This is a genomic window from Echinicola strongylocentroti, assembly GCF_003260975.1.
Lineage (GTDB): Bacteria > Bacteroidota > Bacteroidia > Cytophagales > Cyclobacteriaceae > Echinicola > Echinicola strongylocentroti.
In genome coordinates, this window is sequence record NZ_CP030041.1 from 3,286,786 (window position 1) to 3,517,471 (window position 230,686).

Below are 230,686 nucleotides of genomic sequence, written 5' to 3' on the forward strand. Positions count from 1 at the left end.
CATCAAGGTACATTGAAATACGGTGATGAACAAGAACTGGTCAATGAGGGAGAGATTCTGTTTGTCCCAGCAGGGAGGGCATGTAAAGTTTCCTTTGGTCAAGCCACCAAGAGAAACGAAATGTCCAACAACAGCTTTTTGGAAAACAAAAAGAAACACCTACAATCCGTTAGTTTTAAAGACATCAAAACCATTGAAGAGGACTGTGTTACTTTAGTGACTTTCGAAGCAAAGGTTTTTGATGTGGTCAATTTCTTTAACTCACTGGGCATTCCTCCATTTATCATTCGCTTTAATGATCGTTTGGCTTCTATTATTGAGGATGTGGTCAAAGAATCCGAGCAAAACATCCCCGGCAAGGAGCGTGTCATTAAGATCCACACCGAGTTATTGGTAGTGGAGCTGGTAAGGCATATCTTGAAAAACCGTCTGTTTGTGGAAGAAATGTCCACCAATAGCACCTACTTCAAAGATCCGCGTTTGATCGATATGTTTAATTATATCAAGAAAAACATCGGTGGAGATCTTTCCAATAAGGTGTTGGCCAAGGTAGCCAACGTTTCCGAGGATTATGTAGGCCAATACTTCAAGATGCTGACAGGCATCAATCCACAAGATTACATCGAATACCAGCGCATGGAAGCCGCTGTCGAACTACTCCGGACTACCAAGAAAAGCATTCGAGATATTGGCAAAGAGGTCGGCTACAAAGATACCGCTTACTTCTGCCGAAGATTTAAAATGATGTATGGCTTGCCAGCAGGGAAGATGAGAAGAAGAGAATCACTAATTAACGTTCAGTGATAAGTTATAAACATTAGCTAAGTCCATCACCTCGGTCAATAGACCGGGGTTTTTTTCTGGCCCATTTCCAAGGACAATAAGATCCGCTCCCGCTTCCCAAGCATCTCTGGCCTTATCCACTGAGTCGATTCCTCCCCCTACTATCACGGGGCAGTCCACTTGCTGGCCAACGGCCTTGATCACCCCTTGCCCACAGGGCATGAAGCGCCACTTCCTGCATCAAGGAAAAAGTATTGTAATCCCAAAAATTGACCGGCCATGGCCGTAGCTACCGCCAATGCCGGCTTATCATTGGGCAGCGGTATCGTCTGGCTAATATAACTGGCACTGGTAATCTGCCCGTCATTCACCAACATGTATCCTGTGGGAAGCACTTCCAAAGAAGACCTGCCCAATAAAGGAGCCGCCGTCACTTGCTGACCAATAAGTAGCTCTGGGTTCCTTCCGGAAATCAAGGACAAAAAGAGGATGCCATCTGCTCGGTCGGTTACTTGGATGACATTACCTGGAAATAGCACCACGGGGATCTTGCTACTGCCCTCCCTTATTTTCTGGATAATGGTATCCATGTTTTGCTCATTGATCAAGCTCCCTCCCAGAAAGAAAAAATCTATGCGGTGTTCATCAGCTATGGTCACCAGTTTCTCAAGCTTCCCTTCGCCATCATATTTTTCAGGGTCGATCAGCAAGGCCACCCCTTTTTTACCTGTCCGGTGAAGGTGCCTTAACTTATCGGCAATTAATGTATTATTTCTTCTTTGCATCATTGGCTTGCTTGGACAGCACATCGACTAATTTCGCCTGGCCCAGAGATAGCGCTACCATAAAGAGCCGCTTGCCCAAACTTCCCGCCAAGGAAGATTTCTTGGCCTTTGGCTGCTTCACATGGTCGGATGATGATGCGCTCTGCTCTCCTTTTTGCTTCTTGGCCTTATGTTTTTTCTTCTTGCCTCCCTTGAACAATTTCTTCGTTCCATATACCAGCATGCTACCAGCGACTACCGCTCCACCTACTTTTGCCCAAGACACAGACTCCTCTTTCAAGACAACTAATTGATGGTCCAGCTGCTTTTCAAGGTCTTCAGCTTGTTTTTTTAAATCTGATTTACTCATTGTCATCACTGTTTTTTTTTCGAAAGAAGAGGAAAGTGTTCAGCACAAGGCCAATGTTCTTTTGGATTCCTTTGGAATCTTTAATGATATACAGAAAAACAAGGAGCCCGACATATATCAAACCTACATACAAAAAGCCCAGGGAATTGGAATAAGTAAGCTCTGCAAAATAAAATGCTAAAGCGATACTGCCAAAAAGCAGGATCAATACGGAGACAATCACCATCATGGAAAGAATGGCTACCCTTGTAATGACGGCTGACAATTCGTCTTGCAGATCATTTTTGAGCATCTGGATCTTTACTTCGATGAGCCTTTTTACTGTATTGATTATTTCAGAGAAGTTAAGCATCATAGTTCGGTTATAATGAAAAATAATTTCTGTGCGTTAAATTCAATACAATATACATCAAAAACCATGCTTTAAAAATTTATACCGCCTCTCCTTCAGTGTAAAAATAATAGGAAATCACTGCTTCCAGGGCTTTTTTGATAGCTAAATTGATCGGGTATTGCTGACCTGCCAAATGAAAATCTATGCCGTACAACCGGGTGTAATAATCAGTACTTCCCGGCACCTCCAAGTCCTCACGAATGGCCGTGCTCACTGCCTCATATTGCTCCTTCCGGTGTTCTTTGATCAGCTTGCACGTAACCAATTCCTTTAGTCCCTCTCTGTTACGTCTGGCCGAGCTGCCAAAAAGGCGGCAGATCAGGCCACGTTGGGAGTAGTGGCTGCATAGTCCGGAGGTACCTTCAGCAGACAGATGGTTCAAGAGGATGCAAAAGCTGTCCTCTGTGGCCAGCTCAAGTTTATCAAGGGTGGCATCAGCATTTCCAGCATGATATAGTTCAAATGCCAAAGGCAAAAACTCAAGTGCCGTTGCGGGCACTTTTGGGTTGGCACAGCATTTCGAACAACCTTGAAGGCAATTCAACTGGCCTTGACTGATAAATTGACGTGTGGCTATCTCTAAGTCAGTGAAAAGTTCATTGACAGCAAGGCATTTTTCTAACAGATCCATAGATGAACATAAAAGCGTACGAAAGTACATGAATGGCAGAGAATTTGCAACTATCGACACATCTAACGCATCAGGAACAGGGTGTTTTTTTCCACAAAAAGTATCCAAAACCCTCCAATAAGGACAGAAGGAACTAGCTGAACTCATCACGCTGTGAATGAGTTAATTATAAGTGATCAAGAAAATTGAAAGCAATGATAATGCGTCGGCCATTTTCTATTTATCATCAAAAAAGTTAAATTTAGTACATGAAAGTAACCACTTTTAGTAATAATAAACGTATTGGATTTTTAAAATCATCAGAAGAATATGAGTGAAGAAGCAGAGAAAAACAACCTAGAAGAAGAAAGAATCAGAAAGGCTTTCAAAGAGAAAGACTGGAGTGAAATCAAAAGTGCCAACTCTTGGGTGATCTTCAAGGTAATGTCGGAGTTTGTAGAGGGCTTTGAGAAGCTGGCAAAGATTGGGCCCTGTGTTTCCATTTTTGGTTCGGCACGCACCCCGCAGGACAACAAATACTATAAAATCGCTGAAGAGATCGCTGCCAAGCTGGTTAGACATGGCTATGGTGTCATCACTGGCGGCGGCCCGGGCATTATGGAAGCGGGTAACAAAGGCGCCCACGCCGAAAAAGGAAAATCTGTAGGGCTAAATATCCACCTGCCTTTCGAGCAATTCAACAATATGTACATCGATCAGGACAAATTGATCACGTTTGATTACTTCTTTGTCCGCAAGGTGATGTTTGTAAAATACGCCCAAGGATTTATCGTGTTGCCGGGTGGATTTGGCACCATGGACGAGTTATTTGAAGCGTTGACATTGGTACAGACCAAGAAGACAGGGAAATTTCCCATCATCCTCGTAGGAAAGGAATTTTGGGAAGGACTGATCGATTGGATAAAAACAATAATGCTCGAACGACATATCAACATCAGCCCAGAAGACATGGAGCTGTTCTCAGTAGTGGACACTGCTACCGAAGCAGTCGAGGCGATTGATGAATTCTACAACAAATATTTACTGTCTCCAAATTTCTAGTCTGTGAAAAATACCCATGCATATATCCTGTACGGTCTGGTGGCCGTACTTTTTATTTTAGTCCTATACTATCGCAATTCTCCCGAAGCCACTTCATCAGGACAACGAACCGGAAAACCCTATACGAGTCCCCTAACTTCCCGTGACAAGGGCGGAGAGACTTCACCAAGGGTAAAACTGCTTGACCTGCCAGAGAAGATGGAGTTTGCGGGGGAGCCTGTACCATTAGGAAAAATGGACATCAAGGAGCGGTTTGAACGAGAGATGTACGTGAACGCCTTCTGGGAGTCCAATATGCTGCTGATGATGAAGCGATCGGCAAAGTACCTTCCCACCATTGAAAAAATCCTGGCAGAGTATAACATTCCAGAGGATTTTAAATACGTCGCCCTGATCGAATCCGGACTGCAAAATGTCGTCTCTCCAGCAGGAGCACGTGGATTTTGGCAGTTTATGGAAGGCACCGCAAAGGACTTTGGACTGGAAGTCACCCGAGAAGTGGATGAACGGTACGATTTTGAAAAAGCCACTCATGCTGCCTGCAAATACTTACAGCAATCCTACGCAAAATTCGGCAAATGGACCAGTGTAGCCGCCAGCTACAATATAGGGCAAACGGGGCTTAGGCGAAGAATGAATGATCAGCAACAGCCAGATTACTATGAATTGCTGCTCAATGAAGAAACAGGACGGTACATGTTCAGAATACTGGCGTTTAAAGAAATCTTCGAACATCCTGAAAAGTACGGCTTTGTACTCGATGAAAAAGACTATTACCACATGCCCACACTGAAGACGCTCGTGATAAAAAGTTCTGTGAAAGACCTTGCCGAGTGGGCCATAAAAAACGGCACCAACTATAAGCAACTTAAGATCTACAATCCTTGGCTACGCACCCCGAAGCTGACCGTCAGACGTGACCGGGAATACAAAATCAAATTACCTGCTGACTGACAGCGGGCCACTATACCCACTAGAAAATCTATAGTTTTTGCCCAAAGCCTATGCTGCTGTAATCAGGGTACCAGGATATCGAAAAAAGTAAGGTAAAGTAGCTAACTTATTATGCAACCACATTAGGTACATAGGGCACAATAGGGGAGACCCCGTAAGCAATATCTCCTATTTAATGAGGTCTTTACACCAGCAGCTTATGCTGGCGGCTATGATTTGCCGCTAGGTAGAGAAGAATGACGAAGTAATCTCGGCTCTAAAGAAAAGATGGCTTCACTCCGCTGTCGCTGCGTTCCCAATGACGCAATGATAGGGATTTTATTACCAAATTTAGGTTATCTCTAAGAGATCAAACTATACAGGCATTTTTTAGTTATATTAACCATAATATTCAAAATGAATTATGAAAAACAAAAAGTTGGTAATTTTTTTAGGGACTTTGGTGCTCTTGATCATTTTTGCGTTGGAGGGAGTTCCCTATTTGGTAAACGTTTATCTAAATGGCAATGCCGAAAGGATAGTCGGTGACTTGATCACAAGGACCAATGACTTTAGCGGTCACCGGGTAAAATTCGGCCATATCAAGTTGGATTATGACTATCGGGGCACCTATCTGGAACTGGACTCCGTCGCCATATTCCCGGATGAAAACGTGGCCGACAAAAAAGTACAGATCAACTTAGTAGCTGACAGGATTCTGTTATCAGGATTTATATGGAAAAGCCTATTACTGAACAACACCATCGTTCTGGACTCAGCTGAGTTGAGAGGTGTAAATATCCAGTCGCTATCCCAAGACCTTGATTCCCTCAAACAAAAGAAGCAAAAGGAAACTCAAAGAAAGAAAGGCAAGGATTACAAATCCATTCAGGTTGCCCACATTGACATCAGTGACTTTGCCATAGAAAACAAGGATGTGGAGACCGACTCCGCAAGGTTAGAGCTAGATGGGTTAAACCTGGTGGCTACCAATTTCCAGCTGACCAACAAGGACCTCGCCCAGGCCGATGCACTTTTTTCCGTGGACGATATCGAGGGTAGCATAGCCCATGCCCAAGTCCACTTTAACGCCTACCGCAATGTCATTCATGCTCAGCAGATGAAGCTCAGCAAAGCAAAAAACAGCCTTAGCATAAAGCAGGTAAAGCTGGACAATAAATTGGACAAGTATGCTTATACGCAGGATTTTGAAAAGGAAACGGATTGGATAGAACTGGTGCAAGGAAGCGTGGAGCTGGTCAATATGAATTATGATGCCTACTTCCGCAAAAGCCTGATCGAGTCCGAAAAGTTATTGATCAAGGACATGGTCATAAATGTATTTCGGGACAAACGAAAGCCTGACGATACCCGAAAAAGACCCATGATGATAAACGAAATCATCAAGAGCATCCCCAAAGACCTGCATGTAGACCTTATCCAATTGGACAATGGCTATGTGTCCTACGAAGAGCGTCCTGACAATGACGGGCCAAAAGCAGGAAAGATCTTTTTTGACCAGATCAATGCCAAAATCATGAACATCACCAATGTGCCCAAAATGCTTGAAATGCACAGCGAGCTCAACTTGAAAGCTACTGCTAGGATAATGGGCAAGGGGAATGTCGACTTAAACGTCACCTATTTTCTACAAGACAGTACCGGAGGGTTTACCATGGATGGTACCGTTCGGGACTTGGAGCTCGCCGCAATCAACCCCATGCTCCGCCCAGCCACACAAGTGGCCGCACGAAGTGGCGTGATCGATGAAATGACCTTTGACATCAAGGGCAATGATATCGATGGACATGGCCAACTGATCATGAAATACCATGATCTGGCCATTGATATTCGTGGAAAATCATACGGAAAAGGACAGAACATCCTACAAAAAATAGGTTCATTCCTTACCAATAAGCTCGTCATACGCTCTGAAAACCCTGACCAAAAAGGTGATTTGCACAAAGGGACCGTTTACTTCAAGCGAAACCAAAGCAAATTTATTTTTAACTACTGGTGGAAGCTTGTGCTCAGTGGCATGCGCTCTACACTCACCGGAGAAGACGAGGATACGCTGCGAAAAAGGGGTGAAAAGGGTGATTAGCCCACCGATAAAGTGGCCCCAAAGACCTTTTCCAAAAGCGTCTTTCAGCCCACAATAGATAGGCTAATGTATATTTTTGGTTTAATCAAACTAATCCATTTCAAAAACGGTTGTAGAAGACAGTAAGGGTATTCCGTGAATAATCCATATTTTTGTGAAATTGTAAACGTAATCAAAGGTCCGATCCCTTCATGTCGAAAACAGTAGCAGTAGTAGAAGAAAAAATAGAGATATACGGTGCGCGAGAGCACAATCTCAAAAATATAGACTTATCGATCCCGAGAAATAAACTGGTGGTCATCACCGGCCTCAGTGGAAGCGGCAAGAGTTCGTTGGCATTTGACACCATCTATGCCGAAGGACAACGCCGTTATATGGAGAGTTTTTCTGCCTATGCCAGGTCTTTCCTTGGTGGAATGGAGCGGCCTGATGTAGACAAGATCAACGGACTTTCCCCGGTCATTTCGATAGAACAAAAAACCACGAGCAAAAATCCCCGATCTACAGTAGGCACCGTTACGGAGATTTATGACTTTATGCGTTTGCTGTATGCCCGGTCCGGGGAAGCTTACAGTTACCTTTCGGGCAAAAAAATGATCCGCCAAACAGAAGACCAGATCATTGACCAACTATTGACGCATTTTGCTGGAAAAAAACTTTATATCCTGGCACCAGTGGTAAAAGGCCGAAAAGGACATTACAGAGAGCTCTTCGAGCAAATCCGAAAAATGGGTTTTTCAAAAGTCCGTGTAGATGGCGTGGTGATGGAAATGGTGCCCAAAATGCAAGTGGACCGCTATAAAATCCACGATATCGAAATCGTCGTGGACAGGATCTTTGCCGAAGAAGAAGACCGATACCGCATTACCCAATCCCTGAAAACAGCATTACAACACGGAAAAGGGATCATCATGCTGCGTGATGAAGAGGGTGAGATCCATCACTTCTCAAAATACCTAATGGACCCTACCACTGGGCTCTCCTATGATGAACCAGCTCCCAATACATTTTCCTTTAACAGTCCCTATGGAGCTTGCCCGACCTGCAAAGGCATTGGCATCATCGAAGAGATCACTAAAGAAAACATCATTCCCGACCCCAGTCTGAGCATCTCCAGGGGAGGGATTGTGCCCATTGGCGAGTATCGTGACATCTGGATATTTAAGAAAATAGATGCTATTCTAAAGCGTCACCAAGCCAGCCTTTCCACTCCTATCAAGGACTTAAAAGAAGAGGTCCTGGATGTACTCCTATATGGTGACAAAGCTGCCGTAGAAGTAGATTCGGTCAAGTACCCTGGCACCAAATGGAGCACCACCTTTGAGGGTATCGTCAACTTCCTGCAAAAACAGCAGGAAGGGGGATCAGAAAAAATCCAAAAATGGGTCAGCGACTTCACCACCAACAGGGAATGCCCTGACTGTAATGGCTACCGACTGAAAAAAGAAGCCTTGCACTTTATGATTGCCGGTAAGCATATCGGTGAGCTTTCCATGATGGACATTCAGCAGCTGGGCCATTGGTTTGACCAAATCGACGATAAGCTCACCGAAAAGCAAAAAATCATTGGCGAGGAAGTACTTAAGGAGATTCGAAAACGAATCGGCTTTCTCTTGGACATTGGGCTGGATTACTTATCCCTGAACAGGCCTCTTCGTACCCTTTCGGGGGAGAAGCCCAGCGTATCCGACTAGCTACGCAAATAGGCACACAGCTAGTGGGAGTGCTCTACATTTTGGACGAACCCAGTATCGGCCTTCACCAACGAGACAATGTCAAACTCATCAAAGCCCTCCAAGATCTTAGAGACTTGGGCAATTCCGTTCTCGTCGTGGAGCATGATAAAGACATGATGCTGGATGCGGACTTTGTAGTGGACATAGGCCCAGGAGCGGGACGACATGGAGGACATATCGTGGCCCAAGGTACTCCAAAAGAAATGCTAGCGCAAAATAGCCTTACGGCCAAATACCTGAACGGGATGGAAGAAATTGCCGTTCCCGACACCAGAAGAACAGGAAGTGGCAAGCTTCTGAAGCTCCACCAAGCGAGCGGCCACAACTTGAAAAATGTAGATTTGGAACTGCCTCTGGGAAGCATGATCTGCGTAACCGGTGTCTCCGGAAGTGGCAAAAGCTCCCTGATCCATGAAACATTATTCCCGCTGCTCAACCAGCATTTTTACCGATCCAGAAAGAGCCCATTACCCTATGGCAGTATAGAAGGGCTGGAGCACCTTGATAAGGTGATCGAAGTGGACCAGTCCCCCATCGGAAGGACGCCACGGTCAAATCCCGCGACCTACACCGGGGTATTTACCGATATCCGAGCCTTGTTCACAGAACTGCCCGAAGCAAAAATCCGTGGCTACAAGCCCGGCAGGTTCAGCTTTAATGTCAAAGGTGGACGATGTGAAGATTGTGAAGGGGCGGGCATGAAGCTGATCGAAATGGACTTCCTACCGGATGTTCACATTCCTTGCGAAACCTGCAAAGGGAAGCGCTACAACAGGGAAACACTGGAAGTGAGATTTAAAGGAAAGTCCATCTCTGATGTGCTCGACATGACGGTAGAGCAAGCAGTGGAGTTTTTTGAAAACCAACCTAAAATCCTCCGGAAAATCAAAACCTTAAACGATGTAGGGCTAGGTTATATAACACTGGGGCAGCATGCCACTACCCTCTCCGGAGGCGAAGCCCAGCGTGTAAAACTCGCTACAGAGCTCTCCAAAAAAGACACAGGAAAAACCTTCTATATCCTTGATGAACCCACCACAGGATTGCACTTTAAGGATATAGAACACCTGCTGGAGGTACTTAATAGGTTAGTGGACAAGGGCAACACCGTGCTCATCATCGAGCATAACCTGGATGTGATCAAAGTCGCCGATCATATCATCGACTTAGGCCCAGAAGGAGGCAACAAGGGCGGTCAAATCCTAACACAAGGAACACCAGAAGCTGTCGCCCAGCATCCGTCCAGTTACACGGCCAAGTTCTTGCAGCTGGAGTTATCATCAAGTAATTCGTAGGTTGATCGCATTGCCCTCGTGACGCCATTGCTGCGACTCCCGTTCCCTCTCGTTCCCTTCCGTTCCCTGAGCGGAGCCGAAGGGAACGATGATCACAAGCACCGGAAGGGAACGGAGTGGATGGGGGGATACTACATTGGATAAGCCCTTTCAGCAAAGGCTGCTTCCATTAGTAAAAAATCACTCCCTACATTCTAAGACTTCCTTATATTTGAGGTAGAATGGATAGGAGCAGATTATATTGGATATTTCAGATTTTTGGATGGTCGGCATTTGCAGTGATCAACCTGTTTTTTGTCTCACTGATACGGGGCATTACCTCCGTACAGATAGGCGCATACCTGTCCTTGGGTGCTTTTTACTTTGTGTCCACTCATTACTTTCGACATATTATCAAAAGTCAAGTCTGGTTCAACTTCAACCTTTCCAAGCTGTTGATCAATGCATTTTTGGCCCTGTTGGTTTTGAGCTTCGCCAATGTCATCGCCACGGTATTGATCAACTGGATTTTTGGCATATTAAGGGCGCAGGAAGATTTGAAGCCCATTGTACTGTTGGTAAATATGTTCATAAGCTTCCTTTATTATGCCCTGTGGGCAATGATGTACTTTCTTTATCATTTTCTCGAAAACTACAATACCACCCTAAAGTACCAAGCCAAGATCAATGAAGTCAAGCTGAATCAACTAAGAAACCAGCTGAACCCGCATTTTATATTCAATGCGCTGAACAGCGTAAGGGCCTTGGTGGATGAAAACCCACCTAAATCCAAAGAGGCGATCACCCAGCTCAGCAATATCCTTCGTTACTCCCTGATCATGGACAAAAAACGCACAATAGACTTTAGTGACGAAATCAAAATCGTGCGGGACTATCTTGACCTGGAAAGCATCCGATTTGAAGAACGACTGGAGGTATCCTATGATATTGAAAAAAAAGCTTACCACTACAAAATCCCACCTATGATGCTTCAGACCATTGTAGAAAACGCCATCAAGCATGGGATTTCTAACCTGATGCGTGGTGGCTTGATTCATATAAAATGTTCTGTTGGGCTGGCCGACGACCTCTATATTTCAGTAAAAAACAGTGGACAGTTAAAAAATACCACAAACCGCAGAGAAAATGATGGCAGTGGCCATGGCATTTCCAATACTATCCAACGATTAAAATTAATCTATGGCAGCAAAGCCTACTTCAAAATGAGGAATTTTGATAGTGAGTTTGTGGTCACAGAAATTAAAATTCCAAAACAAAGTACTAAATTGGACTAACCTTAAAAATTCTATAGCATGCGCGCACTAGTAATCGATGACGAAAGACTGGCAAGGAAAGAGCTGATCAGCCTATTATCCGCAATTGAGGATGTGGAAGTAATAGGAGAAGCAGTCAATGTAGATGATGCAAAGGAAAAGATAAGCAACCTCCATCCCGAGGTGATATTTTTGGACATCCAGATGCCCGAAAAAACAGGCTTTGATCTTTTGTCTGAGATGGAAGCTGTACCAGACGTAATATTTACCACTGCTTATGACGAGTTTGCACTAAAGGCATTCGAAGTAAATGCCCTCGACTATCTTCTGAAGCCCATAGAGCCTGCCAGATTGTCTGAAGCAATAGAGAAGCTGAAAAATAAGTTGAAAAATAATGCAGTTTCTACCAAAGATGAGGAAAAAATTACGATAGAAGGAGATAAAAAGCTATCTTTGGATGATCAGGTTTTTGTAAAAGACGGTGATCGCTGCTGGTTTGTCAAGTTGGAACATGTTCGCTTGTTTGAATCCGATGGCAACTATATCAAAGTGTATTTCGGCAATAATAAACCCATGATCCACAAATCGCTGAATGCATTGGACGAACGCTTGGATGAAAAGTCTTTTTTCAGGGCCAGCAGAAAACACATAATCAATCTAAGCTGGGTAGAGGGAATAGAGCCTTGGTTTAATGGCGGACTGGTAGTGACCCTAAAAGGTGGTGACCGTATTGAAGTAAGCCGTCGCCAAGCCGCCAGATTTAAGGACATGATGAGTTTATAAAGAAAAAACGTTGTTTTTTAGTTGCTTTTCTGGATTAATATTCTCATTTTCAGTTAAAAAAAGTATAAAAGTTTATTAAACTATTGAATTCATTTATAAAAAGTATTCATATAAACCGTAAACTTCACCAAATATAGACCAACCACACGATAATATGAAAGAAGAAAGAATACTGGTTGTAGAGGACGATCCGGACATTGCTGAAAACATAGAGGAAATCCTCGAACTTTTAGGATATGTCAATATCGACATTGCCAATTCTGCTAATCAAGCTATTAAGGTGATCAAAAAATACCGGCCAGACTTGGTATTTATGGACATCAAGCTGAAAGGTGACAAGGACGGTATTGAGCTAGGGGAAATCATCCAGCAAATGGTGGATGCACCGATTGTTTACGTTACTTCTTATAGTGACCCCAGCATCATCGAGCGCGCCAAGCGTATTCACCCTGCTGGGTTTATCGTAAAGCCGTTTAATACCAATGATATTCATGCGATCGTTGAAATCGTCCTGTACAACAGACGGACACAAACGACGAGCTCAGAATCGCCAAAGCCTAGTGCCGAGAGCCCCTATTTGGTGGCGGATGCTGTCTATATCAAATCGGATAATGCTTATGAGCGCGTGGATTACGGTGACATCTATTACGTGGAGGCCAACGGAAACATGGTGTCCATTTTTACCAAAAACAAAACCTATACCATACGCAAGTCCATGAAAGAAATGGAGGAAAAACTTCCTTCCAATCTTTTCTTGCGTGTTCAAAAATCCTACATCGTCCAACTCGGGCAGATCGCAAGCTTCAGCACCAAAGAGATCAACCTCAAGGACGGTGCAGTTGTTCAGGTGGGCCGCCAGTATTACAACAGTTTCTTGGCCAAACTGAACACCATTACAGAGAGTTAAGCAGCTTTAGTTAGTAAATCATAGACCCAAAAAAAGCCTCCACTTGTGGAGGCTTTTTCGTTGGTAAAATCCCCTCTTAATTAAATAAAGATTTAAATTGAAGCCGTCTTTTCGTTTTCTTATATTTATGAATGAAATTAAGCACCAATGATACAGTCCTTTAAAATTAAGAACTTTAAAAGCTATCGTGAAGCAGAACTGACACTTGCACCTTTGACTGTCATGATCGGTGCCAATGCCTCTGGAAAAAGTAATGCCATTGAAGCTGTACGTTTCTTAAGCTGGATAGCACAAGGACAAAAGCTTTCGAGTTTACAATTTGAGATTAACAAAAGTGATACGGCAATAAGAGGCAAAATTGGGGATTTAATACATAAAGGCTCTTCATTCTTTTCTATTGGCTGTACAGTTCGGGATAATAAAGAAGACAAAATATGGAATTTAGCTATTGATTTAGCTATTCGTGACAATAAAGAAATTCATATTTCCAAAGAATCAATAGAGAATCAAAAAAATGGTGAAGTTTTATACAAAAGTACAAAACCAACCGATGGACCTGCTACCGAGATTTCAGTAGCATATAATAATTTTGCAAGAGGAGGTAAAAAACCACAGGTGATCTGTTCAGACCAGCTGGGTATATTTACCCAACTTACACGAAAAGGGATATTTCCTACAAGCCATAAAACTTCACGTTTAAAGATTCCGCACGTTACTCAATTAACAGAAGGGCTACTTAAATCTATACTGTTTTTAGACCCGTCTCCTCAGTCTATGCGCGAATACAGTTTTATTGATAGCAATGGACTTTTAGGAAATGGAAGTAATATTTCAGCTGTACTTTTTCAACTCATTGAAAACAATTCGGACAATAAGATTGCCTTACTGAGTTTTATTAAGAGTCTTCCGGAACAGGATATTTCTGATATAGGTTTTTTGAAAGGGCCTAGAGGAGAAGTTATGCTAACGTTGACAGAGACTTTTGGGGGGGATCGACGAGAAATTGATGCCGGTAACTTATCAGACGGAACACTTCGAGTATTGGCTATCGGAGCAGCGTTATTATCTGCTCCAGAAAATGGAATGGTTATTATCGAAGAAATTGATAACGGAGTACATCCTAGCAGAGCTGAAGAGCTTTTAAGCAATATCAGTGAAACAGCTAAACGGAGGAATCTAACGATTTTGCTGAGCACTCATAATCCTGCATTAATGGATGCTGTTCCTTCAAGTGCAATACAGGATGTGGTCTTCTGCTATAGAGACAAAAAAGACGGAACATCTAAGCTTATCTCGCTTAAGGATGTTCCGGATTATCCTGAGCTTATCATTCAAGAAAGCTTAGGAGATTTGGTTACCAAAGAAACATTATCCCGATATGTAAAGAGCCAAGAAAATGCTGATGAAAAAGTCAAAAAAGCACTCAATTGGCTGGAATCTATAAAATAATTTTTTATGTCTAAACCCATTATTTGGCTTATTGATACTTCCATAATAACCAATATTCTTGATATTCCGGGACGTAATCAAGATAGGTCGAATGTGAAAGGCGATTTTGAAGACCGGATCAGAAATAGAGATAGCTTTTTTTTGCCCTATGTTACTTTAGTAGAAACAGGAAACTTTATAGCACAATTAAGTGGAAACCTAAAGAGGGATAAGTCTCTTGAATTTGCCAATCAGGTCAAATTAGCATTGAACAACCAAGCTCCTTGGAAGCCATTAAGGTTTCCTGAAAAGGAGTCTTTACTCCTCAATATAGATAAGTTCCCAGATTATGCTTCAAGAGGAATAGGTTTTGGAGATTTTTCCATCATTCAAGATTGGGAGGAACAAAAAAATATCTTTAAAGCTTATTCAGTTAAAATATGGTCTCTGGATGAGGGACTGTGTGGATATGAATCATAGAAGGGTAGAAAAATGATTCATCTACCCTTCTATAAAAAGCAAGAAAATTTATAACAGCTCATTTGCCAAGTTGGCCAATTCAGACCGTTCTCCTTTTTCCAACTTGATATGCGCATAAAGAGGGTGGTCTTTGACGCGGTCGATCAGGTAGGAAAGCCCGTTACTTTGGCTGTCCAGATACGGGGTGTCGATCTGGTAAACATCACCCGTAAAGACTATTTTGGAATTTTCACCTGCTCGGCTGATGATCGTCTTGATTTCATGCGGGGTGAGGTTTTGGGCCTCGTCCACAATGAAGAATATATTGGACAATGACCTTCCCCGAATGTAGGCCAATGGCTGGATAACCAGTTTTTCCTGATTGACCATTTCCGTGATCTTCTGGTATTCCTTGTCGGATTCCTTGAATTGGTTTTGGATAAACTTCAAGTTGTCCCAAAGCGGCTCCATATACGGGTTCAGCTTCGACTTGATGTCACCGGGCAGGTAACCGATGTCCTTATTGCTCAAGGGAACGATGGGTCTGGCCAAGAATATCTGCTTATAATCTCTCCTTTGCTCCAGAGCCCCAGCCAAAGCCAGCAAGGTCTTACCAGTACCGGCCACTCCCTGTACTGATACCAACTTGATATTGGGATTGGTGATGGCATGTAGGGCAAAGGTTTGTTCTGCGTTCTTAGGCTTGATATTATAAGCTAATTTTTTGTCCACCCTTTCGATGGTGTTGTCTTCTCCATTATAGAAGGCCAAGACAGAGTTCTTATCACTTTTAAGAATATAAAACGTATTCGTTTTGCGCTTGCGGGTGCCAAGGACTTTTTTGGCCTCGACGGCGCGGTTTTCATATAGCTCATTGATCACGTCAGGATTGATCCCTTCGAGGACATCCTTGCCGGTGTTTTCCAACTCTGTGATGTTTTTGATTTTCCCCGTCTCATAATCCTCCGCTTGGATATCAAGGGATTTTGCCTTCAGTCGCAGGTTGATGTCCTTGCTTACCAGAATGACCTTCCGGCCATTTTCACTGGTCTTGAGATCCAGGGCTGCATTGAGGATTTTATGGTCATTTTTCTCCTCACCAAAGATCGTATTGGCATTTACTTGCTCAGGCTCGCCATTACTGTCATTGGTGGTCATCATGACCTTAAAGTTGCCCTTGGTCTTTCCATTCAGTGGGGTCCATTTGTGGATCATCTTGTCCTTGGAAAGATTGTCAAGCAACCGAATAAACTCTCTCGCCTCGAAGTTTTTGGAATCATTGCCTTTCTTGAACTGGTCCAGCTCTTCCAGTACCGTGATCGGAATCACGACATCGTGCTCGGCAAAGTTCATGATGGAATTGTGGGCATAAAGGATGACCGAAGTGTCCAAAACGAAGATCTTACGGTCACTGTCATTTTTTTTAGCTCTTGGCATAGGCGAAAAAGGTTAGTGATTTAAGTCAATAATAAGATAGCCATTTATCTATTGGATTGCCATATTTTTAAGTAAAATTGAGCAAGCCAGATAAGAACGATTCTTTAAATCACTGGGGATCAAAGAGAATGATTTTTCAATAATTTTCACTGGTAAATATTACATATCTATCAATGAGTTGCTGCGCTAATGATTAAGCATTTCCGTCATCGTGAGGAGGGAAGCCAAAAGCGATCTCTTGTTTTGGAATACAGGATCGCTTCACCCCGCTACCACTGCGTTCGCTATGACGTTATTTGCCCCTTTCGCTCCTGCCTGCCCCAAGTTCCTTACTCCCTGCGACCCCTATGTCTCCTGCGACCCCTGAGCGTAGCCGAAGGGTAATGCATATGAGAACGAACTACGACTGGACTTAATCGGAGAAGCAATCAAACAAGCTCGTATGGAAAGAAAACTGACGCAAACTCAACCTGGAGAATTAATCGGAGTGAAAAAAGCACAGAAATCAAAAATCGAGAATAAATGGTGGACTGCAAAACAAGGCTTACGGAAACAGTCTAATTGAGTCTGAGGTTCAATTCTGCATTGTGCTGGGGCGGAGACCTGGCACAACCCGAGAAAAGCAATGAATAAACAGCCTAGTATTCTCCCTTACTATCTCTCCATGACTTGGAAGAGGTACGATACTGTAAACTCCAGGTTGGTTACTTCCATGTCAAAAATACGATCTAGGCTTTCTGGCCTGCCCAGTTCATAGGAAGCCCTTACTTCAGCGACAACGGTGCTTTTACCAAAGACCTTGGAAATGCCGGCACCTGCTGTGAGGCCATACATGAATTTTTTTGGGTCATCTCCTGGCTGTCCATAGGTAGGCAAAATAGGCAAGTCCTCATTTTCGGACTCGAATTCCCTCCTTACGTCGGTAGCGTTTAGCAAGTACCCAAAATGCGGTCCCAGTTTTATATGAAACCTCCCGGATCTACCAAAATAGAAATTGGAAAGAAAAGGAATTTTCAGGTATTCAAATTCGGTTTGATTGGACAGGGTTTCGTCCTGGTCATATTCGATATATCCAGTGGTCAGGTATTGGATATCCAACTCTACGCCTGCATGGTCTTTAAAATAATGTTCTATGGCAATGCCGTAAACGGGTTTGCTTTTGAGCCCTTGGACTTTTTGCTTAGGGATGGCGGCAGTGGGACGGTAAGATGTGCCGGAATAGGAAATTCCTCCCCGAATGCCAACGCTTAGCTGGGCATGGGCTACAGTGAAAATGCCTGTAAATAATAGACAAAGGAGGGTGAATTTACCTAAAGGTGTGATGCTGGGTTTCAAGTTGATGTTATTAAAACTACTGGAAGGTGAAGTAAGTTAAAAAGAGAAAAAATAGTCCACCAAAGCAGACTATTTTTTCTTATCTTTTTTGATCTCGTCCAGATCGTCTCTGTCCTTGAGTTTTTTATCTTCGACATTTTGGTTCAGAAACTCATTGATCTTATCAATGGAAAAAGAGCTGGAAATTTCCCCGAAGGAATCAATGTTCATTTTAAATCCGTCCAATTCAGGATTGACTTTCGGGGTTTCCTCTTTTTTGGTCTTTTTGGCCATAACGCATCCTTTCTTTTTTTTAAGCCATTTTTGGTGTCAAAAGATCAATAGCTACGCAAATGGCAATGGCGTAAAATTATTTTGCCTTGACCTCTAATGTATCTAACGCAAAATCGATTCTTTTGATTAGTTCCTCTTTACCAATTATGGTAAAAATTTCCATTAAATCAGGGCCAGCACCTACACCAGTCACTGCCAGACGTACTGCCTGCATGACTTTGCCGAATTTGATTTCTTGGCTTTCGGCAGCAGATTCCAGCATGGATTTGGCCGTTTGAGGAGAAAACTCTCCTTCAAATTTCCCAAGTGTTTCTTTATATGCTGTCAGCACTGCCACAGCGTCTTCATTCCATTTTTTTGCTGCTACTTTTTCATCAAACTCCGTAGGGGCAATCAACATGAACCGTCCTTCTTTCCAAAGATCTGCGGGGAAAGTAGCCCGTTCTTTCATGATGGCTACAATTTGCTCTGCTTTGGCCTGGAGGATTTCGATGTTTTCCTTCTTAAGGTCCTCGATCAGGTACTGTGCCAGGTCATGGTTAGACTTGGCTTTGAGGTATTGTTCGTTAAACCACTTTGCCTTATTGATATCAAATTTCGTTCCCGATTTACCAATTCGCTCTACGGAGAAGGCATTGATCAGCTCTTCCATGCTGAAGATTTCTTGGTTGTCGCCAGGATTCCAGCCCAAGAAGGCCAAGAAGTTGACAAAAGCATCTGGAAAATAACCCGCCTGTCTAAATCCTTGTGAGAAGTCTCCTGTTCTCGGGTCGGTCCAGTCCATTGGGAAAATAGGGAAACCATTCTTGTCCGCATCTCTCTTGGAGAGTTTGCCATTCCCATCGGGTTTTAGCAGGAGCGGTAGGTGGGCAAACTGAGGCATGGTATCTTCCCAGCCCAAGTACCTGTACAATAATACGTGGATAGGCGCAGAAGGTAACCACTCCTCGCCACGAATTACATGCGTGATGCCCATCAGGTGGTCATCTACGATATTGGCAAGGTGGTAAGTGGGCATGCCGTCGGATTTCATCAGCACCTTGTCGTCCAAGGTGTTCGAATGCACCATTACCCAACCACGGATCATGTCATTGAGGCGGATTTCTTCTTTTCTGGGTACCTTTAAGCGGATCACATAAGGATCACCGGATTCCAATCGACCCTTTACCTCATCCTCTGGAAGGGTCAGGGAATTTTTCATCTGAGTCCTGGTGATCGAATTGTATTGTGGAGACACCACCCTAGCTGCAGTAAGCCGCTCACGCATGGCGTCCAGCTCTTCGGCAGTATCAAAAGCATAGTACGCATGGCCTTTTTCTACCAAATCCTCGGCATATTGCATATAATGCGGTTTTCGCTCTGATTGACGGTAAGGACCGTGGGGGCCATCTACCCAAGGACTTTCGTCCGGAGTAATGCCTATCCACTCCAATGCTTCCTTGATGTATTCTTCAGCGCCTGGGACAAATCTCGTCTGGTCGGTGTCTTCTATCCTCAACAGGAATTTACCCTGGTTTTTCTTCGCAAAAAGATAGTTGTATAGGGCAGTGCGGACACCACCGATATGGAGGGCTCCTGTAGGGGATGGAGCAAAACGAACACGTACTTCTTTAGTCATTGCTTTGATTTTCCTTTTTTTGTAAGGTGATTCAACCGACAATTTCCGGTCTCAAATTCAAAGAGCAAAGATACAAAAAGATGGCAAAGGGTGGGTAAATTATGGCCAGTTTTCCAGAGCAAAAGCAGTTAACCTGAGCTACGTCATAAAATCGACATCAATGCGTTCATTGCGAACACAACGGCAGCGGAGTGAAGCAATCTTTCCTTTTGAAGACGAGATTGCTTCGTCACACTTCTCTACCTTGCGGTCAGACAAGGGACACTGGACGGGTGCTACACTCACACCTCCAAACTAACGGTGCCTTTATATACCTATGCGCTTGTCAACTAAGTTAGCTGTTTTAGGCTGCTTTTTTGGATGTTTTGGAGTCTGGTTTAACGATTTTGCTGGCTCGAATTTACGATTATTAATCAATGATTCAGAAAATTCATCAAATAGCCTCTGTAATCATAATACTCGTGATGCTCCAGCACGGCTTTACGTTCGCGGGGCCGCTCAAAGGGAATGATAAGTTCGTCTCCGATTTTGGCATAGGGGCCACTGGTCATCATGATTACCCGATCGGCCAGGAAGATGGATTCGTCCACATCATGGGTGATGGCCACGGCAGTAATTTTTTCCCGCTGCCAAATCTCCAGCAGGACATCCTGTAACTCGCCCCTTGTCAGGGAATCCAACATCCCGAATGGCTCATCCAGCAACAGCAGCTTTGGCTTCAGCGCGAAGGCTCTGGCTATCCCGACCCGCTGCTGCATGCCTTGGGAGAGGGAGTGTGCTTTCTTGTCAAAATCCCCACCTAGCCCAACTTTGTCCAAGTAATATTTACAAATATCAAGTCTCTCGGCCCTTTTGGCATGGGGAAATACCTGTTTGACACCGATCAGCACATTTTCCAATGCGGATAGCCAAGGCAAGAGGCTTGGCGATTGGAAGACTACTGCTCGGTCAGGCCCCGCTTCGATCACTGGTGTGCCGTCCACAATGATCCTCCCGCCAGAGATGTCATTGAGCCCTGCGATCATGGTGAGCAGCGTGGATTTACCACAGCCCGAATGACCAATGATGGAGACAAATTCTCCCTTTTGGATGCTTAATTGCAGGTCATCCAGCACGACGTAGTCCCCCTTCGGAGTAGGGTACACCTTTTTGAGCTTGTCACAGACGAGCATCTTTGGCTGGTCCTTCAGATGGGGAATGGACTGGTGTTTTCTTTCGAGTATAGCTTGCATGGTCAGGGGATTTAGAAGTACTTGATTTTTTCACTCTTTCGTTTGATTCCAGGGAAGATCCTTCCAGGCATTACGGGTTGCAGGTCAGGGAGTATGTACCGTTGGTCGCCTGATTTTTTTCTGTTGGCTCCTACTTCGATCAGGTATTCGATGATCTCATTTCTCAGCTTTTTGTAATACTCGTTTTGGTTGATGGCGGAGGGTTCCCGGGGTCGTTCGATGTCGATGGTAAATTCCGGACCCAAAGTGGCTTTTGGCCCGGGAGTCAGCGGAATGATGCGATCGGCCATGAGGATGCCCTCATCCACATCGTTGGTGATAAGTACGGCTGTTTTTTTGTCTTGGCTCCAGATGCGGATGATTTCTTCCTGTAAACTTCCACGAGTGAGTGCGTCCAAGGCGCTGAGTGGTTCATCCATAAGCAATATTTCAGGATTCATGGCCAATGCCCGCGCTACGGATACCCGTTGGCGCATTCCACCAGACAGCTCTTTGGGGAACTTGTCGATAGCAGGCGTGAGGTTTACCATGCCGATGTATTTCTTGATATGGCTTTCCTTTTCCTTTGAGGACATTTTGGGAAAGACTTCATCCACGGCAAGTTTTATGTTATGATACACAGACAGCCAAGGGAGCAGGGAGTAGTTTTGGAAGATGACGCCGCGGTCGGGACCCGGTCCGGTGACGGGATGCCCATGAAGAAGCACTTCACCAGTGTCCGGAAACTGCAGGCCGTTCAGAAGATTGATCAAGGTGGTCTTTCCAGACCCCGAAAAGCCTACAATGGCCACAAATTCCCCTTCTTCGACACGCAGGTTGATATTAGACAGCACATCTACTTGTGAAGCACCAGTGCCATAGGATTTTGATACATTTTTAAGTTCTATGATTGCCATAATGCTAAGCTTTTTGGAAGGTCATTAATTGCTGCACGGTAAGCATGATGCGGTCCAAGAGGAAGCCGATAATACCGATGATAAACATGGCCACGATGATCTTGGCATTGGAGTCGCTGGCACCGTTTTGGAATTCTTCCCATACAAAACTCCCCAGACCGGGGCTTTGTGCCAATAGCTCGATGGCGATCAGTACCATCCAAGCTACAGAAACCGTGATCCTTAGCCCCGTGAAAATCAAGGGGAATGAAGCGGGAAGGATGATTTTGAAGATTTTTTTGCCCACGCCTAGTTTTAGGACTTTGGCCACGTTGATATAATCTTTGTCCACCGAGGAGACGCCCAGGCTGGTATTGACCAAGGTGGCCCACATGGCACAGAGTCCTACACTAATGGCCGAGATGATGAAGGATTTGTCCATCTGTGGATCGGTGATCAGGGTTTTGACGACCATAAATACCAGCAACAGCCAGACGACAGGAGAAACTGGTTTAAGAATTTGGATTAGCCAATTGAAGGAATTACGCAGCACATCGCTTAGCCCGATGATGATCCCGATGGGCACGGCGATGACCAAGGACAGAAAAAATCCCGCAGCAACGGTCTTCAGACTGGTACCGATTTGGTCCACAAAGGACGGCCTTCCGGTATAGGTGATCGGATCCAGTCCCTGTTCTGCTCTGTCGGCATTCGTGTCGGCGACTTTTTCGCGAAACTCCCTTTTCTTATCGGTGATTTGCAAGTGATCCTTCCATAGGGAAATATAGGCGGCATATACCTGCTTTGGTGATGGAAGGGTGTTTGGCTGACAGCTGACATCTCCTGAAGCAATACATTCTGCCATGGCTTCTGCGGCCTCATCACCCTGCTCAGTCCGGGCTTTCTCGATCCGGGCCGCCGCCTCTTTGTTAAAAAGGGCGGTGGCTCCAAGATGCCAAACGAGGACAAAGAACAAGATTGATAGCAAGGGAAGTAAGGCGCCCTTGATCAGTACAAGGCCATTTTTCTTGGGCTCTTCTCCCGCAAATAACCTTACCAGAGGCTCCAAAAAGCCTAAGCCTAGGGTGCGCATGGTGTGGATAGTTTTATCTTTCATGGCTTTTTTGATTGTGTGATATTAATCCTTATTTCCGATTTTAAAGCTGTTGATGTACGTGATCGGGTCTTTGCCGTCGTAGCTTGTCCCATCGATAAACTCATCCGTGGCAGGCTTGTACCCGTCTGTTGCTGGAATATCCTCCGCATCCAAGTTGCCTTCTGCAACGAGCATATCGGCCGCTTTTTCCCAGATGTCTGGCCGGTAAATGTCCTTGATGGTTTCGTGGTACCACTCTTCCGGTTTGCTTTCAGGAATCTGTCCCCATCGGCGCATCTGAGTGAGAAACCAAATGCCATCTGAGTAAAATGGATAAGTGGCGTGGTAGCGAAAGAAGACATTAAAATCAGGCATGGAGCGCTTATCACCCTTTTCGAATTCGAATGTGCCTGTCATGGAATTGGCGATGACTACGGAGTCTGCCCCCACGTACTCAGTCCTGGAGAGGATTCCAACGGCCTCTGGGCGATTACCGGGAGTATCCAGCCATTTTCCTGCGCGGATCAGTGCTTTGGTGACAGCGATGGCGGTATTGGGGTTTTCGTCCACAAACTTTTTGGACATCACGAAGACCTTTTCGGGATTGTTTTTCCACACATCATAATTAGTGGTCACGGGTACACCGATGCCTTTGAAAACGGCCTGCTGGTTCCAAGGCTCACCTACACAATAGCCATAGATGGTGCCTGCTTCCAGCGTAGCGGGCATTTGCGGTGGAGGCGTCACGGAGAGCAGCACGTCGGCATCCACTTGGCCTTGGATATTGTCTGCTGTATAATAGCCTGGGTTGATTCCCGCCGCAGCCAGCCAATAGCGGATTTCATAGTTGTGCGTGGAAACGGGAAAGACCATTCCCATTTTAAAAGCCCTTCCGCTGTTTTTGTATTGCTGGATCACTGGTGCCAAGGCATCAGCTTTGATAGGATGTTGGGGGCGTCCTTCGGCGTCTTTGGGAATGTTTGGCTTCATGTCTGCCCATACTTCATTGGAAACGGTGATGCCGTTCCCATTGAGGTCCATGGAAAAAGGCGTCACCAGTTCAGCCTGTCGGCCAAATCCTGCTCCTGCCGCGATAGGCTGCCCGGCAAGCATATGGGAGCCGTCCAGTTGACCGTCGATGACCCGATCGAGAACATTTTTCCAGTTGGACTGTGCTTCTATGGTTACGTATAGTCCTTCGTCTTCGAAGAAGCCCATTTCTTTGGCGATAGCCAGTGGAGCCATATCCGTCAGCTTAATAAACCCGAAGGTCAACTGTGGTTTTTCGATGGCAAGTTGGTTGCTATTGGAAGAGTTTTCTTCTGCTTTATCGGTGGATTCGGCGCTATTACCGCCTCCGCAGCTGGCCAGAGTGCCTGACAAAATGGGCACAAGAATACTGGCCACAATCCATTTTGATTGTAGAAATTTCATAATGTTGCTATTTTTTTAGGTTAACTTATTTGGATGAGGTGAAGAGTGTTGGTTTGAAGGTGATCATGGTCCAGGCCCAGTTTTGGATGTGGGTACGGTCACCACCACGGATGGACTCCATGGTGTCAGTGGCAAACATCTGGGAATAGCCGATATTCCAGGTGACAGCTTCGGCCAGCTTGATGCCATAGACCAAGTCAATTTCAGTGCCCATGGCCTTGGAGAGTTCTTCGCCTGTGCCATCATATTGGCTGGATCCGGTGAAGAATTGGTGTATATGTCCTTGGAGGCTACCTTTGCCGATCTTCCATTTCGTCTTGAGGTAGATATCATTAACGCCTACAGCGCCATTGGCCGAACCAACGAAGAAATAGTCCATAAAGCCGTTAAAGGCGTGGTTGGTTCCGAAGTCTGGGCTGAAAGCGGTGTTTTTCCCGTCTGTGAGGTTACCGTCACCGGAGATGTATTCTACACCGATGGTAAGGGGCGTGACGGCAGTAGGGATGGTGGCATTGACACCGGCAAGGAAGGCGCTGACATCATTGGTTCCTTGTTTTCCGGATTGGTAATAAAAGTCACCAGCGACGGCCACATTGCCAAGGTTTATATTAGGGATAAAACCAAAGGTTTGTTTATTGGAAACGGTGCTGTCTGCATTTTGATAGCCGGCATTGTGTGCGAGTAGCGAAAACCCACCTGTGTCAAAGTCTTTGTGAAACCACGCATATTGCATGGTTTTGTAATTGCCGGATACGCTATAAAAATTGGCACCATCACCTTGGAGGAAACCAGGCTCGGGCACGTCGTCATCTTGGTTATAGGCAAGTCCTACGTGCAGTTGGGTGCTTTTTTCCTCACTTTCGTAGACGAACAAAAGCGCATCATGCCTTCTGCCTTGCTGTGCCCATTCCAGTCCACCAAGGAAGCGCTGGTTATCATAAGAGAGGATCTGGCGGCCTACTTTTACCGAAAATTCAGGATTGAAGAAGTATTGGCCCCAAGCTTCACTGAGGAAAGTATTGCCGGGTTCTTCCTTGAAGACCTGGGTGGTCTCTCCCCAGATCCGTACATCTTGAAAAGCCAGTTTGAAAACAAAGTCGCTGTTGGTATAGTCCAAGTACAGCCTTGACCGCTGCTCTGTAAAGAAAGCGGGATCTTTGCTATCATCTGTGAGTGTCTTGAAGCCATTGCGAAATTCAGATCTGGGTCGTACCTCAGCAGAAATGCGGACTTGTGCAAATGTCTTGGAGATCAAGAGTCCACACATCAATGCGGTTAGGAGATAAATCTTTTTCATTGGATTGTTTTGTGGTGGTATATTATAAATAAGTATTATTACGTATTACTTATGCAAACATAAGCTACGTATGACAGAGGTTCTATGCGTTAATGCAGTAGAGCGCCCCTTTTTTACCATAAAAAAACCTGCGTTTTGGCAGGTATTCATTCAAAAAAGCATCAGGAACAATAATAAAGCGATTTAGCTATCAATAAAATAATTGTGCTCGGAAATCTCTTTTCTAAGTAATTCTACGTTTTTTATGCCCAAATTTTTTCCTGATGCCTGAATTAGTCCTTCTTTTTTTAGTGAAGAAATAATGCGAATAACCTGTTCATCGGTGGTTCCTGCGAAATCAGCAATCTCCTTTCTGGATAATTTCACATCAAAAAAGCCATCTTTTTGGCCAAACTTTCTATTAATATACAAAAAAGCATCGATAACTTTCTCACGAACAGTCATTTGAGCAAATTTTTTCACTTTAGTTTCACTTCTGCTAAGCTCATCGGCATAAAAAGTCATCAGATCATAGGTCAAGGAAGGCAGTTGCTGGAGCATGGCTTTCATGGTGTCAGTAGAAAAATTGCAAAGCGTGGAATCCTCCAAGGCGGTGGCAGAGATGTGATAGGCTTGTCCTGCTCCGAATCCACGGTGACCGATAATGTCACCATCCTTGGTCAGCCGGACAATTTGCTCTTTGCCATTAAGGCCTGTTTTGGCCACTTTCACCTTCCCTTGGTTGATAAAATACAGCCCATGGATCGGCGCTCCTTCTATGATAAAATTTTGTCCTTTCTTACAAACAAGGGTGTTTTTTTGACATAGGAATTCAGCCATTTCTTGGAGATGACAGTTTTTCTTGATGATACAAGAAGTATTGGTACAGGTGAAGCAATTTGCTGTGTTCGTTTCCATACTTATAAACTATTATACGTAAATATACTTAAAAATAGCAACATAAATTAAGTAGTGGTTAAAAAGTTGGAAAAGCAGGGATTTTGATTTGTTCGCTTCATAAAAATGTACAAATTTTGTGTTCGGACTAAGCTACTTTGTTGGAAATAATTCGCTATATTCTACCAAAATAGGTCTGTAAATGGCAAAATAATCACCTGAAAATGAAAGCGTACGAGATCAATATTCGACAAGCTAAGATGGATGATATGATGAAGGTGCAGCACCTTTATGTAGAAACCATCCAAAGCTCCTGTAAAAATGACTATTCAGAGGAGCAAATAGCTGCTTGGATTTCTTCAGTAATCAATGAGGAACGGTGGAGACAAGCACTAGCCAGTGAATACTTCCTAGTGGCCGAAGATGAAACTAAAATTGTGGGTTTTGGTGCGCTAAAGGATGATAACTATATTGATTTCATGTATGTTCAGCACGAATATCAGCGAATTGGCCTAGCTGAACGGCTGCTAAAAGCATTAGAAAACAAGGCAAAGGAAAACGATGCTGAGCTAATTATAGCCGATGCCAGCAAAACAGCCGTGCCCTTTTTTGAAAAAATGGGCTTCCATATGGTGCAAGAAAACACCAAAGTGGTCAATGGATTGGAACTCACCAATTATCGGGTAGAAAAGGGCTTTCTTAAATAAAAATTTTTGAATATACGCTTTCTTGTCAGTAGATTTTATTTCTCACGGGATGCGCAGAACACCCAGCATGAAAAACGCCTTTTCTGAGATCTCCGTGGTTTCTGTGAGGATCTGTTTCAGTGGTCACTGGCATCATTGCGGATACACAATTTCTCCAATGCATAAACCGGGTTTATCCAAATGGAACAAATAAGACATTTTTTTGAAGCACAAGTACCGTTAAGTGATGCAGATTGGAATATATTCCGTGAGCGGCTTACGTCCAGGGTTTTTACAGCCAAGTCCTGTGTACTTTCCCTTGGTCAAGTGGAAAACCACCTGTCCTTCATTGAAAGAGGTATGGTTAGGTATTTTGTGCCTGGTGATGAGCACGAGATGACATTTGGTTTTTCTTTTGAAGGAGAATTTATGAGTGCTTACGATTCGTTCTTGACCAAGATGCCGAGTGGTTATTCGATCGAAACTTTAGGGGAAACAAAACTTTGGAGGATTAGTTATGAAGGGTTGCAGGAGGTATATAGGCTTTCTGATGCTGGCGAAAGAATAGGCAGATGTGCAGCAGAGGGATTATTTTTGAAAAAGGCAAAGCGGGAATTGGCCTTACTGCAACAGACTGCCGAAGAGCGATACCTTGATCTGTTTGTTGACCGACCTGAACTGTTCCAACAAATTCCCCTAAAATACTTGGCCAGCTATATAGGCGTCACTCCACAGGCATTGAGCAGGATCAGAAAGCGCATTGTCCAGCGTAGAGTACTTTGACGCTAATCCCAAGATATCGGAAAAATAGTGTAAAATAGCTGACTTATTGGACCATCACATGATGGGCACATAAACCGGGATTATTTATTGGTGGGCACGTGTTCCATCAGGTAATTGGTCAATAAGGTATAAAGGTGCTTTCTGGTATTCATGCCTTCATAGATGCCGTGGGATCGGTTGGGATATGCCATCATGTCAAATTGTTTATTGTGACGAATCAGTTCATCCACCAACAGTTCTTGGCTTTGATAATGGACATTATCGTCATTGGTGCCATGGACGAGCAGGAGGTTGCCTTTTAGGTTTTTGGCATGTGAAATCGGAGACCCTTCGATAAAATCGGCTACATTTTCCTGAGGAAGCCCCATATAGCGCTCTTGGTAGATATTGTCATATATCAGCTGTAAGGAAACTCCCGCTACAGCCATACCCGTGTGATAGATATCAGGGTACTTGAAAAGCAGGTTTTGGGTCATGGAGCCACCACCGCTCCATCCCCAGACAGCTACCCTGTCTTGATCCACAAAAGGAAATTGCTTGAATACCTCTTTGGCGGCCAAGGCTTGGTCTCGGGCATTGATCCTACCGACCTGGCGGTAGATGCTTTTTCGCCATTCGCTTCCCTTGAGACATGGCGTACCGCGGTTATCCATGTCGATGATGATATAGCCTTTTTGGGCAAGCATGATATTCCACAACCCCACAAAGTTGTCAGTGGCCACTGCGCCCCAGGGTTCACCATAGACATGAAAAAGTACCGGGTATCGCTTGCTTGGGTCAAAATCCACTGGTTTGATCATTCGGCCGTCGATAGGGACACCTTCTTCCGTATCTACTTGGAAGAACAGTATTTCGGGCAACTTCAAATCGGCCAATTGCTGTTTATACCTGTTGTTTTCTACCAAAGACCGGAGGGTTTTATGATTGGGTAGACTTACGAGGTTATAAGTGCTGGGCGCTAGCGCTTCGTCATGTTGCTGAATGGCATACTGACCATTGGGTGAGCAGTTATAAATATTGATACCATTATTGGCTCCTTCGGGTGTAATCCGCTGTATTTCCCCATTTCCGTTTAGGCTGGCGCTGTAAAGGTAGCGCTGTGCGGTGTTTGTGGGAGAGGCGTGGAAGTAGATGCTGCTATCCGTGACACCAGCAATCGAGGCAACGTCAAATTCAGTAGGGGTCAGTAGGGTTTTATCACCCGATGCGATGGACACTTTATATGCATGTCGCCAACCATCACTTTCGGCAAGACGTAGAAAGGCGGTATTGTTGTCTACCAGTTTTAGGTCGTTTTCTTCCCAACCACCTGCAGATACATCTGGATAGTAAATGTCTACCCATGTTTCTTCCGTTTCTTTATATACGGCTTTTATCGTCTCTGTTCTGATGTTGTAGGTCCAGACGGTGAGCTGGTTTTGATGACGGTTTAGCTGTTGGATGAGCAGTGTTTCGCTATTTACCCATTGCATTCCCGGAAGGTAATGCTGTACACTGGATCCGGGCAGGGGTACCCAATGGATTTTGTTATTATTTAGGTCACTCACACCGATCTTTACAGAAGAAGGATCTTGCCCTACTTTAGGATATTGCAGGGGAAGAGGTTTGGAATAAATGGAGTCGATATTATCAATCATATAAAAAGTACCCACTCCAGAGATGTCAAAATTCCAGAAGGCCAAATGCTCCCCGGAGGGGCTCCATCGGAAACCGTCCCTTGCACCAAATTCCTCTTCATAAGCCCAGTCGAAGGTACCATTTATGCTATTCTCATTGTTGCGGTCTGTAAGTTGCTGTATCTCTCCAGTGACAATATCCTCCACAAATAAATTAAAATCATGCACATAGGCCACTTTGCTATTGTCTTCGGAGAACTTGGCAAACATCAAGGAGGAAGAAGGAAAGCTGCTGCCAAGCTGCGATAGCTCATTGGTTTTTAAATCCAATACCCAGTAATCTCCTTTTGTGTTGGCTCGCCAGACCCTAGAGCTATTGGTGAAGATAAGGAGCTTGGTCCTGTCTGGAGAAAATAAAAAACGCTCCACACCGATACTGGCTGTTTTGCCGGCAGGTACCAGCTGCTCTCCAGTGACCAAAAGGCTTTTTGCTCCCGAGTCCGTTTGATATTTGGCTATTACAGGCTTTCCATCTTGTGTATTTTCTACCACTGCATAGGCATGGCCATTTTCTACCCATTCGTAGCTACTCATTCCTTCTTGACTAAATTCCCCGGAATAGATCCGGTCGATGTCAAGGGTAGCATTTTGCGCAAAACTCACTTGACCAAACAGGAAGATTGCACAACAATAGGTGATATAGGTTAACTTTTTCATAATAGTATTTTCGTTCATTAACCTGAAACTCAACCCAAGTTCAGTGCTAAAAATAATCATTATCACATAAGTTCTCCTTTGATTGCTGGCTTGAATCTCTTTTGGTCAATGCTGTGTTAGGAATGGTTAATATTGTAGAAAAATTGGATTGGAAGCCACTGGTCTTGTTTTAACCCGGATTATGTGTTAGGAATCGTAGTGAGAGCTGAAATTGCAAGAAAATCAGTTAGTTTGGAGGCATTAGCGTACCACCGCTACGGTTATGCCGAAAACTAAAGTGAAACGGCTGATTTTGAAGCAGTTTAAGGTAGCAACACCTGTGCGCCGTGGCGTAGATAGGCTAATGCATATTCCGGGTTTAATACAGCATTTTCACTTTCACACCACCATAGAAATTGCGATCGGCAGCGGGTTGGTAGTAGCGCCCACCGAAGGCGTTGAGATCATTCCCGAGACTGTATCGCTGGTCCAGTAGGTTATCGGTACCTCCATAAATTTCCATTTGCCAAGTGCTGCCGAAATTTTTTCGCCAGCCTAGACGTGCATTCATCAGGTGATAGGGATCTTGGTAGATGGCATTGTCATCTGTAAGTGGGATTTCGTCTACCCATTGATAAGTAAGGTTTAAGTATAATCCTGTTCTGGAAGTGAGGTCTAAGCGGTTGACGAGATTATTTTGAGGTACTCCGGTCAGTGCATTTCCCGAGAAGTCTTCCCCGTCATTTATATAGTCCTTAAATCTAAAATGATGGAAGGAATAAGCATGGCCCATTTTCAGTTGCTGGATCCATCCTGCTGGGTTGCTTAGGAGGATATAGTCGAGCTGTGCTTCAAGTCCTTTTTGGTCTGTTGCGCCGGCATTACGGAAGAGGACGACCCCTTGCGGATTGGTGTAGGTAGTGATGGTCTCATCCAATTTGAAAAAGAAGGCACTGGCGTCCAATTGTACATTTCCGTTCAGGAATTCTGCTCTATAACCGACTTCGTAGTTCGTTCCTTTTTCGGCTTCCAAGTCGAGGTTGATGCTGCCTTCATTGGTGCGTACCTCGTCGATGGTAGGAGGAGAAAAACCAGAGCTGATACTACCATAAACGGACGAATAATCTGTGAGCTGGGCCGAAAGCCCAATCCTCGGAACGATTACAGGATCAAAATTCCGCTCGGCAGCATAAGGATCTCCAGCACTGGCATCTACCGTCCTGTTGATATCATAACGGGAAAAGTTCTCGCTGAGGCCCAAGGTCATCAATAAGTCATTTGTCCAGTTGATTTCGATCTGCTGAAACAGGAATCCTTGTGTGGTGATCAGGTCATCCGCAAAACGAATGGTGTCGGCCCTTCCTTCTCTATTGCCAAAGTTCTGAGCGCTGGTATTGGCAAACTGGTATTCACCACCAAAGAGTAATCTCACGGGAAACTTCCCCCATCGGTCATTTAGCTGGAATTTGGTCCTGGCACCGTATCCATACTGGGTTTCCCTTTTATAATCCAAATTGAAAGGGTTTTCAAAATCAGTTGTTTGGAGGTATACAGCGGTGTGGTTGCTCCATTTTTTGTTAAACCTGTAGTCATGAACCAGTGTACCATAGAGGCTTTCTTGGTTTATAGAGGCATTTTGCTCAGCAGATCCAGGACGTGCTTGACGTGGATTTGCGTTCATTTGTTCTTCAGTCAGTCCTCCAGGGATTTCGTAAAACAAGTCCGAATAAAGGAGTTGGGTAGTGATGCGTTGTTTGTCAGAAGGCTCAAATCTTCCTTGGAGTTGGAATACCCCTCTATCCAAAGCACTGTGATCACGATAGCCGTCCGATTGTTGTTTGACATAGCTAGCAGAAAGGCTGCCATTTTCTATCATTTGATCCACAGCCACCCGGTACTTGAGCAAGCCGTAGCTGCCTCCTGATACCGATGTCTCGGCTTTGTTTTGGTTGATTTTTCCCGGGGTGAAGGAGATGACACCGCCATTACCTGCGCCGTAAATACTTCCTGCGGGACCTTTGATGATTTCGGCACCCTCGATATTAGAAAGGTCCAATATATTGAGTGCAGTCGTGCCATCAGGAGCGGTAAAGGGAATGCCATCCCAGTAGATTTTGACATTACGAACGCCGAAGGGAGCCCTAAGCGAACTCCCCCTGATGGATACTCTATAGCTTCCTGGGGCTCGCTCCTCAAAGCGGATGCCCGACTTGGTGTTGAAGGCATTGACAATAGAAGTCTCGTTGAAACGGTAGAGGGCTTCTTGGTCTATCTTACTGACGGCGGCGGCCTGTTCCATTAAGTACCTTTCGGACTCAAAAGAAGAGATGACCACTTCAGAAAGCTGATTGGCTTTTTTGGTAAGGCGAATGTCAGTAGGGGTATTGGGAGCGATGGTTTTTCTTGTGGCCTCATAAGCAATGTGTGTAAACAAGGCCTTGGTATGAGCAGATAGCTCCAAAGATACCTGTCCATTATCATCAGTAAGGTACCTGTCGCCATTATCCATTGTGATGACTACTGAGGGGATCGCCTCTCCGCTTTCATCATCGATAACAGTAAGGGAGGTTTGCGCCATTGCCACTGGAGCCAGGCCGAGGAGCAAAATAAATGTCAGGCTGTAAAGTGAAAGTTTCATAGATTAAAATTAACGAGATTCTCAGGAAATGAAATAAGGATAATTGATCTATTTATGTTTAACCCGGATTATGCGTTAGGAATCGTAGTGAGAGCTGAAATTGCAAGAAAATCAGTTAGTTTGGAGGCATTAGCGTAGCACCGCTACGGTTATGCCGAAAACTAAAGTGAAACGGCTGATTTTGAAGCAGTTTCAGGTCGCAACACCTGTGCGCCGTGGCGTAGATAGGCTAATGCATATTCCGGGTTTAAGTGATTAGAACCTTTTTATGGATAATTACACCAACGGTCATAGGGATGTTAAACCCAAATTCCCAGATATCGAAAAAATTTACGAAAAACAGCTAACGTGTCAGACAGCCACATTAGACACATAGGACACAATAGGAAAAATTCCGTAATCAATTTAGCCGAGGCAAGGCCTTGGAGAAGGTAAATAAGGTATTACCCAATGAGCTGGACGGAGTGAGTGTTTCATCGTAAATGGAATCCGTATGCTGCGAGCCTAGCTGATGGACATATCATTTCACTTAAGGGCTAATTCTCCAATATTCCAGCATAGGAACCTTCACACTTTAATGATAATGTTCTTCTTCCACAAAATATAGGCAGGGACAAAGAGAATTATCATCATCAATATAGCGCCACCTAGGGAAGCATTTTTTGGTGTTAACCAACCGTTAAAGAGGACTTCTTGGAGAAAGAACTTCAAGGTGACAGCTTCTCCAGCAAGATTGACCTTGATAAGGCCGAAGAGTTTGGCAATGATCCCGGATAGGAAAAATACGGTGATCGCATTCATGCCATAAATAACAAACGGCAAGGACCATTTTTTCCAGCCTTTGACATCCAAGATCCAGTAGCATGCAGCCAGGACCAAGAAAGCCCATCCAGCAGTATAAAGGACAAAGGAGCTTGTCCAAAGTGCCTTGTTCATTGGAAAGGCCATTGACCATACCCCACCACCGAGGAGTAATCCTATTCCGACAAGGCTCCACTTGGTCAATCGGTCCTTATGGGAGGTGTATCCGGTAAGGATTTTGCCACAAGCCACGCCAAGAAGGCAGGTAACGATGGCAGGTAGTGTGGAAAACAACCCTTCAGGATCCCAGGTTTTAGTTTGTGACCACATGTGTCCCGCGAGTAATTGTTGGTCAATCCATGCCGCTAGATTAGTGCCTGGATCCAAATTGGCAGGCCCAATCCCTGGGACAGGAATCAGCGTCATGCACAACCAATATCCCATTAAGATGCTACCGGCAGAAATCACCAATGCCCTTCGGGACAGATACAGGTACATCACGGTGCTGATGAAATATACTATACCGATTCGCTGCAACACACCTGGAAAGCGAAGGTTGGCAAGATCAAAATAGGGAAAGGCAGTTAATAGCAATCCAAGGCCAATTAGCTTCAGTGACCTGATAAGGGACTTTTTCATCAATTCTCTCTTTGGCCTTCCTTTCCGCACCTGTCCTCCCAAGGAAAGCTCGATAGCCACTCCGACGATAAACAGGAAAAAGGGAAAAATCAAATCCGTGGGTGTGCAGCCATGCCATTTGGCATGTAGCAATGGTGCATATACGTGTGACCATGAGCCGGGATTGTTTACCAAGATCATGGCAAATATGGTAATGCCTCGGAATACATCTAGAGAAAGGATACGTTGATTGGGCATAAAAAAACGATTAGTGGTTAACCAATCGTCAATATATTAATTTAAGATTTATTAATTATTAAAAATTTTAATTAATCTCTAGTTCCAGTTCAATGAGACAATCCAAGATGAGCTGTACCACATCGTAGTAAAAGTCCTGATTGACTTTATCAAAAGTGTCTGTGTCCTGATGGTAGTCGGGATGGTCTTCCACACCAAAATATAGAAAAGGAATACCTTTGGCATGAAAGGGGGCATGGTCCGAGGCTTTGGTCCAGTCATCATGACCAGAACCTGGGATATCATGGCCAAATTTAAGCGAGACATCAGTGCCTTTTGCCACTTCTTCCAAAGTAGGTTTTAGCGTGGGGTAGTGATAAGTTCCCGAGACATAGATTTCGTTCTTATCACTTCTGCTGATCATATCCATATTGACATTGAGAATGATCTGCTCTGTAGGAAAGGGAAAATCCCTGACAAGGGCTTTGGCTCCCTGAAGCCCCATCTCTTCTGCATCCAAAGCAGCAAAGATCATGGAATGTTGTGGGGGATTTTCGGAAAAATAGGCAGCCAAGGTCAATAACGCAGCAGTCCCTGATGCATTATCATCGGCACCATTATAGATTTTGCCTTCCCTTACGCCCAAATGGTCATAATGGGCAGTGACAACGATGATTTTTTCCGTTTCTGTACCAGGAATGAACCCAACGATATTGGCAGCATTTTCTATTTTCTTTTCTTTGCCAAAACTAAAATACTGGGTAAATTCATCATATTGGCTGGTCATGCCGAGTGCTTTAAAGCGGCTTCTGATCAGTTCGCGGGCTTTCATGCTGCCTTCCGACAGGGGCGCTCTGCCTTGAAGTGCGTCTGAGGCGAGAAACTGAAAATCCTCCATCAACTGTGAGCGGTCTACTTGCTGGCCAGAAACACATAACGGGCTGAGGATAAAGAACATTAAAACGATGATTTTTGGCATTCTCATGGGATTCTGCATTAGAAGGGGTAAAGTATATCGGCGAAAATACTAATTTAGTCTTTTGGTAAGGTCAATTGCGGCCACCAAAGGTTTTTATAAACTTACATCTGTTGACAAATATGCTCAAAAAATCAAGGATTCGTTTCATGAAACCCGTCATTTTGAAGGGGTTTTACGTGAAAGTGCTTCCGTTACTATTTTTATCTGTAATGATGTCAATTCAAATTTTCTGCCAAACTCAGCTACCGGAGCACTTTTTGGATGGAAAAGCCGTCATACTTATTTCCAATGCTCCCGATGCCCGTCCTATCATGCAGTGGAAGGCCATCGCACGGGAAGTTCACCCCGCATTGGTCGAAGCAGGAGGAGATCCCGTGGCATATTATGAGTTGGAAGAATTGATCCTTTCCGAGGAAATCCAGCGTGCTTACGCCACTATTTTCAGCCAGCGTTTGATAAGAAACATCCTTATCCTTACGCGTAAGAGCAATGGTGACTTTTACATAAATATCCTGGAATATTCAGGCAATGAAAGTATCGTTTCGGCAGGTTCTTCATGGACAATGGAAGCTAATGACATCCAAATTCTCAAAGAGCGGGTGGTGGCCGCTGGAAAAGGAATGCGCAGTAAAAACCTGATGGCATTGGACGTCCCCACATTTTTACCTCCACTGGTGGGCGGAGCTGAAGGTGCCAGCACGGCTCCAGCCAATAATAACGCCATATCTGGGCGATTTGTGGCCGAGAACCCATTGAACTTGGATATCTTTAAGCTAGGCATCCCCCTGTCTGGAGCTAGTGGGGAAAATGCCTTGCTGACACGGTATCGCTACGACCTCTATGGAAAATCCAACGACGAAGTGCTTGCTGCCCAAAAAGCAGAAAAGGCCAATTTGGAACGGATTTTTGATCAGTATTACGAGCATCAAACGGTTTTTCTTACGGAAATCCGTTCGGACAAGCAATTGATAAGCGATCGTATCCAGTTTGTATTGACGCGTGTGGAGGGAAGAGAGGCCGACCTGATGGAAAGCATGGGCCTCGACCCAGCAAGTCTTGAAAATACTGACAGGATCGTGGTCAAATACTACATTAAGTTTTTGGTGAGAAATGAACTCTATATAGGTCCCAAGTGGGATGCAGATCCCAATGGTCAAACGGCCCTCATCAATTTCCTTAAAAACCTGAAAATCGAACCTTAGACATAGCCAAGGGCCAAGGGAATAAAAATAGCACAGTGCCTGTAGACTGAGTTTGTCCGTAAAATCTAAGCGGTGGGCAGGATGATTATTTGAAATACTGATTAATGGCTTGAACGGCAGTGGTGATCCGTGTGTTCAAGTCTCCTGAGATTTTGACCACGGGCACGCCAATGGAGCGTGTTAATTGCTCGTACCAATCGTAAAAAAACTGCCTCATTTCAGGGTCTGGGTGCTCCCTTTGGGGGTCATCTTCCCAAGGTATATCGATGTCCGTAAGCAGGTAAAGGTCATATTCCCTATGTGCTATCTGCTCCGTTATCCAAGAGGACGTTTTATGGTATTTGTACTCGGACCACACTTGGATGACATGCAAGTCAGTATCACAAAAAAGAAATTTCTCGGCCTCTTTTGCCTTGCTTTCCTCCAAGTGGAGTTGTCCTTTGGCAATCTCCAACAGGTCTTCATAGCGATATTCCCTATCAAGTTGCTCAATGTATTCACGTGCAAATTCTTCTATCCACGGTTCCTTAAAGTGAGCAGCAAGTGCTGAAGTGAGGGTGCTTTTGCCTGTTGATTCTGGTCCGATTATGACTATTTTTTTAAGCTGATCGGGCATGTTTTTTTTCTGATTTTATCCAAGCTATCAAACCAAGAACAGCCAAAATAGTAAAAAACAGGAACTGGAAAGAGGTCAAAATTAGTCCTTTGTAAAAATACAACGGAACAGAAACCAAGTCGGTAATGATCCAAGCTATCCAGTTTTCCACTTTCTTTTTGGCCATTAGGTACATCCCCACAAAGGCGGAAGAGGTAGTAAACGAATCCCAATAGGGAACGTCACTATCTGTATAAGTGGACAGCACGAAGTATAAAACGCCATAAGTCGCTACAAGTAAGGCAATCGCATAAATCCACCCTTTCCATTTTAGCCAAGTGACAGGAAGAATTGATTTGCCGGGTCTTGGATGTGTCCAGACATACCAGCCATAGATGGACATCGAAAAAAAGTAGGCATTAATGCCCATATCCGCATAGAGCTTTACCTCTAGGCAGATCCATACATAGATCAAGGTACTGATGATCCCAGTGGGATATACCAGGATATTCTCCCTCATGGAGAAAAACACACTGGCGATACCAAACACTACCGCAAGAGCTTCCAGCCAGGTCATGTGCTGGAGACCTTCCATAAAGCCGTTGATGATCCATTGACAATCCATGCCCCGAAATAACGGCAAAAAATGCTGAAAAGGAAGAATGGCAGTAGGAATGTTGTAACCCGGATTCTAAGACGTTGAGAAAATAACGTAAAGTGGCTAACTTATTAACCTCAGTTCGATTATAAAACCGTCACTGCGAGGCTTAGAGGGAGGTCTGAGCGGGTGGAAGCCGTGGCAGTCTCAGTATTTCGGGATTGCCACACCCTTTTCCAACCCACATCCTCCAAAAAAGGGTTCGCAATGACGCTTTTTATACTAAAATTAAGTCGAGCTCAGGTTATTAGACAGCCACATTAGACACATAGGGCACAATAGGGAAAATGCGGTAATTAATTTACCCGAGGCACGTCCTTGGGAATGTCTCCAAAAAAGATTTTCCTTAAGCAGATAGAAAGCCTAGTTAAACACTCCCATCTAGCCATACCAAATTCCACGATATAGAAGCCTTCCGGAGTTAGATGGAATATGCATTAGGCTATCTATTGCGGTCTATAATGATTCCTAATGAATAAACCGGGTTAAATTCAAAAAGGCTGTTGATAGGTTAAAAAAAAGGCCACCCAGTTTTGGGTAGCCTCTTTGCCATAATATCTTATTTTGTTATCCCTTCAAGCTGTAGTTGGGAGCTTCTCTGGTGACGTTAATATCGTGTGGATGGGATTCATGGACACCAGCTGCGGTGATTTTTACGAATTTGCCATTTTCTTGTAGATCCTCAATTGTTTGGGTGCCACAGTACCCCATACCTGCCTGAAGTCCGCCGACCAATTGGTAAAGTACTTCAGAAACCAAGCCTTTAAACGCCACACGACCGACGATGCCTTCAGGCACCAATTTTTTAATATTGTCTTCTGCATCTTGGAAATAACGGTCCTTGGAGCCGGATTCCATCGCTTCGAGAGAGCCCATGCCGCGGTAGGTTTTGAACTTTCGTCCTTGGTAGATGATCATTTCACCTGGTGCTTCTTCTGTGCCAGCAAGCAAAGAACCGATCATGATGGAGCTAGCTCCTGCAGCTACGGCTTTTACCAGGTCACCAGAATAACGGATCCCACCATCAGCAATGACAGGGACGCCTGAGCCTTTAAGGGCCTTAGCACATTCAAAGACCGCTGAGAGCTGCGGAAGTCCTACGCCGGCAATTACCCTGGTGGTACAGATACTTCCTGGCCCTACCCCTACCTTGACTGCATCAGCACCGGCTTCGGATAATGCGAGCGCTGCTTCAGGAGTGGCAATGTTTCCTACGATTACTTCTAGGTCAGGGAAGGTTTCTTTGATTTTTTTACAGGTTTCGATGACACCTTTGGAGTGGCCGTGGGCAGTATCTATAGAAACGACGTCTACCCCCGCTTCTTTGAGGGCCTGTACCCGCTGGACGATGTCGGCTGTTACACCTACAGCAGCCCCCACTCTTAGTCTGCCATATTCATCTTTACATGCATTGGGCTTGTCCTTTCTCTTCAGAATATCCTTGTAGGTAATCAGTCCTGTCAGCCTGTATTCCTCATCTACGATTGGGAGTTTTTCGATTTTGTGTTCTTGGAGGATTTCTTCGGCCTGTTCCAGCGTGATTCCTGCTTTGGCAGTGATCAGGTTGTTGACGGTCATGATTTCCCTAACAGGTCGTTGTTGGTCCTTGATGAACCGGAGATCCCTATTGGTGATAATACCTTTAAGGGTTCGTTCCTTATCCACCACTGGGATACCGCCGATATGGTATTCCCTCATGATGGTTTCGGCATCTTTTACTTTGGCATCGATCTGCAGGGTGATAGGATCCAGGATCATCCCACTTTGTGAACGCTTTACCTTACGGACCTGTGCAGCCTGTTGGTCGATCGTCATGTTCTTGTGGATAAAACCAAGACCACCTTCCAGGGCAATGGCAATGGCCAGCTCTGCTTCGGTGACGGTATCCATAGCTGCAGAAACCAAAGGGATGTTCAGCCGGATTTTCTTAGTAAGTTGAGTGGATGTGTTGGTGTCACGTGGCAATACTTCTGAGTATGCAGGCACCAGAAGCACGTCATCATAAGTAAGTGCTTCAAAGAGGAATTTATCGGTGTTTAGATTCATGGCAAACTTGGTTAAGGAACCCTATTTGCCCGTCAAAGATACAAACAAATTTGAATGCCAATCAACGATTGTAAAAAAATAATTTAAAATTTATCGTAAATTTTATCCATTAGTGGAAGATTCTTTGGAAATGTTATTTTGCGATGATGTTTCAAAAAGCCAAGGTGCAAAAGGATCATTGGCAAGTGGTATAAAATGCTTTCAGGAGATTGGTTGGAGCGGAAAAAAACTAATATGAATTACTTTTCACGCCTAAATATTACCCTACTAAATAATACCATCCTATCAATGTCCCAAAAGAAATCGGGATACCAATTCCCACCAGCAAGGAAGCCAGCTTAGGGTTAAGGTTGTTGTTGATTGCGATGATGGAGCCAGTGATCATCGGAGCCATGGCCGTTTCCATCACGCTGACTTTATAGAGGATATTATCGGGGCTCAAGACCAATCGGTAGGCAAAGAAAATCAATACTGGAATAACTAGCAGCTTATAGCCCAATCCGTACCAAAGATGGATGGAAGAAAGGGTGGATGAATTGATCTTTACCTGCAGTCCCACACCTATAAGGGCAATGGGTGTGAGGGTAGCAGCAAAAGCTTCCAGTATTTCCTGGGGCATGCCTGACAGCTGCACATGAAAGATGTTCATGCCTATCGCAATCAGGAAGAAGATGAATGGCGGAAAAGTAAGTATTTTTTTTGTGACATCCCGTTTACGTTTTTTGCCCTGTCCATAAATGGACGCTACGATGATGGCGATACTGCTGACGATAATAAAGGAACCCGCTTGATCCACCAAAAGGGCGATTTTCAGCCCTTCTGATCCATAAAGTGCTTCAATGATGGGAAAGCCTATAAACGAGGTATTGGCCAGACCGGGGACGATGATGAGGCATCCTGTGGTGGCCTTGCTCCATCCTAATTTCTTGCCCAATGTACCAAACACCACCCATGATAGCCCAAAACTGATCCAAGCTGTCAGCACGGGAAGTAGCAAACCGAGGGAAAGTTGCGTCTCGGGAATATGGAGTAAGGCCAATGCTGGCAAAACGATGTAAATAAGATACGTATTGAGTGCTTTTGGTGCGTCATCAGGCATCTCCTTTACCTTTTGCAATAAGACTCCAATGATCAGACAGAGAATGACAAGGACAAGGTTGGTCATAAAGTTAGGTGGTTGAACCCAGAATATGCATTAGCCTATCTACGCCACGACGCACTGGTATTGCGACCTGATCCGACTATAGGGCGGATGAAATCAGCCGCTTTGCTTTAGTTTTCGATTCTATCTGGCAGCTAGACAGGATTACTGTAGCGGTGCTACACCTACACCTCCAAACCAGCTGATGTTATGGCAGCTTCGGCTCATCCAGATACCTGTCGGGAAAGGCTATAACGGTTCTTAATGCATAAATCGGGTTAAATTAACAGTAATGTAATGTGTTGTTAATCAATATTTTAATTTTATATAGTTTCTTTATTGAAAGAAAATCTAATGCTATGACAAAACTTGTACCTATTTTGATCGATAACAAGCGGATCGTCCAACTTTCACAGTTGACCATCGATCAGGCCAATGATCTGAGGAGTTTTTTGCCAGGATCCAGCATCAAGCAAATAACCTATCAAGGAATGGAACTAAAGGATTGCATCGATTTCGATACGTACGAATACTGGTGCCAAACCAATCACGTACAAAATGGCTCCCCTTCCACTATCTGGGATTTTTGAGATTAGCGTATTCCAAAGTTGTTTCTTTTCTCTTTAAAATAAGCTTCCAGTTGGGGGTAAACATTGCTTTTTACTTCTGGAATTCCGGAAAGTGTGAGGTTCATGTCTCCCTTACTGGCATGCCCCACCACTTCCAAGGTCTCTATCAGAAATATAAATTCCTGAAGGCTTAAGGGGGCACTGGACTTTTCGGGCTTTACCTTGAAGTCATTCCCATAAAAATCTACCACTTCATAATAGATCTTACCGTCTAGCGGAGCCGCATAAATGCTGATTTCCTCCCCCCATTGGCTCTCGGGATAAGCCAGCTTGGCCAGAAGTGCAGATGGTCCTGTACCGTCAAAGTAACTTTCGGGCGCAAAATCAAAATCAATCATGTTTCAAAAGTAATCGTTATGGGTGGGAAACCATTCATGGAAGAATGGAATATTTGATATTCATTCTTCTTTTAGGTGATTCCGTTTTACCTCAACAAAAAAGCCGACCAATTGGCCGGCTAATTTACTGTTTCACTCTTAACCTATTTAGGCGGTTACGCCATATAGTTCTTTTAGTTTTTCTACTGTATAATCAATTTCTTCGTGTGTATTAAAACGACTGAAAGAGAACCTGACGGCGTCCCTGTCAGATGGTGCATTAAGTGCTTGCAAAACATGTGAGCCGACAGTGGCTCCACTACTACAGGCCGAACCTCCAGAGGCAGAAATACCGTGAAGGTCGAGATTGAACAACAGCATCCCACTGTTTTCTTCAGATGGGGGAAGACTGACATTCAGTACGGTATAGAGGCTTTTGTCAAGGTCTTCCGAAAGCCCATTAAACTGCACCCCAGGAATACCTTCTTTAAGTTGGTCGATAAATCTTTTCTTTAGACGTTGGACGTGTAGCTGGTGTTCTTCCATTTCTTCATAAGCCAGCTCCAATGCTTTGGCGATGCCTACGATGCCATAGACATTTTCAGTACCGCCCCTCATGCTCCTTTCTTGGGCTCCTCCATATATGAACGGACGGATCTTGTTTTTCTTGTTCAAATAGAGAAATCCTGATCCTTTAGGCCCATGGAATTTGTGCCCTCCCGCTACGATGGCATCAATGGGAAGTGATTTCAGGTCATGGACGTAATGGCCCATGGTCTGTATCGTGTCCGAATGGAAAAAGACATCGTGTTCCTTACATAGCTGGCCAATGGTATTGATATCGTTGATATTTCCGATTTCGTTATTGGCATGCATAATGGAGACGAGTGAGTTGGGGTGTGTCTGGATCCACTCAGCAAGGTGCCCCATGTCAATCTGGCCTTTGCCATTAACTTGGGCATAATCCAGCTTGATATGTCCTCGTTTTTCACATTCTTGGAGTGTGTGGAGGACAGCATGATGCTCCATCGGGGAGGTGAGCGCATTTTTGATACCGTATGTCTCTATGGCGCCTACCAAGGCTGTATTGTCTGCTTCTGTCCCTCCAGAAGTAAAGAAGATTTCTCCTGGGGAAGCGTTGAGCAATGCGGCGACCTTTTTCCGGGATCGCTCAATGGCCGTACGCACTTCTCTCCCATGGGAATGGACAGAAGAAGGGTTGCCATAGTGGCCCTTCATGTAAGGCAGCATCGCTTCCAGCACTTTGTCGTCCAAAGCGGTGGTGGCTGCATTATCTAAATAAACTTTCATTTCTCTGTAATACTTGGGTACTGTTTTTTATTTCGGTTTATACCTTCAACCCGGAATATGCATTAGCCTATCTATTGCGGTATGAACCTACTTCAAAATCAGTCGCTTCGCTGCTGTTTTCGATTTCACCATCCGCCGCGGCGGATGCCTCAATCTCCAAACAGCCTGATTTTCTTGTAGTTTCAAACCTTCCCGATAGCTATCGGGACAGGCGATCACGATTCCTAATGCATAAACCGGGTTCAAAGTCCAGGTGTAGGCCAGACCGTATACCACCAAAGTACTTTGGTGGTAACCTATGTTGAATAACTGGAAATAGTTATTTTACTTATTTGCGGATATAACCTCCTTGATGTCGAGGATCAGCTTGTTGGCCAAGTGCTCAGCAGTGGCTTGGGTCTCCGACTCAGAATAGATCCTAATGATGGGCTCTGTGTTGGACTTTCGTAGGTGAACCCACTCTTTGTCAAATTCTATTTTGATCCCATCTATATCATTGATGGGCTGTTTGCTATACTTACGGCTTATCTCATCCAAGATTGCATCAACATCAATATCAGGAGTGAGCTCAATTTTGTTTTTGGAAATATAGTAATTTGGGTAGCTGGCCCTTAGGCGGCTGGCTGTTTTGCCAAATTTGGCCAAGTGGGTCAGAAAGAGTCCTATGCCCACCAGCGCATCCCTGCCATAATGTGACTCGGGATAGATGACACCGCCATTGCCTTCGCCGCCGATGACGGCGTTGGTTTCTTTCATTTTGTTGACCACATTTACCTCCCCTACCGCTGCGGCATTGTAGGTGCCTTGGTGCTTTTCCGTAACGTCCCTGAGGGCTCTTGTGGAGCTGAGGTTGGAGACGGTATTGCCAGCAGTCTGCGACAGGACATAGTCCGCCACTGCCACCAATGTATACTCCTCCCCGAAGGTAGATCCGTCTTCTGTAAGGAATGCCAATCGATCCACATCTGGATCTACGACTATGCCCAGATCAAACTTCCCATTTTTAAGTTTGCTAGAAATATCCCTTAGGTTTTCAGGTAACGGTTCTGGATTATGGGGGAAATGACCATTTGGCTCACAATACATTTCTTCCACCTGATTGACACCAAGGGCTTTCAGGAGTTTGGGCAGTGCGATTCCTCCGGTGGAGTTGACACAATCAATGACCACACTGAAGTTACGGGATGCGATAGCGTCCTTGTCTACAAGGGAAAGGCCAAGTACATGGTCAATATGCCTGTCGATATAGTCATGCACCAAAGTATATTCACCCAGCTGTTTTACCCCCGCAAAGTCGAAGTCCTCTTTTTCGGCCTTTTCCAACACCTCTTTTCCATCTTGGTCCGAGATAAACTCACCTTTGTCATTGAGGAGTTTCAAGGCATTCCACTGGATGGGATTATGACTGGCGGTGAGGATGATGCCTCCTCCCGCTTTTTCGAGCGGTACGGCAAATTCCACCGTAGGAGTAGTGCTCAGCCCCAAATCGATCACATGGATGCCCAGCCCTTGAAGTGTAGCCGTAACCAGTCGGGATACCATGTCTCCAGAGATGCGCGCATCTCTGCCGATAATGATCCTGGGGTTGTTGGTTTTTTCTAAGATCCACGCTCCGTAAGCTGAGGTAAATTTTACAATGTCAACAGGAGTCAGTCCTTCTCCTGTCCTTCCTCCGATAGTTCCACGAATACCGGAAATAGACTTAATTAATGCCACTTTGATAGCGTTTAGTTAAACTATAAGAAAAAAACCCGTCTGCCTCGGCTAACAGGAGTTTATGTCATGGTGATTATTTGAATTTTGCCATTACCTTGTTGACTTCCGAATCGGGGTTGCCACATGATTCACTTTCGTCCATGGTTTTTCCACAGTAGCTACAAGTGCCGCCGCCGTCTTTGTTCAGGTAAGGGTTTTGTGATGCGCATGTTCCTTTAAACTGCCCGTTTTTGAGGAAAATAAGCCTCACGGACATTAAAATGAAAAACAATGCGAGAAATCCCAAAGTCAAATATAGAGTTGCCATATCCAATTAATTTGCTCAAATTTACGTAATACTTTGAAAACGTCCACACAATCCAAATAGTTTCCCAAATCATATGTCCAAAATCTCCTCCCGAAAACAACAACTAGAAGCTTTTGATCGGCTGTTGACCATTATGGATGAGCTGAGGGAGCAATGTCCTTGGGATCGTAAGCAGACCATCGAAAGCTTACGCCATCTGACCATAGAAGAGACTTTTGAGCTTTCAGATGCCATTCTTGACGGTGATTTGGAAGAAGTAAAAAAAGAACTTGGGGACATTTTGCTGCACATCGTGTTTTATGCAAAAATAGGTTCAGAAAAGGAAGTTTTTGATATCAGCACGGTCATCGATAGTCTCTGCGAAAAACTGATCCGCCGCCATCCCCACATTTATGGAGATACCGAGGCAAAGGACGACGAAGCCGTCAAACAAAACTGGGAAAAGATCAAGCTGCAAGAAAAAGGCAACAAAAGTGTCCTTGGGGGAGTGCCAAGGTCTTTACCGGCATTGATCAAAGCCATGCGAATCCAGGAGAAAGCCCGTGGTGTAGGGTTTGACTGGGAAGAGAAAGATCAGGTCTGGGAAAAAGTGGAGGAAGAAATGCAGGAATTCAAAGCGGAATTTGATGTGACAGGATCAGGTCCCATCGACGCAGAAAATGCTAGTGGGGAATTTGGAGACCTGTTGTTTTCATTGATCAATTATGCCAGGTTTATGGAGATCAATCCAGAAGAGGCGTTGGAAAAGACCAACAGGAAATTCATGTACAGGTTCCAGTATTTGGAAGAAGCAGCCAAAAAAGCGGGTAAGAAATTGGCAGATATGAGCCTTGCTGAGATGGATGTTTACTGGAATGAAGCTAAAAATCAATAAATTATCCAATTTATCATCCATTCTTTAAGCTTGGGTGACAATAAATATTTACTTTTGGATTGGATTAACCGCAACAAGCCAAATAACCTTAAATGTCTCCGAATAAATTGATTATCAACTTCGTTCCGTTTTGGCAAAAGATATCATAACCCGATTTTTAATCTGGCGGCTTAAGCATATAAGTACTAAGAACTTTGTTCTGATTCTTAGTGGTGTCATTGGCATCCTTACGGGACTGGCTTCCGTAGTGCTCAAAGTTTCTGTCCATTCCATTCAGCATTGGCTTATTGAAGGGTTTCAGATAGAGTACGCCAACTTCTTTTTTATACTTTACCCATTGATCGGTATTTTCCTCACTTATGTCGTGGGCAAATACGTCGTCAACGATTATGGTGGCCATGGCATACCCGAGATTCTCTATAATATATCCAAAAAGAAAAGCTTGATCCCACGGGTCAAGATGTACAGCCGAGTAGTAACCTCCTGCCTTACCGTAGGAATGGGGGGATCTGTGGGGCTGGAGGCTCCCATCGTGGTGACAGGCTCAGCGATCGGATCCAACTCCGGCTTGCTGATGCACTTGAATGCCAAAAAAAGAAACATCCTAATTGGCTGTGGTGCTGCTGGTGGTATTTCTGCGATTTTTGGCTCGCCAATAGGTGGGGTAATCTTTGCCATAGAAGTCATCCTGATGGAAGTAAATACCGCATCGTTTATTCCTCTGCTGATCGCTTCAGTATTGGGATCGTTGACCACGATGGTGCTTATTGGCAATGACCCCATATTTTCCTTTGATCTTTCTGGAGAATTTATCGCTGCCCACACACCCTACTATTTGGTCCTTGGGGTGATTACCGGTTTGGTGTCGGTTTATTTTATCAAGTCTGTACTGAAGACCGAAAACCTATTGGAGAGGCAATCCAACCCTTGGCTGAAAATCCTCATAGGAGGTGCCGCCTTGGGCTTGATCATTTTCTTTTTTCCTCCGATATATGGTGAAGGCTATAGCACCTTGAATTCTCTCATTTTGGGAGACCCTGCTGTATTGCTAAACCGAAGCCCCTTTTTCTCTGAGATCAATAATACCTACTTTATTCTGTTTTACCTCCTCCTGATTATTTTTGCCAAGCCTATTGCGGCGGCATTGACCATTGGGAGTGGTGGGAGTGGTGGGATATTTGCGCCATCCCTCTATGTGGGGGGGATCACAGGCTTCCTTTTTGCTTTTGCCAATAATTTTTTCGGAATCTATATTCCTATTCCAGTGGCCCATTTTACCTTGGTAGCCATGTGTGGAGTGATGAGTGGCGTGCAACATGCACCACTTTCAGCCATATTCTTGATTGCTGAGGTTACTGGCGGCTATGAGCTTTTTGTCCCATTGATGTTGGTATCGGCGATTTCACTGGCTACAACCAACTATTTCGACAAGAACTCCCTTTATAAAAACCAATTGCTGGAGCAAGGAAAGCATATTCCTGAAACCAAGGATGAGGAAGTGCTTGGCTTGATAGACATACGTAGGATCATGGAAAAGGACTTGCTGCCCATTCACCCAGATGCATTGCTGAAGGACCTATGTGGGTTAGTAAAGCTCTCCAACAGAAATATTTTTCCAGTAGTCGATGAAAAAGGCGAACTGAATGGAATTATCACGCTAGATGATATACGTGACATCATGTTTGACCGTGAGAAGCAGAGTGAAGTCCAGATCCGGGAACTGATGCACAGTCCACCGGATACCATCCAGCCATCAGAAAGCATGCGGGAAGTGATGGACAAGTTTGAGCTTTCTGGAGCTTGGAATCTGCCAGTGGTAGATAATGGTAGGTACTTGGGCTTTATAAGCAAATCCCGTATTTTCAATGCCTACCGAACCAGACTTATCAGGCAGCAGAGGGAGTAGCTTAAAATTTTATTTTGTTTTATAGTTTATCCACGTTTACCCACATAGACCTAAATAGTAAAAAATTCATTTACAGCGTTTTATCCACAAATCAGGATTGTTCTCAATCCATATAATTTACTGATTATCAGATACATATACAACCACTGCGCTACAGTGTGGATAAGTGTTGATATTTGTGGATAAATTTAGGGGTCTTTTTTTGGAGCCTTTTTCTGTAAGTATAGCGGCTTTTTTTGTTTCAATAAGTGTTTGTTTCACCTCTCAATTTAGGGTGGAATTGATCAAGAATCAGAATAAAATATTTTAACCTAAATTTGGTGATTATTCCCCTTATGCATAGGACATCTAACCAGTGAGTTTATTTTCCAAAAAAACTGGGAATCCGTCTACAATAACCTTAGTGTCCAGTGGCTGTGTGGCGACATACCAAATGAATTGAATTCCCGGAAAAATTAAATAGCTTGATTCACTTTCTGCTGGCTAGGTTAGGGAGACGATCCATATAGGTCCAGCATACAACCCGCGTTCACCGTATACCTTTGGACTTTAGCTTGCCTGACCTATACGGTAATGGATTTACGGAAGTGTTGGAGATGGAGATGTCAACTTCTCAGATGGGTCGCAGTGATCAGGCGATGTTTGGGAGATTATAAAACCATTGGTACCGTAACTGAAAGGGTCCGCTAGAAAAAAGCTACCCATGATCTCCCTGTGAAACCCTTTAGACTAACTTGAGGTTTTTGCAGTCAGGAATTTGGCAATCTCCATAGAGCACCAATGAATGGCTGGTGATGGCCGAAGAAAATTCTTTGCCCATAGCCTCTTTAATGAGGTTGATTCTTTCGTCTGAAAATTCACGGATTTTACGGCATTGATTACAGACATGGTGGTCGTGGTGCTTATAAGTAAGTGCCTGCTCATATAAGGCTACTTTGTCCTTAAACTGGTGCTTTACGGCCAGTCCGCACTCTACGAGAAGATCAAGTGTATTGTAGATAGTGGCACGGCTGATAGAGTAGCCCTTATTTCTCATCAATAAAAAGAGACCCTCCACATCGATGTGCTCATCCTGCGGAAGGGCATAGAGTTCATCGATCACAGAAAACCGTTCGGGGGTTTTTCTGCTCCCTTGCCTCATCAAAAAATTCTCGAAAATCTTCTTTGCCTTATCTACGATTGACTTCTCTGCCATAATTGTTGTTTAGTAAAAAATAAAGATGAGGGTTTTTTTAGATTTTATCAAACGAAGGCCATGTTGGAAGCCATGTAGATGCTAATTTGCTTTCAGTCTAAATTAGTTTTAGGTTTTTTTATGCAAAAATCAGCATTCAATAAGGGTGAAAAGCAAAAAAACTTCTTCAAAAATTGGCACCGTTTATCACTGCTTGTTTTTATTTTAAGCCTATAGTGCTAAATTAGTTATGTATGACCCTGACAAAACCAATTCTTCTTTTTTGCACAGCCATTATTTTGTCAAGCACTATGCTATGGGGACAGGTGCCAGGGTTCTATATGAAAGATGACCAAAAGCGGGTCAATATCCCTTTTCTGAATTATAACAACCTGATCATTGTACCGCTATCCATCAATGATGGCCCTGAACTCAATTTCCTGTTGGATACAGGCGTGAAATCAAACATCCTGTTTAGCAAAAGTATCGGAGATGCCATAGGGCTCTACTATACTCGGACGCTCAACTTGATGGGAGCGGATGGTAAGACCGTCCTCACGGCTTTGGTTTCTCCAAATAATCACTTCGATATGGGACCTGTAGAAGGCCGGGTACAACCTATCTTGGTCCTTGAGGAAGATTTTTTGGAACTGGAGCGTGTCATCGGCGTACCGATACATGGTATCATTGGGTATGAATTTTTTAAGTTTAATCCTGTCAAAGTCAATTATGATACAGACTTCCTCACTTTTTACAGAAGAGATCGACTGAAATGGCGGCCTTTTGGCTATAGAAAAATTGCGCTGAGCTTTGATAACTATAAGCCATACGTTCAGAGTACTGTAGACCAAATAGAAGGACAGGTCATTCAGGGAAAACTGCTGATCGATACCGGAGCTAATCATGGACTTCTGCTAAACAGGGAAACCTCCAGTGAAATCACCTTGCCACCAAAGCATATCGAAACGGATTTGGGAAGGTCACTGGGCGGGGATCTCTACGGTTTTGCGGGCAGAGTAAAAAAGTATGCCCTTGGAAACCTAAAATTTAGGAAAGTAATCACTTCCTATCCAGATGAGACGGAGTTTTCATCGATCATTATAGAGTCAGGTAGGCTTGGAAGCCTGGGGTCGGATATCCTGGCTAGGATGACGCTAATTATTGACTACCCCAGAGAACGCATGCTGTATAAAAAAGGTGGGGAATTCCATAAGCCATTTGAATATGATATGAGCGGGTTGAAGGTACGCTTGACTAGTTTGGAAGAGAGACGGTACTATGTAAGTAGCGTCCAGGAGGAGTCTCCTGCTTCTAGGAACAACTTCAAACCAGGTGATGAAATCCTCAGTATTAACTTATTGCCCATCGAGTATTGGGACCTATCTGGCATCAATGACCTCCTACGATCAGAGCCGGGAAGAGAGATTATCTTTACCATCAGAAGGAATATCAACGGGATCATGATGGAGCTCGAAAAAGAAATTATTCTGAAAAAACAGCTTTAATCTGGTGATAATTTGAGAATATTACATCAGTAAACCACTAATTATCATACAGATTTACTACTTTTTGTAGTAAAATAAACCAAAATTAAATAACCTTGTGTGTTTTTTAATAAACCATGGACACTAATAGTAGAGAAATAGGAGCTTCTATGCTTACCTTTCGGAGGTTCAGCTTCGGTGAATATGATGGACTATATTTGGATGGGTATCTAAAAAATTTGGTTGAAATGCCAAATGAGACTAATTTATCCAAGCTGTTTTTTGCCTTACCCACACCGAAACTAGAAAAGATTTATCGATTTTTAGCCGTAGAGCAGTCGCTTGTAACATTTATCCTGATTGATCAGAAACGATTTGTACCTGTGAAGATCACTGGCAATGTAATCAAAGAAACTTCATCTTCCCTAATCAATGTACTGATCACACCTATTGTGCAACAGGGTGGTGTCCAAAATCAGTGGGTCTATAATATCAATGATGGTAGTTTTTTTAGTCATTTCCGGAACTCTTCGACCTATTTGCCACAGGACAAAGACATCACCACGTCCCTTGGTGTTTGGTTTCCAGAGGTAAATCAGGAAATCATCGCTGACTTTATCCAAGGGCTCGACAATGGATTTCTAAGTATAGAGAATGAGATAACATCACTGGTAGAAAAGAAAGCCACTGCAAATGAAAATTATTACCTGCTGATAGAAAAGAAGCATCCTATAAGTTCCGATGTGCCCTCATTTTCCATATTGCAAACCGAGCGATTTGATAAAAATATCCCAAAGTCCATCTTTTATCATTATCAGCCAACCAAAAACCAATTGGTCGTCACTGGTGATATTAAGGATATGCTTGGCTATAGCGATAGTGCGCCGATAATATTGGATTACAAGACTTGGCTCGATATGGTTCATGAGGAAGATCGGGAAGCCTTGAGTTGTTTACTTGATGAGGATGCCAATGTTTCAGATTCGAGAGAGCAATGGTACCGTGTCCGCCATCAAAACGAAAATTACGTCCACGTAAGGGATGTTTGTTGGACTTATACAGATCACCAGTCTGGTGAAGTGGGTTTTCTAGGTTGGGTAAAGCTGGGTACTAAATGGGAATATCAGGTCGGTGAAGAGATTAAGTCAAACTGCACACTGAGTGAGTTGGCAGACTTTATGCCTGGCTTTTATTATGTATACCAAAAAAAGGGCTATCTACTCAAACCATTGTTTGCAGCTGATAAAGTAAAGGACGTATTGGGTGTAGATAAAGAGTATTTTATAAGGAATTTCAACAATATTGTCCAACAATTACAGTCAAAAAGCAAAAACAACACCGAAAACCAGCAAAAACTAGGCAGTGACATCCTCCAAATATTGCTTCCTAACCAAAGTGTACAATGGATATTTACAACAGATTTCCCATTGACGTCAGGCGGGGAGGAAGTTTATATAGGCTATATAGTGAATTTGACTTGGCTCAGGGAGATCAAATCAGAGGGAAAAGACCAGGATGAAGAAAGAAAGACCTATTTTGATTATAACCCATTGGTTATCTTTCAGTTTAATGCAGAAGGCACCATCCTAAATGCCAACAAGACACTTTTCCAAAAGACCAATACAACGGATAAAAGTAAGTTTATCGGGAAAAGCATTCATGACCTTTATAAAAAATCTCCTGTCTATACTACCTTGATCCAAGGGGTTGAAAATGGTTTTGCCCAATATGAAGGGCCATTTATCTCATTTTTGAGTAATAGGAAATATTATGTTGGTCTGACAGTTCGTAAACACGAAATAGGTGATGTGTACCAAGCCGCTTTTGAAGATATCAGTGAAAAGGATTTTGTACAACGGGTATTGAACAGTGTGGCAGCAATTTCTGCCCACTATAATGACATAGAGTTTTTTCAGCAACTTGTCCAGCTATTATCGCAAAAATTAAGCTTCTCCATATGTATGATTGGAGAGTTTATAGAGCAAAAAGACAGTATCCAAAGCATCGCAGTTTCCAAAAATGGTGAATTGGCCGAGAATTTAACTTATCAACTGAAAAACACACCTTGTGAGCATGCCGTAAAAGCCCATAATGAAAATGTCATCATTGTTCCCGACCATGTAAGTGAGTTATTTCCCAAGGATGATTTTCTGAAAGAAGAAAGCTTGCTGAGCTATTGCTCGATAGGAATCAAGGACAAGTCCGGTAAGAAAGTAGGTATTTTGGTGCTAGCTGATACTCGGCCGATCCATAACAAAAATGTCCTTATCAATATCGTATCCATTCTCAGTGATAGGGCAGGAGCAGAACTCCAGCGTATGCGCTATGAAAAAGAACTGATCGCTTCCCAACAGCTCTATAAAAGCATCGCCGAGAACTTCCCCAAAGGCACCATAGACGTGCTGGACCAAAACCTAGAGTACATTTATACAGAAGGAAGCGAATACCGGCACTTGGGAATAAACCCCAAGGAGCTCATTGGGGTTTCCCATTTGCAAAAATATGATAGTAGTACGGCAAAATTGGCCAAAGAAAAATTAGAAGAGGTCTTTGAGGGAAAGACAGTCACGTATGAGATCGCATTTAACGAAGAAAGTTATAAAAAAATCGGTGTGCCACTGCGAAATGAGCATAATGAAGTGACACGGGCACTTTTAGTTACCCAGAATATTTCAGCCTACAAAAAAGCAGAAGTAGAACGCGAGAAGCTTATCCGTGATCTTTCCAGCCACAATGAGGAACTGCAGCATTTTGCATATATCGTCTCACATAATTTACGGGCACCTATTGTCAATATCACTTCTCTTTTGGACTTGATCAATGAAGAGGATCTTTCAGCAGAAGAGAACAAGGAGCTATTTGATAGTCTTAAGGTCTCTACAGCTATTCTGAACACCACCTTGATGGACCTGATCGAGGTAGTTTCCATCAAAAAGAAAAAGATTATCCGGGTAGACCACATTGATTTTGATAATATTCTGAACAACATCGAAAAGAGCCTTCATCGTCAGCTAAAGGATGCCAAGGCGAAAATCCACAGGGACTTTCAGGCACCTGCTATCAATTACGTCTACAGCCACCTTGAGAATTTTCTGCTCAATTTTATGACCAATGCCATTAAGTACAAGCACCCAGAGAGGCTTCCCGAAATATGGATAAGTACAAGTAAAGATGGTGATAGAAATAAGATCACCTTCTCTGATAATGGTATCGGCATTGACTTGGACAAATATGGTGATCGGATATTTGGTTTATACCAACGTTTTCACAACCATGTAGAAGGAAAAGGACTTGGCCTTTATCTTATAAAAGAGCAAATCCGCTCATTGGATGGGGAAATTGTTGTGGAAAGTACAGAGGGAAAAGGGACTACCTTTATCGTCTTTCTCCACAACCTTCCTTTGCCACAAGAGTCAAGCTGAGCGCCTAGCTAAAAGTAGCGTAGATTCAGCGTGGCCAAATGTATTTTTTTAAACTCTTTCGCCTCTTTTGCGTGATTATACCTAAATTCGAATATCTCAATCAAAAAAACTGAAACCAAAGGATTATAATGGAATAAACCAAAGAAGGTTTTCACCATTGGTTTCATATAAATTCGAGTAGTGAAGATTAACATTCAATAATAAACACATGAAAAAAGCGATTATTCCAATTTTGATTTTGGTGGTAGTAGGTATTTTTGTCTATACGAAGGCGGTAGGAACCTACAACCAATTTGTACAGACCGAAGAGGACATCAACGGCAAATGGGCTGAAGTGGAAACCCAATACCAGCGCAGGGCAGATCTTATCCCTAACTTGGTCAACACCGTGAAAGGCTATGCCGATTTCGAGAAGGAAACCTTAGAAGGCGTGATCAACGCACGTGCCAAGGCCACTTCGATCAATATCAATGCCGATGAGCTTACTCCTGAGAAAGTAGCCCAATTCCAACAGGCCCAAGATCAACTTGGGGGGAGCCTCAGCAGGTTGTTAGTAGCTGTGGAAAGGTACCCAGACCTAAAAGCCAACCAAAACTTCTTGGACCTGCAGGCCCAGCTGGAAGGCACCGAAAACCGAATCGCTGTGGCCAGGAGGAACTTCAATCAGTCCGTCCAAGCTTACAATTCCAATTTAAGGACATTCCCGAACAATATCTTTGCAGGTTGGTATGGCTTTGAGAAGAAAGGCTACTTCGAAGCTGCCGAAGGAGCTGAAAATGCCCCTACCATAGAATTTTAAATTGACTCATTTTGCCCGGCCTATGCCGGGCATTCTTATTAAAAATATTAGGCCATGGCCGAAAAACTATTTTCCAAGGAAGAAAAGCAACAGATCGTTGCTGCTATCAAAGCTGCTGAGCTACAGACATCCGGAGAGATCCAAGTCCATCTAGAGAGTCACTGTAAAGGTGATGTGCTGGACAGGGCTGCCGATGTCTTCGCAATGCTCAAAATGCACAAGACCAAACTCCGCAACGGGGTACTCTTTTACTTGGCTATTGAAGACCACAAATTTGCCGTCTTGGGTGATGGTGGTATCAATGCAGTCGTGCCCAAGGGATTTTGGGACGGTATAAAGGAGGAGATGGTGAAGCACTTTAAGGAGGGTAAGTTTACCCAAGGGCTGGTCACTGGCATCGAAATGTCAGGAAAAGCCCTGAAAGAACACTTCCCCTATGATGCTGATACCGACGAAAACGAACTCTCTGATGAAATTTCCTTTGGATAATATGTTGATTAAAAGATACGCGCTATTCCTGTTTTTATTTTTGCTGACCGCTCAGGTGATCATTGCCCAGGACGATTTCCCTGAGCGTCCCAATCCACCCAAGTTGGTCAATGACTTTAGCCAAACCCTTTCTTCTTCTGAGCAAGCTGCCCTAGAGCAAAAGTTGGTGGCATTTAATGACAGCACCTCGTCCCAGATCACCGTGGTCTTGATGGGCTCTGTAGGTCAATATGACATCAGTGACTATGCATTTCAGCTTGGTGAGAAGTGGGGAATAGGTCAAGAAGGCAAAGACAATGGCCTGCTGATCCTAGCAGCCATGAAGGACCGAAAGGTGTTTATAGCCACTGGATATGGGCTCGAGGGAGCTGTTCCTGACGCACTGGCCAGAAGAATCGTGGACAATGTGATCGTACCGTCTTTCAAGCGGGAAGCGTATTACGAAGGCTTGGATCAAGCCACCACGATGATCATCAAACTGGCCAGTGGAGAATATGATGCCGAAGACGTCGAAAAGAAAGGCAATAGCGGCGGAGCGATATTTTTCATTTTGATTTTCATCGTCATCTTTATCATCATACCCTTCATCAAAAATCGCAATGACAATGATAACCACATGGGAGGCCGTGGTGGTGGAGTAGATTTCTTCACGTCATTGATGCTGATGAACCTGCTGGGCGGAGGCAATCGCGGCGGCGGAGGTTTCGGAAACTTCTCCGGTGGAGGAGGGAGCTTCGGTGGCGGCGGCGGATTTGGCGGCTTCGGCGGTGGTAGCTTCGGTGGAGGCGGCGCTGGCGGTAGCTGGTAGTAAGTGATGTGGGAAGGTTAACATGTTTCAAAGTTTAAATGTAGTAGTTGTTGAAGTGCTAACCTGATCAAATAATATTTCAGGTGAATAATTCTCTTTGTGACTTATTCTTCTGCCACAAAGTCTCGAAGGCACAAAGGTGTATGTAAAAAAACTGTTGTTCCGACAGCTGTGCTGCGGAACCCCGAAAATTGAGTTTTTAACTCAATACTACCTCCTTGAAGGTGTGCTTTGAAAGCTGGTTTATGGGTAACTACATAGGAGCAGCTTAGAACACATAACTCAGCTAGCAGAATCTATGTTTTTTATGTGCCTATGTTGTTCAAATACACCTCGAAAAGACCACTTTTCTTAACCAAATAGCATTGGAAACAGTAGGGGCAAGTTTCAATACTCCTTCCGCCTTAGTGCCTTTATGGTTCATTCTTCTGCCACGAAGATTCGAAGTCACAAAGGGGGGTGATGTCTCCTCCGACACCATTATTTAGGATCAAGCAATATTTCCGGGGGAATAAATTTTGACACACTTTCTTGAAATTTATTCCCTATTAATTTTTGGAATAAAGCGCTGTTGGTGTGTGTTGGGTTTTAGCGTGAATTTATAAGCGCTAGGAAGGTAATTGCTGCTAAAACAATAAGATTAATTTTAATGTTTACCATGGGCGTTGCCCATGGCTAAGGATGTTACGCCCTTTCAGGGCTTTTTTATGCTACTTGTCTCTTCGAATTTAAGCAAAAAATCAGCGCAAATCATAATCATCTGCGTCATCAGCGTTCCATCAGTCCTCAGCTTTTCCGCTTGATCCATTATTTAAAAATCGCTTAGCGACTTGGTGCCTTCGTGGCCTTCAAAACAAATCAGCCAGATCAGTATGACCTGTCCCGCCAAGGTAAACCTGCCTTCAATAAAACATCGGCTGTTGTTCCGACAGCTGTGCTGCGGAATCCCGAAAATTGAGTTTTTAACTCAATACTACCTCCTTGAAGGTGTGCTTTGAAAGCTGGTTTATGGGTAACCACATAGGAGGAGTTTAGAACACATAACTCAGCTAGCAGCTCTATGTTTTTTATGTGCCTATGTTGTTCAAATACACCTCGAAAAGACCACTTTTCTTAACCAAATAGCATTGGAAACAGTAGGGGCAAGTTTCAATACTCCTTCCGCCTTAGTGCCTTTATGGTTCATTCTTCTGCCACAAAGGAGGTTTTGGTGGGGATGATGTCTCCTCCGGCAACATTATTTAAAAATAGCTTAGCGACTTGGTGCCTTCGTGGCCTTCAATAAAACATCAGCTGTTGTTCCGACAGCTGTGCTGCGGAACCCCGAAAATTGAGTTTTTAACTCAATACTACCTCCTTGAAGGTGTGCTTTGAAAGGTGGTTTATGGTTAACCACATAGGAGAAGCTTAGAACACATAGCTCAACTAGCAGACTCTATGTTTTTTATGTGCCTATGTTGTTCAAATACACCTGAAAAAGCCCCATAAAAGACCAAAGACCACTTTTCTTAAATGACCAATAGCATTGCAGTAGGGCCAAACCATCTAATCATTTCTTCCAATCCAGCTGCGGCAGGCTCAGTTTGAAGCGAACGGCAATCAATCGGATGGTCACTACCAATAGAAAAGAGAGGATCAAGTTGACGTTACGCTCTACGCCTAGGTTTTGGAGGACGATGACCAGTATCGCTCCACTGAGACATGCCGTGGCATACACTTCCTTCTTGAGCAAAATGGGCGTGGCATTGCAAAGCATGTCCCTGATTACACCGCCCATTACGGCCGAAAACATGCCCATCATTGCGGCGATTTCTGGTCTTACTCCCAGACTAAGGGCTTTTTCGGCACCCAATACCGAAAACAAAGCAATCCCCAAAGTATCAAACAAAAACAGCGTTTTTCGGAGCTTGGACATGATTTTAAAAAATAAGATGGCCGTAAGAATACCCGCAAAAATGGCGTAGAGATAGCTTACATCATCTATCCACACCAATGGGTAACTGTCCAATAGCACATCCCGTAAGGTGCCGCCGCCAATAGCCGTAATAAAGCCCGTAAACCCTGCTCCAAACACATCATGCTCCCGATCATGTACGGCTAATGCTCCTGACACCGCAAAGAAATAGGTGCCGACCAATTCGAAAATAAATTGTAGATCCATAGTGTTTTAACTATTTGTACAAATAACAACTATTTAGCGATAAAACGAAAACAGTCGATAGCCTTGAAGAGAGAAGTATTCCTGTGCCTTGATTTTTGTCCATCAACCCTTAAAAACAAAGCATCATGTGCCTTTCTCCATCATCAAGACGCCCATCGCACGAAGGTCGTGGACTAACACGGATTTGGGAGGTTCCAGGTACCTTAGCCGGTATTTTTTCATGGCTTCTTTCAGCAATTCTTCCGTAAGCAAAAAGCGGGTAGACCCGTCCAGTAACCGGAAAGTACCATCTCCGACTTTTTCACTGGCGGCATCCATGCCCCCAAAGCCTGTCGTCATCCGCAAGAACAACATGCCGCCGGGTGCCAAAACCCGCATCATCTCATCAAGCATCGCATAAAAATGAGCGGTATCCCTGGCAAAATGCAAAACAGCCGAGCTGATCACCGCTTGAAATGCCCCCTGATGAAAAGACATATCCTCCACAGGAGCCACTTGCAACCTCAACGGATCGTATTCACGGTCAATGGTCTTGGCATAGATCCTTGCCATTTGGATAGCCGTCGGATTTTGGTCCACACCAAATACCTGGAAGCCCTCGTGTAGAAAGTAGATCAGGTTTCGTCCTTCTCCGCAGCCGGCATCGAGGATGCGCATGTCTTTGGTAAATCGCCCCTTCAGTATTTGGTCCAGCAGGTAGATGTCAATATTGCCGAGCAATTTATTCAGTGCTGCAATGTTCATGGATGGAGTTGTTTTAGTGTGGCGCGGGTAAGGTCTTTGCCCACTTCGATGATTTCCTTGGCCCGGTAAAACTCAAACGTGCCACACTGCCTTCTGGACATCTGCACCACGGCATCTATGGTGTGTGCCTGGAGGATATAATCCGATAGCCTATCCTGCATCATCTCAAAGGAGAGGTTCATCAAATCCAGAAAACTGGGGCTCTTCGGTTTTTCTTTCCGTTCTTGGGGAAAAAATTTGCTCATTTTTGTGCGGTATTCCGTGACCCATTGTGGTACGGTGATCAGTGGCTTACCGTCCTTTTGTGCCTGATGCTCTCGGACCAGACAGGCAACGGGCGCGTTGACATCGGAAGCGATCAGTAGATCACTTTCAAAATCCTTGGCCAAATCAACCGGAATGGGGTTCAGCAAGGCTCCGTCCACAAATTCTTCCTCTCCGATGATAAAGGGCTTGAAGACCGTGGGAATTGCAGCAGAAGCCCTGATGGCCTGAAATAGGCTACCGCTCGCAAAAGTCGTTTCCTCACCGGAAGAAATGTTCACCGCATTGCAGGAAAAGGGAATCGGCAGGTTTTCGATCAGTTCATCCCCTACCAATGCTTCCACCGCCTGAAAAACTTTATTTCCCTTGATAAAACCCCGGGTAGAAATGGTGAAGTCCATCAGTGAAAACACATCGATACGGTCCAGGTTACAGATCCATTCTTTGTAGGCATTTAATTTTCCACGGGCATATATCCCCCCAATCAGCGCTCCCATGGAGCATCCGGCGATCGCATTAATTTTATAACCATGCTCCTCCAATGCCTCTATGACCCCAATATGTGCCAATCCACGGGCGCCGCCACTGGAAAGCACAAGAGAAACTGTTTTATTTGCCATGGTATTTTCGATAACGCGATAGAATTCCTGTCAAAATTACTAAACGTTCCGCAAGATATAAATGATGTAGGTTTTTATTAAAAGTAGGAAGGTTTGAAGGTTTTAATGATGGAAAGTTAGATGGCTTTGGTTCTAGCGGGCACATGGACAGGCTGTCTGAGATACTGTTCATTGCCTATTGAAGAACCGAATACCGGACACTTTGCTGCCGGTTACACCTCCTAGACTTTCTCAAAAACAATAGCAGCCCAGTTGTCCTTTATTTTTTGGCTGAGAAGCTGGAGTCCAAGGGACTCCGCTTGGGATTGGAGGTCGGGGATGTCATGGGCATAAAAACCGCTGAGAAAAAGTTTGGCGTCAGGTTTCATCAGGGACATGTACACTTCCATTTCATCCAAGAGGACATTTTTGTTGATATTGGCCATGACGATGTCAAAAGGCCCTTTGGGCTTGACTTCGCGGATGGTGCCATGCCCCATTTTGACATTTTCCATGCCGTTGAGTGCGAAATTTTCGTTACCATTTTCCACACACCAATTGTCAATGTCAAAAGCTTCAATGTGAGTGGCGCCCAGTTTGTAGGCCATGATGGCCAATATCCCCGTTCCGGAGCCAATGTCAATCATGCTTTTGCCTTCATGCGGTACTTCCAGCTGATGGGACAGCATCAGGTAGGTGGTGGCATGGTGACCCGTGCCAAAGGACATCTTGGGATTGATCAGGATATCGTAGTTGACGTCTTCTCTGGGGGCGTGAAAGGAGGCCCTGACATAGACCTCGCTGCCAATGGAGATGGGGTCATAGTGTTTTTCCCACTCTTCGTTCCAATTGACTTTGGGCATTTTGCCTTCGATAAGTGAAATGCTGGCCAATTCCTGATAGCGGTCAATTACTTCTTGGAAAGTAACCCGATCAAAAAGGTCTTCCTGGATATAAGCATCTACACCATTGTCAGTTTCCAAAAAAGAGTCAAAGCCGATCTCACTTAATTCGGCCATAAGGATTTCCGAAAATTCTTGTGAACAGGAAATTTTAAACTCGAGGTATTCCATCGTTTATAGAAAAGTTAGTGGTGTAATGCTAGAAGAAAGAGGCTGTTTAATAAAACAGCCTCTATTTATCTTAGAAGGACTTGATGATGTCTACAAAGTCCCTGGATTTTAGTGAAGCGCCACCGATCAATCCGCCATCCACATCTGGTTTGGAGAAAATCTCTTGGGCATTGTCCGGCTTACAGCTGCCTCCGTAAAGGATGCTGGTACCGTTAGCGATTTCCTGACCGTATTTGCTGGCCAAGTGCGCTCTGATCGCGGCATGCATGTCCTGTGCTTGGTCAGAAGACGCCGTTTTACCTGTGCCAATCGCCCAAATCGGTTCATAAGCGACCACGATTTTGGCAAAATCCGCCTCGCTCAGACCAAAAAGGCTCTCTGTCAATTGATCTTTTACATACTCTTCATGGGTGCCTGCTTCTCTGATTTCGAGCGGCTCACCACAGCAGAAGATTGGAATAAGGCCGTTTTCCAAGGCCAGTTTTACCTTCTCTGTAAGTTGCTCGTTGGACTCCGCAAAATACTCTCTACGCTCACTGTGACCAATGATCACGTATGCAGCTCCAAAAGACGCCAAGATGCTGGCAGAAGTTTCTCCAGTGTAAGCACCGGATGCTTTATCAGAGCAGTTTTGTCCGCCTAGGAAGATGTTGTCTACTCCACCGATCAGTTTTTTCACATTGGAAGCGTGGACAAAAGGAGGATTCAAGACCACAGTGACATCACTGACCCTTTCGTCTTTGACCATATTGACAATCTCAGAAGTCAGTTTTTGGCCTTCTTCCTGCGTTCCGTTCATTTTCCAGTTACCGGCGACGATTTTCTTGCGCATGATAATTTAGGTTAGGTTTGATATATTTGAATGAGAAAAGACTCCAAGAGTGGTTTTATCCCCCTTGGAGATGTTTCGTTGCTAAAATTACATAAAATGTCCTTCCCAAGAAAAGATTATTCTCAAGAGCCTCAGAAAAAAAACCTTACCCCTGGTCAGGCCAAGGTGAAGATTGCGGCATTTTGCGCCTACCAAGAGCGGAGCCAGCAGGAAGTGAGGGACAAGCTTTACACTTATGGGCTGTATCAAGATGAGGTGGAGGAGTTGATTTCGGTGATGATTACGGAGAATTTTCTCAATGAAGAGCGATTTGCAGAAGCCTATGTCAGGGGGAAATTTTACCTTAAAAAGTGGGGGCGGCTGAAGATCGAGCAGGGTTTAAAGCAGCACCGACTGTCGGCAAATTGCATTAAACTGGGGATGCGGGAAATTGACCCAGATGAGTATTGGGAGGAACTGTTGGGGCTTGCCGTAAAAAAATGGGCGACCACCCAAGAGAGTGATCTCTTTAAGAAAAAGGCCAAAATCCACCGTTTTTTAATCAGCAGGGGCTTTGAATACGATTTGGTCAGCAGTGCCGTGCAGGAGGTAGCCTCTGCGGGTTAGTGGCGATTGGGAGGGTTTGACGAACCTCTTGCCCAGTTGTGTAAAAAAAGTCTGGTGCTTATAAAAGTGTCTTTTCTCCTAAAGCATTCTTTGACTACCTTGTTGGGATATTGACATGATATAAATCAACCGTTATGAAAAAACTTATACTTGTGCTGACCTTGGCGGGGTTTGTTTTTACCGCCTTTGCTCAGCAGCAGTACACCACCTTGTTTGAGTCTTCGGGAGGAACAGCCACTCCAGCGTATACCGATGTGATGGCTTATTATGAAAAATTGGCCGAAGATTTTTCGGAGGTTCAGCTGAAGAAGATGGGCAAAACGGACAGCGGCAAGCCCTTGCACTTGGTCATCTTGGACAAAAAGGGGAGCTTTGACCCTGAAAGCTGGCGGTCTGATGGGCGTCTAGTGGTTTTTGTGAACAATGGCATCCATCCGGGTGAGCCTGTGGGCATCGATGCTTCCATGATGTACCTACGGGATATTTTGCAGGGAAAAGAAAACTGGGAGGAAGACATGGTGCTGGCATTGATTCCCGTCTATAATATCGGTGGACACCTCAATAGAAATTCGACCACACGGGTAAACCAAGAAGGACCCAAAGCCCATGGTTTTCGGGGAAATGCCCGTAACTATGACCTGAACAGGGATTTTATCAAGACAGACACCGAAAACTCCAAGAGCTTTCAGGAAATCTTCCAGTGGCTGCAGCCGCACGTCTTCATTGATACCCACACCAGCAATGGCGCAGATTACCAGCACGTCATGACGCTCATCGAGACACAGCACAATATGCTGGGTGGAGCCGCCGGAAAGTACATGTATGAAAAACTTACCCCTGGCCTCTTCAGCCAAATGAAAGAGCGTGGTTCTCCCTTGGCGCCTTATGTGAATGTCTGGGGCGATGTACCAGAAAACGGATGGTCACAGTTTAAGGATTCACCGCGGTATTCCAGCGGTTACGCTTCACTTTTCCACACCATCAGCTACGTTCCGGAAGCGCATATGCTCAAAACCTATCGGCAACGGGTAGAAAGTATGTACAAACTCTTCCAGTCTTACACGACGGTTTTTGAACGGGACATGGAGGAGATTGTCACGGCGGTGGAAGCAGATCGGGAAGCAGCGAAAAACCAAGAAAGCTTCAATTTTAACTACCAAATTGTAAAGGAAAATCCAGTGAAAATCGATTTTCTAGGCTACGAATCAGGCCATAAGGCGAGCGAGGTCTCGGGTGAGCCAAGGCTTTTTTATGACCGCAATAAGCCTTTTGAGGCAGCAGTGGATTTTTACGATACCTATTCCCCTTCGCTCTCTATCAAAAAGCCAAACTATTACGTCATTCCCCAAGGTTGGCTAAAAGTAGTAGAGAATCTACGGCGAAATCAAGTGCACATGAAGTCGGTAAAGGCTGACTTTACCATTAGCGTCACGGCGTACTATATCACAGACTTCAAAACCCTACAAAAACCCTATGAAGGCCATTACCTCCACTCCAATGTTCAGGTAAGAAAAACTTCCCAAGAGGTAAGCCTCCGCGCCGGTGACTGGCTCGTACCCATGGACCAGCCCGCCAATGACTTCATCATGGAAGTGCTGGAGCCGCAAGGAGAGGACAGCTACTTTGCTTGGAATTATTTCGATACCATCCTTCAGTCCAAAGAAGGGTATTCAGCCTATGTATTTGAAGATTTGGCAGCGGAATACCTATCCCAAAATCCAGGGTTGAAGGAAGAACTGGAAAAGAAAAAGGCTGCCGATCCTGACTTCGCAAAGGACGGTTCTGCCCAATTGAGATGGGTGTATGAGCATTCTCCTTGGAAAGAAAAGGAGCACATGCGGTATCCGATTTTCAGGGTAGATTGAGGCCGCGTTAATACATTGGGTTATAAGGAATTTAAGTATTGGAACAATTACTGGGAAATCCCTACCTTTGGATTAAAACAATTAAGAATGGCAAATAACATTATTTACTCCAAAGAGGCGCCCGCACCAATAGGGCCCTATAGTCAGGCAGTACAGGCAGGAAACACGCTTTTTATCTCAGGACAAATCGCCTTGGATGCAGATACAGGGGAATTGATCAATGAAAACATTACCGAAGAAACCCATGCGGTGATGAAAAACTTGGACGCTATTTTGTCAGCAGCGGGGTATGGTTTTGGAGATGTGGTAAAATGTTCTATTTTTATAAAGGACATGGATGATTTTGGTACCATAAACGAAGCTTATGGTCAGTATTTTCCATCAAACCCACCAGCAAGGGAGACCGTGGAAGTGAGTAGATTGCCTAAGAATGTACAGGTAGAAATTTCTTGTATCGCCGTAAAGGCTTAAGCGACCTGTGGAGGCAGGAATCAATGATCAAGTACTTGCCCCATCATAGTGAAGTGTTGGTATCCTCGATGACCTGTGAGGATGTCATTGCACGTCTGGAGAGTGTCACCAAGGACGTAGACTATCTTTCTGGTACCTTGGTAGGCCAGCAAGAAGAGCAGCTCTTCAATGGAAAAATCAACGAAGACTCCTTTCGCCTATCCAAAGTGGTGAAAAGAGCGGACAGCTTTTTGCCCTTGATCAAAGGAAAAATAGAGCCTACCCGGGCTGGTTGTATTATTTTTTTGGATTATCAACTTTTTCCTGGAGCCAGCTTTTTTATGGTCTTTTGGTCAATAGTCACTTTGGTCATGGGAATGTTTTTTTTGTTTGGGCAAGAGGAGCCTATGTTTGCTGCCGTGAGTTTTGCCGTGGGACTGGGGAATGTGTTTTTTGCTTGGTCACACTTCAAGAGGAAAGTCAAAAAGTCCCAGCAAATCTTCCATAAAATGCTCAGCTTGCAAAAGAATAGGTGATATTAGGTGAGTTGGCTAATTATTTAGTAATAAGCGTGCGCTATGGGTCTTCCAAGTTGGTCAATACGCTCTGGTTACCAAAGATAGCAGGCCCAATATCAATCAACTTAATAATCGGTTATATCCATGCCTCCAAGGAATGGAGAGCGTTGAAGACCCAAGTTGAGATAAAAATTTATTAAGGCACAAAATCCCCTTAGGCTCATGGTTTTTACGGCTCAGGTCGTAATTTAGAGGCACTGTTGGCAAGTCCTTTGCCGAAAGTATCAAAAGCCAATTTTTGACTAAAATCAATTATAAACAGATGAAATATAGAATAGAAAAAGACACCATGGGCCCCGTGGAAGTTCCTGCGGACAAGTACTGGGGAGCGCAGACCCAACGATCCATTAATAACTTCAAGATCGGTGGAGAACGCAACCGCATGCCACTGGAGATTACCCATGCATTTGCCATTCTCAAAAAGTCAGCTGCATTGACCAATGCTGAGCTTGGGGCATTGTCACAAGAAAAAGCCGATACCATTGCAAAGGTGTGTGAGGATATCCTGGAAGGAAAGCTGGATGATCAGTTTCCTTTGGTGATTTGGCAGACCGGCTCAGGCACCCAGTCCAATATGAACGCCAATGAGGTAATTGCTTATAGAGGCCATGTGCTCGAAGGAGGAAGCTTAGAGGACGAGAAGAAATCCATTCACCCCAATGATGACGTGAACAAGTCCCAGTCTTCCAATGATACCTTCCCGACGGCCATGCACATAGCCGCATATAAAATGGTGGTGGAGACGACTATTCCTGGCGTAGAAAAATTGCGTGATACGCTAAAAAGCAAGTCCGATGAGTTTATGGATGTCGTTAAAATCGGCAGGACACACTTTATGGATGCGACACCATTGACGCTAGGACAGGAGTTTTCGGGCTATGTGGCGCAGCTGAACCATGGGTTGAGGGCCTTGAAAAACACCCTGGAGCATCTCTCAGAGCTAGCCTTGGGAGGTACGGCAGTAGGAACTGGACTGAACACGCCAAAAGGCTACGCTGAATTGGTGGCCAAGAAAATCGCTGAATTCTCCGGTCAGCCTTTTGTGACCGCTCCCAACAAATTCGAGTCACTGGCGGCCCATGATGCCATCGTAGAGACCCACGGTGCGCTCAAGCAACTGGCAGTAAGCCTGATGAAAATAGCCAATGATATCCGGATGCTGTCCTCAGGACCTCGTTCTGGGATTGGTGAAATTCTGATACCTGAAAATGAGCCCGGATCCTCTATCATGCCCGGCAAGGTCAACCCCACTCAAGCAGAGGCCATGACGATGGTATGTGCCCAGGTAATTGGTAATGATACCGCAGTGTCAGTAGGGGGCTCCAATGGTCATTTTGAGCTGAATGTCTTTAAGCCGATGATGATCCATAACCTGCTTACTTCTGCACGGCTTATTGGTGATGCCTGTGTGTCTTTTCATGATAATTGTGTCATTGGTATTGAGCCAAACAGGCCGTTTATCAAAAAACACCTGGAAAATTCCTTGATGTTAGTGACTGCACTGAATACACATATCGGCTATGAAAATGCCGCTGCTATCGCCAAAAAAGCACATAAAGAAGGCACTAGCCTACGAGAAGCAGCGATCGATCTGGACTTGCTTACCAGTGAGCAATTTGATGAATGGGTAAAACCTGAAAATATGATCGGCGGGCTAAAATAGGATGGAAATGGAGGGGAAATTTCTCTCTCCAAAGACTATTGTATAAACTTTATTTTATCCAAATTTTAAAAGGGGAGTATATTTCGTATTTTACATGAAATATGCTTCCCTTTTTTTTATAACCAAAGAAAATCATTAAAGAATTATGGTTTCGAAGAGCCTTTTGAAATGTGTTACAGTTTTGGTGCTTTTGCTGAGTATAGCTGTAAGTGCAAATGCCCAGCAGCTATCCAAAGAAAAGAAAAAAGCCCTTAAAAAAGAGCTGAGAAAGATGAGCCCGGAAGAATTATGGCAGCTAAAAAACGACCAGCAAGAACAAAAGGCAACAATCATCACACTTGAGAAAGAAAATGAGTCCCTTCACGAGCAGCTGGCAGAGCAAGCCCAGGACCTTGAGATGAAGCAGGGTGAAAATGAACAGCTAGAGAGTGACCATATCAAGGATGATAATGCAGCCACTAGACAACTAGGCACTACCAGCTCAGTTTCCGAAGAAGGGGAATGGAGTAAGGGTGTGGTTTTCAGAGTGCAAATAGGTGCACTTACAGAGAAGGAATACGAAAAAGAGATTCCTTCTGGATTTAGCTTGGAAGTGGAGCATAAGGGTGATCTAAAACGAATGGTGGTCGGTTACTACCGCGATTATGAAGAGGCAGACACCTTCAAGAAACTCATGAGAAAATTAGGCATTCGTACTGCTTGGATAGTGCCTTACAAGGATGGGCAGCGGGTACCCCTAAAGGATGTCTTGGGCCAAGTGGTCGATTGATTTCTATTGTTCCCACTAGATTCCTAAGTGGTTTTTACTCCTTTACCCTTGTTATTTTTTTGCTATAGGTAAAAACAGTAACCCAAACCTGTCCGCCTGTGACGGAAACCCCGTCGCTGTGCATCTATTGCACTTATCCCGCTATCGGGATAAGCCCCCGCTCCTGCACCCCACCAAGATGACCAACTTTCCCCGGCAAAAAGTCAAACTAAAAAAGGACTCTTTGCGCATAAATAGGAGAAGATTCTTAACTAAACGGCATTGATTTCGGCTTTAATACCATCTATAACCCACTCGTTATGAAGTGATCTTTTGATGGTGGGTAGTTGGATGCCCTTATGCAGCAGGGACTTAACCAAGGTGTGGTGAAAGCAGCGGAAATAATTGCCAATTTTTTTAATAAAGAAGCACTTTAGTTTAGTAATTTAGGAGGTATGGAGTTTAGGTGGGAAATAAAAAGCAAGGCAGATCAATCAATCGTACAATCGCTCAGTAGTGAAATAAATGTAAACCCGACGTTGGCCAATTTATTGGCCAATAGGGGGGTGGGCAATTTTCAGGAGGCGAAGGACTTCTTCCGGCCTGACCTGGATAAGATCCATTCACCCTTCTTGATGAAGGACATGGACAAGGCTGTAGGACGATTGGTGGAAGCGATAGAGCAAGAGGAGAAGATCCTTGTGTATGGAGACTATGATGTGGACGGTACCACTTCGGTGGCCTTGTTCTATGGGTTTCTGAAGGCCATTTATCCTCAGGTGGATTTTTATATTCCCGATCGTTACCAAGAAGGCTATGGGGTTTCGGAAAGAGGGGTTCGATTTGCTGCAGAGAATGATTTTAAGTTGATCGTTTCTCTGGATTGTGGCATAAAGGCGATAGAAAAAGTGGCGTTGGCCAATAGTCTTGGGGTAGATTTTATTGTCTGTGATCACCATACTCCGGGACAGGAGCTACCGAATGCCCTTGCGGTGCTCGATCCCAAACGCCAAGATTGTGATTATCCGTACAAGGAACTGAGTGGTTGTGGGGTAGGTTTTAAACTTATTCAGGCATTTACCGAGCGGACAGGTAAAAATGCGAGTCATCTTTTTGGTCTTTTGGACCTAGTAGCGGTGAGCATAGCAGCGGATATCGTACCGATTACGGGAGAGAATAGGATTTTGGCACATTATGGACTAGCGCGACTGAACAGCAACCCAAGGCCAGGTTTAATGGCGCTGATATTGGCAGGAAAAGGGCAGCGGAGTTTGAAGGAGCTGCAGGAAAACCGTCAGCTGCTCCAGCGGGAGATGCTACAACTAAAATCCGACAAGGATATTGAAATCTCCGATATTGTATTCCGTATCGGCCCACGGATCAATGCCTCCGGAAGACTGGAGCACGCCAAAGCCTCTGTGGAGCTATTGATATCTTCAGATATCCATGATGCCCTTCGCCGTGCAGAGGTGGTAGAAGATGTCAATTCCGCCCGAAAGAACTTTGATGAAAATATTACCAAGGAGGCGATACAGATGATCGAAGACCGTGAGCAGACCAAGCCGCTTAAGAGCACTGTCCTGTACAAGGAAGATTGGCACAAGGGAGTGATCGGAATAGTCGCTTCACGGTGTATCGAGCAGTTTTACCGGCCCACGATCATATTGACCGAGTCCAATAACAAGGCAACAGGAAGCGCCCGTTCTGTTTATGATTTTGATATTTATGAGGCCATTAGTGAGTGCAGTGATTTGTTGGAACAATTTGGAGGCCATAAATATGCTGCTGGACTGACCATGGAGCTGGACAATGTCCCTGCTTTTCAAGAGCGTTTTGAGGAGGTGGTAAGCCGCCGTATTGCCGATATTCATACCAAGCCAGTGCTGGAAGTGGACGATGGCCTGGAGCTGGACCAGATCAATTACAAATTTTATAATATATTGCAGCAGATGGCACCTTTTGGGCCTGGAAATACAGAGCCGATATTCTGTGCCAATCAGGTATATGCACAAAATATCAAAGTGCTGAAGGATAAACACCTGAAGTTTGAGATTGTGCAAGATGGCCAGGTGACCAGACCCGTTTGTATTGCTTTTGGATTTGCGACATATTATGAAATGTTGCGCAGCAAAATGCGTTTTAATATCGCCTTTGAAGTAAGGGAAAATACCTTCAGAAATACCAGCAGTTTACAGTTGTATGTAAAAGATATCAAATTTGATTGACCATGATACTAAGAGGAGAGAACCTGATCAAGATATACAAGGGTCGAAAAGTGGTGAACAACATTTCTGTAGAGGTGGAGCAGGGGGAAATTGTAGGCCTTCTTGGGCCTAACGGAGCGGGGAAAACCACCTCTTTTTATATGATAGTGGGACTTATCAAGCCCAACAGTGGCAAGGTCTTCTTGGATAAGGAAGAGATCACTCCACTTCCCATGTACCGCAGGGCCAAGCGCGGAATTGGCTACTTGGCGCAGGAGGCTTCTGTGTTCAGAAAGCTCTCTGTGGAAGAAAATATCATGGCAGTATTGGAGATGACTGATCTTCCCAAAGACGCCCAAAAAGAAAAAATGGAGGAGCTTTTGGAGGAGTTTAGTCTGACACATGTCCGTAAGAACTTGGGCATGGTGCTTTCAGGTGGTGAAAGGCGGAGGACCGAAATAGCCCGTGCGTTGGCCGTGGATCCTAAGTTCGTCTTACTGGATGAGCCTTTTGCAGGTGTGGATCCCATTGCCGTGGAAGAGATCCAGACAATTGTTGCTAAACTAAAGAATAAAAATATTGGCATTTTGATTACAGATCACAATGTCAACGAAACCCTTTCGATTACCGATCGTGCATACTTGATGTTTGAGGGGAAATTGCTCAAGGCAGGTACGGCAGAAGAGCTCGCCGCAGATGAGCAGGTCCGGAAAGTGTACCTCGGCAAGCACTTTGAGTTGAAACGTAAGATTTAATTTTATGGACGTACTAAATACTTTTATGACTTGGATCTTTAAGATCCGCATAGGCCAGATAGATAACTTTAAGAAGAATCCAATAGAAGTACAGCAGGGCATTTTTTTTGACTTGATCAAATCGGCCAAGAGTACCCAATTTGGAAAAAAGTATGGCTTTTCGGATATCCGATCACCTAAGGATTTTGATCGTAACGTGCCCATCCATAATTATGAGGAGATGCAGCCTTATATCGAACAGACGATGAAGGGAGAGCAAAACGTCATATGGCCATCAGAGATCAGCTGGTTTTCAAAATCCTCCGGAACCACTGGTAGCCGGAGCAAATTTATCCCTGTTTCCCAAGAATCATTGGAAGATTGTCATTTTAAGGGCGGCAAAGATATGCTTTCCCTCTATGTCAATAATTATCCTGACAGCAAGCTCTTTACAGGTAAAAGTTTGGCGATCGGCGGTAGCAGTGAAGTCAATGCGCTCGACATCAATAAAAACAGCCAATACGGGGATATTTCTGCCGTGATCATGCGCAATTTGCCCGTGTGGGCACAGCTGGCCAGGACCCCGAGTCTGGAGACGGCACTGATGAGCGAGTGGGAGGAAAAGATAGAGAAGATGGCCAAGGAGACCATGGAGGAAAACGTACTCAGTATTTCGGGAGTCCCCACGTGGACCATTGTGCTTTTGCAACGGATTATGGAATTGACCAATTCGAGCAATATCCTGGAGGTGTGGCCAAACTTAGAAGTGTTTTTTCACGGAGCGGTAGCTTTTGGCCCTTATCGAAAGCTCTTCAGTGAATTGATTCCTTCTGAGTCCATGCGCTATATGGAAACATACAATGCTTCTGAAGGTTTTTTTGGTATTCAGGACCAGAAGAATTCAGACGAACTGTTACTGATGCTTGATTATGGGATTTACTATGAATTTATCCCAATGGATGAGTGGGACCGCGACGATCCTAAAGTACTTCCGCTAGAGGAGGTGGAAATAGGTAAAAACTATGCACTTATCATAAGCACAAATGGAGGGCTGTGGCGCTACAAGATCGGCGATACGGTGAAGTTTACTTCCATACGGCCCTACCGTATCCGTATATCTGGACGAACGAAACACTTTATCAATGCTTTTGGCGAGGAGGTGATCGTGGAAAATGCAGAGAAAGCCATAGAAATAGCTGCTGACGCTACTGGGGCGATAGTGGTGAATTTTACTGCAGCACCAATTTATTTTGAAGGATCGGACGGTAAGGGGGCGCATGAATGGATCATAGAATTCAGCAAAGCTCCAAATGACGAGGCCGTATTCAGTGAAAAACTGGATGCGGCGCTTCGTGAGATCAATTCTGATTATGACGCCAAAAGGTACAAGGACATGGCACTGGATAGGCCGAAAATTCATTTTGTCACGGAAGAGGGGATATTCGAAAAGTGGATGAAATCCAGAGGTAAATTGGGAGGACAAAACAAAGTGCCCCGATTGGCCAATAATCGGGAATATATTGATACTATTTTGGAGTTGATGAAATAGTTTTGTCCTGATACATTCATGCCATGGTTTTGGGCCATGGCATGAATGGTGATGTGTAAATGTACAGGCTAGCAGATCAGATGTTCAGCAAAGCTTGTAGAAAGCTCATGTTTTCGCCTTTCCGTTTGATCACCAGCATGGGGACTTTGTAGTTGATTTCTACGAGTCTTTCTGCGACACTGCCCAATAGAAGGGCTGCCGAGCTGCTTCTTCCCCGACTCCCGATCACCACGAGGTCAATATTTTTATCAATGGCATCTTTGAGAATGTCATCCGCTTTGATGGAGTCTTTGTTGAGTACAAAATCACACGGGTGCTCTTCGATTTTGTGCTTTTGGACCATGTTGTTAAATTCCTTGACGGCGTTATCCTTCATGATCTTTGCAAAATCCTCGTAGGATTTGCCTGTTTTATGATAGCCAATAGGGACATCATACAGGTGGATGTACCTGATTTCAGCATCTTTTTTCTCTTTGATGAACTCTTCCACTTTATCCAATACCACTTCGGTATGTTCAGAAAAATCAATAGGCACCAAGAGTTTCTTAAGAGGCTTGGTTACCATGTCTTCGGTGACGAAGAATACCGATGCGGGAGCTTTTTGGGCAATACGCTTGGGCAGCCTGCCACTGCCTTGGAGCTCTGTCTTTCTGCCCATGATGATAAAATCCACATGCTTGATCTTAGACCACCTCAGGAGACTGTCCATAGGGTCACCTTCTTCGGCATTGACTTCTATTTCGATCCCGGAGGGTAGTCCAAGGGAGGCTATTTTCTTTTCAATCTCCTTTTCGATACTTTCATCTACTGGCGCCATCAAATTGGGGTAAGTGCTGGCTATATCGTCCGGTAGGGCAAGGTTAGCTGCCACATGGATGAAATAGAGTTTGTTGAGATTTAAAAGTTCGACGACCTTTTTCATATTGTCCAAGATCACTTGGTCCATTTTGGTAAGGTCTAGTCCGACTAATGCTGTATTGTTCTGTGCCATAGCTTGGTTAAAGAATTTGTAACAATTTAATAGATACGGAGGAGCTAAGAAAGAGAAAGCAGGAGAATTGTGTCCGATGAGAGCTGAATTGATGAAGGTGGCCAGTACTGTTCATCCTCTGTTGATTGGAACTAGGACTTGACTTTTAGATTAGAGCTTGTTTTTTCCCGGGGAATTTACTCATCTTTGGGGCATGCCAAGGTCAATGCAGAAATATTTTGTGGCGATAGTTCCACCAGAGGAAGTTCAAGCACAGGCGCAGGAAATAAAGGAAGGTGTGCGGGATAAGTATAATGCCAAGCATGCGCTTAAGTCCCCGGCCCATGTGACGCTAAAGATGCCATTTGTGTGGAATGAGCATAAGGAAGGTAAGCTTGTTGGGCTGTTGGAAGATTTTTTTAAAGAAAGATCTCCTTTTCCTGTTGAGTTCAAGGGGATTGGGCGATTTGGAAGGCGCATCATGTATGCCCGTGTCCATGGTGGGAATGAACTGATAGAGACCCAAGAGGCATTTCGTCACTATTGTAGAAGGGAGTTAAAGCTGAACGAAGAACTAAGTGACAAAGCCTTTACTCCTCATGTTACGTTAGTATACAGTGACCTGAAAAAGCATTTCTTTGACGAGTGTTGGGCGATGTTAAAGGAAAGGGGTTTTTACGGAAAGATGGAGGTACGGCAAGTGGCCTTGCTCAAGAAAGTGAACTATCGATGGCAAGTACTGGAGATGATTGATTTGGATGAGAAGATAGACCTTGGATAAAAGGCAAAAGGGGCTGGAGGGCCTATTCCTAGTAGGGACAAATGGGAAAATTGGGGTTGTTCGGATAGTACGCTGATTTACCTCGGCGAGATAGGTGGCGCAGATGATTATGATTTGCGCTGGCCTTTTCCTTAAATTGGAATAGCCAAATAATATAAAAGCCCTGAAAGGGCGTAACATCCTTTGCCAAGGGCGACGGCCATGGTCTACATCAAAAATGATTTCATTGATTTAGCAGCAGTCACCTTCCTAGCGCTTATAGGTTCACGCTAATACCCAATACACACCAATAGCGTTTTATTCCAATAATCAATAGGGAAAAGCAATTTCAGGTCGCAATAGATAGACTAATGGCTATTCCGGGTTTAATGCCGTTTAGTTAGTATGTACCTGGAAATATTGGTTCTATTGTTTTTCTGCTAAATTCCAAGATGGTTTTCATCTCTTTACCTTTGTCACTTTTTTGCTTCAGGTCAAAAAAGTAACCAAAAAACCCCGCCGCTGTGCATCTATTGGCCTAAAATTAAAACCTTCCCTCATGCAGGCAAACTCCTCCTTTTCTAGCAGCCAACATTCTTTTTGGCTAGTATTTCGTCAAACAAGCCTGCCTTCTTGCCCACCCGCTTTTTAATTTCTTAACGCCCAATACCTGCAAGGCGGATCCATTTTGTACGTATTTTAAAAGGCCATGGATTAAAATCATAACTCTCTCAATGGACGATCCGTATTGGAAAATCTTCTTAACTAAACGGCATTGATTCTGGGTTTAACCCGGATTATGCGTTGGGAATCGTAGTGAGAGCTGAAAGTGCAAGAAAATCAGTTAGTTTGGAGGCATTAGCGTAGCACCGCTACGGTTATGCCGAAAACTAAAGTGAAACGACTGATTTTGAAGCAGTTTCAGGTCGCAACAGATAGGCTAATGCATATTCCGGGTTTAAGAAAGTGTGTTGAAAATTATTCCGCCAGAAATATTGCTTGATCCGTTATTGGCAGGGGTGGCATATAATAAAAAAAGGGAGCCAAACTGGCTCCCTTTTTTTATGCATTGAACTGTGAATTAGTGTTTCACAGTGATTTTTTCTTTTACTCTTGCAGCTTTACCTTGACGACCACGTAGGTAGTAAAGTCTAGCTCTTCTTACTCTACCTTGTCTTAGCACTTCGATTTTCTCGATGCTAGGACTAAGAAGAGGGAAGATTCTTTCTACACCTACACCACTGGAGATTTTCCTTACAGTGAAAGTCTCTCCGTTGGTGTTAACGTTTTTACGTTGGATCACGGTACCTTGGAACAGCTGCACACGTTCTTTGTTACCCTCTTTGATGCGTACGTGAACGTTAATTGTATCTCCTGACTTGAAAGAAGGGAACTTGGCTCTCACCTCGTTGTATTCCTCTTCTACAATTTTAAGTAGTTCGCTCATATCTGTATGATTTATGTGCTTATCGCAAATTCGAATTGCAAAGGTATGCAATTATCTATTTTATTCAATTAATTATCAACTATTTACGTTTTTCGCCTGCTTCGAAATCTTTGCCTTCCAGTAAGTCAGGCCTTCTTTCTTTGGTACGGCGAACCGATTCATCAAACCTCCAATTGGCGATCTTTTCATTGTGACCGGAGAGCAGGATGTCTGGCACTTTCATGCCTTGGTATTCTGCTGGTCGCGTATAGATCGGCGGAGCCAATAGTCCATCTTGAAAGGAATCCGTCAAGGCTGAGGTCTCGTCATTGAGCACTCTGGGAATGAGGCGGATCACTGCATCAGCTACCACAGCAGCTGCCAGTTCGCCACCAGAGAGTACAAAATCCCCGATACTGATCTCACGGGTGATGTACTTTTGTCTGATCCTTTCATCCACGCCTTTATAATGACCACATAGGATCATCAGGTTTCCCTTAAGCGAGAGGGAGTTGGCCATTTGCTGATCGAAAGTCTCCCCGTCTGGGGTCATGTAGATGATTTCATCGTAATCCCGCTGGCTTTTCAGTGCTTCTATGCACTTGGCCACAGGTTCGATCATCATGACCATGCCAGCCCCTCCTCCAAAAGCATAGTCGTCGACCTGCTTCTGTTTATTGGTGGCATGTTCCCTGAGGTTGTGTACCCTGACTTTGGCGAGTCCTTTTTCTTCTGCCCTTTTAAGGATAGAATGCGAAAAAGGCCCTTCCAAGAGACCGGGGACGACGGTGATAATATCGATCTGCATGGACTAGTCCTCTAGATATATTTCAAGTAAGCCATCTGGCAATTGGCAGAAAACTTTTTTTGCTGCCTTGTCCACTTTAAGGATAATGTCATCTTGGATTGGCACCAGGATTTCTTTTCCTTGATAATCCATCCCAATGAGATACTGGGTTTGGAGGTCGTATATCACTTTTACACTACCGAGTACTCCTTTGGAGGCATCTTCTACTTCAAAACCGACGAGCTCATGATAATAATACTGGTCATCATCAAGTGCAGGCAGGTCTTTTAGCGGGAGATAGAGTGCTGTACCCACTAGGGTATCTGCAGCATTTTTGTCTTCAAAGCCTTCAAATTTGGCAAGAAACCTTCCGTTTGGCTGAGCGACAAAGTGCTCTATAAAGTAGGGCACCAGTCGGTTGTCTTTCTCCACAAAGACATGCGCGATATCTTCGTAATATTCAGGATAATCGACATCCAAGATGGCCACTACTTCTCCTTGGAGTCCATGAACTTTAGCAATGTAGCCTAGTTGGAAACAGTTGTCCTTGTTCATGGAAAGGTGCGTAATTAACCTTTGTTTTCTTCTTTTTCTTCGTTGCTTTCAGCAGCAGGAGCTTCACTTTCCTCTCCTTCAGCAGGAGCATCAGCAGGAGCTTCAGCTTCAGCAGCTTCTGCCTCAGCAGCGGCTTTCGCTTCTTCTTCTCTTTTCTTGATCGCGTCAAGACGAGCTTCGTTTTTAGCAACTTCTGCGTCGTGAGCTTTCTTACGAGCGTCTTCTCTAGCTTGGGCGATTTTGTCTTTCTTGCCAGTGATGGAAGTTTCTTTCTCCTCGATCCAAGCTTGGAATTTCTTGTCTGCTTCTTCCTGTGTGATAGCGCCTTTAAGTACACCGATCTGAAGGTGTTTTTTCAGCAATACACCACGGTAAGAAAGCATCGCTTTTACAGTGTCCGTAGGTTGGGCACCGTTTAGCAACCATTGCAATGCTCTATCATTGTTGATGTTGATAGAAGCAGGGTCAGTGTTCGGGTTATAAGAACCGATTTTTTCGATAAAGCGTCCATCACGTGGAGCTCTTGCATCAGCTACAACGACATCGTAGATGGCCATTCTCTTTCTACCTCTACGAGCTAATCTGATTTTTACTGCCATATTATATTGATATTTAGTTAATTGATGGATCTCGTCCATCGTAAATTTGGACTGCAAAGATAGCGGATTAATCTTTAAAAGAACAAGTTAGGTAGAGAATATTTGCGGAATAAAGAAAATATGTTTTAAATTGCGGCACAATTTAGGACGGCAAGGAAAATCCAAGCCCTTCCATCCGCTATTAACATACCAACTGGTCCCGTAGTTCAATGGATAGAATAGAAGTTTCCTAAACTTTAGATACAGGTTCGATTCCTGTCGGGACTACTTCATTGAAAAACCGAGAAAAATTAATTTTTTTTCGGTTTTTGTTTTTTGTAACCTGCTGATTTACAGTATAGATATAGAGGGCGATTTGGTTAACATAAGGGGTTCGACATTTTTGACCGTCAAACACCAGTTTTTGGGGAAATATCGAACCCACAACCTGTCTCTTCTCTTTTACCTCCAAAGTGTCGTATATTTTAACTAGCTGACCTACAGAGTTTAAGGTGTCTTTTAGCTTCGGTAAATAGTTCGACTTTTGTTCATTGAGGGTTGTCAGCTTATTTTCCAGTTTTTTGATCTTTTCCTGGGACTCTCTTTTGACTACGGCAAAGTCATCGGCTTCCATGCTTCCGTCAATCAGTAGGTTCCTTGCCTTGGATATTTTTTTGTCCAGTCTCTCGATCTCGTCCAGGTACTGCTTTTTGGTCTTATGTCCGCTTGAGGTCAAATCATGATAGATATCCCTAATGCAGTCTTTATAGATATCCAGGATGTTTTCCTGTACCTTGTATTTAAAGAGTTCTTTTCTTACCGCCTTGTTGACCACTTCTGTCCGGAACCTTACGCCACAGGAAGAAAGGCAGTGGTAATAATGGTAGTAGCCACCCTTGGAGCTTTTGGAAGCGCTCCCTGTAAGTGGCCTGCCACATTTATGGCATATAAGAAATCCCCTTAATGGGAACTTTTCATGGGAAATGACCTTCACGGCACGTTTGCGTTTCATCCGTTTACGCCCGGACAGTACGTCCTGCACATCAAGGAACAGGGATTCTGAAATGATGCCTTCGTGCTTTCCCTCCACAAGGTACTCTTCTTCCTCTTTGAATGCCTTTATCTTGATCTTTCCATAATAGATCGGGTTTCTGACAAGATACCAGAATTGCCCCCTGCTGATGGACAGCCCCTTTTTGTTGACTAGCTTTCTGATCTGGTCTGCGGCCAGCTGGTTTTCCGCTATTTGTTCAAAGGCCCATTTTACCAAGGATGCCTGGGGTTCTTTTCGGGCTATGATTTTATTGCTGTATTCATCCCGAGTATTGATATAACCGATGGGTGCGGTGCCCATATACCTGCCTTCCTTCTTTGCCCGTCGCATTCCCTGTAAGGTGTTGAGTGCCCTGCGGTCATTTTCCACTTCTGGGGCAGCCAGGTAAAAGGCCAGCATCATTTTTTGTTCGGGTATGCTCAGGTCAAGGGGTTGTTCAATGGCCTGTATATCCACGCCCAGTTTGGTGAGAGTTGAAATCATCAGGTAGGCATCGCCGGTATTCCGACTGAACCTATCCCATTTGGTAAACAGTACCATGTTGGTATCGGAACGGTTCTTTTTTATCAAGGCCAACAATTTCTGCCATTCGGGTCTGTCAAAGGTCCTGGCGGAATAATCCTCGTAGATGACCCGTCCAACCTGTATATTTTGGAAGACACAGTACTTTCTCAGGACCTCCTCCTGGTATCTCTGCGAATATCCCTTGTCTGCCTGTTCGTCGGTACTTACCCTAATGTAAAGGTCTGCGGTCTTCATCTATGTTAAACATTTGGTAAACAGCTAATTTAGCCATTTTATACATAAAATTTAAGACTTCCTTAGAGGTTTTTAGGTCCACTTTGTGGCCGTTTTCCTCCAAGGCCTTTTGCAGTTTCTCCGGGCTGACCGATCTTTTCATGGCGAAATGGTTGGTTGGGGTTAAAAGTGCCTTTAAATGGTGATATATGGTCACACTGAGTTCAGAATGGGGAAAAGAAAAATGGGCTATTTTAGGGTTTCCATTACGCTTGGATATACTCCTAACAAAAGTAGCCAGTTCAGCTTAGGGCTCTATGGAGGTAAAAGAAGCAAGGACAGGACTGCTGATATTATCTACTATGACAATCATGCTGAGCTGAACGGTGAGGAAATCTACGAAATGCAATATTACAACGAAAACTTGCGCATCAGACGGAGTGACTTTGTGATTGGCAGTTTCGATTACAGACACACCTTCTCCAATGCATCCAAGGTCAGTTCATCAATTCTTTATGAATATACCATGCTCGGTGGCCCCACTACTAACCAAAACTTAGCGTACCCGAACACTGATTTTGTCTACCAAGATGAATACAATACCAATGACAACCCCTTGCATGGTATCCGCTTCCAAACGGACTATACAGCGGCTCCATGGAAATTCGGAACGTTTGAAGCAGGGTGTCAATTTCGGAACCTGAACCACACGGGAGATTTTGTTTATGAAAGAAAAAATAATGAAACCGGAGTATGGGAACTCGTGCCGGATTTTTCCAGTAATGTGGACCTTACCCGACAGATCCATTCGGGATATGGCCTTCTTTCCGGTGAAAAAGGGATGTGGTCCTATTCGGAAGGTTTGAGACTGGAATATATGGACAGGGAACTCGATCTCAGGGACAAAACCGGAACCGTGGATACAACCTACACCTAATGATTTCGTCAAACCTTTTCCCTCTGCCAGCCTCCAATATCAAGTCAATGATGAACTGACCCTAAAAGCCGCCTATACCAAGAGGGTACAACGGACCACTACTTTCAAAATGACCCCTTTTCCTGAGAGAGAACACTCTGAAACGCTCGAACAAGGTGATCCAACACTACTTCCAGAGTTTATAGATTTGGTAGAGTTAGGAGTAATCAAGGATTTTGGAGACAATTCCTTTTATGCAACGGCCTATTATAATGACATCAAAAACTTGGTCAACCGGGTAAACACCATCTAGAATGACACCATTCTCAACCGTATTTATTCCAATGTCGGCTCTGGCAAGTCTATAAGACTAGAATCAGGGATAGAGCTTAGCCCCATCTCTTGGTGGAAATTATTTGCAGGAGGCAATTAACCAGCTAAAAAACAAATCCAGATTTATTAAAAGTGAGTTTGGGGAGAAGGAATTTTAAGATGATCAGCAACTGGTTCCGTTAATTTAATCATTGGTGGACCTTTAGAGCAGTAACGGGCAGAATTTTAAGGATATCTTAAGAATTCCCTAAGGAAGTATTTAGGGAAGACAAATAGTTTTGTAGTGGACCATAACCTTTATCCGATGCTTCAAAAACTCATCCACTACAGTCTGCACCATAAGCTGGTCATATTGCTCTTTACCTTGGGTATATTGGGGTTTGGCCTGTATTCTCTGACCCACATTCCCTTGGGTGCAGTTCCTGATATTACCAATAACCAAGTCCAGGTCATCACCACTTCCAAAAACCTTGCGACCGAAGATGTGGAAAAATTCCTTACCTATCCGGTTGAACTTGAAATGGCCAACCTTCCAAATGTGAAGGAAATCCGGTCGGTTTCCAAGTTTGGCCTTTCTATCGTCACCGTTGTATTTGAAGACAGGGCGGGAACCTACCTGCCACGACAACTGATCGCCGAAAAGCTGAAGTTGGCCGAGGAGAAAATTCCCGAAGGATTTGGAAGGCCGTTTATGGGGCCGATTTCTACAGGGCTTGGGGAAATTTACCAGTATGTCATAGATGTAGCTCCTGAATATAAGGGAGAATATTCCATTACCGATCTAAGGACGATACAGGACTGGATCATCAAAAGGCAGCTTTCCGGTATTCCCGGTGTAGTGGAGATCAATACTTGGGGAGGCTACCTGAAGCAATATGAAGTGGCGGTGGATCCGGTAAAGCTAAGAGCGATGAACATTCCATTGGAAAAGCTCTACACCGTATTACGGGACAACAATAGTATTGCGGGGGGAGGGTATATTGAAAAAACGACCGAAACCTATTTTGTCCGTGGAGAAGGACTCGTGGAAAGCCTGGAAGATATTGGGAACATTGTCATCGAGAACAGGAACGGCGTACCGGTCTATGTGTCCGATGTTGCAGAAGTGCGCTTTGGGCATGCTACCAGGTTTGGGGCCATTACCGGTAATGGGGAGGGTGAAAAGGTACTGGGGCAGGTTATGATGCTCAAAGGCGCCGATTCCCAAGCAGTCATCGGTGCAGTGGCCCACCGGGTGGAAGAGATAAAGTCCTCCCTTCCTCCAGGGATCATTATCAATCCATTTTTGGAAAGGAGCGAACTGATTGGCAAGACCACTTTTACGATCGCTGAAAACCTGGTGCTCGGCTGTTTGATTGTTATCTTTGTAGTGGTGCTGTTGCTCGGTAACCTGCGTTCCGGTCTGGTAGTGGCATCGGTGATTCCGCTTTGCCTATTGTTTGCATTGTCGTTGATGTACCTGACCGGTGTGGATGCCAATCTAATGAGCTTAGGAGCCATTGATTTTGGAATTATCATTGATGGGGCGGTGATCATTGTGGAATTTATTGCTTATCAGATCACCTCGCAACATTTGTCCCTTACTGGCCTCAAGGGTAAGGAGAGACAATCGGCAATTGACAAGATTACCTTGAACGGGGCCTCCAAAATGATGCATTCAGCAGTTTTTGGTCAACTGATCATCATCATCGTATTCATTCCTATCCTGTCTCTTGTCAATGTGGAGGGCAAGATGTTCCGGCCGATGGCACTGGTGTTCTGTTATGCCCTGATAGGGGCCATGGTGCTCTGTTTCACCTATGTACCAGTGATGGCCGCCCTCTTTATTAGGCCATCCAACAAATCCGGGCCAAACCTGTCGGCCAAACTGATCGCAGCAGTTTACCGCTTTTACCGTCCAGCGATACGCTGGTCGCTTCGCTACAAGAAGATAGTGTTGTCCTTGGCCGCAGGCCTGTTGCTGTTGGCGGGAGGGCTGTTTTTCCGTATGGGCGGGGAGTTTGTGCCGACCCTTGATGAGGGGGATTTTGTGATCCAGCCGGTGCTCAAGACGGGCACTTCATTGCAAAAGACCATTGAAACAACCACCCAAATGGAAAAGATCCTATTGGGATTTCCAGAAGTGGACCAAGTGGTGACAAGGATCGGGGCTGCAGAAGTGCCCACCGATCCCATGAGCATGGAAGAGAGCGACGTGATTATCAAACTCCACCCAAAGGATGAATGGGAGACCGCCGAAACCAAGGACGGCCTGGCAGATGCGTTCAAGGAGAAACTTGCTATTTTGCCCGGAATTGACCTTGAATTTACCCAGCCAATAGAAATGCGGTTCAACGAACTGATTACCGGCGTCAGGGCCGATCTTGCCATCAAGATTTTTGGAGAGGACCTCGACCTCCTTTATGAAAAGGCCCTTGAAGTGGAAGCGGCCATCCAACAAGTGGAGGGAGCATCTGATATCATAGTGGAAAAAACGGCAGGTTTGCCCCAAATGACAGTAGACTATGACCGTAGGAAAATCGCTAAATATGGCCTTAATGTGAGCGATCTGAACGATTTGATCAGCATGGGTTTTGCCGGCCTTCCCGCCGGAACTGTTTTTGAAGGGGAGAAGCAATTTGATTTGGTATTGCGGTTTGATCCCCATCACCGTATGAACATCCAGGATATTCAGTCCACCTCTGTCCAACTTCCAAACGGGAACAGCCTTCCCCTCAGTGAATTTGCATCTATTGGGTATACGACCGGTCCAGCTAAGATTTCAAGGGATGACACCAAAAGACGTATCGTAGTAGGCGTGAATGTCAGGAACAGGGACCTGGAGTCGGTAGTGGACGATGTCCGGAAAATTATTCAGGAAAAGATCAGTTTACCAAGTGGGTATTCGGTTACCTATGGGGGGCAGTTCGAAAATTTAAGGACTGCTAGGGAACGCTTGACCATAGCGGTACCCATTGCTCTTTTATTGATATTTATCATGCTCTATTTTGCCTTTGGATCCGTAAAGGAGGCCGCTATCATTTACAGTGCCATTCCAATGGCGGCCGTGGGCGGGGTGTTTTTACTGTATGTCAGGGGACTGCCCTTTAGTATATCCGCAGGCGTAGGATTTATTGCCCTTTTCGGCATTGCCGTACTTAATGGGATCGTATTGATCGAGGAATTCAAGGAACTCCGTGAACAAGGCATCAGAAATGTCCAAAAAGCCGTCCTCATTGGAACCCAAAAGCGTTTAAGGCCCGTGTTGCTGACCGCCTCGGCAGCGGCTTTGGGCTTTCTGCCTATGGCCATATCCCATTCTGCCGGGGCAGAGGTACAACGCCCTCTTGCCACAGTGGTGGTGGGCGGGCTGGTGACAGCCACCCTGCTTACCTTGTTGGTCGTTCCAGTGCTCTATGCACTCATGGCCGATAGGAAATTGGCTCCCAAATCCCCCTCTAAGGTAGTGGGAGCAATAATCTTGGTTCTACTGTCCATGGCAGGTAATTATGCCTATGGACAGGACCAACAGGTGGGGTTGAAAAGAGCGACGGAACTGGCCTTGGAGAATAACCGAAAGATACGCGCCTCGCAAGTGGAGTCCATCAGGCAGGAACAGCTACAGGGCAGCGCATGGAACATTGGCAAAACCGGGCTTTATTATCTTTATGATGAGAACAATATAGCGGAAAATGGAGCTCCGATCAGGGTCTGGGGCATCAACCAGGTCATTGAATTCCCGACTGTATACGGAGCAAGGCACCGATGGCAAAAAGAAAAGGCCAATCTCCAGCAAAAACAACATCAAATGGAAGTGTTCAGGGTAAAAAAAGAGGTTGCCAAAGCCTATTATACAGTAGTATACCAACGACAATTGACGGACCATTATGCGTATTTGGATAGCCTTTACAAGCAGTTTTCGACAGCAGCGGAGATGAGGTTTGAAGCTGGGGAATCCAATTTGTTGGAGAAATTGACAGCGGAGAGTAAATCCCAAGAGATGGCAGTATTGCTGGAACAAGTGCAAAAGGACAGAAAAAAAGCTACTATCGCCCTAAATGGATGGATCCAGGGAGAGAACACCTATCAGGTAATCGACCATAAAATGCATAAGCTTACCCTGGAAAATGACACCTCACTGCATCCCGGCCTTGCTTATTACAATCAATTAGAAGTAACCTATGGCCAGGAGACCAAGCTTGAAAAGCAGCAATTGTTGCCCGATCTGCAGGTTTCCCTTTTTCAGGGGACAAATCACTTGGCAAATGCCAAGCATTACCAGGGCATACAGGCGGGATTGGCCGTTCCATTGTGGTTCGGTGCCCAGCGGTCAAAGATCCAAGCAGCAAGATCAAGTCAGAAAAGCGCCCTGTTACAACGGGAAAATTATCGCATACGGTTGAAAACGAATCGTTTGGCACTACTCGAAGAACTGAAAAAATACCGCAAGGCCATAGACTATTATGAACATACCGGCAAGAAGCTGGCAACGGGGATTTTGAGTAACGCCCAAATGGCCTATCGTGAAGGAGAAATTGACTTTCTCCAGTATATCCAACTGTTGGAAAATGCCCGTAACATTGAAATCACCTACCTTAAAAACCTGTGGGAATTTAACATGACCATATTGGAAGCCAACTTTATAACAAAATGAACCATGAGCACTATCAATAACCGAATAAATATTTTCATACCACTATTGGGAAGCCTATTGTTGCTGGCCTGCAACAAGGATAAAACCCTGACCGGCCAAGGTTCGGCTAATGCAGGGAGGGATATGGCTCCGGGAGAAATCATCCTGACCGATGAGCAGATCAGTGCCAATGACTTTGCCACGGGACGTTTTGAAACAAAGACTTTTCACCAATCGGTAAGGGCAACCGGAATGCTGGACGTTCCCCCAGAGGGCAAAGTGGCCATAAGCGCTTATTTTGGAGGCTATGTAAAGGAGCTTCCCTTGCTTTCCGGTCAATACGTTAAAAAGGGCCAAACACTTATGGTCCTCGAAAACCCAGCGTTTATCCAATTACAAGAGGATCTTTTGGAAGCTAAGGGACAACTGGCCTACTTGGAATCCGATTACAGGAGACAGAAAGGATTGGCTCAATCAAAAGTGGCATCGGAGAAAAAGTTCTTAAAAGCGGAGGCTGATTATCAGGTGATGAGGGCAAGGTATGAAGCCTTGCGGAAAAAACTCCATTTACTGGGAATCCAGGCTGACCAAATGGAGCCTGGGGACATCACCCCGATTATTCACGTAAAAGCCCCCATTTCGGGAACTGTTACCGCCATTCATGCACAGCGGGGCATGTTTCTGGAGCCCTCTGACGTGGCACTGGAACTGGTCAATACAGGAGGGCTTCACCTTGAACTGAGGGTGTTTGAAAAGGATGCCTGGAAGATCAAGGAGGGCCAGCAAGTGGTCTTTAACCTGCAGGACAACCCGTCAAAGGAGTATTTCGGAAAGGTACAACTGGTGGGAAAATCTGTGGATCTGGACGAAAGGAGCATTGGTCTGCATGTCCATTTTAAACCGTCCGAGGAGGTGGCCGGATGGATGCCGGGCATGTACGTCGAAGCTGCTATCCAAACAGCTTCTGTCCAGGAAGCGGGGCTTCCCGAAGAAGCGATTGTACGGTCGGGAAACCTACATTACGTCCTGATGCAAACAGAAAGGACACCGGGTGAAAGAAGGTTTATCCGAAAACGGGTAGTGACCGGAAATACAGAGGAAGGGTATTTGGAAATAAAGAACAGTAGGGACTTTGCTGAAAATGCCGTATTCCTGACCAGTGGCGCCTTTAATTTGATTGCAGAATAGCGTACTTGGCAAAGGATTTTGTTAGATTGGAGCCAACATCCGGTAAGGCAACTAAAGATTGTATAAATTGAAAAGCATATGAAACTGTTGATTGTAGAAGATGAACCAGGCATCGTCAACTTTTTGAAGCAGGGCTTTGAGGAAGAGGGGTATCAGGTCAATTCTGCCCATGATGGAGAAAAAGGGTTGGATATGGCCGTTTCAAATAATTATGATGTGCTTTTGCTGGACTGGATGGTGCCAGGGTTAAGTGGTATTGAAATCTGCAGGGCTTTCCGTAAGGTCAATAAAAATGTCCCTGTAATTTTCCTCACTGCCAAGGATGAAGTGGCAGATGTGGTCTTTGGCCTACAGGCCGGAGCCAATGATTATATTAAAAAGCCATTTCATTTTGAAGAATTGCTGGAAAGGGTAAAAGTACAGCTCAGGCCGGTTTCAGGTGAACACGAGGTGTTCTGTATTGGGAGTATACGATTGGATACCGGAACGCACCAAGTGTTCAAGCAGAACGAGGAAATCCATCTCACCCAAAAAGAATTCTCCCTGTTGGAGTACTTGCTTCGCCATAAGGGAAAGGCCTGTAGAAGGACCCAAATCATTGAACATGTCTGGGACATCAATTTTGATTATAGTTCTGGTGTAATAGATGTGTACATCAATGCCCTGCGGAAAAAGCTGCGGCTGGACGAGACGGATAACTATATACAGACCATTCGGGGAGTAGGCTACATTGTCAAGGAATAATGAAACTTGACTTTAAAAACAGGATTGCCCTTTATTACCTCATGGCCACTTCGGTCATCAGTATATTGGCCTTTGTCTTTATCTATTTCATGGTAAAGGATACCATGTACGACAGCCTTGATCATAGCCTTTCATATGAGGCGCGCAAGCACCTATCAGAAATCGCGGTCGTAGCCGATACAATCTATTTTACCCATAAAAAGGAATGGGAAGAAACCGAACACCGTGAAGTACAGATCAACCCGGTCTTTTTGCAGTTAATGGATACGGAAGGGCAGATAATGGACAAGTCTCCTAACCTAAAAGAAGATCACTTGGTCATGAATCACGCTTTTTCAGGTGATACCCATTACAATACGCAACTAAAGGACCGGCCTATCCGGCAAACACAGATTGATATCAAACAAGAGGGAACGGTCAAGGGGTATATTGTGGCCGCTATCCCCATAGAATCCTCCTTGATGGTGCTGTCCAACTTGAGCCGTACGCTTTTGGGCTTGTTTCCACTTACCATGGTGATGTTGTTCTTGATATCCAGGTATTTGGCAGGAAAGAGTATCCGACCCATCTCGGCGATCATCCATACCACTGGAAGGATTACCAAGAACAATCTGGGAGAGAGGGTTCCACTGCCCACGCAAAAGGATGAACTATACGACCTGTCCACATCGATCAATGGGCTGCTCAACAGGATTGAAGAGGCGCTGGAACGTGAAAAGCAGTTTACCTCTGATGCCTCCCATGAATTGCGCACCCCGCTTTCTACCCTAAGGGGCACCTTGGAAATTCTCGTACGAAAGGAACGTAACATTAGCGAATATGAAGAGAATATCCGAAAAAGCCTTGTAGAGGTGGACAGGATGTCAGAGATCGTAGAACAATTGCTGTTTCTTGCCAGAAATGGGCAGGCTTCTGACCCTAGCCTCCAACAGACAGTGGCACTGGCGGTTTTGGTAGATGAGGTGCTTTCCAGGCAGCACAAGGCCATCAAGGCCAAACAACTGCGAATATCCATGGAATCCAACAGTTGGGGGAATTTTGAAGTGCCTTATTATTATGGCTCGGTAATCTTGGAGAACATCCTTGGCAATGCCATTAAATATAGCCATATGGACGGCAGGGTGGTCATAGAGCTGAATGGGGACCCCGCAGGGTGTTATTGTTTGGTGACCGACCAAGGAGTAGGTATCAAGGCTGAAGACCTGGACCATATCTACTATCCCTTTTTCAGGTCCGATTACCTAAAGCACAAACAGATAAAGGGCCTAGGGCTTGGCCTTTCGATAGCAAGAAAGGCAGCGTTGGCCATTGGTGCTAAAATTACCATAGACAGTGAACTGGGAAATTGGACGGCAGTCAGGGTTTCCTTTGATCAAAAGGTTTCTTAAAAGTATGGGGAATCGTCTCGCTTATGGGGGACAGCGGTAAAACCGGTTGTCCAAATGCCATAACTGTCAGATGGGGCCGCCCTGAAGCAAGTTTTCCTTGGAACCTATTGTTGCTGCCATTTGGAAAAAGCGTAGGCGTAGTGTAGACTTCTGTGCAAGGTAAGCAATGAAGTGAAATGGCCATACCAAAAGCTCGTTTATGATTTCCTGAAATTTGTTGGAACAGAGGTGCATTCTGCCCCAAGTAGAATTAGTTTACTGTAAATGGTATGTTTCTTGTAGTTGGCATTGGCATAAACCAACTAATTATTCTATATGGACCTATCTAATACTAAAAACTGGGCGATCGCAATTTTGGTTGTGGTCATTTTTGCATCCTGCAATAGCGAGGATGATGAAATTAGGGAGGGGAATGCCAAGGTAAATGTATCATTGATCGATGCCCCAGCAGATTATGATGGAGTATGGGTAGATGTTTTAGGAGTGGAAATACTTCCTGGTGATGTGGATGGAAATGATGAAAGCGCTTGGATAAATATTCCATATGAGAATGAAGACGGACAGGTTGACCTATTGACATTGACTGGAGGTAATGCTGAGTTCATTGGCTCCAAGGAAGTCCCTGCAGGCAAGATTTCTCAAATCAGGTTACTTCTGGGTGAGGACAACTATTTGGTTATGGATGGTGAGCGAATTGAACTCACTACTCCCAGTGCCCAACAAAGTGGACTTAAGCTACAGTTGAACCAAGAATTGATGGCCGGTATCCAATACGACCTTGTTATCGACTTTGATGCTGCCAAATCCATTGTTGAGGCCGGAAATTCCGGGAGGTATATTTTGAAGCCTGTGATCAGGGCAGTAGCAGAAGAGTCTGCCTCCATAGAGGGCCAGGTACTTCCTGTGGAAGCTGATCCTGTAATCTATGGGGTTATCAATGAGGATACGGTAAGTACCTTCACAAATGAAACTGGAGCTTTCGCCCTGAGAGGACTTGTTTCCGGAGATTATACCATTATAATTGATCCTGTTGAAGGTTATCAGACCGCTATACTCCATAATGTGACAGCAGTTGAAGGAGAAGTAACCCTATTGGATCCCATTGAACTGGAAACGTCAGAGACAATGAAAATTGCAGACACTATCCCCGTCTTATAAGCTCTCCTTTCTTTGGGCTTTAGAATGATGGACTGTTTTTTCTTTCAAATATTAGACAATGCTCGGGGGATACAATCAAGATATAATGGCTTAATTTTTCCACCTTTGTAAGCATTTCCTTTATTGGGAAGGTTAAACGAGATAAATAATACAATTAGGTTCCTCTATAAACCCGTTTTGTTGTACAGCCCCCTCGGGTCGGGCTATCCGTTTTGTCCCGGCAGGGCCGGGGATGCCGCTGCTATCCCTGCTGCGGGATGGTGTTTTGCTCCATAAATATCCGTTGTGGTTTTTTGGCTATGTGCCAAGGGATTATTTGAGACTTGTTTTGCTCTATTGCTGTCTTCTGGTCAAGTTTTGCCAAGTAGTGAAAAAACGGATATCCTTTTAGAAACCCAGACATAGTGGGGCGTGAACAGTGGATAACTTCCCATAAGTTACCCACAATTAACACCCATAATAACAATACTTTTTTTGTTTCATTCTATTTGCTTTCCTCCCTTTTCGAAAAGTGGGAGAGGGTTTGTTCATTAATCATTGCACAAAGTTCGCTTTTGGGCTGCCGGGGCGGCCAAGAGTGTCCGGCATAAACACGTGCCTTTCCCGCATTGCCCCCATTTATTCCGTTGCCACTTGGCCTTGGTTGCCCTCAAGCGGTATGGCGTCCATAATTAATTTCCAACCATCAAAAACGAAATGTTATGGACAGCAACAACAAAAACTCCACATTCGACCAGGTAGCTGAAATTACGCTGAGCTATCGTCCCAATTCCAAATTGTCAGAAAAACCTAAGATTACCTCATCCCAGATTGCAGAGAGGATATTGAGGGCACACTGGGAGGACTCCAAGCTGGAATTCATCGAGGAGTTCAAAGTGATATTGCTCAACAGGGCAAACCGCGTCCTGGGTATTGTCAGTGCATCGTCCGGTGGGATATCCGGAACGGTGGTGGATATCAAGGTCATCTTTGGAGCGGCCATGAAGGCGTCCGCATCGGGCATCATCCTTTCGCACAACCATCCGGGAGGGACACTTTACCCCAGTGAAAGGGATTCCAAGATCACCGAAAGGTTGGTCAAGGCAGGAAAGCTATTGGATATCCCGGTAATGGACCATATCATCCTTACAGCGGACGGGTATTATTCCTTTGCGGATAGGGGAGGGCTGTAAGGCCCTTTTTTAACCACATTTTTATTTAGCTTTTTTTCTGTTCCCTTGCCTCATTATAAGCCCATTCCAAAATATTCTCGATACTTTTGAACAATCGGTCCCTGCGTTCCCCTATTTCATTCTCTATTTCGCAAAAGCTGCCTCCTGTAGCATTTGAATGTAGAATCTGATAGTAAATACCTCCCAACATCAATCCGGTAATTGCCCGAATATCTACTGAGGTATCTTTAAAATACTCATCTGCTATACCGAATACTTCGCTTCCGAAGGCTTCCCGACGTTCACTTATTTCCCGCATCAACGTACTGTGTTCGCTAATTTCCCAAAGGATTATCTTTTGAGCTTCGGGTTCCGCAGACATATGTTCGTACAGTTTTTTTAACACATTTTCAATCAAATGCCTGCCATGGTCAGCCTTATGTTGGTCCAGCATTTCCGATGCACGGTTTTCAAAGCCCATCCAATAGTCTCTTCTTTTTACATAGGTTTCGATGAGTTTATCGGCAGTTTCGAAATACCGATAGATCAGTTTTTTACTGACCCCGGCCGTGTTGGCAATATTGTTTACGCCCAGTTTGGTATATCCCTGCCTCCGGATAATCTCACCTACGGCATCTATTAGCTTTAACTTCGTACGTTCTTTGTTTCGGAATTCTCCGTCTGGTATTTTTCTCGCCATTTTAACCTCTGGTTTTATTCTCTATGATGAAGATACTGTTTATTTCACCAAGTGGTAACAAATTTATTTATGTCACCACTTGGAAAGATTATGTTTCCTACTTTTACATGGTGACAGCTTTTTCACAAGCTGGTATCACTGGAATTTAATTGTTATTGTATGACAAAACAGAATTTTACTTATGATGAAAAAATACCTTTATGCCTGTCTGCTTTTGTTTGTGTCCACCATGTTTTTTTCCTCTTTAAGTAATGCACAAGTGCAATGGGGAGTACGTGCGGGAATGAATATGGCCAATTCCAAGTTTACACAAGCTGACGGCAGTGTAGAGGAAACCGACCCAGTCGTTCGCATGCAAATTGGCCTTACCCTGGATGTTCCGGTTTGGAATAATATTTATTTACAACCTTCTTTAATTTACCAAGGGAAAGGATTCAAAGGAATGGGGATATGGCCTGCCCTTGCCGAAGAGGACAGCGAGTTCAAGGTGAATCTATCTTATTTGGTGATGCCCATACATGTCGTTTTCAAGCCAAAATTGGGGAGCTCTGGGCACCTTTTGGTGGGAGCAGGACCTTATATAGGTTATGGGCTCGGCGGAAAATGGGAAAGTGAATCCGATTTACTTTATGATGACATAATGCTTGCACAGCGGCAGGGAGATGTGAATTTCACAAAAGATGGTTCAGTTGGAGAAATGGGGGCCTATAACTACGGTGAGCCTTGGGATTATGGGATAGGTTTCTTACTCGGTTATGAATTCATGGAGCGTTACAGTGTTCAGGTCAATGGGGATTTTGGCATGGCTGATCTCCAATATAAATACGGAGACTATGATACCGGTCAGGAACTCAAAAACTTAACCTTCGGTGTTTCTTTTGGCTATAAATTCTAGGTAATTTAGGATTATTGATGTCAAAACATCCCTTATTACTGCAATTGCCGGTTTTCTGTTTTGGTAAGTTCACTCGCCAAAATCAAATTTTATCAAAACTAAGACGTTGGTGCATTAAAGGTTGTCTCATTTCAAATAATCCAATAAGTTGATGTTAAGGTGAGCCAGAATTCATTGCTCACAGATATTCGCTCATTTTTTCTTTCTACCCACTTAGTGTTTCTACAAATTAACTCGTCAATAATGATGAAAAATTTCCTCTTAATTTCAGTAATAGCTATTTCTATTTTATTCTCCTGTACAGACCATGAGGAAGGCCCTCATATTTCTCCTTCTATCGATCATATAGAAATGGAAGCAGAAGGTGGAATGCAACAGATTGATTTTCCTTCAACTGATTGGAAGATTGACAGGATTGAAAATGTAAAAAGTAACACAAGGATCTTTGGTGATATCCTTACGCTGGAAAATGAAAGGGTAAATGAAAATGTGCTCCTGGAACTGGAAGGAGAGGGGCGATTGGATGCCATATGGCCCAATAAAGGTTTTGTACTTGTCCGGGACGTACAGAGCAAGCTTGACGTAAGGTTGAAAGAAAACAGTTCCGGTGAGCGGTTTGGATTTAGGATATTCCTCACCTCGGCAGATCAATCAACAACCATCACCGTATCCCAAAAAGCATCCCAGGGGTATGAGTTTAAGGGACTTGATTTCCATGTCAGTGAAGCAGACGGTGACTCCCTTTATTGGAAAAGGGGAAGCACGGTAAAAATAAACGTGCCCTACAGCCAGGAGATAGAGTTTACTCCCATTGGCGGGATTGATGTTTCAACTAGCTATTTGTTTAGCAGTGATGCCGCTGATGCATTTGTGTGGTTAAAATCAGATAGTGTAAAGGTAAGGCTTCCTGCCCATTTTCAGGAGGATGAAGTTTTTTTGGGTGAGGATAAGGGGATCTATTCAGAATACCTACAGTCGGAACTTTCAGATTTTTCGAATATCAAAGAACGTATAACTGTCCCGTCCGGGGAGTCAGCATTTAGAAGTGAATATGAGGTAAGACGTAGGAAGTTGAGTTACTCACTTCTGCTGACCAACAATAGGACTGGTGAAGAAAAAATTATTAAAGGTAAGCTCATCCAGATAGCCCCAACAGGTAAATATGAGGTGATCTTAATGGAGTGATTATTCGTTTTGCAGTGTTTAAAAGTATACCCTTGGCAATCAAAAATATCATGTTTTAACCCGTTAAACGGAGGGGCGGTTTGGGCCAAGAATGGGCCGCGATCCGGCGGCCAGCAAGATGTAGGATTGTCTGACGCCAATCCGATCTTGCCCCTTGCTGCCGGAGTGGCAAGGGGGAGAAAACCGCTCCGGAGTCGCAGATGGAATCTTTCCATGTTAAAGGCATTCCATGGCCGTAAGCCTTAATGTACCTTTGTACAGGCAGTTTTTTAGAACGGTATAAGGAAAGGCACTGGGTCCCTCCCGCTGTCTGCGAAGGTATCCGGCTAGCGGTACCGGGAAAGGGCAGGTAAATGCTTCCTGTCTGTCAGCACCCTTGCCCGGTACCTTTCGCCGTGATAAAACGGCATCCAAGAGGGAAGGGAACCTTTCCGACGGGCTGGACATTTAGACGTTTTTTTCCACCCTGACAATGAAATGGGGAGCCGGGATTTTTTGAGACATGACCATCACAGTGGAAAAGGCCTTCGACATTATCCGGACCAAAATCATAAGGCCATGTCATTGTTTTTTACGAATACCTGTCATATGACACCAATTCGTTAAATGGCTGAAAATCAATGCGCTGTTATTTCCTGTTTACAGAAGGTGTTTTTATTTTCGATAGGACGGTACCCTAACGGCAGGGTATTTCAGGCCGTGGGACCGGAAAAAATAAGGAAGGCTCTACTGAAGTTGACAACATGGAAGCACCAATTGATACATTATGGGAAAAAAGCACGGCAGGCGGATGGGCCTACCGGGGAACCGTAACGGCATTTATCCTGCTGTGGACGTTCACGGGGATGGAGAAGCTGTTGGGATATAATTCCTACCTGGGGGAGATCAAGAACCAGGTGTTCCCCATGGCCTGGGCGGAATGGATTGCCCCTGCTGTATTGGTTGCGGAACTGGGCCTTGCCCTGTTGCTGCTTGCCGGGCCCACCAGACAGTTGGGCCTTGCCCTGTCCATCCTGCTGATGGGCGTCTTTGCCACCTATATCGGCCTGGTCTGGATGGGTGCATTCCCCAGGGTCCCCTGCTCCTGTGCGGGCTTCCTGGAATCCATGGGCTGGCCTGCCCACTTTGTGTTCAACAGCATCTTTATCCTTGCGGGGCTTTTCGGCCTGTTATGGAAACCCAAAGACAGAAAAACAGAACATGCTACATAGGCTGCCCAATCCCATGGGAAGGAGGTGTTAGGTGAGATTGGCCTTTTTCCCCGGCAGCAAAAGGAGGAAGCCGAAAATCCTGAAAAGAGTAGGCGAAAACAACCATAAACGTTAAGGGATTTTGATGGTCAAAAATCCCGATCTCAATAATGAAAAAATGGATCAAGAATATGCCGTTGCTGGCCTTTGTGCTGGCAGCGGCAAGCGCCCTGGCATTCAATATGCCGGAAAACGAACGTGCTCCGGAATACGGTACCCCTGACGATGGGCAGACCTGGTATGACGTTACGAACGTGGACATGGGGCCCGCCCCGGACGAATACCAGTGCAATGCCTCTACAGAGTCCTGCCTGTATTCGGAAAAGGACCTGGAAAGTCCCATTACCGAAGAGGAAGGGGAGTTTGTTCCCGGATCGGCACTGATCCCTGATTGATCAGTTATGAAGGCCTCCCAAAACATGGAGGCCTTTTCTTTTTTCAATTATGTCCCGTTTCAGGGGTTCTGCTCCAATCCGTTCAACTGGATTTCAACAGGAGGGATTGGAAAGACATACCGGGGGCCTTGGGGTTCCAATACAAATTCTTTCCCATCTATCGTCCGGCTAAGTGTCTTGGCATATTCGGGTTCCCTGTTCAACCTTCTCAGATCCGTCCACCTGAGGATTCCCCTGCAGGGCAATTCCTTTCTTCTTTCCAAAAGGACGGCATCCAGAAGTTGGCCGGCACTTGCAAAATCTTGGTCCGTATAGTCACCTGGCCGGTAGCGTGTGGCCAGCCATTGGTTGAAAATGGGAACAGCCTCATCCAGGGCATTTCTTCTGGCCATGCATTCCAGTTTGATCAATTCCATTTCCGAAACGGTCAGTCCACTGAAGAAAAGGTAATCACCCGTATAATTGCCGATAAAATTATGCCCACCTGTGGCCTCATTGGGGTAAAGGTAGATGGCCTTTCTAAGGTCCCCGTCTTCATAGCTGTCCACAATGTCCCCGGCCACAAATAGGTTGGGGGAGAACAGATCGGATACCGAAAACATTTCGTCGTAAAGGAGTACCTCTTTGTTCTCCCGGGGGACCGGGTAAAAATAAGGGGGCAGTGGAAATTCCAGTCCCTGTTCCACCTCTGACAGGACCAACAGTTCTCCGCCCATTTCCAATGCAGAAGTGGCATGTTCCTCTGCTTTCCCATAATCCCCTATGCTGAGGTATATCCTGGCCAAAAGTCCATGGGCCGTCTGCAGGTTGGGGCGGGTCCAGTAAATAGAGCTTTCCGGCAACAGGGCCAGGGCATTGGCAAGGTCGTCAAATACCTGCCGGTAGTTTTCTTCCAATGGCGGTCTTTGTTCCCATTGGTTTACATCACTGTCCAGCTTTAGGGGCACTCCAAGTGCCCCTTCGGTTCCATAGGGCCGGGAAAACAGCTGCAACAGGATATAGTAGGCATTGGCCCGGAAATAAAGGGCGGTACCTTTGATCCCCATCGCCTGTGTACCCTCCTGTTCAGCAGGACCCATTTCCCGCAGTTTTTCGAGGATTATATTACAGTACAGGATCTGCTGGTAGGGCACGGTCCAGTCGCCCACTTCATCGGTGGTTTCGAAAATGGCCCTGTCCCAGGTATAGGCCATCCTGACCCAATCTTCCCTGAAGCCGAGGTATCCCTCGTCATTGGCCACCAGGTCATCGGAAGCCCAAAGTCCAATGGTAGGGGTACGGTTGAATACGTTGGTATTGTCCAGCATGGCCTGCATGTCCTCCAACGTTTCGGGAACGACAATTTCTTTTCTGGGCTTGGCATCCAGAAACTCCTGACAGGAACTGAGCAGGTGCGAGATACAGATGATCATGATGGCAAGTATGGGGTTGAGTTTATGTTTCATGTTTATGGTATTTGAATATTGCATTACTTTTCATCCCGATAGGAATCGGAACAGGCTATAAAGGAGGCTTTTGGCCGGTTATTCTGTCTTGATATTTTCAACTTGTTACCTGCTAGTTGAAAAGAGTCCCGGTTTCCCGTCTGGAAACATTTCCCGCCCTTGATGATGTATGGTTTACATATGAAGAAAGCAGGCGGTAAGGGACTCTGCTTAGATGTTAGACACAAGATGAAAGACATAGGACTGGTTTTCTTGAGCGGGATTGAAACGCCGAGGTCGTTGCGAATGAAGACCAATTTGGCAGCTGGGCCGGTCGGAGCACCAAATGGTCGAAATGAAGCAATCCTGTTTTCTGGACAGGAGACTGCCACCCCCTCCTTCGTCGGATTCGCAATGACGGACGTTCTATGACATTCCTCTTTCCCCTTTTTAGAAACAACCTCCGCCCACCGGCTTATGTGCAGCCCTGGTTGTATTTGATTTAAGTTTTAACGTTAATTGGATCAACGGACGACTCAATTGGCTTTTATGCCCTAGAAATCCATCCTCAATCCCACTGCAATGCTCCTCAAAGGTCTACCCGTTCTGTAATCAGGATCGAGCGGGTCATCACTGGCCTTCCATATCATGCCCACATTGTTGATATAGGTATAAAGTTCTGCACTCTGGAAGGGAAGCGAGGGCATCCTGCCCTTTTCAAACCGATAGCCCAAACGGATATCCTGTAGCCTGATATGGTCTCCCTTTTCCACCAGGGGTTCCGAGAACTGGTAGAAGTAATTCCTCGAAGAGTTGGAAGAGGAAGGCATGGAGGGGATATAGGTATGGGCTTCGTCACCGGGCTGCTGCCAGCGAAGGGCATGGTCGCCGTGCGTGATCCTGCCGTTCAGCAGGTCATAATAGTTGACCGACTGCCTGCGGTAATAATAGCCCAACCTGAAGCTAATGTTCAGGGACAGGGAAAAACCGTTCCATTCCAAATCATTCCTCAGGGCACCAAAGGTGGTGGGCCGTGCCGGGCCATGGTAGACCAGCTCTTCGGGGGTGGTTCCCGAACGCAGCGAATTGTAATTGTCGCTGGGTTCCCCGTCCACGTAGCCCAGGGGATCACCGGTATCCGGATCAAGGCCGCCCCAGCGCAGGCTGTAGATGGAAAACAGGGGCCTTCCTTCCATTGGGGCCGTTCCCAGCCCTAGGTACTGTCCCGTGGTGGAGGGAATGCCATAGGCGGTGACCTCTTCATTCAGGTGGCTGAAGATAAGGTTGGTCCGCCAGATCAAGGGCCCGTCCAGGTTCAGGGTGGAGAGGTTCAGGTCGATGCCCGAAGTACGGGTTTCGGCAAAGTTACCGGTGAAGGAGGTCACCCCTGAGGAAGGCGGAAAGCGGGTCTCCCCGATCAGGTCCCTGCCGTTTTTGATGTAATACTCCACACTTCCTTCTACCCGATCATTTTTGGAACCGAAATCAACCCCCATGTTCCAGATACCGATCCTTTCCCATCTCAGGGAGGGGTTGGGCGGGTTGATGATGGTGGCACTTCGGATTCCCGGGACGGGTGCCGAGCTTCTCGAAATAAAATAGGAAGCCGTGGTCAGCGAACTCAGCGATTTGTCCACATTGCCATTGTACCCGAAGGTCGTCCTGAGTTTTAGGTAGGGCATCCAAGCTGCCCCATAGAAGCCCTCTTCACTGATGGTCCATCCTGTCCCTGCCGACCACAGGGGAACTCCCTTGAGGTTGGTGTCCACCCCAAACAGGTTGGAGGCGTCCTTGCGCACACTCCCCGTCAGGTGCAGCCTGTTGTCAAAGGAATAGGCGGCATTGGCAAAATAGGAAACAAAGCGGTCGGTCAGTCCGCTGTGGCCGTCATTGCCGGGGATGGTATTCAGCGAATTGTTATGGTACAAGGGGAAGCGGTCCACCAGGTTTACCGGGACGCTAAGCCCCATTCCATCATCATAGCCATAGTAGCGTCTTTGGTCAGCAATTCCCTCCCAGTCCCTGAGCTCAAATCCTGCCAGCGCATCCAAGCGGTGAAGGCCCCAGGATCGGTTATAGTCCGTGCGTGCACGGAAAGTATGGCTGTCATCACGGCCATTGCCAAGGTCCAGGATGCCGCCCACCGGTACAGGATGTTCCCAATTGCCCTCCCCATTGAGCTGTGAGTAGCGGTTGACCATATTACGGGCAAAGTAGGATGCCAAGGGGTAATCGGTCCTTGTTTCGCTGCGGTTCTGCCAGTACTGGTAGGAGACGGCCGCTTTCCAGTTTCGGGAAAGGTTTACCTTGATATTCGTATTCAGCCTTATATCGGTGGCCCGGGCAAGGTCCGAGACCAGGCCGATTTCATCCAAGGGAACGTATTGCCAGTTGAGCAGCCCTGCAGCTTCTGCCTCTTCCACAAACCGGAGGTTATAATCACGGATAAGGGCCGCAGGCCTTCCCTGGGCATCGACCAGGCTTTCATAAGGTGAGCCGGAAGGGAGCTGCGTCCCGTTCTGGACGGAGGATCCTGTCAGGTATATCCCCGTGCCGACTTCCAGTTTTTCCTTCAGGAGTTTCCAGCCCATATCCCCTTTGAGCGTAAAGCGCCCGTTGTCATTTTCCCTGACCGAAGCGCTGTTTTTGTCCCAACCTACCGAAAGGGCATAGCGGTGAAAGCGGTCCCCACCGGAGAGGCCCAGGTTGTACTGCTGCCGGACGGCCGGACGGAGGAAGTATTTTTCCATGTCCCTCCGTATGTCCCTGTTTTTATAGGCTGCAATTTTATCATCGGCTTCCTGCTGGCTCATCATGCCCGTTTCTGCGGCATACAGGGCTTCCACCACTGGTGAAAGGGGCGTTTTGGAAGGGCTGTTGATGCGGGAACTGTAAAAGCCATTGTCATAGAGGCTCCTTTCCACCTCGATGAATTCCCCGATGTCCATTTGGGGTTCGTAGAAAAGGTCGGGCTTTTCGAGTACGGTCACATTGCTGGTCAGGCTAACGGAAAGGGGCCTGGCATACGTTCCCTTTTTTGTGGTGACCACGATGACCCCGTTGCCGGCACGTGCACCCCAGATGGAGGCGGCCGCGGCATCCTTTAGGATGGTGATGCTTTCGACATCATTTGGGTTTATATTCTGCAAAGGTCCATCATAGGGAAAGCCGTCGACCACCACCAAAGGTTGGGTATTGGCGAACAGGGTGCTCCTACCACGGATGCTGATGGGATCATTGCCGGAGCGGGCATCACGGCTAAAGAGCATCCCCGGGGCAATGTCCTCTATCCTGTCCATCAGGTCAGTGCTCACCCTTCGTTGGAGGAGCTTTTCGTCCAGCTGCACAAAGGAACCCGTGGAGCGTTCCCGAGGCAGCTGCTGGTATCCTGTGGAGACCACGTCCACTGCATCCATAGAGAGGCCTTCTTCGGCCAAAAAGGTGACAGGCTCTTTTTCCAATGGAACGGAAATATCCAAAGTCTGTGAACTAAAGCCCAGGTAACTGATCTCCAGCATGTAGGTACCTTGGGCCAATTGAAACCCATAGTTTCCGTTTTCATCGGTCACGGTAGCGGTTTCGGTACCGGCCACCCTGATAAGTGCACCGGACAGGGGCAATTCATTTTTGGCTTCCAGTACCTGTCCCTTTACCGGAAAGGCTGTCTGGGCATGCAGGGAACCGAAAAGTCCCCAGGATAATATAATAGCAAGTAGAAGATGTTTCATGGTGTCGTGCTTTGATGGGGTTCTTCAATGAGTTCCTGGATCAGGCCGGCAAGCTCTTCTGGATCATCGGGGAAGTTGCCGACTTTTCGGATTTTGCCTTCCCGGTCCAGCAGCATCAGGGTAGGGAAGGCGTGGATATTGTAATAATCCAGCACCTTGTGCTCGGGCCCTCCCGTCCATAGGTTGGTGTATGCTTCGGAGGTATATTTCCCTTCACGGATACTGTCCAGCCACTTGGCCTTGTCCCTGTCCCTGGAGATGGAGACCAGTTCAAATTCCCCGGCATCGCCAATGGCCTCGATGGTAGGCTGGAGATAGTTGTGGTGCATCTTGGAGCTGGCACTGCATCCTGTAAACCAGAAGTCCAGCAGGACCACCTTGCCCTTGAAGGTGCTGGAAGGTACCGTTTTTCCATCGGTACCGGTAAACTCGGTTTCGAGAAACGGTGCGCCCACCTTCTGTGCCTGATAGAGCCCCGAAATGGTTTCCAATACCCATGGGGTCTTTACGGTGGCCAGGCCTTGGGTGAATTTTTCCTCGGGAGATGGCAGCTGCCGGTAGAACTTGACCAGGTATTTGCCGATCAGTTGGTCGCGCACCATGGGGCTATATTCTCCATAGACCTCATAGATCGGCACCCCTTCCAGTATGGCCCTGAGGGTACAGCGGTCAAAGAGGTAATCGAGGTAATGGGGGGAATGCCGGAGTACATCCCCTTCCCTGTCCAGGGGAAGCGAAGAGATGATTTCATTATAGAGCTCCCTGAAGGCATCCGTGTGCCTGAACGAGCGCATAAAGGTCTGTACCATTTCACCATAGGCCATGCCCTCAAGCTCCTTTTCCATGCTGGCCATAAAACCCCTGTCCAGAATACCGGAATAGGCGCGTAGCACTTGGTACCCGGGATGATCTTTTATCTCCAGGTCAAGGACAGAGCGGATATAGGGGATGGAGCCGTCGCCATAGGACACCACCTGCATGGGTGGCTGCATCGACGGGGCGTTTGCCAATGCCTCTTTGTACTCCTCCCTGTTGTTACCTTCGTTAAAGTGGACGGCAGTATCTCCGGTGTACATGACCGGGGGAACCTGTTCCATAAATGCCCGGTGTGCCAGCCTGAGCTCGTGCTGGCACCGGAACTTCATCGCATCGGGTCCGGAGAAAATGGTAGAGCCGTTTTTAAGGTCCACGCTGATGGCCACACTGTCTCCCGGGGAGATTTGCACACGCTCCATAAAGGTGCCCCTGCCCCCTTTGATGGTCAGGTAGCCTATATCCGAAAATACAGGGCTATAGTAGGTGAAATATTCCATGGAAGCATTTCCTCCATAAACAGAACCTCTCCGGGAGGCTATTTCCGTATTTTCCGGTTCGGGAAGCCGGGCAAAGCCGTCCAGGTAATGGGTATTGAAACTTACCGTAAAGGTATCGATGGGGACAGGGGAGTTGACTTCGAAATATACCACCACGGGAGCCGGGGCATTTTCCGGCCCCGCGGTGGCAGGAGGTGAAGCAACTTGACCATATATTTCACTTCCAAAAAGGCATAGTAATGCCAGGAAGCATGTGAATGTTGTTTTTTTCATGCTTTAAATGCTGTTGTGTAGAAAGTGTTGGGACAGGGCCAAGAGTCTTGTCAGATGCTAGTAGCAAGAGCCAAGAATCAAGACTGGTTTACGGAGGCGAGAGCATCCTCAAATCCGTCATTGAGATGACCAGAGGGAAGAAGCCCGCCTCCCGGAGGGCAGGCAATCCCGTATTTACCCCCTAAATCCCCCTTAAAGGAGACTTCTTGATCTCGTAATCGAAATCTATTCCTCACCCTAAAGGGGGAGGTTAGTTGGGGGGAAATTACCATCTTCCAGTCTAGCCCGCTATGACGGAGACGAAATCAAGTCTCAGTTCTCACATCTCAATTCTAATGTCTTTTCCAACATTTCTACATTGTTTAAGAAATCATTTAGTTATTCCCAGCGCTAAAATAGCCCCGGGCCAGGCTGCCCTACCAGGCGCCGATGATCTTTGAGGATCATAAAGCGAATGCAGCCAACGAAATGAAGTATCAAGATTTTAGTATCAAGTAGCTAGACTAGATACCGGATTGATCTTGATGGCTTAAAAGTGGATACCGATCTTTTGTAAGTATTAAGTGGCTGGATTTCAGTATCAAGTACTTCCATCGTTCCTATTCCTTCAATTAGAAATCGGTACAGGCTTACTACTCATTTTACAATAGGTTTGATGGCGGTTTATTATTCACGGTATCGATATATGGGATAAGTATTAGTATCAGGACAAAAATCGAGTCTTGATACTATCTACTATCATCTTGCGACTTAGATCGGATTTTTTGGTTTGCGGCGAAAGACAAGGTCGAAGATGGTGATACCGGACTGGTGAGGGACAAAAACTGATGATTTCTGTTCCTTACCGGTCGGTCTTTCCATCCAAAGGTCAAACGCTGAAAAATGTTTTGTTTTCTGTTCCATCGCTTTAAAGTTTATATGGAACGTCTCAGGGTAAAAAATAAGGCGCAGGCCCTCTTTCTTACTCTAACTGTGGTACCGCCAAGCACCTTGGAACGAGCAAGCGAGTAGCCCACGCCAAAGGCGTGAGCATTTCCCCACTTTTTGTCTCGTTCCTAAAAGAATTTGGCGGTTTTCAGTTAAGAGACGCAAAGAGCGAATGCATCAAAGATGATTTTATTTCATTCGCAAAATTATAGGTCCATTTCAAAATTTGAAATTTCACTCACCACAAATATAGAAAAAAATATCTAAGTGTTGGTTTTTAGACCAACAAAATTTATTCTTTTTTCTCACATCTTCCTTATTCATCAGTTAAGAAAAAATGAAACCTGAAGAAAAGGAACGGTTATTAAAATTATTAGGAGAAAGATTAAATGTCCTAAAGAAACAATCCAATAGGAGCTACAGAGAACTCGCCCTAAGATGTGACCTAGATTTTGCGGACATAAAAAAATATGAAGAAGGAAAAAAAGACATTCAATTCTCTACAATTATTGAATTATCTAAAGCATATGGAGTAAACCCAAAAAAAATCTTTGATATTGATTTTGGGATTGATTTTGGAGATATAGAAAACCACACTTAAAAATTTGTAATTGAATCAATACCACTTGAAATATTACTTAATCCCCTTTTAAACCGATCAAATTTGTATAAACAGTGGATTTAAGCTTTCAAATTTCTTAAATTAGAGAAGCTGAGAAATTGTGATAAGTTGTTTAAACCCTATTCAATAAATTATGGAAGCCCTCGGATTGGAGGGCTTTTTTATAGGGGTTTGGTGAAAAATACCCCAAATAGGGTATTTTATTTATAAAATGGACTTTTTAGTTTTGGAGGATGTGTCCAAAGGATATTTTAAAATAAAACTCGTCTCGGGTTTACCAATCCAACAAATAACGGGGGCTTTTTAAACCTTTGGTTAACAGATATACAAGTTTTAGCTAATAATTTCATGAATTTTTATGATCACTAGAATAAATAAATTAAAAGATTTCGGAGTTTATAAAGACTTTAATCGAACAGGTGATTTACAAGACTTTGAAGAGCTTAACATCATTTATGGTTGGAACTATTCAGGAAAGACAACCATTTCTCGTCTATTTTCCTTCTTGAACAAAGAATTACCTTCAGATTTTTCAGACTCAACAATTGAATTACATAGAACAGATGGTAGTCGAATATCGAAAGAAAACCTTTCCATTCCAGGTAGGTCTGTACATGTTTTCAATGCAGATTTTATTGAAAAAAACCTCAAATGGGATGGAGAATCCTTTGAAGCGATTAAAGTATTATTAGTTGGAGAAGATGCAATAGAAGCTCAAGATCAAATTAATGACTATAGCTCAAAAATTCAAAAAATCGAAGCGATCATTAAAAAGCTTCAATTGACTATTTCAGAAGGGAACAATAACATTTCAACTAAACAAACAGATAGAGCCTCAGAAATAAAACGAGTATTACAATTAGTCCAAACTTATACAAAGACACATTTAAAACCTACCTTCGATTCGATAAGAGACGACTATGAATCTTATATTCTAGGAAATAAAGAGTATACTGCAGAACTATCAAAAGCTTTGGTTAATGAAAGTGATCGTCTACCTGACAACCTTTCTAGTATCAATTTACATTTAAGCTTATCTGCTTTGAAAAATGAAGCTTCAACACTTCTATCACATATACCAGAACTTACTAATACTATTGAGTATTTCATTAAAAACCCACAGGTATCAACATGGGTTGAAAATGGATTACCATTTCTAGAAAAGAATGAGAATTGTCATTTTTGCGGAAATAAAATCACTGAAGAAAGAAAATCGGAACTTCTATCACACTTCTCTGAAGACTTAAAAAATCATAAACGAAAGATTGCAGACTTAATTTCCAGGCTTAACAGCAAAAAGGCATCAGAAATCAATCTTAGCCAGACTCAATTCTATTCAGAAAATCAACCTTCTTTTATAAAGTTCAAAGACGAAATAAACGAAGGAATCACTTTATTTAATTCAGATATAGAAAGGGTTATTTTAAAACTTCAGAAAAAATCAGATTCCCCTTTTAAACCAGATACTGAACCTATAACATTTAATTACAATGAAGAACTAATTACTGGTTCGGTAAAAGAATTAAACGATATAATTGAAACTAACAATCAAACTTCTAAAGATCTTTTAGAACAAAAAGCTTTATCAATTGAAGCTATAAAAAAACATCTGGTTGCCGAATTAATTGAATCTCTCAACTTGGAAGAGATTCAAGAAAAAGAGTCTATTTACCTTAACAGAATTGAAGCGTTCAAAAAGAGATCTTCAGAGTGGAAAAGCGAAATTGAAATATTAGAAGGAACTATTAGCGAAGCACAAAAAGGCAAAGAAGAACTTAACAAGTTAATATCCAAGTTTTTAGGGAGAGACGAAGTGCAGGTTGAAGTCAAAAATATTGCTGGTACCGAAAGATTTGTGCTACAGAGAGGAAGTCAAAAAGCACGTTATCTAAGCGAAGGAGAAAAAACGGCAATTGCTCTATCATTTTTTATTACGACTTTACAAGAAGTCAATAATCTTGATCAAGCGATTGTATACATAGATGACCCAATTTCAAGCCTCGACTCAAATCATATTTTTCAAGTTAATGCATTCATTAAAGAGCTATTCTTCAAAAAAGAAGATGATAACTCACCATGGAAGTTGTTAGTCAAGCAATTATTCATTTCAACTCACAACTTCGACTTTTTCAATTTATTAACAGAACTACCGCTACCAGCAAAAAAGAAAAAGTACTTTCAAACAGTGAGAAAAGGTGAGTCTGAGTCAACGTTTAAAAACTTACCAAAATCACTACAAAATTATTCGTCAGAATATCATTACTTATTTGAATTACTACACAAATTCCACGAATCAGAAGACAAGGATGACTATCCAACTTTAATGGGACTCCCAAATGCGATAAGACGTTTTACAGAACTATACACTTATTCTAGGCTTCCAACTAATAAAAGTGCTACTGTTGATCAAAGAGCCGATAAGCTTTGGGGGGCAGAACGATCTAAAAGAATTCTTAAGGTTCTTCATTACTTCAGTCATGCAAATAGTATAACCAGAATACAAGGGAATAGTGACCTAATTTGCGATATCGAGAACGCAGTTGAAGATTTAATAACGGAACTAAAAACGGATCCTCTTCATTATGATGAACTCGTGAAATCTTTACCGAAAAACTAGCTACAATCGAGTCCCCCCGACTGGGTGGAGTATGCCGCTCCACCCTACTATCATGGGAATTTGTAATTCCTTGTTCAAGAGCTGTCTGCAAAGGAATGTATCTAAGCAGTTCATCCTAATTTAGATTGTTTTTTTGGATTATTATGACACTCATAAAATTTCAAGTCAATTTGTGTCAATAGTATGTTTAAAAAAAATATAATGGATTAATTTACCCCAAATCAAATACGATATGAAATATGCAATTGTAGCTGGCAAAAAACAGAAGCTTTCAAAGGGGGAAAGGGAATTTGCCCATGTTGTAAATCCGCTGTAAATGCCAAATGTGGGGATGTTAAAATTAATCACTGGGCACATATTGGAAAAAGAAAATGTGAGTCCTGGTGGGAAAATGAAACAAAATGGCATAGACAATGGAAAAACCATTTTCCGGAGTATTGGCAAGAAATAGTACATTCTGATGAAACAGGAGAAAAACATATCGCCGATGTAAAAACCAAAAAAGATTGGGTATTGGAATTTCAACATTCATATATCACACCTGAAGAACGAAATTCTAGGAATACTTTTTATTCTAAATTGGTTTGGATCATAGATGGGTTAAGAAGAAAAACTGACAGAATGCAATTTCAAAAAATATTAGAAGAAAGTTCCAGGGCTCCAATAGGCAACTTAAATATCCGAAAGATATCCTTCCCAGAGGAATCTCGACTTTTGAAAGAATGGTTTGATTGTGGAGTTCCAGTTTTTTTTGATTTTGGTCAAACTGGATTATGGTTTTTACTTCCTTTTGATATTAAAGATGAAGCATATTTGATACATTTTTCTCGAGAAGAATTTATCAAAGTTCATAATAATGAAGGATTTAACGAATTGATAAATGAAATCATTCCAAATATACAAAACATGATATCTGGGTTTAGAAGGAAAATTGATAATATGTCTGTAAATAAATTATTAAACCCTAAAAGAAGAACTACTAGGAGACGAAGATTTTAAGCAGCAAAAAGATGCTTTAATAAGTCTTTAAAAACAAGGCAAAAAGTTTAATCATTAACTATTAAATAGAACTGATAATGAAACAATTAGACAACTATGCTTTAGAAAGTAAAATTTCTGACTTTTTCAGTAATATCAAATACGCAGGGGATTACGACGTTGAATTGACCAAGACCAAGCATCTGATGAATTTTCTTGGGAAGCAGTTGATTTCCAAAAGAATATTGACCAGGATTGAAAAGGATTATGATGACCTAAAGAAAAAGATTGACCTTTATGAAAACGGTGAATCAGAATTACGTAAAGAAATACTTTCTTTAATTGAAGAAGATTCATTTAACCAAGGGGCTTTTGGATATTTCACGATCGTGCATGTATTGGATAGACCAAATAATAACGGCAATTACCAATTTTTACATGGCATTCTTCATAAATATTATGACATAGCTCTCAGATGGAGTGATGAAAAATCCCATTTTTCAGATTTAGTTCTTGAACCATTCGAAGATCTAATAGACTGGTATCTAAATGATGCCCAAACAGAAAACCCTGAGGACTACTATTCTCAAAATGAATTTGAAAAGGTCAGAGAAGATATCGACAAAATATTTGAAGAGCTTCAAAAACAGGGTAAAGGCCAGGAAATTATTTATGATGATTTAATGGCGGAATTCGAAGAATTGAAAGAGTTGATTAGCACGTTAAATAAAAAGAACTTGGGACAATTACTAAAAGGAAAGCTAATGGATTGGGGAATTAGCCAAGGAGTTACTTCCATTGCTGATGAAGTCATTAAACAATTAGATTTTGTGGGATAATTTACGGTTTAAATTCTTCCTTTAATTATTTCAAACACTCTTCCGTAGTTCTATTTCAGGCATCTCATCATAGGTATGGCTATTGAGCAAAATTAAGGATAAGTAGAATTTCTACAAAAAAACTACTTTTCTTTGTTCACTATTAAATTTTTTAAATATTTGTAGAGATTGTACTAAGCAATAAGTGAAAGTGACTCTAAAAGATATCTATGAAATTCATACCGGATTGTTTGCAAGGCCTGAGAAATTAGGAGATGTAACATATCTTCAGGCAAGGCATTTTGATGAAGAAGGGAATTTAGTGTGTGAATTAGAAAAAGATTTATCCACTTCAGAAATCAATCCCAAACATATTTTAAATCAGGGCGACTTGCTATATGCTGCCAAGGGGAATAAAAATTTTGCATTTCTCTATACAGAGGGATTGGTTCCAGCGGTAGCTTCCACTTCATTTTTTGTGTTAAGACCAAAGGTAAATCAGAGTATTAAAAAAGTAGTTCCTGAATACATGTTGTGGTATCTTAATCAGCCAAAAACCATGGATTATCTAAAATCCATGGCTAAGGGTACCTCAATGCTTTCAATCTCTAAACAAACCTTGGCCGATTTGGAAGTCGAAATTCCTGTTGAATCAATCCAGGAGAAAATAGGTGCTATCAACGCTCTACGTAAACAGGAAAAGAAAATTATCCACCAATTAGAAGTACTTAAAGATCAATTTATTCAATCAAGATTATTGAAAGTAATAAAGTAATATGGCTATAATAACACAGAAAGCAATTAATGATGCCGTTTGGAAGGCTTGTGATACTTTTAGAGGGAGTATAGATCCAAGTGTGTATAAGGATTATATCCTAACCATGCTTTTTATTAAATACTTAAGCGATGTACACGATGATAAATATGAAGCTTATCTTGATAAATATAGTGGGGATGTAGAAAGGGCAAAAAGAGCAATGCTACATGAGCGGTTCAAGGTACCTGAAAATAGTCATTTTAAATTCCTATATGAGAATAGAAATGCTTCGAATATTGGAGAACTGATCGATATTGCCCTTGAGGACCTTGAAGAAGCCAACAGGCAAAAGCTATTCACCGAAGACGGGGTGGGTATTTTTCAAAATATCAACTTTAATAGCAGTGTACTTGGAGAAACAAAGGATAAAAATACAAGGTTAAAAAACCTGCTATTGGACTTTAACAAACCAGAGCTTGACCTAAGGCCTTCCCACCTGGATGGAACTGATATTATAGGTGGGGCTTATGAATATTTGATATCGAACTTTGCCAGCGATGCTGGTAAAAAGGCTGGGGAATTCTTTACACCAAGTGAAGTATCTACCTTATTGGCAAAATTAACCAAGTCCGCACCTGGATCCAGAATATGTGATCCTACTTGTGGTTCCGGTTCTCTTCTGATCAAAGCAGGTCAGGAAGTTGGGTCGGATAACTTTTCGCTGTATGGGCAGGAAGCCAATGGTAGTACTTGGGGTTTAGCTGTGATGAATATGTTTCTTCATGGATTTGATAATGCTACTATTAGATGGGGAGACACCATACGTAATCCCAAGTTGAAGGAAGGGGATAGTTTGATGAAGTTTGACACCGTGGTAGCTAATCCTCCATTCTCGCTGGATAAATGGGGCAAGGTAGAAGATAAAGATGGAGAAAAGACTACGGTTACTTATGATCCGGAAACGGACCCCTATAATCGTTTTTGGCGAGGGGTTCCGCCTAAGAGCAAGGGGGATTGGGCATTTATCAGCCATATGATCGAAACTACCTATGAAGGCAAGGGAAAGGTAGGCGTGGTCGTTCCGCATGGGGTTCTTTTTAGAGGAAGCAGTGAAGGTAAGATCAGGCAGAAAACAATAGAGGAGAATCTTTTGGAAGCTGTGATTGGTTTACCTGCTAACTTATTCTTTGGTACTGGAATTCCAGCGGCTATCCTGATTTTTAACAAGGGGAAGGAGACCAAGAATGTACTATTTGTGAATGCCAGTGCTCACTACGAAAGTGCCAAAAATCAAAATAAGCTTAGAAAAGAAGATATCGAACATATTGTCAATACTTACAGGGGTTTTAACCAAGGAAAGCTCCAGCCTGGAGTTGCTGAGGATAAGTTCAGTTATGTGGGGACATTTAAGGAGATCAAGGAAAATGACTTTAACCTGAATATCCCCAGGTATGTGGATACTTTTGAAGAAGAGCCCGAAGTGGATATAGAGTCTGTACAGGCTAAGATAAAAGAACTTGAGGGTGAATTGGAAGAAGTGCAGCAACAGATGGATAAGTATTTAAAGGAAATAGTTGGATAGACAGGCTTCCTAAAACAATAAAAGTAAATTTTTCAATTAAAAGGAATAGTATTTAGGTCTTTAGTAATAAATGTGATGGAAAATAGTCCAAGCTACGGGTTCGAATTACCCATGGGATGGGAAGTAAAAAGTTTAAACTCGCTTTTCAGTTTTAAAAATGGAATTAATGCCGATAAAAACAGTTATGGCAGTGGAGTTAAATTTATTAATGTCATGGAGGTGATAAACAATGAGTTTATTACTCCTGATATGATTCCTGGTACTGTTAATATTTCCGACAATAAAAAGAAGCAATATATTGTCAGAAACGGTGATGTACTATTTAACCGGACATCCGAAGTTAATGATGAAATCGGTCTTTCATCAATTTATTACGGAGCTGAAGAGGTGGTTTTTGGAGGATTTGTAATTCATGGTAAACCTCTTGGAAACAGAATAAACGATTTATTTAAAAAGTATTGTTTCCGAATAGGGTTTGTTCGGAATCAAATAATAAAAGCTGGACAAGGAGCTGTCAGGAGTAATATTGGACAAAAAGACCTCCAAAAAGTTAAAGTAATTTTACCTCCCTTAAATGAACAAATAGAAATAGCAAAAGCGCTGACTAACTGGGACAGGGCTATCCGCAAAACCAGCCAATTGATCGAGCAAAAGAAGCTGCAGAAAAAGTGGCTGATGCAGCAGCTATTGACAGGCAAAAAGAGGTTGAATAGGTTTAGTGGGGAGTGGAGGGAGCATTCTCTCGGTGATTTTTTTACTGAGAGAAAGGAAACCGGATTTAAGGATTTAGAATTGCTCTCTGTAGGTCAAAATGGCATATATCCTCAATCAGAATCAGATAAAAAAGATACTTCAAACTCTGATAAATCAAAATATAAAAAGATCTGTCCAAGTGATATTGGATATAATACAATGAGAATGTGGCAAGGTAGAAGTGCATTATCAAGTTCTACTGGAATTGTAAGCCCAGCGTACACAATAGTTAAGCCAAAGAAAAATGCTGTATCCGAATATTTTGCCTATTTATTCAAAACACCAAAGATAATTAACCTATTTTGGAGGAATTCTCAAGGACTTGTTAGCGATACATTGAATTGTAAATTCAAAGACTTTTCAATTGTAAAGACCAAAATTCCTGATAAAGAGGAGCAGAAGGCAATAGTAAATATTCTACGGCTGGCTGATGAGGAATTACAATTATTGCAGTCAAAACTAAATCAATTAAAAGCACAGAAAAGGTGGTTGATGCAGGTACTGTTATCCGGTAAGAAACGATTAAATTTTTAGCATATGTGGATTGCAAGAAGTTCAAAATGGCATTCGGAAACGACACCATTACAAAAATTTGCGGTGGAAAGAATACTTCAAAGATGTGATTACTCTGAATTAATCACCAATCGCTTTCGAACTATGAATGGCTTTACTCTTTTAAAGGAGATGATACATTATTGTAATGTCACTATGAGAAGGAGTAAAACCGTAAAAACGCTAATGGTCACAGTTGAAGAAGCAAAATCACCACTTATTAATCAAAATATTGTCAATGATTTAATAATCTGTGAATACTTCAAGGATCTTAAGGAATACTTGGAAAAAAATGTTGACTCCAAAAAATTAGTTGGTGAAAAAATGCAACCTAATTTACTTTTCTTGGAAAATCTACAAAAGGACTTAAGAGTTTTTGAAAAACAACTGGAAAAGCATTATTTTGAATTTTTATCTAAGGAGCTAATAGCGATACCATTTGGTGAAAAAAAAGAAGTTCATAGATATATTGGTAAGTTAGCCAACTTAATTGATTTATTGATTCCTTACCTTATCTTCAAAGGATATTCAAGTGCAACAATTAGCCAGATTTTGCAAGGCTGGCTTAAAAGTGGCTATCCAATAACGATTGTTAAATTCCTTTCATTTTTGCATTACAAAGAAAGGCCATTTACTTTTTTGCAGTTTTTAGGAAAGAAATCAGAGGAGTCACATGATTTTTTGGACTTGATGAGAAAAAGTTTGGATGTTGAAATAAATAATATTTCATCTAAAGAATTAGATAAGAGTTTTGTTGCTACACACAGCATTTCTGATGATGTTGAATTTGCCAAATATGTCTATAATACAATAGATCCACATATGCATGTCAGGTCCAACTTTGATGCCTTACTAAAAAGGCTGGTTGTGCAGAAGGACAGAAGAAGCTTATCTGTATTTAATGATTTTTTCACACATAGTTTCTGGTCTAATAAAAAAGATCAACCAATTACTAAGTTTAGAACAATTTCGTTAGAAGGGGATCCTATAAACGTGTTGAGCAGGGAAAAAACTTTAAGAAATACTCTTTACAAGGCCTCAAAAATTTACGATTATGAGTATTTGGAATCAGATCATATACCATTAGTTGATTGTGAGCAACTCCGAAATTCTATTTATTACTATAATCTCGCATTAGGTTCAAAGTCAATTGAAAATTCTCTTTCTTTATTATGGACATCTTTAGAAGCCGTACAGCCCTATAAAGTTTACAATGCAGATATTGATGCGGTTCAAAAAATAATCTCAAAGGGTTTAGGCTTTGGTGCAATAGGCCGAGATATATATGGATTCGCAATTAGAGTAAATTCCATCAACAAATTGAACGAAGATTGTTTTGAAAATGGTTTTGAAATTCCTCTTCCTCAAAATACGTACCCTGACAAGCTTAATGATTGGTTTAATTGGATAAAAGATGAAAAAAATTGTAAAAAGAACTTTGAAAAATTTAAGGAACATTCTGAGCTTCTAGCATTTCAATATCATTCATTGGGAAAAAAATATACGGAGGAAAATTTGAATTTAATATTAGATAGAATTAATAAGTCAGAAGCTTCCATAAGATTCCAGCTTCAAAGGATATATCATCATAGAAATAAAATTGTTCATTCTGGGGATATGATTAATGAATACACCAACCTCTGGATGCACCTTGAATGGTATGTAGGCAAAATTCTTTCGTATTTTATCATCAAGCTTCATTTTAAGCAAGAATCAAGAAGTCTGGAGGATGCTTTCATGGAATTAGAAGCAGATAGGGATTATTTGATTTCCTATTTGGAAAGAAATAAAGAGATGAAAATAAAAGATCTTCCTGACAGAATATTATCATTAATGTTTAAAAATGGATGGCATTTTTTCTAAACTTCATTTAATATGATATATAATTTACCGCATTTACCTCTAAATATAGATTTGGAAACCAAAGCCGTCCTTAAGAAAACAGCTTTGGCCAGAAGTGCCCTGGCCGAAATGAAGGGGATAGCTTTAAGTATTCCCAATGAAAATATACTTATCAGCACCCTCTCATTGCAGGAAGCAAAGGACAGCTCTGCCATAGAGAATATCATCACCACCCATGATGAGCTCTTTCAGGCTGATTATTTGAAGCAAAGTTTTAAGACTTTAGCCTCCAAGGAGGTGTATAGCTATGCGGATGCCTTAAGAGAAGGCTTCCATACAGTAAGAGAGCGAGAGATTTTGACCAGTAATCATATCCTGCAAATTCAGGAAATGATAGAGGAGAACAGGGCAGGATTTCGAAAATTGCCTGGTACCGCACTAAAGAATGAAAGTACCGGGGAAACGGTGTACACCCCGCCGCAAACCTATGACGAGATTGTAGGATTGATGAATAACTTGGAAGTCTTCATGAATGATGATAACCTTAGTGATTGGGATCCACTGGTAAAAATGGCTGTGATCCATCATCAGTTTGAAAGTATCCACCCTTTTTATGATGGAAATGGAAGAACGGGCAGAATCATTAATATCCTTTATCTGGTAAAAGAAGGACTAATCAATTTGCCAATTCTTTACCTTAGTCGTTATATCAATCAAAATAAAGGAGATTATTACAGGCTTCTTCAAGAGGTGAGAACTTCTGAGGCATGGGAAGAATGGGTGCTGTTCATATTGGAAGGTATAGAGCAGACATCTCTACAGACCATTAAAACCATCGAAGGAATTAAAGCATTGATGCAAAAGACTAAGCATAAGCTGCGTCGTGATCTACCCAAGATTTATAGTCAAGACCTATTGAATAACTTGTTTAGACATCCTTATACCAAGATTGACTTTGTGATGACTGACTTGGCTGTAAGTCGGCCTACCGCCACTCGCTACCTTGAGGAGTTGGTGGCAATTGATATTGTGGAAAAGATAAAATTGGGAAAGGAAAACTATTACATCAACCAAGGTCTTTTCCATCTTTTAGCCAATGTTAATAATGGGACATGAAAAACTATTACACAAAATCTTTACATGTAAGTATTAACATGTAAAGAAAGTAAGTATTTTCTTTACATGTTTTATATATGCAAAAAGAATTTAATTACTAGGTAGAGCTTCTACAAAGCAATAAGTTGATAGGTTTTAGACTTAGCCAGCTCTCATTTTTAGAATTAATTACTATGGATACACCGAGTTTTCAAGAAGACCATATCAGCCAAATTCCAGCACTACAAATGTTGCTGAAATTAGGATACAAATATTTGTCTCCAGCAGAAATAAATTTGCTTCGGGGGGAAAAAACAAGCAATGTACTGCTGGAAGATCTAGTAAAAAAAGCGATAAGGCGTATCAATAGCCAAAAAAAAATAAGTTCAACACGTTTCGTTGAGGTAAATGAAGCAAATACTGAAAATGCCATAAAAGCACTAAAAGAGCTTCCTTTAAATGACGGTTACATTTCTGCTTCCGAAGCACTTTATAATATTCTCACCTTGGGGAGATCCTTTGACCAATTGGTAGAAGGAAATAATAAGAGCATTACCGTACAATATATCGATTGGGACAATATAGAAAACAATGATTTTTATGTGGCAGAAGAGTATAGTGTAATTCGAAGCAATGGAAAGGAACACTACAGGCCTGATATAATACTTTTTATAAATGGAATCCCATTGGGCATTATAGAGTGTAAAAGGCCCGATATGAAAAGGCCAATCAAACAGGCTATTAGCCAGCACTTAAGGAATCAACAGGATGATGGTATTATTTCTTTGTATATCTATGCACAGCTATTGATTGGTATTGCCAGTCAAGAAGGTGCATACGGAACTAATGGGACACCAGAAAAGTTTTGGGCACATTGGGAGGAAAAATTCGAAACAGAGGCAGAGGAAAATCATTATCAAAATACATTAAAGGAAGTTAAAAACAGTCCCCTTTCTTTTCCCCAAAAGCAACAGCTGTTTTCTGGAAGATTCCATTATGTGAGGCATTATTTTGAGGCTTTAGAAAAAGAAGAAATACTGCCAACAGTCCAAGATGAATACCTTTATGCGTTATGTCGCCCAGAAAGGCTAATGGAAATAATCTTCAATTTCATACTTTTTGATAATGGGACCAAGAAAGTAGCCCGATACCAGCAATTCTTTGCTATAAAAAAATCCATTAAAAGGATGGTCCATTTAGAAGGAGGAAAACGCAAAGGCGGGGTAATATGGCATACACAGGGAAGTGGAAAATCCCTCACCATGGTAATGCTTGCTCAAGCCATTGCTATGGAGCCGACCATTAATAATCCAAAGATAATCTTGGTTACTGATAGGACAGACTTGGATGATCAGATTACGAGCACCTTCCGGAAATGTGGAGTATTTGTCCAGAATGCAACAACGGGAAAACGATTAGTGGAACTATTGGAAAGCAATAATGACGCAGTAGTAACAACAATTATTAACAAATTTTCTGCTGCTGTCAGAAAGCTCAAGAATCCACTTAATAGCCCAAATATTTTTGTTTTGGTGGATGAAGGCCATAGGACCCAACATGGAACATTTAATGTCGAAATGGAAAAGACCCTGCCTAATGCATGTTTCATTGCTATGACAGGTACACCCCTGTTTAAAAAGGATAAAAACACAGCATTAAAGTTTGGTGGAATCATAGATACCTATACAGTAGATCAGGCAGTTAAAGACAAAGCAGTTGTTCCACTTCTTTACGAAGGAAGGTTACCACGACAAACTGTTAATGCAAGCCCTTTGGATACATTTTTTTCTATGGTGTCTGAACCTTTTAATGAATACCAAAAGGCAGATTTTAAAAAGAAATTCAGTCGTGCTGACCAGCTTAATAGTGCGGAGCAAAAGATTTATGCCACTGCTTGGGATATCAGCTTACATTTCAAAAAAAACTGGCAAGGAACCGGATTTAAAGCTCAATTGGTATGTGATAAAAAATTAAATGCTATTCGTTTTAAGGAATTTTTAGACGAAATCAATATCGTAAGCAGTGAAGTTCTTATTTCTTCTATTGATGATAGAGAAGGAGAGGAAAGTGTATTCGACACAACACCTGAGAAGGTGAAGCGGTTTTGGAAGAAAATGATGAAAGAACATGGTAACTCAAAGAGATATGAAAAGAATATTATCAATCGTTTTAAAAATGACCTTGATCCTGAAATAATAATTGTAGTTGATAAGTTACTTACAGGATTTGACGAGCCAAAAAACACAATTCTTTACCTCACAAGAAACCTTCAAAGTCACAAACTTCTTCAAGCCATTGCGAGGGTGAACAGGGTTTGCCCTGACAAAGATTTTGGTTATATCATTGATTATTATGGCGTAATCGAAAACTTGGATGATGCCCTGGATTTGTATTCTTCTTTTAAAGATTTCGATGAAGACGATCTTCAAGGTACATTGATCAATATTGAAGAGGAAATCAAGAAACTTCCACAAAAACACTCAGAACTCTGGGATCTTTTTAAAGAAGTTTCGAATAAAAGAGATGCCGAAGCCTATCAAGTCATATTAAAGGATGAAGCGAAAAGGGCAATTTTTTATGATCGATTGGCTTCTTTTGCCAAAGCCCTAAAACTGGCTCTTTCAACAATAGAGTTTCACAAAGAAGTAGAGGAAAAACTTATTGAAAAATATAAATCTGATCTTTCAATGTTTATAAGGCTTAGAAAAGCAGTTATTGAGAGATATAGTGACATGGTTGATTACAAAAAATATGAGGGGCAATTACAGAAATTAATAGATACCCATGTAACTACTGATAAAGTAGAAGTCATTACTGAACTTGTAAATATCTTTGATAAGGAAAAATTCCAGAAAGAAGTTGAAAATACCACTGGAAAAGTAGCTAAAGCAGATAAGATTGCTAGCAGGACAGCGAAACACATCAACGAAAAAATGGATGAAGATCCTGCATTCTATAAGAAGTTTTCCCAGATGCTAAAAGATGCCATTTCGGACTATGAGAATAAACGGATAAGTGAGGTTCAATACTTAACCAAGGTTGAAGAAATAATGGATAAGGTATTGAACCGGACGGACAGCGATATCCCAGAAGTGATTATCGACAAACCAGTTGCCCGGGCTATTTATGGAATTACTTTAGAATCCCTGGGAGAAAAACTATCTGGAGAGAATACAAAAAATGAAGTATCCACTCTTGCGGCTGTGAAAATTGAAGAAATAATAAAAGAAGCAGTTTTGGAGAATGGGACGCCGATTATCGATTGGTGGCGAAAAGATGCCATAAAAGGAAAGTTGGTAATAGATATTGGAGATTATCTAATAGATGAAGTTCGGGATAAATATGACCTAACTCTGTCTTTTGGTGATATGGATGCACTGGCCAGTAAGTATATTGATGTAGCGAGGAAACAGTACAAATGATTCAGGATTGCATACAGTTTGGCTCCAAGAGGATACATTACAATTTGGAATTTTCGGATAGAAAATCATTAGGTATTACTGTTTTGCCCAATTCGGAGGTAAAAGTAAAGGCGCCTATAGGTACTTCTTTGGCAAAAGTAAAAGAAAAGCTCCTTAAAAAAGCAGCATGGATCATTAAGCAACAAAGCTTTTTTCTTTCCTTTGAGCCCAAGTCACTTCCAAAGAAATATGTAAGTGGTGAAACGCACCTTTATTTGGGTAGACAATACAAACTCAAAGTTATATCAGGAACAGAAGAATCTGTTAAACTAAAAGGAGGATTGCTAATTGTCAATGCAATAAATAAGGAAACAGTAAGGGAATTAGTCACCAGTTGGTATTTAGATCATGCTAGGAGCCTATTTCCCAAGATTGCCAAGCCACTGATAGAAAAGTTCAAGAAATATAAAGTAGAGCCATCTTCTTTGGTTTTTAGGGATATGCCTACTAGATGGGGAAGTTGCACAACTAAAGGAAAGATTATTCTCAATCCGGAGCTAATTAAAGCTCCAAAGGGCTGTATAGAATATGTTATTGTTCACGAGTTGTGTCATCTTGTTTATCATGATCATACGCAGAAATTTTTCGACCTTCAAACCAAAGAGCTACCAGATTGGGATAAATGGAAAATGAAATTAGAGAGATTGATGGCTTAAGAACAGGTATTATTAGAACTGGTTATTTTGGAAGGACCACAATATTCGGTTACTTTTCTTTAGGGCCAGGAAATTTTGCAAAAGCAGACTATACTTAAGTGAAATTTTCATTTTCAGGAATATCGCAAAGCCTCTCCATCAAGCGTAAATCGCGGAGAAATAAGTTCGATATTTGTTCAATTGGGGCTACAAAAAAACCTCTTATACGCCCAGTATTTGAGGTTTTTCTTTTTGGGGGATGGATTGGGGGACAAATTGGTTTGTGTCAAGAGACTTCGGCACAATATATTATTCCAATAGGTCTTTTATCTGCATTCTTACAACATTCTAATACTTTTCTTCGATTTGTTTAAGTATTGGGTAATTTTCAAATTCGAATGTATTATCAAATGAATTTTCACGAATAGGCAGTTTAACTAAATAGGTGTATACAACCTTAAACAGTTTATTTTTCATAACAAGCTTCTTTAATGGTAAATATTCCTCTTACACAATAATTTAGAGCAAATGAAATACCCCAAATTGGGTATTTCATTTCGGGCCAGCATATTGTATTTTTGAAGTTCACTTAAAAGTTTGAGAATGAAACTACAATCTACTCTACCAGCGGCCATTGGCGTGGCCATGCTTTTTTCATGTTCGAACGGAGATGAGACCCCGAACGACAATCAGATAAACCTTAGTGAATCATCTATTGAGATAGATGTAGACCAAGATATTAAGCTGGAAACCTCGTTTAACCGTGAAGGCTATTCTAATAATGAATTTGAATCTGACAGCCCAATAGTTGCCAGCGTAGATAGTGACGGTACTATCACTGGCAAAATTAAAGGAGAAACAACTATCCGTGTCACAACCAACGATGGCCAGTTCTCAGGAGAATGCCAAGTAAAGGTTAATCCAACTAATTTTCTATACGTAGAGCCCTTATTTGCTTTTGGGGAAGGTATGGAATACTTTAAAACACATGAGCAAAGGACGCTAGGCAATCAGTCCGATGATGGATTGGTGTTTAACGATTCAAATGTCGATGTGGAATTGGTCATGTACCTTTTTGAAAATTCCAAAATGTATGGCGGGGCGGTAATTCTAAAATCCACTGAATCGGTAGCCGAAAAAACCATTGATTTTTTGGCTCAGCGATATATCCCCATAGGCAATGAGAATGACGTTTATTATTTCGCCGATAATGATGTTGTTGCCGGGGTAACGGTTGATAGCCAGTTGGGCTTAACAGTGCTTTATCTAGAATTTACCGAAAGCGAAAACGGTCGTATGGACGTAAAGGTTGCTATCAAAGATGGTTTTGAAAAACTTAAGTCAAAAAGATAATCCTTTGAACTATGCTTAGATTCGGTAAAACTCAAAAAATTGAAGACATATCTGATAGAGGCCTTCAGGAAAAACAAACTTACCACTTGGAGAGGATTGATAAAAATGTAAAGTTTATTAGTGACGTACTTTTGGCGGTAGTATTGATTGGGGGAGCTTCGTTGATATGTATGTTTCTTGGATTAGTTTGGTAATAAGAAAGCTGGGCATAAAACACAAAAGGAACCGAGCCTTCACCCGGTTCCTTTAGGAATATTTCTAAATGGGAAGCCTTTTTCAGCACCCCGTCACATCAATCTTTCACGCACCTGATGGGTAGGTGGCTGCCATAGCCTGACCTTCCACGGTGGATGGCTGAGCCATCGTAGACGCCGTTGCCATTGGGAGCAATGGCCCTGCTGAACAGGTTGGAGGCACGAGCTTCATCACTTATACTGTACCAGATACCGACATCATCGGCATTGATGCTAAAGTAATAATCGCTCTCGTAGTCCCAGTCAATGCCTCCAGTAGGATAGGCAGAGAACTTGGACGCATTGGAGGTGGTGACATCGGTGAAGTTGGTCGGGTAATAGTCTGACCAGTCATTGGCCATGACCTTATCGGCCAGTTCGGCAGCGATGCCTCGAAGGTGGTGAGTGCTTTCCAGGTCACTTTCTGCGATGCCGAGATGCCGCTCTAGGGTCTTCCAGTCCTCATCCGTACTCACGTGCCAGTTGCAGGGACAGATATTTTCATCACTGGATGCCACGGAAGGGGGATAAAAGAAATTGGTCACGTTGCGGTCAGCATCCAATCTGCTGAGGACATATTCCGAGTCCTCATTATTTTCCCATTTCATAGGAAGGGGATGGAGGGGATTTGTTCCCCGTCACAATAGGTCGTCGATCGTAGGTTTTCAGCCATCCAATATTGATCCCCTATTTTTACAATAGGATACTCGTTACCTTCTGCGTCTGTAACGGTTTGTTCTTCACCGTCTATGTTGACATTGCTGAAGTCAAAGTGAAACTCTCCCAAGCTAAGTTTGACAAGGTTTATACCCGTTTCATTTTCCTCTAGTTCCAGCTTAAAATGGTAATGGTGAAAGCCTTTCAGGGTAATTTCCTGTTGCAATGTCTGGCTATTGAAGGCTTCCACTACAGAAAGCGTGCGACTAGTGCCCTTTTCAATATAGAGGTAGTAAAATTTACCATTTTCACTAAGGTGCAGCGGTTTGCCATTTTCGAGATATGCTTCTTTGACATGGGTAGCATCTACAGTGATCAGTCCGAATTTTGTAGTGGCATTTACCGTGATATCCAGATTGGAGCTGTTCAGGTCAAACTCTCCATTAAGCTTATATGGTAAGTAGCGGGATTCTTCCGGTCCCCAAGCCTTGGTGTAGTAGGTGTATTGCCCATAGGGCAAAACGATGGCGGCTCCTTTAAGTAAATCATAAGGATGATAGGTAAGGGGGTATTCCTGACCTGTAGCCTTATTGGTAAATATCACCTCTGCCTCCTCCGGTAGGACATGCACCCATTCGGAGAGGGTGGCCGTTCGGCTGGTAGGGGAGTAAGTTTCCAATTTATCAAATACGATACTGGAAAGCGTGACTTTGCCCAGCTCTGGGGCGCCATCGGTAGCTTCTTGCATACAGCTTGATAGGCCTAGCAGAAAGACAAGTAGTAAGTAAGTAGTTTTATTCATGGTAAAAGAGATATGAGGTAAAATAAAAGTTCTGGTAAAAATAGTTACTTTTACCATTAGTTTTTTTGAAAAGATTATAATTGTATATGAATTACTTAAAAATAGTGTTTAAATGATTTTTTTACAATTAAATCAAAAAAATGGTGTGAATGGATCGGCACTAAGTCTTTTGGTTATAGAATGAAATAAATACTGGAGTTTACTCCTCCAGCACCGATAGGATGTTTCCTTCGGGGTCCTTGAACCAGGCGACTTGGGGACCTTCCTCATTTCTGCAGATACCCTTCGCATCGGTTTGGATATCCCCGGTATATTGCTCGAAATGAATGCCTTTGCCGATAAGGGCGTCCACGGCACTTTCGATATTGTCCACCACAAAATTCAACACCGTAAAGACTGCCGGCTGATGATCAGGTTTGGGATAGATAATGATGGGTTGGTTGCCGGAAGTCTTCACTTCCAGAATGCCCATGTTGTTTTCGGTTACCTCAAGTCCTAATACCTCCCCATAGAATTTATGGGCCTTGGCGAGGTCTTTTACAGCAAAACTACTGAATGCAAGATTGGATTGTAACATGATAATGTATGTTTTGGGTTTATGATTATCCGCAATGATACCAGTAATCATAGGGAAATTAAATAGGTGCTCACAGAAAACATGGAAATCTCAGAAAAGTCTTATTTCATTCTGGGTGTTCTGTGCGTTCCGTGAGAAATAAAACCTACTGGCAATAAAGCGTATAATCAGATTTGGGTTTAACTGACTTCTTGGACAAAAGAGACCATTTGTTTGATTTTGGGATTTTTAAATCCACTGAACACGTACGTGTCGCAGAAGGCAAACCTCCTGACTTTTTCGGTTTCCATGATTATCGTGCCCCTTACGGCGGCTTCTTTACCATGGGTGATGACCTGTTCGATCTCTGCTTTTCCGGTGGTATCTACGGCCATTTTTTCAAGTGCTTCTATAAAAGCAGCTTTGCCCTTTAGCGTCTTGTCGCCGACAATGGTCCACTCGATATCCTCTGTGACATGTGCGGCGATATAGTCCACATCGCTGGCAGCAAAAGCCTCATTGAACTGCTTTAGGAATTTTCCTTTTTCGGTCATGATCTTACGGGTTTTAGGTTTACACTGCTTTTGGGTCGGAATAGTGTAGCAGCATATTGCCACAGGCAAACTGTACGGATTCCTTAAGGGTCAAAGAAAAGGGATGCCCGGTGTCCTGAAATAGTCTTTTCCCTTTTCCCAATATAACGGGATTTACGATGATTCGGTATTCATCGATGAGATGGAATTTCATAAAGTGATGTGCCAAGTCAGCCCCCGCGAAGAGCACCATGTCTTTGCCAGGCCGTTCTTTTAGCTTTTGGACGGTGATTGGATCTACCTCGTCTTGGATGGTGGCATTCCATGTGGCCTTTTGGAGTGTTTTGGAAAAGACCAGCTTGGGCCTTGTATTCATCACTTGCGCAAACTCCCCATGCTGCTCAGGCCAATATTCCAGCATCAGCTCATAGGATTTGCGACCATAGATAAAGGTGTCTACCGTGGCGAATAAATCCATCATATACGCGTCCATTTCACGATTCCACACATGCCAACTGATGTCCTTATGCTCACCCTCTATGTACCCATCGAGCGAGACCATCATGGACAAGAGGATTTTACGCCGCTCTGGTGGGTTAATGGACATTTATAAAGGAGCTTTTGGTGAGTTTGGCCTTGATTTTTTCTAGTTGGTAGACATGCCGACGGGTATGGAAGACCGTAAACCAAAGCCATTCCAGTCGGGTAAAATCACCATATTCCGGAATGGCAAAATCACCGCAAATCCGCGTGACATCGGACTCCTGAAAAGCCATAAATTGTCCTAACCGCTTTTCGATGGCAGGAATCAGGGCCGCCTTATCGATAGGCCCATCATCTGGTACGATCTCCGCTGGAGAATCCATCTTGATGGTAAAATCCAAGAATAAATTCTTTACCTCCCAGACTTTTTCATCTGGTTTTCGATGGCATTCGGATGTCTCGCCACCCAAGATGTCGGCCGCAGCGTAGGACTTCAGGAGATGGTTTCCCACCTGTCCGGCCGTCCAGCTACCTTCAAAAGGAACGGTATTCAACTGTTTTTCGGATAGCGAGCTGAGCATGGTGATCAGTTGTTGGCTGATTTCCTTGAGTGCTGCGAATACGTCTTTATTAGTGTTCATGATTTATAAGGTTCAGATTTTAGTGGTTCCAGTGGTTCCAGTGGCTGAGGGGCTTTTAGGGAGCTGTATTCTGTGGTAGTATAGGTAAGATAGCGCCAGTATACCAAAGATTATAACGGGAAATAGGGTCTGCCCACCAAAACCATCTACTGCCCAATGGCTCACACAGGCAGAAATCAGCGTTATACCAAATCCCGTATATGCCCATTCCTTTATCCTTGTGGGCACCATGGGGAGAATAATTGCAAGTCCTCCCAACGTCTTGAAGATGACCAATAGCACCCTGAAATAGTCGGGGTAACCCAAGTGTCTGATTCCTTCTACCGCTAACTCTGTATGGGAGGTCAGGGCCGGCATCACACCTTCCCAGAGAAATATAATCCAAGTGGCTGCCCAATAAATGATTTTGTCCTTTTTCATGATTTGTCAATTAGACAGGTCGGGTAAAAGCACTTGCCATTTTTTGCCGAATTTGTCCCGGAGGACACCGAAAGTATCGCCCCAAAATTGCTTCCTCACCGGTTCATATACTTTGCCACCTTCGGCCAGCTGGTCAAAGCATCGGTGTATTTCGGCTTCATCATCAAAGGTAAGCTGAATGCCCATATCGTTCCCTGGCTGGTGACCGTCTGGTCCTTGCATGTCAGTAGCCATCAGTACCAAATCACCATTGCGAAGTTCGGCATGCATGATCTGGCTCAGCTGGTCCTTAGGTGTCTGTTCGGACATGGGACCATCTGCCATGGTCATCAACTGGAGATCACCTCCCAAACATTGCTGATAAAAGGTCATGGCTTCTTGACAGTTCCCGTCAAAGCTTATGTATGGATTTATCTTGATCATGATGTTTATTGTTTTAGGTTCAATACAAACTTACAAGACTATTTATAGATTTCTGGTGTGTATATCCGACTAACTAAGGGGTTGATTGCGACAGGTTTACTTCCTATCTTAGTGTTATGAAACATGTAACTATCCTTGTTCCCAAGGGACATTTCAGTGTGGTCAATATAGAAGGAACCCATCATATTTTTAGCTGGGTAAATCAATGGTTGGCCCAATCGGGGCGTTCACCATACTTTGACATTCAGTTGGCCGGTCTCTCTAAGCCTGCACTGCAAAGCACAGGTCTTTATGAAATCAATCCTGGACGGCTGATCAGCGAAGTGCATAAGACGGACTTGATCGTGATTCCAGCAGTTCATGGCGATATCGACCAGGTACTGGAGGACAACAGGCCATTTATTCCTTGGATTATCAACCAGTACAAGGCAGGGGCTGAAGTAGCCAGTTTGTGTATTGGCGCATTTTTGTTGGCAGAAACGGGGCTGTTGGATGGGAAAAAAGTGGCGACCCACTGGCAATTTGCCAATGACTTTCGCCAACGCTTTTCCAGGGCGATCATGGTGGATGATAAGATCCTGACCGATTCGGATGGGGTCTACACCAGTGGTGGTGCATTTTCCTTTACCAGTTTGTTGGTTTACCTTATCGAGAAGTTTCAAGGCAGAGAAGCAGCGGTGCTAGCAGCCAAGTCGTTTATGATTGATATTGATCGCAATAGCCAGTCTCCTTTTATCCTCTTTAGTGGTCAAAAAGAGCATCACGACGATGCCGTGCTCAATGCCCAAAAGTTCATCGAGGATAATTTTCAAGAAAGAGTCACCGTTGATGACTTGGCCAGTAAATTTGGAGTGGGCAGGAGGAGTTTTGAGCGGAGGTTTAAGCAAGCAACTAGCAATACCGTGGTGGAATATATGCAGCGGGTAAAGATCGAAGCAGCCAAAAAGGAGTTTGAAAAGGCCCATAAAAATGTCAGCGAGGTGATGTACGATGTCGGCTATAGCGACACCAAGGCCTTCAGAACGGTCTTTAGGAAAATCACAGGGCTATCGCCCGTCCAATACCGCAACAAGTACGCTCCCCAAGAGGTAAAGAAAGCGCTGTTGTCCAAATAGCGAGCGTCCAATGGAGTAAGAGATTAAGGAAAAACGCCATTTAGTATTTTGCAAGAAATCCTACACTCTTCTATTTTTCCAATATTTTTTATCCGTAAATTTCATTGAGAATGCCCGCCAACCTAATTCCTCCGGCCAGCAACTGCTCTTCGATCACGGGGAAAGTGACAAAATCATATTCGTAAGATAATCGCTTACTTTCAGGGAGATCGTAAACGATGCCGCGTAGGTGGACAGCCTCTTTTAGCCAATCGGCATATGGGGCAGCCTGTAGCTCTTTTACGGTGGTTTTGTCGGCTTTTCTATTCAGGTGATCGGCAAGCTCGGTATAGCTCAGTTTTTGACGGTCAATGACCTTGGTGTCCCACACGGTATGTAGGTTGGTGGTTTGGCCAAAATAGGTGACTTCCACTTCGTTGCCACCTTTGTCTTCTCCGGTGCCTACATGGAGCGGCTGGTGAAGGTCGCCCACGATGTGGATGAGCATTTTCAGGTTTTCTTGCCTTTTGGTCAATGAAAGGGGCTTGTTTTTGAGCTCATCGATAAGCCGTAGCATGACGCCATAGGCATCACCATCTTTTTCCTGGATCTCAGGCTCATAGCCCTTGCCTTCATGGACGGTCAAAAAATGCCACGTATAGGCATAGTCATATGCCCTGTCTGAGCGGACTTCGTCCATCCAGTTGGCCGTCATGGCCAAAGAGGTGGGGCCAAGGATGGCGGCAATAGTTCGCTGGGCCTTTTTGCTAAGGTGCCATTCGGCAATCTGGCCGACTACCCGATGGCCTGTTTTTCCCCAACCAAAGGATTGGGCATTTATCATGGTGCAAAGCACAAGCGCAAAGAAAAGCTTTTTCATGGTTTCCGATATTATGCTTCTGACATCAATTCATTGATGGCTATCCATGCCATCAATCCAGCGCCTACTTCCAGTGCGCTTTCATCAATGTCAAAGGTAGGCGTATGGACGCCACTTGTGATGCCTTTTTCTTCGTTTCGTATTCCCAATCGGTAGAAACAACCGTCCATTTCTTGGGTGTAGTAGGAAAAGTCCTCCGCTGCCATCCAGATGTCCAAGTCTTCCACATTTTCCTCACCAAGGTATTCCTGGGCAGCCTTGTAGGCCCGATCGGTCAGTTCTGGAGCGTTTTTCAAGAAAGGATAACCTTTTCGCACCTCAAAATCCACCGATCCACCCATGCCTTCGGCGATACCTTCCGCTATTTTGACCATTTTCTTATGGGCTTCTGCCCGCCACTTTTCGTTCAGTGTGCGGAAAGTACCTTGTATATTGACTTCATTGGGGATGACATTGGTTGCTCCCAGTGCTTCGATACGGCCAAAGCTAAGGACGGAAGGAATCTTCGGGCTGGCATTACGGCTGATGACCTGCTGAAGGGCCACGATAATATGTGAGGCAATCAGAATCGGATCGACCAGAGTCTCCGGCATGGCGCCGTGGCCACCTTTGCCGATGACTTTTAGGTACAGCTCGTCTGCACTGGCCATGTACATGCCTTTGCGAAAACCTACTTTGCCGGCATCGATCAGGGGCATCACATGCTGGCCTACGATACCATTTGGTCGAGGGCTTTCGAGGGCCTTGTCCTTGATCATTAGGGAAGCTCCTCCGGGAATTTTTTCTTCTCCTGGCTGAAAGATGAGTTTGACGGTTCCCTCAAATTGGTCTTTTACCGAATGAAGGATCCGGGCTGCTCCCAAAAGTGACGAGGTGTGTACATCATGTCCACAGGCATGCATGACCCCTTCATTTTTGGATTTATAGGGGACATCATTTTGCTCGATGATGGGCAGGGCATCCATGTCCGCCCGCAAAGCAATGACTTTTTTGGAAGGGTTTTTTCCTTCTATCAGCGCTACCAGCCCAGTGTTGGCCTTGCGCTGAATAGTGGTAATGCCGATTTCCTCCAAATGCTTTTCTACAAAAGCGCAGGTATTGTGCTCTTCGAAAGAGAGCTCCGGATTGGCATGGATATGTCGACGAACTTCTATTGTCTGGCTGAGTTGGTCTGCAGCCAGCTGTTGGATGGTGTCTTTCAGCATGGGGTTATTTCGTGTCTTCGATTTCTTCTACTTCTCCATCTTCTTCCTCTTTACCGAAACGCTGCTGGATGATCCTGGCGCTGGGAAAGTCTTGCTTGATGGTGTGGAAGAGCGATTGGGCTTCGATCCTGTTGATATATCTCCCGACCTTTACCAAGTACCTAGGCTGATCGTATTCCATTTCGGCTTTTACTTGGCTTGGGAGCGTGTTATACAGTTCATTTCTGGTAGAGAATGCCTGATCCCTGTCCACACCGCTATATACCAAAATAGTGAAGCCGTTATAAACTTCCCTATTGGCATTACTGTCGGCAAACTTGGTCAGAGAAACTTGAAGGTCGCTATCTACGGGATCGCCTGCTTCCGCACTGACAGGGCCGCTGGTACTGGGAGCGAGGCTTTCGGCTTTTGGGAGATCAGGATAAGTCCTCCGGTAAGGTGACAAGTTTTCTTCGTAATCATTATAGGCTGCAGCAGATTTGCTCATTTTGCTTCCGCCTGCGCACCCTACCAATAGAGTGACTACGAAAATGGAAAGATAGGCTATATTCTTTTTCATAGCGTTTTTTTAATCTTCTAAAATAACACACTTGCCGGAAGTGATATCCTGTTCTACACTTTTATATTTTACGTCCTTTTTAACGTTCCCATCGGTATATTGTACCGAAACGCGGTCATTTCGGCCATATGCTTTTTCTGATTTCCTTGGAGCAACCACTTGTTTTTGAGCGCCTTTGTTAGCCGAAGCTGCCGCTTGCGCAGCCCTGTTGGCATGGGGGTTCAGTGTACTGTTGGCTTCTTCCTTGGAAGCTTGGACCTTGGGCTCAGGCTGCTGTTGGGCTTGGGCAGCGCGTACCTGATCCGGGTTTTGCTTCGGCAGTTCTGCCTTGGCCAGGAAGGATATCACGTCTTCGTTCAATTTGCCCACAAAGCGCTTGAACATTTCGAAAGCTTCGAATTTATAGATCAGCAATGGATCTTTTTGTTCGTAGACCGCATTTTGTACGGACTGTTTCAAGTCGTCCATATCGCGGAGATGTTCTTTCCAGTTTTGGTCGATGATGGCCAAGGTGACATTTTTCTCAACCGCACGGATCAAGTCACGACCTTCATTTTCAATAGTGGATTCCAAGTTACAGACCACACCAATTTGCTTGATACCGTCCGTAATGGGCACCATTATTTCCTTGACAGTGGCCCCCCTGTTTTCATATACATCCTTAAGGACTGGCAAGGCACGGTCAGTGACACGTTGGTTTTTGCTGACATAGTTTTTATAACAAGCATCAAAAAGCTCCTGGCTCAATGCTGCAGCAGGCTTAGATTTGATGTCCTCTTCTGCAAATTTGTAGTCGATGCCAAGCGAGCTGTAGATGTTCATACGGAGACTTTCCATGTCCTCGGTGGACTTGGCTACTTCTACGATGCCCTCGCAGACATCGTACATGACGTTGAGGATGTCCAGTTCGAGTCTTTCGCCCATCAGGGCATTCTTTCTTCGCTTGTAAACTACCTCACGCTGGGAATTCATGACATCGTCATATTCCAAGAGACGCTTACGGACGCCGAAGTTGTTTTCTTCGACTTTGCGCTGGGCCCTTTCGATGGATTTGGAAATCATGGAGTGTTGGATCACTTCACCTTCTTCCAGTCCCATGCGGTCCATAAGTTTGGCGATTCGCTCTGAGCCAAATAATCGCATCAAGCTATCTTCCAGCGAAACGAAGAACTGGGAGGATCCAACGTCACCCTGACGTCCTGCACGTCCACGAAGCTGTCTGTCCACCCGTCTGGATTCGTGACGTTCTGTACCGATGATGGCCAGACCACCGGCCTTTTTGGCTTCTGGTGTCAGCTTGATATCCGTACCACGACCGGCCATGTTGGTAGCGATGGTCACTGTGCCCGGTTTACCGGCTTCGGCCACCACTTCAGCCTCTTTGGCGTGCTGCTTGGCGTTCAGTACTTGGTGTTTGATTTTTTTGAGGGTCAGCATTCTGCTGAGTACCTCGGATATTTCCACGGAAGTAGTACCCACCAGTACAGGCCTTCCAGCATCTGTCAGCTCATTGATTTCATCCACTACCGCGTTAAACTTCTCCCTGACCGTTTTGTAGACTTTATCATCACGGTCATCACGTTGTATAGGTTTATTGGTAGGAATTACCACCACATCCAACTTGTATATTTCCCAGAATTCGCCCGCTTCCGTCTCGGCCGTACCTGTCATACCGGATAGTTTGTGGTACATTCTAAAGTAATTCTGGAGCGTGATGGTTGCGTACGTTTGGGTAGCGTCCTCCACTTTTACGTTTTCCTTGGCTTCTATCGCTTGGTGAAGGCCATCTGAGTACCTTCTGCCCTCCATCACACGACCTGTCTGTTCATCGACAATTTTCACTTTGCCGTCCACCAAGATATACTCGGTGTCTTTTTCGAACATACAGTAGGCCTTCAGTAGTTGGTTGACGGTATGGATACGCTGGGCCTTGACGCCGTAATCCTTGATGATCTCTTCTTTGCGAACGAGCTTTTCCTTTTCATCTATGGATTCGTCCTTTTCCATTTCGGCGATTTCTGTACCGATGTCCGGAAGGATAAAGAAACTGGTGTCTTCGTTTTTCTTGGTGATTACCTCGATACCATTGTCGGTAAGGTCTACGGTGTTGGATTTTTCTTCAATGGTAAACAACAGCGGCTCATCCGCTTCCGGCATCATGCGCTTGTTGTCCTGGAGGTAATAGTTTTCGGTTTTTTGCAGGATTACCCTGATGCCTGGCTCGGAGAGGTATTTGATCAATGGCTTGTACTTGGGCATACCACGGTATGCACGGAAAAGTGCCAAGCCACCTTCTTTCTGATTGCCTTCGCCGATCAGCTTTTTGGCGGTAGAGAGGTAGCCTTGGATCAGTTTTCGCTGCTCGTCTACCAAAGTAGAAACCCTTGGTTTCATTTCATAAAACTCATGCTCATCTCCTCTAGGTACGGGACCAGAAATGATCAGCGGCGTTCTGGCGTCATCGATCAGCACGGAATCGACCTCATCGATCATGGCAAAGTGATGCTTGCCCTGTACCAGGTCGTCCGCATTGCGGGCCATATTGTCACGGAGGTAGTCAAAGCCAAATTCATTGTTGGTACCGTAGACGATGTCCGAGTGATAGGCCTTTCTTCTTTCGGGGGAGTTAGGTTTGAACTTATCGATACAATCTACAGTCAAGCCGTGAAACTGAAATAATGGTGCATTCCACTCACTATCTCTTTTGGCAAGGTAGTCGTTTACCGTTACGATATGCACGCCACGACCGGCCAGGGCATTCAGGTAGGCAGGGAGGGTAGACACGAGCGTTTTACCTTCACCAGTGGCCATCTCTGAGATTTTGCCCTTGTGAAGGGCGACACCACCGATCAGCTGCACATCATAGTGGAGCATGTCCCAAGTGATCTCGGTACCGGCAGCTAGCCATTGGTTATGCCAGATGGCTTCGTCGCCGTTGATCTCCACATTATCCTTTCTGGCAGAAAGCTCTCGGTCATAGTCATTGGCCTTAACGACCAGTTTGCCGTTTTCCTTAAACCTCCTGGCGGTTTCCTTCATTACAGCAAAAGCCTCGGGCAATACTTTTTCGAGTACGACTTCCAAGGCTTCGTTACGGTCTTTTTCTACTTTGTCGATCTGATTAAAAAGGGCGTCCTTTTCATGTACCTTGTCCGGTGCCAATGCATCGATTTCCCCTTTGAGAGAGGCGATGTTATCATCAAAGGATTTTAATTCCGAGTTAACAACTCCTTTGATTTCTATGGTTTTGTTTCGTAGTTCTTCATCCGTGATCGATGACAGTTTATCGAAAGCTGCATTGATCGTTCCTACGAAGGGGTATAATTCTTTTATATCTCGGTCTGACTTGGTCCCGAAAACCTTGGTCAGTCCTTTTGTGATAAAGTCTAACATAGTAGTTATTGTATATTGTAATTGGGCTTAAAATTACTTTCTTTTTATAACAATCGGTAGTTTTTAACCGTTCGATTGGCGCTTGTTGTTAAATCGGCTTGAAAGATCAGAAAATTAGATGCTCATCACACCTTTAAAAACCTGCTCTGCGGGACCTATCAAAACGATATCTTTAAAACCACCATTTTTCTCTGCAGTGAATTTTACGGCAAGGTTTCCTCCTAGGGCTTTGATGTTTACGTGATTGATGTTTTGCTGGGAGCCAAATACAAGGGCGCATGCCGTTACGCCAGTGCCACAGGAGAGTGTTTCGTCTTCTACTCCTCGCTCATAGGTGCGCACATAGATGTGGTCATCACCAAGGACCGAAATGAAGTTGACGTTGGTGCCGTTTGGCAAGTAGTCATCGTGGTACCGGATAGACGCTCCTGTGTCCACCACCGGGTAATTTTCGACATCTTCTACAAAGCGAACATGATGGGGGGAGCCGGTATTGACAAAGAAATCCTCAGTCTTGTTTTCTATGGACGTTACATTTCCCATGCCCAGTTCTACATTTCCATTGGCGATACGCGCTTGGTGTGGGCCATCGATGGCCAGAAAATGGGTTTCCTCTTTAACAATCCCTAAAAAGCTCGAAAACGCCACCGCACAGCGGGCACCATTACCACACATGCTCTGGGAGCCGTCTGCGTTAAAATAAATCATCTCGAAATCATAGCCTTCCTTGTTTCGGATAAGGATAAGTCCGTCGGCACCAATCCCAAATTTACGGTCACAAAGTCGGCTGACAAGTTCCAGGTTTTGCTCATCAAAATGCCCCGCCCTATCGTCGATCATCACGAAGTCATTCCCCGTACCTTGATACTTATAAAATGATATTTCCATATCCTCGATATAAATTAATAAAGTAATGTCATTGGCTCAAAAACCAATCCATTTTCCGTTTGTCCTACAAACATAACCAACTTGTCATTAATTCAGACAAATGGTCTGATTATTGGTTTTATTTTATCAAGTAAATAGTTAACTTGCTGAAATAGCAATAAAAAACAAATACACAGAAAAGTACTGAATTACAAAATAATTTCGGAACAAAATTTTATCAGTAATGAAAAAAGTTTCATTTAATCCTTCCAGAAGGACTTTTATAACACACAGTACCAAAGCCACATTGGCAGTAGGAATCGGAAGTAGCGCCATTGGATCGGCTTTCTTGACGGCCTGTGGAGCGTCCAAGGAAGAGGAAACCGAAGAGGCCGTTCAGTTGAGCACTGGCTTCTCCCAAGCGGGGTTGGCGTATGATTATGCCGCACTGGAGCCTAATATAGATGCCACTACCATGGAAATCCACTATACCAAACATGCTGCTGGCTATGCCCGAAAGCTAAAGGCAGCCTGTGAAGCGGAAGGAGTGGACATGACCAAGCCACTGGAAGAGACGCTTATGAAAGTGTCGAATTACAGCACTGCCATGCGAAATAATGGCGGAGGGCACTATAACCACGAACTCTTCTGGAGCATCATGTCACCAGAAGGTGGCGGAAAGCCGACAGGTGACCTTGCGGCAGCGATCGATGAAGCATTCGGTAGTTTTGATGCCTTTGTGGAGAAATTTGAAGGTGCCGCCAAAGGTCGTTTTGGATCAGGCTGGGCATGGCTAGTAGTCGATGCCAATAAAAAACTGAAAGTAGGCTCAACACCCAATCAAGATAATCCGCTGATGGATGTGTCAGAACTTCAAGGGATTCCATTGATGGGAATAGATGTGTGGGAGCATGCTTATTACCTACACTACCAAAACGAGCGTGGCAAATATGTATCAAATTGGTGGAATGTCGTAAACTGGTCTGCCGTACAGGATCGGTACAGTGCTGTCGTTTAAGCTGACCTTTAGTTTATTCATAATATACGGCCGGATGGGAGAGTCTCCCATTCGGCTTTTTGTTTTCAATAAAACCGGAACATAAGGATTCATTTCAGGGCGATGGCATTTAAAAAAGTATCCCAGTTGGAATATATGTCTGTCGTTCCTGTGGGATTTAGCTTCATATGTGCTACAATTTAGGGTGCGGGTGACATCTACGCCTACTGTTTTATATGATCCTCCGCAAAAAGGCTGATTTGACAGCATACTTAGTTGCTGACTACAAAACCCATAAATTATTTATATGCATCCGCTGCATTACATGTAATCAAATTCACTACTGTTTATGCTTTGATCAGACTTTCCTACTTTTCCCATTGATGAAAAAGTAGGCAAAAAATCTAGGCCATGGAGCATCCTTCACATTAAGTGGTTGGGTTTACGAGTACGATTTCGTTTGCCTTAATTTGATTTTGTGCCAGTTGCTATGGGCTAAAAATGAGTGGATCTCGCTTGTCCACTGCCCGAGCTAACTCATTTTCTTAACGCCCCCATCAACTGCCCCAAAACCGAATGCTCCAAAGGCCGAATAATGGACTCACAGCGAATACTTCGTTTCTATGAGACGGAGTGTTGCGTTACGGATACACATAAACTTATCTATACCATTCTCCCCACTTGGGCAAATAGATGCGGTGGTTTATTCACCCTCTAAACCAACTGATGTCCTTGCTCTTTCAGTATTTGCCTGTGCTGCTATTCTTTAACCCGGAATATGCATTAGCCTATCTACGCCACGGCGCACAGGTGTTGCGACCTTAAACTGCTTCAAAATCAGCCGTTTCACTTTAGTTTGGAGGCATTAGCGTAGCACCGCTACGCTAATGCCTCCAAACTAACTGATTTTCTTGCACTTTCAGCTCTCACTACGATTCCTAACGCATAATCCGGGTTTAATGTAGAAACTGGGGTAAAGTGCCAGCGGCACGGATGATAGCTGCCCTACACAAAATATAATATGCGTTTGCCCTGGGATTCATTTTGTAAACGGTGGATATTTCACTTTTTTTGCTTTCTTAATTATTCCAAAAATTACTTTATGAAAGATCCCAAGACACTCAGTGCCGTAGCGGCATTTCACGAAACCTTTAAGCATCCCATATTAGACAAACCTACCATTCCAAATGAAAAGCGATCCAAGCTCAGGGTTTCCCTGATTGCGGAGGAATTAAAGGAGTTGGAAGATGCCATCAAAAATGAGGACCTTGTGGAGGTAGCGGACGCCTTGTGTGACATACAGTATGTACTGGCAGGTGCTGTGCTGGAGTTTGGCCTGGCGGATAAGTTCAAGGAGCTGTTTGACGAAGTGCAGCGCTCCAATATGAGCAAAGCCTGCAAGTCTGTCGGGGAAGCTGAAGCCACCGTTTCCCATTACCAAGGCCAAGGTGTCGAATGTTTCTACGAGCAGGAAGGAGACCTTTATTTGGTATTCAGGAAGGAAGATCGCAAGACCCTGAAGTCCGTCAACTATTCTCCAGCAGACCTCAAGGGAATCCTGTCAAAATAGATAATGAGCACAACAAAAAAAAGATTTTCACCAACCACTAACACCATTTGATGATGACCTGTATTTCCAAATCCTTCTATGCCTTGGCTTGTGCTTTGTTGATCACCTTTAGCAGCCATGGCCAAGAGCGGGCCAGGGATTATGGTTTTACATTTGGCGTGATGTCGCCGGGGGAATGGAATGCCATTACTGACGTGGATGGAGTGATGGTAGGGCACCAGACACTGGTGAAGGGCGACAGTGTGCGTACCGGCGTGACGGCTGTTTTGCCCCATGGCGGAAATATTTTTCAAGAGAAAGTCCCCGGAGCCGTGTATGTGGGCAATGGCTTTGGCAAGTTGGCGGGGACGACCCAGGTGGAAGAATTGGGTAATATCGAAACACCAATCGTACTGACCAATACCCTCAGTGTGGCAGCGGGGATCGAAGGCGTGATCGACTATACATTGGCCCATCCTGAAAATGCCCATGTCCGATCCGTCAATGCCGTGGTGGGAGAGACCAACGACGGCTATCTCAATGATATCCGTGGACGCCACGTAAGACCTTCCGATGTGGTCGCAGCCATCCAATCAGCCCAATCAGGCAACGTGGAAGAAGGAAATGTCGGTGCCGGAACAGGGACCATCTGCTTTGGTTTCAAAGGTGGGATCGGTACGGCTTCCAGAAAGCTACCTGCGGAGATGGGAGGCTACACCGTGGGCGTACTGGTGCAAACTAACTTTGGAGGTGTCCTCCAGATCGATGGGCTTCCGGTAGGTAAGGAACTTGGCCAGTATGCCTTTAAGAATCAGCTGGAATCTGCCGATGGTTCCTGCATGATCGTCGTCGCCACAGATGCACCTGTCCATGCGCGAAACCTTAAGCGAATAGCCAAAAGGGCCATTATGGGTTTGGCAAAGACGGGAGGAATTGCCTCCAATGGATCGGGGGATTATGTGGTCGCTTTTTCTACTGCCGAAGGCTTGAGGGTCCCTTATGATTCCAATGGTGAAGAAAGACTGTCAATGGAAGTGGTCAATAACGATTATATGAGCGGGCTTTTCTTGGCCACGATCGAAGCGACAGAAGAAGCAATTATCAATTCCCTTTTTGCTGCTGAAAATATGAAAGGCTCCCAAGGCCATGAGGTCAATGCACTTCCCATCGAGAAGGTATTGGAGATGAAGAAGTGAAGGGGGCGGTAGTAAGTGATCCGTCCCCAGTTAAGAGAGGTTGAGCCAGCATTATAAGCCCTGCAGAGTCCAAAAAAAAGGCATACCACCGGCCTAGATTTATCCAGAAGCGAACAATCAGTGTTCACCACTCCAATGGATGTACTACCAAAAAAAACTTTTATACGTCCTTTTAATGGAAAATAATTTTTTATCATTGATGGATTCAATAATTTAATGCGTTCAAATCAAGTAATACCCTATAGAAAATATGAATAGACGCGAAGCAATGAAGAGCGTGGGCTTGCTGTTTGGCAGTGCACTTTCGGTATCGACCTTAGCTGTGTTTCAGCAGGGCTGTACCCGCTCAAAAGATGCTGTTGCAGGTGTTTTTAGCGATGAAGATACTAAGATGATGGCAGAGATTGGGGATATCATCATCCCCGAAACACCCGATTCCCCTGGAGCCAAAGCCGTGGGGATTGGCGCTTTTATGGTAAAGATGCTCGAAGACTGTTATTCACAAGAAGACCGGGAAAAGGTCTCAGCAGCTCTTGGTTATTTTGAAGATAAAAAGGATTTTTCTTCAGCATCACTGGACAAGCAGACCGCTGCTGTAAGTGAACTGGACGGACAGGTGTACGGAAAGGGCAGTGAGCTGGAAGAAGACTTGTCCAGAGGATATAAAATCATCAAGGAATTGACACTATTTGGCTATTTCAGTTCGGAGGCTGGTGCCACACAGGCCCTTCGGTATGAACTGGTGCCTGGACGCTATGATGGCTGTGTCGATTTGAAGCCTGGCGACAAAGCCTGGGCATAACAAAAAAATAACCAATTACCATGAATCTTAATATCAAAGCAGATAAAGAAAATACCTATGATGCAATAGTCGTAGGATCAGGAATCAGTGGCGGATGGGCTGCCAAGGAGTTGTGCGAAAAAGGCCTCAAAACCTTGGTGCTCGAAAGAGGCCGCAAGGTAGACCATATCAAAGATTATCCCACGACCAACCTGAACCCTTGGGAACTCGACCATAGGGGCTGGGCCACCAACGATAGTAAAGAGAAGCACCCTATCCAAAGCCGCTGTTATGCCTTTGGAGAAGATACACAGCAATTTTGGGTTGATGACCTCGAAAATCCATATAACGAGGTCAAACCATTTAACTGGCTCAGAGGCTATCATGTAGGTGGTCGCTCCCTGATGTGGGGAAGACAGTGCTATAGATTGAGTGATATCGACTTTGAAGCCAATGCCAAGGATGGCCATGGAGTGGACTGGCCGGTACGCTACAAGGACCTGGCGCCTTGGTACACGTATGTGGAGAAGTTTGCGGGGATTTCCGGACAGGCCGAAGGATTGCCCCAGTTGCCGGACAGTCACTTTTTGCCAGCCATGGAAATGAACTGTGTGGAGAAACACGTAGCCGCACGGGTAAAGGAAAAGTTTGATGACCGGATCATCACCATTGGCAGGGCCGCACATGCTACGGAGGCCATCCATGGTCGAGGACCATGTCAATATCGAAACCTCTGTGCTAGGGGCTGTCCTTTTGGTGGGTATTTTAGCAGTAACTCTGCTACACTTCCCGCCGCCATGCAGACAGGAAATATGACTTTGCGTCCTTATTCTATCGTGACGGAAGTCCTGTACGACAAGGAAAGTGGCAAAGCAAAGGGGGTGCGTATCATGGACTCCGAAACCAAAGAATACACGGAGTATTATGCCAAGATTGTATTCTTGAATGCATCTACTTTGGGATCCGCTTATATATTGCTGAATTCAGTTTCAGATGCATTCCCTAATGGCTTGGGAAATGGTAGTGAACAAGTGGGACATAACCTGATGGACCATCACTTTGGCGTGGGTGCTTCAGGATCCATTGAAGGCTTTGGTGATAAATATTATTATGGCCGCAGGCCAAATGGCATCTATGTGCCACGCTTTAGAAATATCAGTGAAGCGACCAAGCGGGAAGATTATGTGCGAGGCTTTGGTTATCAGGGGGGAGCTAGCCGTGGTCGTGGTCAGGGCGGTCCTGCCGGTGTTGGCGCTGACTTTAAGCTTTCCAAAACCCAACCAAATGAAAATTGGCGCTTTGGGATTGGCTCTTGGGGTGAGCATTTGCCCTATTACGAAAATAAGGTGAGCCTTAATCACGACAAGCTGGATGCTTATGGGCTCCCTACTTTGGATGTAGATTGCGAATTCAAGGAAAACGAGCTGGCCATGCGTAAAGATATGCGCCAGAGTGCTATAGACATCCTAGAGGCAGCCGGAGCCAAAAACATCAGCTCCTACGACAGTGCTCCACCTCCGGGACATTGTATACATGAGATGGGCACAATCAGAATGGGGCGCGATCCCAAGACTTCTGTGCTCAATGGCTATAATCAGATGCACGAAGTGCCCAATGTATTTGTCACGGATGGTTCTTTTATGGCATCCTCAGCTTGCCAAAACCCGTCATTGACCTATATGGCTTTTACAGCAAGGGCCTGTGACCATGCAGTAAAAGAACTGAAGAAGCAGAATTTGTAAATAAATTTTCTTTATGGCCATGGATAAGATGGATGGGTATACGCCATGCGTTTTATCTGTGGCTTTTTATTTTAATGTATAACGCCTTATACCCAATGACCCGTTCATCTGCAAAAGTCCTATCGGTTACAATGACCATATTCCTGAGTGTATTTGGAATCTGTATGGCGCAAGTAAATGATGATCCAGCCATCGTGCTTTCTTCGATTAGAGGAGAGCAAAGTAAGGTGGATACAGTGGTTTTCCGGCTTGGTGAGCATGCTTTGGATAAGGTAGAAGTGACCTATTTAGGCGATCAAGCAGACCTTTTTTCGACAAATAAACTCAAAACCATAGATGATAAATTGATCGTCTCGGTGCAGTTTACACCCAGCATGGAATTTATTGGTCTTGCCGAAGCGGTTATGGAAATAAAGCTGGGCGATGAATTACTGGCGAGTAGGCCGGTTCGTGGCTTGAGCACAAAAGCCTTGGAGGGAGAAAATGAACCTTCCTTGGCCTTGGTAGTCGAGGCAATGGGCTGGAAGATCGACCTAGGATGGACTCGGCTCGCCAATCATACTAGGGCTGAGCTGCAAGGTGATGAATTGCCCGTAACGCATTTTAGAAAAGCAGCAGGTGCGGAGATGGTAGAGATGGTACCGGTAGCACGCTACAGTCCGCCGTTTGCTCTTCCTTTTGGGTATTATGAAACGGGCAATGATGTCCCTGATTTGGAACAGGTAGGAGTACTGGCAAATAGTACCAGCTATCCTGAACACCAAACCCTATACCCATCCCTCCAAGAAGGACAAAGCTCATTTGATCCGGGTAAGTTGTCTTTTGGCTTTTATACCACCAGCCCGAGCCATGTAGCTTATTCAGAGGATCACTGGAATCAATCGCTTCATCCAGATCATGCCGTTCATGCTTGCAGAGTGTACACGGTGAAGGATAATAATGGGGAAGTCCTTCCAGAGCAATACCTGGTCTGTTTTGAAGAAGCGGCCAATGGGGATTATCAGGATTATGTATTTTTGGTCAAACATGTAATTGCAGAATGATTTTTTAGTAACCAAACCTTTACTTTTCTAAGGATAAGATTGCCAAAATTCCTAAAATTGTGCATTTGCCCTAGGTTGGGCGTTCCAGATTTTTAACTTTGCTGATGCAGTCGTAATTAGTTAATTTTTAGCTAAGTAATACTTTTAGTTTTTACCTATTATTTGTTAAAATTACTTAAATATTAAACAATTGTTTAACCTTTTTAATTAAACGTTTGTTTAAGTCTATATATCAATAGACATTTGCGCCATGGAATTCAATGAAAAAAAGGTGAAAATTATGGGGGTGGCAGAGAGCCTTTTTGCCAAGAAAGGCTTCTCAGGTACCTCTGTAAGGGAAATTGCTAAAAAGGCTAATGTGAATGTGGCCATGATTTCCTATTATTTTGACAGCAAAGAAAAATTGCTGAGCAGCATCCTGCTTTATAAAGGGGATTACTTGAAAAGTAAAATTGACAGTATACTAAAGGACAATGCTACTAATATGTGGCAAAAGTTGGATTGGTTGATAGATGAGTATGTGGCAAAGTTTGTACTCAACCAATCTCTTCATCGGATCATTCTTAGAGAAAATAGCTTACAAGATAACCTATATCTTCGTGAATTTGTGAACCAGCGTCGGCTCGAACACTATAAAATGATCCGGGATTTTGTCATTAAAGGCCAAGAGTTAGGGGTGTTTAAGGAAAATGTGGACCTTATTATGCTCTACTCCTTACTCCCAGGAACAACGAAACATACGGTCTTTAATGAAGATTTCTTAAAGCTCATGGTGAAGGAGGAAACAGGGGAAGATATAGGTCAGGAATGCTTGAAGAAGCGTACCCAAGAGCACATTAGAAATTGTTTTCGTTTATTTTTAGAAAAAGATTGAACCCGGCTTATGATTAATGTGTCATTTGGCGGACATGTGGGCGGTACGTGAAGATGAGTGGTGGCAGTGTATAAGGTTTGCTTTGCCATAAAGGGTGGTCATATACGGTGGCGGCCCTTTTATTTTTTCTGGGCAGAAAGGATTCTGTCTTTACCCTGGAGGTCTTGGTGGACTTTTATATTTTGATAGCCTAGCTCACTTACCAATTCTTCCATTTCAGAAGCTAGTGCCTCATTGATTTCAAAATACAGCTTCCCGTCGGGTTTTAAGGCATCCAGGCCCTTGCTGGTGATGGTGCGGTAAAAAATCAGTGGATCGGCATTTGAAACAAACAAGGCAAGTGAAGGTTCGTACTCCAGAACATTTTTATGCATTTGGGCTTTTTCCAGTTCACGGACATAGGGCGGATTGCTGACCAGAATATCAAGGTCACTGATCGGCAGCGTTCCGCTTAGGATGTCGGTTTGTATAAAAGACACTTTTGCATCGTGGATGCTGGCATTTTCTTTTGCTGTTTGCAGAGCATGTTCACTAATATCGATGGCAGTGACCAATGGGTCGGCCATTTCTAGATAAAGCGTAATGGGAATGCAGCCGCTACCCGTGCCGATGTCCAAGATACGAAGGCCGCTGTATGGATTTTCCTTGATGATCAGGTGTACCAGTTCCTCGGTTTCATTTCGGGGGATGAGCACGGAGGGATTCACCTTAAAATCCCTGCCATAAAACGGTGCTTCTCCGAGGATATACTGGATGGGCTTGCCGGCTTGAAGTTCTTCTAGGGCAGCATGAAGTGCCTGTGGGATTTCTTGGAGCTCCTTATCACGGATAATATCCCCTCTGCTGACCTGAAGGAAATGCTCCAACATCCAAAACGCCAACGATTGTGTTTCCGTTTCTGGGTAGCTATTTTTTAGTCGGTCTACAATACTTTGGTAGAGGTTCCTTGAACTGTTCATATTGGATGGGTGAAGAAATTACCTGGTTTCGTAAATTGGTTTGACATTAGGAAAATAAGTCCAACAAGGACTCTTTGGTCAGCGTGCTCAATATGCTGCCGCCTTCACCGATGATGTCCTTGGACAGTTTCATTTTGGCTTCTTGGAGTTGGAGGATTTTTTCTTCTACGCTGTTTTTACAGACCATCCGGTAAGCAAAAACATTGTTCTTTTGTCCCATGCGGTAGCACCTGTCGATGGCCTGGTTTTCGGTGGCGGGATTCCACCAGGGGTCGACGATGTAGACATAATCTGCCGCAGTGAGGTTTAGTCCCGTTCCACCAGCTTTTAGGCTGATCAGGAATACCCTGTTTTCTTGGTTTTCCTGAAAGGCTTTTACTCTACTTTCCCGTTCCTTCAGGCTAGTCTTGCCATCCAAATAGGTGAAAGTGACATTTTCCTCCTTCAACCTCTCTGTAATCAGTTCCAGCATTTTTACAAATTGGCTGAAAATCAATATTTTATGTTTGCCGGTTTTTTCCAAGATATGCTCCAGTAGCAGGTTGATTTTGGCTGATTCCTGAATGGGCTCTCCGTTCTTCACCAATGCGGTGGCATCGCAGATTTGGCGAAGCCTGGTCAGCCCTTCCAATACATAAAAGTTGGTGTTTTCATCAGCGTCATCTTCCAGTTTTCCCTTTAGGAAGTCGCGGTATTCATTCCTGTAGGCGTCGTAGAGCTTGCGTTGGACAGATCCCATTTCGCAGTAGAGGTACTCCTCTGTTTTTTCGGGTAATTCCGTGAGGACTTCTTCTTTGGTACGCCTGAGGATAAATGGAGCCACTTTTTTGCGTAGTTCTGTAGCCAGACTGTCTTGGTCAGCTTTTTTAAGTGGGTTGGCATAGTCCCGCTTGAAGGCAGCAAAGGTGGTGAAGAACCCGGGATTTACGAAGTTCATCTGGGCAAATAGTTCCGTGATGCTGTTTTCTATGGGCGTGCCGGAAAGGGCCACTTTTAGTGGCGACGTAAGCTGGATCAGCGAGCGGTGTCTTCTGGATGAGACATTTTTAATGGCTTGTGACTCATCTGCCACGATCAGCTGAAAGTTGATGTTTTTCAGTAGTTCAATGTCATTGATCACTACACCGTAACTGGTGAGGATCACATCGTGCTTCTTAAACTCCGCAGGGTCGTCGTACCGCTGGCCATGGTGGATGAAGTAATCCAAGTGCGGTGCGAATTTGTCCAGCTCGTTTTTCCAGTTGAACAGTAGGGTCGTGGGAGCCACCACCAAGACTGTCGCGGATTTTTTATCTTCTTTGAGTTGGCAGATCAGGGCGATGAGCTGGAGGGTTTTGCCTAATCCCATGTCATCTGCCAAGATGCCTCCCCAACCGTAATCTTTTAAGAAATTCAGCCAGTTGAGCCCTTCTTGCTGGTAATGCCTGAGTTGGGCCTTTAGCTTCTTGGAAGGGGTGCTGTTTTCAATTTGCTTAAAAGATGACAGCCTTTCTTTTTTTTCTGCAATTTCTTTTAGTACGGCTTTGTGCTGTTTAGGGTCTGCCAGTTCATCCACTAATGAAAAGTGGGTTTTGGCCACTCTTAGGGTTTCTTTGTCCTGTAAGGAAGAGCGGAAGAGCTTGGCGAATTTTCCCATCCACTTTTCGGGAAGGATACCGATGGTGCCGTCTCCCAGCTCAATATAGTTTTGGCCCGATTCCACCGCTTTTTTGAGGTCCTTGAGCTTTACTTTGTTATTCCCAAAAGCCACTTCCACATTGGCTTCAAACCAATCCGGCTTAGTACCTAGGTCAAAGTCCACTTGGGCGGTATGAGGCGAAAACTTAAAGCCCTTGAGCTGATCCATTCCAAATACCCTGATGCCGGATTCCCTTAGTTTTTCGAATGCTTCGAGGAACCAGTAGTTGTTCATAAACTGGTCAAAACTCAAGTAAAAGAAACCTTGTGAACCCTTATGCGTAAATGCCGGATGCATCTCACGGATGTGCTGTACCAGTTGGTCTTCTTGTTCTGCATCCTGTAAATAGACCTTGTTATTTTCCGGATCGATGAGCGTGCCTTTTTCCAAAGGATAGGAGAGCACTCCTTCCTTGTACTGAATGGCGGGCCTAAAAAGGACAAAATTCCCCATTTCAGAAATATACAGGTGCCGTTGTAGATGTTCAGTGGTTTCATCCATTTCCATTAACCCATCTTGATAGTTGATCTTGAAGTCTTTTGCCAGCCGTTGGATAAGGCCTTGTTCCATTTCTGGCTTTTCTTTTTCGGTAAAGCGGATGAGTGAATTAGACAGGAAGTACAATAAAGCCTTGTGTTCTTTTGGAGTGGAAAAATAAGCCATTTTTTCCTGGCCAATAAGAACAAACAAATCATAGATGATACATCGCTCATCCAGTTCATTGACATAGAACCGCTCGTTTTCTATTAAAATAAATGGCCGTAAAAGGTAGGTGTGTTCTTCACGGGAAAGCTCAAATTCGAAGCTTGCCGCCAATGGAGTGATCTTTTGCAGGTCTTTCGGCCTGGGTTTGTAATTGTAATAATTGCCTGTTGGCGTTAACTGGTATAAGGGCAAAGACTCGCCAATGGTCAAAATGGAGAGGAATTTTTCATGCAGCGTGAAGAGGGAAGTGCCCTGGTTTCTTTCAGTCAATAGCTTGTTGAAGCTTGTCAATCGAGGAAAAAGCTCTTTGATCTCTTCAGTAGCAGGTAAGGACTCATCCTCCGGATCAAGTATCCAATCCAGTTTGGTATTTAAATCATTGGGGGCGCGTTTGGTTCCTTTTCCTTTGATGAGATTAATAGTGGCTAATTTTTTTGAATAATAATTTGTTATCAAGACAATTCCAGAATTGTATTCTACAGTATCTTTTGGGCTGATATCCAGCAACTGTTCACCCGCCCCCCAGCTGTGAAGTGTCGAAAACAACTCCTTGTCTATGGACTCAATGAACAGATCGGTCTTGAACATGCCTTCTAATGGCCCCTTTGGGTAGGCATAGAGGGTCTCTCCTGATAGCTCGATTTCAAAGTAATCTTCAAATTTCCCGGTTATTCCTTCCAGTCCATGGTCTGCCAAAAAGGCCTTCATCATCTTGGATCTGCCAGCCGGAATCGCATAGTTTAGTTCAGTGGGGTATTGCTGTATCCGTTCATAAAACCATAAAAAGGCATTTTTGATCAATATATCCCTTTGATAATTACATGACAATACGATCTTATCCTTCTTAATATCAACGGAGAGCTCGTAGAGGTGGGAATAATCGGACAAATGGTAAACGAAATGATTGGGGGTGATCTCTATATTTTCCAATTTGCACTCCCACCCACTATAGTCGCCAATAAATTCCAGGTTTTTCAGCAATACACTGGGGTCATTTTTATCCAGACCAACCTCCATAGGGTTCATGGGGTTAAAGACTTTTTCTTTTGTCTTTTTGGGAATGCGGATAGTACGATTCTTATGATCCAAAAGATATAGCATAGCTGCTGCAGTATGCTTACATTCTGAATTTTCCTCGAAGTAGATACAATCGCAAGATGCCAATTCTCCTTCCCAAAAATCCAATTGCGCTTCTGCTCCATCAAGGATGACCGACACGTCATAAAAAGGCTCGGTATTCCCTTCAACCAGAAAATTGAATGCTCGATTATAAGCGTTCGCATTATTCAATTCGCAAGCGCCATTTTGAAAAAGCTGTTTTCCCCTTTGGAGAATAGGAGGGGAATAATAGTCCAGTTCTATTCTTAAACAGTTGATTTCCTCAGTTGTTAATTTCATGTGATTAGTTGTAAAGAAATTAGCTTGTTAGCAGCTGCAAATTAAGCTGAAATAATCAACATGAAAAGAAGCGACAAATCAATTATTGGGAACGTTTCCTGATTTTCAGTACATCATCATGAATGCGCTTTCTTCGGGACGCTTGTTTAGCTCGATATGGGTATAGAATTTCAGTAACTCACATGCGATTACCTGACTGATAGGGGCGGTAGACAAGCTTGCTTGTCTACCATCTGCCTTTTTTCTGGTTTTTGGGATGTACCCCGTAGTGTTTTTTGACTTGTCCTGGAGGCATTTTTTTATAGCCTTTTTTATAGTGATGTCCATGATGTCCATGGTGGACCACACAAGAAGTGGTTAGTGCTACTGTTCCCAACAAAAAGGAGACAGCAAAACAGCAATTTATAATTAGTCGTTTCATGTCAAACCGGAGGCCAAAAACTAGGCCAACCCCTATGAGAAGTTTAATGTTTATATAATTATTACCTTATAAATAGTCTTCTCTAAGCTTTACAAACTGAAATATATCTCCCACGGTACCATTCTTGATAAACCCACCTTTGAGGATGGCTTCTTCTTCAAACCCCGCCTTCTGAAGTACCCGCATGCAAGGCACATTGAAGTCATAGACCGTAGCGAAGACCCGAAGGACTTCAAAGTTTTTGAAGAGGTAGGGGACGAAAAGTTTGACGGCTTCTGTAGCTATTCCTTGTCCCCAAAACTGTTCGCCAAGCCAAAAGCCCAGTTCCATATTGGTGCGGAGTTCATTCTCTCCTTTGTGGATCCCGATGGCTCCGACAAGTGTACCGTCTTTTTCTATTGCAAAATTTTGTGGAGGATTGAATTTAATATTGTGCTCGATCCAGAAGCGGGCGTCGTGAAGGGTGTAGGGTTGGGGAAAACTGTCTTTAAGGTTTTTGGTAATGGCAGGATTGTTGGCCAATGGGTACAGTTTGTGGAAATGCTGTCCGCCCCAGGTATTTAGCGTGATACCATTTTCTCCTTCGATTTTCATATACAGCGGTTGATTTTTTTTGATGAACTAAATGATTGTGCACCCACTGCATATTCTATACCTAAAATCAGCTCCTACAGAAAAAAAATAACGTCAAGAAAAAAGCATGGAAGTTAGTCTTCCATGCCGCTGTTTTTGAGCCTTTCTGCGTTTTCTGCAAACCGTAGGGCACTGGTAAAGTCTTCCAAGTTGCCGTCCATGACATCGGAGAGGTTATAGACGGTTTTGTTGATGCGGTGGTCTGTCACACGGCTTTGAGGGTAGTTATAGGTCCTTATTTTGTCAGACCGATCGCCACTTCCCACCATGGACTTACGCTGGGCGCCCACTTCTTCGTTGTGTTTGGCCAGTTCGATTTCATAGATCCTGGACCGGAGTACCTTGAGGGCTTTTTCGAAGTTTTTGATCTGTGACTTTTGGTCCTGGCAGGTCACTACGATGCCTGAGGGTTCGTGTGTAAGCCTTACGGCAGAGTAGGTCGTGTTTACGGACTGCCCACCAGGCCCTGACGAACAGTAAGTGTCCTTGCGGACATCGTTCATGTCGATCTGCACATCGACATCTTCCATTTCGGGAAGTACGGCGACGGTGGCAGCGGAGGTGTGTACTCTTCCTTGTGTTTCTGTGGTAGGGACTCGTTGGACACGGTGAACCCCTGATTCGTACTTGAGCATGCCGAATACATCGGCTCCTGAAACGGTGCTGATGATTTCCTTATACCCACCAGCAGAGCCAAATGTAAGGTCCAGTACGGTCAGGTTCCAGTTTTGCTTTTCGGCGTAGCGTTCGTACATGCGGAAGATATCACCGGCAAAAATGGCCGCCTCATCACCTCCCGTGCCACTGCGGATTTCTAGGATACAATCCTTGGAATCATTAGGGTCTTTGGGGATGAGCATTTGTTTCAGCTCCTTTTCGTATTCGGCCTCTTTTTCTTTCAACTCGTCCAGCTCTACCTTTGCCATATCCCTGAAATCAGGGTCTTTTTCTGTTTCAAGGATCGCTTTAGAACTCTTTATATTGTCCAGTACCAGTTTGTATTCGTCAAAAACGTTGACGATTTTTTCCAGGTCTTTATATTCTTTGGTGAGCTTGGTGTATTTGCCCATATCGGACATGGCGTCCGGCTGAATGATCAGCTGTCCCACTTCCTCAAATCTGTCTTTGATGTGCTCTAATTTATCAAGCATATAGTTTTTTTATCTTTGCAAGGACAAAATTAAGAAAATAAGTGATACGGCGATAAACGTGGCGGCTTCATTCAAGAAAGACGCATTTATCCAAACCAATGAAACACATTTGGCTAATTAGTAGGAGGGCTTTCGGACCTGTGTCATAACTATTGAGGAAAGCCTACCGTGTTGATTTGTAGGGGAAGAATTGGGGTAAAACTGGCTTTGGTGCAGTTTATGGGCTACCTTTGGAGTAACGAAAAAGAAGAAGATGATACGGATTTTATTTATAGTATTAGCGGGATTGTTGGTCTCTTGTGGCTCACGCAAGAAGGTGGATCGGGAAGTATTCGACGCTGTCAACGAGTCCATGGAGGTCAAAAAGGTCAATGAGGTGGATATCATTAACAAGGCCATCGAGTGGGGCAATGAGATCACTGAGGAAGCCCAGCAAGAGTTGATGGGTAAATTGACCACGGCGATCAATGAAAAAGGAGTGGCTGGAGCAGTAGCGTTTTGCAATGTGGAAGCGCTGCCTTCGCTGGATGAAGTGAGCAGGAAACACAAGGTCGTCATAAGGCGGGTATCGCATGATTTCAGAAATTCTTCCGATCGGCCCAATGAAAAGGAAGAAATGTTGCTACAGGCTTATGAGTACAATGAAGAAAACGATATTCAGAATAAGCCGAATGTACAGGAAATCGAAAATGGCGAAATCCTTCTTTACACAAAAGCTATTACCATTCCAGGAAAAATGTGTTTGAATTGTCATGGTGATCCAAACAAGGATATTGATGAGGCTACGTTGGCCAAGATCGAAAAGCTATATCCCCAAGACAAAGCCAAAGGTCACGAAGTTGGGGACCTCAGGGGAATGTGGAGCATTGCCATTCCTAAAAAGGAAGTGGTGAAGCAACTGTAATAGCGTAGCAAGATTGGGGAAAAAGTAGTGGGATGTGAGTAGTGAGATTTGAGTCTTGAGTCTTGAGACAATTGCCGACCAATATAGATTGAAATGCGCCCTTTTGGGGATAGGGGGCGATTTCTTGAGTTGTGCTGGGTCTCTGCCCCAGCACTGATAAGGAACAATTTCTTCTACTTTTTAGAAGAGGGGAGGTGAATGTAGAAGGACAATTTACTGAACACCGAATACTAATTTTCCACTCCGACCATCTCTCCTATCCAGAAGGGCTGCATGGATTGGAAGGTGATGGTGCCTTCCTCGACTTCTACGAAGGTGGCATGTTTGATATTGATAAATTGGCTTTCTGCGGCGGTTTTCATTTCGATGAGGGTGTGATCTGGGGCATGTAATTGGACGGAACTTTGTGGGAACCATTTTTTAAAGGACTTGCCCATCACCGGGAAATAACGAATAGGCCCGTCAAAGACCACGATATTCACCAAATCCAATTTTTCTTCTAACTGAAAAAGCTGTCGATGGTCGTAATCAATAATATTGACAGCAGGGTGTTTGGTGGCGATGAGGTATTGGAGTCCTTCCTCCAGGAATTTTCCCTGCTGACATGTCAAAAAACGCAACGGATACTGTTCTTCCAGTAGTTGGAAGTGCTTTTTTTGATATTCACTTGTGGCGAGGATCACATCGATCTTAATACCCCAAGAGAGCACGGTATCTACCACCGGCTCGGCCACTAGCACGGTAGGCACCCATTCCAGTAATGGGGCAATCTGCTCGTACGAAAGCTGTTCAGTGCCCATGATGAGCATGGCAGGCTCCTGCTGTTCTTTGACAAAATGATGCGACGACATGGACAGGTTGTATTAAAATAATTCGATTATACGCTTTATTGCCAGTAGGTTTTATTTCTCACGGAACGCACAGAACACCCAGAATGAAATAAGGTCTTTCTGAGGTCTCTATGTTTTCTGTGAGCACCTATTTGATTTTACTTTCAAAGTAACGATAATTTCTTTGAAGATGGAAGTTGAACCCGGAATATGGATTAGCCTATCTATTGCGACCTGAAATTGCTTTAAAATCAGTCGCTTATCTTTAATCGGTTCTATCTGGCAGCTAGACAGGGTAACCGTAGCGGTGCTACGCTCACACCTCCAAACTAACTGATTTTCTTGCACTTTAAGCTCTTCCCGATAGCCATCTGGACAAGCTATTCCGATTCCTAATGCATAAACCTGACAATGTCGTTTAGTTAGTGTGTATCTGGAAAATACGGGTTCTATATTTTTTCCTTGGGCAGTTATTTTTCTAGCTAAATTCCTAGGTGTTTTTCACCCCTTTACCTTTGTTACTTTTTTGCTTCAGGTCAAATAAGTAACCAAAAAACCCCGCCGTTGTGCATCTATTGGCCTAAAATTAAAACGTGCCCTCATGCAGGCAAACTCCTCCTGTCTAAAGCCAAGCAGGCCTATCTAAAGCCATGTAAACCTTCTTTAGCTGCCAACATTCTTTTTGGGCAGCATTTCGTCAAACAAGCCTGCCTTCTTGCCTACCCGCTTTTTAATTTCTTAACGCCCAATACCTGCAAGGCGGACCCATTTTATACATGTTTAAAAAGGCCATGGATTAAAACCATAATTCCCTCAATGGACGATCCGTATTGGAAAATCTTCTTAACTAAACGACATTGATAAACCGGGTTGAACTGCTTCCAATGGCCTTGGTGGGATTTTTATCAATGGGCTAGTTCATTCCTTTTGAATAACCCTTTGGTGAATCATAATTACTGCTAGTTTTTTTTTACTTTTATGGGGCAAAAGCCATCCGCAATACTCAGCGGAAGGCAGGATTGGGGAGCAGCGGAACACCTTCCCATTTTACCAAAACCACTAATCAAATGGCATTGACTAAACCGTTTAACTTCAAACAATGGATTGACGATAACCGACACTTGCTCAAGCCGCCAGTCGGCAACCAGCAAGTGTATAAAGGGAATGATGACTTTATCGTGATGGTGGTGGGCGGCCCTAATTCCCGAAAGGATTTTCACTATAATGAAGGTGAGGAATTCTTTTATCAGCTGGAAGGAGATATTGTGCTGAAAGTGATCGACGAGGGCAAGCCCAAGGATATTGAAATTAAAGAAGGAGAAATTTTCCTTTTGCCGCCGAAGGTGCACCACAGCCCCCGGCGACCCGCCAATACGGTCGGGCTTGTGATGGAGCAGTATCGTCAAGAAGGGGAGAAAGATGGGTTTATTTGGTATTGTGAAAACTGTGGAAACAAGCTCTATGAGGAATATGCCGTGGTGACAGACATTGTCAGCCAACTGCCTCCTATCATGGAGCATTTCTGGAGCAATCCTGATCATTTTACCTGTAAATCTTGTGGTACCAAAATGGAAAAATAAGCACTTAAACCCGGAATATGCATTAGCCTATCTGTTGCGACCTTAAACTGCTTCAAAATCAGCCGTTTCACTTTAGTTTTCGGCATAACCGTAGCGGTGCTACGCTAATGCCTCCAAACTAACTGATTTTCTTGCACTTTCAGCTCTCACTACGATTCCTAACGCATAATCCGGGTTAAAGCCTGTTCCTCTTGACTATCGGAGTCATCCATTTCGGGTTTTTTACAACCAATGTGGGCCGTGAATTGTAGGTAAGAAGCCTAATGACCAATAACCCAAACTCAGAATAATATGACTGCACACCGTTATAGCTTGGCCTATGCTCAGGAAAGGGATCGGGAAGATCCCCTAAGGAAATTCAAAAGTAGATTTTACTTTCCCAAGGTAAATGGTGAGGAAGCCATTTACTTTTGTGGTAATTCCCTGGGGCTTCAGCCAAAAGCAGTCAAAGAATACCTCGAACGAGATTTGGATAGCTGGGCGACCAAGGCGGTGGATGGCCACTTTGACGGAGAAGAGCCATGGTTTTCTGTCCACGAAAGATCCAAAGCGGCCTTAGCAGAAATAGTAGGTGCCAAAAAGCACGAAGTGGTCGCTATGGGCAGTTTGACCAGTAACCTTCATGCACTTATGGTGTCCTTTTATCAGCCAGATGGTAAGCGAAATAAAATCTTGACAGAAGCGGGGGCTTTCCCTTCAGATATGTATGCCCTGGAGACCCAGGTGAAACACCATGGACTTGATCCTAGTGAGGCAATTGTCGAAGTAGCACCTAGGCAAGGAGAGCATACCATCAGGACGGAGGATATTCTTCAAGCCATATCCACGCATAAGGATGAACTCGCTTGCGTGATGATGGCAGGCTTGCAGTATTATACTGGTCAGGTGTTTGATATGAAGGCAATAACGAAGGCCGGACACGAAGCCGGAGCCTTGGTGGGCTTTGATCTTGCCCATGCTGTGGGGAATGCACCCTTACGATTACACGATTGGGTAGTGGATTTTGCGGCATGGTGCAGTTACAAGTACCTGAACTCAGGCCCAGGAAATGTGGCTGGGATTTTTGTGCATGAGCGGCATGGCGACAATCCGAAACTGAACCGTTTTGCTGGCTGGTGGGGCCATGATGAGAAAGTACGCTTCAAAATGGAAAAGGGCTTTGTTCCCATGTATGGCGCCGATGGCTGGCAGACGTCCAATGGCAATGTGCTGGGAATGGCGACACACCAAGCGTCGTTGGACATTTTCAAAGAGGCAGGAATGGAGGCCTTGCGCCAAAAGAGTGTGCAGCTTACAGGTTTTTTGGAATACCTGATCCGTGAGATTAGTGGTGGCAGCGGGGTGCTGGAGATCATTACCCCGAGTGCTGAAGTGGAGAGAGGCTGCCAATTGTCCCTCTTGATCCATAAAGGAGGGAAAACCGTCTTCGATGAGTTTTATCGAAATGGGATAGTGGGTGATTGGCGAAATCCCAATGTGATCCGGATAGCACCTACCCCGCTTTACAATAGCTTTGAGGATGTATTCAGATTTGCCAAAATTTTGGAACAATCCCTTGCTAAATTTACTTAATAAAACAGACCTATTTCAAACCTATTAATAAAAACACAACCGATGAAGAATAATGATGTCAGCATTATTGGTGCAGGACTGATTGGTTCATTGCTTGGGATTTACCTTTCTAAGAAAGGCCTGAATGTTTCCATCTATGAAAAGCGTCCCGATCTCAGGGAACAACAATATGCCCCTGCGGGCCGATCGATCAATATGGCCTTGAGTGACCGCGGATGGAAAGCCTTGGACAAAATCGGCCTAAGAGAATTGGTAGAGCCCTATGTGATTCCCATGTACGGTAGGAGGATCCATGATGAGCATGGAGCCACCACTTTTTTGTCTTATGGCAAAGAAAACCAGGCAATCTATTCCATCTCCAGAGGGAAATTTAACCATGTGTTGGTGGATGAAGCAGAAAAACACGGTACAAAAATGTGCTTCAGCCATATATGCGAGGAGATCAGTATTGCGGATACCACCTTAAAAGTGGTATTGCCGGATGGCACCAAAGAAGACCGGGAGACCGATGTGGTCATTGGGGCTGATGGAGCTTACTCCTCTTTGAGGGATGCCATGCAGCGCCAGACAAGACTGAACTATAAGCAAGAATACATTTCGCATGGCTATAAGGAGCTGACGATTCCAGCGACCAAGGAGGGGGAATTTGTAATGGATCCCAATGCCTTGCATATTTGGCCCCGGGGAGAATTCATGCTGATTGCCTTGCCCAACCCGGACCATTCATTTACCTGTACTCTCTTTTTGCCTTTTGAAGGAGAGAAGGTGTGCTTTGACAAAATCAATGATGAAGCCGATTTGGAGAGTGTGTTCAGGACTTATTTTGATGATGCCTTTTCCTTGATGCCGGATTTGGCCAAGGAGTATTTTGATAATCCCACCTCTTCACTGATCAATGTGGAGTGTTATCCATGGTTGGCGAATAAGTCCATGCTGATCGGTGATGCCTGTCACGCCATGGTTCCATTCTTCGGTCAAGGGATGAATTGTGGTTTTGAGGATTGCTTTATCTTGGATGGATTGATAGAAAAATACGGGACTACTTCTTGGGAATTGGTGTTTGAGAAATTCCAAAAAGTAAGAAAATCTGACACTGATGCCATAAGTGAAATGGCCAGAAACAACTTTACTGAAATGCGGGACAGTGTGGCCAATCCACGGTTCATCATTCGTAAAAAAATAGAAGCACGGCTTCATGAGCTTTACCCTACTGAGTGGATTCCGCTTTATACCATGGTTACTTTCTCAGATATGAAGTACGAAGATGCCTATGCGCAAGGAAGACTTCAGGATGAAGTGATGGATAAGGTGATGGAAGATCCCATGATATTGCAAAACTGGCAGCAAGTCGACTATGCAGCCATTATTTCCCAGATAGAAACCGCTAGAATGGTATAAGGTTAGCAGCCTGAAGTGAAAGGATTAACACCTCAGTCCTGTTGTGAGGGGCATATTGTGGTCATGGATCTCCGAGTCGTAGTCGAAGGCAGTCCATGGCCACTATTTTTTTTGGATCAATAAACCCGGAATATGCATTAGCCTATCTATTGCGGTATGAACCTACTTCAAAATCAGTCGCTTCGCTGCTGTTTTCGATTTCACCATAGCGGTGCTATGCCTCAATCTCCAAACAGCCTGATTTTCTTGCAGTTTCAAACCTCATTACGATTCCTAATGCATAAACCGGGTTAAAAGCTTCTGGGGAAGATAATTTTCACTAGGTTTTTAATCCGGTTTAGGAATCGTTATCGTCTGTCCACCAGTGGAGGAAGTCCCTCCGCTAGGCCACGGCGAACAGGTGGCCTTCCGCTTGCCCTCTTGTCTCATTTCATCACTTCCCTTACCGGTACCGGTTTTTTTTGAGAATCTGCGCGTCCATGGAGATGTTGCCAGGGCCAGTTAAAAACAGGGTGATGAAGGTGGTCAGGTAGAGGAGCCCTACTTCTTTGTCACCGATGGGGTCCCCACCATGGACAATAAATACTGCTACGATCATGGTGATCATCAACGGGACCAATGCCAACCTAGTCATAAAGCCCAGCGCCAACAGAATGGCGCAGAAGAATTCCGCAAAAATGGTCAATTGTAAAGATACTGCCGGACCGACCCCGATCGGGTCTGCAAATTTTGTAAGGTATTCGCTGAACTTGGTGATTTTGTCCCATCCGTGAGTCATCATTAGAGCAGCTGCTCCTAATCTCAGTAATAGCAAAGCCAGGCCGCGTGATATAGGACTATTGGAGAATAGTATCTTTTTCATGTTGTAATAGCTCGATTTTTAGCGTATTGTAATAAAACGTGGGTTTGATCTATCTATTGGATACGATGGAGATCAAAGTCAAGATAATGTCAGGGCTATTCCCAGAGCTTTTCAGGGTACTCCCCTTTTTTATGCAGCTTTTGTAAAGCAGCCACGACGACAGGTTTATCTTCTGGATACGTGACACCGAACCAAGTGGTTCCACCTTCCAGTATGGCGATATTGGCTTTTTTTTCTTCGATGAGGGTGTTCGCTACTGAGGGGATGTAAAATTCCGATTTGATATTGTCTTTATTCTCTGGCAAAAAAGCCTTCCATATTCTTTCCGCTTCCTCAAAAAAAGAAGGGTGAAATCCCCAGCAATTCATGCTGACAGGGGTGTCTGGAGGGATGACGAGAGGGTCGTCGTCTTCTCGGCTGATGATCTGGTCACCTTCTTGGGCGATGGCTGTTCGCTCGGTCATGCCGATAAGCTGAAAATGCTCGTTGGTCTCACAAACCCCACGACTGACAGTGCCGTTTTCAGAAAGAACGTTTTTTAGCGCATAGCCTACCATGCAGTGAAGGTTTTCTTTTACTTCGTCCTTTAGGAATTTTCCGAGGGCTTGAAAAGCCTCTTTTCCATAAAAGTCGTCCGCATTAATGACAGCAAAGGGAGCTTGGATAGCATCTTTGGCACAAAGTACGGCATGGCCAGTACCGAAGGGTTTTTTTCTTTCAGGGTTTTGGTATTCGGAAGGCACTAGGCTCTCGAGTGTTTGGACCACAAAGTCCACCTCGATTTTTCCTTGAAGCTTGGGTAAAAATAGCTCTTTGGCTGTTTCGAGAATCTCCTTTCGCACGATAAAGACCACCTTTCCAAATCCTGCCCTAATGGCATCAAAGATGGAATATTCGATGATTGTCTCCCCATTGGGGCCAAACCCATCTATTTGTTTGTTGCCGCCGTATCGACTGCCTATCCCTGCAGCCAAGATTAAAAGTGTAGGTTTATTCATGAAATTGAATGTTGAATTTGGTATTTCCGGTTTGTTTTGGTGCCTAAAATTAAGACAATCTTTATTAACAGCCCATAAACCATGCTAAAATTTGAAAATGTGTACAATATGGGTTGTATCAGGCTACAATTGATATAATAATTGGTTTTTACCCGTGTTTTGGTTTGTTGTGCATCCTAAAAACGTAAAAAATGCAAAAAATAATAAATTTGATGTGTTTGTTGTAGTCTAGTTTATTAGTTTTGCAGTCAAATCCGATAAAATCGGTTTTTGTCACAACCAATCAGTTTGTCAATTAATCATAATGAAAAAAGTAGAAGCTATTATTAGAACATCTCGATTCGAGGTGATTCAGCAGTGTATTGCTGCGCTCGGAGTGAAGTTCCTCACTTTTTATGAAGTAAAAGGAATGGGACTTGAACACGCAAAAATCGAAAAGTACAGAGGCGTTGCTTATGAGCCCACATTTATTCCTCGGACCAAATTAGAAATCGTGGTTACCGAAGAGTTGGTAGACCCTGTGGTCAACTGCATCCTCAAAGAAGGCCGAACTGGTCAGATAGGAGACGGGAAGATTTTTGTGACCGATGTGTTGGAAGCCTACAGAGTGAGGAACAATGACAAAGGAGCAGATGCGCTGTAGCGCATTGATCTTTACCGATTCCATATTATCCTAACAAACTAGAAATATCCATATAAATTACCCATTCAGATGAATCAAGAATTATTTACCATCAACAATGTGTGGATGATGGTAGCCACTATCCTGGTATTTATCATGCACTTGGGCTTCGCCTCTTTGGAAGCCGGTCTTACCAGGGCCAAAAATACCGTCAACATTCTCTTTAAAAACACTATTATCCCAGCCATGGGGCTATTGACTTATGCCTTTGTGGGATTTAATCTAATGTATCCAGGTGAAGCCTTTACGGGAGGCTTTTTCGGCTTGAGCGGTCTTGGCTTGAGCTTGCCTGAAGGCTGGGACACGTCTAATTATAATCAAGGATATACCTTCTTTACGGATTTTATCTTCCAAGCGATGTTTGCAGCTACTGCGGCCACGATCGTTTCTGGTGCCGTAGCGGAGCGTATCAAACTAGGGCCATTTATCATTTTCTCCACGCTTTATGTGGCGATCTGCTATCCCATCGTAGGTATGTGGAAGTGGGGTGGAGGCTTTTTGGACAGCTTGGATACTCCATTCTATGATTTTGCAGGCTCTACCATCGTTCACTCTGTCGGTGGATGGGGAGCATTGGTAGGCGCCTACTTGCTAGGCCCAAGGATCGGTAAATATACCGATAAAGGCATGAAAGCTATTCCTGGACACAACATCCCGATGGCAGTAATCGGTGTATTCCTGCTTTGGTTTGGATGGTTCGGCTTTAACGGTGGTTCAGTATTGACCGCTGATCCAGGGACGGTGTCCAAAGTGTTTGTGACCACTTCCATAGCTGGAGCTGCAGGTGCTTTTGGGGCTTTACTGTTCTCTTATATAAAATTCAAGTCCTACGATATCACCATGGTGCTGAACGGTATCTTGGCTGGGTTGGTGGGCATTACTGCAGGAGCTGATCTGATGGGTGTAGGAGAGTCTGCCATCATCGGTTTTGTCGGCGGTGGATTGGTAGTATTTGCCGTGGTGTTCTTTGATAAAGTGAAAATCGATGATCCTGTCGGTGCGATTTCCGTCCACTTGGTAGGTGGTATTTGGGGAACACTGGCAGTAGGACTCTTTGGTGATCTTGCCGGGTTCTCTCAGGTAATGTCCCAGTTGATCGGAATCGGTGCAGTTGGGGCTTTCTGTGTGATTTTCAGCTTTGTAGTGTTCTATTCGATGAAGAGGACAGTTGGTATACGGGTGCATGAGCAAGAGGAAGTGGAAGGACTGGATATCAATGAGCATAGCATGAGGGCTTATCCTGATTTTGCGACAAAAGAATAGCGGGTCCAACAGATGATTAATTAGGAGGAGCAGTCAAGTGCTCAATCCCTTAAAGGAGATTTCCCTTTACTTTACAGATAAAAGTAGTGATTAATAAAAAAGCCATCCGCCTGGAGCGGATGGCTTTTTGCATATTAAGAACACTTACTCTTTAACCATATTTAAAAATAAGGGTAACACACACACCTGTCCCTTTGCTGACCACATTGCCCCATGATAGCCTGTGGTCTAATGGGGTTAAAGAGTATAGAAATCGCTAGCGATATAAAAAATATGAACTGAGATTATAAAGCTAGGGCTTGCTTCTGTGAATTTCAAAAAATTACCTGCGCATAGATGCGCATAGCTACGCAATATCAAAAAATGATGATTTTTAACCCGGTTTATGCAGAATTTAGGGTGTAGATAGTCACCTTTACTTTCTAAATTATCCTCCTCCAATGACGGAGTAAAAAATAAAAAGCTATCCTGAATAAGGATAGCTTTTTATATAATTGAGTGTTTTAGCGGTAATTTATTTTTTCTTTTTGGCTTCTTTCATTGGGTTGGTGCCACTAGCGGCACCTCGTGGCCCACTATTACGCTTAAAGAGCTCAAAGCGAGAAGGGATGTTCTTTCTTGGGAAATAGTTGTTTTCCTCATCGATATCTGCTGTCTCGCGGTAAGGGTCAAGCACAATGGAAGCCACTTCTTTTTTGGTAGGGAAGACTTTGGTTACTTCTGCTTCATTTTTTCTCCAAATATAGGCAGGGATCCGTTGTACTTCCGAAGAACCGTCAGTGTAATTGAACTGGACGATGATAGGCATGACCAGACCTCCGATGTTTTTGAAGGTGAGTTCATAGTAATTCAGTCCACTGTTGAAGAGTTCTTTTTCTCTTTCGTTTAAGCTAGCGACAAAGTCCTTATGGGCTTTTTCGTCACTAGGGCTTACAGAAAACCTGTCATAGCTGCTATAGAAGTCACGGGTGGCAGGATCCTTTTCCAGTACCGTTTCCGTCACATCTTCTTTATTTCGGGTTTTGGTCAGGTAGCTTTCGTATTTGTCATACGCTTCCGCCTCCGCTTTTTCCTTTTCAGTAGGAGTTCTGTTGTCCAGTTGGTACCATTTTACGTCAGTTAGGGAGATATCGACCGCTTCTGTTCCAAAGAACCATCCTCGCCAGAACCAATCCAGGTCCACGCCTGAGGCATCTTCCATGGTACGGAAGAAGTCTGCGGGAGTGGGGTGCTTAAATTTCCACCGCTGGGCATATTGCTTGAAAGCGAAGTCAAACAAGTCCCTGCCCATTACCGTTTCACGCAGGATATTAAGTGCTGTAGCCGGTTTGGCATAGGCATTTGCGCCAAATTGGATAATATTTTCGGAGTTGGTCATGATCGGCTCGAGGTATTGCTTTTCGCCCTTCATGTAATCCACGATTTTGTGGGCGGGTCCTCTTCTGGAAGGATAGTTTCTGTCCCATTCCTGCTCGGCGAGAAACTGCATGAAGGTGTTCAGCCCTTCGTCCATCCAGGTCCATTGACGCTCGTCAGAATTGACAATCATGGGGAAGAAATTATGCCCTACCTCATGGATGATGACGGAGATCATGCCGTTTTTGATCGCTTCCGAGTAGGTGCCGTCCTTATCAGGCCTGCCGTAGTTAAAGCAGATCATGGGGTATTCCATGCCATTGGAAGCTTCTACTGAAATGGCCGTAGGATAGGGGTAGTCGAAAGTCCTGGCAGAATAGGATTTCAAGGTATGGGCTACTGCTCTGGTCGAATATTGTTCATATAGAGGGTTGGCTTCTTTGGCGTAATACGACATGGCCATGACATTCTTATTGCCTACATCTACTGCCATTGCGTCCCAGATGAACTTTCTGGAAGATGTCCAAGCGAAGTCTCTTACGTTTTCTGCTTCAAACACCCACGTTTTTGTATCCGAAGCCTTTCCTTTTTCCAACTTTTCTGCTTCATCTTGCGTGCGGATGATGACAGGGTCGTCAAAAGTCTCCTTGGCTTTGTTCCAGCGATCCAACTCGGTATCGTTAAGGACTTCATCCGGATTTTGGAGCACACCGGTAGCTCCTACCATGTGATCTGCCGGTACGGTGATGCTTACGTTGTAATTGCCGAAGGTAAGGGCAAATTCACCACTTCCGTAAAACTGTTTGTTTTGCCATCCTTGGAAGTCGGAGTATACGGCCATCCTTGGGAACCACTCCGCCAAGGTGTACAGGTAGTTGCCGTCTTCCTCGAAATATTCGTATCCAGGTCGACCACCTATAAAACTGGTCCTGTCATGGATGTTAAAACTCCAGTCGATGGTAAATTCCACTTGTTCTCCTGCTTTCAGCGGTTCTGGTAGGTCCACCCGCATCATGGTTTTATTGATGGCGACAGGGATATCATTACCCTGAGTGTCTTTTACGCTGTGGATTTTGTAACCAAGGTCTTGGTCATGCCATAAGATCGATTCCAGTTGTCGCAAGGACATTTTATCATAAATCTTGCTAGTGCGGGCTTTTTGGCTGTCGCTATCTTTGGCGCGTTGGTTTTGGTCCAGCTGAATCCACAGGTAACTGAGGATGTCAGGGGAGTTGTTTATATAGGTGACTGTTTCGGTGCCTTTGATGGCTTGGTTTTCGTCGTCCAGTTCCACATGGATGTCATAGTTGGCTTGCTGCTGCCAGTACAAATGCCCAGGAGCTCCAGAGGCGGTTCTGTAGACATTTGGTGAACGTAGCATGGGGCCTAGCTGTTCGAATCTCTCGGCGTGGTTTTGCTCGCTGTGTTGCGCTACTGCCTGGGAAGAGAATGCCAGGGTGGCGGCGATAAAGTACATTAATCTTTTCATATCTCTCTTAAAGTTGGGTTTTGTGTAGTGGTTTTTGTTTATTTTCAGTTTGGTTCTCTTACCTAGTGATCTTTTGTTACTAATATACAGCATCCAATATCATCATAATGGACATGCCCAATACAATGGATGAAATGACCAAAGCCCACTCTTTTCTATTGGTGCCAAATATACCAATGGCAATGGAAGAGATCACAATAAAGATGGCCACAATGATAAGCTGTCCAGCTTCCAGTCCTAGGTTAAAAGCCAATAATGGTTCCCAAATAGAGTTCTCCCTACCTAGAAGAGAACGAAGATAATTGGAAAATCCGAGTCCATGGATCAGTCCGAAGAACAGGGCAAAGGCATAATTGGCCTGAATGCCACTTCCACTTGAGGGACGTGGCTTAAGTATATTGAAGAATGCTGTTACGGCGATAGTAACTGGAATCAAGAACTCGATCAAATTGGAGTCGACGCTAAAGATCCGGAGCGTGGCCAAGGCCAAGGTAATGGAGTGGCCGATGGTAAATGCTGTCACTAGTATCAGGATTTTTTTCCAATCCCGCAGCAAGTAGATAGCACATAGGGCGATGACAAATAAAATATGGTCAAAGCCATTAAGATCAAGGATGTGTTCAATACCGAGTTTGAAATACGCTTGAAACTGATTCATGTAGTAATTTGTTTGGCCTTCTGCATGTATTTCCATTCCTAATGATCCGATCATGCCAGTGGCCGTCATATCATAAGTAATTGCGAGAAGGTCTTGGGCTTAGTTTTTTTATTCAGGTTTGGAAAAACTGGTTGTAATAATAATGCTAAATTTGCATAAAAAATAACAAACCCTGCGTAAATGTTATATAATTATATAGTCTCCATGATCATAGGATGGGTGGTCTACTTTCATCCTTTTTACATCAGTGTTACCGATATCAGTTATAATGAAACCTCCCAAAGCTTGGAGATAGCCCAGAAAATCTTTTGGGATGACTTAGAAGTTGCGCTTGGCAATGTCACCGGTGAGCGGGTGGACTTTATGAATCCCGCTGATCCTGAGGGGATGTCCAAAAGGATCAAGAAATATTTGCTGGAGCATAATCATATTACCGTTAATGGCAAGGAAGCAAGTCTGGTATACCTCGGCTTTGAGGTGGAAGAGGATGCGGCCTGGTTTTACCTAGAGGCAACAGCAATCACCAAGCCCGGGGAGGTCGTAGTTACCAATGAGATTTTGATCAGTGATTATCCAGACCAGCGTAACATGGTCAATTTTTACGTGGACGATACACCCAAGACCTTGATCCTGCATAAGGATAATGAAGTAGGTGAGCTGAGTTTTTAACCCGGATTATGCGTTAGGAATCGTAGTGAGAGCTGAAATTGCAAGAAAATCAGTTAGTTTGGAGGCATTAGCGTAGCACCGCTACGGTTATGCCGAAAACTAAAGTGAAACGGCTGATTTTGAAGCAGTTTCAGGTCGCAACAGATAGGCTAATGCATATTCCGGGTTTAATGCGGATTCTAAGAAGTTGAGAAAATAACGTAAAGTAGCTAACTTATTGGAGAATCACATTAGACACTTAGGGCACAATAGGGAAAATGCGGTAATTAATTTACCCGAGGCAATTCCTTGGGGATGTCTCCAAAAAAACATTTCCCTTAAGCAGCCTGAAAGGTTAGTTAAACACTCCCATCCAGCCATACCAAGTTCCACGATATAGAAGCCTTCCGCAGTTAGATGGAAATATGCATTGGCATGGCTACCTCGGGATCGGTCAGCTCCGCATTACCCATTTCATTAGGGCCTTGATAATACCGGCAGTTTTAAGTCCGTATGGCGGATACAGTAATTTGGGCAAGGTTTTGCCAGTTCGCTGGATCAGAATGGATTTTTCGTTGCTAAAACCCAGAAATCCAGCATGGCCATGTGATCTGCCCATGCCGCTCGCACCAATGCCTCCAAAAGGCAGCTCGTTATGCATGAACTGGATGGCGCAATCATTCACCACTAGTGCTCCGCTGCTGGTATGTTTTCGTGTCAACTCGGTGACGTTGTCATCTGTAGAGAATAAATAAACTGCCAATGGCTTTGGTTTGAGCTGTATCAGGTGCAATACGTCATCCAGCTGATGGTAAGTGATGATGGGCAGAATAGGCCCGAAAATTTCTTCTTTCATCAAAAGCATATCTTCCGATACATGGCTGACTACAGTGGGCTCCATAAAACAGTTGTCCAAGGAACATTCACCCCCAAATTCTACATGGCCCCCTTTTTCCTTTGCGTCATCTAGCAGACTTTGAAGGCGGACAGTGTGCTGGGAATTAATGATCCTTCCATAGTCTTTATGCTTTGCAAAGCCCTTCGCATTTGAGTTGTACATGTGGTTGACCTGATGGTTAAGTTCAGCAATGAACTCCTCCTTTTGTGATTCATGGACAAAGAGATAGTCCGGTGCGATGCAGCTTTGGCCGCTGTTGATAAAACGTGCCAGGGCGATTTTTTTTGCAGCATCCTTTAGGTCAAATGCCTGATCGATAATGACAGGTGACTTGCCGCCTAATTCTAAAGTGACGCTTGCCAGGTGCTTGGAGGCTGCTTTCATGACGATTTTTCCGACCTGTGTACTACCTGTAAAAAATACATGGTCAAATGGCTGTTCAAGGAGCTCTTGGGTAATGCTTATCCCTCCTTCGTATATCGCTACGTCTTCGGGAACAAACAGTTCCGTTACCATTCTTCTGAGCAAGGCGGAGGTGTGCGGGCTGTGCTCAGAAGGTTTGAGGGTCACGCTGCATCCCGCTGCGATGGCTGAGACCAGTGGGGCCACACTAAGGTTAAAGGGGTAGTTCCAAGGCGAGATGATCAAGGCGGCTCCTTTTGGCTCTGCTTGAATATAGGCTTGTGTCCCAAGCATATGAAAAGGAGACTTTACCTTTTGTGGTGCCGTCCATTTCTTGAGGTTTTTGATGGCCAAATTGATTTCCATGATCACAAAACTGGTCTCCACGACGACTACTTCAGCAGCCGGTTTATGGAGATCAGCATATAGGGCTTTGTCGATTTCCTTCTGGTTCGTTCGGATCCATTCTTTTAGCTGTTCGAGTTTTTTTGTCCGATTGGACAGGGTTGACTGCTGGTTCTTTTTGGCTTTAACCTTTTGAGCATGAATGATTTCTTTGGTCATGGATGTATAGGATATAGAATGTTTACTGCTGCTTTTTGGCACTTGTACAAGATAAAAAATAAACTTTAAACAGATAATAAAGCGGCCATTCGTTGTAGAATATTCCTATTAATTATGACTTGAGTTTACTTTTTGTGTGCACAAAAAAGGTGTTTGGAATAATGAAAATGAAGCTGTGTAAAAAATAAACTTCATTTATTTTGGTATTAAATACATATTAGTGTAGTTTTATAACTATAAAATGTATTTAAAATACATATTTATCGAATTGAATAAATGTGTAACGTAAATATTCTAAACCTTTACCAAGTGATACTTGGACAGGTAAGGCATTTTATAAAAAGGAACTACTAACTCTACTCTCTATGAAAGCATTTTTATTAAGCTTTTTGTTGCTTGCATGCTGTTATTTTTCTGCAGTAATGGCAAGCCCAAATGGTGTCAGGGGCCCAGGGCAGATCAGCGGGGCAAAACTCGACCGTATTCCGCAGGAAGAAATACACATCACGTTGGAAAAAACGGGCAAGTATGAAGACACCAATGAAGATGGTGAATTCAGTGCTGGTGATCAAGTGTCCTATACTTTTTTAGTGACCAATACCTGCACAGGGACGATTACTGACATTGTCATAAAGGACCCCCTCGTACATGTCGAGGGTGGTCCAGTCTCCTTGGCTCCAGGCCAATCGGACAGTACCAGCTTTTCGGCTGTTTACATATTGACCCAAGAGGATGTTGATGCAGGTATTTTGCGGAATACCGCTACGGTATGTGGGAGGTTGATTTCAGGGGAACAGGTGGAAGCAGAGGATGAGGATATCCAAGAGATCTACGTAAAAGGCTCCATCAAGCTGACCAAGACCGGCACCTACGCGGATACCAATGAGGATGGGCAACCAAATGTTGGTGATCATGTACACTATACTTTTGTGGTAAAGAACAGTTGTCATGCGACCCTTTATGATGTGATGGTGCTGGATACACTAGTGACAGTAAGTGGTGGGCCGATTACCCTAGCTCCCGGAGAGAAAGACAAGACCACTTTTACTGGCAGCTATGCGTTGACCCAAAAAGACATTGATGCTGGTGAGTTGGTAAATATTGCCACGGCCAAAGGAACCAATGCCCATGGTGAAACCATCAAGGATACAGATGAAGATAGGCAAGTTTTTGAAGTGGAAGGGGCGATTCGACTTCAAAAGACCGGAGCGTATGAGGACAGTGATGGCAGTGGTTACGTTAACCCCGGCGATCAGATCCGTTATACCTTTACCGTAAAAAACAGCTGTCACGTTACACTGACCAATGTCCATGTGCAGGATATACTGGTGGAGGTGGACGGAGGGCCCATCACATTGGCGCCTAGCGAGAAGGACAAAACCACTTTTAAGGCCGTTTATACCATCACGCAAGAGGATATCGATAGGGGGAAGGTGATCAATAAGGCGACAGCAATAGGCCATAATCCCAAAGGGGATGAGATAAAGCACTGTGATAGCGATACGGTGATGCTTCAAGGGCCTTCGGAAACCCTGTTGTTTCGGCTTACAAAATCAGTGGACGTGAACCAAGCTGTCTTGGGGCAACAGATTTCCTATACCATCACCATTTCCAACGAAGGCCCACAGGTGATAAAGAATGTGCTGTTAACGGATCAGCTGCCGGAAGAACTGACGCTTATTTCCTCGTCTTGGGAAGAGCAGGCACCAAAAGAGTGGTTGATCGAAACTATAGGGCCAGGAGAAGTGCTAGTGCTTGAAATCACGGCCTTGGCCATCCAGGCTGGTGAAGCCATCAATGTGGTCAAAATGACGGTGGGTGATTATCAGCTGGAAGCACAAGCGGAAACGGTGGTCATTACGGATAGATGCGTAGACTTGGCCATTGCCAAATCTTCCAATGGGGCGAAGATTTATCAAGGCGACGAATTTGACTATGTCATTACGGTCAAAAATGTCGGTGAGGATATGGCAACGAACGTGGTGATAGAGGACCTGCTTCCAGACTTGGTGAGCTATGTCAGTAGCGAATATCAACTATCGGTAAGATCCATTGAGCCACAATTGGTACAGCAGGGAAATAGACTCCAATGGCACATAGCTGAGTTTCCGGCGGGAGAGCGTATGGAGCTCCTCCTTAGGGTCAAAGCGAACGGATTGGGCAGACTGCTGAATGAAGTGGAGGTGTCAAGTGACCTTGAAGATAGCAATCCAGCGGATAATACAGCCGAGGACATCAATGACATCGGTGAGCTTTTTGTTCCCAATGTGTTTACTCCAGGGACTCGGGACAACGTAAACGATTATTTTGTGATTCGCGGATTAAATCAGTTTGTGGATAACGAAATCGTCATTATGAACCGGCTGGGGGACCACGTTTTTGAGCAGAAAGACTACCAAAATGACTGGGATGCCAATGGATTAAATGGAGGAGCTTATTTCTATGTCTTGACTGCTGAGGATACAGCCGGAAGACTCCACACTTTTAAGGGATGGGTACAGGTAATCAAGGCCTCATCCACAGGTATAGAACAATAAACAACAAAGATGATGAAAAGGATTTTTAATTGGGCTTGCCTCCTGTTTGTTGTGGTGACGGTATGTTCCGCAAATGAAATTGTAGCGCAGCAGCTCCCGCAGTTTAGCCAGTATGTATTCAATGGATTATATATCAACCCCGCTTATGCAGGTTACAAAGGCTTGCCGTATATCCAGTCCTCTTACCGGAGCCAATGGTCTGGTTTCCCAGGAGCTCCAAAGACATTTGCGTTTTCTGCAGACCTTAGTGCCAATGAAGGAACAATGGGTTTTGGTGCGTCTATACTTTCTGATAAGCTAGGGCCCACTTCCACTTTTTCAGCCTTGCTGACCTATGCATATCGGCTGCAGGTGGGGTACGATTCATTTTTGAGTCTAGGGATAAGCGGAGGGCTTTCCGAGTATGGCATTGATGGCACCATGCTGAATCCCGATGAGTACAATGACCCGGATATTCCTGAGGGCAAAGTAAATACGTTCACCCCAAATATGAACACGGGGATTTTCTTTCATACGTCGAGGTTCTATGCAGGACTTAGTATGTTCAATATGATTGGTAAAAAAGCCCTTGAAAGAGAGGATATTTCCCTAGCTTACCATGATTTTCACTATTACTTTACGGCAGGAACGATGATTTATATTTCTGATGAGGTGCAGTTTAAGCCTTCCGTGCTGATCAAAGAGGCCAAAGGAAGCCCTACCAATTATGATATCAATGGCATGTTGCTGCTGATGGAACGGCTGTGGCTGGGGGCATCGTACCGATCAAACTTGGGAAATGGCAGTAAATATTTGCAAGAAAACCTCAATAACCGTAATTCAGTAGCTGCAATTGTAGAAATTTTTGCAACAAATCAACTTAGAATAGGGTATTCCTATGATCATAATGTGAATATTTTAAGTAACTTAAGGAATAATTCTCACGAAATCTCAATAGGCTATTATATCATGCCCAAGGATGTAAGAGTACATAATCCAAGATGGTTTTAGTTATGGATAAGATTTTTAAAGCAGCATTTGTGGTCATTTTTGTGATGCTGGTGTCTGAAAAAGGCTACGGTCAGCAAGCACTTTTACGTTATGCAGATAAGGAATATGAGCTCTTGCATTACCAAGAATCTGCGGAGGCCTATGAACGGGCCTTCAAAAAACGAGGGAAATACCCTGCTGCCAAAGGAGCGGCGCTCAGCCATGAAAAAATGAATGACTACTCTGCCGCCTACGAGTGGTGGCAAAAGGTCATCGGTTTCGAACAGTCCACAACGGACGATTATGTACACTTTGCCGCTACGGCCAATAACCAAGGGAAGTTAGAGGAGGTATTGGCAGCACTGGATACGCTGCCAGACCGTGAAGGTTTGGATGCCCTTAACCTTGACTCCCTGATGTATTGGTACAATGAATCACCAAAACAGGACCTACAGCCTATGGAGGCTCTGAACAGCAGTGCTGCAGACTTTGGGCTTGTGGAAGATGGCCGCGGCAATAAATACTTTACTTCGGATCGGGGCAATTCAGGAAATTCCAAAAAATCAGCCCTTAGATTTGATGTGTCCGGTAAGATGAATGAGGATTTTTATGAGTGGACGGGGAGGGACTTTCTTCATGTATATAAAGCAGATACCAGTGGCTCGATCAGTTCCTTGGATGTGCCTGTGCCAGACAGTTATCACTTTGCAGATCCCTTTTTCACTGAAGGGGGAGACGTGGTTTTTTACACCGTTACCCGTAAAGTAAAACGTCAAAATGGCAAGAAGATCAGGCCAGCCAAAAGGGTAAATCCCGAGATGGATTATGGTCAGGGGGCGCCTTCCTATATTGACTATCATGCTGAATTGTATTTTAGCCATTTGAATGACAAGGGTGAGTTTACCGATTATCAACCAGTGCCCTGGAATGATGCGATAGGGTATTCTGTGATCACCCCGTTTGTGGATGAAGAAGCAAGAATGCTTTACTTTGCCTCTGACATGCCGGGTGGCCATGGGGGATACGACATTTATGCGGTTAGTTTTGATGAGGACTTCAATTTTGGTACCGTGCAAAACTTAGGGGAAGTCATCAATAGTCCGGAGGATGAGCGGGACCCTTTTATGAAAGACGACACCTTTTATTTTTCATCCAATGGCCATTTTGGATTAGGGGGATTTGACCTGTTCAGTGCCAATCACAAAGATGAGAACTTTTCAGCATTAAAGAATTTAGGTCTTCCGTACAATTCTGTGCGGGATGATTTTGGTATTACCTTGGCCGAAGGTGGCCAGATGTACCTTTCCAGTGACCGCAGCGGTGGATCAGGACTTGACGACATCTATACCATTCAGGCAATGCTGATGCGCTTCTTAGGACGAGTAGTGAACTGTGAAGGAGCATTGGTGAGTGACGGGTTTATGGCGGAGATGATCAAGAAAGATGAGCAGCGTGCATTAACCCTCGATCAGGAAACGGCAGGCGAAATCCAACGAGACTTGGAGCCTGGGGAGGAGTATACATTAAAGATCAGCAAGCGAGGTTATTTCCCTGTTTATGATGGTCAGATCAAAGCGGAAGCTGAAGATGGACTGGTCGAGCGGGAGTATACGCTTGTTCCCATACCGTATCAAAGAACGGTCTTTGTAGATTTGGTGTATTATGACCTTGACAAGGCCGTCATTCGATCCGATGCCATGGCCGTCTTGGACAAAGTGGCTGAGCTGATGGCTTCCCAGTCGTATTTGGATTTGCAGGTACGTTCCCATACAGATGCCCGCGCATCCAATGAGTACAATGAGACGCTCAGTAACTCCCGGGCCGATGCTGTAGCCGCTTATTTGGAGGGCAAAGGTATTTCGTCAGAACGGGTTCATGAGGCCTGGTACGGAGAGGAAGAATTGATCAATGATTGTGGTGATGGCCAGCCCTGCCCAGAGTGGAAGCACCAGCTCAATCGCCGCAGTGAATTGGTGCTGATGGCATTTTCTGAGGAGGGTAAGGAATATGAGCTGCCTGCTGACCTGAAGGATCTTTGTGACGAACCTAATTTGGGTGTTACGATGGATGTGCCGACGATCTATTTTGATTTTGACCAATATACCCTTCGCCCCACGAGTGTTTCCCAGCTGGACAGGGTGGCCCTACTGATGAAAGAACGTCCTGAGGTGGAGCTGGCGTTGGCGGGGCATACCGATATCAGAGGTTCGGAAAGCTATAATGAAGTACTGTCCGAACACCGGGCAGAGGTAGTACGGGATTATTTGATAAAATTGGGAATCGATGCCGAGCGGATCTCCTACAAATGGTACGGCAAGACACAGCCTGTCCACGATTGTAGTGAGCAACCGTGTTCTGAGGCCGATCACCAGCTCAACCGCCGTACAGAAATCATGCTGATGCTGGATGGGCTAAATATCAATGAGGCACCTGCTCCCATGTCCGGCGGAGAAGAAGCGGCTGCCATGCCATTGGCCACAGAAGAGATTTACCTGATTTCTGGGGTGTTTAGTACTGTAGATAATGCATCGAAGCACCTGGATGGTCTTGGCCGGAAGGGTTTTGCCCAAGCAAAATACTTTTATAATCCCGATGATCAGCTCTTTTACTGCTATGTGACTACGTTTGACAGCTTTCACGCTGCCTCCAAGGGCTTGGAGCAGTATAAATCCGATGGACTGGAAAATGTCTGGGTGAAGAAGATGTAGCTTTTTGTTGAAATATAGGCAGGCAATAGAGCTAGAGCCTTCTTGTACCACAGGCTAAAAGCCTAGCTCTCCACTATCATCTAGCCAAAAACAATGGTTGAAGGAGTGTAGTTGACGGTGACAGTTTATAGTAGACCTTACAGGCTACGGCTTATGTTTTTCGGTTCTATATTATCCTCCGCCAAAGGCAGGTTAGGCCGCAGCATGCGCGGTTGCTGACTACAAAACCTTTCCTATATAAGCCACCCGCCATACTGGCACAGACAGGCACAAGGGGGTATTTGACCTCCAGATCAACTAATCATTTTCAATATACTTTAACCGTATAGAGGTTTTTGCACTGGTATTACAGAAAAAATCAGCATTTTGTCATTTTAGACGTATAGATGTCACAAAGTAGACGCGTTTGCGACACTATCGAAACCAAGGAAATGCCACTAGTTTTGGGAAAAACAAAATGTTATTAGGTTATGGAAGAAAACAGTATTTCATCAAAATTAAAAGGACTTAGGTCAAGTAAAGGGATTTCTCAGGAGTTGCTGGCAGAAGAGGCGGGAGTAAGCTTGAGAACAGTCCAGCGCATAGAGAGCGGTACTTCAAAGCCAAGTGGATCCACCTGTCAGCGTTTGGCAGAGGCCTTAGGAATAAGTCCCGATGTATTTATCGATCCCAATCTCATAGAAAACACGGATTTTCTAAAAAAGATGAGCTTGTCTGCACTGTCATTTATCCTTTTTCCATTACTGGGGATTTTAGTGCCATCTGTACTTTGGGTGCTTTACAAGGATAAAGTCAAAGGAATTGATGAGGTAGCACGTCCGCTCATTAATTTTCAAATTACCTGGACACTTTTGTGTGTGTTGTTTCCTTTTCTGATAATGCCCCTGTTGTATGTAATGCTTGAGATAGCTTTGGGCGTGTTTGGCGTGTACGTTGATTTTCCTGTTATCAGTAGGCTTTTTGAAGCTAAAGTGATATGGTTTTTAATGTATGTTTACAATGCTACGGTGATAGTCATCAATACATTTAGGATCCATGACAATAAGGCGACAAAGTATTTCCCCACTGTGAAATTTATAAGAGCCAAGTAATGACCCCTGCTGACTTATGAATGACGACTTTTAAGTCATACTCAGGTGAACAGGATCGGACAGGCAGCCTGGTGGCCAAACACCGAAAAATGCATTTGACCAAACAATTCTTTGATTTAGGTAGTTACACTTTAAAAGCGATTTTAACATGGATACCACAGGGAATGTTTCAGGCAAAAAGATCAACTGGCTACATCTATTGCTATTTGTGGCCGCGGTGGTTTTGATGGGCAGTATTGCAGGAGTTGCCAACGCGGGAAATATCACCACGTGGTACGCTGAGCTGGAGAAGCCCTCTTTCAATCCACCCAACAGCCTTTTTGGACCTGTGTGGACGGTGTTGTACGCATTGATGGGGCTAGGGCTGTACTTGATCTGGAATGCTCCGAAGTCTGAGAAGAGAAAGAGAGCCCTTCAGGTTTTTGTGGTGCAGTTTGTGTTAAATTTCTGCTGGAGCTTTATCTTCTTCTATTTTCATTTGATCGGGTGGGCCGCCGTTGAAATTGTCCTGCTGCTGGGCATGATCATTTGGATGATCGTGAGCTTCAAAGCTGTCAGCAAGTGGGCGGCGTATTTACAGTTTCCATACCTTCTTTGGGTAAGCTTTGCTACCTTGCTCAATATCAGCATTTGGTGGCTTAATTCTTGATCCTACAAGGGAGTTAATAAAACTTGCGAAGTTAAGAAGAGGGATAAATCAATAAACAGTTACCATGGGACATTACCAGTTGTTTTCCGAACAAAAAATCCCCGCCAGCGTGGAGGAGGTATGGGATTTTATTGCTTCACCCCAAAACCTGAAGGAAATCACTCCCGACCACATGGGATTTGACATTACCTCCAAGCATCTCCCCGAAAAGATGCATCCGGGGATGATCATCAGTTATAAGGTCAGCCCTATGCTGGGAATCAAAATGACCTGGGTGACGGAGATCACACAAGTGAAGGAAAGGGAATTTTTTGTGGATGAGCAGCGTATCGGGCCGTATGCGATGTGGCATCATCAGCACCATCTATTACCGATAGAAGGTGGGGTGATCATGAGAGACATCGTGACTTATCAGCCACCATTTGGCCCTTTGGGAGCTGTTGCCAATGCCGTTTTTATCCGGAAACAACTGGCTACCATTTTTGCCTACAGGTTTAAGGCCGTGGAGGAAAAATTCGGAAAGTTTGGATGAGCCTTATCCTATAATTTTACACCGCGAACCATTTCCTTTTTGCCCGGAGGGCCAGGAAGTGTATCTACTTGAAGACCCGCTGCTGCGAGGTCTCTTTTTACTTGGCCTTTGGCACAATAGGTGACAAATACCGCCCCTGGGTTCATGGCGTCCACTACTTTTTGCAGCAAGTCTTTGGACCACAGTTCGGGCTGCTTGCTTGGCGCAAAGGCATCAAAGAACACCACATCCGTAGGGTACAGCTGTACGTCTTCCAAGGTGGTTTTGTCCTTCTTCATATTGAAATATGGCGTGATGGCGCCGCCTTTATCCCAGTCTGCTTGATGAAGCTCATCAAAAGCCCCTTGGTAAAGACGAATATCTTGGTCGATATTCTTATAGTTGAGCTGGGTATAGACCTCTTCAGGAACAGGAAATGGCTCAATGGTGTGGTAAAGCAACGGAACCTTGTTCTGCTCCGCCCAGACGAGCGCCAGCCAAGCATTCAGCCCCGTCCCAAAGCCAACCTCAAAGACCCGAATGGGTTTTTGGTGAGGGTGGTGGGTAAACCAATAATCCAAGCCATAAAGAAAAAACACGTGAATGGATTCCCGATAAGCGCCATGAAAAGAGTGGTAGGTCTCATCAAGTTCGGGCACATAGAGTGAGTGGGAGCCGTCTTCCGTTTCGATCAGTTTGATGTCTCTGGCCATGTCAGTCATTTTTATAGATTAGTGCTGTGCAATACGCAGAAACCCCATCTTGTTTGCCTACGAAACCAAGTTTCTCTGTCGTGGTGGCCTTGATGGAGATATCATCCTCTACGATGGCCATGACTTCAGCGAGGCAGTTTTTCATCCTATCGATGTGAGGATTTACTTTTGGGAGTTGCAGGCAGATGGTGGTGTCCAAGTTGCCGATTTCGTATCCTTTTGCACGGATCATTTTCATTACTTTGGCCAGTAGGATTTTACTGTCAATGCCTTTGTATTCAGGATCCTGGTCCGAAAAGTGATAACCAATGTCCCTTAAATTGGCAGCGCCCAGTAACGCATCGCAGATGACATGAATCAACACATCTGCGTCAGAATGTCCTACAGCGCCTTTACTGTGTGGAAGTTTTATTCCACCTAACCAAAAATCACAGCCCTTCCGAAGCTGGTGTACATCATAACCAAATCCAATTCTAAATTTATTCATGGGGTGAAGATAATGGATTTTGCCCAAATTTTTGAAATAACGCGTGTGGGAAGTAGGGAAATTGCTTTTCAACTATTTGTGAAGTGATGTCAGCTTGGGTGAGAGGAATGCTTTTGGATACTTTCCCTATTGTACCCTCCTATGTGCCTAATGTGGTTGCCAAATAAGTTAGCTACTATACGTTACTTTTTCCGATGTCGTGGAGTCTGGGTTTAACTGGGATATTATACCGCTTACTTGATCATGCCTACTGTTTGTTGCTTTTATAATACAGCACAGAAGCATTGGATTCTTTGATAGTGGTGCGTGCCATTTCGGAAATTTGGTCAGCAGAGATGGCCGTTTTACGATCATATTCCATTTGATAAATATCCGGTGATCCCAGTTGTGTGTAATAGGCCAATGTCATTGCCCTGTTGATCAGCTGTATGGATTCATAGGTTTTCATGGCTTCCGCCTGGTTTTTGACCTTGTCGAGGGTTTCTTGGGAAATGGTGCTTTCGAGAAACTCCTGAAGTGTTTCGTCCAATGCTTTTTCAGCCTCTTCAGCAGATTTTCCTTTTTCCATTTTACCAGAAAAAACCATCAGTCCCGGGTCTACAGAGCCTAAGATGTAGGCATTGCAAGAAGCGAAAATATTGGTGTTTTTAACCAATCTTTGTTCTAGCAAAGAGGACCTCCCAAAACCCAAGATGTCCGTCACCAAATCGCATTCCAAATACCCCTTTCCCATTCTTGCGGGCATATGGTAGGCCTTGTAGAAGGCATCCGTAGGCACATCGGCGAAGTGATGGAGGGCACGTTTTTTGTCTTGAACAGGTTCTTGGGCGATGGCTGATTGTGGCTTTTTAGCGGCAGGAATAGGGCCGAACCATTTCTTCACCATTGCGAGCACCTCTTCGGTATCGACATCACCTGCAACGACCAAGATGGCGTTGTTGGGAGCATAGTGGTATTGGTAAAAAGCCCGGATATCATCTTCACAAAATCCTTCAATATCATGCACGTCCTTGCCGATGGTCGGCCATTGGTAAGGATGGGTTTCATAGCAAAGTCCCCTCATCAAGTGCATGGTATCACCGTATGGCTGATTTAGGTAGCGCTGCTTAAACTCTTCAATGACGACCTTTCGCTGTGTTTCGATGGTCTTTTTGCTCAGGTTTAACTGAAACATCCGGTCAGACTCTAGCCAAAAGGCCGTTTCGATATTCGTAGCAGGGAGCGTGATATAATAATTGGTGATATCGGTGTTGGTGAAGGCATTACATTCTCCTCCCACCCGCTCCAAAGCACTGTCAAAGCTGGAGACATTCTTGGACCCTCCAAACATCAAGTGCTCAAAATAGTGGGCAAGGCCTGTTTTACCTGATATTTCATTTCTCGAGCCAACTTTATATATAATATTGGTCACGGCCATTTTAGTACTGTGATCTGGATGGATCACCACACGAAGGCCATTGTCTAACACGTATTGCTCGTAATTGATCATCGATTTGAATTGCTGATTTTCAAAAAATCTACGACCTAAAAGGCCGATTAGACTGGGCTTTGAAAATACTTGTATATGAATTTCTATAAGTAGTAAAACAACCGTTGGTTAGGCGGTATAACAGTTCGCAACAACAAATCTAATAAATTCCTTGAACTTTAGTGTCCTAACTTCTTAAATCAGTAGGGCAATTGCACTTGTCAAGCCTAAAGAACGGCCGAGTTCTGTAAACACGGCCAACGTTCTCAGGTACATGTCAAATAAAAAAGGGGCTCTTCGCTCCGATAAACTGGAAAATCACCTTACCTAATTGGTGTTGATTTCTTACTGAGCTTATCCAATCGCTTCTCCTGAGAAGCCTGCCGCTTCCAAAGCCGCTTTTACGTCTTCTACCGTGGCATCACCGGTTAAGGTCAATTTTTTCTCTGGATCATCGAGATCGACATTCCATTCACTGTTGGGAAGGGCATCCAGCTTTGGGCTGACGGCTTCGATGCATCCAGCGCATTTGATATTGGTTTTTAGCTTGATCATGGTTTTGTTGTTTAAGGTTTGAAAGTTGTAATGTTTAACCCGGTTTCAATGCCGTTTAGTTAGTATGTACCCGGAAATATTGGTTCTATTGTTTTTCTGCTAAATTCCAAGATGGTTTTCATCTCTTTACCTTTGTCACTTTTTTGCTTCAGGTCAAAAAAGTAACCAAAAAACCCCGCCGCTGTGCATCTATTGGCCTAAAATTAAAATCTTCCCTCATGCAGGCAAACTCCTCCTTTTCTAGCAGCCAACATTCTTTTTGGTTAGTATTTCGTCAAACAAGCCTGCCTTCTTGCCCTCCCGCTTTTTAATTTCTTAACGCCCAATACCTGCAAGGCGGATCCATTTTGTACATATTTTAAAAGGCCATGGATTAAAATCATAACGCTCTCAATGGACGATCCGTATTGGAAAATCTTCTTAACTAAACGGCATTGAACCCGGTTTATGCATTAGGAATCGTCATCGCCTGTCCCGATAGCTATCGGGAAGGTTTGAAACTGCAAGAAAATCAGACTGTTTGGTGATTGAGGCATAGCGCGGCTATGGTGAAATCGAAAACAGCAGCGAAGCAACTGATTTTGAAGCAGTTTCAGACCGCAATACCTGTGCGCCGTGGCGTAGGTAGGCTAATGCATATTCCGGGTTTAATAAGGTCAAGAAACTGTAGAATCGTCTAACTGAAGGATTGTTTGAGGGGGAAATCCGATTTCGGATTCGAGGTTCTACGATTCGACAATCACACAATTCTACAGCATCGATTTACAATGGGCATCCAGCATCCAAGTTTCATCCCTTTTTCAGGCGAAGGCTGTTGGTGACGACAGAGACAGAGCTCAGTGCCATGGCAGCGCCAGCGATCATGGGATTTAGCAGAAAGCCAAATGCCGGGTACAGTACCCCTGCTGCAATAGGTATGCCGATAGCATTGTAGATAAAGGCCCAAAAGAGGTTTTGACGAATCGTTTTGATGGTTCTTTTGGTGAGCCGGAGCATCTCGGGAACTTGCCTAAGGTCACCGTGCATCAAGGTCACTTTGGCGACGTCCATGGCGATGTCTGTTCCTTTGCCCATGGCAATGCTGAGGTCGGCAATGGCGAGTGCCTCGCTGTCATTGATGCCGTCTCCGATCATGGCTACCTGGTGTCCAGCGGCTTGCAAAGCACGGATATAATCGGCTTTTTCTGATGGGAGCAAGCCTGCTTTATAGTGTTTGATATGGACCGATTTGGCAATGATGGCAGCTGTCTTTTCTTGGTCTCCGGTAAGCATATGCACATCCAGTCCCATTTCTTGGAGCTCAGAGACGGCGGCTTCCGAGCCAGGTTTGAGTTGGTCGGTAATGCGGATGACGGCAATGAGCTTGTCTCCTTTTGCCATGTGGATGACTATTTCCCCATTGGCAAGGCCGTTTTCTTCGGCTTCCGTGAGGGTGGGGTCGGGCTTATATCCATTTTGGAGCAACCAGCTTTTTTTACCGATTGCATAAGCAATTCCTCCAGCTATAGCCGTCACGCCATTGCCAGTATGGGACTGGAATTGGTCGATAGCGGCTTTGTCAGCTTCTTTTAAGTATTGGGTTACGGCCAGTGCCAGCGGGTGTTCGCTTTTGGCTTCCATGGCCAAGAGCACTTCCTGTTCCTTTTGTGGCTGGGTAATGTCAGGGCTGAATTGAAGTGCTTTTACTTCCGGTTTGCCGGAGGTGATGGTGCCGGTTTTGTCCAAGATGATGGTGTCCACGGCTTGACCTGCTTGGAGGCTCTCGGCATCCTTGATGAGCATTCCCAGAGAGGCTCCTTTGCCAATACCGGCCATGATGGCTGTGGGCGTGGCCAGGCCAAGGGCACAAGGGCAGGCAATCACCAATACGGTGATAAATGCCAGCATCCCATGTAACCAAGGGTTTTCGGCTCCGCTAAATCCCCAAACTACAAGCGAAAGCAGTGCGATGGCAATGACCACTGGCACAAATACCGCCGTGATTTTATCCACCAGTCCCTGTACAGGGGCTTTGGAGCCTTGGGCTTCTTTGATCTTTTGGATGATTTGCGAAAGAACCGTCTCGTGACCTGCCTGCTCCACTGTAAAGACAAAACTGCCTTGTTGGTTGATCGTGCCTGCAAATACCTTTGAATCCTGCTTTTTTTCTGCAGGAAGGGGTTCTCCTGTAAGCATACTTTCATCCACGAAGCTATTGCCGTCCGTAATCTTTCCGTCCAATGGGATTTTTTGGCCAGGTTTGACCAAGACCATTTCCCCTGGAACTACTTCGCTGGTCTTCTTGGTCTGCTCTTGACCACTGGCAATAATGGTGACTTCACTGGGTTGGAGGCCCATTAGTTTTTTGAGGGCTTCGGTGGTGCCTGCTTTGGCTCCTGACTCCAGCATCCTGCCCAACAGGATCAGGAAGATAATAACTCCCGCCGCTTCAAAGTACACATGTGGTTCGATTCCCCTTTGCGCCAGCCATTCCGGCAGGAACGTGTTGAACGTGCTGTAAAGATAGGCCACGCCAGTACTGATGGCGACCAAGGTGTCCATATTGGCAGCGCCGTGTTTGGCTTGGCGAAGCGCATTGGTAAAAAACTGCCTGCCAAATACGAAGAGCACGGGAGTGGTCAACAGCCACATGATCATATTGGCATAGGGGATGGTAGAGAGAAACATACCAATCACGAATACAGGGACGACTAGCACTCCTGCTGCAAAGGTGTTTTTTCGGAGTTGTTGGTATGCGTTCCGTTGGAGGGCTTCTGGGTCTTCTTCGTCCTGCTGAATAAGGAGGTCATAGCCAGCATCCCGCACAGATTGCTGGAGGAGGCTTGGGTCGGTGTTTTCCTCTAGTTCAAGCAGTGCGGTATGATTGGCAAAATTGACACTGGCTTTTTTTACGCCTTGTTGCTTGTTTAGGGTCTTTTCTACGGTATTGGCGCAGCCTGCACAAGTCATGCCGGTCACAGGCCATTCTATTTTATTGCTCATATTTCGTGTTGTTCTAAATGGATCATTTACCCATGTGGTAGTAAATTCTACTGATACAAATTTACAAGAGTAGGAATAGGATGGATTACATAATTTTTGATCAAATTAAACTGAGGGTACAGGATTCCGGTTTTCAAGAAAAAAATCCCGAACTTTAAGGGGCTTATATCAGTTAAACCACCTAAAGCCCTTTTTCAGCGCATCAAAAACCTTCAAAATTTATGTTGAAATCTACTGTAGAGCCCGAGTGTACCGGGCAGTTTTCACCATTGTTTATCGATTATATCCGGCAGCAAGAGAAGCTTGCTCCTTTCTACAATGCTTTTCCGAAGTTGGAGAATTTCGGGTCTGTCATCCACAACAGGCAATTCGATTCCTCCAAGCGAGCAGTGCTAGTGGAGGCATTGAAAGCGCAGTATGAAGGGGGCGAAATAAGTGAGAAGGTGGCAGGAAATGTCGCTGCATTGGAGAATGACAAGACTTTTACGGTGACTACAGGACACCAGCTCAACCTGTTTACCGGGCCGCTGTACTTTATTTACAAGATTGTGTCTACGATCAACCTTGCCAAGCAATTGGGAGCGGCTTATCCAGCATACCGCTTTGTGCCGGTGTATTGGATGGCGTCGGAGGATCATGATTTTGAAGAGATCAATTACTTCTATTACGCAGGGAAGAAATATAGCTGGAACACCACCCAAAAGGGAGCCGTGGGGGATTTTGAACTAGATGGATCCATGGAGGAGCTGCTGAAGGAGGCGAGTTTCGTGCCCGATTTTTTCAAGGAAGCCTATCGCAAAAATACCACCTTGGCGGAGGCGGTGAGACAGTATGTCCATCACCTATTTGGTGACCAAGGCCTGGTGATCGTGGATGGCCATGACCGAAAGCTGAAAGAGCTGTTTATACCTGTCATCAAAGAGGAGTTGTGCTCCGGAAAGGCCAATGACTTGGTCAATGCCCAGTCGCAAAAACTGGAGGAACTGGGCTACAAGAGCCAGATTTTCCCCCGGGAAATCAATTTTTTCTATCTTGACAAAGGCGTCCGTAGCCGGATTGTAAAGACAAAGGAAGGATTTGAGGTGCTGGATACAGGGAAGGCTTTTGCAGAAGAAGAGTTACTCAAGTTAGTCGAGGAAGATCCTGCCAGATTTAGTCCAAATGTAGTGCTACGGCCACTCTACCAAGAATATATTTTACCCAATATCGCCTACCTTGGAGGACCTGCCGAGGTGGCCTATTGGCTACAGCTGAAAAGTGTGTTTGATCATTATGAGGTGGACTACCCCATGGTGATGCCCCGGAATTTTGCCATGATCAAAAATGTAAAGGCACAGCGAAAAGCAGCCGCACTAGGGCTGGATGAGCAGGCGTTATTTGCCCCTTACGATGAGTTGAAAAAGCGCCATGTAAAGGCCAATGCTCAGTCGGATTTGGACCTGACGGAAGAAAAGAGAGCTCTCTCAGCGGTATTTGAACACTTGGGGGATGAAGCAGCCGAAATAGACACCACCTTGAAGCATTCTGCGGAAGCAGCAAAGGTGAGGGCACTGAAGGTATTGGAGCATTTTGGCAACAAGCTACGCCAAGGCGAAGAAAGGAAGATGGACGTGGCCCTGAGACGCCTTAAGGAGGTCAAGGAAATCTTATTCCCGGGAGGTACTCCTCAAGAGCGGAAAGTTAATTTCCTTGAATTTTACCTAGCAGATGAACAGTTTATAGATGGTCTTTATGCGCATTTTGATCCATTGGATTTTAATTATATGATATTGGAACAGGATGGATGAAAAGAGCCTGCTAAGAAAGCGCTATAAGGAAAAAAGAAAAGCACTTGGTGCCAAGCGAAAAGCTGATCTGGATGCCAGTATCATGAGCCAAGTGATGGAATATTGCCGTGCGCATCGGAGGTTTCAGCATTTTCATATTTTTTTGCCTATTTCGAAGATGTCCGAGATTGACACTTTTCCAGTGGTCAAGGCCCTGCTGGCAGAAGGAAAGCGGGTTTACACTTCGGTGACCGATCATGTGGCTGGTGGGATGACCACCGTTGAGATTTTTTCAGATACCCAGTACATCAACGACCAATGGGGGATTCCTGTGCCCATTGAGGCCAAAAAAGTAGATGAAATTCGTATTGATGTTGTTTTTGTGCCACTTTTGGTATGCGATTTGAAAGGCAATCGCATTGGATATGGCAAGGGGTTTTATGACCGCTTTTTGGCGGGTTTGTCTCCCGAGGTATTTAAAGTAGGTTTGTCGTACTTTGTACCGGAAGTATCCATCTCGGCAGAAGCGCATGACATCCCATTGGATATTTGTATTTTGCCGAGCGGAATTATTGAATTCAACTAAACCAACATTATTAAATTTATTTCTATGATCAAGAAAGCAATTATTGCAGCTTTTGTGGTGGCGATCATGGCTGTCAGTAACCAAGCTGAAGCCCAGACGTATTCGACGGGTGTCGGCTTAAGAGCGGGTGTTTCGAATGGCCTGACGGTAAAGCACTTTATTTCTTTGGACGAGGCCATTGAGGGAATGCTGCACACCCGATGGAAGGGACTGATGATCACCGGGCTTTATGAGAAGCACAAGGATATCCGTGAAGTGAGGGGGTTAAAGTGGTTTTATGGCGGCGGTGCCCATATAGGGACTTGGGGAGATCGCAGTGACCCTCCTTTTCATGACTATGATGACAGCTACACGGTATTTGGCATTGATGGTATCATAGGACTGGACTATAAGTTTGTCGATGCGCCGGTAAACCTGTCTTTGGATTATAAGCCCGCCTTCAACATTACCGATGACGTAGGCTGGTGGGGTGATGAGATCGCCCTGTCCATTCGCTTTACGTTCCATTGATGCAGTGGTAGAGCAGTTGCCTATGATGTAGAATTGTCGAACGGTGATTTGTGGGTAGGGAAATGGTGTATGGCACCGCCGACCATTGTTTCCGTTCGACCATTCTAGTCCACCATAGGGTCTTCAAACCTTTTCACCTTTAAACCTAAAAAACCATGACCAATCCCATTTGGATAATGACTTCAGCGTTTGATCAGCTTAGCTTGGATGAAGTGATCAAGAGGGGCAATGAAATAGGCGTTCAGGGACTTGATGTGTGCGTCTTCCGAAAGGACGGCACACGGGATGATTTTGTGGCGACGCATTTGGATTATGATCATTTTACCCTTGATACGGCCAAGGAAGTGCTGGATAAGTTTAACAGTGCTCAGCTGCGGCTTTCTATTGGGGCTTTTGACAACCTTATCGGTGGCGATCCTGCCCAGCGGATAAAAAACCAAAACCATTTATTGAAGCTCATCCGAATAGCACACCTGATGGGAGGAGATGCCAATGATGTGAAAGTGGGGACCTTTGTGGGGTATAACCATGAACTGGGCAATCAGGAGAATGGTTTTGAGAAAAACCTGGAGGAGTACGCCAAGGTTTTCGGTCCGATCATCAAGTATGCAGAAGATTTGGGCGTGACGGTACTGTACGAAAATTGTCCTATGGAAGGTTGGCGGTCTGCTGGCTATACGGGGACTTTCAATAACCTCCCCGGTGTACTGGCAGCGCGTAAGCTGATGTATGCCATGATCCCCAGCAAGGCACATGGTGAGATCTATGATCCATCGCACGACGTGTGGCAGCATACAGATCCGGTAGAGGTGATCAAACATACCGATTTGGATCGCCTGAAGCGGATCCACGTAAAGTCTACCCGAAACAATGCAGACCCGTTTTGGGGAAATATGTACCCGACCCAATTGGTCAATAAATCCCTGGCGGATAGCGCTGGTGTACCTACTACAGAGCATGAATGGGACCGTCATCATTATGAAGCCACCTTGCCGGGTTTTGGTGTAGGAGATAGTATGGATTGGCGGCGATTTATCACTACGCTGCAAGAGAAGGGCTTTTCGGGGCCTTTTGAAATAGAAAATGAAGCGGGGCTCTCCAAGGGAACCGGAAATATGGCCGCCATCATGCAGGGCTACAAGGCCACCGTGCTTAATCTCAGTCCACTGCTATGGCCACTTACGGAAGCCGGCTACCAATATCCGGCCGAGGATTTTAAAGAAATGAAGGCATTGGCGGGAAAAGATATTCCGGTGGTGACAATGGAGGAGTTGGGGTGAGGAAATTAATCTGCCATTAAAATGGTGAAGACACCGATAAGGTGATGAGATGTATTTGCCCGTATTGTCTCCTGTGTGGTTAACACCAAGTAGTGTCAATAAAAACTAATTCGGGGTGTTGAGTTAAAAGCTCCATGCTCGTTGTTCCGCAGCCCAGCTGTTGGAACAACGAGGGGATTGGGGCAGGGCAAACGCATTAAAAAAAAATGTTTCTATTTGCATTTATATCTGCCGTTCCTACGGAACTTACCCTTTTGTGTGTAATCATTTTTGGTGAAGGTTGTCACCTGCACCTTCTATATGACCCTCTGCCAAAGGCGGATTAGGCAGGATGCTCAGTTGCTAACGTATATTCGGGGTTTAACCTCAACCAAATCAACTAATCATTCTTTCAGCCCATCCCGCCTTCGGTAAGATAGACTACTGCGGTTTCCAATGTATAAATCGGGGCAAAGTGCCATCGGCACGATAAATTTAGTAACCTGCGGATTCATCCGCAGGAGCTTAAGCTCACCTCAACCTCCCGAAGGAGTGCCATCGGCACGGATGATAGCTATGCCTACACGAAAATTGTTTCCCTTCAAAACACTAAACGTGTTTGCCCTGGGGATTGGGTGCGGTTTGGATAGAGCGCTGATTTTTTTCTTAAATTGGAAAGCCCTGAAAGGGCGTAACATCCCTAGCCGTGGGCAACTCCCATGGTAAATATCAAAAATAATCTCCTTGTTTTAGCAGTAACCATCTTCCTAGCGCTTATAAATTCACTAAAAATAAAAAGCCCCGCTAGGCGGGGCCGATATGTTTAGGCAAGTTTTACAAAATATTTATTGAGCACTCCCAAGTAAATTTTTGAAAACGTTTTGTAACACCAAGTTTTGAAATCTTGAACCTCGTGAGGCGTCAGCATGTTGAGGCCCTTTCTTAACTCTTTCTCGAAAAGTTTCTTGTCAAAACTCACCTTAAGCAAAATGGTTTTAACATATTCTATCATGGCTCATTTATTTTTTATGTTGGTTAAACAATACTATTATTGGTACGACAATACTTTGAATTTGTTGCGTTTAAAATATACTCGTTAATTTGCAACCTAAAGCATTCCGATTACCTATGAAAAGAACGAAATTTTACTTTGCCCTAGTATTCATTTGGACGATGGTTTTTTCCTATGCCTATGCTCAGGAAGTAAAAGTTGCACTAGGCCCAGATGAAATAGGGTTGAATGAAACGTTCAGCGTAAAAATAACCATTTCTAATGAAAAAATAAAGTCTTATGATCAATTTCCGGAGATTCCGGGATTCCAAAAGCAAGGGGTGTCCCAGTCCTCCTCGATGAACGTGATCAATGGACAGGTGAGCAGTACCAACAGTATCGTCCAGTATTACAGACCGCTCAAAAAAGGGTCATTTACCCTGCCGGATTTTACCGTGCAGATCAATGGTGAAAGTGTGCCATCACCGGGCAAAACCATCAAGGTTACCGACTCCAAGCAGTCCCAACAGCGCCAACGTCAGCGAACCGATCCTTTTGATGATTTCTTTGGCGGGAGTGAGCGACAGGAGCAAGAGTTTATAGAGCTTGATGATGAGGCTTTCTTTGCCATGAGCGTCAATAAGGACAGTATTTACATGGGAGAGGGCTTTAATGTCAGCTTGGCTTTTTACATGTCGGAAGCTAACCAAGCACCGTTTGATTTTCACGAACCCGGTAAGCAATTGGAACAAATAGTCAAAAAAATAAAGCCCACCAATGCTTGGGAAGAAAATTTTAACATTACGAATATCCAGCCTGAACGAGTGACCATTGACGGCAAGAACTGGACACGCTTCAAAGTGTACGAGTCGACTTTCTATCCCTTCAATGTAGGCGAGGTAAAACTGCCTTCTATCGACTGGGAAATGATCAAATATAAGGTTGCCAAGAACCCTACCTTCTTTGGTAATAATCGCCAGCAGGATTTCAAGACTTTTCATGCTCCGGGCAAGGCAGTTTATGTCAAACCACTACCTCCCCATCCGCTTAAAAATGAGGTGAGTGTAGGGGTGTACAGGATACGTGAAAACTTTGAGACCAAAAAGGTGGAAACAGGAGAAGGCGTTACGTATGATTTTGGGATTACCGGGGAAGGGAATATCAGCACTATCAAGGCTCCCCGAAAGAAAAATATCCAAAAGCTCAACACCTATGACCCCAACGAACGCCAACAGATCAACAGGGGCCGCGGGCGTGTGACAGGGATCAAGCAGTTTGAGTATTATATCACCATTAATGAGCCGGGAGAGGTGAAATTGGCCGATCACTTTGAGTGGATTTATTTTAACACAGATAAAGCGAGCTACGATACTTTAAGGCCAAATGCGGTTTTGGATGTGGTGGGAGAAAGTAAAATCAACCAAGCCATCTCGGGTACCAGGCTTGGTGGGATTTATGATTTAATCGAACTTGAAGACAATAAGCTTTTAAACGAACGATTTAAGTATTATTTTTCGGCTTTTATCAACTTACTATTGGCCGGTGCAGTGATTCTACTGGTCGTATTGATTATTAAAAAGAGGTAATGGGGAATTCATTTGGAAGAGTATTTAAGATAAGCACCTTCGGCGAATCGCATGGGAAGGGGCTAGGAGTGATCATAGATGGCTGTCCGGCAGGTTTGCCGATTGATGAGGAATTTATCAGGCAGGAGCTACAACGGAGGAAGCCCGGCCAATCCAAAATTACTACCCAGCGAAAAGAAGAAGATGAATGCCAGATTCTTTCTGGGGTTTTTGAGGGAAAGAGCACAGGAACTCCCATTGCTATCGTGATCATGAACACTGATCAGAAAAGCAAGGATTATTCCCATATTGCCGATAAGTACAGGCCTTCCCATGCGGACTTTACCTACCAAGAAAAGTACGGTGTGCGCGATTACCGAGGAGGAGGGAGAAGTAGCGCCCGTGAAACAGCCGCCCGTGTGGCTGCCGGTGCGGTAGCCAAGCTGTTCCTGAGGCATATAGGGGTAGAGATCAATGCCTATGTGTCCCAAGCGGGTCATATCAAATTAGAAAAGCCTTACCAAGAGCTGGATTTTGCAGAGATAGAGAAAAACATCGTTCGCTGTCCCGATCCGGAGGTGGCCCAGGACATGATTGACTATATAGATGAGATCAGAAAAAACAGGGATACCGTAGGTGGTGTGGTCAGCTGTGTGGCAAAGAACGTTCCGGTGGGACTCGGAGAACCCGTTTTTGACCGCTTGCATGCGGATTTGGGCAAGTCCATGCTCAGCATCAATGCCGTGAAGGGATTCGAATATGGTAGTGGATTTGAAGGGGTGACCATGTCGGGATCTGAGCACAATGATGCTTTTTATATGGATGGAGAGCGGGTAAGGACCAGAACAAATAATTCAGGAGGTATCCAAGGTGGGATCTCCAATGGAGAAGATATTTATTTCCGTGTGGCTTTTAAGCCTGTGGCGACCATTATGAAAGACCAAGAGAGTGTCAACCAGACAGGAGATGCAGTGACTGTTTCCGGAAAGGGCCGGCATGATCCGTGTGTAGTTCCCCGAGCAGTACCGATCGTGGAAGCTATGGCGGCCTTGGTACTAGCGGACTTCTTATTGTTAAAGCGATTGAATAAATTGGATGTTTAGGAATTTAACCCAGATAAAATGCTAAAAAAGATACCCCTTCACACGCAGATCATCATCGGCCTTGTTTTGGGCCTAGTGTTTGGTCTGATCGTGATCAAGACTCAGATTTCACCAGATTTTACGATTGATTTTATCAAGCCCATTGGTACGATCTTTATCAATGCGCTTAAAATGATCGCAGTACCTTTGGTACTGGCCTCGCTGATCGTAGGGGTGTCCAATTTGGGCGACATCACCAAGTTGGGAAGGATTGGTGGTAAGACCATTGGTGCATACATGATGACCACTGTCATTGCGGTGACTGTGGGGCTCTTGCTGGTCAATATATTTGCGCCAGGCAAAAGCCTGCCACCTGAGACACGTGAAAACCTCATGGCACTGTATGATGATGTGGTAGGTGATAAGACCAACCAAGCAGCGGAATTGGCAGAGCAGAGTCCCTTGAAGCCTTTGGTCGATATTGTACCCCAAAATGTATTTCTGGCTACTACCGATAATGGAAGTATGCTACAGGTAGTTTTCTTTGCGATTTTAGTGGGAATTGCCCTACTAGAAATCCCAAAGTCCAAAGCCAGTCCCGTCATTGCCTTTTTTGATGGCTTGAATGACGTCATCATCAAGATCGTAGGATACATCATGTTGATTGCTCCATATGGGGTGTTTGCGCTGATGGCTTCCCTGATAGTGGAAATCGCCGGTGATAATCCCGACTCTGCTATTGAGCTGTTGTTTGCATTGCTGAAATATAGTCTTTTGGTAGTGGCCGGACTGTTACTGATGGTTTTTGTGGTGTACCCGACCATTCTGAAGGTGTTCACCAAAGTGAAATACAAAGATTTCTTTAAAGCCCTAAGGCCTGCGCAGTTGTTGGCGTTCTCTACAAGTTCCAGCTCTGCGACCTTGCCAGTAACCATGCGGCAGGTAGAAGAAGAAATAGGGGTGTCCGAAGAAGTCAGTAGTTTTGTACTTCCACTGGGAGCGACGATAAATATGGACGGTACCAGCCTGTATCAAGGGGTGGCAGCTGTATTTATCGCCCAAGCGCTGGGACTAGACCTGACACTTACGCAGCAGTTGATGATCGTGCTGACGGCTACCTTGGCGTCCATTGGTACGGCAGGTGTACCCGGTGCTGGCTTGATTATGCTTTTGATTGTATTGGAATCGATAGGGGTGCCCTCAGCGGGTTTGGCGCTGATCTTGGCTCCGGATAGGATCTTGGATATGTTCAGGACAGTGGTGAATGTCACCGGTGATGCTACCGTCTGTACGGTGGTGGCGAGTACCGAAGGAGAGCTTCCTGACGGTCTGATCAGAGAGGCTAACCCATTGACTTCTACATCAGATTCATAAATTTGCAGTAGATAAGGAACTTATCACCGGTTTTACTGTTTGAATTGCTAGAAACCGCTATGAATGAACCTTTCATGTGAAAGCAGCCGAGGCGGTTACTGATGGCCAATTTATAACTATAAGATTTTCGCAAGAAAACTAAAAATAATAATCATGTTACAAGCGCAAAAGAAGCCCGTACATATCTATCTGGAAGCAAATCCCAATCCGAATTCGCTGAAGTTTGTGGTCAATTTTATGTTGACGGACGAGGGAGTGAGTTTTGACTATCCAGATGAAAAGAGCACAGAGAATTCCCAGTTGGCAAAAGAGCTGTTCAATTTTGCAGCGGTAGAGCGTGTTTTTATCGCCTCTAATTTTGTGACGGTGACCAAAACCGAAGAAGTGGAGTGGCCAGAAGTGCAGGACTTTATCCGCGACCATATCAGACAATACCTAGAGTCTGGAAAGCCGGCCATTGATGTGGTGCTGGACAAGGATCCGCTGTTTGACGAGAATGATAGTGAAGTGGTCAAAAAGATCAAAGGAATCCTTGATGAATATATACGTCCGGCAGTAGAGCAGGATGGGGGAGCCATTACTTTCCATAGCTTCCAAGATGGAGAGGTCAAGGTGCTTTTGCAAGGAGCTTGTTCAGGCTGTCCTTCAAGTACAGTAACGCTAAAAGCCGGGATAGAAAATCTCCTTACCCGAATGCTGCCGGATGATGTGAAGTCTGTGGAGGCAGAAGGGGTTTAAAAAAATAATTTTGTAGATAAGGTCATTCGCCAGAGCGGATGGCTTTTTTTTTGCTAAAGTAGTTGATAAAAAATCATTGAAAATATATGCTTAGGAAAAACTGGACTTGGGTGATTTTGGGGCTGGTGTGCCTGGTCATCCGTTTTATTGCTGTCCAGTTTCCTGAGGCTACAGAACGAGCCTATTCGCGGGAGTTTTTTCCTGTAGTCCGTAATGTCATTGATGTTTCTATTGCCCGGTTGCCTTTTCCCACGGTCTATGTGTTTTTTCTGGGTTTGTTATTGGCACTGGGAGGGTATTTTTGGAAAGTGGTGCAGCGGAATGGATGGAAAAGGAAGTTGTTGTTTACCGGAAGGTGTTTCTTAAATTTTATCGGATTATTGATATTCTTTTTTTTGGTGTTGTGGGGCTTTAACTATCAACGTGTGCCCATTTTTGAGCAACTTGGGCTAAAGCCATTGGCTTTGGAGAAAGAAACGTTGCTCAATGAGCTTATCCTGACCAGGGATCTGCTTCACCAGGTCAGGGGGAATATCACGGAAGATACGGTAGCTATTGGCAGCACGCTGCCTTACGGAGAGTTGGAAGATGTGGTCAGGGCAAATATCCGTGAAAATCTGTACATGATGGGGCTCAACTTTACAGGTCATCCCCGAACCAAGCAGCTTTACCCGGAGGGATTGTTGAGAAAGCTTGGGATTTTGGGTATTTATTTCCCTTTCGTAGGGGAAAGTTATATTGATCCGACATTACATCCGCTGGAAAAACCCTTTACGATAGCCCATGAAATGGCTCATAGCTATGGAGTCACCGACGAGGGGGAAGCCAATTTTATCGGGTGGGTGATCTGTAGTCACAGTGATAATCCACTTTTACAATATTCGGGGCACTTGAGATTGCTGAGCTATCAGTTGAATGATCTTTACAGGCTGGATCCAGATGGCTATCGCCATTTTTTACCGACAATGGATAAGGGACTCAGGAATGACCTGATCGATATCTCCGAAAATCATCGAAAGATCAAAGCGTTTTCACTGGAACTCAGTAGACGGTCAAATGACCTTTTCCTCAAATCCCAAGGCGTCAAAGCAGGCGTGAAAAGCTATGCCCAATTACCTATGCTGGCCTATGCATGGAGGAATAAGTTGAAGGGGAAATAGATAGTAATAAGTGCCCATCCCAATTCTTTACGCTAGGTGGATTTGGCGGTAGCGGCGAGCCGTTTTCTCTTGGGTTTTTTGTTTCCTACCCAGACGCCAATAATGACCGCTATCATTCCAAGGAAGTGTCCAGGAAGAAACATTTCTCCATCCAATACACCCCAGGCTATGGCCACGATGGGAATAAGATAGGTGACGGTACTGGCAAATACAGGGCTGGCGATTTTAACCAGGCCATTGAACACGATCAGCGAGACGGCCGTCCCCAGTACTCCTAGAATGGTCAGGTAGGTAGCTGCCAGTGGTGCTCCTTCGACATGGGCCAGTTTGTACGTGAAATCAGTCTGAATGAAAAGATAACCCAAGGCTACCGGGAGCGCTAGCAACAACGAAATAGCCGTAATTTCTACCGGCTTTAGGGCTTCAAACCAATGTTTGATAATATTTAGGTTGATGCCATAGCAGATGGTCGCCAAGATGACCAATAGTGCATAAGCATTAATAGAAGATAAACTGGAGATGCTGCTGCCTTCCTTAACGCTAATAAGGACAATGACACCGATAAAGGCAATGAGCAAACCTAGACCATTTCTGAAGGTGATTTTTGACTTAAAAAACAATGCCCCGATGACCACCACAAAGAGGGGCGTGAGGGCATTAAGGACTCCTGTGATGGAACTGCTCAGCTGGGTCTGTGCCTTGGCGAAGAGGAAGGCCGGCAGGAAACTGCCCACTAAGCCAACTACCATGAGATTGCCGATTTGTTTTCTGCTTAGTTTTAGGATTCTTGGCAGGGATAGTGGGAGCAATACAGCAGCGGCAGAGACAATTCGATAGGCACCCACTTCACCAGGGGAGAAGACCAATAATCCCTTTTTGATCAGGATAAATGAGCTGCCCCAAACCAGTGAAAGAAAGCCTAATAGGAGCCAACTTCTCAACGGTTGATTTTCCGTAGTGTTTGATGTCATATTTGGGTAGGGTTTTCAGGTTGATAACATGTTAAAAGTTAAGTTTTTCCATAACAACGCATTGAAATGGATAGTTGCACCCTTCAGTTTTTTTGTTTGCCTAGATTGGGTTAAAAATTCTTTTCCAGTTTAAAAAAAATCACCGCAAATCTTAATCATCTGTGTAATCAGCGTTCTAACCGAACCATCCCCAATCCATCAACTTTTCTGCTTGATCCCTTTTATTGGGTGAGCATACCGGGTAAAAAAAACAGGCTGTGAACGAATGCCCACAGCCTGTTTCAATTGTGAATAATAGGTTCCCAACCTTTACTCCACAGTAACCGATTTGGCCAAGTTTCTTGGTTGGTCCACATTACAGCCTCTCATCACAGCGATGTGATAGGAAAGTTGCTGAAGTGGGACCACGGAAATCAGCGGTACAAAGGCCTCATGGGCCCTTGGGATTTCGATCACATGGTCGGCCATTTTCTTCACTGTTTGGTCACCTTCTGTAACTACGGCGATGATTTTTCCTTTCCGGGCTTTCACCTCTTGGATATTGCTGACCACCTTTTCATAAGAACTGTCCTGTGTGGCGATAAATACCACTGGCATTTCCTCATCGATCAGGGCGATAGGACCGTGCTTCATTTCAGCTGCAGGATAGCCTTCGGCGTGAATGTAGGAGATTTCCTTTAGTTTTAGCGCTCCTTCCAGTGCCACAGGGAAGTTATATCCTCTTCCAAGGTAAAGGAAGTTCCTGGCGTCTTTGTACTGTGCAGCGATTCGCTCTATTTGTTCGTTGAGCTTTAGTGCTTTTTCGACTTTTGAAGGGATTGCTTCCAGTTCGCTGAGCAGCTCCATGTATTTACTTTCAGGAAGTGTACCTCGCTGATAGCCCAGCATCAGTGCCATCATGGAGAGAACAGAAATCTGTGCAGTAAAGGCTTTGGTAGAGGCCACGCCGATTTCAGGACCAGCATGGGTGTAGGAGCCCGCATGGGTCGCACGGGCAATGGATGATCCCACCACATTACACACGCCAAAGATCGTGGCGCCTTTTTGCTTGGCCAGCTCGATGGCCGCCAGGGTATCTGCTGTCTCCCCAGATTGGGAGATGGCAATGACAAAGTCACGGCTGTTGATCACCGGATTTCTATAGCGGAATTCCGAGGCATATTCCACTTCCACAGGAACACGGGCAAATTCCTCAAAGAGGTATTCTGCCACTAGCCCTGCATGCCAACTGGTGCCACAAGCGGTGATGATGATACGGTCGGCATTTTGGAACTTGTTCATATAGTCCCGCAAGCCACCTAGAATCAGTCGACCGGCCCTGGAGTCCAACCTTCCCCGCATACAATCCGCAATGGAACGGGGCTGCTCATTGATCTCCTTGAGCATGAAGTGTTCGTAGCCGCCTTTTTCGATGGCTTCGAGCTCCATGTCCAGCTTATTGATATACGGGTGGGTTTCGACGTTTTCGATCGTTTTGATCTGAAGCTTGGCGTCACGGATGACGGCAATTTCGTAATCATCCAAGTATACAACCTGATTGGTGTATTCCACGATGGGGGTGGCGTCAGAAGCCAAGAAAAATTCTCCCTCTCCCACACCAATGACCAATGGAGAGCCTTTTCTGGCCGCAATCAAGGTGTCAGGTTCCTCCTTGTTCATCAATACAATGGCATAGGCCCCTACGATCTTGTGAAGTGCCAGTCTAACGGCTTCTTCCAAGCTGCAGTTGTTGTTTTGATGGATGTCCTCGATAAAGTTGATAAACACTTCCGAGTCAGTATCACTGTGGAAGGTATACCCTTTATTGATAAGGTCGGTTTTGAGAACTTCGTAATTTTCGATGATGCCATTATGGATCATGGCGAAATTTTCCGATGAAGAATAATGCGGGTGGGCATTGACATCATTGGGTTCGCCATGAGTGGCCCATCGAGTATGTCCTATCCCGATGTGAGAGTGAAGGTTAGGGGTGCTTTCGATGAAGTTTTCCAATTCGGAAACTTTCCCTTTCTTCTTATAAACATTGAGTCCGGCGTCATTTAGTAAGGCCACACCGGCACTGTCATAGCCTCGGTATTCGAGGCGTTTTAGGCCTTTTATGATGACAGGCAGGGCTTCCTGCTTGCCAACATAGGCAACAATTCCACACATAAAAATTACTTATTAGGGTCCGAATTTAATTTCTAATTATTTCATGATCGATTATCTAAGTTTAGTATAATAGATTTTTAGGGTTATCGAATTTTGATTGACAATGTATTCTCGTAAGGATCTTGTAAGGCTGTTTGAAGCCACTATACTATTCCCTGAATAGGTGATGGAAGCAGGATATAACAGTAAATCCGTGCGTACGACATCCGTCCTATAGAGAGCATCTACATAGTCAGTAATGCCATATCGGGAATCTGCAGGAGTGTAAATGAATTTTTCAGTGTTGAAGGCCAGTGGATTGGCACCTCCAGAAGTAAATACAGGAACCACATTGCCGTCATCATCAGTGGTCGTTTGTGGATATCCCTTTTGTTGTACACTATAGGGAGCGCCATCTTCCCTTCTGAGGATTTCGTTGTTGTCATCCGCGAGGTATTGGATCATGCCTTGGATAGGCATGTTGCTGTCAGGGAAGTTTTCGGTAGGTCCCATTTCTAAGGAAGCCTTATTGAAGATCACATTCCCTAAAGTATCCAGGAAGTTTGATAGTGGCTCCATGTTCAGTTTTACCATGTGCCCCAGTAAGGCTTTGCTGCCTACCAAATCACCTACATCATAAGCGGTGTTTTTTTCCGTGACGATGGATGTAGGTGTGCCCGAAGGGTCATTGGTAATGCTATTGAAATGTCTGACGCCATTGGTATAAATGGAATAAACACTCGAAACGGTATCTTCTTCACTGTTCCTGTAATACAGTTTGATACCGGTATTGGTGTATCCCGTGTTATGTTCCTCTCTGATTACATTGATGGTGGTTTGCTGTTCTGGAGATCCTTTCAGAGCAAATCCAGGGAAGTAGTCCCGAAAGGAGAAGATATCATTAAACACTGGATCCTCCCCTTTTAGTTTGGTGAACAAATCATCGGCAAGGGCTTCCTCCAAGTTCATGAATACCACAGTGTCGGAGTTCTCCTTTAGCATAAAAGATCCTGCAGCAAATGGAGCCTCCTCATATGCCAAGTGGTCAAAATTATAATAGGCCGTGTCCAGGATAGGTTCGGTAAGTTTATATGCTGAGAAGGTTTTGGCTTCATCAAGATCCTCTGCCGTCAGGGACCCAATGCCCAAGCTGAATTTGGCAGAATCAAGGATGGCCTCACTTTCAGGGATAGTGGCAGAGGTACTAAAAGTAAGTCTGCTATAAGCAGTAGCCTCTGTTCTGCCAAAATAATCACTGATGTCTCCACCTGCCACTAGGGTGCCGGAGTTGGTGGTGTTGAGTGAGTCAGCAGATACCAAATAAGCAGAAAGGGGTATTTCTGCATAGAAAACCCCTATTCTGTTAGCCTCTGGATCCAGTACCAATCCGATATCAGATGGGTCTTCACATCCATAGATCAATGGCGTAGAAAGTAATAACAGTCCGGCAAGCTTAGCCTGCCAATTCTGTATAGATGTTGTAATAACTTTCGAAAAGTTGTTCTTCTTCGTCTTCGTTGTTAATATCACACTTTTTGTCTTTAGAGCACTCTTCAATAATTTGATTTAGACTGTCGGAGATTTCGTTGCCTTTGATGACAACATCAGCATACTCCATACCGATCTTCACGAAGCCTTCATAATCTTTTGACTTCAATGGTGAGAGGATACTGTCGTCGATATCGACCATTTTTACCTTCTCCAACAAATCATCGCCAAATTTATGATTAAATCCGTTATTATAAATAGTGAACACGGATTTTGTGCTCTTAAATAACGGTTCGTTTTTGTAAGTGGTTTTCAGGTACAAAGGAATCAAGCTGGTCATCCAGTCATTGCAGTGAACAATGTCGGGGGCCCATCCCAGTTTCTTGACGGTTTCGATAACCCCTTTGCAGAAGAAAATGGCTCTTTCATCATTGTCTTCATAGAATTTTTCCTGCTTATCATGGAAAACGCTTTTGCGCTGGAAATAGTCTTCGTTATCGATAAAATATACCTGAAGCTTTGCGTTAGGAATGGAAGCCACCTTGATGATCAATGGTTTTTCCTCCTCCCCTACAGAAATGTTGATTCCTGAAAGCCTTACTACTTCATGCAACCTGTTCTTTCTTTCGTTGATCAAACCAAATCTCGGAACAAGAATACGGATTTCCATTCCTTTTTCCTGCATGGCCTGTGGCAAGGCCCTAACGAAGTTAGCTACCTCTGAGGTTTGAAGAAATGGATTGATTTCACTTGCTACGTAGAGAATACGAAGTTTGGACATATCTTGTTTTTTTTGTTGAGGGATAATACGGGACTACAAAGATACAAAAAAAAATACAAAAACCCGTTGATATTGTCTAGAATAATTTACTTTTGCTCCTATTTTGCTAAGTGTAAATGATAAGACGTGAAAATTCTAAAGACCAAGCAAGAAGTTAAACAACAGTTATTTGCCCATCGTAAAGCAGGCCAGTCGATCGGCTTAGTGCCCACAATGGGCGCCCTGCATGAAGGGCATTTAAAATTGGTGAAAAACGCCATGTCTGCTACCGATATCGTAGTGGTTTCCATCTTTGTCAATCCCACTCAATTCAATAATCCAGCGGATCTTGAGAAATATCCCAGAACGGTGGCGGGGGATTTGGACTTGTTGGAGAAAGAAGAGGTTGATTATGTGTTTCTCCCTGAAGTGGAAGAGATGTACCCACAGCCGACAGCTTTGACAGTTGATTTTGGGAATTTGGAACGGATCTTAGAGGGAGCTTTCAGGCCGGGGCATTTTAATGGCGTAGGCGTGGTGGTGTCCAAGTTGTTTCATATTGTTCAGCCCGACAAGGCATTTTTTGGACAGAAAGACCTTCAGCAGGTAGCCATTATAAGGAGAATGGTGGAGGACCTTTCTTTTGGAGTGGAAATGGTCGTGATACCTACTTGCAGGGAAAAGGATGGATTGGCCATGTCTTCCAGAAATGGGAGGCTGTCTGCTATAGATCGTCAGCGGGCTGTTATTCTTTATGACTCGTTGGTACAGGCAAGAAAGGAACTTTTAGCTGGCAAGTCATGGTTTGAGGTACAGAAAGAAATATCACATAAATTTAATGAGGAGCCAGGAGTGAAGTTGGAATATTTCGAATTGGTAAGGACAAATAGCCTTGAAATGATCTCAGAGATAGATTTGAAGGCTCCAATGGAGGGGCAGAAATCCTCTATTTGTACTGCGGCTTTTGTAGGAGATGTGAGGCTGATCGACAACTTATCGATTTAATCCTTAAATTTGTGGCAAATTTATAAAGCGATGCAAATTCAGTTATTGAAATCAAAGATTCACAGGGTCAAGATTACACAGGCGGAACTTCATTATGTGGGAAGTATCACTATTGATGAGGATTTGATGGACGCGGCTAACTTAATTGAAAACGAAAAAGTACAGATCGTCAATGTCAATAATGGTGAGCGGCTGGAGACTTATGTGATCAAAGGTGAGCGCGGCAGTGGTATGGTCTGCCTGAATGGCCCTGCAGCCAGAAAAGCACAAGTAGGTGATGTGGTGATCATTATTTCCTATGCTTCCATGGACTTTGAAGAAGCCAAGAAGTATAAGCCAGTAGTTATATTTCCTGATGACTCCAATAAATTAATCTAACTTGAAACTAACGATAAAGCAATGGATTCAGGTGGTCGTGTCGCTTGCGGTGGCCATTTGGATTTTTTGGTTCTTATATAAAGATGTCAAAATGGAAAGCCTGTTGGAAGCACTTCAGCAGGCTTCATTTTTTTGGATTGGTATGTCCATTGGCATTTCCATTATTGGTTTTGGGGTGCGAGCGTGGCGTTGGAAATTACTGATAGATGCTGATTTGGAGAAACAATTGCCTACGCTACGTGCTTTTTATGGACTTATGATTGGCTACTTAGTGAACATGTTGGTCCCCAGAGCTGGAGAGGTGGCCCGTTGTGGTGTCCTAAAAAAAACAGAGAAACTTCAGCTCAGCAAATTGCTGGGAACGGTTATTTTGGAACGTTCAGTGGATTTGCTATTTATGCTTTTAGTGATATTTCTGGCATTTGTCCTGGAGCGGGAAATATTTGTTGGACTGGCACAGGAACTGGTCTCTATGGAAGCCATAAAGCTGGCCTTTCAGGAATACCTTCCGCTGTTGATCAGTGCGGTGGTTTTGGTAGTGATCGTTGTTTATTGGGTCGTCAATAGATACAGAGACCATGGTCTGGTACAAAAATTCCATCATTTTATGAGGGAGTTGGTAGGTGGACTTAAAAGTGTCCAGCGGATGAAAAACAGGAAAGGATTTTGGCTTGCCTCTGTCGGGATATGGATAATTTATTTCCTGATGATGTATTTTATTGCCAAGGCCATCCCCAGTACTGCCAATCTGTCCCCTTCTTCAGTGCTGATGGTCATGGTGATGGGTAGTATAGGTATGATAGCGCCAGTTCAAGGCGGAATAGGGACCTTTCATGCGCTTGTAGCCTTTATTTTAATGACATATGGTCTGACTGAAGAGCAGGGCAAAATATTTGCAGTGATTGTCCATAGTTCACAAGTGCTGATCGTATTGGTGGCTGGAGTCATCAGCCTCTTGGCCGTGGCAAAAATTTCTGTCATAACAAAACCACAGGCGGGGCATTTGCGTAATAATTAAGCGTTTAAAACAGACAAAAATATGTTACTGATTCTAATTGTAGTTGTATTTGGAATTTTGGGTTTTGTGATCAGTAAAAAACTGAAAAGCAAATTCAAAAAGTATTCCCAGACGGCCTTAGAGGCCAATCTTTCAGGGAAGGAAATAGCGGAGTTAATGCTGGCTGACCATGGCATTCAAAATGTGGCGGTGAACTGTGTCGAAGGAAAACTGACCGATCACTATAATCCACAGAACAAATCCGTGAACCTCAGTCCAGATGTTTATTACGGCAGAAATGCTGCAGCCACTGCTGTATCGGCCCACGAATGTGGCCACGCCGTGCAGCATGCCCAGTCGTATGCTTGGTTGGGACTTCGTTCTGCGATGGTGCCCATTCAGAATGTCAGTGGCAAAATCCTGAATTTTGTACTGATTGCATCCTTGTTTGGAGGTTTGGCACTGTTTAACCTTCCGTGGGAAATGGTAGGTGTGATCGTGGTAGGCTCTTACGGTGTGATCACCTTGTTTACCTTTGTGACCTTGCCCGTGGAGTTTGATGCCAGTAGAAGGGCATTGGCTTGGGTAAAAGAAAGGAATATCGTCACACCTTCTGAGTACGAGATGTCCAAGGATTCCCTAAAGTGGGCTGCCATGACCTATGTGGTAGCTGCGATGGCTTCTTTAGCGACATTGGCTTATTATGCCATGATCTTTTTTGGCGGAAGAGATTAAGCGGAGAGAAAAGAGCCAAGAAGAAAGAGAAAAGTGTATCAAGATTTAACCCGGATTATGCATTAGGAATCGTAGTGAGAGCTGAAATTGCAAGAAAATCAGTTAGTTTGGAGGCATTAGCGTAGCACCGCTACGGTTATGCCGAAAACTAAAGTGAAACGGCTGATTTTGAAGCAGTTTAATGTCGCAACAGATAGGCTATTGCATATTCCGGGTTTAATAACAAGGGCTGCTTTCCAGTGGAAAGCAGCCCTTGTTTATGTAATGATGTTTACTCCTTTGTGGAATATACAAATACTATCTCACATCTAACGTCTCCTATCTAAGCCCCCTTTTAGCCTTGACTGACAAACTGGTAGTCGGCAAAGTCCACGGCAACTTGATCCAGGAGTGATGATACTTCAGCATAGGTGTCCGCCGTGACCATCTGGGTGCGGTAGGGTTTGAAGTTGGGCATGCCACGGAAGTAATTTGTATAGTGTCTTCTCATTTCCAAGATGCCGAGTTTTTCACCTTTCCACTTGACAGAAAAGTCCAGGTGTTTTTTAGCAATGCTGATGCGCTCTTCCAAGCCTGGTGCAGCAAGTTTTTCTCCGGTTTCGAAATAATGCTTGATTTCATTGAAAATCCACGGATAGCCGATTGCCGCGCGACCGATCATCATGCCGTCCACGCCAAAGCGATTTCGGTATTCCAGCGCCCTTTCCGGGCTGTCGATGTCGCCATTGCCAAACAACGGAATGTGGATGCGTTGGTTTTCCTTGATCTTGGCCAGGTATGTCCAGTCGGCTTCACCTTTGTACATTTGCTTTCTGGTACGGGCGTGCACGCTGATGGCCTGGATGCCTACATCCTGAAGCCTTTCCACGACTTCTACGATCCGGATGGTGTTATTGTCCCAGCCGAGCCGGGTCTTTACGGTGACAGGGATATTGACGGCTTTGACGATCTCTGCAGTCATGCTCACCATTTTATCGATGTCGAGTAGAATACCCGCGCCGGCACCTTTGCAGGCGACTTTATTGACAGGGCAGCCGTAGTTGATGTCCAAGATATCTGGGCCAGCTTGTTCAGCAATAGCCGCCGCCTCTCTCATGGAGTCGATTTCATTGCCAAAAATCTGAATGCCGATAGGTCGCTCGTATTCAAAAATATCCAGTTTTTGGACACTCTTGGCTGCATCTCTGATCAGTCCTTCTGAGCTGATGAATTCAGTGTACATCAAGTCCGCTCCATTCTCCTTACATACCGCCCTGAAAGGCGGATCACTGACATCTTCCATGGGTGCCAGTAGTAAGGGAAATTCCCCTAAAGCTAAGTTTCCTATTTTTACCACGATTGATTTATAATTTTCCCGTAAATTTACCCCAATTATGGAGATTTATAAAACCCAAAGCCAAATAGCTGCAAAACACAACTGGTTATTGTCCTTAGTTGTGCTGGTTTTGATCACTTTTGGCGTACTTGCACTTACTCAAGGGATTGCATTGGTTATTATCCCTTTCCTGTTTAATATTCCTTTTGAAGACATCCTCCCACTGTTTGCTGGAGAGTTGGACTATTCCAATGGTCGTATGGCCGTGTTGTTTCTCCAAGGGCTGGGTGGAGGCCTGGCTTTTTTTCTCGCAGGCTGGATTTTTTCCTATGTGGTAGAAAAAGCCAGCCTTGAATGGGAACAACAGTTTGCCCGAGTAAAGTTCAGTTACCTCTTATTATTGGTCCCACTGTTATTTGGCTTTATGTTGTTTGATGCCAAGGTGATCGAGTGGAACATGAATGTGGAGTTTCCTGCATTTATGAGTGGTTTTGAGGAGTTTGCCCGGCAGATGGAAGACCAAGCCATGCAGATGACCAAGTTTCTGACAGATTTCCAGAGTTTCGGAGAGTTTTTGGCGGGGGTATTGGTGATCGGGGTTTTGGCAGGCATTGGCGAGGAGTACTTTTTCAGAGGTGTGCTGCAACCCAAGCTTCATCGCTACTTTGGAAATGCCCATGTAGGGGTGTGGCTTGCAGCATTTGTTTTTTCTGCAATCCATTTTCAGTTTTACGGTTTTTTCCCCAGGCTGTTACTAGGCGCACTTTTTGGTTACCTGTACTTATATTCTGGCAGCTTGGTATATCCGATCGTCGGTCATGTACTTAACAATACCTTTACCATCGTTATGGTATACCTCAGTAAATTGGGGATGGTGGACTTTAATATTGAAGACCCCGAAGGCGTAGATTGGTACACTGTGGTGATCGGCGCGTTGGTATTCGTAGTATGCATGCGTCTCTTTATTCAACAAAATAGGAACAATTCTACCCATGGAGAAATGGCAGAAGGTATTTGAATCGGAATGGGCAGTTCGAGCGGAAATCGTAAAAGGGGTACTTACTGCGCACAACATTACCGCTATTGTGCTCAATAAAAAAGAGTCTGTATACCAAATTCATGGTAGTTACCAAGTGATGGTGGCTGCTGAAAAGGCCTTTGAGGCGGCAAATTTGATTAAAAATGAGATATCGTTTTAATATTTCCAATTATAGTGAGTTGGGTCAGCGTATTATCACAGCACTTCTTGGAGCAGTGGTCATTGTATTAGGCTGTGTGTACAGTGAATGGGCATATTTTGCCATTTTTGGGACGATTTTGGTTTTAGCGCAACTTGAGTTTTACAAATTGTGTGGGCTGGATGGGATGCTTCCTCTAAAGTCATTTGGGACCTTTTTGGGCCTTATGATCTTTGTCATGACCTTTTTTGTGGAGATGGAGCACCTAGATGTTAAGTATTATTTTCTTATCTTTCCTATGATATCCCTGATATTCTTTATCAAGCTGTATCGTAAGTCGGATAAAAAACCCTTTACAGGAATTGCCTTTACATTTCTAGGGATATTTTATGTGGCAGTACCTTTTTCATTGTTGAACCTAGCGGCGTTTGCAGTGGACAAGACGTTCCATTATGAAGTGATCGTAGGATCACTTTTTATCCTATGGGCCAGTGATAGTGGTGCGTATTTTGCAGGAACAAAATTCGGCAAAACGAAGTTGTTTGAGAGAGTGTCTCCCAAAAAGTCCTGGGAAGGTAGTTTGGGAGGAGCAGCAGCTGCGATTGCCACCGCTTACTTACTTAGTATAAACTTTGGGGTAATTCCTCAGTGGAAGTGGTTCTGCATAAGTGGTATTATCATTATAGCAGGTACGTACGGTGATCTGATCGAGTCGTTATTTAAGCGGAGTATTGCGATCAAGGATTCAGGAAAAGGGCTTCCAGGACATGGGGGATTTATGGATCGTTTTGACGGATTGTTAGTTTCGGCTCCATTTATTGCGGCATTTTTGAAAATATTTTAAAATATATAGGTCTATTTTGGAATAGTGCCTAATATTGCATCAAAATCAGTCTCTAAATAAACCAAAACCCAATTATGGCTTACATTGAACCGGCTCCGATAAAGGATAAAGAAAATCCCCTGGAGTCAATGATGGAGAGGTTTAATATTGCAGCAGAAAAACTGGGCCTCTCAGAAGAGGTCTATAATGTGCTGAAAAACCCCGCAAAACAGGTAATCGTATCCCTTCCGATCACCATGGACAATGGAAAGATCAAGGTGTTTGAAGGGATTCGTGTAATCCATTCCAATATTCTGGGCCCTGCAAAAGGAGGAATTCGGTTTGCGCCGGATGTCCATATCGATGAAGTCAGGGCACTGGCAGCATGGATGACATGGAAGTGTGCTGTGGTGGACATTCCTTATGGTGGAGGTAAAGGTGGCGTTCGCTGCAATCCCCGTGAAATGTCCCCTGGTGAAATCGAACGTTTGATGCGCGCCTACACCCTGGCGATGATCGATGTTTTTGGCCCGGACAAGGACATCCCTGCTCCAGATATGGGGACGGGCCCCAAGGAAATGGCCTGGTTAATGGATGAGTATTCCAAGGCAAAAGGTACCACTGTAAATGCGGTAGTGACGGGGAAACCACTCGTCTTGGGAGGATCACTGGGCAGAACAGAAGCAACAGGACGAGGTGTGATGGTATCTGCTTTGGCAGCCATGGAAAAACTAAAGATCAATCCTTTTCAGGCTACCTGCGCCGTCCAAGGTTTTGGTAACGTAGGCTCATGGGCAGCGGCACTATTGGAAGAAAGAGGACTAAAGGTGATATCCGTTTCGGATATTTCTGGTGCGTACTACAATGCCGGTGGCATCAATATCCAAGAGGCCATTGCCTATAGAAATTCCAATAATGGCGTGCTCGAAGGCTTTGCAGGTGCCGAAAAACTGACGGATCCTTCTGAGTTGTTAGAGCTGAAAGTGGACGTCTTGGTGCCGGCAGCCGTGGAAGACGTAATCACCAAAAAGAACGTGGATAAAATCAATGCCCGCCTGATCGTAGAAGGTGCCAATGGCCCTACTTCATTCAATGCGGACAAGATCATTAACGATAAGGGAATCATGGTCGTGCCCGACATCCTGGCCAATGCAGGAGGAGTAACGGTATCGTATTTCGAATGGGTACAGAACAGGCTAGGCTATAAGTGGACAGCAGAACGTGTCAATAGACGGTCTGATCGGATCATGAAAGAGGCCTTTGATCAAGTGTATAAGACTTCCGTAAAGCACGAGGTACCAATGAGGATTGCGGCCTATATCGTAGCGATCGATAAAGTCGCCCAGACCTATCAGTTCAGAGGAGGATTTTGATGTAACCACAGTGGACTCAGCGTAGGAGAGTAAAGGTTGAAAAAGGAAGCTTAGTGAACTTTGTGGTTGTTTTTAACCACAGAGGTCACTAAGGATGCACAAAGGGCTCGGAGAAAAGGTTGTAATAAACTTAGAGCACTTAGTGTGAAGCTTAGTGTTCTTAGTGGTTAGTTTTTTTTAACCACAGAGGTCACTAAGGATGCACAAAGGACTCAGAGAAAAGGTTGTAGAAATAAACTTTGTGAGCTTAGTGCAGATCTTTGAGTTCTTAGTGGTTGGTTGTTTTTAACCACAGAGGTCACTAAGGATGCACAAAGGATTCGGAGAAAAGTTTTGTAAAAATTAAACTTTGTGAGCTCCGTGTAACAATCTTTGAGTTCTTAGTGGTTAGTTGTTTTTAACCACAGAGGTCACTAAGGATGCACAAAGGGCTCGGAGAAAAGGTTGTAAAAATAAACTTTGTGAGCTTAGTGCAGGTCTTTGAGTTCTTAGTGGTTGGTTTTTTTTAACCACAGAGGTCACTAAGGATGCACAAAGGGCTCAGAGAAAAGGTTGTAGAAATAAACTTTGTGAGCTTAGTGCAGGTCTTTGAGTTCTTAGTGGTTAGTTGTTTTTAACCACAGAGGTCACTAAGGATGCACAAAGGGCTCGGAGAAAAGGTTGTAAAAAATGAAACTTTGTGAGCTTAGTGCAGGTCTTAGTGTACTTTGTGGTTAGGTAGTCTAAGCTACAGAGGGTCATAAACCATTGTATATTCATTTTTTTCTTTAACATACCGAGAAATATTGGCAAATTGCAGCCGAATTTAATTTGGGGCAGCAAGGCTGTTTACAATAAAGGAACTAAAATAGTTTTTAAAACATTGATTTATATTGAATTAATCCCTTACTAATGACGATACATAAAGAAGGAAGAATATTATTATTCTGGATGTTGGTGGTGCTGGCAGGCATTAATTTTGCCACACACCAGTTGATGCCTGGGCAAGAGACAGTGCTGAACCTAATACTGCTGGCGAGTATTATCATTTACCTGCTGGTACTGCAATTTTTCAGAAATCCCCGGATAGCTATGCCTGATGATGAGCAGTTGGTATATGCTCCTGCTGATGGTAAAGTAGTTGTGATCGAAGAGGCCGAGGAAGAGGAGTTTTTGAATGAACGGAGAAAGCAGATTTCGATTTTCATGTCTCCCGTCAATGTGCATGTGAACCGGTCGCCTATAAGTGGAATAGTGTCGTATTTTAAATACCATCCTGGCAAGTACATGGTGGCATGGCACCCAAAAGCAAGTTATGAGAATGAACGCACCACGATGGTGGTCAAGCATACGAAAACAGGCGTACAGCTTTTGGTCAGACAGATAGCAGGGGCTGTGGCAAGAAGGATCAAATGCTATGTGAAAGAAGGTGACCCGTTGGTACAAGGTGGAGAATTTGGGTTTATCAAGTTTGGTTCAAGGGTGGATGTATTTGTTCCCCTGGATGCTGAGATTCTTGTGAACATTGACGACAAGACCAAAGGAGGTTTGACGCCATTGGCCAGACTAAAGTAAGTTGAAGAGGCAATATAAAGGCCACTGATGGCAGGTTTTACCCTGATATCAGTGGCTTTTTTGTGCATATTCCGAGTTTAGTTTTTTCCGATAGTATATCGCAGTCCGAAATTTCCACGAAGTCCGAAATCCCCATTGTACAGCGGTGTTGCTTCCATCATAATGGAGAAAGCTCGGTGATTTGAAATAGGCTTAAAGGCGAGCATCACAGGAGCTCCGATCCTTGCTCCATCATCAAACTCATAATACCCTAGCATTAACCCTGCCGAAGCGTTGTACCAATCAGACCTGTGAAAATTATATTGGCCGATAGCTTCAGCCCCAAAAAATGGGTTGAGAACATCTCCCGCAAACAATCGGCCTTCCCCAAAAAATTCCTTTTCGGGATCAGTGCCAGCTCCTAGTTGGGTGAGGATTCCATTGGAATAAACACCTACGGTTACTTGGGCGCTGGTATATTTTACTGTTGCAATAGAAAAAATAACCAGAAACAATGTGAATTTTAAATAGTTCATAATATTGTATATTAAATAGTTGATAACTTTCTAATATACAATTGTTTACCAGTATGTTGTAAAGGCAGTATGGTTTATTTTGTCGATAGAATATAGACTCCGGCACTCTCTTTTTGGTACAGTTCTCCCAAAGCAGGGATATGCTTAACGAGGTTTTCGAAAAGCCCTTCTTGGTCATAAATTACAGAAGGCTTTTCTTCCAGGAAGTCGAGATAGACCTCTACCATTTTTTCATGATCTTTAAAGTCCGTCAACATGCGCTTGGAGAGTCGGAAATTAAGGTAAGGACTTGCAAGTTCAGCATTTTGGTAAGCGCTTATTTCATCCCCAAGCACCACAATTCCTTTTCCGTTTGAATGAATGGGGGCATTAAGGACATAGTTCCATGTCTTTTTGGATTGGATTTTGTATACTGTCCATGTGTAACCAGCTGAAGGAATAAGCACTAAAAAAGTATAAAAGAGCAGGCTCAGCTGTTTTTTGTTGGTGAGGTATATGAAAATCTGCGAAATAAAATAAGTAAGGCCTGGCAAGATGATGACCATTTGGTAAGGTGTCCTCCTATTGGCGATAAAAACGGAAAAGACGGCAAAGATGGAGAACAAGAGCATGAGTTGTTTTTGCTTTTGCTGATTGACCGTAATGCTGGTAGTGACCGTGCCTACAAAGTACCCAATGACAGAAAATAGCAATGGGGCAACGAGTAAGGCGAGTAGGTCAATGTACGTGACATGTGGATAGCTACCGGTAATCCTAGTCGCCAAGATAAATTCGGTGATAAACTCCCGCAAGCCACCGATCCAAAAGAAGTAAATGCAGCATAAAACAAAGGGCTGCAAATAACCTACTAGGGAAAGCACGAGTTGGTTAAAGCTAAATCCACTGACGGTAATGCCTGCTACCAACAAAAACGGCAGGAATACAACCAGTGGAAAATGAAAACAAGCAGCAATGCCACCGAAAAGCCCCACCAGTAGAATAGATTCGGTGTTTTGTTCGTTGAGCAGGGTCTGGGAAAAAAGCTGGCCAAGGGCAAGAATGATAAAAGTAGTCCCCATCAAAGCCGGGGATAGGGTCAACAGGTCAAATGAAAAATGAAAAAGAATGAGCATGACCAATGCTGGAATATAGGAAGTATTATCAAAAGACTTATAAGCAATAAAAAGTCGATTGACGTAGTATATCTGGAAGAGGATGACACAAGCTGCCATTAGCTTATAGGCCCACCAAGAACGGCCTACCAAGAAGTCGATGAGCCAGTATACATAAGCGGAAAACGGCCCAATGTCGTCCACAATATCCACATAAAGGAAGTGCCCGCTGCTGAGCCTTTCTCCTACCAGCATCCAGGATAGCTCCGGGGTGAGCAGAGGTATTCCCATAAGTAAATAGGGAAGGCTAAGTGCAAGAAAGAGCAGTGCGATTCCTAGGATTCTAAATGGGTCGTTGATTTTGAAAAAGCTTAACAAGGATAATATCTGTTGATAGTTGTGTATTCTGAACGTACGAAATTAAAGGTTAGTCGATTAAATCACTAAATTTGTAACGATAATTATTCATTATGGAAAGTAAGAGACAACAAAAGTATTCGAAGTTAATCCAAAAGGAACTAGGAGATATATTTCAGCGTGAGTCGAAGCCCTTGGTGGGCAATGCCATGGTGACGGTGACCCGGGTGATCATGAGCCCAGATCTCGGGGTGGCCAAGGTCTCCCTTAGTTTTTTATTGGCCAATAATAAAGAGTTGCTTGAGAAAATAGATGATCATAAAAAGGAGATAAGAAAACACCTTGGCAAACGAATAGGCAAGACCGTGAGAAGTATTCCTGAACTGGTCTTCTACCCTGATGATTCTTCGGCTTATGCCCAGCACATGGACAAAATCATTGATGACCTGGATATTCCAGAAGGATCTGATGAGGACGAAGAGGACGATTGATCGATTATGAAAGATATCAAAGCGTAATAATATTCACCATTAATCTCGATATTACCATCCTGTGAACCTTTCCTTTTTTATTGCATCCCGATATTTCAGAAGTAAAAAGAAGCGGAATTTTATCAATATTCTATCCCGGATAGCGATGATAGGTGTGGCGGTAGGGACCATGGCATTGATCATAGTGCTTTCGGTATTCAATGGCCTAGAGGATTTGATCAGGGGACTGTACGCTTCTTTTGATGCTCCCCTAAAGATAGAGGTGGTACAAGGAAAATCATTTGAAGTAAGCCCCGCTTTTTTGGATAGTTTGGAGGAAGTAGATGGAGTGGAGTCCATAACTGAGGTGATCGAGGATAACGCTTTATTAAAATATGGAGAGGACCAGATGGTCGTGACCATGAAAGGGGTAACTGCTGCTTTTTTGGACGAGGAGCGTTTTAGCAAGGGGTATTTTGCGGGTGAAATGACCTTGGGGAGCGAAAAGAAACCAAAGGCAATTCTTGGTCGAGGAGTCAGCTTTATGCTAGGAATGAATCCTTCCAGTGAGTTTGAAAATCTAAGAATGTATTATCCAGAGGCACCAAGAGCAGGGACCATTGACCCGAGCAAGATGTATAATTCAGGGATGCTTGGGTATGCAGGGGCTTTTAGTGTAGAAAAGAAGTTTGACGATAGCTATGTGGTGGTGCCATTGTCCTTTGCCAAAGAACTGATGGATTATGGAAATAAGCGGACGGCACTGGAAATCAAAGTGGACAGTGGCCATTCGATAAATCAAGTAAAGGAGCGGTTGAAGAAATTGCTAGGTGCACGCTTTACCGTAAAGGATACCGATGAGCAGCATGCTGGCTTGATCAGGGCGATTAAGATAGAGAAGCTTTTTGTGTTTATCACATTGACCTTTATTCTGGCAGTGGCGTCTTTTAATATATTCTTTTCCTTGAGCATGCTTGCCATCGAAAAGAAGAAGGATATTTCGGTAATGCTTGCGATGGGAGCGACCACAAAACTAATACGGTCTATTTATATCAAGCAAGGGGCCATCATTGCTTTTTCCGGAGCCATAGTAGGTTTGGTTTTGGGATTTTTGATCTGCTGGTTGCAAGACCGGTTTGGGCTGGTGTCACTTGGAGTGGCCAGTTCTGTAGTAGAGAGTTATCCCGTGAAAATGATCTGGACGGATTTTCTGTGGACGAGCCTTAGTCTTATTGTCATTACATTTTTTGCCGCTTATCGACCAGCTAGCATCGCCGCCAAGGTCAATACAGTGGAGCATTTGTAAGTAGGTTATGGTGGGCTACACACGTATTTGAAGCCATAGAAAAAAGTAATGCAAAACAGCTAACTTATTTGAGAACCACATTAGGCACATATTGCAGAATAGGGGGGGATTCTGTAATAAATTTACACTGTGCTTTTAGATGGAGTCTTTACACCAGCTGGTGGAACGTAGCTAGGACCTTATAAACGAGTTTTCTTTTAAAACCCAAATATAGGGAATCGTCATAGCCTGTCCCGAAATCCGCCGGCACAGGCTATGACAGTTCATAAACCGAGTTATTGGTAGCTGAATGTCTTTTCAAAATCCAACCTTGCCATCCGGTAAGCGTTGTTGTATTGGCCCAGGACCACCATTTGGTGACTGGAAACTTGCTTGCAGGCCAAGGGTTTGGTAAGGAGATGGAGGTCTCTGCTGAAGGAAAGCGCCTCTTTTTTTATATGCCCATTCCAGTCCAGTTCGACCATGGCGATCATGAGTTCCTTTTTTGCTGCCTTAGGGTTAAAGCGGACGGGGTCGGACTCCTCTGTAGAGAGGTTTTCAGGATGATCATTGAACACCAAATAGATTTTGTCATGAAGGACAGCCGTGGCATAGGAAGAAAAGAAACTGTAGCCTTCAGGAGATAGTTGATTTTTATGAATTTTTTTGGTCCACATTATTTCACCTTCCGGCGCTATGCTTACTACCGCTATGGTGTTGAATATGGAATTGGCCATAGGAAGGTGGTTATGTGACGTGAAGCTTGCTCCTGGTGATTGGGATGTCTGTTCTGCGATCAGTACGGCACTTCCGTCGCCACGAAATTCAATGTCATTAAGGAGGTAAGTGTAGAGGTATTTTTGATTTTCTACCTTGCTTCCTTTTGCTTGGCCCTCATCAGATTTTGGTTCAAAAGCTTGAAAGCTTTTTTGAGTTATTTTCTGCCCTTTCAAGGTAAGAAAGTAGCTCCCCGAAGTAGTGTTTTGTAATTGGTCAGTGTAAAAGCCAGCGCATACTAATTGATTATTGTGGTTGGTACTGATCTGCATTTTGGTGAAGTGCTTGCCCTGTACCTGGGGTTGGATAGTTGTTTGGGTTTTCCCTTGGTCTGTGATCGCAATGATCGAATAATGGTAATTTGGCTCCCAAAACTTGGCCAAGGCTTTTTCACTTGGGGCAGCCTTATTAAGAAGGTAAAGGTCACCGCTTATGGAAAGGTGAATGTTTGTCGTAACATATTGGCTGTTATTATAAGGAGCTTTCAGTTGGGAAGACCAAATTTCCTTCATTTCCTGATCAACGACCTTGAAATTAAACGTGTCTGTGTCATTTTTTGCTCCAGGCTGTTTAAATGTGGCTAATATTGTATTGTTGTCATCAGATAATTTTAGGTGAAATTTAGCGATCTTAAATTTGGCCTTCTTCTGTGGTGAGAAGCTTTGTAGACAAAATGGGGATTGGCGTAGGGAGAGGGTTGACTTTTCTATTTCATCAGCCCATAGCTTTTTTTGGTTTTGACCTTTGTCATAGGTACTGTAGAAGCAGTATAACCTATCGCCGACTTGCGTGATCTGTTCAAACCGGGGTGGAGTATCATGGTTTTTTGCGTGTAGCTGGTGGTAAGCCATTAGCTCCATTTGGTGATTATAAAATTCAATGATGGGAAATTCACTTTTTCCTCTGAGCTCATCACTAAGTTTTATTTTGGTGATATAGATGCCCTTTTCATCGCTTGCCACGATTTGATTGGGCATCATATTGTTTTTGGTAAAATTTTGACTTCCCAAATGGATGTTAAGAGCCGCTTCAGGTAGGTTTTGTGCGTGAAGAAGTGTAATGGACAATGGAAGGATGAGTAATAGGAGTAGTAGTTTCTTTTTCATCGAAGGTGATTTGATTTTGTTTAAGATAGGGGTTTTAAAATTCAAAATAATACATGTAAACAGCATTAAATTAAGTTTTGCGTATGGTGATTTGTGCCAAAATCAAGGATTGGTGACTTAACTTGGCAATAGCTATTATGGGAATTGTAATCGAAAGTGACTGGGTGATTTTGATTACATTGCAAAAATATACGTTTTGATTACAAAAAACGGATGTTTGAATATGAAATTAATTGCAATTTATTTTTTACCAGTTTGACGGCGGTGAGATCCTTTCTTGGCAGGCCTTAGAAAGACATTGTGTCTGTAGAACTTTTCGGAAAGCAGGTTCCTTGAAATAAAAAAACACACAGAGGCCTTTAGCCCTAATTAAACGCTTAAATTACAGTTTCATATCAGACCGAGGGAGAAAGTGCGGGTCTAAACGAATATTACCCTAATTCTTTTCATTTTTCTATTAAAAGTTGAAATAATTATTTACTTTGCAAGCTAGTACATTTTAAAAATTGTACCTCTCCAGGTGGTTTTGGATCGATAGATTAGTAGAAAAGATTATGAAAGTTTCTCCAGATAAGTCTTTTGAAATTATATATTCTCTCTTTAGTCATGAGTATTTGGGGATTCTATTTGAATCCTTTGTAATTCAGCATGACGAAAAAGGGCGATTGTCATTTGCCTATCAAAATATTGCAGGGCAAAATGCGAAAGAGTTTGCTGCAAGTTTGGATACTACCGATTATGAGTTGATCGAATTGATGGATAGCATGCAGCATGATTCCATCGTAAAGAAGTTTAACACCAAAAAGCTAAAGCCAAAGGAGTTTCTCAGAAGGGTCTTTGAGACCAATAGCGAGACGACTGCCAATAAAGAGGTGCGAAGATTGATCGAGCTTAGACTGGAGGGGATCAGGGCGAAGATACTGGAGCGGATAATAGGTAAGCGGCTTTTTGAAATGGGAAATGATGGCAATCCCATCTGGAAGGAGATCAATGTGATGGAAGAAAAGGCCTCAGTACTGTTTCATTTTCGCCGAAACGAGGACAATACCCATTATTTTCCCACTATCAAACATGATGGAGAAAAGCTGGACTGGCAGTATAAAGGGGGATATCTCCTCTGCGAGGAGCCTGCCTGGCTGGTGGTGAACGGTAATTTGTATAATTTCGAAAAGGGCGTGGATGGCAAAAAACTAAAGCCTTTTTTGAACAAGAAATTCATCGTCATTCCGAAAAATGTAGAGCAGTCCTATTACGAAAAATTCATCACGCAGTTGGTGGCCTCCTTTGATGTATATGCAAAAGGCTTCGATATCAAAGTCCAACGCAGTCAGCCAGAAGCATTGTTGAGCTTAAGTGACCTGCCCGGCAATGATCGTGGTCAGGACTTGTTCGGGAATAGCCAAGAGGCGACAGAGGAAGATAAGATCGTATTTGACCTGCGTTTTCAGTATGGGGATTATTCATTCCGTTCTGAGGAGAAAAAAACCAATAATGTACAGCTGGAGCAAAATGGGGACAATTATATTTTTCATAAGGTCATTCGAGACCTGGAAAAAGAAAAGTCCTACGGGGACTATTTGAAATACCTGGGGCTTCCTGTACGAGCTTCGAGGTTCTCCATAGGCAAATCAAAAGCGTTTGATTGGTTAAACTCCAATAGAGAAGCGCTGGAAGGCATGGGCGTAAGGATCCTCCAAAACCAAAGCGGAAAGGGGAAGAAATATTTTATTGGCAATGCCTCCATCAAAGTGAATATCAAGGAAAATATTGATTGGTTTGATGTGGATGCCATTATCAGTTTTGGGTCATTTGAAGTACCCTTTGGACAGGTCAGGAAACTGTTGGTCAAGGGGAAGTCTGAGTTTGAGTTGCCCAATGGGGAAATAGCTGTGATTCCTGATAGCTGGTTTGTGAACTATTCTGAGATTTTTTCTTTCTTGGAATCTGGTGAAAAGCAAGCAGAGAAGATGACGCTTAAAAAACACCATATCGCCTTGGCCCAAGAATTACAGAAAGGAAATCTCATCAATTTGACCCTTAGTAGAAAACTGGAAAAGCTGAAGGATTTTTCAGAGATGGAGTCCTATGAGCTTCCTGATAATTTTAGCGGAACCCTTCGTCCTTATCAAAAGGCCGGTTACGATTGGCTTAGGTTCCTTAATGAATATAATTTTGGAGGCTGCTTGGCAGATGATATGGGGCTAGGTAAAACGGTCCAAACATTGGCCATGCTAGCCAATGAAAAGAAAAGGACTGATGGGGCTACCTCTCTATTGGTCATGCCTACCTCCCTGATCTATAACTGGGAAGTGGAGGCGCGCAAGTTTACTCCTGACCTCAAGGTATTGGTCTATACTGGATCCCATCGGGTCAAGGACAGCAGTAGGTTTTCGAAGTATGACTTGGTGTTGACATCCTATGGGATCACTCGGTTGGACGTGGATATCCTAAAGGATTTTTTCTTTAACTATATCATTTTAGATGAATCCCAAGCTATAAAAAATCCCAATAGTATCATTTCCAAGGCAGTCAATCAGTTGGTGTGCAGGCACCGTCTGATCCTGACCGGAACCCCTGTGGAAAATGGCACCATGGATCTTTGGTCCCAGATGAATTTTGTGAACCCGGGCCTACTGGGCTCACAGTCAATTTTTAAGAAGCAATTCCTTCAGCCCATCGAAAAGAAAAATGACATGGACAAGGCGGCCAAGCTACATGCCATGATCAAACCTTTTATTCTCAGAAGGCTCAAGACCCAAGTGGCCACTGATCTCCCAGAAAAGGTCGTCAATATTAAATATTCCAATATGACGGCCGAACAAGAAAAAGCCTATGAGGAGGTGAAGAGCTATTACCGTGAGAAGATCGTGAAGGAGATGAGTATCCCCGGAATGAACCGTCAGGCCTTCACCCTACTGAGAGGCTTGACCCAGTTAAGACAGATAGCAAACCACCCAAGGTTGACGGATACTTCCTACACCGGTGATTCGGGCAAGTTGGAGGATATTGTACATATGCTGGATTCTACAGCACGAGAAGGTCATAAGGTGTTGGTGTTTAGCCAGTTTGTGAAGCATTTGGCCATCGTAAAGGAGTACTTGGACGAAAGCGGTATTGCCTACTCTTACCTTGATGGGGCCACTAAAGACCGTCAAGCTGAGGTGAGGGAATTTCAGGAAAATGATACGGTGAAAATATTCCTTATTTCGCTAAAGGCAGGGGGCGTCGGCCTCAATCTGACCAAGGCAGAATACGTGTTCTTGCTGGACCCTTGGTGGAATCCAGCCGTGGAAGCCCAAGCCATCGATAGGGCGCACCGGATTGGTCAGGAGAATAAGGTCATGATATACAAGTTCATTGCGCATAATACAGTAGAAGAGAAAATCATGGCCCTTCAGGAACGAAAAATGGCTCTGGCCGATGAGCTCATCAGTACTGAGGAGAGTTTTATGAAAAGTCTGCAAAAAGAAGATATCGAGGCACTATTGACATAGAGGATTTAAATAAGTAGCTAGATAGTGTCAAGCGTAAAGCATCATGAAGTGAGATTTGGTGCTTACTCCTCTTCTGTCGGGGAGGCTAGCAATGCTCTTAAGTTAGGGGAAATACAACACGCTTGTCACCCTGAGCGGAGTCGAAGGGTAGTGTAGGACCTCGACTCCGCTCGGCTTGACCTCTCTTAATTTCATTAACTTAAGAGGATTGGGGAGGCTAGGAAGAGCCTCTCGTTATGATTAGCATTGGGCGTGTCCCGGCAACTGAACGGAAACCGCATTTTAAGTTCTCGCTAGTAACATTGCCCTTACCAGAATGAAGAAGTGAAGGTTGAGAAGATGAAATAAAGATATTTTCCTGTGGTAAAAGCAGTATTTTTCACTTTACTCAATATCTTAGTGGCTTAGAAACTTGATAACCCACTTAATACCAACCCGAAATTTTTGTCGACTTATGGAATGCGCAATTTTAATTATCCAATGTAAGGATCAGAAGGGCATTGTGGCAGCAGTAACCCAGTTTTTGTATTTTCACAATGGTAACGTCCAAGAGGTAGACCAATACATAGACAGTGAGACGGGTGATTTTTTTATGCGTGCAAAGTGGGAATTAAAGAGCTTTGCCATTCAGAAAGACCATATCCAACGGGTATTTGCGGAGACTGTAGGGAATAAGTTTAAGATGAATTTTACTTTGCACTTCAATGATCCCAAGCCACGGATGGCCATTTTTGTGTCTAAGCTCTCACATTGCTTATTTGATATTGTTTCACGGTTTTATTCTGGACAATTTGATGTCGAGATACCATTGGTGATTTCTAATCATGAGACGCTAAGACCTGTAGTGGAGGCGTTTAATATCCCATTTTACCACTTGCCTATAACTAAGGAAAACAAGCAAGAACAAGAGCAAAAGCAGTTAGAATTGCTTAACGAGCACAAGGTGGATTTTATCGTGTTGGCGCGCTACATGCAGATATTAAGCCCGGAATTTATAGCGGCATATCCTCACAATATCATTAATATCCACCATTCATTTTTGCCGGCTTTCGTAGGAGCCAAACCGTACCATGCTGCGCACAAAAGGGGGGTGAAGATCATTGGCGCAACCGGACATTATGTGACTGAAGAGCTGGATGCTGGACCAATTATAGAACAGGATATAGCTCGTGTGAAGCATCATAACACAGTGGAGGAATTGGTCCAAATCGGCCAAGATGTAGAAAAAGTGGTGCTCTCCAAGGCAATCAAATATCATTTGGCCAAAAAAGTCATGGTCATGGGCAACAGGACGGTGATATTCAATTGACCGGTTTATTAGCGGGATAATCACTCCCAACAAGCACAAGTTACAAGAGAAGGACCTTGCTTGTTGGGAGAAAATATCCTCAGCTAGAAGGATATTGGTAATGTTTTTGGGGTATTAGTCCGTTAGGAATAATTAATTTACCTGCTCAAATTCCACGGTGATATTTCCCTCATCGTCATAGAATACCATTCTATTGGCAGTTGTGGTATAGGTTCTACTCATTTCCAAGGAACTTAAATATGCCGTTTGGATAGTTTTTTCATCGCAATTTTGGGAATCCGTATAGAGTGTGGAAAATTTGATTTTTTCACTGTTGTATACAGCCTTTCCTCGAAATTCGTCGCATGGAGCCTGACCGTTTACTTTCTGTTCTTTGCCGAATTTTAATGAAAGGTCAGCTAGTTGCTCCTGTGTGGCTGGGGCACCATTGATGGACCGGACTCTCCAATTGAACTGGCCAATATCATCGGAACCACCACATGAAAACAAGGTTAATGAAAGTAAACCAGCGCAGATTAGCGTTTTGAATAACTTCATTTTTCGATAGATTTTTTTGATTGTAAAAGATTTTAGCTGTCCAATGTTTATGTTTATTCCAATAAACTGCTAATGCAATTAGAAATAGTACAATAAATCAATGGAGTTAATACTGAAATGGCCGCAAATACCATACTTAACTGCTGATCTATGCCAACAATTCATGTTAAAAAGTGATAAAAGAAGGAGCTAGTTCTTAATAGACAATCTTTCGGGGGATGTCAGTGGGGAGGCGTGTCAGAAGTTCATAATTGACTTGCTGAGTGGTTTCACTGAAAGAAGCTACCGTGATCTCATTGTTCTTTTGCTTTCCGATAATGACGACTTCATCGCCTTTTTTGACGTCTTTGAGATCGGTGATGTCTACAGAGATGGCATTCATCGTCACGGTACCGACTACTGATACCATTTTGCCTTGGATGAGCACTTTGCCCAAATTGCTTAGCATCCGGCTGAATCCATGGCAATAACCCACAGGGACCAAGGCAATTTTCATTTTGCGATGCGCCATAAAGGTGGTGCCATAACCTACAAAATCGCCCATTCCCACTTCCTTGATGCTCATAATGGAGCTTTTCCAACTGATGAGTCTTTTAAGTGGGTTTTTTCTGTTGGCGGCGAGCTGTTTGAACTTGCTCATGTAGGTTTCTTGGCTCGGCCAGAATCCGTACTGCAAAATCCCTATCCTGACCATGTCCATGATGGTTTCCGGATAGCTGAGGGATGCCGCAGAGCATGCCGTGTGATAGGTGCCAAATTTGATCCCATGGCTATCAAACCAACTTTTGAAGTTTCGGTATTGCTTGATTTGATTTTGGACACGAAGGTAGTTAGCGATGCTTTCGGCCCCAGCATAGTGGGTACATAGCCCAGAGAGGTCTAAATGAATCCCGTGTTCGTAAATAATGTCTGCAAGGAATTCCTTTTCATTCCATTCAAATCCCGTACGATGAAATCCCGTTTCTACCTCCACGTGTATTTTGGCCGGGGTTTTTAGTTTTTTTGCCACTTTGATGGCAGTCATCAGACGATCAAACTCGAAGACAAAAAAACTAATGCCGTTTTTGATGATCCATTCCAGGTCCCGATTGTCCACCATGCCCATGATCATGATCTGGCTGTCTTTTTGGCTCGCCTGATGTACACGCTGGGCTTCATCTGTGCTGAATGCGCTGAAGTGGCGAATGCCTGCATTTTCGGCAATGGAAACAATGTTCTCTATGCCGTGGCCATAAGCATTGCCTTTAATCACTGCTGAAATGATCGTGTCATCCCCCACTTGGCTCCGGATGAATTTGATGTTTCTGCGGTATGCGGACTTGCTGATCTCTATACGTGAAGTGTGCCTCATTTATAAGGGGTGATTATATCGAGTGTTAAGCTTAGCGATTTATCTGATTGATGATTTGACTGAAAATACCGACCCCTGTGGGGATAATGGTGTCAGGAAAATCAAAGTTGCTATTATGCAGCTGTGGCTGTGTCTTGCCACTTCCCAGACCAAAGAACATGGTGGGCGTGTCGATCGAGAAATGCCCAAAGTCTTCTGACCACCTGAATGGGTTTCGGATATGTTTTGTTTTCAGCTTCAGTTTTTTGGCGGCCTCATTGACCTGTTCCCATGCAGCCTCGTCATTGATCGTACTGGCAAAGCTCTCTGTGTAGGAAATGTCAATTCCCAAGTGCTGGGCTTTGGCGAGGACTGTAGACAGTTCCTCAGCGTAGTTGGTGAGTCTATCCATGGTATCGTCATCATACGTTCTCAGGGTGGCCCTGATGGTGGCTTCTCCAGGGCTTGTTCCGAATGCCACTTCACCCAGGACGGCATTAATGATGGTGATTAGGCTGAACCCGTTCATGCTTTCAGGAAGCGCCTGGAGCCCTACGATGATCTTTGCCATAGCCGTGGCGGGGCTGTTGCCGTCTTCTGGATGGGCGGCGTGCGAGGTCTTTCCTTTTAGCTTGATGACCATGCCTTTAGAGGCTGCAGCAAAAGAGCCTTTTTTTAGGATGATTTCGTTTTTTGGTTGTCCAGGTAGGTTGTGGAGTGCAAATGCAATGTCTGGTTTGATCTTGGGAAATTGCTTGTCCTTGATCACCTTTTCGGCACCTTCACCGGTCTCTTCGGCAGGCTGATAAAGTAGTATTACGCGGCCTTTGGAAATGGGATTTTCGGCAAGGTTCATTCCCACGCCGGCCACAATGGTCATATGCCCATCATGACCACAGGAATGGGATTTTCCTTCCTCTGTACTTTTATGTTTGGCGGTGGTTTCTTCCGGAATGGGAAGACCGTCCAGCTCGCACCGGATCATGGTGGTAGGGCCTTTAGCATTCCCTTCGTAGATAAAAGCCAGTCCATTGCCCCCGATTTTATCGATGACTTTATCGGGCTTTAATGGCTCAAAAAAATCCTTGATTCGATGGGCCGTAGCGGCTTCATCATTGGAGAGGTCAGGATGCTGGTGAAGCTCCTTTCGTAGCTTGATCAGGGTATTGATATCTTCTTTTTTCATGTTTTGAAAAGTTACTGAATGATTCAAAATAGGGTTTTTTGACCGATTCTTCAAGTAATCAACAAGTTTAGATATTGCTGTCTATGATCAACAAGCAAAAAGCCTTCCTGAATTTTTTTGACTCGTATTCAATTAGTTAAAGGAAAGGTTTGAAAAATGGTTTTTTTGGGCGAACTTATTTACCTGTAATTTTGCTTGACTATTTTATCCTAAACTATATCAACCTATGACTGCAGAACAAAAACAAGCCTTGACAGAAGAAATCGAAAAGCTCCAGGGATCATTGACAGGAGATATGTTCCAAGATATGGAGATCCGGGACCAAATTCATAATCTGGAAATGCAGCTTAAAGGCACCAAGCCAATAGATAGCCATTTTGATTGTATTGGGTGTGGGAGCTGATATACCATTGCGTAAATAGGCCTACAGAAAGCCGGAAAGGATTAGCCTCTCCGGTTTTTCTTTTTTGGCATCTATCAGTGAGGAAGGAATAATCGCAGCTAATTGTCGAGCTAAAAACTCAAGGTTTGTGGTTCCGCAGCACAGCTGTCAGAATAACCGGACTTTTTACAAAACCCTTAGTGGCTTAGAGCCTTCGTGGCGGCATGAATGATGAATGGAAAACTTACCTTCTTCCAGAAATAGTTGGGGTAAAGCAAAAATTTGGTTCTTTTTTTTATGAACTAACAAAACCTTTTGTATCTTTGTGTCGTTAAGTCTTCACAGACAAGAGGAGGAAATATGAAATTATCATCTGAACAACAGGAAGTTATAGAGCGAATCGGCGTCTTTTTCGAGCGAAAGGGGCATCAGCCGATTTTGGGTAGGATCATTGGGTTGTTATTGGTACTTGATGAAGCAGAGGCGACTTTTGACGAAATCCAAGAATATCTCTCTGTGAGTAAAAGTGCCGTCAGCAATGCGCTCACCCTACTCCAAACACAAAACAAGGTGGAATACACCACCAAACCTGGAGAAAGGAAGCGGTATTTTCGACTAAAGGTAAGAAACTGGAGAAAAGACATGCAAGAGGACATGCAGGGCATCTTCAAGATCAATATGCTACTAAAGGATGTGATGGACATGCGGTCTCAAAAGAACATGGAGTTTAATGCATGTATCGAGGATTTTCAGAAGTTTATCGGATTTATGCAGGAGGAAATGCCAAAATTGATCGAAAAGTATGATCGGCTACATAATAGCTGATATATTTTTTGTTCAATAAGTTCTTTTTTTACAGAACAAAGTAATTAATAAGGAATTAACTATAATTAATTAAAATGAAAAAACAACTTTGGATCGGACTTATTGCGGTTTTTTTCGTGGGGAACAGCCTCATGGCCCAAGAGCCGGTAACGGATGGGGGAGTACTTACACTTCAAGAAGCCATCCAGTTAGGGCTAAAGCACAACACGGAAATCAAAAAAGCGCAGTTGGATGAGGAAGCTGCAGATCATCAGCGAAAGGAAATCACGGGTACAGGTCTTCCCCAAGTGGATGCTTATGGTGATTACAATAATTTTCTGGATGTATATCCACAAGCGATCCCCGGCGGGGTCTTGGATCCCAATACGGATCCCAGCGATATCAACGTAATAGCCTTCGGTGTGCCTCAAAGTATCAAAGCAGGTATGCAAGTGAGCCAGCTGATTTTCAGCCAATCGTATTTGGTAGGATTGAAGGCGGCCAAGACTTCAGAGGAATTTTATCGCCTCTTGACGCAAATGACCGAAGAGGACATCATTTACGATGTGGCACTAAATTACTATTCGGTGATTTCTACAGAATTGCAGATGGATAACCTGCAGGCCAACCACGATCAACTAAAGCGCTTAGAGGATATCATCCACTCACAGTATGAGAATGACTTGGCCAGAAAAGTGGACTATAACCGTGTGAAAGTAAACTTGACGACGTTGGAAACCGAAATGGACAATCTTGAGATTGCCATCGAGCAGCGGAAGAATTACTTGAAATTGGTGATGGGGATTCCTGTAAATACAGCAATCGAACTGGCGCATTATGATTTTAATAACAGGTCCTTGCCATTGCAGGCACTTCAGATGGATCCTGACCTGAGTCAGCGATACGACCTGAAGGTATTGGAAAAGCAACAGGAGCTGAATGACCTGAATGTCGATAATATCAAATCAGGCTATTATCCGACACTTTCTGCCTTTGCAGATGTGAATTATAATGCCTTTTCCAGTGAGTTTGACTTTCTGTCCACTGGCCATGTTTGGTACAGGGGAGCATTGGTAGGCTTGAAGCTGTCTGTGCCGATTTTCGATGGCTTTCAGAAGAAGCACAGAGTCGCCCAGGCACGAGTAGAAGGTCAAAAAATCAAATACGATCAGTATATGGCCGAGCAGAATGCAGAAGCTGAATACCTGAATGCTGTAAAGAAACTGAACAACAGTATTAAGAGCCTTAAGGCGCAAGAGTCTAATCTGGAGCTATCAGAAGATGTCTTCAAGCAGACCGGACAGCTGTATCGAGAGGGGCTTTCGCCATTGACAGACTTGTTGGATGCGGAGACATCACTTCGTCAGGCCAGGTCAAGCTATTACCGACAGATCATCAATGTCAAGACAGCCGAAGCCGACTTGTATAAGTCTACTGGCAAAATCGAAAAAATCATCAAATAAAAAGTATCAATCAGGAAGTAACTTCCTTAATTCTATATCATCAACAGCTATGAAAAAGTTAATTACACCTTTGATAATAGTAGCCATAGCAGCTGCAATCGGTTTTACGCTTTTTAAGAACAAGCAAGAAATGGAGGTCAAGGCGGAAGAAGCCATGAAGACCAGTGAATCCATTCCCGTAAGGACAGAGACAATCAAAAAGACGGCACATAAGATTTCCTTTACTGCCAATGGAACCTTTGAGCCCAGCCAAGAGCTGACACTTAAGTCCGAAGCGAATGGGAAAGTGTTGAAAATCTACAAGGAAAAAGGGGATTATGTTCGCATGGGCGATGTGATAGCCAAACTGGACGATGAGTTGATCCAGTCCGAACTGGCGATTTCTGAAGTGAAGCTCAGCCAAAACCAGAAAGACCTTGGCCGCTATGAAAACCTGGCGGGTACAGAGGCCATCACCGAGAAGCAATTGGAGGAAATCCGCAATGCTACCAAAATGGCCGAATCCCAAGTGAAGATGAACAAAAAGCGGTTGGCCAATACCGTAATCACCGCTCCCATATCGGGCTTTATCAATGAAGACTATATCGAGATCGGTACGCTGATGAACCCTGGGATGAACGTGGTGGACATCGTGAATGTCAAGCCCCTTAAACTGGCGGTGAAAGTTTCGGAGTTGGAAATCGCCAGAGTCAGTGTGGGAGATACCGTGGATGTGAAAGTAGGTGTGCTGCCAGAGAAGGATTTTACCGGAGTAGTGAGCTTTACCAGTAACAAGGGAGATGCTTCCTTGCGCTATGAAGTGGAGATTGCGCTGAAAGCAGAAACGGACCAGATCAAGCCGGGAATGTTTGCTTATGCTTCTTTTGCCTACCCTGCTGAGGAAGCCATTCTGATCGACAGAAAAGCACTGGTAAATGGTGTGAAAAACCCAGAAGTCTTTGTGGTGGAAGATGGCAAAGCAGTGTTGAAGAAAATAAAGCTGGCTCAAGTAGGAGAAAACAAATTAGTACTACTGGATGGGCTGCAGCAGGGAGAGAAAATGGTGACTTCCGGACTGATCAACCTGAAAGACGGGACGGCTGTCTCAGAACTTTAATCCGAAAAATCAAGAAACATGCAGATTACAAAAATATCCATACAACGGTCCACCATTGTGGTGGTGCTGTTTACGATTTTGACCTTGCTGGGGATTTTTTCCTATACCCAGATGTCTTACGAGCTGCTGCCAAAGTTCAGTCCCAACGTGGTAACGGTATCCACCGTCTATCCCGGAGCGGCACCTTCTGAGGTAGAAAACTCCGTGACCAGAAAACTCGAAGATGCCCTGGCGGCACTGGAAGGTATTGATGTGATGAAAGCCACTTCATTGGAGAGCTTCTCGATCATTACCATCGAGCTGGATGACGATGTGAATGTGGACCTGATCCTGCAGGATGCCCAACGGGAGATCGATGCTGTCTTGGGCGATTTGCCAGAGGACGTGGATCCACCATCTTTGGGCAAATTCAGTTTGGATGATATGCCCATCATGCAGATGGGAGCGTATTCCAACTTGACAGCAACGGAGTTTTACGACCTGATGGATCAGCGGATCCAACCGATGATCTCACAGATCGACGGTGTGGCACAGGTAAACCTCCTTGGTGGTGCTGAGCGGGAGATCAAGGTAAATCTGGATCAGAACAAACTCAATACCTATGGGATCTCGCCCCTTCAAGTCAATCAGGCCATAGCACAGGCCAATCTTGATTTTCCTACGGGAAAACTGAAGAGCGATAAAGAGCAGATCCTGATCCGTTTGGCAGGTAAATTCACCAATGTAAATGAGATCGGGGAGCTGGTAGTGACCTACACCAATGGGTCTGCTATCAAGATCAAGGATGTGGCCGAAGTGGTCGATTCCAACAAGGACGAGGAAATTCTCAGTAGGCTAAATGGCAACAGTGCCATTGGTATCAGTATCCAAAAACAGTCGGATGCCAATGCCGTGGATGTGGCCGAGCGGGTGAATGAGGCATTGGCCCAGCTGGAGACTACCTATGCAGGTAATGAACTGAAATTTGAGATTTCGCAGGACAGCTCAGAGTTTACCCTCGAAGCAGCCAATGCAGTGATCCATGATTTGATTATTGCGGTAGTGCTGGTAGCGGTGATTATGTTGTTGTTTTTGCACAGTTTTAGGAACGCCGTTATTGTGATGATTGCCGTTCCGGCTTCCATTATTGCCACCTTTACAGTGATGTACTTGGCAGGATTTACACTGAACCTGATGAGTTTGCTGGCCCTGTCGCTGGTAGTGGGTATTCTGGTGGATGATGCCATTGTGGTAATCGAAAACATCTACCGACACATGGAAAAAGGCAAGTCGGCCATCCAGGCTTCTTATGACGGGATTCGTGAAATCGGTGGTACGGTGACCTCCATTACTTTGGTAATTGTAGTGGTATTTGTGCCCTTGGCAATGACAGGCGGATTGATTTCGGGTATCCTTACACAGTTTAGTATCACGGTGGCGGTGGCCACGATGATGAGTTTGCTGGTAGCCTTTACCTTAATCCCCTTGTTGACCTCTCGCTTTTCTAAGTTGGAGCATCTTAACCCAAACAGTGTATTTGGAAAGATTGTCAATGGCTTTGAAGGGATGTTGGATGGCTTTGTCGCTTGGTTGACGGGGATTTTGAAATGGTCATTTAACCATAAGATCATTACCCTAGTGGTGACCTTTGCGTTGTTTATTTCTTCGTTTCTTTTGGTGGGATTTGGTTTTATCGGAAGTGAATTTGTCAGTGAAGGAGATAAGGGAGAGTTTATTGTCCGATTGGAATTACCCAAATCGGCAACCTTGGAGGAGACCAACTTTACTACCCGTGAGGCAGAAAACTTCCTGACCAAAAAATCACTGGTCAGCAGCGTATTTACGACAGTGGGACAGACTACAGGTGGAATGTCAGGAAGCCAATCCACACCCTATGCTGCTGAAATCACCGTCAAGATGGTCGATGCAGAAAAGAGGAACGTCACCGCTCCGGAGTTTGCCAAAGAAATGGAGATCGCCCTAGAGGAGAGTATCATCGGCGCGGAATTTACCGCCGTACCAATAGCCATCACCGGTACAGCCAATGACGCCCCTATCCAGATTGTACTTTCAGGACCTGATTTGGATACGTTAAGGAGTTTTTCCCAAAAAGTACTGGCTGAGGTAGAAAGTGTTTCCGGTACCCGAAAGGCAGAAACTTCCCTGGAAGAAGGTAATCCAGAGATTCGCGTGGAAGTGGACCGGGCAAAAATGGCCGATCTGGGCTTAAACATGTCCATGGTAGGCGGTACGATGCAGGTAGCCTTTAACGGTAATACGGACACCCAATACCGTGATGGGGATTATGAGTATGACATCAATATCCGTATGGATGAATTTGATAGAAAATCCGTGGCTGATATTGAAAACCTGGCCTTTGTCAATAATGTGGGGCAGACGGTTTTACTTAAACAGTTTGCCAGTGCCATCCCTTCTGAGGGACCTAGTGAGCTAAACCGTCAGGATAGGATTACTTCAGTAACAGTGCAGTCGCAAGTGTCCGGCAGACCTACGGGTACCGTCGGTGCGGAGATACAAGAGCGGATAGCTAAGCTGGATCTGCCCAAAGAAGTGACGATCGCTTATGAAGGGGATATGAAAATGCAGGAAGAAGGATTTGGCAGCTTGGGAATCGCCTTGCTAGCTTCCGTTCTACTGATTTATCTGATCATGGTGGCGCTTTATGACAACTACGTTTTTCCTCTCGTGGTGATGTTCTCTTTGCCGCTAGCGGTGATAGGTGCGCTGCTGGCATTGGCATTGTCCAGCTCTGCCTTGAGTATATTCAGTATCCTAGGCCTGATCATGCTGATGGGGTTGGTGGCAAAGAACGCTATTTTATTGGTGGATTTTACCAACCAACTGAAAGCAGCTGGCCTGGAAGTAAAAGCGGCTTTGATCAAGGCGGTAGAAATTCGTTTCCGACCGATTTTGATGACCACATTAGCGATGGTATTTGGTATGCTGCCGATCGCCATGGCCTCAGGAGCAGGTGCTGAGTGGAAGAATGGGCTTGCTTGGGCATTGATCGGTGGTTTGATCTCCTCCATGTTCCTGACCATGGTCGTGGTGCCAGTAATCTATTACATCTTTGACCGTATCCTGGCGCGCTTTGGCAAAGACCAGAAAAAAGAAATTGTCATCGAAGAAACTGAGCTTTCCGAGTCTGAATCCGAGGTGGCCGAATATGTTTAACCCGATTTATACATTAGGAACCGTAGTGAGGACTGAAAGTGCAAGAAAAGCAGTTGGTTTGGAGGTGTGAGCGTAGCACCGCTACGGTTACACCGAAAACTAAAGCAAAGCGGCTGATTTTAAAGCAATTTCAGGTCGCAATACCTGTGCGCCGTGGCGTAGATTGGCTAATGCATATTTCGGGTTTAATTATAGTTAGTTGGTGATTGATGATAGTCGGTGTGGTTTGGGGAGGGGCCATGTACGCCGTGGAGATGGGAAAGCTCAGGAGCCCTTCTTATGACCGCACCGATTTCACCTTATCACTCAGGGTAAATGACTTGGAAAGTGTCATTTTATAGAGAGAAAATTTAAATGCTGGGACAAATTGTTGGTTTGACCCGTCTAAAAAGAAAAGATAAAAGCCATGAGAACAAACAATTATACAAAACTAAAAACCATCATTGAGGTGATGGAGAAGTATGGCATCACACCTATATCCAAGGTCAAGGGGGCTGATTTCGTAAAAGACATGGGCTTCGACCAGATCTACCTGAACGGCCTGATCTTCGATGTGGAGGACGCGCTGCACCTGGAGCTTAGTGAAGAAATGGCCCATTCCCTGAGAAGCCCCGAAGAGCTAATTAGGCACATGATACAGTACCAAAACTAACCCTTTAGCAAATAAGAGCCTCTTCCAAGGGGGATGAGGTGTCCATGTAGTAAGCGTATGCGAAAAATTATACAAGTAAATAGCAAGTTTAAGCATTTAAGGGGCTATTTGGAGGAAATCCCGGATAAATTTGGACAGCGGGGGGAAGTGATCTATGACCTGCGCAATCAAGTCCGGATCGATGAGGTGAACGGTGTGAAATTAGTCATCAAATCTTTCCGAAAGATATACTTGGCCAATAGATTGATTTATGCCTACTTCCGACCTACCAAGGCCAAAAGGGCCTTTGAATATGGTCGTTTGCTGCAGGAGCACGGGATCAATACGCCCGAACCTGTGGCCTATATAGACTGCTTAGAAAATGGGATGCTGAGAGCGGGGTATTTCGTGTCACTGTACACGGATTACCAACCGCTTTCATCATTTGATGCTTCCGATGCAGGTAGGGCGAGGGCCTTGCTGGACAGTCTGGCTCATTTTACGATCAAACTTCACCAGAACAGGATTTTTCATGAGGATTATACACTCAGCAATGTTCTCTATCAGGAGCAAGACGGGGGATTTGATTTTACCTTAATTGACAATAACAGGCTGAAGTTTGCTTCCATCAATGAGAAGCTGGCTGCGAAGAGCCTCAACCGCCTTGGTTTTCAGCCAGAAATGCTGACCTATTTGGTGCGGCGGTATGCCGAAATCAGTGGGATGGATGCACTGAAGGAATTGAAGCTTTTTTATGATTACAAATACGAAACCAGCCTGAAGTACCAGACAAAGAATAAACTGAAAAGACTGAGGAATCTCTTGTGGGATAGGGAAAAGTTGGAGTCACCTTGTTGAACAGATTTTTTCCAATTTGTGAAACTGAAAACTAAAGCGGATGATTTTGAGTGGAAATAGATAGACAAATGTATAAATCGGGTTAATTTTGGAAAACAAACCTCACCGTAGATAAAGAACTCTATGAAAGATCTCCAAATAACTTCCGATCCAGCTGTGGAGCAGGTTTTTGACCAGTATCCTGTCCATGTGAGGCCAAAGATGGAGGGGCTGAGAATATTGGTGAGGGAGACCGCTCGGGAGATGGAAGGAGTGGGGCAGCTTGAAGAAACCCTGCGGTGGGGAGAGCCTAGTTTTATCACCAAAAAAGGCAGTACGTTACGGATGGATTGGAAGGCAAAACAGCCAGACCGATATGCGTTATATTTTAAATGTACCAGTAAATTGGTTCCCAGTTTTAGGATGGCCTATCAGGATATTTTTACCTTTGAAGGCACAAGGGCCATCGTTTTTCAGCTGGATGACAAAGTCCCAAAGGAAGAGCTGAAACAATGCATCCGGGCGGCCTTGGCCTATCATAAAGTGAAGCATTTGCCGTTGTTGGGTTTGGGATTATAAGGCTACTTCTTTGTTGTATTTATTGCGGTAGTGTTGCGGGGTAATGCCAGTGATTTTTCGGAAGACTTCCCGAAAGGCTTTGGTGTCTGAATAGCCCACCTCATACATCACTTCGTTAATGGTTTTTCTACTGGTTTCGAGGGCTTTTTTGGCTGCTTCTATTTTTAGCCGTTGCAGGTATTCCAACGGGGTATTTCCAGTGGCCTTGATAAATCGCCTGTCAAAGGTCCGTCTGCTGACAGCGTATTTGGAAGATAAATGTTCCATGGAAATTTTCTTGTGGAGTTGGGATTCCATGTATTGCTGCGCTTGGCAGACCATTTCATCACCATGGGATTTTTGGCCAGTAAAGATGGCAAATTCAGACTGACTGTTTCGATCCATCTCAATTTGGAAAACCTTGGAGCAAAAAATGGCCGTTTGACGGTCAAAATGTTTTTCGATCAGATAAATCATCAAGTTCAAGAAAGAATATGCTCCACCATTAGTATAGATGCCATTTTCATCAGTGATCAACCGATCCGACTTCAAGTTTGTTTTTGGAAACATTTCTCTAAACGTGTCTGCAGCAGCCCAATGGGTAGAGCAGGTTTTGTCCTGAAGTAATCCTGAAGCAGCCAGTAGAAAAGCACCGGTGCAAATGCTTGCAATTTCAGCTCCCTGCTTGTACTGTTTGATGAGCCATTGGATAAGTAGTTCGTTATTTTCAAGCGCTGCATGATAATTATGGTTGAGCGATGGGATGATGATAAGGTCTGTTTGATCAATGGAAGAAATATTTTTGTGAGGATTGACAGTAAATAGCTCCCCGTAGAATTTTGTGGAAGTAGATTGGCCTGCAAGTTCTATGATAAATAATTCTTCTCCGGTATGTTCTTTTCTGTAAGCGTTGGCCCGTGAAAAAATCTTCAGTGGTCCGACAATACTGCTTAGATTGTTTTGTCCTTCAGGAACTAGAATGGTCAGGCGCTTCATGTTTTTTTATGTAAAGGTAAAAGATAACCGTGTCCAAATCAACCTGTTAAATAGTCCTTTTTGCACCTCACAGGAGTGTTCTTAAGGCTGTATCTTTGGAAAAGAAAATGATATAGACCTGAAGGATAAATCACTATTGCTAGTTTTTTCTGCTAAGTGTACTCGTGGCCTTAAAAGGAGGTCATTGTATTACAGAAAGGCCCTATAGAGTTCCTAATGAAACGAAGAGTAATCAACCTTTAAAAGAAAAGAACATGGATGAGCAAAGTTTTGCAACGTCAATTTTAGTGGATGAATCTCCAGAGGTAGTTTTCAATGCCATCAATGATCCACGTGGCTGGTGGTCATTGCAAATAGAAGGGGCTACTGATCAGCTAGGTGGGGAGTTTTTTTACCATTACAAGGATGTCCATCTATCAAAAATGAAGGTGGTGGAGCATGTTGCCAACAAGAAAATAGTGTGGCTTGTAACAGAAAACAGCTTTAACTTTGTCGAGGACAAAACAGAGTGGGTAGGCTCTAAAATTATCTTTGAAATAGAACAAAAAGACCGTTTAACACAGCTGAAATTTACTCATGCTGGACTAGTACCTGCATTCGAATGCTATAAAGTTTGTGAAGAGGCTTGGACGAATTACATAGAAAACAGCCTATACAAGTATATTACAGAAGGTAAGGGAGATCCAAATCTTAAGGATGATGAAGGTTATAATGCTGAATTGGCGGAAAAGTGGAAACTGGATGAGTGAATAGTCTGATGAGTTTTGCAAATATGTTCATATACGTAAAAATGGTATATTTTGTGTAAAATATCTATAATCTTTATAAAAAAGCCCAGACGGAGAAAATTGGGTTTGGTTTTTGTTAACTTAATGAAATATAAAATGAATGGAAATCACAGCAGAGTGTAAGTGATTTGCAAAAGAAAATTAGACAAAAATTAATATTTTAATTTAATCTATACCATTATGAACATCAGCTCATTTTTAATAGCAGTGGCCTTGGTAATGGGGCTAGCTGCTTGTGGGGGGAAGCAATCTTCCGAATCCACAACAACCGAAAGCGTACAAAGTAATGAAACACCAATGGAAAAGGAAGTAGCATTTACAGTGGCAGAAAAGTATTTTGTGAAGAATGATGCGCCAAGTCTGTCTGATCCCAAGATCGAGACGGCTGAGGAGTTTGCCGAGTATTTTGGGTCCGCCACAGTGATGGGGGAGGATGGAAAGCCCACGGCCATTGATTTTCAAACCCAGTACGTGATCGCCGTGACCAAACCTGCCACCAATGTTGCTACGGAGTTAAAGCCGGTAAGCCTGGTAGAGGATGGCGAAGGTAACGTGACCCTTTCTTACAGTGTGGAAGAAGGCGAGGCACAAAGTCATTCCATCAAGCCAACTCTAATCGTCATTGTGGGCAAGTCGGCCGATGGCGATGTGACCGTAGAAGAAGTAGAATAAACCATAGCAAGTAAGCAGATATGATGCCCTGGGATAATGAATTTATTCCGGGGTATTTTTTTGTCTTGAGGCCAAATATTCCTAAACTTTGCCTATAATCGTTATATGATGTTCCGATATTTTGTGATTTATAAACCGTTTGGCATCCTGAGCCAGTTTAGTGGGGAAGCCCATACCTTAAAGACCCTAGGGGATTTTCCCAAGGATGTATATCCCGTAGGAAGATTGGACAAGGACAGCGAGGGGCTCCTGCTGATCACCAATGACAAGGTGCTCAATCATTACTTGCTCAATCCTCAGTTTGCTCACCAGCGCACGTACCTGGCTCAGGTGGAGGGCGTTCCTGACGAGGAAGCATTGCGAGCACTCCAGAGCGGAGTCCCCATCAAGGTGGACGGGAAAGTGTACAAGACAAAACCTGCCAAAGCCACGTTAAAAAAAAGTGCTCCCCTTATACCCGAAAGGGACCCTCCTATTCGTTATCGTAAGACAGTTCCCGATTCTTGGGTGGAGCTGATCCTGATAGAAGGGAAAAACCGCCAAGTCCGTAAGATGACAGCTGCAGTGGATCATCCCACCCTTCGCTTGGTGAGGTGGTCCATGGAGCAAATGAACATCGAAGGCTTTGAAGTTGGTGAAGTTAGGGAGCTGGAGCAGGAGGCGATTTACACGCTTCTTAAGGTAAACCCTTCCAAGCTACAGGTCAAAACCAAGGCGGGAGCGAGGAGCAATAAGAAGCCTTCCCATCAAAAAAGACGTAAAGGACGGTAAACTTATCATTTTCGGAGCCTGTTAAATTGTGTTAAATGGCAATTTATTCTAATTTAGGCTTCTTAATTTAGCAAGTCAAAGGCGGTAAGCAGTTGGCCATTAGAAGGCGATTTTGACCAGCGATAATCAATAACTAAGTAACTAATAACTAAGTAACCAAATAACAAATGCATCAGGATAAGATTCAGGACGCGATCAAGGAGGTCAGAAAAGTGGTAGTGGGGCAGGATCGAATGGTCAATCGGCTGTTGATCGGGCTTTTTACCAATGGGCATATTTTATTGGAAGGTGTGCCGGGGCTGGCCAAGACCTTGACGGTCAATACGCTTGCCAAAGTCCTTCACCTTGACTTTAACCGTATCCAGTTTACCCCCGATTTATTACCAGCTGACCTCATCGGAACGATGATCTATAATCAGCAGAATGGCGATTTCGAAGTGAAGAAGGGGCCTATCTTTTCCAATCTTATCTTGGCCGATGAGGTAAACCGTTCTCCTGCCAAGGTACAGTCGGCACTGCTGGAGGCCATGCAGGAAAAGCAGGTGACCATCGGTGAGACGACCTTCCAGCTGGACAGGCCGTTTTTAGTATTGGCTACCCAAAACCCCGTGGATCAAGAAGGTACCTACCCGCTGCCAGAAGCGCAGGTGGATCGATTCATGATGAAGGTGCACATTGACTACCCGGGCAAAGCCGATGAGCTGGAAGTGATGCGGAGAATGGCCAATATGAGTTTTAGCTCAGAAGTACAGCCGATTCTATCCAAGGAGGACGTTTTTGACATCAGGGACAAGATCAACCAA

At 44.2% G+C, this 230,686-nt stretch carries 197 protein-coding genes, 1 tRNA gene and 2 pseudogenes (2 of these 200 running past the window's edge); 114 read left to right on the forward strand and 86 right to left on the reverse strand.

What is annotated here, in order from left to right:
- Positions 1–804, forward strand: the 3' portion of a protein-coding gene (locus DN752_RS12760; protein ID WP_112784306.1) for an AraC family transcriptional regulator. Its footprint begins 126 nt before the window's first position; 804 of the gene's 930 nt are visible here — the last part of the coding sequence; the start codon falls outside the window, past its left edge; it ends in the stop codon at positions 802–804.
- Here DN752_RS12760 and DN752_RS25250 read toward each other — a convergent pair.
- The 5 genes from DN752_RS25250 to DN752_RS12780 form a co-directional block, all read right to left on the reverse strand.
- Positions 787–1,005 carry a geranylgeranylglyceryl/heptaprenylglyceryl phosphate synthase gene (locus DN752_RS25250; protein ID WP_317048494.1) on the reverse strand — a complete coding sequence of 73 codons (219 nt, stop codon included), beginning with the start codon at positions 1,003–1,005 and terminating at the stop codon, positions 787–789. The genes DN752_RS12760 and DN752_RS25250 overlap by 18 nt on opposite strands.
- The gene (locus DN752_RS12765; protein WP_317048495.1) at positions 984–1,571 is read right to left on the reverse strand and encodes a geranylgeranylglyceryl/heptaprenylglyceryl phosphate synthase; all 588 of its coding nucleotides are present in this window, start codon (positions 1,569–1,571) and stop codon (positions 984–986) included. The genes DN752_RS25250 and DN752_RS12765 overlap by 22 nt, the downstream gene beginning before the upstream one ends.
- On the reverse strand, positions 1,552–1,917 hold the full coding sequence (locus DN752_RS12770; protein WP_112784307.1) for a hypothetical protein: 366 nt from the start codon (positions 1,915–1,917) through the stop codon (positions 1,552–1,554). Before DN752_RS12770 ends, DN752_RS12765 begins: the two co-directional genes overlap by 20 nt.
- Entirely contained in the window at positions 1,910–2,272 is a 363-nt protein-coding gene (locus DN752_RS12775; RefSeq protein WP_112784308.1) for a phage holin family protein, read from the reverse strand. The genes DN752_RS12770 and DN752_RS12775 overlap by 8 nt, the downstream gene beginning before the upstream one ends.
- A 76-nt stretch (positions 2,273–2,348) precedes the next feature.
- Positions 2,349–2,942 (reverse strand): YkgJ family cysteine cluster protein, encoded by a 594-nt coding sequence (locus DN752_RS12780; RefSeq protein ID WP_112784309.1) that lies wholly within the window; start codon positions 2,940–2,942, stop codon positions 2,349–2,351.
- Between the two features lie 309 nt (positions 2,943–3,251).
- On the opposite strand from DN752_RS12780, the gene DN752_RS12785 reads away from it, so the two are divergent.
- The 9 genes and pseudogenes from DN752_RS12785 to DN752_RS12825 all read left to right on the forward strand — a co-directional run bounded on the left by DN752_RS12785 (position 3,252) and on the right by DN752_RS12825 (position 14,902).
- A complete protein-coding gene (locus DN752_RS12785; RefSeq protein ID WP_112784310.1) occupies positions 3,252–3,983 on the forward strand; it encodes an LOG family protein in 732 nt (243 codons plus the stop codon).
- A gap of 3 nt (positions 3,984–3,986) precedes the next feature.
- The gene (locus tag DN752_RS12790) at positions 3,987–4,937 is read left to right on the forward strand and encodes a lytic transglycosylase domain-containing protein (protein ID WP_112784311.1); all 951 of its coding nucleotides are present in this window, start codon (positions 3,987–3,989) and stop codon (positions 4,935–4,937) included.
- Positions 4,938–5,340: 403 nt separating this feature from the next.
- Complete coding sequence (locus DN752_RS12795; protein WP_112784312.1) at positions 5,341–7,020, forward strand: AsmA family protein; 1,680 nt, start codon at positions 5,341–5,343, stop codon at positions 7,018–7,020.
- 191 nt (positions 7,021–7,211) lie between these two features.
- Positions 7,212–10,051 (forward strand): annotated as a pseudogene (gene uvrA, locus DN752_RS12800) (excinuclease ABC subunit UvrA).
- Between the two features lie 221 nt (positions 10,052–10,272).
- Complete coding sequence (locus DN752_RS12805) at positions 10,273–11,325, forward strand: sensor histidine kinase (protein ID WP_112784313.1); 1,053 nt, start codon at positions 10,273–10,275, stop codon at positions 11,323–11,325.
- Between the two features lie 18 nt (positions 11,326–11,343).
- The gene (locus DN752_RS12810) at positions 11,344–12,087 is read left to right on the forward strand and encodes a LytR/AlgR family response regulator transcription factor (protein ID WP_112784314.1); all 744 of its coding nucleotides are present in this window, start codon (positions 11,344–11,346) and stop codon (positions 12,085–12,087) included.
- A 154-nt stretch (positions 12,088–12,241) separates the two neighbouring features.
- Positions 12,242–12,994: a LytR/AlgR family response regulator transcription factor gene (locus DN752_RS12815; protein ID WP_112784315.1), complete on the forward strand. Its 753-nt coding sequence runs from the start codon at positions 12,242–12,244 to the stop codon at positions 12,992–12,994.
- Between the two features lie 147 nt (positions 12,995–13,141).
- Positions 13,142–14,443 (forward strand): AAA family ATPase, encoded by a 1,302-nt coding sequence (locus DN752_RS12820; protein WP_112784316.1) that lies wholly within the window; start codon positions 13,142–13,144, stop codon positions 14,441–14,443.
- Between the two features lie 6 nt (positions 14,444–14,449).
- Positions 14,450–14,902 (forward strand): hypothetical protein, encoded by a 453-nt coding sequence (locus tag DN752_RS12825; protein WP_112784317.1) that lies wholly within the window; start codon positions 14,450–14,452, stop codon positions 14,900–14,902.
- A 48-nt stretch (positions 14,903–14,950) separates the two neighbouring features.
- On the opposite strand, the gene DN752_RS12830 is transcribed toward DN752_RS12825, so the two are convergent.
- Positions 14,951–16,318, reverse strand: coding sequence for a PhoH family protein (locus DN752_RS12830; RefSeq protein ID WP_112784318.1), 1,368 nt, complete (start codon positions 16,316–16,318; stop codon positions 14,951–14,953).
- Between the two features lie 442 nt (positions 16,319–16,760).
- Here DN752_RS12830 and DN752_RS25350 point away from each other — a divergent pair, with 442 nt between their 5' ends.
- Positions 16,761–16,883, forward strand: coding sequence for a hypothetical protein (locus tag DN752_RS25350; RefSeq protein WP_394337156.1), 123 nt, complete (start codon positions 16,761–16,763; stop codon positions 16,881–16,883).
- A gap of 89 nt (positions 16,884–16,972) precedes the next feature.
- Here the strand turns inward: DN752_RS25350 and DN752_RS12840 are convergent, their stop codons facing one another.
- From DN752_RS12840 to DN752_RS12880, 9 genes are all read right to left on the reverse strand, one after another.
- Positions 16,973–17,641: a porin family protein gene (locus DN752_RS12840; RefSeq protein WP_449389521.1), complete on the reverse strand. Its 669-nt coding sequence runs from the start codon at positions 17,639–17,641 to the stop codon at positions 16,973–16,975.
- Between the two features lie 81 nt (positions 17,642–17,722).
- Positions 17,723–17,926, reverse strand: coding sequence for a hypothetical protein (locus DN752_RS12845; protein ID WP_112784320.1), 204 nt, complete (start codon positions 17,924–17,926; stop codon positions 17,723–17,725).
- Between the two features lie 76 nt (positions 17,927–18,002).
- Positions 18,003–19,544, reverse strand: coding sequence for a glutamate--tRNA ligase (gene gltX, locus DN752_RS12850; RefSeq protein ID WP_112786534.1), 1,542 nt, complete (start codon positions 19,542–19,544; stop codon positions 18,003–18,005).
- 413 nt (positions 19,545–19,957) lie between these two features.
- Complete coding sequence (locus tag DN752_RS12855) at positions 19,958–20,776, reverse strand: ABC transporter ATP-binding protein (RefSeq protein WP_112784321.1); 819 nt, start codon at positions 20,774–20,776, stop codon at positions 19,958–19,960.
- Positions 20,777–20,787: 11 nt separating this feature from the next.
- A complete protein-coding gene (locus DN752_RS12860; protein WP_211324051.1) occupies positions 20,788–21,672 on the reverse strand; it encodes an ABC transporter ATP-binding protein in 885 nt (294 codons plus the stop codon).
- Between the two features lie 4 nt (positions 21,673–21,676).
- Positions 21,677–22,768, reverse strand: a complete 1,092-nt coding sequence (locus DN752_RS12865) for an ABC transporter permease (RefSeq protein ID WP_112784323.1) — start codon at positions 22,766–22,768, stop codon at positions 21,677–21,679.
- 21 nt (positions 22,769–22,789) lie between these two features.
- Complete coding sequence (locus tag DN752_RS12870) at positions 22,790–24,181, reverse strand: CmpA/NrtA family ABC transporter substrate-binding protein (RefSeq protein ID WP_112784324.1); 1,392 nt, start codon at positions 24,179–24,181, stop codon at positions 22,790–22,792.
- A 25-nt stretch (positions 24,182–24,206) separates the two neighbouring features.
- The gene (locus tag DN752_RS12875; protein ID WP_112784325.1) at positions 24,207–25,478 is read right to left on the reverse strand and encodes an alginate export family protein; all 1,272 of its coding nucleotides are present in this window, start codon (positions 25,476–25,478) and stop codon (positions 24,207–24,209) included.
- A gap of 183 nt (positions 25,479–25,661) precedes the next feature.
- The gene (locus DN752_RS12880; RefSeq protein WP_112784326.1) at positions 25,662–26,375 is read right to left on the reverse strand and encodes a Crp/Fnr family transcriptional regulator; all 714 of its coding nucleotides are present in this window, start codon (positions 26,373–26,375) and stop codon (positions 25,662–25,664) included.
- 203 nt (positions 26,376–26,578) lie between these two features.
- Between DN752_RS12880 and DN752_RS12885 the strand changes: the two genes are divergently transcribed.
- Both DN752_RS12885 and DN752_RS12890 read left to right on the forward strand, forming a co-directional pair.
- Positions 26,579–27,061 carry a GNAT family N-acetyltransferase gene (locus DN752_RS12885; RefSeq protein ID WP_112784327.1) on the forward strand — a complete coding sequence of 161 codons (483 nt, stop codon included), beginning with the start codon at positions 26,579–26,581 and terminating at the stop codon, positions 27,059–27,061.
- Positions 27,062–27,241: 180 nt separating this feature from the next.
- The gene (locus tag DN752_RS12890; RefSeq protein WP_112784328.1) at positions 27,242–27,823 is read left to right on the forward strand and encodes a Crp/Fnr family transcriptional regulator; all 582 of its coding nucleotides are present in this window, start codon (positions 27,242–27,244) and stop codon (positions 27,821–27,823) included.
- A gap of 80 nt (positions 27,824–27,903) precedes the next feature.
- Here the strand turns inward: DN752_RS12890 and DN752_RS12895 are convergent, their stop codons facing one another.
- The 4 genes from DN752_RS12895 to DN752_RS12910 all read right to left on the reverse strand — a co-directional run bounded on the left by DN752_RS12895 (position 27,904) and on the right by DN752_RS12910 (position 35,426).
- Positions 27,904–30,156, reverse strand: coding sequence for a S9 family peptidase (locus tag DN752_RS12895; RefSeq protein ID WP_112786535.1), 2,253 nt, complete (start codon positions 30,154–30,156; stop codon positions 27,904–27,906).
- Positions 30,157–30,514: 358 nt separating this feature from the next.
- Positions 30,515–32,773 carry a TonB-dependent receptor family protein gene (locus tag DN752_RS12900; protein WP_112784329.1) on the reverse strand — a complete coding sequence of 753 codons (2,259 nt, stop codon included), beginning with the start codon at positions 32,771–32,773 and terminating at the stop codon, positions 30,515–30,517.
- Between the two features lie 567 nt (positions 32,774–33,340).
- Positions 33,341–34,450, reverse strand: coding sequence for an acyltransferase family protein (locus tag DN752_RS12905; RefSeq protein WP_112784330.1), 1,110 nt, complete (start codon positions 34,448–34,450; stop codon positions 33,341–33,343).
- A gap of 67 nt (positions 34,451–34,517) precedes the next feature.
- On the reverse strand, positions 34,518–35,426 hold the full coding sequence (locus DN752_RS12910; RefSeq protein WP_245949207.1) for a M28 family peptidase: 909 nt from the start codon (positions 35,424–35,426) through the stop codon (positions 34,518–34,520).
- A 191-nt stretch (positions 35,427–35,617) separates the two neighbouring features.
- Between DN752_RS12910 and DN752_RS12915 the strand changes: the two genes are divergently transcribed.
- Positions 35,618–36,610, forward strand: a complete 993-nt coding sequence (locus tag DN752_RS12915; protein WP_245949209.1) for an NTPase — start codon at positions 35,618–35,620, stop codon at positions 36,608–36,610.
- 85 nt (positions 36,611–36,695) lie between these two features.
- Here the strand turns inward: DN752_RS12915 and DN752_RS12920 are convergent, their stop codons facing one another.
- The 4 genes from DN752_RS12920 to DN752_RS12935 all read right to left on the reverse strand — a co-directional run bounded on the left by DN752_RS12920 (position 36,696) and on the right by DN752_RS12935 (position 41,074).
- Positions 36,696–37,226 carry an AAA family ATPase gene (locus DN752_RS12920; RefSeq protein ID WP_112784331.1) on the reverse strand — a complete coding sequence of 177 codons (531 nt, stop codon included), beginning with the start codon at positions 37,224–37,226 and terminating at the stop codon, positions 36,696–36,698.
- A complete protein-coding gene (gene pnuC / locus DN752_RS12925) occupies positions 37,210–37,830 on the reverse strand; it encodes a nicotinamide riboside transporter PnuC (protein ID WP_112784332.1) in 621 nt (206 codons plus the stop codon). The genes DN752_RS12920 and pnuC overlap by 17 nt, the downstream gene beginning before the upstream one ends.
- Positions 37,831–38,430: 600 nt before the next feature.
- The gene (gene guaB / locus DN752_RS12930) at positions 38,431–39,909 is read right to left on the reverse strand and encodes an IMP dehydrogenase (RefSeq protein WP_112784333.1); all 1,479 of its coding nucleotides are present in this window, start codon (positions 39,907–39,909) and stop codon (positions 38,431–38,433) included.
- A 259-nt stretch (positions 39,910–40,168) separates the two neighbouring features.
- Complete coding sequence (locus DN752_RS12935) at positions 40,169–41,074, reverse strand: AEC family transporter (protein ID WP_112784334.1); 906 nt, start codon at positions 41,072–41,074, stop codon at positions 40,169–40,171.
- 335 nt (positions 41,075–41,409) lie between these two features.
- Here DN752_RS12935 and DN752_RS12940 point away from each other — a divergent pair, with 335 nt between their 5' ends.
- On the forward strand, positions 41,410–41,640 hold the full coding sequence (locus tag DN752_RS12940) for a hypothetical protein (protein WP_112784335.1): 231 nt from the start codon (positions 41,410–41,412) through the stop codon (positions 41,638–41,640).
- 2 nt (positions 41,641–41,642) lie between these two features.
- On the opposite strand, the gene DN752_RS12945 is transcribed toward DN752_RS12940, so the two are convergent.
- The 4 genes from DN752_RS12945 to DN752_RS12960 all read right to left on the reverse strand — a co-directional run bounded on the left by DN752_RS12945 (position 41,643) and on the right by DN752_RS12960 (position 45,330).
- Complete coding sequence (locus DN752_RS12945; RefSeq protein WP_112784336.1) at positions 41,643–42,017, reverse strand: UDP-glucuronosyltransferase; 375 nt, start codon at positions 42,015–42,017, stop codon at positions 41,643–41,645.
- 147 nt (positions 42,018–42,164) lie between these two features.
- The gene (locus DN752_RS12950) at positions 42,165–43,307 is read right to left on the reverse strand and encodes a cysteine desulfurase family protein (RefSeq protein ID WP_112784337.1); all 1,143 of its coding nucleotides are present in this window, start codon (positions 43,305–43,307) and stop codon (positions 42,165–42,167) included.
- A 324-nt stretch (positions 43,308–43,631) separates the two neighbouring features.
- Positions 43,632–45,023, reverse strand: a complete 1,392-nt coding sequence (gene glmM / locus DN752_RS12955) for a phosphoglucosamine mutase (RefSeq protein ID WP_112784338.1) — start codon at positions 45,021–45,023, stop codon at positions 43,632–43,634.
- Positions 45,024–45,096: 73 nt separating this feature from the next.
- On the reverse strand, positions 45,097–45,330 hold the full coding sequence (locus DN752_RS12960; RefSeq protein WP_112784339.1) for a hypothetical protein: 234 nt from the start codon (positions 45,328–45,330) through the stop codon (positions 45,097–45,099).
- Between the two features lie 73 nt (positions 45,331–45,403).
- Here DN752_RS12960 and mazG point away from each other — a divergent pair, with 73 nt between their 5' ends.
- Together mazG and DN752_RS12970 are read left to right on the forward strand one after the other, a co-directional pair.
- Entirely contained in the window at positions 45,404–46,204 is an 801-nt protein-coding gene (mazG, locus tag DN752_RS12965; RefSeq protein WP_112784340.1) for a nucleoside triphosphate pyrophosphohydrolase, read from the forward strand.
- Positions 46,205–46,334: 130 nt separating this feature from the next.
- Complete coding sequence (locus DN752_RS12970; protein WP_112784341.1) at positions 46,335–48,110, forward strand: chloride channel protein; 1,776 nt, start codon at positions 46,335–46,337, stop codon at positions 48,108–48,110.
- A gap of 724 nt (positions 48,111–48,834) precedes the next feature.
- On the opposite strand, the gene DN752_RS12975 is transcribed toward DN752_RS12970, so the two are convergent.
- Complete coding sequence (locus DN752_RS12975; protein WP_112784342.1) at positions 48,835–49,305, reverse strand: Fur family transcriptional regulator; 471 nt, start codon at positions 49,303–49,305, stop codon at positions 48,835–48,837.
- A 233-nt stretch (positions 49,306–49,538) separates the two neighbouring features.
- Here DN752_RS12975 and DN752_RS12980 point away from each other — a divergent pair, with 233 nt between their 5' ends.
- The 5 genes from DN752_RS12980 (at position 49,539) to DN752_RS13005 (ending at position 56,286) form a co-directional block, all read left to right on the forward strand.
- Complete coding sequence (locus tag DN752_RS12980) at positions 49,539–50,789, forward strand: aspartyl protease family protein (RefSeq protein ID WP_112784343.1); 1,251 nt, start codon at positions 49,539–49,541, stop codon at positions 50,787–50,789.
- Positions 50,790–50,905: 116 nt separating this feature from the next.
- A complete protein-coding gene (locus DN752_RS12985; protein ID WP_112784344.1) occupies positions 50,906–54,190 on the forward strand; it encodes a PAS domain-containing sensor histidine kinase in 3,285 nt (1,094 codons plus the stop codon).
- Between the two features lie 208 nt (positions 54,191–54,398).
- The gene (locus DN752_RS12995) at positions 54,399–54,989 is read left to right on the forward strand and encodes a LemA family protein (RefSeq protein WP_112784346.1); all 591 of its coding nucleotides are present in this window, start codon (positions 54,399–54,401) and stop codon (positions 54,987–54,989) included.
- A gap of 54 nt (positions 54,990–55,043) precedes the next feature.
- Positions 55,044–55,478 carry a TPM domain-containing protein gene (locus tag DN752_RS13000; protein ID WP_112784347.1) on the forward strand — a complete coding sequence of 145 codons (435 nt, stop codon included), beginning with the start codon at positions 55,044–55,046 and terminating at the stop codon, positions 55,476–55,478.
- On the forward strand, positions 55,459–56,286 hold the full coding sequence (locus tag DN752_RS13005; RefSeq protein WP_112784348.1) for a TPM domain-containing protein: 828 nt from the start codon (positions 55,459–55,461) through the stop codon (positions 56,284–56,286). Before DN752_RS13000 ends, DN752_RS13005 begins: the two co-directional genes overlap by 20 nt.
- A 1,549-nt stretch (positions 56,287–57,835) precedes the next feature.
- On the opposite strand, the gene DN752_RS13010 is transcribed toward DN752_RS13005, so the two are convergent.
- The 5 genes from DN752_RS13010 to tpiA all read right to left on the reverse strand — a co-directional run bounded on the left by DN752_RS13010 (position 57,836) and on the right by tpiA (position 61,959).
- The gene (locus tag DN752_RS13010; protein WP_112784349.1) at positions 57,836–58,447 is read right to left on the reverse strand and encodes a trimeric intracellular cation channel family protein; all 612 of its coding nucleotides are present in this window, start codon (positions 58,445–58,447) and stop codon (positions 57,836–57,838) included.
- A gap of 123 nt (positions 58,448–58,570) precedes the next feature.
- A complete protein-coding gene (locus tag DN752_RS13015) occupies positions 58,571–59,191 on the reverse strand; it encodes a class I SAM-dependent methyltransferase (protein WP_112784350.1) in 621 nt (206 codons plus the stop codon).
- A complete protein-coding gene (locus DN752_RS13020; RefSeq protein WP_112784351.1) occupies positions 59,188–60,075 on the reverse strand; it encodes a patatin-like phospholipase family protein in 888 nt (295 codons plus the stop codon). The genes DN752_RS13015 and DN752_RS13020 overlap by 4 nt, the downstream gene beginning before the upstream one ends.
- Positions 60,076–60,296: 221 nt before the next feature.
- On the reverse strand, positions 60,297–61,127 hold the full coding sequence (prmA, locus tag DN752_RS13025) for a 50S ribosomal protein L11 methyltransferase (protein ID WP_112784352.1): 831 nt from the start codon (positions 61,125–61,127) through the stop codon (positions 60,297–60,299).
- Between the two features lie 70 nt (positions 61,128–61,197).
- Entirely contained in the window at positions 61,198–61,959 is a 762-nt protein-coding gene (gene tpiA / locus DN752_RS13030) for a triose-phosphate isomerase (protein ID WP_112784353.1), read from the reverse strand.
- Positions 61,960–62,055: 96 nt separating this feature from the next.
- Between tpiA and DN752_RS13035 the strand changes: the two genes are divergently transcribed.
- From DN752_RS13035 to DN752_RS13075, 9 genes are all read left to right on the forward strand, one after another.
- Positions 62,056–62,565, forward strand: coding sequence for a regulatory protein RecX (locus DN752_RS13035; RefSeq protein WP_112786538.1), 510 nt, complete (start codon positions 62,056–62,058; stop codon positions 62,563–62,565).
- A 134-nt stretch (positions 62,566–62,699) separates the two neighbouring features.
- Positions 62,700–64,430, forward strand: a complete 1,731-nt coding sequence (locus tag DN752_RS13040) for a M14 family metallopeptidase (RefSeq protein ID WP_112784354.1) — start codon at positions 62,700–62,702, stop codon at positions 64,428–64,430.
- Between the two features lie 87 nt (positions 64,431–64,517).
- Positions 64,518–64,901 carry a RidA family protein gene (locus DN752_RS13045; protein WP_112786539.1) on the forward strand — a complete coding sequence of 128 codons (384 nt, stop codon included), beginning with the start codon at positions 64,518–64,520 and terminating at the stop codon, positions 64,899–64,901.
- A 23-nt stretch (positions 64,902–64,924) separates the two neighbouring features.
- Positions 64,925–65,416, forward strand: coding sequence for a hypothetical protein (locus DN752_RS13050; protein WP_211324052.1), 492 nt, complete (start codon positions 64,925–64,927; stop codon positions 65,414–65,416).
- 304 nt (positions 65,417–65,720) lie between these two features.
- Positions 65,721–67,121: a class II fumarate hydratase gene (fumC, locus tag DN752_RS13055; RefSeq protein WP_112784355.1), complete on the forward strand. Its 1,401-nt coding sequence runs from the start codon at positions 65,721–65,723 to the stop codon at positions 67,119–67,121.
- 145 nt (positions 67,122–67,266) lie between these two features.
- Positions 67,267–67,890, forward strand: coding sequence for an SPOR domain-containing protein (locus tag DN752_RS13060; protein WP_112784356.1), 624 nt, complete (start codon positions 67,267–67,269; stop codon positions 67,888–67,890).
- A 434-nt stretch (positions 67,891–68,324) separates the two neighbouring features.
- The gene (locus DN752_RS13065) at positions 68,325–70,094 is read left to right on the forward strand and encodes a single-stranded-DNA-specific exonuclease RecJ (RefSeq protein ID WP_112784357.1); all 1,770 of its coding nucleotides are present in this window, start codon (positions 68,325–68,327) and stop codon (positions 70,092–70,094) included.
- 2 nt (positions 70,095–70,096) lie between these two features.
- Positions 70,097–70,828 carry an LPS export ABC transporter ATP-binding protein gene (gene lptB, locus DN752_RS13070; protein ID WP_112784358.1) on the forward strand — a complete coding sequence of 244 codons (732 nt, stop codon included), beginning with the start codon at positions 70,097–70,099 and terminating at the stop codon, positions 70,826–70,828.
- 4 nt (positions 70,829–70,832) lie between these two features.
- A complete protein-coding gene (locus tag DN752_RS13075; RefSeq protein ID WP_112784359.1) occupies positions 70,833–72,356 on the forward strand; it encodes a GH3 auxin-responsive promoter family protein in 1,524 nt (507 codons plus the stop codon).
- Positions 72,357–72,432: 76 nt separating this feature from the next.
- Here the strand turns inward: DN752_RS13075 and DN752_RS13080 are convergent, their stop codons facing one another.
- Positions 72,433–73,347, reverse strand: coding sequence for a universal stress protein (locus DN752_RS13080; protein WP_112784360.1), 915 nt, complete (start codon positions 73,345–73,347; stop codon positions 72,433–72,435).
- Between the two features lie 205 nt (positions 73,348–73,552).
- Here DN752_RS13080 and DN752_RS13085 point away from each other — a divergent pair, with 205 nt between their 5' ends.
- Positions 73,553–74,107 (forward strand): 2'-5' RNA ligase family protein, encoded by a 555-nt coding sequence (locus tag DN752_RS13085; protein ID WP_245949211.1) that lies wholly within the window; start codon positions 73,553–73,555, stop codon positions 74,105–74,107.
- 1,060 nt (positions 74,108–75,167) lie between these two features.
- Here DN752_RS13085 and rplS read toward each other — a convergent pair.
- From rplS to DN752_RS13105, 4 genes are all read right to left on the reverse strand, one after another.
- Positions 75,168–75,533 (reverse strand): 50S ribosomal protein L19, encoded by a 366-nt coding sequence (rplS, locus tag DN752_RS13090; RefSeq protein ID WP_112784362.1) that lies wholly within the window; start codon positions 75,531–75,533, stop codon positions 75,168–75,170.
- A 79-nt stretch (positions 75,534–75,612) separates the two neighbouring features.
- Positions 75,613–76,320, reverse strand: a complete 708-nt coding sequence (trmD, locus tag DN752_RS13095) for a tRNA (guanosine(37)-N1)-methyltransferase TrmD (protein ID WP_112784363.1) — start codon at positions 76,318–76,320, stop codon at positions 75,613–75,615.
- 3 nt (positions 76,321–76,323) lie between these two features.
- On the reverse strand, positions 76,324–76,854 hold the full coding sequence (rimM, locus tag DN752_RS13100; protein WP_112784364.1) for a ribosome maturation factor RimM: 531 nt from the start codon (positions 76,852–76,854) through the stop codon (positions 76,324–76,326).
- Between the two features lie 14 nt (positions 76,855–76,868).
- Complete coding sequence (locus DN752_RS13105; protein ID WP_112786541.1) at positions 76,869–77,453, reverse strand: 30S ribosomal protein S16; 585 nt, start codon at positions 77,451–77,453, stop codon at positions 76,869–76,871.
- A gap of 195 nt (positions 77,454–77,648) precedes the next feature.
- Here DN752_RS13105 and DN752_RS13110 point away from each other — a divergent pair.
- Positions 77,649–77,720 (forward strand) — tRNA-Arg (locus tag DN752_RS13110).
- Here DN752_RS13110 and DN752_RS13115 read toward each other — a convergent pair.
- Complete coding sequence (locus tag DN752_RS13115) at positions 77,683–79,245, reverse strand: recombinase family protein (protein WP_112786542.1); 1,563 nt, start codon at positions 79,243–79,245, stop codon at positions 77,683–77,685. The two genes, DN752_RS13110 and DN752_RS13115, sit on opposite strands and share 38 nt — an antisense overlap.
- A gap of 208 nt (positions 79,246–79,453) precedes the next feature.
- Here DN752_RS13115 and DN752_RS25150 point away from each other — a divergent pair, with 208 nt between their 5' ends.
- From DN752_RS25150 to DN752_RS13150, 8 genes are all read left to right on the forward strand, one after another.
- Entirely contained in the window at positions 79,454–80,161 is a 708-nt protein-coding gene (locus DN752_RS25150) for an outer membrane beta-barrel family protein (RefSeq protein ID WP_262511677.1), read from the forward strand.
- Complete coding sequence (locus DN752_RS25155) at positions 80,145–80,453, forward strand: outer membrane beta-barrel family protein (RefSeq protein WP_262511700.1); 309 nt, start codon at positions 80,145–80,147, stop codon at positions 80,451–80,453. The genes DN752_RS25150 and DN752_RS25155 overlap by 17 nt, the downstream gene beginning before the upstream one ends.
- 324 nt (positions 80,454–80,777) lie before the next feature.
- Complete coding sequence (locus DN752_RS13125; protein ID WP_112784365.1) at positions 80,778–85,106, forward strand: CusA/CzcA family heavy metal efflux RND transporter; 4,329 nt, start codon at positions 80,778–80,780, stop codon at positions 85,104–85,106.
- A 3-nt stretch (positions 85,107–85,109) separates the two neighbouring features.
- Complete coding sequence (locus DN752_RS13130; RefSeq protein ID WP_112784366.1) at positions 85,110–86,273, forward strand: efflux RND transporter periplasmic adaptor subunit; 1,164 nt, start codon at positions 85,110–85,112, stop codon at positions 86,271–86,273.
- Between the two features lie 78 nt (positions 86,274–86,351).
- Positions 86,352–87,017: a response regulator transcription factor gene (locus tag DN752_RS13135; protein WP_112784367.1), complete on the forward strand. Its 666-nt coding sequence runs from the start codon at positions 86,352–86,354 to the stop codon at positions 87,015–87,017.
- Positions 87,017–88,405 (forward strand): sensor histidine kinase, encoded by a 1,389-nt coding sequence (locus tag DN752_RS13140; RefSeq protein WP_170134453.1) that lies wholly within the window; start codon positions 87,017–87,019, stop codon positions 88,403–88,405. The genes DN752_RS13135 and DN752_RS13140 overlap by 1 nt, the downstream gene beginning before the upstream one ends.
- A gap of 315 nt (positions 88,406–88,720) precedes the next feature.
- Positions 88,721–89,563, forward strand: a complete 843-nt coding sequence (locus DN752_RS13145; RefSeq protein WP_112784369.1) for a DUF4382 domain-containing protein — start codon at positions 88,721–88,723, stop codon at positions 89,561–89,563.
- Between the two features lie 701 nt (positions 89,564–90,264).
- Entirely contained in the window at positions 90,265–90,735 is a 471-nt protein-coding gene (locus tag DN752_RS13150) for a JAB domain-containing protein (protein WP_112784370.1), read from the forward strand.
- Positions 90,736–90,760: 25 nt separating this feature from the next.
- On the opposite strand, the gene DN752_RS13155 is transcribed toward DN752_RS13150, so the two are convergent.
- Positions 90,761–91,414 (reverse strand): TetR/AcrR family transcriptional regulator, encoded by a 654-nt coding sequence (locus DN752_RS13155; RefSeq protein WP_112784371.1) that lies wholly within the window; start codon positions 91,412–91,414, stop codon positions 90,761–90,763.
- Positions 91,415–91,595: 181 nt separating this feature from the next.
- Here DN752_RS13155 and DN752_RS13160 point away from each other — a divergent pair, with 181 nt between their 5' ends.
- From DN752_RS13160 to DN752_RS13180, 4 genes are all read left to right on the forward strand, one after another.
- A complete protein-coding gene (locus tag DN752_RS13160) occupies positions 91,596–92,309 on the forward strand; it encodes a porin family protein (RefSeq protein ID WP_112784372.1) in 714 nt (237 codons plus the stop codon).
- A 243-nt stretch (positions 92,310–92,552) separates the two neighbouring features.
- Positions 92,553–93,494 carry a hypothetical protein gene (locus DN752_RS13165; protein WP_162633209.1) on the forward strand — a complete coding sequence of 314 codons (942 nt, stop codon included), beginning with the start codon at positions 92,553–92,555 and terminating at the stop codon, positions 93,492–93,494.
- 743 nt (positions 93,495–94,237) lie between these two features.
- On the forward strand, positions 94,238–94,705 hold the full coding sequence (locus DN752_RS13175) for a MauE/DoxX family redox-associated membrane protein (RefSeq protein WP_245949213.1): 468 nt from the start codon (positions 94,238–94,240) through the stop codon (positions 94,703–94,705).
- 149 nt (positions 94,706–94,854) lie between these two features.
- Positions 94,855–95,139: a DUF6520 family protein gene (locus DN752_RS13180; protein WP_112784375.1), complete on the forward strand. Its 285-nt coding sequence runs from the start codon at positions 94,855–94,857 to the stop codon at positions 95,137–95,139.
- A 59-nt stretch (positions 95,140–95,198) separates the two neighbouring features.
- Here the strand turns inward: DN752_RS13180 and DN752_RS13185 are convergent, their stop codons facing one another.
- The 4 genes from DN752_RS13185 to DN752_RS24490 all read right to left on the reverse strand — a co-directional run bounded on the left by DN752_RS13185 (position 95,199) and on the right by DN752_RS24490 (position 102,780).
- On the reverse strand, positions 95,199–96,584 hold the full coding sequence (locus tag DN752_RS13185) for a RagB/SusD family nutrient uptake outer membrane protein (RefSeq protein ID WP_162633210.1): 1,386 nt from the start codon (positions 96,582–96,584) through the stop codon (positions 95,199–95,201).
- A 533-nt stretch (positions 96,585–97,117) separates the two neighbouring features.
- Positions 97,118–100,291, reverse strand: a complete 3,174-nt coding sequence (locus DN752_RS13195; protein ID WP_112784378.1) for a SusC/RagA family TonB-linked outer membrane protein — start codon at positions 100,289–100,291, stop codon at positions 97,118–97,120.
- The gene (locus DN752_RS13200; RefSeq protein WP_112784379.1) at positions 100,288–101,877 is read right to left on the reverse strand and encodes a TlpA family protein disulfide reductase; all 1,590 of its coding nucleotides are present in this window, start codon (positions 101,875–101,877) and stop codon (positions 100,288–100,290) included. The genes DN752_RS13195 and DN752_RS13200 overlap by 4 nt, the downstream gene beginning before the upstream one ends.
- Positions 101,878–102,627: 750 nt before the next feature.
- Complete coding sequence (locus DN752_RS24490; RefSeq protein ID WP_162633211.1) at positions 102,628–102,780, reverse strand: hypothetical protein; 153 nt, start codon at positions 102,778–102,780, stop codon at positions 102,628–102,630.
- A gap of 361 nt (positions 102,781–103,141) precedes the next feature.
- On the opposite strand from DN752_RS24490, the gene DN752_RS13205 reads away from it, so the two are divergent.
- From DN752_RS13205 to DN752_RS13260, 13 genes and pseudogenes are all read left to right on the forward strand, one after another.
- Positions 103,142–103,405, forward strand: a complete 264-nt coding sequence (locus DN752_RS13205) for a helix-turn-helix domain-containing protein (protein WP_112784380.1) — start codon at positions 103,142–103,144, stop codon at positions 103,403–103,405.
- Positions 103,406–103,784: 379 nt separating this feature from the next.
- Positions 103,785–106,043, forward strand: a complete 2,259-nt coding sequence (locus DN752_RS13210; protein WP_112784381.1) for an AAA family ATPase — start codon at positions 103,785–103,787, stop codon at positions 106,041–106,043.
- Between the two features lie 288 nt (positions 106,044–106,331).
- Positions 106,332–106,409, forward strand: a pseudogene (locus tag DN752_RS25400) (competence protein CoiA family protein); the annotation flags it as partial.
- Between the two features lie 147 nt (positions 106,410–106,556).
- The gene (locus tag DN752_RS13215; RefSeq protein WP_449389519.1) at positions 106,557–107,042 is read left to right on the forward strand and encodes a hypothetical protein; all 486 of its coding nucleotides are present in this window, start codon (positions 106,557–106,559) and stop codon (positions 107,040–107,042) included.
- A gap of 77 nt (positions 107,043–107,119) precedes the next feature.
- Entirely contained in the window at positions 107,120–107,860 is a 741-nt protein-coding gene (locus DN752_RS13220) for a hypothetical protein (protein ID WP_112784383.1), read from the forward strand.
- A 190-nt stretch (positions 107,861–108,050) separates the two neighbouring features.
- Positions 108,051–108,614 (forward strand): restriction endonuclease subunit S, encoded by a 564-nt coding sequence (locus DN752_RS13225; protein ID WP_162633212.1) that lies wholly within the window; start codon positions 108,051–108,053, stop codon positions 108,612–108,614.
- A gap of 1 nt (position 108,615) precedes the next feature.
- Positions 108,616–110,178, forward strand: a complete 1,563-nt coding sequence (locus DN752_RS13230) for a type I restriction-modification system subunit M (protein WP_112784385.1) — start codon at positions 108,616–108,618, stop codon at positions 110,176–110,178.
- Between the two features lie 75 nt (positions 110,179–110,253).
- A complete protein-coding gene (locus DN752_RS13235; RefSeq protein ID WP_211324053.1) occupies positions 110,254–111,465 on the forward strand; it encodes a restriction endonuclease subunit S in 1,212 nt (403 codons plus the stop codon).
- Positions 111,466–111,468: 3 nt separating this feature from the next.
- Positions 111,469–113,346, forward strand: coding sequence for a hypothetical protein (locus DN752_RS13240; RefSeq protein WP_112784386.1), 1,878 nt, complete (start codon positions 111,469–111,471; stop codon positions 113,344–113,346).
- 12 nt (positions 113,347–113,358) lie between these two features.
- Positions 113,359–114,441: a Fic family protein gene (locus tag DN752_RS13245; RefSeq protein ID WP_112784387.1), complete on the forward strand. Its 1,083-nt coding sequence runs from the start codon at positions 113,359–113,361 to the stop codon at positions 114,439–114,441.
- A gap of 173 nt (positions 114,442–114,614) precedes the next feature.
- Positions 114,615–117,842, forward strand: coding sequence for a type I restriction endonuclease subunit R (locus tag DN752_RS13250; RefSeq protein ID WP_112784388.1), 3,228 nt, complete (start codon positions 114,615–114,617; stop codon positions 117,840–117,842).
- A gap of 44 nt (positions 117,843–117,886) precedes the next feature.
- The gene (locus tag DN752_RS13255; protein WP_245949215.1) at positions 117,887–118,537 is read left to right on the forward strand and encodes a M48 family metallopeptidase; all 651 of its coding nucleotides are present in this window, start codon (positions 117,887–117,889) and stop codon (positions 118,535–118,537) included.
- A gap of 582 nt (positions 118,538–119,119) precedes the next feature.
- Positions 119,120–119,869, forward strand: a complete 750-nt coding sequence (locus DN752_RS13260) for an Ig-like domain-containing protein (protein WP_112784390.1) — start codon at positions 119,120–119,122, stop codon at positions 119,867–119,869.
- Between the two features lie 292 nt (positions 119,870–120,161).
- On the opposite strand, the gene DN752_RS13270 is transcribed toward DN752_RS13260, so the two are convergent.
- The 8 genes from DN752_RS13270 to DN752_RS13305 form a co-directional block, all read right to left on the reverse strand.
- The gene (locus DN752_RS13270) at positions 120,162–120,710 is read right to left on the reverse strand and encodes a fibrobacter succinogenes major paralogous domain-containing protein (RefSeq protein ID WP_112784392.1); all 549 of its coding nucleotides are present in this window, start codon (positions 120,708–120,710) and stop codon (positions 120,162–120,164) included.
- Positions 120,707–121,561: a hypothetical protein gene (locus DN752_RS13275; protein WP_162633213.1), complete on the reverse strand. Its 855-nt coding sequence runs from the start codon at positions 121,559–121,561 to the stop codon at positions 120,707–120,709. Before DN752_RS13275 ends, DN752_RS13270 begins: the two co-directional genes overlap by 4 nt.
- A 199-nt stretch (positions 121,562–121,760) precedes the next feature.
- On the reverse strand, positions 121,761–122,138 hold the full coding sequence (locus DN752_RS13280; RefSeq protein ID WP_112786545.1) for a VOC family protein: 378 nt from the start codon (positions 122,136–122,138) through the stop codon (positions 121,761–121,763).
- A 179-nt stretch (positions 122,139–122,317) separates the two neighbouring features.
- The gene (locus DN752_RS13285) at positions 122,318–122,671 is read right to left on the reverse strand and encodes a nuclear transport factor 2 family protein (RefSeq protein ID WP_112784394.1); all 354 of its coding nucleotides are present in this window, start codon (positions 122,669–122,671) and stop codon (positions 122,318–122,320) included.
- Positions 122,672–122,690: 19 nt separating this feature from the next.
- Positions 122,691–123,257: a dihydrofolate reductase family protein gene (locus tag DN752_RS13290; RefSeq protein WP_112784395.1), complete on the reverse strand. Its 567-nt coding sequence runs from the start codon at positions 123,255–123,257 to the stop codon at positions 122,691–122,693.
- Positions 123,247–123,774, reverse strand: coding sequence for a DinB family protein (locus DN752_RS13295; RefSeq protein ID WP_112784396.1), 528 nt, complete (start codon positions 123,772–123,774; stop codon positions 123,247–123,249). The genes DN752_RS13290 and DN752_RS13295 overlap by 11 nt, the downstream gene beginning before the upstream one ends.
- 12 nt (positions 123,775–123,786) lie before the next feature.
- Positions 123,787–124,194: a DoxX family protein gene (locus tag DN752_RS13300; protein ID WP_112784397.1), complete on the reverse strand. Its 408-nt coding sequence runs from the start codon at positions 124,192–124,194 to the stop codon at positions 123,787–123,789.
- A 6-nt stretch (positions 124,195–124,200) separates the two neighbouring features.
- Positions 124,201–124,617 (reverse strand): VOC family protein, encoded by a 417-nt coding sequence (locus tag DN752_RS13305; RefSeq protein ID WP_112784398.1) that lies wholly within the window; start codon positions 124,615–124,617, stop codon positions 124,201–124,203.
- Positions 124,618–124,733: 116 nt separating this feature from the next.
- Between DN752_RS13305 and DN752_RS13310 the strand changes: the two genes are divergently transcribed.
- Positions 124,734–125,732 carry a GlxA family transcriptional regulator gene (locus DN752_RS13310; RefSeq protein ID WP_112784399.1) on the forward strand — a complete coding sequence of 333 codons (999 nt, stop codon included), beginning with the start codon at positions 124,734–124,736 and terminating at the stop codon, positions 125,730–125,732.
- Between the two features lie 88 nt (positions 125,733–125,820).
- Here DN752_RS13310 and DN752_RS13315 read toward each other — a convergent pair whose 3' ends face one another.
- The 5 genes from DN752_RS13315 to dapF form a co-directional block, all read right to left on the reverse strand.
- The gene (locus DN752_RS13315) at positions 125,821–126,591 is read right to left on the reverse strand and encodes a S1/P1 nuclease (RefSeq protein WP_112784400.1); all 771 of its coding nucleotides are present in this window, start codon (positions 126,589–126,591) and stop codon (positions 125,821–125,823) included.
- 11 nt (positions 126,592–126,602) lie between these two features.
- The gene (locus DN752_RS13320; RefSeq protein WP_112784401.1) at positions 126,603–127,796 is read right to left on the reverse strand and encodes a M20 metallopeptidase family protein; all 1,194 of its coding nucleotides are present in this window, start codon (positions 127,794–127,796) and stop codon (positions 126,603–126,605) included.
- A 4-nt stretch (positions 127,797–127,800) separates the two neighbouring features.
- Positions 127,801–128,355, reverse strand: coding sequence for a hypothetical protein (locus DN752_RS13325; RefSeq protein ID WP_112784402.1), 555 nt, complete (start codon positions 128,353–128,355; stop codon positions 127,801–127,803).
- A 9-nt stretch (positions 128,356–128,364) separates the two neighbouring features.
- Positions 128,365–131,748, reverse strand: coding sequence for a preprotein translocase subunit SecA (gene secA, locus DN752_RS13330; protein WP_112784403.1), 3,384 nt, complete (start codon positions 131,746–131,748; stop codon positions 128,365–128,367).
- Positions 131,749–131,862: 114 nt separating this feature from the next.
- Positions 131,863–132,636 carry a diaminopimelate epimerase gene (gene dapF, locus DN752_RS13335; RefSeq protein ID WP_112784404.1) on the reverse strand — a complete coding sequence of 258 codons (774 nt, stop codon included), beginning with the start codon at positions 132,634–132,636 and terminating at the stop codon, positions 131,863–131,865.
- Positions 132,637–132,859: 223 nt separating this feature from the next.
- Here dapF and DN752_RS13340 point away from each other — a divergent pair, with 223 nt between their 5' ends.
- From DN752_RS13340 to DN752_RS13370, 7 genes are all read left to right on the forward strand, one after another.
- On the forward strand, positions 132,860–133,633 hold the full coding sequence (locus DN752_RS13340; protein WP_112784405.1) for a superoxide dismutase: 774 nt from the start codon (positions 132,860–132,862) through the stop codon (positions 133,631–133,633).
- Positions 133,634–134,714: 1,081 nt separating this feature from the next.
- Positions 134,715–135,182, forward strand: coding sequence for a pyrophosphohydrolase domain-containing protein (locus DN752_RS13345; protein WP_112784406.1), 468 nt, complete (start codon positions 134,715–134,717; stop codon positions 135,180–135,182).
- A 50-nt stretch (positions 135,183–135,232) separates the two neighbouring features.
- Positions 135,233–136,357 carry a P1 family peptidase gene (locus DN752_RS13350; RefSeq protein WP_394337157.1) on the forward strand — a complete coding sequence of 375 codons (1,125 nt, stop codon included), beginning with the start codon at positions 135,233–135,235 and terminating at the stop codon, positions 136,355–136,357.
- Between the two features lie 250 nt (positions 136,358–136,607).
- The gene (locus DN752_RS13355) at positions 136,608–137,159 is read left to right on the forward strand and encodes a gluconate 2-dehydrogenase subunit 3 family protein (RefSeq protein WP_112784407.1); all 552 of its coding nucleotides are present in this window, start codon (positions 136,608–136,610) and stop codon (positions 137,157–137,159) included.
- Positions 137,160–137,179: 20 nt separating this feature from the next.
- Complete coding sequence (locus DN752_RS13360; RefSeq protein WP_112784408.1) at positions 137,180–138,880, forward strand: GMC oxidoreductase; 1,701 nt, start codon at positions 137,180–137,182, stop codon at positions 138,878–138,880.
- 95 nt (positions 138,881–138,975) lie between these two features.
- The gene (locus tag DN752_RS13365; RefSeq protein WP_162633214.1) at positions 138,976–139,923 is read left to right on the forward strand and encodes a hypothetical protein; all 948 of its coding nucleotides are present in this window, start codon (positions 138,976–138,978) and stop codon (positions 139,921–139,923) included.
- Between the two features lie 250 nt (positions 139,924–140,173).
- The gene (locus DN752_RS13370) at positions 140,174–140,797 is read left to right on the forward strand and encodes a TetR/AcrR family transcriptional regulator (RefSeq protein WP_112784410.1); all 624 of its coding nucleotides are present in this window, start codon (positions 140,174–140,176) and stop codon (positions 140,795–140,797) included.
- A 119-nt stretch (positions 140,798–140,916) separates the two neighbouring features.
- Here DN752_RS13370 and prmC read toward each other — a convergent pair whose 3' ends face one another.
- The 5 genes from prmC to prfA form a co-directional block, all read right to left on the reverse strand.
- Positions 140,917–141,756 (reverse strand): peptide chain release factor N(5)-glutamine methyltransferase, encoded by an 840-nt coding sequence (gene prmC / locus DN752_RS13375; RefSeq protein WP_112784411.1) that lies wholly within the window; start codon positions 141,754–141,756, stop codon positions 140,917–140,919.
- Between the two features lie 46 nt (positions 141,757–141,802).
- Positions 141,803–145,537, reverse strand: coding sequence for a DEAD/DEAH box helicase (locus DN752_RS13380; RefSeq protein WP_112784412.1), 3,735 nt, complete (start codon positions 145,535–145,537; stop codon positions 141,803–141,805).
- Positions 145,538–145,642: 105 nt separating this feature from the next.
- On the reverse strand, positions 145,643–145,864 hold the full coding sequence (locus DN752_RS13385; protein ID WP_162633215.1) for a hypothetical protein: 222 nt from the start codon (positions 145,862–145,864) through the stop codon (positions 145,643–145,645).
- A 160-nt stretch (positions 145,865–146,024) separates the two neighbouring features.
- The gene (locus tag DN752_RS13390; protein WP_112784414.1) at positions 146,025–146,552 is read right to left on the reverse strand and encodes a GNAT family N-acetyltransferase; all 528 of its coding nucleotides are present in this window, start codon (positions 146,550–146,552) and stop codon (positions 146,025–146,027) included.
- A 113-nt stretch (positions 146,553–146,665) separates the two neighbouring features.
- Positions 146,666–147,742 carry a peptide chain release factor 1 gene (prfA, locus tag DN752_RS13395; protein WP_112784415.1) on the reverse strand — a complete coding sequence of 359 codons (1,077 nt, stop codon included), beginning with the start codon at positions 147,740–147,742 and terminating at the stop codon, positions 146,666–146,668.
- Between the two features lie 253 nt (positions 147,743–147,995).
- Here prfA and DN752_RS13400 point away from each other — a divergent pair, with 253 nt between their 5' ends.
- Entirely contained in the window at positions 147,996–148,646 is a 651-nt protein-coding gene (locus tag DN752_RS13400) for a Tll0287-like domain-containing protein (RefSeq protein ID WP_112784416.1), read from the forward strand.
- Positions 148,647–148,876: 230 nt separating this feature from the next.
- Here DN752_RS13400 and DN752_RS13405 read toward each other — a convergent pair whose 3' ends face one another.
- On the reverse strand, positions 148,877–149,497 hold the full coding sequence (locus DN752_RS13405; protein WP_112784417.1) for a thiamine pyrophosphokinase: 621 nt from the start codon (positions 149,495–149,497) through the stop codon (positions 148,877–148,879).
- A 1,046-nt stretch (positions 149,498–150,543) separates the two neighbouring features.
- Here DN752_RS13405 and DN752_RS13410 point away from each other — a divergent pair.
- The 3 genes from DN752_RS13410 (at position 150,544) to DN752_RS13420 (ending at position 154,026) form a co-directional block, all read left to right on the forward strand.
- On the forward strand, positions 150,544–151,056 hold the full coding sequence (locus tag DN752_RS13410) for a 3-hydroxyanthranilate 3,4-dioxygenase (RefSeq protein WP_112784418.1): 513 nt from the start codon (positions 150,544–150,546) through the stop codon (positions 151,054–151,056).
- Between the two features lie 291 nt (positions 151,057–151,347).
- Complete coding sequence (kynU, locus tag DN752_RS13415; protein ID WP_112784419.1) at positions 151,348–152,628, forward strand: kynureninase; 1,281 nt, start codon at positions 151,348–151,350, stop codon at positions 152,626–152,628.
- 42 nt (positions 152,629–152,670) lie between these two features.
- Positions 152,671–154,026, forward strand: a complete 1,356-nt coding sequence (locus DN752_RS13420) for an FAD-dependent oxidoreductase (RefSeq protein WP_112784420.1) — start codon at positions 152,671–152,673, stop codon at positions 154,024–154,026.
- A 442-nt stretch (positions 154,027–154,468) separates the two neighbouring features.
- Here the strand turns inward: DN752_RS13420 and DN752_RS13425 are convergent, their stop codons facing one another.
- Positions 154,469–154,888, reverse strand: coding sequence for a DoxX family protein (locus DN752_RS13425; protein WP_112784421.1), 420 nt, complete (start codon positions 154,886–154,888; stop codon positions 154,469–154,471).
- Between the two features lie 95 nt (positions 154,889–154,983).
- Complete coding sequence (locus DN752_RS13430) at positions 154,984–155,886, reverse strand: nucleotidyltransferase family protein (RefSeq protein WP_112784422.1); 903 nt, start codon at positions 155,884–155,886, stop codon at positions 154,984–154,986.
- Positions 155,887–156,190: 304 nt separating this feature from the next.
- On the opposite strand from DN752_RS13430, the gene DN752_RS13435 reads away from it, so the two are divergent.
- Positions 156,191–156,529 carry a P-II family nitrogen regulator gene (locus tag DN752_RS13435; protein ID WP_112784423.1) on the forward strand — a complete coding sequence of 113 codons (339 nt, stop codon included), beginning with the start codon at positions 156,191–156,193 and terminating at the stop codon, positions 156,527–156,529.
- Between the two features lie 69 nt (positions 156,530–156,598).
- Positions 156,599–157,831: an ammonium transporter gene (locus DN752_RS13440; protein ID WP_112784424.1), complete on the forward strand. Its 1,233-nt coding sequence runs from the start codon at positions 156,599–156,601 to the stop codon at positions 157,829–157,831.
- Positions 157,832–158,345: 514 nt separating this feature from the next.
- Here DN752_RS13440 and DN752_RS13445 read toward each other — a convergent pair.
- Complete coding sequence (locus DN752_RS13445; RefSeq protein WP_112786547.1) at positions 158,346–160,676, reverse strand: M1 family metallopeptidase; 2,331 nt, start codon at positions 160,674–160,676, stop codon at positions 158,346–158,348.
- A gap of 79 nt (positions 160,677–160,755) precedes the next feature.
- Complete coding sequence (locus DN752_RS13450) at positions 160,756–161,334, reverse strand: HupE/UreJ family protein (protein WP_112786548.1); 579 nt, start codon at positions 161,332–161,334, stop codon at positions 160,756–160,758.
- A gap of 180 nt (positions 161,335–161,514) precedes the next feature.
- Here DN752_RS13450 and DN752_RS13455 point away from each other — a divergent pair, with 180 nt between their 5' ends.
- The gene (locus tag DN752_RS13455) at positions 161,515–162,003 is read left to right on the forward strand and encodes a DUF6702 family protein (protein WP_112784425.1); all 489 of its coding nucleotides are present in this window, start codon (positions 161,515–161,517) and stop codon (positions 162,001–162,003) included.
- Between the two features lie 433 nt (positions 162,004–162,436).
- On the opposite strand, the gene DN752_RS13460 is transcribed toward DN752_RS13455, so the two are convergent.
- The gene (locus DN752_RS13460) at positions 162,437–163,846 is read right to left on the reverse strand and encodes an aldehyde dehydrogenase family protein (protein ID WP_112784426.1); all 1,410 of its coding nucleotides are present in this window, start codon (positions 163,844–163,846) and stop codon (positions 162,437–162,439) included.
- Positions 163,847–164,211: 365 nt separating this feature from the next.
- On the opposite strand from DN752_RS13460, the gene DN752_RS13465 reads away from it, so the two are divergent.
- The 6 genes from DN752_RS13465 to DN752_RS13490 all read left to right on the forward strand — a co-directional run bounded on the left by DN752_RS13465 (position 164,212) and on the right by DN752_RS13490 (position 172,332).
- On the forward strand, positions 164,212–166,383 hold the full coding sequence (locus DN752_RS13465; RefSeq protein ID WP_112784427.1) for a DUF7507 domain-containing protein: 2,172 nt from the start codon (positions 164,212–164,214) through the stop codon (positions 166,381–166,383).
- 12 nt (positions 166,384–166,395) lie between these two features.
- Positions 166,396–167,373, forward strand: coding sequence for a PorP/SprF family type IX secretion system membrane protein (locus DN752_RS13470; protein WP_112784428.1), 978 nt, complete (start codon positions 166,396–166,398; stop codon positions 167,371–167,373).
- A gap of 2 nt (positions 167,374–167,375) precedes the next feature.
- The gene (locus tag DN752_RS13475) at positions 167,376–170,060 is read left to right on the forward strand and encodes an OmpA family protein (RefSeq protein ID WP_162633216.1); all 2,685 of its coding nucleotides are present in this window, start codon (positions 167,376–167,378) and stop codon (positions 170,058–170,060) included.
- A gap of 470 nt (positions 170,061–170,530) precedes the next feature.
- Positions 170,531–171,151 carry a helix-turn-helix domain-containing protein gene (locus tag DN752_RS13480; protein WP_112784430.1) on the forward strand — a complete coding sequence of 207 codons (621 nt, stop codon included), beginning with the start codon at positions 170,531–170,533 and terminating at the stop codon, positions 171,149–171,151.
- A gap of 148 nt (positions 171,152–171,299) precedes the next feature.
- Entirely contained in the window at positions 171,300–171,800 is a 501-nt protein-coding gene (locus tag DN752_RS13485) for a TspO/MBR family protein (protein WP_112784431.1), read from the forward strand.
- A gap of 64 nt (positions 171,801–171,864) precedes the next feature.
- Positions 171,865–172,332, forward strand: a complete 468-nt coding sequence (locus tag DN752_RS13490) for an SRPBCC family protein (RefSeq protein ID WP_112784432.1) — start codon at positions 171,865–171,867, stop codon at positions 172,330–172,332.
- Between the two features lie 8 nt (positions 172,333–172,340).
- Here DN752_RS13490 and mnmD read toward each other — a convergent pair whose 3' ends face one another.
- From mnmD to DN752_RS13515, 5 genes are all read right to left on the reverse strand, one after another.
- Entirely contained in the window at positions 172,341–173,024 is a 684-nt protein-coding gene (gene mnmD, locus DN752_RS13495; RefSeq protein ID WP_112786549.1) for a tRNA (5-methylaminomethyl-2-thiouridine)(34)-methyltransferase MnmD, read from the reverse strand.
- A 1-nt stretch (position 173,025) separates the two neighbouring features.
- Positions 173,026–173,511, reverse strand: coding sequence for a 2-C-methyl-D-erythritol 2,4-cyclodiphosphate synthase (gene ispF, locus DN752_RS13500; RefSeq protein ID WP_112784433.1), 486 nt, complete (start codon positions 173,509–173,511; stop codon positions 173,026–173,028).
- A gap of 247 nt (positions 173,512–173,758) precedes the next feature.
- Positions 173,759–175,000, reverse strand: a complete 1,242-nt coding sequence (locus DN752_RS13505; protein ID WP_112784434.1) for a M16 family metallopeptidase — start codon at positions 174,998–175,000, stop codon at positions 173,759–173,761.
- A gap of 333 nt (positions 175,001–175,333) precedes the next feature.
- On the reverse strand, positions 175,334–175,534 hold the full coding sequence (locus DN752_RS13510) for a heavy-metal-associated domain-containing protein (RefSeq protein ID WP_112784435.1): 201 nt from the start codon (positions 175,532–175,534) through the stop codon (positions 175,334–175,336).
- 789 nt (positions 175,535–176,323) lie between these two features.
- Positions 176,324–178,516, reverse strand: a complete 2,193-nt coding sequence (locus tag DN752_RS13515; RefSeq protein WP_112784436.1) for a heavy metal translocating P-type ATPase — start codon at positions 178,514–178,516, stop codon at positions 176,324–176,326.
- Between the two features lie 221 nt (positions 178,517–178,737).
- Between DN752_RS13515 and bshC the strand changes: the two genes are divergently transcribed.
- The 4 genes from bshC (at position 178,738) to DN752_RS13535 (ending at position 182,658) form a co-directional block, all read left to right on the forward strand.
- Complete coding sequence (gene bshC, locus DN752_RS13520; RefSeq protein WP_112784437.1) at positions 178,738–180,303, forward strand: bacillithiol biosynthesis cysteine-adding enzyme BshC; 1,566 nt, start codon at positions 178,738–178,740, stop codon at positions 180,301–180,303.
- Positions 180,296–180,868: a 5-formyltetrahydrofolate cyclo-ligase gene (locus tag DN752_RS13525; protein WP_112784438.1), complete on the forward strand. Its 573-nt coding sequence runs from the start codon at positions 180,296–180,298 to the stop codon at positions 180,866–180,868. The genes bshC and DN752_RS13525 overlap by 8 nt, the downstream gene beginning before the upstream one ends.
- 24 nt (positions 180,869–180,892) lie before the next feature.
- The gene (locus DN752_RS13530; protein ID WP_112784439.1) at positions 180,893–181,378 is read left to right on the forward strand and encodes a hypothetical protein; all 486 of its coding nucleotides are present in this window, start codon (positions 180,893–180,895) and stop codon (positions 181,376–181,378) included.
- 155 nt (positions 181,379–181,533) lie between these two features.
- Positions 181,534–182,658, forward strand: coding sequence for a sugar phosphate isomerase/epimerase family protein (locus tag DN752_RS13535; RefSeq protein ID WP_112784440.1), 1,125 nt, complete (start codon positions 181,534–181,536; stop codon positions 182,656–182,658).
- 802 nt (positions 182,659–183,460) lie between these two features.
- Here DN752_RS13535 and DN752_RS24925 read toward each other — a convergent pair.
- Positions 183,461–183,649 carry a hypothetical protein gene (locus DN752_RS24925; RefSeq protein ID WP_112784441.1) on the reverse strand — a complete coding sequence of 63 codons (189 nt, stop codon included), beginning with the start codon at positions 183,647–183,649 and terminating at the stop codon, positions 183,461–183,463.
- Positions 183,650–183,765: 116 nt separating this feature from the next.
- Here DN752_RS24925 and DN752_RS13545 point away from each other — a divergent pair, with 116 nt between their 5' ends.
- The 5 genes from DN752_RS13545 to DN752_RS13565 all read left to right on the forward strand — a co-directional run bounded on the left by DN752_RS13545 (position 183,766) and on the right by DN752_RS13565 (position 189,547).
- Positions 183,766–185,214, forward strand: coding sequence for a BatD family protein (locus DN752_RS13545; RefSeq protein WP_112784442.1), 1,449 nt, complete (start codon positions 183,766–183,768; stop codon positions 185,212–185,214).
- Positions 185,214–186,296, forward strand: coding sequence for a chorismate synthase (aroC, locus tag DN752_RS13550; RefSeq protein ID WP_112784443.1), 1,083 nt, complete (start codon positions 185,214–185,216; stop codon positions 186,294–186,296). Before DN752_RS13545 ends, aroC begins: the two co-directional genes overlap by 1 nt.
- A gap of 18 nt (positions 186,297–186,314) precedes the next feature.
- Positions 186,315–187,649, forward strand: coding sequence for a dicarboxylate/amino acid:cation symporter (locus DN752_RS13555; protein WP_112784444.1), 1,335 nt, complete (start codon positions 186,315–186,317; stop codon positions 187,647–187,649).
- 153 nt (positions 187,650–187,802) lie between these two features.
- Complete coding sequence (locus tag DN752_RS13560) at positions 187,803–188,387, forward strand: NifU family protein (RefSeq protein ID WP_112784445.1); 585 nt, start codon at positions 187,803–187,805, stop codon at positions 188,385–188,387.
- 86 nt (positions 188,388–188,473) lie between these two features.
- Entirely contained in the window at positions 188,474–189,547 is a 1,074-nt protein-coding gene (locus DN752_RS13565) for a DUF3810 domain-containing protein (protein ID WP_112784446.1), read from the forward strand.
- 32 nt (positions 189,548–189,579) lie between these two features.
- Here DN752_RS13565 and DN752_RS13570 read toward each other — a convergent pair whose 3' ends face one another.
- The 4 genes from DN752_RS13570 to DN752_RS13585 form a co-directional block, all read right to left on the reverse strand.
- Positions 189,580–190,518, reverse strand: a complete 939-nt coding sequence (locus tag DN752_RS13570; RefSeq protein ID WP_112784447.1) for a DMT family transporter — start codon at positions 190,516–190,518, stop codon at positions 189,580–189,582.
- A gap of 309 nt (positions 190,519–190,827) precedes the next feature.
- Complete coding sequence (glmS, locus tag DN752_RS13575) at positions 190,828–192,669, reverse strand: glutamine--fructose-6-phosphate transaminase (isomerizing) (protein ID WP_112784448.1); 1,842 nt, start codon at positions 192,667–192,669, stop codon at positions 190,828–190,830.
- 51 nt (positions 192,670–192,720) lie between these two features.
- Positions 192,721–194,178, reverse strand: a complete 1,458-nt coding sequence (locus DN752_RS13580) for a DUF4270 domain-containing protein (protein ID WP_245949217.1) — start codon at positions 194,176–194,178, stop codon at positions 192,721–192,723.
- On the reverse strand, positions 194,102–194,917 hold the full coding sequence (locus DN752_RS13585; RefSeq protein WP_112784449.1) for a glycogen/starch synthase: 816 nt from the start codon (positions 194,915–194,917) through the stop codon (positions 194,102–194,104). Before DN752_RS13585 ends, DN752_RS13580 begins: the two co-directional genes overlap by 77 nt.
- Before the next feature lie 126 nt (positions 194,918–195,043).
- Here DN752_RS13585 and panC point away from each other — a divergent pair, with 126 nt between their 5' ends.
- The 4 genes from panC to DN752_RS13605 are packed head-to-tail and all read left to right on the forward strand — an operon-like array spanning position 195,044 to position 198,011.
- Positions 195,044–195,901, forward strand: coding sequence for a pantoate--beta-alanine ligase (gene panC / locus DN752_RS13590; protein WP_112784450.1), 858 nt, complete (start codon positions 195,044–195,046; stop codon positions 195,899–195,901).
- Between the two features lie 30 nt (positions 195,902–195,931).
- On the forward strand, positions 195,932–196,279 hold the full coding sequence (gene panD, locus DN752_RS13595) for an aspartate 1-decarboxylase (RefSeq protein WP_112784451.1): 348 nt from the start codon (positions 195,932–195,934) through the stop codon (positions 196,277–196,279).
- A 1-nt stretch (position 196,280) separates the two neighbouring features.
- Positions 196,281–197,297, forward strand: coding sequence for a lysylphosphatidylglycerol synthase transmembrane domain-containing protein (locus DN752_RS13600; RefSeq protein WP_112784452.1), 1,017 nt, complete (start codon positions 196,281–196,283; stop codon positions 197,295–197,297).
- Between the two features lie 21 nt (positions 197,298–197,318).
- Complete coding sequence (locus DN752_RS13605; protein WP_112784453.1) at positions 197,319–198,011, forward strand: zinc metallopeptidase; 693 nt, start codon at positions 197,319–197,321, stop codon at positions 198,009–198,011.
- A 334-nt stretch (positions 198,012–198,345) separates the two neighbouring features.
- Here the strand turns inward: DN752_RS13605 and dusB are convergent, their stop codons facing one another.
- Complete coding sequence (gene dusB / locus DN752_RS13610; protein ID WP_112784454.1) at positions 198,346–199,347, reverse strand: tRNA dihydrouridine synthase DusB; 1,002 nt, start codon at positions 199,345–199,347, stop codon at positions 198,346–198,348.
- Between the two features lie 37 nt (positions 199,348–199,384).
- On the opposite strand from dusB, the gene DN752_RS13615 reads away from it, so the two are divergent.
- From DN752_RS13615 to DN752_RS13635, 5 genes are all read left to right on the forward strand, one after another.
- Positions 199,385–200,344 carry a CPBP family intramembrane glutamic endopeptidase gene (locus DN752_RS13615; protein ID WP_112784455.1) on the forward strand — a complete coding sequence of 320 codons (960 nt, stop codon included), beginning with the start codon at positions 199,385–199,387 and terminating at the stop codon, positions 200,342–200,344.
- Positions 200,319–200,525, forward strand: coding sequence for a putative signal transducing protein (locus tag DN752_RS13620; RefSeq protein WP_112784456.1), 207 nt, complete (start codon positions 200,319–200,321; stop codon positions 200,523–200,525). Before DN752_RS13615 ends, DN752_RS13620 begins: the two co-directional genes overlap by 26 nt.
- Complete coding sequence (locus DN752_RS13625) at positions 200,509–201,348, forward strand: phosphatidate cytidylyltransferase (protein ID WP_112784457.1); 840 nt, start codon at positions 200,509–200,511, stop codon at positions 201,346–201,348. The genes DN752_RS13620 and DN752_RS13625 overlap by 17 nt, the downstream gene beginning before the upstream one ends.
- A gap of 74 nt (positions 201,349–201,422) precedes the next feature.
- Positions 201,423–202,700 carry a Glu/Leu/Phe/Val family dehydrogenase gene (locus DN752_RS13630; RefSeq protein ID WP_112784458.1) on the forward strand — a complete coding sequence of 426 codons (1,278 nt, stop codon included), beginning with the start codon at positions 201,423–201,425 and terminating at the stop codon, positions 202,698–202,700.
- An 891-nt stretch (positions 202,701–203,591) separates the two neighbouring features.
- Positions 203,592–204,254, forward strand: coding sequence for a phosphatidylserine decarboxylase family protein (locus DN752_RS13635; RefSeq protein ID WP_112784459.1), 663 nt, complete (start codon positions 203,592–203,594; stop codon positions 204,252–204,254).
- Between the two features lie 77 nt (positions 204,255–204,331).
- Here the strand turns inward: DN752_RS13635 and DN752_RS13640 are convergent, their stop codons facing one another.
- Complete coding sequence (locus tag DN752_RS13640; RefSeq protein ID WP_112784460.1) at positions 204,332–204,769, reverse strand: hypothetical protein; 438 nt, start codon at positions 204,767–204,769, stop codon at positions 204,332–204,334.
- A gap of 74 nt (positions 204,770–204,843) precedes the next feature.
- A complete protein-coding gene (locus tag DN752_RS13645; protein ID WP_245949219.1) occupies positions 204,844–206,151 on the reverse strand; it encodes a hypothetical protein in 1,308 nt (435 codons plus the stop codon).
- A gap of 179 nt (positions 206,152–206,330) precedes the next feature.
- Between DN752_RS13645 and rbfA the strand changes: the two genes are divergently transcribed.
- Both rbfA and DN752_RS13655 read left to right on the forward strand, forming a co-directional pair.
- Positions 206,331–206,708, forward strand: coding sequence for a 30S ribosome-binding factor RbfA (rbfA, locus tag DN752_RS13650; protein ID WP_112784462.1), 378 nt, complete (start codon positions 206,331–206,333; stop codon positions 206,706–206,708).
- A 61-nt stretch (positions 206,709–206,769) separates the two neighbouring features.
- A complete protein-coding gene (locus DN752_RS13655) occupies positions 206,770–207,993 on the forward strand; it encodes an FtsX-like permease family protein (protein ID WP_112784463.1) in 1,224 nt (407 codons plus the stop codon).
- Between the two features lie 275 nt (positions 207,994–208,268).
- Here the strand turns inward: DN752_RS13655 and DN752_RS13660 are convergent, their stop codons facing one another.
- Entirely contained in the window at positions 208,269–209,855 is a 1,587-nt protein-coding gene (locus tag DN752_RS13660; RefSeq protein ID WP_162633217.1) for a hypothetical protein, read from the reverse strand.
- Between the two features lie 554 nt (positions 209,856–210,409).
- Here DN752_RS13660 and DN752_RS13665 point away from each other — a divergent pair.
- Positions 210,410–213,349, forward strand: coding sequence for a DEAD/DEAH box helicase (locus DN752_RS13665; RefSeq protein WP_112784465.1), 2,940 nt, complete (start codon positions 210,410–210,412; stop codon positions 213,347–213,349).
- A 454-nt stretch (positions 213,350–213,803) separates the two neighbouring features.
- Positions 213,804–214,658: a formyltetrahydrofolate deformylase gene (purU, locus tag DN752_RS13670; protein WP_112784466.1), complete on the forward strand. Its 855-nt coding sequence runs from the start codon at positions 213,804–213,806 to the stop codon at positions 214,656–214,658.
- A 132-nt stretch (positions 214,659–214,790) separates the two neighbouring features.
- On the opposite strand, the gene DN752_RS13675 is transcribed toward purU, so the two are convergent.
- The 3 genes from DN752_RS13675 to DN752_RS13685 all read right to left on the reverse strand — a co-directional run bounded on the left by DN752_RS13675 (position 214,791) and on the right by DN752_RS13685 (position 217,711).
- Positions 214,791–215,195 (reverse strand): META domain-containing protein, encoded by a 405-nt coding sequence (locus tag DN752_RS13675; protein ID WP_112784467.1) that lies wholly within the window; start codon positions 215,193–215,195, stop codon positions 214,791–214,793.
- 196 nt (positions 215,196–215,391) lie between these two features.
- Positions 215,392–216,546, reverse strand: a complete 1,155-nt coding sequence (gene alr / locus DN752_RS13680) for an alanine racemase (RefSeq protein ID WP_112784468.1) — start codon at positions 216,544–216,546, stop codon at positions 215,392–215,394.
- Between the two features lie 31 nt (positions 216,547–216,577).
- Positions 216,578–217,711 (reverse strand): amidohydrolase, encoded by a 1,134-nt coding sequence (locus DN752_RS13685; RefSeq protein ID WP_112784469.1) that lies wholly within the window; start codon positions 217,709–217,711, stop codon positions 216,578–216,580.
- A gap of 226 nt (positions 217,712–217,937) precedes the next feature.
- On the opposite strand from DN752_RS13685, the gene DN752_RS24700 reads away from it, so the two are divergent.
- From DN752_RS24700 to DN752_RS13720, 9 genes are all read left to right on the forward strand, one after another.
- Positions 217,938–218,114, forward strand: coding sequence for a hypothetical protein (locus DN752_RS24700; RefSeq protein ID WP_170134454.1), 177 nt, complete (start codon positions 217,938–217,940; stop codon positions 218,112–218,114).
- Between the two features lie 339 nt (positions 218,115–218,453).
- Positions 218,454–218,918, forward strand: a complete 465-nt coding sequence (locus DN752_RS13690; protein ID WP_112784470.1) for a GbsR/MarR family transcriptional regulator — start codon at positions 218,454–218,456, stop codon at positions 218,916–218,918.
- Between the two features lie 74 nt (positions 218,919–218,992).
- Complete coding sequence (locus DN752_RS13695; RefSeq protein ID WP_170134455.1) at positions 218,993–220,360, forward strand: TolC family protein; 1,368 nt, start codon at positions 218,993–218,995, stop codon at positions 220,358–220,360.
- 49 nt (positions 220,361–220,409) lie between these two features.
- On the forward strand, positions 220,410–221,456 hold the full coding sequence (locus DN752_RS13700; RefSeq protein WP_112784471.1) for an efflux RND transporter periplasmic adaptor subunit: 1,047 nt from the start codon (positions 220,410–220,412) through the stop codon (positions 221,454–221,456).
- Between the two features lie 18 nt (positions 221,457–221,474).
- Positions 221,475–224,630 (forward strand): efflux RND transporter permease subunit, encoded by a 3,156-nt coding sequence (locus DN752_RS13705; RefSeq protein ID WP_112784472.1) that lies wholly within the window; start codon positions 221,475–221,477, stop codon positions 224,628–224,630.
- A gap of 209 nt (positions 224,631–224,839) precedes the next feature.
- On the forward strand, positions 224,840–224,971 hold the full coding sequence (locus DN752_RS25160; RefSeq protein ID WP_262511678.1) for a hypothetical protein: 132 nt from the start codon (positions 224,840–224,842) through the stop codon (positions 224,969–224,971).
- A gap of 65 nt (positions 224,972–225,036) precedes the next feature.
- On the forward strand, positions 225,037–225,282 hold the full coding sequence (locus DN752_RS13710; RefSeq protein ID WP_112784473.1) for a hypothetical protein: 246 nt from the start codon (positions 225,037–225,039) through the stop codon (positions 225,280–225,282).
- Between the two features lie 57 nt (positions 225,283–225,339).
- Positions 225,340–226,119: a lipopolysaccharide kinase InaA family protein gene (locus DN752_RS13715; protein WP_112784474.1), complete on the forward strand. Its 780-nt coding sequence runs from the start codon at positions 225,340–225,342 to the stop codon at positions 226,117–226,119.
- A 123-nt stretch (positions 226,120–226,242) separates the two neighbouring features.
- Complete coding sequence (locus DN752_RS13720; protein WP_112784475.1) at positions 226,243–226,677, forward strand: DUF1801 domain-containing protein; 435 nt, start codon at positions 226,243–226,245, stop codon at positions 226,675–226,677.
- On the opposite strand, the gene DN752_RS13725 is transcribed toward DN752_RS13720, so the two are convergent.
- On the reverse strand, positions 226,672–227,652 hold the full coding sequence (locus DN752_RS13725; protein WP_112784476.1) for a GlxA family transcriptional regulator: 981 nt from the start codon (positions 227,650–227,652) through the stop codon (positions 226,672–226,674). The genes DN752_RS13720 and DN752_RS13725 overlap by 6 nt on opposite strands.
- A 254-nt stretch (positions 227,653–227,906) precedes the next feature.
- On the opposite strand from DN752_RS13725, the gene DN752_RS13730 reads away from it, so the two are divergent.
- From DN752_RS13730 to DN752_RS13745, 4 genes are all read left to right on the forward strand, one after another.
- Entirely contained in the window at positions 227,907–228,401 is a 495-nt protein-coding gene (locus DN752_RS13730) for an SRPBCC family protein (protein WP_112784477.1), read from the forward strand.
- 219 nt (positions 228,402–228,620) lie between these two features.
- Complete coding sequence (locus DN752_RS13735; RefSeq protein WP_112784478.1) at positions 228,621–229,112, forward strand: hypothetical protein; 492 nt, start codon at positions 228,621–228,623, stop codon at positions 229,110–229,112.
- 105 nt (positions 229,113–229,217) lie between these two features.
- On the forward strand, positions 229,218–229,883 hold the full coding sequence (locus DN752_RS13740) for a pseudouridine synthase (RefSeq protein WP_112784479.1): 666 nt from the start codon (positions 229,218–229,220) through the stop codon (positions 229,881–229,883).
- A 167-nt stretch (positions 229,884–230,050) separates the two neighbouring features.
- Positions 230,051–230,686, forward strand: partial view of an AAA family ATPase gene (locus DN752_RS13745; protein ID WP_112784480.1) — the 5' portion only. 336 nt of this gene lie beyond the right edge of the window; only the first 636 of its 972 coding nucleotides appear in the window; the start codon lies at positions 230,051–230,053; the stop codon falls past the right edge of the window.

What these genes read in the sequence shown, in the direction of transcription:
- DN752_RS12780 (WP_112784309.1), bottom strand. Translation starts at nt 2,942, where the DNA reads ATGGATCTGTTAGAAAAATGCCTTGCTGTCAATGAACTTTTCACTGAC.
- DN752_RS13140 (WP_170134453.1), top strand. Translation starts at nt 87,017, where the DNA reads ATGAAACTTGACTTTAAAAACAGGATTGCCCTTTATTACCTCATGGCC.
- DN752_RS13235 (WP_211324053.1), top strand. Translation starts at nt 110,254, where the DNA reads ATGGAAAATAGTCCAAGCTACGGGTTCGAATTACCCATGGGATGGGAA.
- DN752_RS12905 (WP_112784330.1), bottom strand. Translation starts at nt 34,450, where the DNA reads ATGCCCAATCAACGTATCCTTTCTCTAGATGTATTCCGAGGCATTACC.
- DN752_RS12885 (WP_112784327.1), top strand. Translation starts at nt 26,579, where the DNA reads ATGAAAGCGTACGAGATCAATATTCGACAAGCTAAGATGGATGATATG.
- DN752_RS13450 (WP_112786548.1), bottom strand. Translation starts at nt 161,334, where the DNA reads ATGAATCAGTTTCAAGCGTATTTCAAACTCGGTATTGAACACATCCTT.
- DN752_RS13740 (WP_112784479.1), top strand. Translation starts at nt 229,218, where the DNA reads ATGATGTTCCGATATTTTGTGATTTATAAACCGTTTGGCATCCTGAGC.
- DN752_RS13130 (WP_112784366.1), top strand. Translation starts at nt 85,110, where the DNA reads ATGAGCACTATCAATAACCGAATAAATATTTTCATACCACTATTGGGA.
- DN752_RS13220 (WP_112784383.1), top strand. Translation starts at nt 107,120, where the DNA reads ATGAAACAATTAGACAACTATGCTTTAGAAAGTAAAATTTCTGACTTT.
- DN752_RS12915 (WP_245949209.1), top strand. Translation starts at nt 35,618, where the DNA reads ATGATGTCAATTCAAATTTTCTGCCAAACTCAGCTACCGGAGCACTTT.
- lptB (WP_112784358.1), top strand. Translation starts at nt 70,097, where the DNA reads ATGATACTAAGAGGAGAGAACCTGATCAAGATATACAAGGGTCGAAAA.
- DN752_RS13710 (WP_112784473.1), top strand. Translation starts at nt 225,037, where the DNA reads ATGAGAACAAACAATTATACAAAACTAAAAACCATCATTGAGGTGATG.
- DN752_RS13515 (WP_112784436.1), bottom strand. Translation starts at nt 178,516, where the DNA reads ATGAGCAATAAAATAGAATGGCCTGTGACCGGCATGACTTGTGCAGGC.
- DN752_RS13420 (WP_112784420.1), top strand. Translation starts at nt 152,671, where the DNA reads ATGAAGAATAATGATGTCAGCATTATTGGTGCAGGACTGATTGGTTCA.
- DN752_RS13685 (WP_112784469.1), bottom strand. Translation starts at nt 217,711, where the DNA reads ATGAAAAAAGAAGATATCAATACCCTGATCAAGCTACGAAAGGAGCTT.
- DN752_RS13040 (WP_112784354.1), top strand. Translation starts at nt 62,700, where the DNA reads ATGAAAAAACTTATACTTGTGCTGACCTTGGCGGGGTTTGTTTTTACC.
- DN752_RS12985 (WP_112784344.1), top strand. Translation starts at nt 50,906, where the DNA reads ATGGACACTAATAGTAGAGAAATAGGAGCTTCTATGCTTACCTTTCGG.
- DN752_RS13390 (WP_112784414.1), bottom strand. Translation starts at nt 146,552, where the DNA reads ATGAAAATCGAAGGAGAAAATGGTATCACGCTAAATACCTGGGGCGGA.
- DN752_RS13425 (WP_112784421.1), bottom strand. Translation starts at nt 154,888, where the DNA reads ATGAAAAAGATACTATTCTCCAATAGTCCTATATCACGCGGCCTGGCT.
- DN752_RS13240 (WP_112784386.1), top strand. Translation starts at nt 111,469, where the DNA reads ATGTGGATTGCAAGAAGTTCAAAATGGCATTCGGAAACGACACCATTA.
- DN752_RS13270 (WP_112784392.1), bottom strand. Translation starts at nt 120,710, where the DNA reads ATGAAATGGGAAAATAATGAGGACTCGGAATATGTCCTCAGCAGATTG.
- DN752_RS12995 (WP_112784346.1), top strand. Translation starts at nt 54,399, where the DNA reads ATGAAAAAAGCGATTATTCCAATTTTGATTTTGGTGGTAGTAGGTATT.
- mazG (WP_112784340.1), top strand. Translation starts at nt 45,404, where the DNA reads ATGTCCAAAATCTCCTCCCGAAAACAACAACTAGAAGCTTTTGATCGG.
- DN752_RS12830 (WP_112784318.1), bottom strand. Translation starts at nt 16,318, where the DNA reads ATGCCAAGAGCTAAAAAAAATGACAGTGACCGTAAGATCTTCGTTTTG.
- DN752_RS13470 (WP_112784428.1), top strand. Translation starts at nt 166,396, where the DNA reads ATGAAAAGGATTTTTAATTGGGCTTGCCTCCTGTTTGTTGTGGTGACG.
- DN752_RS13295 (WP_112784396.1), bottom strand. Translation starts at nt 123,774, where the DNA reads ATGAACACTAATAAAGACGTATTCGCAGCACTCAAGGAAATCAGCCAA.
- DN752_RS13080 (WP_112784360.1), bottom strand. Translation starts at nt 73,347, where the DNA reads ATGGCACAGAACAATACAGCATTAGTCGGACTAGACCTTACCAAAATG.
- DN752_RS12895 (WP_112786535.1), bottom strand. Translation starts at nt 30,156, where the DNA reads ATGAAAAAGTTAACCTATATCACCTATTGTTGTGCAATCTTCCTGTTT.
- rplS (WP_112784362.1), bottom strand. Translation starts at nt 75,533, where the DNA reads ATGAGCGAACTACTTAAAATTGTAGAAGAGGAATACAACGAGGTGAGA.
- tpiA (WP_112784353.1), bottom strand. Translation starts at nt 61,959, where the DNA reads ATGCGCAAGAAAATCGTCGCCGGTAACTGGAAAATGAACGGAACGCAG.
- DN752_RS12865 (WP_112784323.1), bottom strand. Translation starts at nt 22,768, where the DNA reads ATGAAAGATAAAACTATCCACACCATGCGCACCCTAGGCTTAGGCTTT.
- DN752_RS13365 (WP_162633214.1), top strand. Translation starts at nt 138,976, where the DNA reads ATGACCCGTTCATCTGCAAAAGTCCTATCGGTTACAATGACCATATTC.
- DN752_RS13475 (WP_162633216.1), top strand. Translation starts at nt 167,376, where the DNA reads ATGGATAAGATTTTTAAAGCAGCATTTGTGGTCATTTTTGTGATGCTG.
- DN752_RS13005 (WP_112784348.1), top strand. Translation starts at nt 55,459, where the DNA reads ATGAAATTTCCTTTGGATAATATGTTGATTAAAAGATACGCGCTATTC.
- DN752_RS12795 (WP_112784312.1), top strand. Translation starts at nt 5,341, where the DNA reads ATGAAAAACAAAAAGTTGGTAATTTTTTTAGGGACTTTGGTGCTCTTG.
- DN752_RS13630 (WP_112784458.1), top strand. Translation starts at nt 201,423, where the DNA reads ATGGCTTACATTGAACCGGCTCCGATAAAGGATAAAGAAAATCCCCTG.
- DN752_RS13280 (WP_112786545.1), bottom strand. Translation starts at nt 122,138, where the DNA reads ATGTTACAATCCAATCTTGCATTCAGTAGTTTTGCTGTAAAAGACCTC.
- DN752_RS12875 (WP_112784325.1), bottom strand. Translation starts at nt 25,478, where the DNA reads ATGAAAAAGATTTATCTCCTAACCGCATTGATGTGTGGACTCTTGATC.
- DN752_RS12935 (WP_112784334.1), bottom strand. Translation starts at nt 41,074, where the DNA reads ATGACCAACCTTGTCCTTGTCATTCTCTGTCTGATCATTGGAGTCTTA.
- DN752_RS13480 (WP_112784430.1), top strand. Translation starts at nt 170,531, where the DNA reads ATGGAAGAAAACAGTATTTCATCAAAATTAAAAGGACTTAGGTCAAGT.
- DN752_RS13310 (WP_112784399.1), top strand. Translation starts at nt 124,734, where the DNA reads ATGAAACATGTAACTATCCTTGTTCCCAAGGGACATTTCAGTGTGGTC.
- DN752_RS13380 (WP_112784412.1), bottom strand. Translation starts at nt 145,537, where the DNA reads ATGAAATTAACAACTGAGGAAATCAACTGTTTAAGAATAGAACTGGAC.
- DN752_RS13465 (WP_112784427.1), top strand. Translation starts at nt 164,212, where the DNA reads ATGAAAGCATTTTTATTAAGCTTTTTGTTGCTTGCATGCTGTTATTTT.
- rimM (WP_112784364.1), bottom strand. Translation starts at nt 76,854, where the DNA reads ATGAACAAGGACAACTGTTTCCAACTAGGCTACATTGCTAAAGTTCAT.
- alr (WP_112784468.1), bottom strand. Translation starts at nt 216,546, where the DNA reads ATGAGGCACACTTCACGTATAGAGATCAGCAAGTCCGCATACCGCAGA.
- DN752_RS13700 (WP_112784471.1), top strand. Translation starts at nt 220,410, where the DNA reads ATGAAAAAGTTAATTACACCTTTGATAATAGTAGCCATAGCAGCTGCA.
- DN752_RS12785 (WP_112784310.1), top strand. Translation starts at nt 3,252, where the DNA reads ATGAGTGAAGAAGCAGAGAAAAACAACCTAGAAGAAGAAAGAATCAGA.
- DN752_RS13645 (WP_245949219.1), bottom strand. Translation starts at nt 206,151, where the DNA reads ATGGGAATACCTCTGCTCACCCCGGAGCTATCCTGGATGCTGGTAGGA.
- DN752_RS13205 (WP_112784380.1), top strand. Translation starts at nt 103,142, where the DNA reads ATGAAACCTGAAGAAAAGGAACGGTTATTAAAATTATTAGGAGAAAGA.
- DN752_RS13675 (WP_112784467.1), bottom strand. Translation starts at nt 215,195, where the DNA reads ATGAAGTTATTCAAAACGCTAATCTGCGCTGGTTTACTTTCATTAACC.
- DN752_RS12940 (WP_112784335.1), top strand. Translation starts at nt 41,410, where the DNA reads ATGACAAAACTTGTACCTATTTTGATCGATAACAAGCGGATCGTCCAA.
- DN752_RS13125 (WP_112784365.1), top strand. Translation starts at nt 80,778, where the DNA reads ATGCTTCAAAAACTCATCCACTACAGTCTGCACCATAAGCTGGTCATA.
- DN752_RS13530 (WP_112784439.1), top strand. Translation starts at nt 180,893, where the DNA reads ATGATCAAGAAAGCAATTATTGCAGCTTTTGTGGTGGCGATCATGGCT.
- DN752_RS12845 (WP_112784320.1), bottom strand. Translation starts at nt 17,926, where the DNA reads ATGGCCAAAAAGACCAAAAAAGAGGAAACCCCGAAAGTCAATCCTGAA.
- DN752_RS13300 (WP_112784397.1), bottom strand. Translation starts at nt 124,194, where the DNA reads ATGAAAAAGGACAAAATCATTTATTGGGCAGCCACTTGGATTATATTT.
- DN752_RS24925 (WP_112784441.1), bottom strand. Translation starts at nt 183,649, where the DNA reads ATGATAGAATATGTTAAAACCATTTTGCTTAAGGTGAGTTTTGACAAG.
- DN752_RS13560 (WP_112784445.1), top strand. Translation starts at nt 187,803, where the DNA reads ATGTTACAAGCGCAAAAGAAGCCCGTACATATCTATCTGGAAGCAAAT.
- DN752_RS12860 (WP_211324051.1), bottom strand. Translation starts at nt 21,672, where the DNA reads ATGGCAATCATAGAACTTAAAAATGTATCAAAATCCTATGGCACTGGT.
- DN752_RS12855 (WP_112784321.1), bottom strand. Translation starts at nt 20,776, where the DNA reads ATGCAAGCTATACTCGAAAGAAAACACCAGTCCATTCCCCATCTGAAG.
- DN752_RS13405 (WP_112784417.1), bottom strand. Translation starts at nt 149,497, where the DNA reads ATGTCGTCGCATCATTTTGTCAAAGAACAGCAGGAGCCTGCCATGCTC.
- DN752_RS13440 (WP_112784424.1), top strand. Translation starts at nt 156,599, where the DNA reads ATGAATCAAGAATTATTTACCATCAACAATGTGTGGATGATGGTAGCC.
- pnuC (WP_112784332.1), bottom strand. Translation starts at nt 37,830, where the DNA reads ATGGATTGTCAATGGATCATCAACGGCTTTATGGAAGGTCTCCAGCAC.
- prfA (WP_112784415.1), bottom strand. Translation starts at nt 147,742, where the DNA reads ATGCTTGATAAATTAGAGCACATCAAAGACAGATTTGAGGAAGTGGGA.
- DN752_RS13020 (WP_112784351.1), bottom strand. Translation starts at nt 60,075, where the DNA reads ATGGCAAATAAAACAGTTTCTCTTGTGCTTTCCAGTGGCGGCGCCCGT.
- DN752_RS13735 (WP_112784478.1), top strand. Translation starts at nt 228,621, where the DNA reads ATGAACATCAGCTCATTTTTAATAGCAGTGGCCTTGGTAATGGGGCTA.
- DN752_RS12825 (WP_112784317.1), top strand. Translation starts at nt 14,450, where the DNA reads ATGTCTAAACCCATTATTTGGCTTATTGATACTTCCATAATAACCAAT.
- DN752_RS13245 (WP_112784387.1), top strand. Translation starts at nt 113,359, where the DNA reads ATGATATATAATTTACCGCATTTACCTCTAAATATAGATTTGGAAACC.
- DN752_RS13455 (WP_112784425.1), top strand. Translation starts at nt 161,515, where the DNA reads ATGTTATATAATTATATAGTCTCCATGATCATAGGATGGGTGGTCTAC.
- DN752_RS13485 (WP_112784431.1), top strand. Translation starts at nt 171,300, where the DNA reads ATGGATACCACAGGGAATGTTTCAGGCAAAAAGATCAACTGGCTACAT.
- dapF (WP_112784404.1), bottom strand. Translation starts at nt 132,636, where the DNA reads ATGGAAATATCATTTTATAAGTATCAAGGTACGGGGAATGACTTCGTG.
- aroC (WP_112784443.1), top strand. Translation starts at nt 185,214, where the DNA reads ATGGGGAATTCATTTGGAAGAGTATTTAAGATAAGCACCTTCGGCGAA.
- DN752_RS12775 (WP_112784308.1), bottom strand. Translation starts at nt 2,272, where the DNA reads ATGATGCTTAACTTCTCTGAAATAATCAATACAGTAAAAAGGCTCATC.
- DN752_RS13695 (WP_170134455.1), top strand. Translation starts at nt 218,993, where the DNA reads ATGAAAAAACAACTTTGGATCGGACTTATTGCGGTTTTTTTCGTGGGG.
- DN752_RS13720 (WP_112784475.1), top strand. Translation starts at nt 226,243, where the DNA reads ATGAAAGATCTCCAAATAACTTCCGATCCAGCTGTGGAGCAGGTTTTT.
- DN752_RS13015 (WP_112784350.1), bottom strand. Translation starts at nt 59,191, where the DNA reads ATGAACATTGCAGCACTGAATAAATTGCTCGGCAATATTGACATCTAC.
- DN752_RS13045 (WP_112786539.1), top strand. Translation starts at nt 64,518, where the DNA reads ATGGCAAATAACATTATTTACTCCAAAGAGGCGCCCGCACCAATAGGG.
- DN752_RS13715 (WP_112784474.1), top strand. Translation starts at nt 225,340, where the DNA reads ATGCGAAAAATTATACAAGTAAATAGCAAGTTTAAGCATTTAAGGGGC.
- DN752_RS13060 (WP_112784356.1), top strand. Translation starts at nt 67,267, where the DNA reads ATGGTTTCGAAGAGCCTTTTGAAATGTGTTACAGTTTTGGTGCTTTTG.
- DN752_RS12815 (WP_112784315.1), top strand. Translation starts at nt 12,242, where the DNA reads ATGAAAGAAGAAAGAATACTGGTTGTAGAGGACGATCCGGACATTGCT.
- DN752_RS13115 (WP_112786542.1), bottom strand. Translation starts at nt 79,245, where the DNA reads ATGAAGACCGCAGACCTTTACATTAGGGTAAGTACCGACGAACAGGCA.
- DN752_RS13135 (WP_112784367.1), top strand. Translation starts at nt 86,352, where the DNA reads ATGAAACTGTTGATTGTAGAAGATGAACCAGGCATCGTCAACTTTTTG.
- DN752_RS13210 (WP_112784381.1), top strand. Translation starts at nt 103,785, where the DNA reads ATGATCACTAGAATAAATAAATTAAAAGATTTCGGAGTTTATAAAGAC.
- DN752_RS12945 (WP_112784336.1), bottom strand. Translation starts at nt 42,017, where the DNA reads ATGATTGATTTTGATTTTGCGCCCGAAAGTTACTTTGACGGTACAGGA.
- DN752_RS13435 (WP_112784423.1), top strand. Translation starts at nt 156,191, where the DNA reads ATGAAAAAAGTAGAAGCTATTATTAGAACATCTCGATTCGAGGTGATT.
- DN752_RS13620 (WP_112784456.1), top strand. Translation starts at nt 200,319, where the DNA reads ATGGAGAAATGGCAGAAGGTATTTGAATCGGAATGGGCAGTTCGAGCG.
- prmA (WP_112784352.1), bottom strand. Translation starts at nt 61,127, where the DNA reads ATGGAATACCTCGAGTTTAAAATTTCCTGTTCACAAGAATTTTCGGAA.
- DN752_RS12805 (WP_112784313.1), top strand. Translation starts at nt 10,273, where the DNA reads ATGGATAGGAGCAGATTATATTGGATATTTCAGATTTTTGGATGGTCG.
- DN752_RS12900 (WP_112784329.1), bottom strand. Translation starts at nt 32,773, where the DNA reads ATGAAACTTTCACTTTACAGCCTGACATTTATTTTGCTCCTCGGCCTG.
- DN752_RS13490 (WP_112784432.1), top strand. Translation starts at nt 171,865, where the DNA reads ATGGGACATTACCAGTTGTTTTCCGAACAAAAAATCCCCGCCAGCGTG.
- DN752_RS13430 (WP_112784422.1), bottom strand. Translation starts at nt 155,886, where the DNA reads ATGAATAAACCTACACTTTTAATCTTGGCTGCAGGGATAGGCAGTCGA.
- DN752_RS13385 (WP_162633215.1), bottom strand. Translation starts at nt 145,864, where the DNA reads ATGGACATCACTATAAAAAAGGCTATAAAAAAATGCCTCCAGGACAAG.
- prmC (WP_112784411.1), bottom strand. Translation starts at nt 141,756, where the DNA reads ATGAACAGTTCAAGGAACCTCTACCAAAGTATTGTAGACCGACTAAAA.
- DN752_RS12910 (WP_245949207.1), bottom strand. Translation starts at nt 35,426, where the DNA reads ATGCAGAATCCCATGAGAATGCCAAAAATCATCGTTTTAATGTTCTTT.
- DN752_RS12920 (WP_112784331.1), bottom strand. Translation starts at nt 37,226, where the DNA reads ATGCCCGATCAGCTTAAAAAAATAGTCATAATCGGACCAGAATCAACA.
- DN752_RS13585 (WP_112784449.1), bottom strand. Translation starts at nt 194,917, where the DNA reads ATGTCCAAACTTCGTATTCTCTACGTAGCAAGTGAAATCAATCCATTT.
- DN752_RS13625 (WP_112784457.1), top strand. Translation starts at nt 200,509, where the DNA reads ATGAGATATCGTTTTAATATTTCCAATTATAGTGAGTTGGGTCAGCGT.
- DN752_RS13360 (WP_112784408.1), top strand. Translation starts at nt 137,180, where the DNA reads ATGAATCTTAATATCAAAGCAGATAAAGAAAATACCTATGATGCAATA.
- DN752_RS12820 (WP_112784316.1), top strand. Translation starts at nt 13,142, where the DNA reads ATGATACAGTCCTTTAAAATTAAGAACTTTAAAAGCTATCGTGAAGCA.
- DN752_RS13230 (WP_112784385.1), top strand. Translation starts at nt 108,616, where the DNA reads ATGGCTATAATAACACAGAAAGCAATTAATGATGCCGTTTGGAAGGCT.
- DN752_RS13635 (WP_112784459.1), top strand. Translation starts at nt 203,592, where the DNA reads ATGACGATACATAAAGAAGGAAGAATATTATTATTCTGGATGTTGGTG.
- DN752_RS13155 (WP_112784371.1), bottom strand. Translation starts at nt 91,414, where the DNA reads ATGGCGAGAAAAATACCAGACGGAGAATTCCGAAACAAAGAACGTACG.
- DN752_RS25160 (WP_262511678.1), top strand. Translation starts at nt 224,840, where the DNA reads ATGATAGTCGGTGTGGTTTGGGGAGGGGCCATGTACGCCGTGGAGATG.
- DN752_RS13570 (WP_112784447.1), bottom strand. Translation starts at nt 190,518, where the DNA reads ATGACATCAAACACTACGGAAAATCAACCGTTGAGAAGTTGGCTCCTA.
- DN752_RS13085 (WP_245949211.1), top strand. Translation starts at nt 73,553, where the DNA reads ATGCAGAAATATTTTGTGGCGATAGTTCCACCAGAGGAAGTTCAAGCA.
- DN752_RS13035 (WP_112786538.1), top strand. Translation starts at nt 62,056, where the DNA reads ATGTCCTTCCCAAGAAAAGATTATTCTCAAGAGCCTCAGAAAAAAAAC.
- bshC (WP_112784437.1), top strand. Translation starts at nt 178,738, where the DNA reads ATGTTGAAATCTACTGTAGAGCCCGAGTGTACCGGGCAGTTTTCACCA.
- DN752_RS12975 (WP_112784342.1), bottom strand. Translation starts at nt 49,305, where the DNA reads ATGGCAGAGAAGTCAATCGTAGATAAGGCAAAGAAGATTTTCGAGAAT.
- DN752_RS13660 (WP_162633217.1), bottom strand. Translation starts at nt 209,855, where the DNA reads ATGAAAAAGAAACTACTACTCCTATTACTCATCCTTCCATTGTCCATT.
- DN752_RS25350 (WP_394337156.1), top strand. Translation starts at nt 16,761, where the DNA reads ATGGAAAGAAAACTGACGCAAACTCAACCTGGAGAATTAATCGGAGTG.
- DN752_RS13510 (WP_112784435.1), bottom strand. Translation starts at nt 175,534, where the DNA reads ATGATCAAGCTAAAAACCAATATCAAATGCGCTGGATGCATCGAAGCC.
- DN752_RS13340 (WP_112784405.1), top strand. Translation starts at nt 132,860, where the DNA reads ATGAAAAAAGTTTCATTTAATCCTTCCAGAAGGACTTTTATAACACAC.
- DN752_RS13105 (WP_112786541.1), bottom strand. Translation starts at nt 77,453, where the DNA reads ATGGCAGTAAAAATCAGATTAGCTCGTAGAGGTAGAAAGAGAATGGCC.
- DN752_RS13730 (WP_112784477.1), top strand. Translation starts at nt 227,907, where the DNA reads ATGGATGAGCAAAGTTTTGCAACGTCAATTTTAGTGGATGAATCTCCA.
- DN752_RS13290 (WP_112784395.1), bottom strand. Translation starts at nt 123,257, where the DNA reads ATGTCCATTAACCCACCAGAGCGGCGTAAAATCCTCTTGTCCATGATG.
- DN752_RS13075 (WP_112784359.1), top strand. Translation starts at nt 70,833, where the DNA reads ATGGACGTACTAAATACTTTTATGACTTGGATCTTTAAGATCCGCATA.
- DN752_RS12770 (WP_112784307.1), bottom strand. Translation starts at nt 1,917, where the DNA reads ATGAGTAAATCAGATTTAAAAAAACAAGCTGAAGACCTTGAAAAGCAG.
- DN752_RS13185 (WP_162633210.1), bottom strand. Translation starts at nt 96,584, where the DNA reads ATGAAACATAAACTCAACCCCATACTTGCCATCATGATCATCTGTATC.
- DN752_RS13180 (WP_112784375.1), top strand. Translation starts at nt 94,855, where the DNA reads ATGAAAAAATGGATCAAGAATATGCCGTTGCTGGCCTTTGTGCTGGCA.
- DN752_RS13615 (WP_112784455.1), top strand. Translation starts at nt 199,385, where the DNA reads ATGGAGATTTATAAAACCCAAAGCCAAATAGCTGCAAAACACAACTGG.
- DN752_RS13525 (WP_112784438.1), top strand. Translation starts at nt 180,296, where the DNA reads ATGGATGAAAAGAGCCTGCTAAGAAAGCGCTATAAGGAAAAAAGAAAA.
- fumC (WP_112784355.1), top strand. Translation starts at nt 65,721, where the DNA reads ATGAAATATAGAATAGAAAAAGACACCATGGGCCCCGTGGAAGTTCCT.
- DN752_RS24490 (WP_162633211.1), bottom strand. Translation starts at nt 102,780, where the DNA reads ATGGAACAGAAAACAAAACATTTTTCAGCGTTTGACCTTTGGATGGAA.
- DN752_RS12880 (WP_112784326.1), bottom strand. Translation starts at nt 26,375, where the DNA reads ATGGAAACGAACACAGCAAATTGCTTCACCTGTACCAATACTTCTTGT.
- DN752_RS13285 (WP_112784394.1), bottom strand. Translation starts at nt 122,671, where the DNA reads ATGACCGAAAAAGGAAAATTCCTAAAGCAGTTCAATGAGGCTTTTGCT.
- rbfA (WP_112784462.1), top strand. Translation starts at nt 206,331, where the DNA reads ATGGAAAGTAAGAGACAACAAAAGTATTCGAAGTTAATCCAAAAGGAA.
- DN752_RS13705 (WP_112784472.1), top strand. Translation starts at nt 221,475, where the DNA reads ATGCAGATTACAAAAATATCCATACAACGGTCCACCATTGTGGTGGTG.
- DN752_RS13195 (WP_112784378.1), bottom strand. Translation starts at nt 100,291, where the DNA reads ATGAAACATCTTCTACTTGCTATTATATTATCCTGGGGACTTTTCGGT.
- DN752_RS13175 (WP_245949213.1), top strand. Translation starts at nt 94,238, where the DNA reads ATGGAAGCACCAATTGATACATTATGGGAAAAAAGCACGGCAGGCGGA.
- DN752_RS13010 (WP_112784349.1), bottom strand. Translation starts at nt 58,447, where the DNA reads ATGGATCTACAATTTATTTTCGAATTGGTCGGCACCTATTTCTTTGCG.
- DN752_RS13000 (WP_112784347.1), top strand. Translation starts at nt 55,044, where the DNA reads ATGGCCGAAAAACTATTTTCCAAGGAAGAAAAGCAACAGATCGTTGCT.
- DN752_RS13665 (WP_112784465.1), top strand. Translation starts at nt 210,410, where the DNA reads ATGAAAGTTTCTCCAGATAAGTCTTTTGAAATTATATATTCTCTCTTT.
- DN752_RS13320 (WP_112784401.1), bottom strand. Translation starts at nt 127,796, where the DNA reads ATGCTGAAAGACACCATCCAACAGCTGGCTGCAGACCAACTCAGCCAG.
- DN752_RS13690 (WP_112784470.1), top strand. Translation starts at nt 218,454, where the DNA reads ATGAAATTATCATCTGAACAACAGGAAGTTATAGAGCGAATCGGCGTC.
- DN752_RS13445 (WP_112786547.1), bottom strand. Translation starts at nt 160,676, where the DNA reads ATGAAAAGATTAATGTACTTTATCGCCGCCACCCTGGCATTCTCTTCC.
- purU (WP_112784466.1), top strand. Translation starts at nt 213,804, where the DNA reads ATGGAATGCGCAATTTTAATTATCCAATGTAAGGATCAGAAGGGCATT.
- DN752_RS13065 (WP_112784357.1), top strand. Translation starts at nt 68,325, where the DNA reads ATGGAGTTTAGGTGGGAAATAAAAAGCAAGGCAGATCAATCAATCGTA.
- DN752_RS25250 (WP_317048494.1), bottom strand. Translation starts at nt 1,005, where the DNA reads ATGCCCTGTGGGCAAGGGGTGATCAAGGCCGTTGGCCAGCAAGTGGAC.
- trmD (WP_112784363.1), bottom strand. Translation starts at nt 76,320, where the DNA reads ATGCAGATCGATATTATCACCGTCGTCCCCGGTCTCTTGGAAGGGCCT.
- DN752_RS25150 (WP_262511677.1), top strand. Translation starts at nt 79,454, where the DNA reads ATGGGGAAAAGAAAAATGGGCTATTTTAGGGTTTCCATTACGCTTGGA.
- DN752_RS13315 (WP_112784400.1), bottom strand. Translation starts at nt 126,591, where the DNA reads ATGAAAAAGCTTTTCTTTGCGCTTGTGCTTTGCACCATGATAAATGCC.
- DN752_RS13200 (WP_112784379.1), bottom strand. Translation starts at nt 101,877, where the DNA reads ATGAAAAAAACAACATTCACATGCTTCCTGGCATTACTATGCCTTTTT.
- kynU (WP_112784419.1), top strand. Translation starts at nt 151,348, where the DNA reads ATGACTGCACACCGTTATAGCTTGGCCTATGCTCAGGAAAGGGATCGG.
- DN752_RS13165 (WP_162633209.1), top strand. Translation starts at nt 92,553, where the DNA reads ATGATGAAAAATTTCCTCTTAATTTCAGTAATAGCTATTTCTATTTTA.
- panD (WP_112784451.1), top strand. Translation starts at nt 195,932, where the DNA reads ATGCAAATTCAGTTATTGAAATCAAAGATTCACAGGGTCAAGATTACA.
- DN752_RS13275 (WP_162633213.1), bottom strand. Translation starts at nt 121,561, where the DNA reads ATGAATAAAACTACTTACTTACTACTTGTCTTTCTGCTAGGCCTATCA.
- DN752_RS13555 (WP_112784444.1), top strand. Translation starts at nt 186,315, where the DNA reads ATGCTAAAAAAGATACCCCTTCACACGCAGATCATCATCGGCCTTGTT.
- DN752_RS12870 (WP_112784324.1), bottom strand. Translation starts at nt 24,181, where the DNA reads ATGAAATTTCTACAATCAAAATGGATTGTGGCCAGTATTCTTGTGCCC.
- DN752_RS13505 (WP_112784434.1), bottom strand. Translation starts at nt 175,000, where the DNA reads ATGATCAATTACGAGCAATACGTGTTAGACAATGGCCTTCGTGTGGTG.
- DN752_RS13545 (WP_112784442.1), top strand. Translation starts at nt 183,766, where the DNA reads ATGAAAAGAACGAAATTTTACTTTGCCCTAGTATTCATTTGGACGATG.
- DN752_RS12960 (WP_112784339.1), bottom strand. Translation starts at nt 45,330, where the DNA reads ATGGCAACTCTATATTTGACTTTGGGATTTCTCGCATTGTTTTTCATT.
- DN752_RS12980 (WP_112784343.1), top strand. Translation starts at nt 49,539, where the DNA reads ATGACCCTGACAAAACCAATTCTTCTTTTTTGCACAGCCATTATTTTG.
- DN752_RS13325 (WP_112784402.1), bottom strand. Translation starts at nt 128,355, where the DNA reads ATGAAAAAGAATATAGCCTATCTTTCCATTTTCGTAGTCACTCTATTG.
- mnmD (WP_112786549.1), bottom strand. Translation starts at nt 173,024, where the DNA reads ATGGCCAGAGACATCAAACTGATCGAAACGGAAGACGGCTCCCACTCA.
- DN752_RS13410 (WP_112784418.1), top strand. Translation starts at nt 150,544, where the DNA reads ATGGCATTGACTAAACCGTTTAACTTCAAACAATGGATTGACGATAAC.
- DN752_RS12765 (WP_317048495.1), bottom strand. Translation starts at nt 1,571, where the DNA reads ATGATGCAAAGAAGAAATAATACATTAATTGCCGATAAGTTAAGGCAC.
- DN752_RS12810 (WP_112784314.1), top strand. Translation starts at nt 11,344, where the DNA reads ATGCGCGCACTAGTAATCGATGACGAAAGACTGGCAAGGAAAGAGCTG.
- DN752_RS13370 (WP_112784410.1), top strand. Translation starts at nt 140,174, where the DNA reads ATGGAATTCAATGAAAAAAAGGTGAAAATTATGGGGGTGGCAGAGAGC.
- DN752_RS13260 (WP_112784390.1), top strand. Translation starts at nt 119,120, where the DNA reads ATGAAACTACAATCTACTCTACCAGCGGCCATTGGCGTGGCCATGCTT.
- DN752_RS24700 (WP_170134454.1), top strand. Translation starts at nt 217,938, where the DNA reads ATGACTGCAGAACAAAAACAAGCCTTGACAGAAGAAATCGAAAAGCTC.
- secA (WP_112784403.1), bottom strand. Translation starts at nt 131,748, where the DNA reads ATGTTAGACTTTATCACAAAAGGACTGACCAAGGTTTTCGGGACCAAG.
- DN752_RS13145 (WP_112784369.1), top strand. Translation starts at nt 88,721, where the DNA reads ATGGACCTATCTAATACTAAAAACTGGGCGATCGCAATTTTGGTTGTG.
- DN752_RS13400 (WP_112784416.1), top strand. Translation starts at nt 147,996, where the DNA reads ATGATACGGATTTTATTTATAGTATTAGCGGGATTGTTGGTCTCTTGT.
- DN752_RS13535 (WP_112784440.1), top strand. Translation starts at nt 181,534, where the DNA reads ATGACCAATCCCATTTGGATAATGACTTCAGCGTTTGATCAGCTTAGC.
- glmS (WP_112784448.1), bottom strand. Translation starts at nt 192,669, where the DNA reads ATGTGTGGAATTGTTGCCTATGTTGGCAAGCAGGAAGCCCTGCCTGTC.
- DN752_RS13050 (WP_211324052.1), top strand. Translation starts at nt 64,925, where the DNA reads ATGATCAAGTACTTGCCCCATCATAGTGAAGTGTTGGTATCCTCGATG.
- ispF (WP_112784433.1), bottom strand. Translation starts at nt 173,511, where the DNA reads ATGAATAAATTTAGAATTGGATTTGGTTATGATGTACACCAGCTTCGG.
- DN752_RS13150 (WP_112784370.1), top strand. Translation starts at nt 90,265, where the DNA reads ATGGACAGCAACAACAAAAACTCCACATTCGACCAGGTAGCTGAAATT.
- DN752_RS13305 (WP_112784398.1), bottom strand. Translation starts at nt 124,617, where the DNA reads ATGATCAAGATAAATCCATACATAAGCTTTGACGGGAACTGTCAAGAA.
- DN752_RS13250 (WP_112784388.1), top strand. Translation starts at nt 114,615, where the DNA reads ATGGATACACCGAGTTTTCAAGAAGACCATATCAGCCAAATTCCAGCA.
- DN752_RS13725 (WP_112784476.1), bottom strand. Translation starts at nt 227,652, where the DNA reads ATGAAGCGCCTGACCATTCTAGTTCCTGAAGGACAAAACAATCTAAGC.
- DN752_RS13460 (WP_112784426.1), bottom strand. Translation starts at nt 163,846, where the DNA reads ATGACCAAAGAAATCATTCATGCTCAAAAGGTTAAAGCCAAAAAGAAC.
- guaB (WP_112784333.1), bottom strand. Translation starts at nt 39,909, where the DNA reads ATGAATCTAAACACCGATAAATTCCTCTTTGAAGCACTTACTTATGAT.
- DN752_RS13640 (WP_112784460.1), bottom strand. Translation starts at nt 204,769, where the DNA reads ATGAACTATTTAAAATTCACATTGTTTCTGGTTATTTTTTCTATTGCA.
- DN752_RS12890 (WP_112784328.1), top strand. Translation starts at nt 27,242, where the DNA reads ATGGAACAAATAAGACATTTTTTTGAAGCACAAGTACCGTTAAGTGAT.
- DN752_RS13355 (WP_112784407.1), top strand. Translation starts at nt 136,608, where the DNA reads ATGAATAGACGCGAAGCAATGAAGAGCGTGGGCTTGCTGTTTGGCAGT.
- gltX (WP_112786534.1), bottom strand. Translation starts at nt 19,544, where the DNA reads ATGACTAAAGAAGTACGTGTTCGTTTTGCTCCATCCCCTACAGGAGCC.
- DN752_RS12950 (WP_112784337.1), bottom strand. Translation starts at nt 43,307, where the DNA reads ATGAAAGTTTATTTAGATAATGCAGCCACCACCGCTTTGGACGACAAA.
- DN752_RS13350 (WP_394337157.1), top strand. Translation starts at nt 135,233, where the DNA reads ATGATGACCTGTATTTCCAAATCCTTCTATGCCTTGGCTTGTGCTTTG.
- DN752_RS13160 (WP_112784372.1), top strand. Translation starts at nt 91,596, where the DNA reads ATGATGAAAAAATACCTTTATGCCTGTCTGCTTTTGTTTGTGTCCACC.
- DN752_RS13605 (WP_112784453.1), top strand. Translation starts at nt 197,319, where the DNA reads ATGTTACTGATTCTAATTGTAGTTGTATTTGGAATTTTGGGTTTTGTG.
- DN752_RS13345 (WP_112784406.1), top strand. Translation starts at nt 134,715, where the DNA reads ATGAAAGATCCCAAGACACTCAGTGCCGTAGCGGCATTTCACGAAACC.
- DN752_RS13565 (WP_112784446.1), top strand. Translation starts at nt 188,474, where the DNA reads ATGCTTAGGAAAAACTGGACTTGGGTGATTTTGGGGCTGGTGTGCCTG.